We start from the raw sequence: 197163 nt of genomic DNA, 5'->3' as shown, positions 1-197163 counted from the left end.
GCGGGCACAAGTCGCCCGTTGGGCCGGCGTCGCTGGCTCGGTGGGCGGGCACGAACCGCCCGTTGGGCCGGCGTCGCTGGCTCGGTGGGCGGGCACGAACCGCCCGCTGAGTCGGCGACGGCGGCCCGGTGCGACGGCACCCGCTGCCGGGCCCGGTGGCACGGTCCGCCGGACCTTTGACCGGGTGCGGTATTCAGGCGGTCCTCGGCGACGAGCGCGGTGGCCTGACGACTACGTGCGACGGCCCGCGGCTCCTCAGCGGCCGGGTGCGGTGGACAGTGCGAGGTCGGCCAGGTCGGCGGCGTGACAGGGCCAGCGCACCGCGCACCGGACACACGAGGAGTCCTCCTCGCCCCGGTGGTGGTCGTCCAGCACCGCCCGGGCGAGGGCGACGAGCTGGGCCCACGCGACCCGGTCGGCGGGATCCGGCAGCAGCCTCACTACGCCCCACCCTCCGCCCACGCCCTGTCAGCGGTGTCGAGAGGTGCGGCGGCGGGGCCGACCGGCACGGCACCAGGACGGAAGGACTCGACAGCGTGGCCGGTCGACATGCCAACCACGCCGAAGGACTCGCCACCGACGCCGAGAGCCACAGCGCCCGAGCCAGCGGGCACGGCGCCCGAGCCAATGGTCACGGCGCCCGAGCCGACGGGCACGGCACCCGCAGTGATGGGCATGCGAACTGAGCCGGCGGGCACTGTAGCCGAACCGACGGCCACGACACCCGAGCCGGCTGGGGCGGTATGTGCGTCAACGGGCATGTCACCTGAGTCGGCGGGCATGGCACCCCAGCCGACGGTCACGACACCCGGGTCGGCGAGCACGACACCCGAGCCGGCGGGCACGGCACCTGAATCGACGGTCCCGGCACCCGAGCCGATGGGCATGGCACCCCAACCGGCGGGCACGGCGCCGGAGGCGACGTGTTCAGCACCGGAGCCGGGAAACGCGGCAACCTCACCGGACGACCCGACGGCCACGCCACCCGCGCCGAGGCCCTCGGTGACTCCGCCCGGCGGCGCACCCGCGGACGCCCCACCCTCGGTGCGGCCGGGCACGGCCCTGCGGCGCCCCGCCCGCCTGGTGTCGGAGTCCTTCCACGCCGCGTCGATCGCGGTGATCAGCTCCTCGGCCGCGGTCGGCGGGCGTTCGTCCGGTCCACGCACCGCATCCTCCCCGTGGCTCGCAGTGGTCGCTCCGCGAACCACGCTACGGTCGCGCCGCGCCGCCCGACAGGGGTGACACCCGCCGTCCGCCGGATCCGTGTTCCACATTTGCAACACCCGGATCCGTATGGAACGGCTGCGGGGGAGCGCTCCACGGAACCCCGCAGGCCGCCGGGGAAACCCATGGAACAGCGCTGATGGGTACGCCCGGGCGCCGAGCTGGAGTCCGGTGCCGACGAGAGGCGGAGAGCGCGGTCCCACCCGACGGTCGCGGGAACGGAGAGCGGTTGCCCGCGCGACCGGCGCGCCCCGCCCGGTCGACAGTGGTTACGCCCCTGACGGGCACCGCGGCCATCACACCCGCGCCCCGACCCGTCGAAAGCGGTCACGCCCCGGGTGGGCACCGCGACCACGCACCCGAGCCCCGAACCGCGGGCCTCACTCGGCGGTGAGTTCGGCCAGCTGCTCGGCGGCGGTGGTGTTGCCGGCGTCGGCGAGCCGGCGCAGTTCGGCCATGTCGCCGAGCTCGGTGGCGACCTCGATCAGCTGGTCGGCGGCGGTCCGGTTGCCGTCGTCGGCGAGCCGCCGCAGCTCGGCCATGTCGCCCAGTTCCCCGGCGAGTTCGATCAGCTGGTCGGTGGCCGTGGCGTTGCCGCCGTCGGACAGGCGGCGCAGTTCGGCCATGTCGCCGCGCTCGCCGGCGAGTTCGATGAGTTCGTCCAGCGCGTCCGGGTCGCCGTCGTCGGCGCGTCGGCGCAGGTCGGTCAGTTCGGAGTCGGTCACGGTCGAGGACCTCTCAGGGATGGGTACCGCGCGGTCGGGCCCGCCACGTTCAGGTGCGCCAGGAAAAGGTACTGGTCAGGGCGTCGGCGATCCCCGTGAATCTACGCCACCCGACCACGGGCGGGGCCGGTTTCCCAGGTGCGACGCGGCCCCGGCCCCGGAGCGGCGACCCCGGCCCCGGCCCGGAACAGGCTTCCCGGCGGGGCGGCCGAGCCCACCCACCCCGCCAGCCGAGCCCACCCACCCCGCGAGCCGAGTCCACCAACCCCGCCGGCCGAGCCCGCCCACCCCGGCGGCCGAGCCCACCCGGCCTTCCGGCCGAGCCGTTCCTCCCCGCGAGCCGTGTCCGCCCACCCCGCCAGCCGTGTCCACCCGCCCCGCTGGCCGAGCCCACCCGGAGCGGCTACCACGGCGGCGGCCGGGTCCACCCGCCCCGGTCGGCCCCGGTCAGACCCGCAGCACCCGCACGTCGTCCACCCCGGCCTCCAGCAGCGACCCGGGATCGGTGTCGTTGGCCTCGACCAGGATCCGGACGCTCTGCCCGGCGTACGCGGTCAGGTCCACCGACTCCACGGTCCACGCGGCCCCGACCTGGCTGGCCGCGCCGACCCGGGTGAACACGGTCGTGGTGCCGCCGGCGTGCACGATCCGGACCCGCAGGTAGTCGGCGCCCGACGCGTTGTTCAGGTGCGCCAGGTAGCACGCGAAGCTCAGGGTGTAGGAGGATCCGGCGGCCAGCGTGATGGCCGGCGACCGGACGCTGGTGAGCCCGCCGTCGAGGTCGTTGGCCCCGACCGAGGCTCCGGCGAGCGCCCCGGTGACCAGGTCGTACGAGCCCGACGGGGTGGTGCCCTCCTGGATCGTCCCGCCGCTGGTGGTGGTCTCGGGGTTGGCCCGCTCGAACCGGCCGGCGGTCGCGGTGTCGGTGCCGTCGGCGTTGACCTGCCAGCCCCGGTCGGTCTCGAAGTCGTCGCCGAAGACCACGGTGCCCGGGTTGAGGCCCACCACGGGCACGGTCAGCGAGCTGTACCCGGGGGCGAGCCGCAGTCCGGTGCCGCCGAGCGGGCGGAGCGTGAACTCGGAGTCGGTGGAGATCACCACGAGGCCGATCCGCCGGCCGGCCGCGAACACGTGGTCCTTGGGCTGCATGTCGAACCGCAGCGTGTACTCCGTTCCCTGCGTCAACGGCGTCGTGACGTCCGCGCCGGTCCGGTTCTGCGGGTCGAGCCAGCCCCGGGTGACGATGACCGGGGTGCCGGTGCCGTAGTCGACGAGCAGCGCGGTCAGGTTCGCGTCGGGCCGGTTGGTCACGGCCGCCTGCAACGACACCGTCGGCGTGCCCGACAGCCGGACGGCCGAGGCCAGCGGGGCGGAGGGACAGCGGCGTGCCGTCCAGCCTGCGGAGCCGCTCGATGTAGACGACGGGCTCGGTGCCGGTGCCGAGCCGTTCGGCCACCGAGGACGGCGGGCGGACCAGGTCGACGGCGCGCACCTCGTTGGTGATCTCGCCGTGCTCGTGCAGGGTCTCGTTGAGGCCGAGGAGCCGGTGCAGCCCGTGCGGGTACTTCTCCCGGGCCACCGTCGTACCGACCCCGGGGCAGCGCTCGACGAGCCCCTCGTCCCGCAGCAGCGCCAGCGCCTCCCGGACGGTGTTGCGCGACACCGCGAACTCGCGGCTCAGCGCCTCCTCCTTGGGCAGCGCGCGGGTGGCGAACGCCCCGGCCAGGATCTGGTGCCGGAGCACGTCCGCGACCTGCCGGGCCCGGTCGGCGCGGCGGCGTCCGGGGTCGGCCGTGGGGGCGGGGAGGTGAGCACGGGGGAAACCATACTTACCCGATAGGAAATGTGGAATAGTGCGGGAGTTCCGCCACCCAAAAACCTTCTTCACGGGTACTGACCTGCGAGAACGTCCACCCACACCCCCGTTGCGCCACCTGCCGAACCCGGTGCCCGGCGGGTCCGGCGCGGGTCCGGGCGCCGTCGGTCCGTCGAGGGACAGCCGGACGGCGGTCGATCGGTTAGCTTGGTGCGATGATCGTCGAGCCGTTCGATCCCCACACCGCGCCCGAGTCCGACTTCGATGCCCACTACCGGCTGCGCGCCGCGACCGTGGCCACCGACGCCCCCCAGTTCCCCGTGCCCGCCCGGGCCAGCGCCGACTCGCTGCTGCGCAACCAGCCGTCATGGCCCGGCAGGCACCAGTTCTGGGTGGCCCGCGAGGAGGGCGAACTCGTCGGCCTGTCCTGGCTGGCCGAACTCCAGGACCCCAACGACGGGCTCGCCGCGATCTGCGTCAACGTGCACCCCGCCCACCGTGGCAGGGGAGTCGGCTCCGCCCTCCTCGCGCCCCCGGTGCGGTCCGCCGGACCCGTCGGCCGGCCCCGGCTGCTGACCCCGTGCGTCAACCAGGCCGGCCCGGGCCCGGCCTGGGCGGAGCGGCGCGGATTCCGGCGGGTCTCGCTGCACCACGTCCAGCTGTTGGAGTTCGCGGGCCCGCCCGAGCCGACCACGCCGGCCGCCGGGTACCGCCTGGAGGCCTGGACCGGCGACGCCCCCGACGAACTGCTCGACTCCTACGCCCACGCCCGGCAGGCGATCGAGGACGCCCCGTTCCACCAGATGAGCTACCGGCCGCCGCGCTGGACGGGCCGGCAGGTCCGCGACCAGGAGGCCGCCTGCCGCGACGCGGGCCTGGCGCACCTGGTGGTGGCCGCCGTGCACGAGGCCAGTGGCCAGGTCGTCGGCCACACCGTCGTCAACGTCCGGGCCGGCGTCGCGACCGCGCAGCAGGACGACACCGCCGTGCTGGCCGCGCACCGGGGCCACGGCCTCGGCATGGCGATGAAGACGGCGATGCTCGCCCGGATCGCCGCCGGGTACCCGGAGGTGGAGCGGGTCCACACCGCCAACGCGTCCGACAACGCGGCGATGCTGCGGATCAACCGGGAACTGGGGTTCCAGACCCGCGCCGTGCACCTGAACTTCGAGGCGGACGCCGACGCCGTGGCGCTGGGCGGCTGACGGCGGAGCCCCGCCGTCCTACGGCGGGGCTCCCGGTTCCCGGCGGGCCGGCGGCCCCGCGTGCCGGCCCGCCGGGAACCGTGGCCTAGAAGGTGACCTTCTCCATCGCGACGACCCGACCGCCCCACGGGCAGTACCGGTCGCCGCTGAGGGTGCCGTCCTCGACGTCCTGCGGGCTGCCGTCGCAGATCTCCATGGAGATGTCCACGAAGTTCACGTCGTGGCTGTCCAGGTGCCAGCTGTAGCCCACGTTGTACTCGGGGCCGGTGCGCAGGATCGCGCCGTTGACGTGCTTGTTGCTCGTGTTGTTCAGCGACGCGAACGCCTCGGTGATGTCGGTCTGCTCACTCAGGTGCACCTTGAAGGACCAGGTGCCGTTCGAGATGGTCGCGACGTAGTGGTTGATGGTGATGTCGGCGGAGGCCGGCGCCGTCAGCCCGAGCACTCCGAAGGCGGCGGCCGCCACGACCGCGACGACGGCTCTCCTCGCTGAGAACATGAAATACTCCCCGATAGTACGACCCGGACCCGATCGCCGGGATTGACTCCACTGTAGATCGACGGACCGGGCAAGATCGACGACTCGGTGTGCCGGATGTGGTCCGTTTTCCCGACGGTCGGGGGCGGGCGGCCGGCGTACCCCTCGGGTAGGGTCGTTCTTCGCCCGTGGGCGACCCCGCGTCGTGGTCCGGGGCGGGCGGTCCCGCGACGACGACCAGGGAGGATCCGGGCGCATGTGGCTTCAGCGGGACCCGCCCTCGCGGCTGGTGACGTTCGGCGGGATGGTGGCGATCCAGCTGGTGGCGATGACGTTGCCGGTCATCGGGGCCAGCACCACGTTCGCGCTGGACACCCAGTTCGTGGTGTGGCTGACGGCCTACATCGGCGCCCTGACCCTCTCCCTCACCCTGTTCGGTGAAACGGCCCGGGCTGGCTGGCTGGCCGGCGTGTGGGTGCTGGCCTTCTTCCTGTTCGTGGTCCCGGCCCTCGCGGTGCCGGAGTCCGTGCTCGCCGCCCGGGGCGTCACGATCGACGCGACCGTGGTCGCCGAGCGCAAGGAACACGGCAAGGGGCAGGACCGGGTGCTCACCCTCGCCGACGGCGAGGGCCGGCGGATCCCGGGCCACGCGCAGGTGGGCGGGCGCCATCCGGTGGGCGGCACGATCGCGGTGGTGGTGGATCCCGAGGGACTGTTCCACCCGGTCCCGGTGGAGGTCGTCGAGGAGGAGGGCGGAATCTCGCCCTGGGCCTGGACGTATCCGCTCCCGTTCGTGGCCGTGCTGTTCGCGCTCAGCTGGTTCGCCGCGAAGCCCCTGCCTCCGGAACCGTCGTATCCGACCCGGCCGCCGCCTCCGCCGCCACCGCGTCGCCCGCGCCGGAGACGGAGGGGCGGGCGCGGGCGGTGACCCGGGACGCCGGGCGGGGCCGCGCACGGCGGAGCCCCGCCCCGGCATGACCGCCGGGACGGGGCTCCGCGTCGGGTCAGGTCACCGGTCCCGCAGGCCCGGCACCTCGATCACGATCAGCTCCGTGTCGTCGGCCCGGCCAGGGATCCGCCCGTCGTTGCCCGGGAAGTTGTTGTCGTTGGCGACGAGCACCCGGTCCCCGCCCAGCGGCAGGACGGTCTCCACCGACTGGAGCGGGAAGGAGAACAGCGGGCCGACGCCGTACTCGCCCGGGCGGGCCGGCCCGGACAGCTCCCGGGGGTCGGCGATCCGCATCAGGTCCACGGCGGTGCGCCGGGGCAGGTACCCGTCGGCGCCGACCTGGTCGAGGTCCGTGACCACCAGCCTCTTGATCCGCGAGGCGCGGCCCATCTCGTTGTCGCGCTCGATGAAGACGAGGCGGCGGCCGTCGAGCACCGCGGCGTCGCCCACGACCAGCTCGGGGCTGTCCACCCGCAACGACCAGGTCCGCGACGTGTACGCGTTGGCCTTCACGTCGAACTCGTAGACGATCCGCCGGCGCTGGTCGGGGTCGTCGGTCTTCGGGCCCTCCAGGATCGGGTACAGGGTCCAGCCGTCGGCGCTGACCGCCAGGGCCTCGAAGCCCCGGCCGCCCCGCACGGTCGGCTCCTCGCCCGGCTTCAGGTCCGGGGACTGCGGGGACTTGCCGCCGTCGGGCAGCGGGATCGGCGCCTGGAGCACCTTGCCGTTCGGGTCGGTGCGGATCAGGTACGGGCCGAACTCCTCGCCCAGCCACAGGTCGCCGCGCGCGTCGCGGGCCATGGACTCGATGTCGAAGTCCGCGCCGGTGAGCAGCCGGTCCGGGCGGGTCAGCGGGAACGGCACCTTGTGGTCGGGGTCCGCGAAGCTGATGAACCCGTTCACCTTGACCTCGTGCTGGTGGTAGCGCGGGGTGATGTCGTACGCGCGGAGCAGGAAGTCCGCCGAGTTGCCCTTGGTGCCGAAGCCGTTGTCCGGCATGGCCAGCAGCCGGCCGTCCTTGCCCTGGAGCACGGCGGAGAAGCCGGGGATCGGCTGGCCGGGGAACGGCGCGCTGATCCCGTTGACCGGGGCGGTGGACAGCTGGGTGCCGGAGACCGGACCCGGCTGGTACGCGGTGGCCGACAGGATCGCCCGGGACAGCAGCCGGGCCTCGGCGCGCAGCTGGACGCTGAACGTGTAGGTCCGGGTGATCTGGGTGGCGCTGCCATTGTCGTCGGAGATCAGGTGCAGGGCGCGCCGGCCGCCGGGCAGCTCCGCGCCGAGGGCCATGCCCTCCACGTTGTCCAGCAGCGGGTTCGGCTGCGGCTGCTTCGCGGTCGCGCCGGACGCCGGGCAGGCGCCCAGGTCGAACAGCAGCTGCTTGCCGAGGAAGGCGCGCGGGTCGTTCAGCGTGCCCAGCGAGGCGGTGTCGGTGACGTCGGGGACGCCGGTGGCGGACACCCGGTACACCCGGACGGTGTTGCCCACGCCCGGGGTGAAGCCGCGCTCCAGGGCCAGCAGCTGGTCGTCCCCGAGGGCCGTGAGCTCGACGAGGCCGAGGCCGGCGTCGGGCTGGTAGGCGTACTGGCCGACGAGCTGGGAGTCGCGGTAGTGCAGCACGCGGTTGCGGCCGGGGCCGTCGGCGGCGAGGGCGCCCTCCATGCCGGCGTACAGGTCGCGGCCGTTCGGGCTCAGGGTCAGCGCCTCGAACGTCTGGTTGCGCACGGCCTCCCCGGCGGGGGCGACCCGGAACCGGGCCGGCACGGGCAGCTCGTCCACCTGGCGGCCGTCGCGCAGCCGGAACCGGCGGATCGAGGGCTCGGTCTCGGAGCTGGCCCACGCGTAGCGGGCGCTGGCCTCCACGACCAGGCCCTCGCCGTCGAAGTCCGCCCCGGTGTAGGGGGTGCCGTCGGGGCGGGTCAGCGTGATGACGTCCTTGACGGCCGCCGAGTTCGCGGCGAGGTCCAGCTCGTACATCCGGGCCGGGGTGGTGCCGATGTTGTCGACCAGCGCGAACGGGCGCTCGCCGGGCCGGTTGAAGGCCACCGCGGACAGGCCGGCGACGGCCGTACCCTCGAAAGTGGTCTTGTCGAGCTGGTCGGAGAAACCGAGCAGCGCGGCGTCTGCGGAGCAGGCCGCGCCGGTCGCGGGTGGCGGCTGGCTGGCGGCCGGCGAACCGGCGGCGAGCAGGGCCAGCGTCGCCGCGGCCGCCGTGAAGGTGAGGGCGCGCACGTGCAACCTCCGGAAGTCGGGTACGGATGCCCCGATCCAAGTCCACCCGGCCGAACAGCGGGTGAACTCCGCGCCATGCCCGGGGGCCGCCGGATGATCATCAGCCGTCCGACGTGCCGGAGGCCTCGCTCTCCGGACAATTCGGTGTCCCGGAACGGTCGACGCGGTGGCGCCCCCGTGCCGGCCCCGTCGGAGTCCTCTCCGGCGGGGCCGTCCTCACGCCGGGGGCACGTCGGCGACCGGCCGGGCGCCGACCGGCAGTTCACCCCGCCCGGCGCCGACCGGCAGCTCACCCCGCCGGGCGGCGGACCCGGCCACGTGCTCGACCAGCTCGGTGAGCGCGGCGGCGGCGTGCGCGGCGTCGTCGAAGGCCCCGGTCCCGTCGAGGCGCCGCTGGATGGCCCGGCTGGCCTGGTACGGGGAGTGCCGCCGGTCGCACGGCGCGTCGGGCGCGCACAGCGGGTGGGTGACCAGTTCCTCGCGGGCCGCCCACAGGTGTCCGGCGAGGTCGGGGGCTTCGGCGCGCAGGGCGGCGACGAACGCCGTCAGCCGGTTGCGGGTACCCGTCGTGTCGTGCTCGTCGACGAGACCCCGGAGCCGGGCGGCCAGCCAGAGCTGCTTCTCGGGCGCGGCCCGGTGCACCAGGTCGTGGGTCTGGGGGAGCACCCGCCACAGCCACCGGGCCGCCGGCAGCGCCTCGCCGACCGCCCCGGGCAGGCCGTCGTGGTCGTCGGAGCTGACGAGCCGGACCCCGGCGAGGCCGCGCTGCACGAGCCCGTCGAGGAACGGCTGCCAGGCCGGGGCGTCGGCCGGGTGGAACCGCAGGTCCAGGATGTCGCCCCGGCCGTGCCGGTAGCCGACGGCCACCAGCGCCTGCACCCTGCCGACCTCGGCGAGGGAGAGCGTGAACCGCCCCAACCACACGAAGGGGTACGGGCCCACGTTCGGCCCGTCCGGCGCGGTCCCCGGCCGGGTGGTGGCGGTGCGCCGACGGCGGAGCCAGCCGTACCCGAGCGCGGCCAGCCCGGCGAGCAGCCAGACGCCGAGGACGACGGTGGTGGGGCTCCACATCCGGTACAGCAGGTAGACCGTGACGGCCGCGCCGCCGACCGGGCCGAGCAGGCGCGGGAGCGCGGCCCGGAGGTGCGTGCGGACCAGGTGCACCGCCCAGCACACGTGGACGAGCAGGAACATGCCCAGGGCGGCGTCGAACACCGTGTCGGTGAGGTACCCGCCCACCTCCGGGCCGATCGCCATCAGGCCCACACCCGCCGCCGAGACCACGGCGCCGACCACGGTGGCGGTGGCGGGCACCCCGCGACCGGGGCTCAACCGCGCCAGGCGGCTCGGCAGGTGCCCGTCGCGCGCCATGGCGTACAGGATCCGGGCGGCGGAGGCCTGCACCGGGACGCCCGCCATGCCCATCGCGAGGGACAGGGACACCGCGCAGGCCACCGCGACGAGGGGGCCGCCGAAGCCGGTGGCGATGTCCAGGAGGGCCGTGCCGGCCGGGTCGCCCCCGGCGAGCAGCCGCCCGCTGGTCTCCGCGTCCACGAACAGGGTGAAGACCCAGCTCTGCACGACGAAGACCGTGGCGGCGGCGAGCGCGGCGACCACGATCGCGCGGGCGGTCCCGGCCGTGCCGTCCCGGCCCTCCTCGGCGAGCGTGGCCACGCCGTCGAACCCGACGAAGCCGAAGACCGCCAACGCCAGGGAACCGGTCACCGTGCCCGCGGTGAAGGTCGCCGGGTCGTACAACGGGGTGAGCCGCAGGCCCTGGTTGACGCCCATGGCCAGGGTGAGCACCCCGAACAGGAGCACGACGGCGAGAATGAACAGCTCCACCGCCAGCAGCACCCGGATCACCCGCATCGTGACCCGGGTGCCCAGGCAGTTGACCGCCCCGCCGACCCCGACGAACACGACCGCCCACAGCCACCAGGGCACGGCCGGAACGAGGGCCGACAGGGTGTACCCGGTCACCACGCACGCCAGCGTCGGCGCGCCGAGGTAGCACAGCAGGGTCACCCAGCCGCCGAGGAACCCGACCGGCCGGCCGATCAGCGCGGTGCCGAAGTGGTACACGGAACCGGCGGACGGCGCGGCGCGGGTCAGGGCCGCGTACCCGTACGCGGTGACGACGGCCACCGCCGCCCCGGCCAGGTACCCGAGGGCGATCATGCCGCCGCTGACCTGGTACATCTGCCCGAACGCCCCGAACGGGGCCAGCGGCACCATCGCCACCAGCCCGAACATCACCATGTCCGCCCCGGACAGTGAACGGCGCAGGCGTGTTCGGGTCGCCATCGACGGCTCCTGGGTGTAGTTGTGACACGACGCGGCCACGGCTCCTCGGGGACGCAACCGGACGTGCCGGACCGCAGGGTGAAGTATCGGGAACGATCGGTTAAGTGCTCCTGTGTGTTTCCATAAGGGATTTAAGACGGGTACCGGATCCGGCCCGGACGATCCCTCCGGCCGTCCCGCACGACGGGGCGGCGGCCCGGGTCACCGCGCCGCCGGCCTCCGCCGCCGCGACTAGCAGCGCTCGTCGGTCCGCGCGGCGGTCACGCCCTCCCACCAGCCGCTCGCGTGCGTGCACGCGGTCAGCGTGTTCGCGCCCCAGGACCACACCTCGACCGGCCGGCCCGAGGAGCAGTTGCCGTCGTTGAACCGGTTGTTCACGACGATGGCGGCGCAGATCTCCCACGAGCTGTGGCTGTCGCGGTAGCTGGTCCACACGTACGCGTAGGCGTAGTTCTTGCCGCAGCCCTTGAACTGCTTGACCGACGCGAACGGCGAGCCGCCGATGTACGCGACGCCCGTCGAGCCGATCTGGGTGACGCTCGAACAGCCCGACGGGCCGGCGCTGGCCGGGCCGGTGACGCCGAACACCGCGGCGGCGGTGAGTGTGACGAGCGCGCCGATCCTTGCGAGGGTCTTCACAACAGGGTCCTTCCCCAGGTGGACAGTCGACACGCGAAGGGTGCCGACCGGCAGGGTACACAAGTTGATCAAGGAGAGTGCGCCCGTACCCGTCGAAAGTCCTGCGCGGTGGAGGGGCTAGTGTTCCGCCCCGACGAGCTCGCGGTCCGGCGCGGCCGCCCGCCGCCCCCGCCGGGCCAGCACGAACCGGACCAGCTCCGTGACCGCCGTGATCGATACCGCGATCCCCAACCCGAGCAGCAGCCCCAGCAACGGATCCTGCTCGAACGCGAGCCCGCCGAAGTACCCGATCAGCGTCGAGTAGATCGCCCACGACAGGGCCGCGAACGCGTCGTAGAACGCGAACCTGCGCAGCGGGAAGCCCATCGAGCCCATCGTGAGCGTGACCGCTGTGCGCCCGCCTGGGATGTAGCGCGCGACCACCAGGATCATCCCGCCCCGGACGTCGATCGCCTCCCGGGCCCTGGTCAGGGCGCGGTGCCGCCGGGTGTTCGGCTTGACCCGGCCCAGCATCCTGGCGCCGAAGGTGCGGCCGATCGCGTAGGAGACGTGGTCGCCGAGGAACGCGCCGACGGCGGCGACCGCGATGACGCCGTAGAGGTTCGGCGAACCGGTGGCCGCGAAGACGCCGGCCGTGATGACGGCGGTCTCGCCGGGGACGACGGGGAAGAAGCCGTCGAGGAACGCGAGCGCGAAGAGGGCGACGTAGATCCACGGGGAGCCCATGACCTGGTGCAGCAGGTCGGTGATCTCGTTCATGATCGAGAGCCTGCCGGGGCGGGGACCCTAGGCGCATCGGTGGCCGGCGGGGACGAACCCCTGAAAAGACTCAGGGACAATCCCTAGATGGGTACGCCTCCGGGGCGCGCCGACCACTATGGAGCATCCGAAGAGGCTGCTCCCGGCCCTGTGTGGCCGGAATTCCGCTGGGCGGGTGCGGAGAGCCCGGCCACTGGGAAAAGGTCCAGCCCGGCGCGGAGGGTCGGTCGGCCGACCGGAGGCGGAGGGTCAGCCCGCCGCGCCGGGGGCGAACTCCAGGTGGCGGCACGCGGCGGCCACCCCCGACGTGCACTCGGCGAACTCGGCGCCCCCGAGCTGGGCGTACACGTGCAGGCCGTCGCTGCACAGGTGCGCCGGGTCCACCCGGCGCAGGGCCAGCACCACGAAGGTCGCGGACATGGCCGTCACGTCGCGGATCTCGGCGATCCGGAACAGCGAGCGGGTCTCGGCCATCGCCTCGCTGTCCCCGGCGCGCAGCACGACCCGGACCCGCGGCGCGACGGCCAGCCCGGTCAGCGCGACCGCGATGTTGTCCAGTTCGTCGGAGCCGACCACGGCCAGCGCGATGGCCCGGTGCAGCCGGAGGCGGGTCAGTACCCGGCGGTCGCTGCCGTGCGCGACCAGTACCGGGACGCGGCTCTGTTTGGCGATCCTCAGGTTGTCGGCGTCCGGGTCGCGTTCCACGGCGACGACCCCGATCCCGAGGTCCTTCAGCGCCAGGCACAGCCGCAGCCCGACCTGGCCCATGCCGACGACCACCACGTGCCCGTCCACGGGCGGCGCGCGGTGTCCGATCAGCCCGAAGGTCCTGCCGTTGAGCGCGCGGTGCACGATGCCGGCCGTGAAGACCGCGGTGAACACGATCGTGGCCAGCATGGCGGCCGCCGCGAAGAGCCGGTACCGGACCGAGGTCCCCGGATCGTCGGCCGGACCGACGGTGGCCACCACCCGGACGGCCTCGTACAGGGCGGTGACCGGATCCAGGTGGTGGCGCAGGAACAGCCAGAGCCAGTCCGCCGACAGGACGGCCGCCAGACCCGCGAGACCGGCGAGCAGCATCCGGGAGCCGCTGTCGTGCGGCCGGAGCTGCCCGCGCAACCGCCCCAGACGGGTACGCCACCGGAGGTGCCCCGGCAGCGGGTACCCGGTCACGGCGAACCCGTCGGGGGTCCGGCGCACCCCGGTCGGGCCGTCCGGGGCGCGCCACACGGCGAGCAGGTCCGTGTTCAGGCACGCGGCGGCCAGCGTGGGGGCGGCCACGTCCGCCGGGGACGCGATCACGCAGGCCGGCATCACGCGGCGCAGCTGCTCGGCGACCGTCCGGTCGAAAATGGACACAACGAGCCGGACCTGGGGCCGCATGTGCGCGACGGTCAGCGCGTACCGCAGGCACGCGACGTCGTCGTGCACCAGGATCGCGACGCCGCGCGGCCGGCGGGCGGTCGCGGCGCGCAGGTCGTCCTCGGTGGGTTCGGCGAGGTGCAGGACGTCCTCGCCCAGGCTCGCGAGGGTGCCGCAGACGCGCTTGGCGACGACCGTGGTGCCGATGACGACGAACGGGCGGGGGTCGGCGCCGGTCGGTGGGGGCATGCGGGGCTCCAGGGGAGGGCGAGCTGGCCCGGGGCCGGGAGCGACGCGGCGTTGGGCGCGCGGGCCGGGTGGTGGACGGGCGGGCCGGGGCCCGGGTGGTGGAGGGTCAGGCGGTGGACGGTCGGCCGGAACCCGGGCGGGAGGTCGGGTCGGACCCGGGTGCGCCCGGGGACGTCCACCGGGCGTGCCGGGCCGCCAGTCCGTCCCGCAGCTCCCGGGTCGGCAGGATCACGTCCATGCCCCCGGCGAACGGGTGGTACAGCCACCGCAGTTCGGCGTCCGCCACGAGCACCGTCGCGGCCAGGTCGCCGGCGACATGGCGCAGCAGCGGGTCCAGGCAGCCCGGGGACCAGCCGGTCCGGCTCGCGTACAGGTGCTGGTGGACCTCGTAGCCGGTGCGCTGGTCCGTGAGGAGCACGCTCGTCCAGTACACCCCGTGTGGTTGGAGGTCTGTGATCTCCTGGTCCCGGTCACCGGGCGGGAGGGTCTCGGAGTAGCCGGCGGTGAACACGAGCAGCGGGCGGTCCGCCAGGTCGCCCAGCACGGTGTCGTGCCGGGCGAGGACCGCCGCGTACTCGTTCTCGGAATCGGGGCAGCGCCGGCCCTCGGGGAGGGTGCGGAACCTGACCCACCGATCCGGATACGCCGCCCGGAGCCGGGTGGGGACCGGCGCGCACTCCGGCCACAGGGCCGCCCAGCGTTCCGTGAGCGACCGGGGGTCGGGCCCGGCTGGTCCGAGGTTCATGGCGTCCCCTAGCTGTGGCGACTTTCTTGGTTGTCATCCAAGATATAGTGACCGCGATGCCGAGGCAAGGGAGAAGCGAGATGGTCCAGAACCCGAAGATCACGCCGGCGGAGGCGGGCTTCCGGATGCCGCCGGAGTGGGCGCCGCACGCCGCCTGCCTGATGGCCTGGCCCGCCCGGCCGGAGCTGTGGGGCGAGAAGCTCCAGGAGGTGAAGGGGGACTACGCGGCCGTCGCCCGGGCCGTCGCCGACTTCGAACCCGTCCTCATGGTCTGCCAGCCCGGCACGGCCGCCGAGGTCCGCGACCTGTGCGGCACCGCCGACATCGTGCCGGTCGAGATCCCGATCAACGACTCGTGGAGCCGAGACAGCGGGCCGGTGTTCGTCCGCGACGCCGCCGGTGAGGTCGCGGTCGTGCAGTTCGGGTTCAACGCGTGGGGCGGCCGGTGGCACCCGCACGACGACGACGCGCGGCTCGCGACCCGGATCGGCGAGCGCCTCGGGCTGCGGGTCTTCCACGCCCCGTTCGTCCTGGAGGGCGGCGCGTTCTACGTCGACGGCGAGGGCACCGTGCTGACCACCGAACAGTGCCTGCTCAACCCCAACCGCAACCCCCACCTCGACCGGTACGGGATCGAGCGCGGCCTGTGCGACTACCTCGGCGCCGACACGGTCGTCTGGCTGCCGTACGGGCACAGCTTCGACGTCGGCCCCGAGGGTACGGACGGCCACATCGACGGGGTGGCCCAGCTCGTCGGCCCCGGCCACGTGCTCCTGGAGGCGCCGGACGCCCCGGACGCCTCGGAGTACGCCCGCGCCCGCGACAACCTGGCCGCCCTCCGCGCGGCCCCGGACGCCGCCGGCCGCGCCTTCCGGGTCAGCCTCCTCGACCCGGGCCCGGACGCCGCCGTGTCCTACGCCAACCACTACCTGGCCAACGGCGCGGTGATCGTGCCGGTGAACGGCGACGGCACCGACGAGGCGGCGCTCAAGACCCTCGCCGAGGTGTACCCGGGGCGGGAGGTCGTCGCGGTGCCCGGGGCGACCATCGCGCTCGGCGGCGGGGGTCCGCACTGCATCACCCAGCAGGTACCCGAAGGGGTGGACATCTCCGTGCTGCGCTGACGGGAGCCCGGCGCCGACGGCTCCGCGACGCCCGGCGGCGCCGGTCATAGGATGTGGAACTGTCTGGGAGGAGAGGTGCCGGTGACCGCACGACGTTCGAAGGGCAAGGAGCGCGAGGAGCTCGTCATCAGGGCCGCGGCCCAGGTGATCGCCGAGCGGGGCCTGGCCAACGTCCGGGTCTCCGACGTCGCCGAACGGGCCGGGATGAGCCCCGGACACGTCACCTACTACTTCCCCTCGAAGATCGACATGCTGATGCGGGCGATCCGCGCCAGCGAGGAGGAACTCGCGGCCGAGGCGGCCCGTCAGCTGGCCGACATCGGCGACCCGTGGGACCGGCTGGACCGCCTCGTCGAACTGTCCGCCGCCCAGGGCATCCGCGACCCCGGCTGGGTCCTGTGGCTCCAGGTGTGGCTCGAGGCGGCCCTCGACGGGGACGTCGCCAAGGTGCTCGACGAGCTGGACGCGCGGTGGCGGGACATCCTGGTCGACGTGATCGGGTACGGGGTCGGGCGCGGTGCCTTCGTCGCCGCCGACCACGTCGCGGTGGCCATGTCGCTGTCCGCCATGATCGACGGGCTGTCGATCAAGCTCACGCTCGGGGCGCCGGGGTTCACCCGGGTCGACCTGCTCCGCCTGGTCCGCGCGGCGGCCCGGACGCTGCTGGGCGGGCCCACGGGATAGCGCGCCGGGATCCGGGCGGCGCCCATCGGCGGTGCGTCGACGTTCGGTCGTCACTCACGGCGGTATGTGCCCTGTTCGCCAGTCGGCGGGACAGCGGCCGCCGCCGGCCCGGTCGACAGTGCGCGTGACAGCTCGGCGCCCCTGCCCGCCGTAGTCGATGGTGCGCCGGTCGCCCACGTAGCCGTGACTTCACCGGTCCTGTCCGGCGCTGTGGCGGTGAGCCCGCGCTTGCGGGCCGGGCCTGGGCGTGGACGTGCGGCACAGCCTGCCCGTGGCCCGCGAGATGTAGTCAGTCCCGGCCTCGCTCGCACCCGCGTCTGCCCACACTGGCGCCTGCGCCTGCACCCGCGTCGCCACCGGCACCCGCATCGGCACCCGCGCCCGCGTGAAACGGCGCCGAACCCCGGCCACCCCGCCGTTTCTCGAAGGTTTCTTCGCAGCTTCCGCCCCCGGACCAGCCCGCCGGAACACCCCCCGGAAATTCTAGGTTGCCAACCAAGATTGGCATTGACGCAGGCGGGGGCACTCATGATACTCAATCTAGTACGGCGTCCTAGAAGCTACCCCTCAGGCGGAGGCGGGACGCCCAAGAGGAGAGACGGATGGTCAACTCAGAACGGGACCCCAGCCCGGGGTTCAGCAGACGGTCGTTCATGACCGCTGTGGGCGCGACGGCCGCCGCCGGTGTGGTGGCCGGGGTCGCCGGTGACGCGCTGTTCTCCGGCAGCCCGGCGAGCGCCGGCCGCCCCGCGCACTCCGGTCGCCTGGCGGCCGCCGGCACGTTCGTCGTCCCCGGCGAACACGCCCCCCACAAGCGCACCTGGATGGCCTGGCCCTCCAGCACGTCGATCTGGGGCAGCTCGCTGCTGACCAAGATCCAGGGTGACATCGCCAAGCTGGCCAAGGAGATCGCCAAGTACGAGCCGGTCGTCATGTGCGCCGACGGCACGACGAACGCGTCCAAGGCCCGCAGCGCCTGCGGTTCGACCGTCACCGTGATCAGCTCGATCCCGGTCAACGACTGCTGGATGCGCGACTCCGGCCCGCTGTTCCGGGTGAACGGCGCGGGCGGGCGCGACGCCATCGGCCTGAACTTCAACGGCTGGGGCAACAAGCAGACCGCCAGCAAGGACAAGTACGTCGCCCAGCGCGCCGCGTCCTACGCCGGCGTGTCCCCGTTCACCCCGTCGTACGTCACGGGCGAGGGCGGCGGGCTCGAGTACGACGGCGACGGCACCCTCTTCGCCACCGAGACCTGCTGGGTGAACTCCAACCGCAACCCCGGCTGGTCCCGCGCGGAGATCGAGGCCGAACTCCTCCACATGTTCGGCGCCACCAAGATGATCTGGTGCCCGGGCTACCTCGACCCGAACGACATCACCGACGACCACATCGACGCGACCGCCCGGTTCGTCCGCCCCGGCGTCGTCATGGCCCAGCTGCCCGCCCCCGGCGCGACCGGCCCGTGGGCCACGAACGCCCGCGCGATCCACAACACCCTCGTCAACGCGACGGACGCGAAGGGCCGCCGCCTCCAGGTCCTGACCCTGCAGAACCCGGACAACCTGCCCCGCTGGCCGCGCAGCCGCTGGGACACCTTCCTCAACTCCTACGTCAACTGGGTCGAGACCAACAGCACCGTCATCACGGCCCAGTTCGGCGACACCGCCAAGGACGCGGCGGCGAAGGCCGCGATCGGTGCGGCGTTCCCGGGCAAGACCGTCATCCAGCTCAACCTCGACCAGCTGCACGGCGAGGGCGGCGGCGGCGGGCACTGCGTCACCATGCAGGAACCGCTGCCGTAGTGGGCGCCCGTCCCTTCGGCGCGGGGCCGCGCGCGGAAGGGACGGGCGGCAATTCCAGCCCCTTCAACCTGTGACGGGTACCAGAGGTCGCCCGCCCCGTCGGGTGTGACCGCGCCGGACAGGTGTCGGCCTGGAGCAGGCATGTCACGGGCCGTGCGGAGGTGGGCGTGCCCGTGCGGCGCCGGCCTGACGGTGGGGCGTTCGGGGCGTGGCCCACCGGCTGCGGGGCGCGAGCGCCCACCGGGCAGTGGGCCGCGCTGACCGCCTGTGCTGTCTACCGGAGGCTTGGTGGGAGGGCACGCGTGCGGGCGGCGGGGTTGGTGCCCGGTGAGTAGAGGGCCAGGCTCACTGCCTGCGGGGCAGGGCCTGTCGGCTGCGGAGCGAGGGCACGGCCTGTGCGAGGCGGACCTGAGGCGGTTCAGGGTCGGCATGGCTTCCGGTGGTGGCCCCGCGGTGGTTCAGCCAGTCCTCCCGACACCGGCACGGAGGTGGTGTGGCGGGGATGCATGCTCCATCGGTGCCGGTGCCGGTGCCGGCCTGCGGTGGCGCAGGGAGTGCACGCTACCTCCGCCGCGCCGCCGCTGGTCCGCGTCGGGTCAGGCCGTCCAGAGTAGGCAGAACGGGTGGCCGTCGGGGTCCGCGTACACCCGCCAGTTCTCGCCCTCGCCCGGTAGGCGGGTCGCGCCGAGTTCCAGTACCCGACGCTCGCCCTCTTCGATGTCGGCGACCATGATGTCCAGGTGCACCTGCTGCGGGTGCTCCGGATCCGGCCACCGGGGAGCGTTGTAGTCGGGCACCGGCTGGAAGAGGATCTCGCCCATGGGGGCCGGTTTCCCGGTACCGATCCAGGCCATCTTGTCCTGTTGGTACTTGACCTGGTACCCGAGCAGCGCCGCGTAGAACGCCGACAGCGGTGCACCGTCCGGGCAGTCGATGTTGACCGCGAACGTCCTGATGGGCTCGGCCTGCTCGTGCGCGCACAGGCAGAACGGGTGCCCGGCCGGGTCGGCCAGCACGGTGACGGTGTCACCGCCGCCGAGCCTGACCGCGCCGAGCCTCTCGGCCTCCGCCGTGGCCGCGGACAGGTCGGCGACCTGGAAGTCCAGGTGCATCTGCTGCGGGTGCCCCTGGTCGGGCCACTGCGGCGGGACATGGTCGGGGGCGGCCTGGAAACCGAGCCGCCAACCGTCGCCGGTGAACGCCGTCACCCACTCGTCGTCGGCGTAGCGCTCCTCGCCGCCGGTCAGGGCGACGTAGAACCGGGCCAGGCCCCGGTGGTCGCGCGCGTCGAACACCACGGTCTTCAGCTGAGAACTGCTAGCACCTGCCATACCGAGTGATCCTGCCACCGACCACCGACACAAACAGCCGACTTTCGCCGGGCCCCGTCGCCGGCCGATCACGGTTGTCGCGGGCCGCCGACTCTCTGGACGGCCCAGCGGAGGCACCGGCGCGGCGATTGCCCGCCCAGGCATTTCTCGGCACCTCGGCAACGGGTCACCACCTGCCTTGCCAGATCACCCCCGCCCCGCCCGCCGGAGCCAGAACCTGCCACCGGTTCCCGCCGAGCTGCGAAACCCTGTGCCCCAGCCCGCCTCGTGCCCTGCCTCGTGCCCTGCCCCGTGCCCCGGCCCGTGCCGTGCCCCGTGCCCCGTGCCCCGCCTCGTGCCCCGCCTCGTGCCCTGCCCCGTGCCCCGGCCCGTGCCCTGCCCCGTGCCCCGGCCCGTGCCCTGCCCCGTGCCCCGGCCCGTGCCCTGCCCCGTGCCCCGGCCCGTGCCCTGCCCCGTGCCCCGTGTTTCGTGTCCCGGCCCATGCCTCGCCTCGTGCCCCGGCCCGTGCCCTGTGCCCCGGCCCTGGGCCCTGGCGGTCAGCCGGAGTTGCGGTAGTAGTCCATGGACACGGTCACGGGGCCACCGGCGCCCGCCTCGACGACCCGCACCACCGCGATGTCACGGCTGGCACGCGAACGCACACAGAACGCCCGGCCGGCAGGCAGGTCGGCGAACGCCAGCCTCGTCACGGGACGCTGGTCGACTCCGACGGAACACTGCGCCGCGCTCAGCGGGCCGGGCCCGGCGATGTACGCGTCGCTGGCGTCGGGGGCCAGGAACTCGCCGCCCGTGTGCCCCACCGCCCACGAGGTCGACTCCGCGGCGGTCAACGTGCCGGTACCGATATCGAAGTCGTAGCTGTCGTCCGGCGCGGACAGCGTCACAGCGGTGTACACGACGGCGTATCCGGCCGGGGTGCCCGGAGCCGCGCCGTTTCCGGGCCCCGCCGAGGCGCCCGGCGTCGGACCACCCGGCGTCGGAGCACCGGGCGGCGGACCACTCCCTGCCTGCGGCGAACCCGACGCACCGGGGAACCCGGCCGCCCCCGGACCGGAGGCACTCCCGGCACCGACCCCCGGACCGTCGAGGAACCGGTCCAGACGGTCGGTCAGCATGACACCACCGACCGTCCCGACCACGGCCATGACCGCCGCGACCAGGCCCATTTTCCGCCAGGAGGTGCCCGCACCACGCCAACCGCCACCCCCGCGCCTACTGCCTTCCCCACCGCCATCGCGCCCACCGCCGCCCCAGGGCTCACCGGGCCCAACGCTCCCATCGGGCCGAACGCCGCCCCGACCGTGCCCATCGCGCTCATCGGGCTCACCGGGTCCAATGCCGCCCCGACCACCCCGACCACCCCGACCACCCCGACCGTGCCGATCGAGCCGATCGAGCCCATCGAGCTCACTGGGCTCGCCGGGTCCAATGCCGTCCCGACCGCGCCTATCGCGCCTATCGGGCTCACCGGGCCCACGGCCCCCGCCGTTCCCGGAGCCCGCCACCCCCGACCCGTCCCCGGATGTCCCCGTAGCTCCCCAGCTCCGCCGGACGGCCGGCATCCGTGCGGTCGCGTGCGGCACGGGCGCCGTCTTCTCCGCCGCCGTCGCCATCATCGCCACTGTCGGCATCGGCATCGGCATCGGCGTGGGAGACGGAGACGGAGACACCACCGTCAACGACGGCGCCACCACAGTCGCGACCTGCGGCGCCCCATCCGCCCGCAGCGTGACGTCGGCACTGACCGGCCCGGGCAGCCAGTCCCCGGAGAACCGCAGCTGCCCGCCCACCTCGGGATGCCCGCGCGCGAAGTCGATGATCCCGGCCGGTGTCGGCCGGCTCCCGGGATCCTTGGCCAGACACCGCTCCAACAATCCACGCAGCGTGCCGGGTACCCGGCGGAGGTCCGGCGGCTCGTGCACCACCCGGTACAGGGCTGCGTTGTCCGGTCCGCCGGAGAACGGGGGTGTCCCGCCCGCGGCGAACGCGGCCAGGGCGCCGAGCGCGAAGATGTCGGCGGCCGGGGTGACGGGCAGGTCGAGGACCTGTTCGGGAGCCATGTACGCGGGGGAGCCGACGACGAGTCCCGTCCCGGTGAGCGCGACCGCGTCGGCCGCCCGGGCGATCCCGAAGTCGATCACGCGCGGCCCGTCGGCGGCGATCAGCACGTTGGCCGGCTTGAGGTCGCGGTGCACGACCCCGGCCCGGTGGACGGCCTGCAACGCCTCGGCGATGCCGCCCATCAGCAGGAGTACGGTGCGGACCGGCAGCGCCCCGTGGTCGCGCACGACCTGCAGCACCGACGGGCCGGGCACGTACGCGGTGGCCAGCCAGGGCACCTCGTCCTCGGTGCCGGCGTCGATCACCTGTGCCGTGTAGAGGCCGTGGACGCGTCGGGCGTTGGCGACCTCGTGCGCGAACCGGGCCCGGAACTCGCGGTCCCCGGCGAACTCCGGGCGCACCGTCTTGAGGGCCACCGGCCGGCCGCCCGGGGTGTGGGCCAGGTAGACCCGGCCCATCCCGCCGGAGCCGAGGAGAGCGTGCAGACGGTACCCGCCGATCTCGCTCGGGTCTTCGGACCGCAACGGCGCGAGGGCCGGCGGCGACGGTGGGAAGGCCGGCGTCACCGGCGGGAGGTCCGCCGCCGGGACGGCCCGGGTCGGATCGAGGTGCACGGGGGTCCCCTGTGGCGCGAGGTGGCGGAATTCCGTGGCCACGGTCCGGAGGGGCACCGGCGTCGAGTGGCTTGTTCCTGACGGGCACGTCGCCCCCGGCCCTGGAGCGGGCCATTCCGGAACACACGCCCGACTTCGGCCCGGGCGCGGCCTCCGTTACGAGGCCTGGCATCGGCCCGGGAGCGGCCTCCGATACGAGGTCTGACATCGGCCCGGGAGCGGGTGACCCCGTAACGAGGTCTGACACCGGCCCGGGAGCGGGCCACCCCGGAACGACGCCCGACCCCGGCCCTGCCGATGCGCGTCAGCCCGCGACGACACCCGACTTCGCTCCGGGGGAAGCGGTCACCCCGTGGCGACACCCGACACCGGCCCGGCCGACCCGGTCAGCCCGTAGGCCCGCTGGGCTGGTCATGCGTGGAGCAGTGGATCCCCCCACCCCCGGACGCGATCGTGTCGATCTTCAACTGCACGATCTCCCGGTCCGGAAAGTGGTCCCGCAGGATCTGCTTGGCCCGGTCGTCGGCCGCCGCGTCCCCGAACGCGGGCAGGAGGACGGCCTTGTTGGCGACGTAGAAGTTGACGTAGGAGGACACGAACTCCTCGCCCTTCCCGGTGATCCGGTCGGGGTCCGGCTGCGGCAGGTCGATGACCTCGATGCCCTTGCCGCGCGCGTCCGTGGCGTCCTTCAGGACCCCTCTGGCCTGGTCGATGGAGCGGGACCACACGTCCGGGGGCGAGTCGGGGGCGGGCTTGTCGAGGAGCACGACGCCGGGTGCGACGTAGCGGACCAGGGTGTCGACGTGCGCGTCGGTGATGTCCTCGCCGCGCACGCCCGCGAGCCAGATCACCTTCCGGACGCCCAGGGCGGCGATGAGGTCCGCCTCGATCTGCTGGCGGGTCCGGCCCCGGTTGCGGTTGTCGTTGACCACGGAGCTCTCGGTGACCAGGAGCGTGCCCTGTCCGTCGGTCTCGAACGAGCCGCCCTCGGCGACGACGGGTGTCTCGATCCGCCCGATGCCGTACTTGCCGAGGACGGCGCGGGCGACCTGGCCGTCGTTGGCGTGCTGCTGTTTGCCGCCCCAGCCGCTGAAGTTGAAGTCGACGCCCAGGACCTTGCCGCCCTCCTCGACGAACACCGGCACCGTGTCGCGGGTCCACAGGTCGTCGACGGGGATCGGGACGACCTCGACGTCCGTGCCGCACGCCCGGCGGGCCTCGTCCTCCTGGCCGGGGCGGGCGAGGAGGACCACCGGTTCGTAGCGGGCGACGGCGCGGGCGATCCCGGCGATGTCCTGGCGGACGGCCCCGAGCTGGCCGCCCCAGATGCCGGTGGACGCGGGCCAGGCCATGAAGGTGCGGGCGTGCTGCTCCCATTCGGCGCCGAACCGCCGGCCGGTGGGGTTGCCGGTGGCCGGCGCGGGGTCGGGCCCGGCCTCGTCGTCGGGCGAGGAGCAGCCGGCCACGCCGAGGGCCACCGCGCCGGCCCCCGCCAGGGAGCGCAGCACCGTCCGCCGGGACACCATAAAACCTGACATTTGGGGTACTCCAGGAAATAGTGGTTTGATTTTCACGGTACCGAAGTGGCCCCGCGACCGTGGCCGATCCCGTGCTAGACCAGCGGCTCCTGCATCGTCGAGCAGTGGATCCCGCCGCCGCCGGACATCAGCCGGTCCACGTCGAGCTGGACGACCTCCCGCCCGGGATACGCCGCCGCCAGGGCCGCCCGGGCCGCCGCGTCCTTCACCCGGTCCCCGAACTGGGCGGTGAGCACGGCGCCGTTGACCACGTGGAAGTTGAGGTAGGAGTCCACGAACGTGTCCTTCCGCGACCGCACGGTGTCGGGCCCCTCGACGGTGACCACGCGCAGCCGGCGGCCCCGGGCGTCGGTGGCGGCGGACAGGATCGCGTGCTGTTCGCGCGCGTCCCGGGCCCAGACGTCGTTCCGGCCCGCCGGGGGCAGCTGCACCATGACGACGCCCGGCCGGATGAAGCGGGAGGTGACGTCGATGTGGTCGTCGGTGATGTCCTCGCCCCGGATGCCGGGCACCCAGAGCATCTTGTCCGCGCCGTAGGCGGCCAGCACCGCCTTCTCCACCTGCTGCCGGCTCATGCCCGGGTTGCGGTTGCGGTTGACGAGGCTGCTCTCGGTCGCCATCACGGTGCCGTCGCCGTCGGTCTCGATCGCGCCGCCCTCGCCGACGAACGCCGCCGTCCCGAACGGCAGCTCCGCGTACTCCGCGACGTACCGGGCGACCCGCGCGTCGTTGGAGTGCCGCTGCTTGCGGCCCCAGCCGTTGAACCGCAGGCCGTGGGCGTCGAGCCCGCCCGCGCCGTCGGTGCGGAACACGGCGCACGAGTCGCGCATCCACAGGTCGTCGGTGGGGATCTCGCTGGTCACGGTGACCCCGCGCCCGCACAGGGCCCGGGCGTCGGCGGCGGCCCGGTCGTCGATGGCGCACATCACCACGGGCTCGTAGGCCGCGATCGTGCTCGCGATCAACGCGATGTCGTCCTGGATCCCGGGCAGGTCCCGGCCCCAGATCGACCGGTTCGCCGGCCACGACATCCAGGTCCGGGCGTGCCGGGCGTCGTCGGGACCCACCCGCCAGCGCGGGCCCGCCGCACCCGCCGGGGTGGCCCCGGCCAGGGCACCGACGGCGAGCCCGGCCGCGCCCGCGCCCATCGAGCCCAGCAGGGCCCGGCGGGAGGGGCGGGGGGAGTCGTGGGTTGCGGTCATGGGCGTCTCCAGGTGGCGGAGCCGTGCGGGACACGGCGGTGAGCAGGCGTTACCCGTCCATCGTCCGCCGCCGGAGCGCCCCCGGACACTGCCTTTCGTCTACGGGCCGTGGCCGAAAGTCACGGGGACCCCGGCGACAACCGGGCCTCGTGCGCGAGCACGGCCGCCTGCACCCGGTTCGCGCAGCCGAGCTTGGTCAGGATCCGGCTCACGTGCGCCTTGACCGTGCCCTCGCCCAGGAACAGCCGCTGCCCGATCTCGGCGTTGGACGCGCCGGTCCCGACCAGGGCGAGGATCTCCAGCTCCCGCTCCGTGAGCACGGCGAGCCGTTCCCGGTGCGGGTCACCGGACGGGGCCGCGCCGTCCAGGTACCCCCGGATCAACTGTCCTGTGATCTCCGGCGACGCGACGTGCCTGCCGGCCGCCGCCAGCCGCACGGCCTGGATCAGCTCCTGCGGGGTGCTGTCCTTGAGCAGGAAGCCGACGGCCCCGGCCCGCAGCGCCCGGCGCACGTACCCGTCCTCGCCGAACGTGGTCAGCATGACCACCCGGACCGACGGCGCCTCGGCGGCCATCCGCTCGGCGGCGGTGAGCCCGTCGACGGCGGCCATCTGGATGTCGAGGAGGGCCACGTCGACCCTGTGCCGCAGGGCGAGCGCGACGGCGTCGTGGCCGCCGGAGGTCTCCGCGACCACCTCGATGTCGTCGGCGTGCCGCAGGACGAGCCGGATGCCGGCGCGGACGAGCTCCTGGTCGTCGGCGAGCAGGACACGGATCATGGGTACCTCACTCGGCGGGGCGGGCGACGGCGAGTTCGAGGATCTCCACGAGCCAGCCGTCGACGAAACAGTAGCGGTGCACGACGGCGGTCGCGGCGGTCGACCGGTCGGCGTCGTGGTGGTAGTCGCAGCTGGCCCCCGCCGGCCGGGCCGGTTCGTGGCCGCGGACCGTGGCCTCCGCGCGCGGGCTGCTGAGCCCGAACCGGTCGACGAACGCGTCGTGGCCCGTCCCGTACTCCGCCATCTCGGCCCGCTCGTCGTCGCCCGGGTACGGGACGAACGCGAGCGCCAGGTACTGCGCCGCGACGACCGCGACGACCCCGAGCGTCAGCGCCAGGGCCCCGGCCCACCGGGAGCTGGCCGGCGCTTCGGCCGACGGCTCGGGGACGGTCACGTCGACCCCGGGTCGCCCCGCCAACGGGACGGTCGCCTCGACGGCGAACCCGCCGTCCGGGGCCGGTCCGGCGCCCAGGGTCCCGCCGAGCAGCCGGACCCGTTCCCGCAGCCCGACGAGGCCGAGCGCGGTGCCGGGCAGGTCGCGGGTTCCCGTGCCGGGCCCGTTGCGCACCGCGATCCGCACGTCGTGGGCGCCGTGCCGGACCGCCACGGTGACCGGCGCGGCGGCGGCGTGCTTGTGCACGTTTGTCAGGGCCTCGCGGACGACGCGGTGCACCGCGCGGCGCACCAGGGGGTCCGCCCGGTCCAGGTCCGGGCCGGTCCATTCCAGGTCCACGGTGACGCCGGCGGCCCGCGACCCGGCGACCAGGTCGGCGACGTCGGCTTTCGTGCCGGTGGCCTCGGTCAACGGTTCGGAGCGGTCGTCGCCGCCGAGGACGCCGAGCACGCCCCGGAGTTCGTGCATCGCCCGCCGGGCCGTGGTGTGCACGAGCACCGAGGTGTCGAGCAGTTCGCCTCCCGCCGACCGGCTGGCCAGTTCCAGGCCGCCGGCGTGCAGGGCTATCAGGCTGAGCCGGTGGCCGAGCAGGTCGTGCATCTCGCGCGCGATCCGGGCGCGTTCCAGCAGCCGGGACCGCTCCTCGGTGGCCCGGTGCGCCCGTCGCAGGGACGCGTTGCGGTCGCGCAGTGCGGTGAGCAGCCGGTCGCGCTGGCCGACGACGACGCCCACCAGCCCGGGGACCACCCCGCAGGCGATCAGGGTCACGACCACGGCGTTGATCCGGTACTGGACCAGCGGCGCCCGTTCCCCGACCACGGCGAGGGCGGTGACCGCCGCGGGCAGCGCGATCCCGGCCGCGAGCGGCGCGACCCGGCGGGGCACGGTCAGGGGCCGCAGGCCGGCGGAGTAGGCCGCGACCGCCAGCGCCGCACCGGTCAACGGGTCCGCCGCCGCCAGCCCGGCCGCGACCACGACCGCCGCCGCGGGCCACCGGCGGCGGACCAGCACCGCCAGCACCGCGCCCCCGGCGACCGCCCACCGCGCGCCGGGCTGGTCGACCAGCGGACTGTCGACGAGCCAGTCGTCGGCCCAGCCGAACAGCACGGCCACCGCCCCGGCGCCGACGACGAGCAGCCCCAGATCACCGACAAACTGCCTTATCCGGGTACGAATATCCACTTACCACCCCCCGGTTCGCCCGCACCCTCCCAGCATGCACGCACCGTCCCCGACCGGGACCCGCCTAGCCGAGAGCCCGGCGCGCCCCGGCGATCCGGCGCGGGTCCCGTCCGGGCCGGGGGACCGACTCCAGGAGCAGCCGGGTGTAGGGGTGCTCCGGCGCGGCGAGGACCCGGTCGGTCGGCCCCGCCTCGACGATCCGGCCCTGGCGCATCACCACCACGTCGTCGGCCACGGTGCGGACCACACCCAGGTCGTGGGTGATGAACACGTAGCCCACCCCCAGCTCGGCGCGCAGGTCGCCGAGCAGGTTGAGGATCTGGGCCTGCACGGACACGTCCAGCGCCGCCACGGCCTCGTCGAGGACCAGGACGGCGGGCCGCACGGCCAGGGCCCGGGCGATCGTGACCCGCTGGCGCTGCCCGCCGGACAGCTCGTGCGGTAACGCGGTGACGGCCCGGCCGCCCAGCCCGACCTGGTCGAGGAGCTCACCGGTCCGGGCCCCGTGGTCGGTGCCGGGGAAGTGCAGGCGCAGCGTCTCGGCGAGCGCGTCGCCCACGCTGATCCGGGGATCCAGGGACAGGAAGGGGTCCTGGAACACCATCTGGACCTCGCGGGCCCACCGCAGGCGGGCGGCGCGGCCGACCGGGCGGCCGGAGCGCTCGTGGCCGCCGACCGTCACCGTCCCCGCGTCGGCCCGTTCCAGGCCGACGATGATCCGGGCCGTCGTGGTCTTCCCCGAGCCCGACTCGCCGACGATGCCCAGCGAACCGCCCCTGGCCAGGGTGAACGACACGTCGTCGACGGCGGGCGCGGCCCCGTACGTCTTGCGCAGGCCCGACACCGCGAGCACGGACTCAGCCATGGTGCGTGATCCCTTCCAGGGTCAGCCGCGTGTGGTGGTGGCAGGCCACCGTCCCGCCGTCGACCGCCGTGCTGACCGGCGCCTCCGCGCGGCACAGGTCGGTGGCGTGCCGGCAGCGGTCCGCGAACGGGCAGCCGGCCAGGGCGGTGCGCAGGTCCGGCGGCTGGCCGGAGATCGCGTCGAGCCGCCGGCGGGGCTGGTCCACCTGCGGGGTGGAGGCCAGCAACGCCGCCGTGTACGGGTGCCGGGGTGTGCCGAACAGCGCCCCGGCCGGCCCTGCCTCGACGATCCGGCCGGCGTACATCACGCACACCCGGTCGCTGATCGCGGCGGCGAGGTGCAGGTCGTGCGTGACGAACAGCAGCGCGGTCCCGAACCGGGCGCGCAGGTCGGCCAGCAGGGCGACGATCTCCGCCTGGGTGCTGACGTCCAGGGCGGTGGTCGGCTCGTCGGCGAGCAGCAGCGCCGGGTCGGACATCAGCGCCGCCGCGATCGTGACCCGTTGCAGCATCCCCCCGGACAACTCGTGCGGGTACTGCCGCAGGACCCGCTCGTCCAGGCCGACCGCGTCGAGGAGTTCCCGCGCCCGGTCCCCGGCCCGCCGGGCGCTCCACCGCAGGTTCGTCCGCAGGCTCTCGGTGAGGAAGTCACCGATCCGGCGCAGCGGGTTGAGGGCGGTGCGCGGGTCCTGGAAGACCATCGACACGGTGAGGGCCCGCACGCCGCGCAGCTCCCGGGCGCCCATCGCGAGGAGGTCCTGCCCGGCGACCCGGACGGCTCCCTCGACCTCGGCGCCGCGCGGCAGGAACCCGAGCGCGGCCCGCGAGGTCAGCGTCTTCCCGGACCCGGACTCCCCGACCAGCGCGACCGTCTCGCCGGCACCGACCGCCAGGGTGACCCCGTCCAGGACGGGCCGGGCCGTGCCGGGCAGGGTGAGGCGCAGGTCCTCGATCTCCAGGGTGTTCAACGCTGCCTCCTGGCGACCAGGTCGGCCCAGTGCTCGCCGACGACGTTGACGGCGACGACCGTCGCGACGATCGCGGCGCACGGGATGACGGCGGACAACGGCTGTCCCTGGAGGACCGCGCTCTGCCCGGTGTTGACCATCACGCCCCAGTCGGGGGTCCCCGGCGCGACACCCATGCCCAGGTACGACAGCGCGGCGAGGTCCAGCAGCGCGTACCCGAAGTTGAGGGTGCACTGGGCCAGGACCACGGGCGCGATGTTGGGCACGAGGTGCCGCAGACAGATGGCCAGCCCCGAGAAGCCCTGGACCCGGTACGCGGCCAGGTACGGGCGTTCGCGTTCGACGAGGGTCAGGCTGCGGGCCAGCCGGCTGACGTAGGGCAGGTAGGCCAGCGACAGGGCGAGGACCGGGGCGAGCAGGCCGTCGCCGTACAGCGCGACGAACAGGATCGCCAGCAGCAGGCCCGGGAACGCGAGCAGCAGTTCGCTGCCGCGCGACAGCACCGAGTCCAGCCAGCCGCCCCGCCAGCCGGCCGCGACGCCGACCGCGACCCCGAGCACCGTGGAGAAGCACACCACGGCCAGCGGTCCGAACAGGGCGGTGGTGCTGCCGAGGACGAGCCGGGACAGCACGTCGCGGCCCGCCTCGTCCGCGCCGAGCGGGTGCTCGCCGGACGGTCCCGCGAGCGCCGCGCCGAGGTCGGCCAGGTTGGGGTCGGCCAGGGGCAGCCAGGGCGCGGCGACGGCGACCCCGAACGCGAGCGCGGTGAAGAATAGGCAGGTCAGGTACAGCCACGGGCGGCGGGTGCGGACCCGGCCGAACCCGGGGCGGCGGTGCACGGTCGTCGTCACGGCGTCCTCCCCGCGCCGAGCCGCACCCTCGGGTCGATCAGCGGGAACGCCAGGTCGACGACGAGGTTGACCAGGACGAACAGCGCCACGACCAGCAGCGAGATGGCCTGTACGACCGGGAAGTCCTTCACCGCCACCGAGGACTGGAGCAGGTCGCCGATCCCGCCCAGGCCGAACGCGGCCTCGACCAGCACGGTGCTGACCACCAGGCCGGAGACGGTGAGGCCGCTGATCGTGGCGATGCCGCCGAGCGCGTTGCGGAACACGTGCCGGCGGATCACGGTGCTCTCGGCGATGCCCCGGCCCCGGGCCACGGTGACGTGGTCGCGGCCCATCTCGTCCAGCATCGTCGTGCGGGTGACCCGGGCGAGGACGCCGACCCAGTACAGCGCCAGGGCCGTGGACGGCAGGGTCAGGTGGTAGACCATGTCCACGAACCCCTCCCCGCTGCCCGTGGTGGGGAACCAGCCGAGGGTCACCGAGAACAGCCAGATCAGCACGATCGCGGCGACGAACGACGGCGTGCCCACGGCGACGGACGTGCCGACCAGGATCGTCGCGTCGGTGGCCCCGCCGCGCAGGGCGCTGAGCCAGCCGAGGCCGATCCCGAACACCACGACGAGTACCAGTGCCATGGAGATCAGCAGGAGCGTGCTGGGCAGCCGCGCCTCGATCAGCCCCAGTACCGGGCTGCGGTACTGCACCGACCGGCCGAGGTCCCCGGTGAGCACCTGACCCAGCCACTTGAGGTACTGCACCCCGAACGGGTCGTCCAGGTGGTACTGCGCCCGGATGGCGGCCCGCGCCTCGGGGGTGGCCGAGCGCCCGCCCAGCAGGAAGCTCTCCGGATTGCCGGGGGCCAGGTAGACCGCGCCGAACACGAGGAACGACGCGGCCACCAGCGTCCCGGTCAGCTCCAGGAGCCGACGGATCAGGAACCTCAGGATCATCCGGACGCGCCCACTTGCGCCGCCCAGGGGTAGTACAGGTAGCAGATGCTGGTCGGCGCGCCGGTGATCCGCTTGTTGAGGAACACCGACGTCGGCCACTCGGCGACCGGGATCCACAACAGCTCGTCGGTCGCCCGCTTCTGCAACTGGGCGGTCAGCGCGGCCCGCTTCACCGGGTCGTACTCCGCCACGGCCTGGTTGAGCAGCGTGTCGTACGCCGGGTCGGAGTACCCGCCGTAGTTCTCGAAGTCCCCGGTCTGGAAGATCTTGTACATGTGCAGGGGATCGGTCTTGGACAGGTAGTAGGTCATCGGGAACGCGTCGATGCCCGCGCGCGCCTCCGGGTCGGAGAACAGCGCGGTGAAGGCGTCCGGGGCGATGGTCTTCAGCTCGACGTCCAGCCCGATCGCGGCGCCCGCCGACTGGGCCGCGGTGGCCAGCAGCGACACGTCGGCGCCGATCGCGCTGGTGGCGATGACGACCTTCTTGCCGGTGGCGCCCGCCTCCTTGACCAGCTGCTTGGCCTTCTCCAGGTCCCGGCCGGGCCCGGGGAGCCCGGCGTAGGCGCCCTCGACGACCGGCTGGGGGAGCCCGGACCAGGCGTCCCGGGCGGCCGGCGCGGAGGTGACCGAACCGACCCCCTGCAGGCCGGTCCTGATGAACCCCTCCCGGTCCAGGGCCAGCATCAGGGCCCTGCGGACCCGGACGTCGCCGAGCGTGCCCTTCAGGTTGGTGACGTTGAGGTTGATGGTGGTCAGGGACTTGCCGAAGTACAGCGTGCCCTTGCCGCTGGTCGACAGTTTCGCGTAGCTCTCGGGGGAGACCAGGTAGCCGCCGTCGACCTCCCCGGCGAGCATCGCGTTGGCCCGGGCGGCCGGGTCGGTGAGGAACTTGAAGACCACCGCCCTGGACTGGGCGCGGGCGCCCCAGTAGTTGTCGAAGCGGTCGAGCTGGAGGGACTGGCCCTTGGTCCAGGTACCGAGGGTGAACGGGCCGGTGCAGCCCAGTCCCGTACCCGTCCCGTAGTCCTTGCCCTGGCCCTTGACCGTCGGGGCGTGCGCGACCGTGCCGGCGGAGTTGGCCATCGCCTGCGGGAACTGCGAGTCGGCCTGCCGGAGCTTGACGGTCACCTGCATCGGGCCGGTCTCGGTGACCGAGGCGACGTTGACGAACTCCGAGGTCCAGAACGAGCCGACGTCCGGGTCCAGGTGCCGGTTGAGGCTGTAGGCCACGTCCGTGGCGGTCATCGTGCCGCCGTCGTGGAACTTCACCCCCGGCCGGATGGTGTACACCCAGGTCAGCGGGTCGGGGTTCGCCACGGCCGAGGCGAGCCCGGGCTCCAGCTTGAGCTCCGGGGTCCAGCGCATCAGGCTCTCGCAGACGTTGGACACGATCATGTTCTGCGCGTAGTCGAACGCGTAGGCGTAGTCCAGGGTCGGCGGCTCCGCGTACAGCGACCAGCTGAACGACGCGAGCTCGCCCTTGGCCTCCGGGGTCACGGCCGACAGCCGGTACTCGAACGCCTCGGACGACGGGCCCGAGCACGCGGTGCCGGCCAGCACGGCGGCCACCGCGATCCCGGCCAGGAGACGGCTTCTCATCGGTTCACTTCCTGGGCGACGGGCAGGGTCAGCGGGGTGTACAGCTCGGGCCGGCGGGTGCGCAGCAGCCCGAAGCCCAACCAGTCCTCGCGCTGGGCGAGATCCAGGTCGGCGACCAGCACGGCCGGCCGGTCGCGCGGGGCGCGGACCACGATCCGGCCGTAGGGGTCGGAGATGAACGACGAGCCGTAGAAGGTGATCGGACCCTCCGTGCCGACGCGGTTCGGTACCACCATGAACAGGGCGTTGGCCAGGCCGTTCGCACTGATCGCATGCTCCCACATCGGCCGGGTGTCGAAGTCCGGAAGTTCCGGTTCCGAGCCGATCGCGGTCGGATGTACCAGAATCTGGGCGCCGTGCAGGCTGTAGACCCGGGCCACCTCCGGGAACCACTCGTCCCAGCAGGTCGGGAAACCGAACCGGGCGCCGGCCGCCTCCACGACCGGGAAGCCGGTGTCCCCGGGCCGGAAGCACAGGTCCTCGTGGTAGCCGGGGAACTCGGGGATGTGCAGCTTCCGGGTCCGCGCGAGCAGCTCGCCGACCGGTCCCACGCAGATCGCCGTGTTGTAGCCCAGCCCGCCGTCGGTCGCCCGCTCGTACAGCGACGCGTGCACGATGATGCCGAGTTCCTTCGCCAGCTCCGTGGCCAGCCGGGTCGTCGGCCCGTCGGGCAGGTCCTCCAGGTACCGGTCGGCCCCGGCGGCGAGCGCGTGGTCGGCGGCGAAGTAGGGGCTGCGGGTCAGTTCGGGCAGGCACACGACCTGCGCGCCCTGGGCGGCGGCGAGCCGGACGCCCTCGCGCAGCTTCTCGTCGTGGGTGCGCTCGCCGTCGTACCAGCGCATCTGGACCAGGCCGACGCGCAACATCGGACCCGTCTCCTGGTCGAGCCGGCCGGGGGAGCCCAAGGGGGAGCCGAACGCGGTCAACAGGGTGTAGCTCATGCCGTTACCTCCGGGATCTGCTGGGTGACGCAGTGCACGCCGCCGCCGCCGTACGCGATCGTCGCCGCCGGCACGCCGACGACCTTGTGGTCGGGCAGCGCGGCGGCGATGACGGCCAACGCGTCCTCGTCGGAGGGCAACCCCGCGACGGGTACGACGACGCCGCCGTTGGCGATGTAGAAGTTCAGGTAGCCGACCTCGGTCCGGTGCCCGTCGACCTCGACGAACGCGCTCTGCGGCAGTTCGAGGATCCGGAGCTTGCGGCCCCGGGCGTCGACGCTGGCCTCCAGGCGCGCGCGGTTGGCGCGCATCCGGTCGTGGTCGGGGTGGTCGGGGTCCGACGGCATCCGGACCAGCACCGTGCCGGGCGCCACGAACACGCACACCCCGTCGACGTGCCCGTCGGTGATGGTGTCCTCGATCCGGCCGTAGGGCAGCCAGATCACCGTGGTCACGCCGAGCTTGGCGCGTAGTTCGGCTTCCATCTGGGCGCGGGTCAGCAGCGGGTTGCGGGTCGGGTGCAGCAGGCACTGCTCGGTGGTGATGAGCGTGCCCTCGCCGTCGACGGTGATGGCGCCGCCCTCCAGTACCATCGGCGAGTGGACCGCCCTGATCCCGAGCCGCTCCAGCAGTACCCCGCTGATCCGGTCGTCCGCGTCGAACGGGGGGAACTTGCCGCCCCAGCCGTTGAACCGGAAGTCCACCCCTGCGCGCTCGCCGTCGGGGCCGCAGACGAAGACCGGGCCGGAGTCGCGCAGCCAGGAGTCGTCGATCGGCAGCTCCACGACGTCGACGCCGGCGCCGCAGGCCTCCCGGGCCCCGTCGCCCTGGCCGGGGGCGGCGATCATGGTCACCGGCTCGAAGGCCGAGATCGCGGTGGCCACGGCGGCGTACTCCGCCCTGGCCCGGGCGAACACGCTGCCCCACATCTCCGGTCGGGTGGGCCAGGCCATGAGGCAACCCTCATGGTCGGCCCACGGCGCCGGCATCCGCATGGTCATGGAACCTTTCCTCCTGGTGCGCGAGCGGTGGACGTGATGGCCTATCGTGCTCCTGACTGAATTTTCAGTCAACCCTTGAATCGGATCAATATCGAGAATGTGCGAGGTGCCGTGTCCAGCCGACAGGTCCAGGTGCTCGAAGCCGCCGCCCGCGTGATCGCACGCAACGGCGTGCGAGGACTGCGCGTCGAGGAGTTGGCGGCCGAGGCCGGCGTCTCGACCGCGTTGATCTACTACCACTTCAAGGACCGCGCGGGCCTGCTCCGCCGGACCCTGGAGTTCATCAGCGAACGCGCCGACCGCTACACCGCCGACGGGGTGGCCGGCGACGTCGACCCCCGGGCCGAGCTGGAACAACGCCTGCTGTCCGAGCTCCAGGACGACCCGTCGGTCCGGGAGAACAGCACCGCGTGGGGCGAACTGCGGGCCAGCGCGATCTTCGAACCCGACCTGCGCGCGCCGCTGACCGAGGCGACCGCCAGCTGGGTCCGCGACACCGCCGAGCTGGTCCGCCGGGTCTCCGCCGACGTCGACGCAGACGAGGTCGCCGAACGGCTCACCGCGCTGGTCGAGGGCCTGAGCGAGCGCTGGCTGAGCGGGTCGGTGACCCTGGAACGGGCCCGGGGGCTGCTGGTGGGTGCGATCGGCGCCGAACTGGGGGCACGGAGCCCCGCCTGATCAGGACGTCCGGTCGGGACGGGCGGCCTGCGGGCCCGGCGTGATCACGACACCCGGTCGGGTCGAGCGGCCTGCGGGTCCAGCCTGATCACGATGCCTGGTCGGGCCGCCTGCGGGTTCCGCCTGATCAGGACGCCCGGTCGGCGTCGAGCAGCCGGCGGGCCGCCTCCGTGCGGGTCGCTGCCCCCAGCTTGGCCAGGATCCGGGACACGTGCACGCCCGCGGTGTTGCCGCTGATGTACAGCTCCGCGGCGATCTGGCGGTTGCTCTTGCCCTCGGCGACGAGGGTCAGCACCTCCAGTTCGCGGGCGGTGAGGCCCAGGGTGGTCCGCCGGGGCGGGTCGCGCCGCGCCGGCCGCTGTTCGCACCGCGCCAGTTCGTGGGGCTGGCCCAGCGTGCGCCAGATCCGCGCCGCCGCGTGCCGGTCGCCGGTGGCCATGGCCCGGTACGCCTCGTCCACCGGGCCGGCCACCTGCACGTCCGGCAGTTCGGCCGGCCTGGCTTCGGCGAGCAGCGGCCACGCCTCGTGCGGGTGCGCGGCGAGCTGTTCGGCGGCCAGGGTCGCGGCGTAGATCTCGGCCGCCCGGTCGGGCGCGAGCCGGATCTGCAGGGCACGGAGCCGGATCCGGTACTTCCCGGCCCAGGGCCCGGCGCCGAGCAGGTCCGCCGCGCCCCCGGCGGTGGCCTCCGCCGAGGACCGGTCGCCCTGGGCCAGCTGGATCTCGGCGCGGCTGATCAGCAGGGCCGCGTGGCTGAGCCGGGGCGGGTCGGGCTCGCCGAGGGCCTCCTCGATCAGCTCCAGGGCCTCCGGCCAGCGGCCCAGCGCGGTGAGCGCCTGCACCCACTTGACGACCAGGATCGGCGCGTGCCGGGCGTACTGGAACGTCTCGTGTGCCGTTCGGAGGCCGTGCCGGATCACCTCGATCGCGGCGGCGTGCTCCCCGAGGGCGTGCCGGACGGAAGCCTCCCACACCGCGACGGTGATCGCGGTCCGCGGATCGGCGGTGGCGCGCGCGGCGGCGAAGTGCAGGTAGGCCGCCTCGGGGTCCGCCGCCTCGGCCAGGCCCAGGTAGGCGTGCGCCCGGGCCGCGAGCCGGGGGTCGTCCAGCCGTTCGGCGATCCTGAGCGCTGCCCGGGCGTGCCCGGCGGCCCGCGCCGGGTCGCCGGCGAAGACGTGGCCGGCGGCGAGTTCGGCGAGGATCTCGCCACGGAGCAGCTCCTCCTCGCCACGGAGCCGCCCCTCCGCAGTGGGGGTCAGCCCCTTCCCGGCGGGGAGCAGGCTCTCCTCGCCGGGGATCCCGCCACGGAGCGAACCCCCGGCGGGGACCTGGACACGGAGCGAGCCTTCCCCGGCGGGGACCTGGCCACCGAGCGAGCCTTCCCCGGCGGGGATCTCGCCACGCGGCGCGCCAGCCTCGGTCAGCGCCAGGGCCAGGAGCAGATCCTCGCGCCCACCGCCATCCCCCAGATTCCTCAGCCGCGCCCGATGCAGGTGCCGCCGGGGCGCCGGCGCGATCGCCAGCGCCTCGGCCGACCAACCCAGCCCGGCGGCGACCTCGCTCGTGGCGAGGCTCGCCTCCACCGCGTGGTCGAGCACGGTGAGCCGGTCCACGCCGGCGACCTCCGGGGCGTCGTCGACCTTCGCCCACAGCTCCAGGACCCGGTGCAGCAGGTGCAGGCGCTCCGCCTCGGCGCCGGTCCGCCGCGCCCGCCCGGCCGCCCGCCACGCGGCCCTCAGCGCTCGGGGGTGGTCGCCGGCCGCGTGCGCGTGCGCGGCCAGCTCGGCCACGTGCTCCGGCAGGTCCGCCAGCGCGGTCGCGAACGCGGCGTGCCGGCGGGTCCGCTCGACCGGCAGCAGCTGGTCGTGGACGGCCTGGCGGATCAGCGCGTGCCGGAACGCGTAGCCGGTGCCGGTGGCCACCAGCGCGTGTGCGTCGACCAGGTACCGCAGCGTCCGGTGCAGGTCCTCCTCGGGCAGCCCGGCGACGGCGGCCAGCACCTCGTGCTCGACCACGGTGCCCGCGACCGCCGCCAGGGTCAGGACGTGTCCGGCGTCGCCGGTCAGCGGGGGCAGCCCGGCGAGCAGCAGTTCGAGCAGCTCGGCGGGCGGGTCCTCGGGCGAGGTGCTGAGCGCCTCGACGAACAGCGGGTTGCCCCGGCTGCGCTCGAAGACCCGGGCGACGAGCGTCGGCTCCGGCTCGCGGCCGAGCAGGGCGGCCAGCTGCCGGCCCGCCTCGTGCCGGCTCAGCGGCGCCAGCGCGACCCGGTGCACGGCGGGCAGCCGGGCCAGCTCGGCGACCAGCTGCCGGAGAGCGCCGGCCGGCGCGCGGTGGGTGCCGAGCACGAAGACCCCGCTGTGCCCCAGGTGGGCCACCAGGAAGGTGAGCAGCTCCCGACTGGACGCGTCGGCCCAGTGCAGGTCCTCCAGTACGAGCACCAGGGGCCGGTTCTCGGCGGCGCGCTCCAGCACGGTGAGGACCTCGCCGAACAGCCGGTACCTGTCGATGGGCACGGCCAGGTCGGGCAGCCAGGCGGACAGCGAGGTGGAAGAGCCGGGCGTCAGGCCGCGCATCACGCCCACGAACGGGGCGAACGGCAACCCGTCGTTGCCGAACTCCAGGCAGCGGCCCGTCAGCACCAGGGGCCGCGACCCGAGCCGGCTGGCGAACTCGCGCACCAGGCGGGACTTGCCGATCCCGGCCTCGCCGGAGACCAGCACGGTGTGCACGCTCTCGTCCCGGTACGCGGCCAGCAGCGCGGCGAGTTCCGGGCCGCGCCCGACGAAGGTGTGCACCCGGCAAAGATAACGAGATCTCCAGATCCGGCGCCCCCCTCTTTACGCGCAGGATCAACCGCATGACGAACAACGAGATCGCGCCCTTCCGGATCGCCGTCGCCCAGTCCGACCTCGACGACCTGCGCACCCGGCTCCGGCGGACCCGGTGGACCGACGAGCTGCCCGGCGCGGGCTGGGAGCGCGGCGTGCCGGTGGGCTACCTGAAGGGTCTCGCCAGCTACTGGGCCGAGAAGTTCGACTGGCGGGCCCAGGAGGCGCTGCTCAACTCCCACCCGCAGTTCACCACGGAGATCGACGGCCAGCGGGTGCACTTCCTGCACGTCCGCTCGGAGCGCGCCGACGCGACGCCGTTGCTGCTGATCCACGGCTGGCCGGGTTCGGTGGTCGACTTCCTCGACATGATCGCGCCGCTGACCGCCCCCGGGGCCGGCGAGCCGGCGTTCCACCTGGTCATCCCGTCGCTGCCCGGCTTCGGCTTCTCCGGCCCGACCACGGGGACCGGCTGGACGGACACCCGGATCGCCGCCGCCTTCGCGGAGCTGATGGCCCGCCTCGGCTACGACCGCTACGGCGTGCAGGGCGGCGACGTCGGCGCGTTCGTCGGCCCCGCGATCGGCCGGATCGACTCCGCGCACGTGATCGGGATCCACGCCAACGCGCTCGTCACCTTCCCGACCGGCGACCCCGCCGACATGGCGGCCCTGACCGACGCGGAGCGGCAGCGGCTCGCGGCGATGAAGAACTTCCAGGACGACATGTCGGCGTACATGCAGCTGCAGGGCACCCGGCCGCAGACCATCGCGCACGCGCTCGCCGACTCGCCGACCGGGCAGCTCGCCTGGATCGTCGAGAAGTACCGGGAGTGGACGGACGCCGCCCGGGACCTGCCCGAGGACGCCGTCGACCTCGACCGCCTGCTGGCCACCGTCAGCGTCTACTGGTTCACCGACACCGCGCGCAGCGTGGCCAACTCGTACTACGAGCGCTTCCACGACGCGGCCATGTGGGCCCCGAAGCCGCCGGCCACCGTGCCGACCGGGGTCGCGGTGTTCGCCACCGCCGACTACGCCATCCGGCGGTTCGCGGAGAAGGCGCACAACATCACGCACTGGTCGGAGTTCTACCGGGGCGGGCACTTCCCGGCCCTGGAGGCGCCGGACCTGCTGGTCGGCGACATCCGCGCGTTCTTCGCCTCCCTGTAGGACCGCAGCCGCCTCGCCTCTCGCCGCCGCGCCCCTCGCCAGGGCGCGGCGGCGGACGCGCGCCCGAGTGCCCCCGCCGGCCGCTCAGCTCACAACGGAAGATCCGTCAGGACGAGTACCCGTGGCTCGGTGTAGTCGTCCATCGCCGAGCGCAGCCCCTCCCGCCCGACCCCGGAGTCCTTCGTGCCCCCGTACGGCATCTGGTCCGCCCGGTACGACGGCACGTCCCCGATGATCACCCCGCCCACGACGAGCTCCCGGTGCGCCCGGAACGCGAGGTCCAGCCGCCGGGTGAACACCCCCGCCTGGAGCCCGAACGCCGAGTCGTTGACCGCCGCGAAGGCCTCGTCCACCGAGTCGACCGCCGACAGGACGAGTACCGGCCCGAAGATCTCCTCGCGGTTGACCTTCGCGTCGGCGGGCACGTCCACCAGGACCGTGGGGGCGTAGGAGGAACCGTCCCGGGTGCCGCCGCACAGCACCCGGGCCCCGGCGGCGACGGCCTCGGCCACCCAGGACTCCACCCGCCGGGCCGCGTCCTCGCTGATCAGCGGGCCCACCTCGGTCGCCTCGTCGCTCGGGTCGCCGTCGCACAGCGCGCCGACGGCCTCGACGATCCGGAGGGCGAGGGCCTCGTAGACCGGGGTCTCGGCGTAGACCCGCTGGACCTTGATGCAGCTCTGGCCGGCCTGGTACGTGGCGAAGGTGGCGATCCGGCCGGCGGCCCGGTCGAGGTCGGTCCAGTCGGCGCAGACCACGGCCGCCGCGTTGCCGCCGAGTTCGAGGGTGACGTGCTTGCGGGGCACGGCCTCCTTGATGGCCCAGCCGACGGGCACGGAGCCGGTGAACGACACCACGGGCAGCCGGGGGTCGGCGACCAGCGCGGGCATCCGGTCGTTGGGGACCGTCAGCACCGACCACATGCCGGCCGGCAGGTCCGTCTCGGCCAGCAGTTCGCCGAGCAGCAGGGCCGACAGCGGGGTGGCCGGCGCGGGCTTGACGAGGACGGGGGCCCCGACGGCGAGGGCGGGCGCGAGTTTGTGCGCGACGAGGTTCAGCGGGAAGTTGAACGGCGCGATGCCCAGCACCGGCCCGCGCGGGAACCTGCGGACGAGGCCCAGCCGGCCGGTGGCGGCCGGGTCGGTGTCGAGGCGTTGCAGGTCGCCGGAGTAGCGGCGGGCCTCCTCGGCCGCCCACCGGAACGTCGACACCGCCCGGCCCACCTCGGCCCGCGCCCACCGGACCGGTTTGCCGTTCTCGGCCGTGATCAGCCGGGCGACCTCCTCGGCGCGTTCGGCCAGCCGCCGGGAGACGTGGTCGAGGGCGGCGGCCCGCGCGTGGGCGGGGAGCGCCGCCGCCTCATCGGTCACCGCGACGGCGGCGGCGACGGCGGCCTCGACGTGCCCGGGGCCGGCGACGGCGACGGTCGCGACCAACACCCCGTCGTAGGGATGGTGCACGTCGAAGGTCGCCTCGCTGGTCGTCCGCACCCCGGCGACCCAGAATTCTGTTGTTTCCATATCTGGAGAGCTTGCCAGCAACGGAATCAGTTGACAAGATGAGGTTCTGCTACGGTATACGAGGAGAACCTGGATGCCTGCCCTACGCAACCACATCGACGGCGGGTACGTGGACCCCGTCGACGGCACGTACGCGGACCTGGTCGACCCGGTCACCGGCGAGGTCTTCGCGAGCGCGCCGGTCTCCGGACCCGCCGACGTCGACCTGGCCATGGCCGCCGCCGCCCGCGCCTTCGGGACCTGGCGGGACACGACCCCCGCCGACCGCCAGCGCGCCCTGCTGCGGATCGCCGACGCCGTCGAGGCCCGCGCCGACGACCTGATCGACGCCGAGTGCGCCAACACGGGCAAGCCGCGCGCGGTGACCGCGTCGGAGGAGCTGCCGGCCATGGTCGACCAGCTCCGGTTCTTCGCCGGCGCGGCCCGGATGCTGGAGGGCCGCTCGGCGGGGGAGTACCTGGCCGGGCACACCTCCTACGTGCGCCGCGAGCCGATCGGCGTCTGCGCCCAGGTCACCCCGTGGAACTACCCGATGATGATGGCGGTCTGGAAGCTCGCCCCGGCCATCGCGGCCGGCAACACGGTCGTGCTCAAGCCCTCCGACACCACCCCCGTGTCCACCCTGCTGCTCGCCGGGATCGCGGGGGAGTTCCTGCCGCCCGGGGTCCTCAACGTGCTCTGCGGCGACCGGGCGACCGGCCAGGCGCTGGTGGCGCACCCGACGCCCCAGATGGTGTCCATCACCGGTTCGGTGCGGGCCGGGATGGAGGTGGCGGGCGCGGCGGCCGGCGACCTCAAGCGCGTACACCTCGAACTGGGGGGTAAGGCCCCGGTCCTGGTCTTCGACGACGCCGACGTCACCGCCGCCGCCGAGGGGATCGCCCTGGCCGGCTACTTCAACGCCGGCCAGGACTGCACGGCCGCGACCCGGGTCCTGGCCACCCCGGGGATCTACCCGGCCCTCGTCGCCGCGCTCGCCGCCCAGGCGAGGAACACCGAGACGGGTACCGGGCCGGACGCGCTCTACGGGCCGCTCAACAACGCCGCCCAGTTCGCGCACGTCACGGGCATGGTGGACCGGCGACCCGACCACGCGACGCTCCTGGCCGGCGGCCACCGGGTCGGCGACCGGGGCTACTTCTACGCCCCGACCGTCATCGCCGGCCTGCGCCAGGACGACGAACTGTCCCAGCGGGAGATCTTCGGACCGGTGATCACCGTCCAGGAGGTCGCCGACGAGGACGAGGCGCTGCGGGCCGCCAACGGGGTCCGCTACGCCCTCGCCGCCAGCGTCTGGACCGCCGACCACGGCCGGGCGACCCGCGCCGCGCGGGCCCTGGACTTCGGCTGCGTCTGGATCAACACCCACATCCCCCTCGTCGCGGAGATGCCGCACGGCGGGTTCAAACACTCGGGCTACGGCAAGGACCTGTCGGGCTACGGCTTCGAGGACTACACGAGGATCAAGCACGTGATGAGCAACCACAATGTCTGAGTCCGCGAAACTGCACGACCGCCGGCTCCGCGCCGTCGCCCAGGGCGTCGGCAGCGTCACCAGCTCCTACGTCTCGCACGGCCGGGGCGCCACCGTGGTCGACGTCGACGGCCGGGAGTGGATCGACTTCGCGTCCGGGATCGCCGTCACCTCCGTCGGGCACGCCGACCCGAGGGTGGTCGCCGCCGTCCAGGAGCAGGTCGCCCGGTTCGCGCACACCTGCTTCATGGTCGCGCCGTACGAGTCCTACGTCGCGGTCTGCGAGCAGCTCAACGCCCTGACCCCGGGCACCTTCGAGAAGCGGTCGGCCCTGTTCAACTCCGGCGCCGAGGCCGTGGAGAACGCGGTGAAGATCGCCCGGCACGTGACCGGCCGGCCGGCCGTCGTGGTGTTCGACCACGCCTACCACGGCCGCACGAACCTGACCATGGCGCTGACCAGCAAGGCGATGCCGTACAAGCACCGGTTCGGCCCGTTCGCGCCGGAGGTGTACCGGGTCCCGATGTCCTACCCCTTCCGCGACGGCCTCGACGGCCTCGACGGCCCGGCGGCCGCGGCCCGGGCGATCGACGTGATCTGCAAGCAGGTCGGCGCGGACAACGTCGCGGCCGTCCTCATCGAACCGGTCCAGGGCGAGGGCGGCTTCATCGTGCCCGCCCCCGGGTTCCTGCCCGCCCTGGCGGAGTGGGCCCGGGGCAACGGGGCGCTGTTCGTCGCCGACGAGATCCAGACCGGGTTCTGCCGCACCGGGGACTGGTTCGCCTGCCACGACGAGGGCGTGGAGCCGGACCTGGTCACCACGGCCAAGGGCATCGCGGGCGGCATGCCGCTGGCGGCGGTCACCGGGCGCGCGGAGTACATGGACGCGGTGCACCCTGGCGGGCTCGGCGGCACGTACGGCGGCAACCCCGTCGCCTGCGCGGCGGCCCTGGCGACCCTGGAGACGATGCGGGTCCTGGACCTGTCGGCCGCCGCGCGCCGGATCGGCACGGTGCTGACCTCGCGGCTCGGGGCGCTCGGGCTGTCCGGGGAGGTCCGGGGGCGCGGGGCGATGGTCGCGGTGGAGTTCGTGCTGCCCGGCTCGCTGGTGCCGGACCCGGGCCGCACCCAGGCCGTGGCGCGCGCGTGCCTGCGGGACGGCCTGCTGGTCCTGACGTGCGGCACGTACGGCAACGTGCTGCGGCTGCTGCCGCCGCTGGTGATCACCGACGCGCAGCTGGCGCGCGGCATGGCCATCCTGGAGGACGCGCTGCGGGCGACGGCCGGGTGAGAGACTGCTCCGGGGGCCGACCCTCAGGAATCAGTTTTCCGTTGTCAGATCATATATTGACTACGGAATCACTTGCCAAATACCCGCTGACGTATAGGATTTAGTTGTGACCGAGAACCTCGTACTCGATGACGTGAACAAGCGCCTCGTCGAACTCCTCCAGAAGGACGGCCGGACGTCGTACGCGGCGCTGGCCAAACTGGTCGGGCTGTCCGAGGCCGCGGTCCGCCAACGCGTGCAGCGGATGCTCGACACCAACGTCATGCAGATCGTCGCCGTCACCGATCCGCTGACCCTGGGCTTCGCCCGCCAGGTGATGATCGGCATCAAGGTGACCGGCGATCTGAAGGCCGCCGCCGACACCATCGCGCTGATCCCCGAAGTGGACTACGTCGTCATCTGCGCCGGCGGCTACGACCTGCTGGTCGAACTCGTCTGCGCCGACGACGAGCACCTGTTGACCCTGCTCAACGACGCGATCCGCACCGTCCCCGGGGTCACCGCCACCGAAACGTTCGTCTATCTCAAGCTGACCAAACAAACCTATGCCTGGGGCACCCGTTGACATCCTCCCCGCCCTAGGGCGGGGACTCCGCCGAGCCTTCAGCTCGGGCTGGTGGTTGGCGCGGCACGAAAGGAGGTCCCTGGTGACTGATACGCCCGTTGTTCACCGGGGGGCTGTGTCCGTCCCGCCCGGTCGCCCGCAACGCGCGGGCGAGGATGTTACATGCCGCGTTGACGTCGGCGTGGGCCTGAAGTCCGCAGGCTACGCACCGGAACACCGCTTGGCTCTCGCGGTTGTCCGGGGTGTTGTGCCCGCAGGCGTTGCAGGTCCGCGACGTGTACGCGGGGTCTACTCTCAGCACCGTGGTGCCGGTGCGTCGTGCCTGGTTGCGCAGGGCCAGTTCGAACTGTCCCCAGCCTTTGGTGAGGATGGCCCGATTCAGGCCCGACTTCTGGGCGACGTTCCGGCCGGGTCGTTCGATGGTGCCGGCGGCCGAAGCTGTCATGTTCGTGATGCGCAGGGCCTCGATCCCGACGAGTGCGTTGTCGGCGCACAGGTCGTGGGCAAGTTGGTGGCAGAAGTCGGCCCGCCGGTCCCGGATGCGGGCCCACATCCTGCCGAGTTGGGCTCGGGTGTTCTTCGCCCGTTGGGACGTCTTCGCGGCGTGGGCACGGCGATGGCGTTCCTGCCGCGATGCCCTACGTTGCAGGGCGAGCATCCGGCGCTGTTCGCCAGGCGTGGTGAACCCGCGGTCGGCGAGCCGGCCATCGGAGGTGGCGACGGCGACCACTACACCTCGGTCCACGCCGACCGCCGTGTCAGGGCGGTCGTGCTTACCGGGTGTGGTCTGCCCGTCCTCGACCAGCAGGGACACCCACCACTGTCCGGCCGTATACGACACCGTCGCGGAACGGACGGTCCCACCGGGCGGCCTCGACCAGCGGAACGCGACCCAGCCGAGTTTCGGGAGTTTCACCCGGCCGACCTTGCGTCCGAGCCGTTCGACCAGATGGGAGTTCCCGCGCTGGGGCATTCGCATGGACGGGGCCCAGCGGGACCGGCCCCGCCAGCGCGCCGCCCGTGTTCCCCGGTCTCGGCAGGCCCGGTCGAGGTCCATCAACGTCTGCTGTAACACATCGGCGGGCGGCTCGGTCAGCCACGGAAACTCCGTCTTGGCGTCGGCCATCTGCCGGGCCTGCTCCACGTAGCTGATCCAAGCGCCCCGACGCCGGTATTCCCGGCGCTGGTGCAGGCCTGTGTTCCACACCGACCGGCACGCACCCGCCCACTGCTCCAGTGCGCCGGCCTGTTCGGGCGTGGGCGCGAGCCGGTACCTGCGCCCGGTCAGCAACGTGCCCACACATCCACAGATTGGACCGTACAGGCCGGGTACGACATCCATGGTCGTCCTCTGGCGGACACGTGAGCTTTGATTCCCCTCCGGCCTGAAGGCCGAGACCTTCCGAAGGAGTACCGATGACCACTGACAACCTCTGGATGCACTTCACCCGCCGATCGTCCTACGTCGACGCCCCCGTGCCGACGATGGTGCGCGGCGAGGGCGCCTACGTCTACGACGACAAGGGCCGCCGCTACCTCGACGGCCTGGCCGGCCTGTTCGCCGTGCAGATCGGCCACGGCCGCCAGGAGCTCGCCGACGCGGCGGCCAAGCAGATGGCCGAGCTGGCGTACTTCCCGATCTGGTCCTACGCGCACCCGATGGCCCTGCGGCTCGCGGAGAAGATCGCGTCGCTGGCGCCCGGTGACCTGAACCAGGTCTTCTTCACCACCAGCGGCTCCGAGGCCGTGGAGTCCGCGTGGAAGCTGGCCCGCGCGTACTACAAGAAGACCGGCCGGCCGAACAAGCACAAGGTCGTCAGCCGCTACATCGCCTACCACGGCACGTCGATGGGCGCGCTGTCCATCACCGGCCTGCCGGGGATCAAGAGCGACTTCGAGCCGCTGGTACCCGGCGCGATCAAGGCCTCCAACGCCAACTACTACCGCGCGCCCGTGCACGGAGACGACCCGGTCGCGTTCGGCCGGTGGGCCGCCGAGGAGATCGGTCGGGCCATCGAACGGGAGGGCGCCGACACGGTCGCGGCGGTGTTCGTCGAGCCGGTGCAGAACTCCGGCGGCTGCTACCCGCCGCCGCCCGGCTACTTCGCCCGGCTCCGTGAGATCTGCGACGAGCACGACGTGCTGCTCGTGTCCGACGAGGTGATCTGCGCGTTCGGCCGGCTGGGGGAGTACTTCGGCGCCACCCGCTACGGCTACCAGCCGGACATCATCACGTGCGCCAAGGGCATGACCTCCGGGTACGCCCCGCTCGGCGCCATGATCGCCTCGGACCGGCTGGCCGAGCCGTTCCTGAAGGGCGACGCGACCTTCTACCACGGCATCACCTTCGGCGGGCACCCCGTCTCGGCGGCCGTCGCGCTGGCCAACCTGGAGATCTTCGAGCGCGAGGACGTCCTCGGCCACGTCCGGCGCAACGAGGGCGCGTTCCGGTCCACCCTGGAGCGCCTCAACGACCTCCCGATCGTGGGCGAGGTCCGCGGCGACGGGTACTTCTACGGGATCGAGCTGGTCAAGGACAAGGTCACCCGGGAGACGTTCGACGACGACGAGTCCGAGCGGCTGCTGCGCGGGTTCCTGTCCAAGGCGCTGTTCGAGGCCGGGCTCTACTGCCGGGCCGACGACCGGGGCGACCCGGTGATCCAGCTGTCCCCGCCGCTGATCTGCGACCAGACCCACTTCGACGAGATCGAAGGGGTGTTGCGGTCGGTGCTCACCGAGGCCGGCACGATGCTCTGAGGCGCGAAGCTCTGACCCCGGTCCTGGTGGGCCGGGGTCAGACCCGTGTCGCCGGGCCTCCGGGTCGGGGGTCCGCGCGGGGCGGACGCGGGCCCGACTGCCCCGGGGAGCCGAGGGAGGCGCGGGCGGACCCGACTCCCCGAGAACCTGATGGACGCGCGGCCGGGTCCGGAGTCCCGGCGGCTGGTCTACCGCGCCCCGAGTGAGCTCAGCCAGTCGAGCAGCCGCGCGCCCTCGCGCTCCATCACCCCCGGATCCCGCAGCGCGTTGGCCAGCAACGACATGCCCTGGTACCCGGCCACCAGCGTCAGGGCGAGCCCGTCCGGATCGGGCAGCCCTGCCGCGCGGAACTGGTCCGCCGCCCAGTCGAGGAGCCGCCGGATCACCACCGCGGCCTCGGCGTCGAGGGTGCCGTCCGCGCGCTTGTCGAGTTCGGCGGCCAGGGTGCCGGTCGGGCAGCCGTACCGGGCGGCGAGGTCGCGTTGGCCCACCCAGGCCTCGACGAGGGCCCGGAGCCGGTCGAGCGGGTCGGGCAGCTGGTCTAGGCGGCCGGTGAGGTCGTCGAGGTGCGCGGTGTGCTCGGACAGCGCGGCGCGGACCAGGTCGTCCTTGGTCTTGAAGTAGTAGTAGACGTTCCCGACGGGTACCTCCGCCGCGCTGGCGATGTCGGCGAGCGTGGTGCGTTCGACGCCCCGCTCGTGCAGGACCTGGGCCGCCGCCGCGGTGAGCCGGCGGCGCTTGTCGGCCGCCCGGACGGCCCGCGTCGGTACTGAGTTAGTCACCCAACCAACTATAGACAACGCCCGGGAGGGCTGTGCTACCTTCTTTTGAGTCAGGCAACTAACTCACTTGGAGTACACGATGATCGTAGTAACGGGAGCCACCGGCAACATCGGACGGACCCTGGTGCCGCTGCTGGCCGGGGCCGGCGAGGAGGTCGTCGCGGTCTCACGCCGCCCACAGCCCGCGGGATCCGCGGCCGGGGTCCGGCACGCGGTGGCCGACCTCGGCTCCGCCGCCAGCATGCGGCCGGTCCTCGACGGCGCCGACGCGCTCTTCCTCCTGCTGGGCGGCGAGCTCAACGGCCACGGCGAGCACCCCGCCGCCCTGCTGGACGCGGCCGTCGACGCCGGGGTCAAGCGGGTCGTCCTGGTCTCCTCCCAGGTCAGCGCCACCCGGCCGGACGCCCCTTCGCACCACCGGCTCCGCCGGTTCGAGGCGGCGGTGCGCGGGTCCGGGGTGGACCACACGATCCTGCGCCCGGCCGGGTTCGCGTCCAACGCGTTCGCCTGGGCCGAGTCGGTGCGGACCCGACGCGTGGTTCTCGCCCCGTTCGCGGACGTGGCCCTGCCCGTCGTCGACCCGGCCGACATCGCCGAGGTCGCCGCCGCCGCGCTGACCGGGCCCGGCCACGCCGGCCGCGTCTACGAGCTGACCGGCCCGGAGGCGGTCAGCCCACGCCGGCAGGCCGAGGTGCTCGCCGGGGCGCTGGGGGAGGAGGTCGCGTTCGTGGAGCTGTCCCGGGCCGAGGCCCACGCGCACCTGGCGCGGTTCATGCCCGAGGAGGTCATCGGCGGCACCCTCGACGTCCTCGGCGTGCCGCTGCCGGCCGAGCGGGTCGTCAGCCCCGACGTGGCCACCGTCCTCGGGCGCCCGGCCGGGCCCTTCGCCGACTGGGTCACCCGCAACCTGCCGGCCTTCCGCTGACCCACACCCTCGAAAACCCAGCGGGGGTACCTGGCGGGGCGGCACGACAGCGGGCGGACGGCCGGGGCGTCCGGCGGTCCCGCGTGCCGCCCGGACCCCGCGTCGGCGCCGTGGGTCTGGAGCCGACCTGGAGCCCGGCTGGAGGAAGCCCGGCCAGGCTGGACCTCCACCCCCACGGAGGACGGAGCGACACGATGGAGCTTCCCACCAGGCGCTGGCTGCTGACCCGGGCCGCGCTCACCGCCGCGACGATCGCCGCCGTCCCCCTCGGAGCGGCACCCGCCCCGGCGGCCGGAGCCGCACCCGCCACGGCCGCCACGGCCCTCCCCGTGGTCGACATGGAACTCGTCCTCCTGGCCGCCCAGCTCGACCCGCCCAAGCCGGACACCGGCCTGACCCCGGGCGCCAAGGCCCACGTGCTCGCCGTCGAGCAGGCCCTGAACACCAAGGGCCTGCTCGCGGCGTCCGCCGTGGACGGGCACTACGGCTCCTCGACGGTCTCGGCCTACGCGGCCTGGCAGCGCCACCTCGGCTACTCCGGGATCGACGCGAACGGCCTCCCCGGCGTCACCTCGCTGACCAGGCTCGGCGAGACCCGCTACACGGTGACCAGGCCGGTGCGCGCCGGCTCCCGGACCGACGAGTACGGCGGCCGGCAGGTCAACACCCGCACCGCCACGATGCTCGCCGCCGCCGACGCCATCCTGCCGTGGGGCGTCACGCTCAGCCAGGGCTCCTACACCACGGAGGACCCGACCTCGGCGGGTACGCACGACGGCGGCGGGGTCGTCGACATCTCCGTGGCGGGGCTGTCGACGACCCAGCGCTGGCGGCTGGTGCTGGCGTTGCGCACGATCGGCTTCGCGGCGTGGCTGCGTACCCCCGAACAGGGTTTTCCGTTCCACGTCCACGCCGTCGCGGTGAGCGACCCGGAGCTGTCGGCCCCGGCCCAGCGCCAGGTCCACGACTACTACTTCGGGCGCAACGGCCTGGCCAGCCACGCGCCGGACGACACCCCGACGGCGTACCGGGCGCCGTTCACCTGGTGGGAGAAGTCCCAACGCGCCTAGCGGTGTTGGCGGACAGCGGGGCGCGGCCCCGGGCACGTAGGGTTGCCCGGCCGGCGCGGACGGGTCGCCGACCCCCGTGGGAGGCAGGTCGTGCGTTTCGGGATCCTCGGGCCCCTGCGGGTGTCCGACGACACGCGGCCGGTGGTCTTGGGCGCCCGCAACCTGCGGATCCTGGTGGCGACGTTGCTGTGCCAGCCCAACCGGGCGGTCGCCGTCGACACCCTGCTCGACGCGATCTGGGACTCCGCCCCGCCGAGGACCGCCGGCAAGAACCTGCACGTCTACGTCCACCAGCTGCGCCGGACGATCGGCGAGACCCGCGTCGTCCGGCACCCGCACGGCTACGAACTGGTGGTCCACGACGGCGAACTGGACGCCGACGTCTTCCGGGCCCTGGTCCGGCAGGGCGGGCGGGCCGTGGCCCGCGACGACCTGAGAACCGGACAGGACCTGCTGGCCCGGGGACTGGCGCTCTGGCGCGGGCCGGCCCTCGACGACCTGGCCAACCTGGCCGTGCTGCGCGAGACCGTCGTGCACCTGACGGAGCAGCGCCTGGCGGCGGTGGAGGACCGCGTCGACGTCCAGCTCGCACTGGGGTCGCACCACGACGCGGTGGCCGAATTGAGCGCGCTGGTGCTGGAGCATCCGTTGCGCGAGCGCCTCCGGGGCCAGTTGATGCTGGCCCTGTACCGGTCCGGGAGGCAGGCCGAGGCGCTGCTCCGCTACCAGGACGGCCGGCGGATCCTCGCCGACGAACTGGGGATCGAACCGAGCCCGGAACTGCAACGCCTCCAGCTGACCATCCTGCGCGGGGACGGGGCTGAACCGCCGACCCTGCGCGGAGACGGTCCGGAACGGCCGGCCCTGCGCGGGGACGGTCCGGAACCGCCGGCCGGCGCGGACCCCCACCCCGGGCCGCCCCGGCAACTGCCCGCCGACGTCGCCGCCTTCACCGGCCGCGCGGCGGAGGTCGCCGAGATCTCCCGGCTGCTCGCGGGTGCGGCGACGGTGTGCGTCGCGGGGATGGGCGGCGTCGGGAAGACGACCCTGGCCGTCCGGGTGGCGCACGAGGCGCAGGACCGGTACGCCGACGGCTGCCTCTTCGTGGACCTCCGGGGCACCGACCCAGACCCGCCCGACTCCCACCAGGTCATGGGCTCGGTCCTGCGGTGCCTCGGACTTCCGGGTTCCGCGATCCCGGAGGACCGGCAGGCGCGCGCCGGCCTGTACCGCACCCGGCTCACCGCGAGCGACCTGCTGCTGGTGCTGGACAACGCCGCCGACGAGCGGCAGGTCCGCCCGCTGGTTCCGCCCGGCGGTCGGTGCGGCCTGCTGGTGACCAGCCGCCGGCTGCTCGCGGGCCTGGACGACGTCCATGTCGTCGAGCTGACCGTGCTGCCCGCCGCAGCCGCTGTCGACCTGCTGGCCGCGTTCGCCGGCGGGGACCGGATCGCGGCCGAGCCGGACGCGGCCCGGGACCTGGTCGAACTGTGCGGACGGCTGCCGTTGGCGGTGCGGATCGTGGGCGGCAGGCTCGCCCGGCGCGGCGCGGGCCCGCTGTCCCGGATGGCCGCCCGGCTCGCCGACCGCAGGTCCAGACTGGACGAGCTGACGGTCGGCGACCGCGACGTCCGGGCGGTCCTCGCCCTGAGCGTCGGCCGGCTCGACCAGCCGTCGGCCGTCCTCCTGCGCCGGATGGGCATGCTGCCCGTCACCGAGTGCGCGCCGTGGACCGCCGCGGCGCTCCTGGGGGTTCCGCTCCGGGTCGCCGAACGGGTGTTGGACGGCCTGGCGGAGGTGTCGCTGGTCAGCGCGGCGGAGGACGCCCACCGGTTCCGGCTGCACGACCTCGTGCAGCTCTACGCCCGCGAACAGGTGGACGACGACGACGTCACCGCCCTCCGCCGCGCGTACGGGACCCTGCTCGACCTCGCGCTGAGCGCCGACGCCGCGCTGCCCGTCCGCCTCTACCCGACCCCGGCGTCCCCGGAGGCCCCGGGGCCCGCCGGGGCGGGTCGGCCGTGGTTCGCCGCGGAGTCCACCCTGTTGCTGGCGGCGGCCCGGGACGCCGCCGAACGCGGCTGGACGGACCTCGCCTGGCGACTGGTCACCGCGATGACGAACTGCGCGATGCTGGACCACGGCGTCGACGAGTGGATCCCCGCCGCCGAACGGATGCTGGCCGCCCTCGACGAGACCGGGGACGGGTACGGCGACCTGCTGCTGGGCCTCGGCATCGTGCGCCAGAACCAGGGGCAGTTCCTCCCCGCGCGCCGACTCCTGCGCCGGGCCCGGCGGGTCTTCGCGCGTCGCGGGGACGCGCGCCGGGCCGCGACGGCGGCGATGCAGCTGAGCGTGTCCTGGCGGGCCCAGGGCGAGGTCCGGCCGGCGGCGGCGGCCGTCGAGTGGGCCCTGGCCCGCCTGACGGTCGGACCCCGGCACGCGCAACTCGGCTGGGCGTACCTCACCCAGGGCCATCTCCTCCTGGAACTGGGGCGGGACCTCCCGGCCGCCCGGGCCGCCTACCGGCGCGCGCTGGCCGTGCTGGAGGCCACGGGGGACCGGACCGGCGAGGGCAACGCCCTGACCGCGCTGGCGTCCTCGCTGGTCCAGCACGACCCCGACGGCGAGGCGGAGGCCCTGTACCGGCGGGGGCTGGCGATCCTCGCCGAGACCGGGGACATGGTCGGCCTGTGCGTCGCGCGCACCGGGCTGGCCAGGGAGCGGCTGATCGCCGGTGACCTCGACGCCGCCCGGTCGGAGGCTGACCAGGCCCTGTCGGCGGCGCGGGCGCTGCGGATCCAGCCGGTGCTGCAGTTCGCCCTCATGCTCTCGGGGCGGATCGCGTCGCGGCTGGCCGGCTCGGAGCACGCCGGCCGGTGGTTCGCCGACGCCGCCGCCGTGGCGCGTTCCTCGAGCCGTCCCGGCTCGCAGGCGTCGGCGTTGTTCCAGCTGGCCGGGGCCTGTTGGGATCTGGGCGACCACGAGGAGGCCCGCGCGGCCGGCCGCGAGGCGCTCGACCTGTACGTGGCGATCGACTCCCCGGCCCGGCACGAGGTGGCGGCGTGGCTGGCGGAACGGGGCGTCCCGGTCGCGCCGGCCCCGGCGTCAAGCGAGCGTTCAGCGGATAGTGCGCCGGTCGGTGGCGAGGACAATCCACAGACATGGATTCGGTACTGACGCAGGTGCTCCTGCCCGTGGCCCTCGGGATCGTCATGCTGGGCCTGGGCCTCACGCTGTCCGTCGCGGACTTCCGCCGGGTGCTGGTCTTCCCCCGGGCGGTCCTCGTGGCCCTGGTCTGCCAGATGCTCGTGCTGCCACTGGTCTGCCTGGGCATCGTCCTCGCGTTCGACCTGCCGCCGTTCCTCGCCGTGGGCATGCTGCTGCTGGCCGCCTCGCCCGGCGGCACCACGGCGAACCTCTACAGCCACCTGTTCGGCGGCAACGTCGCGCTGAACGTGACCCTGACGGCTGTGAACTCGGTCCTGGCCGTGTTCACGCTGCCGGTCGTGGTCAACCTCGCGCTGGGGTACTTCGTGCGCGACGCCGACCAGATCGGCCTGCAGTTCGACAAGGTCGTGCAGGTGTTCGCGATCGTGCTGGTGCCGGTGGCCGTGGGCATGCTGGTGCGGAGCCGGGCGCCCGCGTTCGCCGAGCGGATGCGCGGGCCGGTGCGGATCTTCTCGGTGGTGGTGCTCGTGCTGGTGATCGCCGGGGCGATCCTGAAGGAGAGGGACAACATCGCCGGGTACTTCGCGGTCGCCGGCGCGGCGGCGCTGGCGTTCAACCTGGTCAGCCTGGCCGTCGGCTACTACGCGCCGACGCTGGCCGGGGTGGGGCGGTCGGAGTCGGTGGCCGCCGCGATGGAGATCGGCATCCACAACGGAACGCTGGCCATCGTCATCGCGACGACCCTGCTGCACAACACGGAGATGGCCGTCCCGGCGGCGGTGTACAGCCTGATCATGTTCTTCACGGCCGCCGGGTTCGGCTACCTGGTCCGGTCCCGTGCGACCCGGGCAATCTAAGGGGAAAAGAACGAATAGCGCCGGCGGTATTACCTCTCGGTGAATATCGGAATGCGATCCGTGCGCGGATTCCGTGCCGCGGAAAAGCGCGAAACATACGCCGGGTACCCAATGCCGGCGCACCCGATAAAGGCCCCGCGCATTCCGACTGTGCTTAACGGCACACTGGTGGAATTCTCCCGTTCGTCATACTGAATCCGCACGAGACGCCCAGTCCCGCCGCCTGTTCCGCCGGGGTCAAACTGGCAGGTCACGCCACTTGATGTTCTACTTTTAGGACAGCTAACCGCGTGGTGAATCGGAGTGTCATGGCCGAGGTGCAGCAGTTCGCGCTCGGGTGGGTCACCCCCGTCGCGGCATACGTGATCGCGGTATTCGGTTGCGGTATCGGACTGGTCTGCACGTCCAATGCGCGCCATCACCCGTCCATGGCCGGCCGGCAGTGGTGGCTCGTCGCGGGCGCCTTCTCCATCGGCTGTTGCGGGATCTGGACGATGCATTTCACCGCGATCGTCGGCTTCGACGTCCCGGGCACGGACCTGCGCTACGACCCCGCCGTGACGGCCGGGAGCGCGCTGATCGCCGTCCTGTCCGTGGGCATCGGCCTGTTCATCGTGGGCTTCGGCGACGCGTCGGTCTGGCGGATCCTGCTCGGCGGTGTGTTCACCGGCCTCGGCGTCGCCGCGATGCACTACACGGGCATGGCGGCGATGCGGATGGGCGGCACGGTCAGCTACGACCCGGCGTACTACGTGGCCTCGGTCGTGATCGCCGTGGCAGCGTCCACCGTGGCCCTGTGGTTCACCCTGAAGATCCAGCGCTGGGCCTCGATGGCGGGCGCCGCCCTGATCATGGGCCTGGCCGTGGTCGGCATGCACTACACCGGGATGTTCGGGATCCAGGTGCACCTGCACCGGGCCGCCGAGGTCTCCGGCGGGGTCAACCGGTTCGTGTTCATCGCGCCGATCGTGGCGATCGTGGGCTGCACCCTGTTCGGCCTGCTCTTCGTACCCCTCGACCAGAACCGCAAGCCGGCCACGAAGCCCGAACCGACCCGGGTCGCCTGACGCATCGACGGATCCTGTCGCATAGGCGGAAATCCGCGAACCCGGTCACAATGGCGTCGAACGATCGAGGGGCCACGGATCGAGAGGCGCGGACCAGTGACTGAGGCGACCATCCAGGCGAACGAGACGACCATCCCGATGCTGCCGTGCGTGTCGGTGGACGACACCGTCGCGTTCTACGAGATGCTCGGCTTCGCGGTGACGTACCGGCAGGCGAAGCCCTACGTGTATCTCGCGCTGAGCATGAGCGGTTTCCACCTGCACTTCACGGGGGCACCGAAGGACCTGGACCCGGCGAAGGAGGCCGGCGGCTGCTGCCTGGTGATGGTCGACGCGGTCGCCCCGTACCACGCCGCCTTCACCGCCGCCATGCGCGCGGCCCACGGCAAGGTGCTGGCCACGGGGCAGCCGAGGATCACCCGGTACCGGCCCGGCGCGAGCCGGTTCACGCTGGTCGACCCCTCGGGCAACAGCGTCCTGTTCATCCAGCGCGACGAGCCGATGGAACTGGAGTACGGCGGGTCCAAGGAGCTCGACGGGCTCGCCCGGGTCCTCGACAGCGCCCGGATCCTCCGCGAGTTCAAGAACGACGACCGGGCCGCGTACCGGACCCTCACCTCCGGGCTGCGCCGGCACGGCGAGAAAGCCCCGGCGGTGGACCGGGCGCTGGCCCTGGCCGCCCTGATCGAGGTGGCGACCGCCCTCGGCGAACCCGAGCGGATCGAGCCGCTGCTGGAGCAACTGCGGGCGATCGCGCTCACCGGACCGGAGCGGCGACGGGTCTCCGAGGAGCTGACCGTCGTCGAGGGGATGGCGCTGTGGCGGGACGGCGCCTGACAGCCGTACCCGTCGAAGGGTCGGGGGGTTTCGGGCGTCGGACCCCTGACCTGCCCGCTAAGGGTCAAGATCGGGGTTGTTCCCGATGCGGGTGGGCCGGCCGTGACGGATCGTTGAGGGCATGACGAAGACGATGAGCAGGCCCCGTAATCGCGTGATCGCCGGTGTGTGCGCCGGGCTGGCCGACCGGTTCGGGATGAGCCCGAACACCGTCCGGCTCCTGTTCCTCCTGTCCTGCCTGCTGCCGGGTCCGCAGTTCCTGATCTACATCGCGCTGTGGATCATCATGCCGAGCCGGGACCACTAGCCCGACCCGCCCCGTGGTCGCGCGGACCACGGGGCGCACGGCGGTAAATGCGTTGTCGCGGGTGCCCGCCTCGGTGACACTGTGGCGGACCGCGGCGACCGCCGCTCCTGGGCCGGGCACCGCTGCCCGTTGCGTGGAAAAGGCAGACCTCTGATGGGTACTGACGCGAGTGGGCTCACCGCCCTGCTGGAAGCCGAAGCCGCACGGTTCACGCTCCAGGAGCCCCCGGACCCCACGGCCCCCGCCGGAGTGGTCGAACTGGAGACGGTGCGCGACGGCAAGCCGCTCGGCGTGGGGATCCACGTCAAGCACCTGACCACGGGCGAGGAGGCCTCGGTCCGCCCCGACGTGGTCTTCGAGACCCAGAGCGTCATCAAGGTGACGGTGGCCGTCCGCGCGTACCAGCTCGCCGACGCCGGGCTGCTCGACCTGGACGAGCGGGTCCGGCTGACCCGGTCCGACATCGTCGGCGGCTCCGGTTTCCTGCGCTACCTCCAGCCGGGCGCGGAGGTCACCGTCCGCGACCTGGTGACCATGATGCTCCTGGCCAGCGACAACACCGCCACCGATCTGCTGCTCGCCCGGGTCGGCGGCCCCGACGCGCTCAACGCCTGGCTCGCCGACTCGGGGTACGCCCACACCCGCTTCGCCCAGAGCGTGCTGGACGCCGCCCGGTTCCCGTACGTGCTGGCGGACCCGGGGCACGCGGCGCTCACCGGCGCGCAGGCCTACGCGCTCGGCCACGGCGATCCCGGGTGGGCGGGCATGACCCCGGAGTGGCAGCGGGGGATCGAGGACCAGATCGCGGCCCTCGTGGCCCGTCCGCTCGACGAGGTCCGCGCGCTGGCGAAGGAGCGCGGCCTGCCCACGTGCTTCGGACAGATGACGCCGCGCGAGGCCGTCCGGCTGCTGGAGTCGATCGAGCGCGGGACCGCCGCGTCGGCCGCCGGCTGCGCCGAGATGCTCGCCGCCCTGCGGGAACAGCAGCTGGGCGAACGCCGCCTGCCGGGCCTGCTCGACGAGCCCGTCGCGCACAAGACCGGCGACTACCCGCCCTTCGACGCCAACGACATCGGCGTCGTGTACGCGGCCTCGGGTCCCATCGCCATCGCGGTGTTCGCCAACGACCTCGCGGGCGACTACCAGCGGGAGGAGGACCGGATCGGCCGGATCGCCCGCGTGGTGGTCGACCACTTCGAGGCCGCCGACCGCGCCTGACCCGCAACGGTCCCCGTGCCCGGCGGGGGCACCGCCCGGGAACGGGGGACCGGCCCGCGGCATTGACCCGGCGGTCGGTCTGTGGTCGCCTTGCATCCGGTCGACCGGGACCCGGAGGAGGCGAAGTGACAGTCGGGGCGACGATCGGCGCGGACCTGGCCGGGCACCTGGAACTGCTGGGTCTCGACCCGGCCGAGTGCGCGGCCTACGAACGCCTCCTCCTGGCCCGCGACCCCGGCCCCCGCGACCCCGGCGCCCCCGGGGACCCGGCACTGCACAGCCTCGTCGACCTCGGCCTGGCCACGGTCGACCCGCTGTCGGGGGACCGGCTGGTCGCCGTGCCGCCGGACGTGGGCCTGGAGATCCTCGCCGGCCGCCGGCAGGCCGCGATCCACCGGGCCCGGTCGACGGTGCTGGCCGCGTACGAGGAGTTCCGCCGGTCGCGGCACGCGCACCCGGCCGACGGGGTGGTGGAGGAGGTCGCGGGGGAGGCGATCCGGCAACGGATCCGGCAGGTCGAACGCAGCGCCACCGCCGAGATCCGCCGCTTCGACACCCCGCCGTACTTCTTCCCCGACGTCGCCAACACCGTGGAACTGGACCAGCTGGCCACCGGTATCCGCTACCGGGTGGTGTACGCGGCCGGGTCGCTCGCCCGCCCGGGCTACCTGGACGGCAACATCGCCCCGTGCGTGGCCGCCGGGGAACAGGCCCGCCAGGCGCCCGCCCTGCCGGTGAAGCTGACCCTGGTCGACGACCGGCTGGCGCTGCTGTCGCCGTCGGCGCGCCCAGCGGAGTCCAGTCCGGTGCTGCTGATGGTCCGGCCGTCGGGGCTGCTGTCGGCGCTGGCCGGGCTGTTCGAGCTGACCTGGCGCACCGCCGCCCCGCTGTACCCGGCGGCCACCACCCCGGACCGGTGCGGCCCGCCGCCCGCCGAGCGCAGGCTGCTGGCACTCCTGGCGGCGGGCGCGACCGACGAGCACGTGATCCGGGACCTGGGCCTGAGCCGGCGGACCTTCTACCGGCGGCTCGGCGCGCTGATGACCCGGGCGGGCGCGGCGAACCGGGTCCAGCTGGCGATGTACGCCCGCCGCGCGGGCTGGCTGGGCTAGAGCCGGCCGGGGCTGGCCGCCGGCCGGAGCCGGCCGGGAGCGGACCCGGGCCTAGAGCCAGCCGAGGTCCACCGCCGCGACCGCCAACTGGAACCGGTTCGCCGCCCCGGCCCTGGTCATCAGCACCTCCAGCCGGTGGTACAGGGTCCGCCGGCCGACGCCGAGCTCGGCGGCGATCCGCTCGTCGCTGGCGTCGGCGACCAGCAGGGCCAGCAGCCGGCGCTCGTCGGCCCGCAGCGGGCTGTCGCCGCGGTAGAACGCCAGCCCGAGCGCCCAGCACTGTTCGACCAGACCGATCAGGCCCGTCAGCAGGCTGCCCGGTCCGACCCGGGTCATCGACCGCATCGCGGCGGTGTCCTGCAACGTGTGGCCGACGTAGGCCACCTCGTCGTCGAAGATGGACACCTTCACCGGCAGCGCGTCGAGCATCCGGGCCCGTTCGCCGTGCTCGGCGGCCGGGATGATGTTGCCGGCCAGGTAGCCGGGCAGGGTCAGGGACGCCGCCGCGTACACCACCTGGTAGTCGACGCCGCGGTCCAGGTTCGCCAGCTGTTCCCGGTTGGGGGTGGACGCGGCGTAGTGCGGCGGGGAGTCCAGCATCCGGACCAGGCGGACCGCGTTACGTTCGGCGTCCTTGATCCGGGCGCGCATCACCGGGCCGGAGAGCACCTCGACCGTGCCGCAGCCGTCGGCCTGGGGCCCGGCGGCGTACGCGTTGCGGACCGCGATCCGCGCGCCGGCCAGTTCGGCCTCGCGGCGGTGGGTGAGCAGGTCCAGGGCCACGGCGGGCGGTACCGGCTCCAGGTGCTGGGCGACCCGGTTGGCCAGGCCGAGGTCGAGCAGCCGGGTATCCGTACCCGTCGGGGGGTCGTTATCCGTTCTGAGCAGTGCGACGTAGGCGTCGGCGTCGGCCGGGGCGAGTCCGAGCAGGCGGAGGTCGGCGGCGAGAGCCTCCGTACCCATCGTGGGTTCCCTTCGTCCCGGTGCACATTCGTGCCATTGGCAGTCGGCTGCCCCGCAGCTTAGTGACCTGCGGGTAGACAGGGCCATCGATCCGCAATTCTGACGAGAGGTGAAACGATGAGAGCCAGACACGTCGTGGCCGCGGCCACGGCAGTGCTGCTCGGTGGGGCGGTCGTCGTCGCGGGCACCGCCGGGGCCCAGACCGCCCCGACGGCGGCGCCGGCCGCGGACCTCGTGGTCACGGTGGTGGGTGACCTGTGCGGCACGTCCTGCGACCAGACGGCCGACCTGGCCACCGCGATGAACCCGGCCGCGGTGATCACCCTGGGCGACAACGCCTACGAGGACGGCACGCTCAGCGAGTACAACAACTCCTACGACCCCTACTGGGGGAAGTTCAAGTCGATCACGTACCCGTCGGTGGGCAACCACGAGTACCAGACGTCCAACGCGTCGGGCTACTTCGACTACTACAACGGCGTCGGGCAGGCCAACGGCCGGGCCGGTGAACGGGGCAAGGGCTACTACAGCTACAACCTCGGCGACTGGCACTTCATCGCGCTGAACACGAACATCGCGGTCACGGCCGGCTCGGCCCAGGAGCAGTGGCTGCGCGCCGACCTGGCGGCCAACACGAAGAAGTGCACCGCCGCGTACATGCACCACCCCCGGTTCAGCCGGGGCGACCACGGGACCAGCACCAAGCCGCAGCCGCTGTGGCAGGCGCTGTACGACGCCAAGGCCGACCTGGTCCTCGCCGGCCACGACCACAACTACCAGCGGTTCGCGCCGATGAAGCCCGACGGCACCCTCGACACCGCCAACGGGCTGCGCCAGCTGCTCGTCGGCACCGGCGGGCGCGGCCTGTACAGCTTCAACCAGACCGCGCCCAACTTCGAGGTCGGCAACGACTCGACCCTCGGCGTGGTGAAGCTGACCCTGAAGCCGACCGGGTTCCGGTACGACTTCGTGCCGGTGGAGGGGCGGACGTTCACCGACTCGGGGGAGGGCACCTGCCACAAGGCGACCGGTTCCACCCCGACGCCGACGGCCAGCCCGAGTCCCACCCCCACCCCCACCCCGACCCCCACTCCGACGGGTACGCCGGGCGTCGGGTTCACCGACGACTTCGAGACCGACAAGGGCTGGACCGTCAACCCGGCCGGTTCCGACACCGCCACGGCCGGCAGGTGGGAGCGCGGCGACCCCGAGGCGACCACCGACAACGGGGCCAAGCAGCTCGGCACCACCACGAGCGGCTCGAACTCCCTGGTGACCGGCAGACTCGCCGGGGCGTCCTCCGGGGCGAACGACCTCGACGGCGGGGTCAGCTCCATCCGCTCGCCCCAGTTCGCCGTGACCGCGGCGACGTCGAACCTGTCGTTCCGCTACAACTTCGCGTACGGCTCCAACGCGTCGTCCAGCGACTACCTGCGGGTCCGGGTCGTCGGTGCGAGCACCACCACGGTGTTCGAGAAACAGGCCAGCGCCACCGACACCGACGGGGTCTGGCAGACCGGCGCGGCGGACCTGAGCGCGTTCGTCGGGCAGAACGTCCGGCTGCTCGTCGAGGCCGCCGACGCGAGCGGGGCCAGCCTGGTCGAGGCGCAGATCGACGACGTGCGCACGGCCGGCGGCGGGCGGCAGACGTTCACCAACGCCACGGCGTACCCGATCCCGGACAACGGGACCGTGGACAGCCCGATCGCGGTCACCGGCGTGCCCGGCCAGGCCTCGACAGCCGTGTCGGTCAGCGTCGACATCACCCACCCCTACCGGGGCGACCTGCAGCTGGACCTGATCGCACCCGACGGCACGGCGTACCGGTTGAAGAGTTCGGACAGTGACAGCGGCGACAACGTGGTCGCCACCTACACCGTGGACGCCGCCAGCGAGACGGCCAACGGCACCTGGATCCTGCGGGCGCGCGACACCGCGGCCTCGGACGTCGGCCGGATCAACAACTGGCGCATCACGCTGCCCTAGCAGGAGAGAGTTCCTTGTACCTCGCGACAAGCAGGTCGGCGTCCCCCACCACCCCGGGGGGCGCCGGCCCCGCGCGTGTGTCGGGCACCGTGGTGGGGCTCGGGCTGGTCAGTTTCTTCACCGACGCGTCCTCGGAGCTCGTGGCCGCGTTCCTGCCCGTGTACCTGCTCTACGGCCTCGGCATCGGCTACCTCCAGTTCGGCGTCCTCGACGGCCTGTACACGGGCGCGACGGCCGTCCTCCGCCTGGCCGGCGGCCACCTCGCCGACCGCACGGCCCGGCCCCGGGCGGTCGCCCTGTTCGGCTACGGGCTGTCCGCCGTCACCAAGCTAGGCTTCCCGCTGGTGGGCGGCTCGGTGGCCGGGATCGGCGGCCTGCTCGCCGCCGACCGGGCCGGCAAGGGCATCCGGACCGCGCCCCGCGACGCCATGATCACGGCGGCCTCGCCCCGGGCGGCGCTGGGTCGGGCGTTCGGCGTGCACCGGGCGCTGGACACGGCCGGGGCGCTGCTCGGGCCGTTGCTCGCGTTCGCGCTGCTCGCCGGGATCGGCAGCGCCTACGACGCGGTGTTCGGCACCAGCTTCTGCCTCGCGCTGATCGGCGTGCTGATCCTGTTCTTCTTCGTCCGGGTCGACCCGCCGGCCCCGGTGACGATGGCCCCGCCCGGGACCGGTGCGGGAGACCCCGCGGTGACCTGGCCCGGAGCCGACGGGGGAGTGCCGGCGGTTGCCCGGCCCGGGGCCGGCCAGGGAGACCCGGCGGCCCGGCGCGGGGGCGCCCCGGCCCGCCCCCGGGTCACCCTGCGCGGCAGCCTGGCGCTGCTCCGGAACGTCGCGCTGCGCCGGGTCGCCGGCTGCGCCCTGCTGCTGGGCCTGGCCACCGCCGGGGACGCCTTCCTGTTCGTCACCCTCGCCGAACGCAGCGGGATCGGCGGCAACGCCCTGTCGCTCATGCCGCTGGGCACCGCCGCGACGTTCCTGCTCGCCGCGATCCCGGTGGGCCGGCTCGCCGACCGGCTGGGCCGCTGGCGGGTGTTCCTCGCCGGCCAGGCCCTGCTCGTGGCCGGGTACGCCCTGCTCGCCGGCCCCCTCACCGGCTGGGCGCTGCTGCCCGTGGTCCTCGGCCTGCACGGCCTGTACTACGCGGCCACCGACGGCGTCCTGATGGCCCACGTCGGCGCGCTGCTGCCCCCGGAACTGCGCTCCACCGGCCTCGCGCTCGTCCAGACCGGACAGGCCCTCGCCCGGATGGCCGCCGCCGTCGCGTTCGGGGCGCTCGCCCAGGGCTGGGCGCTGCGGCCCGCGTTCACGGTGTTCGCCGCCGCCCTGCTGGTCGCGACCGTCGCCAGCGCCGTCGTCCACAGAACCACCGACAGGGAGTACGCATGAACCGCCGGCTCGCCGGAATCTGCACCATCGCCGTCGTCCTGCTCGCCGGGGCCGGCTACGTCGGCTGGACCGTGTGGCGGCAGCGCCCGGCCAGCGCGGCCACCGGAGGACTGGACCCGGCCCGGTCCGGCACCCTGCTCTACGTGGACGAGGCGGCCGGCGACCGCCGGGTCGGCCAGGTGGCCCCCGGCGGGGAGGCCGCGACCGGCGACCTGCGCTGCCTGCGGATGTACTCCGCCGGCGGCACCACCATCTGCCTGCGCGCCCTCACCGTGCCCGCCGGCTTCGAGGCGCTGCTCCTCGACCGGAACCTGGCGAAGATCCGCACGGTCCGGGTCGACGGCACCCCGAGCCGGGCCCGGGTGTCCGCGTCGGGCCGCCTCGTCGCGTGGACGGTGTTCCGGTCCGGCGACTCCTACGACCCCGGCCGGTTCTCCACCACCGCCGGGATCTACGACACGGCGGACCGGAAGTTGTACGGCTCCCTGGAGGACTTCACCCTCACCGTCGACGGCGCCCCCTACGACAGGCCCGACGTCAACTTCTGGGGCGTGACCTTCGCCGCCGACGACCGGACGTTCTACGCGACCCTCGGTTCGGCCGGCCGCACCTGGCTGCTGCGCGGCGACCTGCGGACCCGCACCCTGACCGCGATCCACGAGAACGCCGAGTGCCCGGCGGTGTCGCCGGACGGCACCCGGGTGGCGTACAAGAAGCGCGGCGCGGGCGGGGCGTGGCGGCTGCACGTGCTGGACCTGGCCTCCGGGCAGGAGGTCGCCCTGGCGGAGACGGCGAACGTCGACGACCAGGCGGTGTGGTTCGACCCGACGACGGTCGGGTACGCGACCACCCCGGCGGGGGCCCGGCACCCGGCGGTGTTCGCGGTCCCGGCGGACGGGTCGGGCGCGCCCCGGTTGGTGCGGCCCGACGCGTCCTCCCCGGCCCCGCTGACCTGACCTGACCTGACCGGGCCGGGCCGGGCCGGGCCGGGTGCGGGCCGCAGGTCCCGCGATCGGCGGTGGGCGGACGACCGGAGTCGGGTCCACCCCCGCGGCCCCGTAGCCCTAGCGCGTCAGCCCGCCCGGCCCTACGGGTTGATCGACAGGAACACGAACGCGCCGAACAGCACCAGGTGCACGACCCCCTGCAACCGGGTCGCCCGCCCGGGCACGACGGTCAGGATGCTCACCACCACGGTCAGGGTGAGCAGGACGGTCTGGGTCGACCCCAGACCGAGGAGCAGCGGCCCGTCGAGCCACAGCATGGCGACGGCGATCGCCGGAATCGTCAGCCCGATGCTGGCCATCGCCGAGCCGAGCGCCAGGTTGAGGCTGGTCTGGAGCTGGTTGCGCCGGGCGGCGCGCAGCGCGGCGAGGGTCTCGGGCGCCAGGACGAGCAGCGCGATCACCACGCCGACGAAGGACAGCGGGAAGTCGACGGCGCGCACGGCCGACTCGATGGCGGGTGACTCGACCTTGGCGAGCCCGACGACGGCGACGAGGGCGGCGACGAGCAGCGCGAGGCTGGTCCACGTGGCACGGAGGGTGGGCGGCGGCGCGTGCTCCCCGTCGTCGGCCGCCGGGCTCCCGGGGTCGACCGCGCCGCGCGCCCCGGAGCCCCCGGGGTCGACCGCGCCGCGTGCCACGGAGCCGTCGGAAGCCGTGATCGGCGTCCCGGAGCCTCCGGCCTCGGGGGTGCCGCGCACCTCGGTCTCCGCGAGCGACGGCGTCCGGACCCAGGGCCCGTCCGGCGTCACGGGCAGGAAGAAGTCCCGGTGCCGGATGGTCTGGGCGCCCACGAAGCTCGCGTACAGCACCAGGGACGCGGCGGCGGCGAACGCGAGCTGACCGGTGGAGAACTCCGGCCCTGGCCGGCTGTTGGTGAACGTCGGGAGCACGAGACTCAGCCCGGCCAGGGACGCGACGGTGGCGAGCGCCGCGCCGCTGCCCTCGGCGTTGAACAGGGTCTCCCCGAACTTCAGCGCCCCGGTCAGCAGCGAGATCCCCACGATGCCGTTCAGGGTGATCATCACGGCGGCGAACACCGTGTCCCGGGCCAGTGAGGACGCCCCTTCGCCGCCGGAGATCATCAGGGTGATGATCAGGGCCACCTCGATCACGGTGACGGCGACCGCCAGCACCAGGGACCCGAAGGGCTCGCCGACCCGGTGCGCCACGACCTCGGCGTGGTGCACGGCGGACAGCACCGCCCCGGCCAGGACCAGCGCCACGATGCCGACCAGTACCGGTCCCGGCTTCCGGCCCCAGGTCACGGCGAGCAGGATCAGCGCGAGGACCGGGAACGCCGCGGCGGCAATGGTGGCCGGCGAGGCGCGCCATGTGGAAGTACCCATACAAGGGGTCTACAGGCCGGGCGGCGCCGACGAGCGGATATGGCGAAAATAGGAACAGACCAGACGACGGGTACCGGAGCGCGGCCCGGCGGACCTGCGCGGGCGACGACCGGTGCGTCAGGGGCCTGGCCAGGAGGTACACGTCCAGGTGTCGCCCCTCCGCTCGACGAGGAACGGGACGGCGTGCGGCAGTGGTCTGCCCCACACGGTGCCGCCGAGTCCGCAGAGCTCGCTGAGACCGACGGTGAGGCTGGCGACGTGGCCGACGACGGCGACGGTCCCGCCCGGGTGCCGGTCGGCGATGGCGGTGAGCGCGGCGGTGACCCGCGCGGCGACGTCGGCGCCGGTCTCGCCGTCCTCGGCGCGGGCGGACAGGTCGCGGTCGACGATCCACGCGCGCAGGGTCGCCGCGTCCACGTCGGCTTCGAGCAGCCCGGGCATCGGGACGGGGTCGGCGCCGACGACGCGCGCGACGGCGGCGGCGGTGTCGCGGGACCGGACCGCGGTGCTGTCGTAGACCCCGTCGACCGCGACGCCCCGGAAGGTCGCCGCCGCCGAGGCCGCCTGGTCCCGGCCGCGCGGGGTCAGCGGCGCGGCCGGGTTGACGCGGCCGCCGCCGCCGAACGTGGTGTCGGCCTCGGCGTGCCGCAGGCAGAAGATCCGGACATGATCGCTCATCCGGGCACTATCCCTGGCCCGTGCGCTCCGCGTGCGGCGGGGTCGGTGGGCGGCCCGGTCGACGCGCGTCCCCGGAGCCGCCGACATCCACTGTCCTGACAGGACAGAGCAAAGGGACGGCGACGGGTACGCGCGGGGCAGCGCGCGGCGGCCTTCCGGCTCTACCGTGTGCGTCATGGACCCGCTGCGCTCCCGGCCCGACCTGACCCGGGTGGCCTCCCCGGGGCTGGAGCCCGTCAAGCTGCTGCTCGTCGTCGCCCTGCTCGGGACGGGCCTCGTCGCCGTGGCGCTGCGGACGACGGTGTGGTCCGCAACGGACTACCCGGAACTGCCGTACCCCGTGGTCCTGATGTTCTTCCCCGTCGCCACGGTGGCCGTCTGGCTGTTCCGGAGGTGGTTCGGGGGACGGCCACCGGCGCGGCTCGTCGCGCACCGGGACGGATTCGCCGCCCCGCCCGCCGGCTACGCGCGCGCCCGGCGGCTGCTCGCGGCGCCGACCCTGGTCGCCTGGTACAGCCTCCTGTCCGTCGGATCCGGGCGCCGGGTGGCAACCGGGTGGCTGGTCCTGTTCGCGCTGGCGGGACTGGTGGCGCTGGTCGGACTGCTCCGCCCGGGCCCGAGGGTCCTGCTCACCCCGACCGGTGTCGAGTTCCGGACCTGGTGGCGGACCCGGTGGACCCCGTGGGACGAGATCACCGCCGTGCGGTTCCGGCTGTCGGTCGAGGTGCGCGGCCGGGGCTGGTGGTCGATCCCGGACGAACGGCTCGACGTCTGGCCGGGCTACACCTCCGACGCGATCGGCCACTACCTGGGCGCGCCCGGCCACCGGCACCTGATCGGCACGGCGGGGGAGCTCGACCGGCTGCACCGGGAGCTGTCGGCGACCTGGGCGCGCCGCGACGAGCGGATCCGGCGGACCGGGCGGTGGTCGACGCTGCTGTGGCCGCCCGCCGCGTAGCCCGTCGGGCCGGGGTGTCCGGGGTGGCCGCGCCCAGGCTCGGCGCGGCCACCCCGGTCGGTTCAGAACTGCAGGGACCACACGTCGATCTTGCCGACGTCGTTGCTGGCCACGTCCTGGACCCGCAACTTCCAGACCCCGTTGGCCGCGGCGGGCACCGTGGCCGAGTACGTCTTGAGCACGTTGTCGGCCGAGTCGCTGTTCGGGAAGTCCTCCAGCACGACCACGGTGCCGTCGGGCTTGACCAGGCTGACCACCAGGTCGCCCCGGTAGGTGTGCTTGATGTCCACGGCCACGGTCACCGACGACGCCCCGGAGACCCCGGACACCGTGATCGGGCTCTCCACCGTCGCGTTGTCGGTGATCGCCACGTCGGCGGCGTTCTCGAACCGGGGTCCGCCCGGGGTCCCGCAGTACTGCTGCTGCTTGCCGATCGCCCGGTAGGGGCAGTCCGCGTACTCCGACAGCTTCAGCACCGCCTCCTTGTTCCGCGACGTCTGGGCCGGGATGACCTCGTCGGGCGGGTAGAAGCCGCCGCCGCCGGAGGACGGGTACATCTCGAAGGTGTACGCGAAGATCCGCTGGTCGGCCCACAGCCAGTCGATGACGATCCCGTCGGCGACGTACAGGTCACTGGCCTGCTCGGGGGTGTAGTTGTTCGTCGCCGCCATCTGCTGGCCGATCGTGGCGAAGGTGCCGCGCTGGTCGGCGTTCATCACCGGGTCGGTGTCGGCGCTCTGGTAGCCGTAGGGCCACAGCACCAGCTCGGAGTACGTGTGGAAGTCGATGGCGACCTTGATCTGCTGCACGCCGCCGATGTTGCGGGTCCGGACCCAGTCCGCGTACTTCTTGGTCTCGGGCGCGGAGAACGCCGACGGGCCGCGGTAGGTCTCGCTGGACGTGCTGCTGGACGAGCCGCCGCAGCAGCCGAACTTGTACGGCCAGTTGCGGTTGAGGTCCGTGCCCACGTTGGACGAGCCGGTGTTGGGCTGGCGGTTCTTCCGCCACGACCGGTAGGAGCCGGTGGCGATGTCGTACTCGCCGCCGTCCGGGTTCACGTCCGGCATGATCCAGAACTCGCGGCTGTCCACGAGGGCCGTGATCCGCGGGTCGGTGCCGTAGTTGTCGGCGAGCAGGTGCATCAGGTAGATGGCCATCTCGACGGTCAGGTGCTCGCGCGCGTGCTGGTGCGCGTTGAACAGGATCTCCGGCTCGTCCTCGTCGGTGGCCACGTTGTCGGAGATCTTGATCAGCATCAGGTCGCGGCCCTCGTACGACGTGCCGTAGCTGAGCTTCTTGAAGATCGCCGGCTTGGCCGCCGCGAGGTTGTTCACCTCCGTGGTCAGCTCGGCGTAGTCGTGGTAGTTGGAGTCGGCGGGCGGGAAGCCGGCCAGGCCGGGCAGGGCGTGGTCGTCGTGCTGCCGGGGGGCCTTCTCGATCCCAAAGCCGAGCTTGCCGATCGCGGCGATCTCCGTCCGGGTCGCGGTGACGAGGACGCGGCCGTGTTCGACGAGGTCGACCGACGCGCCGGTCCGGGCGATCGCGTTGACGTCCGCGTTCGTCCGGGGGCCGGTCAGCACGTACTCGGCGGAGGGGTTGTCCGCGGGTTCCCGGACCGGGTCGGCGCCGGCCGGCGTCGACAGGGCCAGGCCCAGGACGAGGGCGGCGCCGACCAGGAGCCAGCGTGATCGGCGGAAGAAGAGGGGGTTCATCGCGCCTCCAAGGTGCAACGGTGGTAAACCACTTCACCGCTTCGGCGCGCGAGAATCAATCAACGTCGATATATTGGCAGATGTGCGGCAGATCGCCCCCGGCGAGGCGCTCCCCGGCGAGGCTACGCGGCCCTCACCGCCGCCCCCGCTTCCGGCGCTCCTCCCGCCGGTCCCGCCGCTCCCCGGACCCGAGGTCCGCGGTCTTGTACGTGACCAGGGGCACCGTGGTGGCCACCGGGGTGGCGAGCCCGTGCCCGACGAGGTCGCCGATCACCTGCTCGATCCGCTTGTACGCCGTCGGCGCCTCCTCGAACAGCAGCTGCCGGTCCCCGCACACCACGAACGACCCCACCGGGGTGCGGCGCAGCTCCTCGACGGTGTGCTTGGCCCGGCCCCGGCGGAGCGCGTCGGACCGCGACATCTTGCGGCCCGCGCCGTGCGCGACGGAGTGGTTGGCGTCCGGCCCGGCGTGCGCGGCCACCAGGTACGACGGCGTGCCCCGGGTGCCGGCGACCAGCACGTCGCGGCCGTCGCCCGGCGCGGCCCCCTTGCGGTGCAGGTAGACCCCGCCGCCGTACTCGACGGAGTTGTGGCACATGTCGACGACCGGCTCGGTGGGCCGGGCCCCGAGGGCGAGGGCGACCCGCGCGGCGATCAGGCGCCGGTTCGCCGACGCCCAGCGCACCGCGTGGTCGTGTTCGGCGAGGTACCCGGCGGGGTCGGCGGCCGGCCCGGCCCCGTGCACCTCGGTGTGCGCGCGCAGGATCTGCTCGCCGAGCCCGCGCGAGCCGCTGTGCACGATGAGGACGACGTCGCCGGCCGCGAGCCCGAGCCGGGCGGCGTGGTCGGGTTCGAGGACGGTCCCGACCTGGGCGAGTTCGACGAAGTGGTTGCCGCGCCCGACGGTCCCGAGGCCCTCGACGTGCCCGGGGACCTCGTCCAGCGCGTCCCAGGCGGGGTCGTCGGCGTCGGGCTCCAGGTCGAGGTCGGGGAACCGGGCGGCGAGCCGTTCCGGTACCACCCGCTTGAGGGCGATCGGGAAGACGGCGATGCCGCACCCGATGTCGGAACCGACCAGCAGCGGGTACAGCACGGTGGACGCCATGGCCGCGCCGATCGGGGCGCCCTTGCCGGGGTGCAGGTCGGGCATGCCGGCGACGTGCAGCATGCCGTCGAGCGCGGCCACCTGGTGGCACTGGTCGACGGCGTCGGACTCGATCCAGCTGGTGGGGGAGGCGAAGACGGTGACCGTGCCGGGGGTGCCGGGGGTCGCCGGGGCGGACGGTGTGCCGGGGGTCGCCGGGGCGGCCGGGGGCACGGGAGGGTGCTCGGACAAGGAGGCTCTCTTCGGGGCGCAGGCTGATCAGACGACGGCGCGGTGGGGTGGGCACACCGGGCCGGGGGAAGGGCGGTCCGTCAGAACGTCATGCGCATACCTTGCCCCGGACCCGCCCCCGGGGCAATCGGATTTCCCCGGGGGCGGCGGTGCGGTCCACCGCCGAGGGCCCCTCAACCCTCGGCGGTGGACCGCGGAACGGCGGCCGCTCAGCGCGCCGGCGCGGCCGCGAACGGCACCTGCGCGGGCGCGGGGTCCGGCTCGCCGTACGGATTGCGCCACAGGCCCCGCTCGCGCAGGATCGGCAGCACCCCCTCGCCGAACCAGTACGCCTCCTCGACGTGCGGGTGCCCGGACAGGATGAACTCGCTGACCCCGAGGGCCGCGTACTCGGCGATCCGGTCGGCGATCTCGGTGTGGCTGCCGACCAGGGCCGTGCCCGCGCCGCCCCGGACCAGGCCGACCCCGGCCCACAGGTTGGGCGCGACCTGGAGGCTGTCGCGCCGGCCGCCGTGCAGGGCGAGCATCCGGCGCTGGCCCTCCGACTCGCTGCGGGCCAGGCCGGCCTGCACCGCCGCGATGTCGGCGTCGCTGATCCCGTCGAGGAGCTTGCGGGCCTGGGCCCAGGCCTCGTCGGCGGTGTCGCGGGCGATCACGTGCAGCCGGATCCCGAACCGGGGCTCGCGGCCCTCAGCGGCGGCGAGCGCGCGGATCCAGGCCAGCTTCTCCGCGACCTGGGCCGGCGGTTCGCCCCAGGTCAGGTACACGTCGGCGTGCTTCGCCGCGACCGGGCCGGCGGCGGGGGAGGACCCGCCGAAGTAGACCGGGGGCACCGGGTCGGGCACCCGGGGCAGGGTCGCGCCCTCGACCCGCAGGTGCTCGCCCGCGTAGTCCACGGACCCGCCCCGCCACAGCGCCCGGACGATGTCGAGGAACTCGCCGCCGCGCGCGTACCGGGCGTCCTTGTCCAGGAAGTCGCCGTACGCGCGCTGCTCGTGCGGTTCGCCGCCGACGACCACGTTGAGCAGCAGCCGGCCGTCGGAGTGCCGCTGGAACGTGGCGGCCATCTGCGCGGCGAGGGTCGGCGACAGCAGCCCCGGCCGGAACGCGACGAGGAACTTGAGCCGCTCGGTGACCTCGGTGAGCATGGCGGTGGACAGCCAGGCGTCCTCGCACCACGCGCCGGTCGGGGTCAGGGCGCCGACGAAGCCGAGCTGTTCGGCGGTCCGGGCGACCTGGCCCAGGTAGGCCAGGGTCGCCGGCCGGGCGCCGCCCGCGACGCCGGCGGGCAGGCCGTGGCCGCCGCCGACGATGAAGCGGCTGTCGCCGTAGGTCGGCAGGAACCAGTGGAACGCGAGGGTCATGACTTTCTCCAGGTGTGGTGCCGGGCTGCGGAGCGGCCGGGCGGGCGGGGTGCCGGTGGTGCGGGGCGGAGCCGGCCGGGCGGGGGCGGATGGGTCGGGACCAGGTCGGCCGGGACCAGGTCGGCCGGGGTTGGGGGCGCGGGACCTCAGGGGCTCACAGCAGCCCGTGCCGGGGCGGCGCCGTCCCGAGCAGCGCCGCCCGCCCGAGGTGCTGGATCTTCCACCGGACGGGATCGTGCAGCGTGTGGGTGCGCGCGTTCCGCCAGTGCCGGTGCAGGTTGAAGCTGTCGAGGCTGGCCCGGGTGCCGGCGACCTCGAACAGCGCGCTGGCCAGTTCGTTGGCCGCGCCGTCGGAGTAGGCCTTCGCGGCGGCCACCGCCAGCGACGCGCGCCCGGCGGACGCGTCGTCGAGGTCCGCCGCCGCCGCGTCGATCTCCCGGGCGGCCTCCCGCAGCAGGGCGCGCGCGGCCCGGGCCCGCAGGGACAGCTCGCCGAACCGCTGGACGAGCAGCGGGTCCTCGGTCGCGTGCTCCACCTCGGCCTCGAACCAGGGCCGGGTCTTCTCCCGGACGAACGCCGCCGCGTCGGCGAGCGCGCCCTCGGCGATCCCGACGTCGATCGCGGCGTGCAGGACCTGGGCGAAGGCGCCGTAGAGCTGGGGGCCGGTGAAGGTCAGGTGGTGCGGGATGACCCGGTCTGCGGGGACGTGCACGTCGGCGAGGCGGACCGTGCCGCTGGCCGTGGTGCGCTGGCCCATGCCGGTCCAGTCGTCGACGATCGTCAGGCCGGGGGAGTCGGCGGGGACGTACGCGACGTAGATCTTGTCGTCCGTGCCCCTGGCCAGGACCGCGATCCAGTCGGCGTACAGCGCGCCGGTGGTGTAGAACTTCGTGCCGTTGAGGGTGTACCCGCCGGCGGTCGGTTCGAGCCGGGTCCGGTAGTCCATCAGGTGCTTCGTGCCGACCTCGGACTGCGCGTTGCCGATCCGCCGGCCGGCGAGCACCTCCCCGAAGAGGAACGCGCGCTGCTCGGGGGTGCCCTGGTGCCGCAGCGCGTTGACGTACACGAAATGGCTGTGCGGGATCTGCGCGATGTTGGGGTCGGCGGCGGCCAGGATCCGGAACACCTCGGTGAGGGTGTCGGCGCCGAGGTCGGCCCCGCCGTGCCCGGCGGGCACGGTGACCGCGAGCAGGCCGCTGGCGCTGAGCCGGTCGAGTTCGTCGTGCGGCAGGCGGCGGTGGGCGTCGCGGTCGGCGGCCCCGGGAGCGAACTCCGCGGCGAGTCCGGCGGCGACGTCGAGGGCCTCGGAGCCGTCCCGGATCACGTGTGCGGCGGGCCGGGCCGGGGTGGTGGGGGCAGGCGTGGACATGGGGCGATGCTGGCACAGGCCTCTGGCCAGGGCAATCGTCCAAGTGGTATTTCCTACTAATCCGATAGGGAAAGACTGACAAGGCTGTGAGTCAAGTCACTTGTACCTGGACAGGGTCGCGCGGCGGCCCCTACGTTCCAACCCATGAAGCGGAGCCTGCGCCTGATCCAGCGGCGCTATGTGGACAACCACCGGGTGTGTAGCTGCGGCTGTTGACAGCCGGCAGCGTTCCCCGCGTTCCTCCCGCACTTCTGGCGAAATCCCACCACTCTGCCCGCGCACCGGGGTCCCAGCCCCGGCCTGCCCGTGGCCCCCTCTTGTTCTGTGAAGGGCTCCACCGTGTCCATCAGGAAGTCCACGAGTCTGCTCGCCGGCGTCGCCGCCCTCGGCCTGCTCGCCGCCTGCAACAGCGGCGGCACCGGCCCCGCGACCGCCGACGCCCGCCCGGCCGGCACCGCCCTCAACGTCGGCGGCAAGCCCGTCGCCGGCGGCACCCTCAACCTGTCGATGTCCGCCGACCCGCTGTGCCTCGACCCGCACGCCATCTCCTCCGACGTCGAGCAGATCTTCGGCCGGATCCTCACCGACAACCTCGTCTACCTGGACAAGGACGGCAACCCGGCGCCGTGGCTGGCCGAGAGGTGGGAGGTGTCCGCCGACCAGAAGACGTACACGTTCCACCTGCGCAAGGGGGTCACGTTCAGCGACGGGGCCGTGTTCGACGCCCAGGCCGTGGTGACCAACTTCGAGCACATGCTCGACCCGGCGACCCGTTCGCCGCTGGCGGGGCCGTACATCGCGCCGTACCAGGACAGCAGGATCCTCGATCCGCAGACGCTGGAGGTGCACCTCAAGCAGCCGTACACCCCGTTCCTGGACGTGCTCGCCCAGGGCTGGCTGGGGCTGCTGTCCCCGAAGGCCATCAAGGAGAGCACCCCGGCGCAGCTGTGCGAGAAGCCGGTGGGTTCCGGGCCGTTCGTGCTGACCGGCTACACCAAGAACCAGGGCGCGACCTTCACGAAGCGCAAGGGGTACGACTGGGCCCCGCCGCTGCTCGGCGCGACCGGTGAGGCGCACCTCGACGGGATCAATGTCTCCTGGGTCGGGCAGGACGCGGTGCGGTTCAACTCGCTGGCCAGCGGGCAGTACCAGGCGACCGGCTACGTGCCCGCCCAGAACGCCGCCGCCGTGAAGACCGACCCGAAGCTCGTGTACTCCAACGTCAACCGGATCGGCCTGCCGTACACGATCGAGTTCAACACCACCCGGGCCCCGTTCGACGACCTCAAGGTGCGCCAGGCGTTCGTGGCCGCCGTGAACCGGGACGCGATCGTCAAGACCGTCGGCTTCGGCGAGCGCCAGCTCGCGACCAGCTTCGTCGACCGGGTCACCAAGTACTACGACCCCACGGTCAAGCTGCCCGGCTTCGACGTCCAGCGCGCCAACGACCTGCTCGACCAGGCCGGCTGGACCGCCCGGGACGCCGACGGCTACCGCACGAAGGACGGCAAGCCGCTGCTCGTGCAGTGGCCGGTGGGGCAGACCGCGACCGTCAGCCCGATCTTCGACCTGATCCAGGCCCAGGTGAAGGCCGTCGGCATCAAGGTGAACGTGGAGCTGATCCCGCCGGCCCAGCTGACCACCCGCCGGTACGCCGGGGACTACGACCTCTCCGCCGGCGTGTGGCACACCAACACCCCGGACGTGCTCTACATCAAGTACGCGACGTTCAGCATCCCGCGCAAGGAACAGCTCGGCCAGAACACCTCGCACCTGAGCGACCCGCAGCTCGACGCGTGGCTCGACCAGGCCCGGCAGACCAGCGACAAGAAGGTCCTCGCCGACCTGTACTCCAAGGTCCAGCAGCGCCTCGCCGAACTGACCCCCGGCTTCCCGGTGTACGACAACTCGGTGCTGTGGGCGTTCAGCGCGAAGCTGCACAACGTGGTCGTCGACACCTCGCACGGCACCCCGTACTTCGGCCACGCGTGGCTGGAGAAGTAGTGCGACACCTCAAACGGATCGCGATCCGGCTGGCCGCCGGCATCGGGGTGCTGTGGGGCGCGGCGACCCTGTCCTTCCTCGCGCTGCACGCCACGGCGGGTGACGCGGCCCTGGCCACGGTCGCCGGGGACGGGGCCAACCCGACCCAGGCGGTGCTCGACCGGGTCCGGGCCGACTACGGCCTCGACCTGCCCCTGCACCGGCAGTACCTCAACTACCTGGGCAAGCTCCTCACCGGCGACCTGGGCGAGTCCTACCAGCAGCGGATCGCCGTCACGAAGGCGATCGGCGGGCAGCTCGGCGAGACCGTGCAGCTCGCGGTGAGCGCCGCCGTGGTGGCCGTCGTGCTGGCGGTGGGGGTCGCGGTCCTCACCGCAGGCCGGCGGCGCTGGATCCGGTCGGCCACCTCCGGGGCGGAACTCGTGCTCACCTCGTTCCCGACGTTCGTGCTCGGCCTGGTGCTCCTGATCGTGTTCTCGTTCCAGGCCGGCTGGTTCCCGGTGTCCGGCAACGGCGGCGTCGAGGCGCTGGTGCTGCCCACCCTCACCCTGGCGCTGCCGATCGCGGCCACCCTCTCCCAGGTGCTGCGCACCGAACTGGAGGAGGTCCTCGAACAGCCGTTCATCCTCACCGCCCGCAGCCGGGGCATGCGGGAGGCGGCGGTCCGGCTCGGGCACGCGCTGAGGCACGCCCTGATCCAGATCGTCACCATGTCCGGGTTCGTGATCGGCGGCCTGCTCGGCGGGGCCGTGATCACCGAGACCCTGTTCGTGCGGCGCGGCGTCGGCCAGCTGATGCTCACGGCGACGACCACGAAGGACGTTCCCCTGGTACTGGGCGTGGTGCTCCTCGCCGCCACGGTGTACGTCGTCGTCAACCTCCTCGTGGACATTGTCTACGGCCTCGTCGACCCCCGGGTGGTGACCGCGTGACCGCGCTGTCCCTGACCGTGCCCCGGGTGTCGGCCCGGCTCCGGGGCTGGCGGGTGCGCCCCGGCCTCGTCCTCGGCGTGGCGTTCCTCGTCCTGCTGGTGATCGCCGCCATCGCCCCCGCGCTGCTCACCTCGCACGACCCGTTGGAGATCAGCACGGACGGCGCGTTCCTGCCGCCCGGCGGGGACCACCTGCTCGGCACCGACCAGTCCGGCCGCGACATCCTGGCCCGGATGGTGCACGGCGCCCGGTCCTCGCTGGTCATGGGCCTGGGCGCCACCGCGATCGGCGTCACCGTCGGCGCGGCGGTGGGCCTGCTCGCCGGGCTCGCCAACCGGTTCGTCGAGGGCGCGCTGATGCGCCTCGTGGACGTCACGCTGTCGGTGCCCGACCTGCTGATGGCCCTGGTGGTGATCGCGCTGCTGGGCACCGGCACCGTCAACGCGCTGTTCGCGGTGGCCTTCGCCAGCATCCCGTACTACGCGCGGATGCTGCGCGCCCAGACCCACGTGGTGCGCCGGGCCACGTACGTCGAGGCGGCCACCGCGCTCGGGCTGCCCCGCTGGACGGTCATCCGCCGGCACGTACTCCCCAACGCCTTCAAGCCGTTGATCGTGCTCGCCACCATCGGGATCGGCAACGCGATCGGGGCCGGCGCCTCGCTCAGCTTCCTCGGACTGGGCACCAAACCGCCCGCGCCGGAGTGGGGCAACATGCTGTCGCTGGGCATCCAGTACATCTCCAACGACTGGACCATGGTCGCCATCCCCGGCCTGGCCATCACGCTCACCGTCCTGTCGGTGACCGTCGTCGGCCGGGACCTGAAGCGCCGCTCCGAAGGGAGGGCCGTCTGATGTCCGACGTGATCCCGCTGGTCGAGGTCGACAACCTGCGGGCCGGGTTCGCCGCCCGGCCGACCGCCGTGGACGGGGTGTCGTTCACCCTGCACCGGGGCGAGTGCCTGGCCCTGGTGGGGGAGTCCGGCTCCGGCAAGAGCGTCACCGCCCGCACCCTCGTCGGGCTCACCGGCGCCGGTTCGACGGTGCGCGCCGACCGGCTCCGGTTCGACGGCGAGGACGTCCTCGGCCTGCCCGAACGGCGCTGGCGGCGGATCCGGGGCGCCAGGGTCGGCTTCGTGCTCCAGGACGCGCTGTCGTCCCTGGACCCGCTGCGCCCCGTCGGCCGGGAGATCGCCGAACCGCTGCGGCTGCACACCCCGCTGAGCGGCCGCGCCCGCCGGGCCCGGGTCCTCGAACTGCTCGCCGCCGTGGGGGTGCCGGAGCCGGAACTGCGGGCCGGGCAGTACCCCCATCAGCTCTCCGGGGGTCTGCGGCAGCGCGCCCTGATCGCCTCCGCCATCGCGGCCGGGCCGGAGCTGCTGATCGCCGACGAGCCGACCACGGCCCTGGACGTGACGATCCAGGCCCAGATCCTGGCGCTGCTCAACGAGCTGAAGACCGGGGACACGTCGATGCTGATCGTCAGCCACGACCTGTCCGTGGTCGCCCGGCTCGCCGACCGGGTCGCCGTCATGCGCGACGGCCGGATCGTCGAGGAGGGGCCGACGGAGCAGGTGCTGGGCGACCCGCGGCACGAGTACACGAAGGCGCTGCTCGCGGCCGTGCCCGCCAGCCACGCCAAGGGCACCCGGCTGTCCTCGGCGGCCCTCGTCCCGCAGCACCGGCTCCGCGAGGAGGGCGAGGGCATCCTGCGCGAACGCCCCTCCCTCAAGCGGGTCGCGGCCACCGCCACCGACGAGCCCGTCATCGAGGCCCGCGATCTGGTCAAGTCGTTCCTCGGCTCCGACAAGGTCGCCCGGACCGTCGTCGGCGGGGTGTCCTTCGACCTGCACGCCGGGGAGACCCTCGGCATCGTCGGCGAGTCCGGCTCGGGCAAGACCACCACCGCCCGGATCGTCCTCGGCCTGGAGACCCCCGACAGCGGTACGGTCACCCTGCACGGCCGCCGCTGGGACGCGCTGAGCCCGGCGGAACGGCGCGCCGAACGGCGCCGGCTCCAGGTCGTGTACCAGGACCCGCTCAGCTCCTTCGACCCGCGCTACACCGTAGAACGGATCATCGGCGAGGCGGTCGCGGTCACCGGCCTGACGGGTACGGCCCGCCGGGACCGGACCGTCGAACTCCTCGACCTCGTCAGCCTCGACGCCGGGTACCTGCGCCGCCGCCCCCTGGAACTGTCCGGCGGCCAGCGCCAACGGGTCGCCATCGCCCGCGCGCTCGCCCCGGAACCCGAGGTGATCGTCTGCGACGAACCGGTGTCCGCGCTGGACGTCTCGGTCCAGGCCCAGATCCTGGACCTGCTCGCCGACCTCCAGGAGGGCCTCGGCGTGGCCTACCTGTTCATCTCCCACGACCTGGGCGTCATCCACCACGTCAGCGACCGGGTACTCGTCATGCGCGACGGCCTGGTCGTCGAGTCCGGCGACGTCGGGCAGATCTTCACCGATCCCCAGCACGAGTACACCCGGGCGCTGCTCGGGGCCGTCTCGACGCTGTCCACCGCGAAATGAGCACCGCCATGCCCAAGAGGATCCACGTCAACCTGTTCGAGATGAACTGCGTCGGGCACATCTCCCACGGCCTGTGGACGCACCCCGACAACAACCGGCACCGGTTCAACGACCTGGAGTTCTGGACCGAACTGGCCAAGCTGCTGGAGTACGGCGCGTTCGACGCGGTGTTCCTGGCCGACGTGATCGGCGCGTACGACGGCTTCCGGGGCGGCCCGGAGACGGCGCTGCGCGAGGCCGTGCAGATCCCCAACAACGACCCGCTGCTGCTCATCCCCGCGATGGCGGCCGTCACCCGCAACCTGGGGTTCGCCGCCACGTTCTCCACCACCTACGAGCCGCCGTTCGCGTTCGCCCGCCGGATGTCCACCCTCGACCACCTCACCAAGGGCCGGGTCGCCTGGAACGTGGTCACCTCCTACCTGCCCAACGCGGCGCGCAACTTCGGGCTCGCCGACGAGGTGGAGCACGATCGGCGCTACGCCATCGCCGACGAGTACCTGCACGTGCTGTACAAGCTGTGGGAGGGCTCCTGGGACGACGACGCCGTCATCCGCGACGTGGAGAACCGGGTGTACACCGACCCGGCCAAGGTGCGCTACATCAACCACGTGGGCGAGCACTACCGGGTCGCCGGGCCGCACCTGTCGGAACCGTCGCGGCAGCGTTCCCCCGTGATCTACCAGGCCGGGGCGTCCGACGCCGGCCGGGAGTTCGCCAGCCGGCACGCCGAGGCGGTGTTCGTCGGCGGATCCACCCTGCACGACGTGCGGGCCAACATCGAGGACACCAAGGACCGGGCGGTACGGCACGGCCGGGCCCGCGACGACATCAGGTTCCTGGCCGGCGCGTCGGTGATCGTGGGGAAGTCCGACGAGGACGTGGAGCGCAAGGTCGAGGCGTTCCGGAAGCTGCGCAGCGTCGACGGGCACCTCGCGCACGCCGGGGCCGGCCTGGACTGGACCCGCTACGACCGCTCCGAGAAGGTCGCCGACATCATCGCCCGCCAGGACCCCGGCCACCAGCGGCTCGGCAGCCGGTTCAGGGAGAACGACACCGTGGGCGACGTGCTGGACCGGTTCACCGGCTTCGACCGGGGCCCGTTCTTCGTCGCCGGCACGCCGAAGGTCGTCGCCGACCAGCTGGAGAGGTGGGTCGACGAGGGCGGGATCGACGGCGTCAACCTGCGCCAGTTCCTCACCCCCGGCACCGCCGAGGACTTCATCGAGCTCGTCGTGCCCGAACTGCGCGCCCGGGGCCGCTACCGCGAGTCCTACGACGACGGCGAGACGCTGCGCGAACGCCTCTTCGGCGCCGGCCGCCCCCGGCTGCCCGCCGCGCACCCCGGCGCCCGGTACCGCGACCCGGCGAGCCTGACATGACCACCGTGGCCGAGCTGCGGGACCGGGCCGACAAGCTGCTGCCGGAGATCGCCGAGGGCGCCGCCGACCGCGAACGGCTCCGGATCCTGCCGCACGAGCAGATCCGCCGCCTGGCCGACGCGCAGCTGTTCGCGTTCCGGATCCCGGTCGCCGACGGCGGGGCCGGGGCGAGCGTGACGGAGGTGATCCGGTTCGTCATCGATCTGGCGGCGGCCGACTCCAACATCGCCCAGGCGCTGCGCCCCGACTATTCCTTCATCGAGGGCCTGCGGGCCCGGGACTCCGCCGAGGAGCGGGCGCTGTGGTTCCGCCGGTTCCTCGACGGGGCCGTGGTCGGCAACGCCGGCTGGGAGGTCGGCGGGGCCAACGGCGCGATCAGCGCCCGGATCACCCGCGACGGGGAGCACTACCGGGCCGACGGCAGCAAGTACTACAGCACCGGCGCGCTCTACGCCGACTGGGTCAGCGCCACGGCCCTCGACGACGACGGCGACCCGGTGTCCTTCATCGTGCCCAGCGACCGGGAGGGCCTGCGCCTGGTCGACGACTTCGACGGCGTCGGCCAGCGGCTCACCGCCAGCGGCACCACCCGACTGGAGAACATGCGGGTGTACGCGCACGAGCTGCGCCACCGCCCCGTCACCGGCGAACGCTCCCCGGTCACCCCGTTCCTCCAGCTCTACCTGGGCGCGGTGCTCGCGGGGATCGCCCGCGACGCGCTCGCCGACGCCGTCGCGTTCGCCCGGGAGAAGGCCCGGCCGATCCGGCACAGCACCGCCGAGCGGTCCGTGGACGACCCCTACGTCCGGCTGTCGGTGGGGGAGATCTCCGCGCGGGCGTACGCCGCCGAGGCCGTGGTGCTCGCCGCCGCCGGGGCCATCGACCGGTACTGGGCCGACCCCGGTCCCGAGCTGCTCACGGCCGCGTCGGTGGAGGTGGCCCAGGCCCAGTACCTCGCCGCCGAGGCCGCCCTGCGCGCCGGGGAACTCGTCTTCGACGTCGGCGGCGGGTCCACCACGGCCCGGGAGCACAACCTCGACCGGCACTGGCGCAACGCGCGCACCGTGGCCAACCACAACCCCCGGCACTGGAAGGCGGCCGTGGTCGGCGCGCACCGGCTCACCGGGGCCGAGCCGCCGACCAGCGGCCTCTTCTAACCACGTCAGCACAGAGACGAGCACCATGGCCAGCACCCCGCGCCAGATGAGCATCGGCATGAACATCCTCGGCCTCGGCGGGCACGGCGCCGCCTGGCGGTACGCCGAGGTCGACCCGCTGTCGTACCTGGACATCGAGTACTACCGCAACATCGCCCGGATCTCCGAACGCGGCACCCTCGACGCGATCTTCCTCGCGGACGGCCCGGCCCTGGCCGGCAACCCGGCGGCCGGACCGTCCGGGCGGCTGGAGCCGACGCTCGTCCTCACGGCCGTCGCGCTGGCCACCGAACGGATCGGGGTGATCGCCACCGCCTCCACCAGCTACAACTCGCCCTACAACCTGGCCCGGCGGTTCGCGTCCCTCGACCACCTGTCCGGCGGGCGGGCCGCCTGGAACGTGGTGACCACGGCCGGCGACGCCGCCGCGCGCAACTTCGGCCTGTCCGGGGCCCCGGTGCACGACGACCGGTACGGCCGGGCCGAGGAGTTCGTCGAGATCGCCGTCAAGCTGTGGGACAGCTGGGAGGACGACGCGGTCCTCGCCGACCGGGAACGCGGCGTGTTCGCCGACCCCGCCAAGGTGCACGCGATCGACCACGTCGGCACGCACTTCTCCGTCCAGGGGCCGATGAACGTGCCCCGGTCGCCGCAGGGCCGCCCCGTACTCGTCCAGGCGGGCTCCTCCGAGCAGGGCCGCGCCCTCGCGGCCCGGCAGGCCGACGCGGTGTTCACCACCCAGACCACCCTGGAGGACGGCCAGGCCTTCTACTCCGAGATGAAGGGCCGGGCCGCCGCGTTCGGCCGCGACCCCGACGCGATCAGGATCATGCCCGGCCTCTCCACCGTCATCGGGTCCACCGAGGCCGAGGCCCTGGCCCGGCAGGCCGAACTCGACGACATCGTCGGCTTCGAGTCCCAGCTCTCCCAGGTCGCCCAGCGCCTCCAGCTCAGCCCGAAGGACCTCGACCCCGACAAGGAACTGCCCTGGCACCTGATCGGCGACGTCTCCGAACTCGGCGGCGGCTCGCACGGGTTCTTCCTGGCCCAGATCAACCTGGCCCGCCGGGAGGGGCTCACGGTCCGGCAGCTCACCAGCCGGATCCGGTCCGGGCACCGGCTGCTGGCCGGGGCTCCGGAACAGATCGCGGACACCCTGGAGGAGTGGTTCCGCGAGGGCGCGGCCGACGGGTTCAACATCATGCCCGACGTGTTCCCGTCCGGGGCCGAGACGTTCGTGGACCACGTCGTGCCCGAGCTGCGGCGGCGGGGCGTGTTCCGCACGGAGTACACCGGGACGACCCTGCGCGACCACCTCGGCCTGACCCGGCCCGCCAGCCGCTACGCCCGACGCTGACCCTTCCACCCAACGGAGACACCATGACCTACCGCCCGCTCGGCCGCACCGGAGTCCAGGTCAGCCCGCTGACCCTCGGCGCCATGAACTTCGGCGCCCGCGCCAACGCCGACCACGCCGACGGCATCCGGATCATCCACCGCGCCCTCGACGCCGGGATCAACCTCGTCGACACCGCCGACGTGTACTCCCAGGGCGAGTCCGAGGAGATCGTCGGCAAGGCGCTGCTCGGCCGCCGCGACGAGGTGGTGCTGGCGACCAAGTTCCACAACCAGATCGGCGAGAACCCCAACCACCGGGGCAGCTCCCGGCGGTGGATCGTCCGCGAGGTCGAGAACAGCCTGCGGCGGCTGCGGACCGACCACATCGACCTGTACCAGGTGCACCGGCCCGACCCGGACACCGACCTCGACGACACCCTCGGCGCGCTCAGCGACCTGGTCCGCCAGGGCAAGATCCGCTACTACGGCACGTCCACGTTCTCCGGCGCGCAGCTCGTCCAGACCCAGTGGACGGCCGACCGCCGGGGCCGGGAGAAGCCGTCCTCGGAGCAGCCGCCGTACTCGATCCTCGCCCGGGCCGTCGAGCGCGAGGTGCTGCCGGTCGCCCAGGAGTACGGCCTGGCCGTCCTGCCCTGGAGCCCCCTCGCGGGCGGCTGGCTGTCCGGCGGCTTCGGCCGCGACGGGCACCGTTCCAGCCGGGGCGAACGCTTCCCGGCCCGCTATGACGCGGCGCACCCCGCCAACGCCGCCAAGTTCGAGGCCGTCCGCCAACTGGAGGCGCTCGCCGAGGACGCGGGCCTGTCGCTGATCCACCTGGCGCTGGCCTTCGTCCTGCGACACCCGGCGGTGACGTCCGCGATCATCGGCCCCCGGACCCTGGAGCACCTGGAGTCCCAGCTCGACGCCACCAAGGTCCAGCTGTCCGCCGACGTCCTGGACCGGATCGACGAGATCGTGCCGCCGGGGGTGACGCTCAACGCCGCCGACACCGGGTACCAGCCCCCGGCGCTGCGCGACCCGGCACAGCGGCGCCGCTGACCGGTCACCACAGGGCACGGGGCGCGCCCCGTGCCCTGTTGACTGCCCTCGCCGGGGACCATGCGCCGGCGCCGCGGATCCCAATGCGCGAGAATGTCGAAGCATGAGTAAAACTGTGTGTTAATGTCGGAAGATGTTCACATCTAACGTACCCTCGGCCGGTCTCGGTGGCGGCTACCTCGGCCCCGGGGACATCCCGGTCGACACGGAGACCCTCCGCGCCGGATAGCCCGCCCGCCCGCCCGCGCGCCGGTGCACGTTCGGCGTGCCGTGCCGGGACCCCGCCGCGCCAGGCCGGTGGCCGCTCCAGGCCCGTAGCCCTCTGGCTGGGCCCCTGCCCGTGGCCCCCGCCGACAAGGGTCGGGGCCGACCACTCGAAGGTGGCCGGCCCCTGCTCTCCCTCTCGGGGAGTTCCTGGGTGTCGTGGCTACAGCGTGATCGACCAGGTGTCGAGGACGCCGTAGTCACCCGGGCCGTAGTCGGTGACCCGCAGTCGCCAGGTGCCGGCTGCGGCGGAGTTCACCGGTACGGAGTAGGTCCGCGTACCCCCGAACTGGGTGCACGGGTAGTTACCGGTACCGGAGTACTTGACCGGGTAGATCACGCCGTTCGGCGCGACCAGGCTGATCCCGAGGTCCTCGGCACAGGTGTGGTTGATGGTGACGGACAACTGCACCGGCGACACGGCCGTGCCGGACGCGTTCGAGGACACGTTGCTGAAGATCTGGTTGTCCGCGATCGTGTAGTTGGTGCCGTTGGTGAAGGTGCGCCCGGTCGGCGGTTGCGTCGTGGGCGGCTGGGTGGTGGGCGGGGCCGTGGTCGGCGTGGTGCCGTTCACGGTCAGGGTGTACGTGGTGTTGTGCGTGACGGCTCCGGTACCCGTGATCGTGATCGTCGAGGTGCCCGGGGTCGCGCTCGCCGCCACCGCGAACGTCACGGTGGAGTTGGAGCCCGACTGGACCGACGAGGGGCTGAAGGACACGGTCACGCCGGTGGGCGCTCCCGAGGCGGTCAGGTTCACGGTCTGCGCGCTGCCGGTGGTGGTGGCCGTGTTGACGGTGGCCGTCACCGAGGAGCCGCGGTTGGCGTTGCCGGAGGTGGGGTTCACCGAGACCGAGAAGTCGTTGGTCGGGGTGGACGTGCCGACGGCGAGGTTCCAGATGGCGTAGGCGATGCCGTCCGCGCCCCGGTTCAGCGCCGTGGCGTTGATGTTGTTGGTGGTGTCGCACGAGGCGTGGTAGCAGGGGTCGTACGCGGAGTTGGCCGTACCGCCCCACTTGGTGGCCTGCGCGCTGGTCTTGCGGGCGGAGGCGCCGGTGGCGTACCCGCTGGTCGCGATGCCCGCGTTCTTGAACGAGGCGTCATCGGAGCGGCCCTGGCCCTCGACGTTCTCCTCGGGGGAGAGGTTGAGGGAGTCCCAGTAGTCCTTGAGCGGCTTGGCCGTCGCCGTGGTGACGTTGTTGATGAAGTAGCCGGCGTTGGTCGAGGCGATCATGTCGAAGTTGTAGTAACCCTTGATCGCGCTCTTCTGCGTCGCCGACAGCGAGTTGACGTAGAACTCGGAGCCGTTGAGGCCCTGCTCCTCGTCCGTCCACCAACCGAACCGGACGTGCTTCGTCATGGTCGGGTTGGCGCTGGCCAGAGCCAGGGCGGTCTCCAACAGGGCGGCCGAACCGGACCCGTTGTCGTTGATGCCCGGACCGGCCGAGACACCGTCGAGGTGCGCGCCGAACATCACCGTGTTGGCGGTGTCGCCACCGGGCCAGTCGGCGATCAGGTTGTTCGACGTGTAGGTGCAGCCGCTGTTGCAGGTCTGCTCGACCACGTTGTAGCCGGCGGCCGTGAGCTTGCCCTTCACGTAGGCCAGCGAGGCCGTGTAGCCGGCGCTGCCCGCCCGGCGGTTGCCGCCGTTGTTGCTGGCGATCGTGTTGAACTGGGTCAGGTGCGCCTGCACCTTCGCCACGTCGATGTCCGGCACCGTCGGGTTCGGGTTCACCGAGCCGACGGTCAGGTTGTAGGTCGCCGTGTGCTCCACGGAACCCGCGCCCTTCACCGTGATCGTGTAGCTGCCCGCCGCCGCCGAGGAGGTGGTCGCGACGGTCATCGTGCTGTTGGAGCCGGACTGCACCGAGGCCGGGCTGAACGACACGGTCACGCCGGACGGCGCCCCCGAGGCGGTCAGGTTCACGGTCTGCGCGCTGCCCGTGGTGGTGGTCGTGTTCACCGTGGAGGTGACCGACGAACCCGGCTGGACGCTGCCGGAGCCCGGGTTCAGGCCGATGGAGAAGTCGTTCTGCGTGTTCGGCGCACAGGTCGCCTCGCCGGACTGGGCCGGCAGGCTGATCGCGTCCCACGCGGCCTTGGTCTTGTTGTACAGACCACAGGTGCTGTCGAGGTTCTTCGCCGCCTGCAGCGTGGCGATCCGGTACTTCTTGTGCGTCATGCCCGAGGTCTTCAGCAGCATGCCGTTGTAGAAGATCTTGCCGGCGTTCTGGATGCCGACCCCGGTCAGGGTGGTGCTGTTGCAGGTCGGGCTGTTCGGCTTGCCGTTGCCGGGGGCCGAGCCCTCGGCGAGCAGGTAGAACCAGTGGTTCAGCGGCCCGGCCGCGTCGTGCACCTCGGTGTTCGGGATGGACGAGGAGTAGCAGTTCGGGCTGCGGCCGTCCTTCGAGGGCTCGTACATGTACCGCAGCGGCTTGTTGTTGCCCGAGAAGTTGACCCGCTCGCCGGTCTCGTAGTCGGGGACGTCCACGGAGCTGTTGATGTAGTGCTCGGTCAGCGCGCCGAAGATGTCACCGGTCGCCTCGCCCAGGCCGGCCTCCGTGGAGGTGCCGCCGGGGGTGTTCTCGTCCAGGCCGTGGCCGTTCTCGTGCCCGACGACGTCGAGCCCGGTCAGCCACTGGTTCGCGGAGTTGTAGCCGAACAGGGTCGCGTTGGGCACGTAGTCCCAGTACGCGTTCTGGTCGGCGAGGCCCACGTACGACGGCCAGCCGCCGCCGTTGCCGTTGAAGCCGTTGCGGCCGAGCCAGTTCTTGAGCATGTCCCACTCGCCGGCGTTGGCGTACATGACGTCCACGCAGCCGGAGACCTTGTCGGTCTTGGACGAGCTGCCCCAGACGTCGTCGGCGTCGGTGTAGATGGCGCCGGTGCTGCCCGAGTAGTTGGCGCAGCTGATGTTGCCCCGGGTCGGGTCCTGCATCTTGTAGCTGCCGGAGGAGCCCGAGGTCGGGATGCTCAGGTTCGAGCCGCTCCACACGCCGGTACCGGTACCCGCGTGGATGTCCTCGGCGGAGTGCGCGACCTTGCCGGTGTTGGCGTCGACGTACACGTTCTGCCGGCTCGGCCGGGTCGCCTTCTCACCCGGGTGACCGCCGCCGTTCGCCGTGCCCGACACCTCCACGTGCCAGGCGAGTACGGGCTGCGGCTGGTCGACCGTCAGTACCACCAGCTTCGGGTCCGTGGCCTTGTCGACCTTGGACAGCCGGGCGCGCGCGGCGGCCGTGGCCTGCTCCGCGCTGATCTGAGGCTGCGGGTTGAGGGCGATCGGGGTGTTGCTGCCCGACACCGTGCTGAGCACCTTGCCTGCGGCGTCGGTGGCCACGACAGCGTCGCCACCGACGACCGGCAGGCCACGGTAGGTGCGGTCGTAGGACACGTAGTACAGGGTGTTGCCGCCGGGGTTGCCCCCGGTGTAGACGGCCCGGCGGTCGAACTGCTCGTTCGGGCCCTTGCGCAACGCGTCCAGACCGCTCGCCGCGGCCTGGTCGGCGGCGGCGACGGCCAGCCCGACGGGGTCGACGGCGGCTTTGGCGGTCGGCGACTGCGCGGCCGACCAGGACAGCGCGGCGGCCGTCCCGGCGACCACGGCGAGGGCAAGCCCCGCCGCCGCGACCGGCAAACCGGTTCTGCGTCTCATTGGTGCTCCTTTAGCCGAGGGGCCCGTGTCCGCCGCGACGTTGAGGGGACACGGGGGCTTTCTGAAACAGGGGTACTCGTCATGCGCCGTCCGGAACGGGGCGCCATGGACCTGTGCCGATGGCTGTCCGGGGTGAGCACGAGCGTAGTGACTTACAGCGACATAACAAGTTGTCGTCTGATCACCGTGCGTAGTTGTTGAACGGGTCGGAACGCGAAACGGGGAGTAACCGCCCCGTAGTCACCCACCAGGAGTCCCCATCATTGCCAGGCTGGAAAAACTCTGGAATTTTAGAGCTACGTGGCTCGATACCCCGGACGCCACGGGTGCGGAGGTGCGGCATGCGAACCCGGACACACGTCACATTCGGTGCCGCGCTGCGCGCCGCGATCGGTGACAGCGGGTTGACCCTGCACGCGGTCCAGGGCCGCCTCGCCCGCCGCGGGGTGCACGTCGCGATCGCCACCCTCAGCAGCTGGCAGACCGGACACAACCGTCCGGAACGGGTCGAGTCGATCCGGGCGGTCACGGTGTTGGAGGAGCTGTTCGACCTCGACCCCGGCGCCCTGACCAGCCTGCTCGGCCCCCGCCGCTCCCGGGGCCGGCACCCGCTCGACGAGGCGGGCCGCATCTTCGACGTGATGTCCAACGGCCTGGCGATCGAGGAGATCGTCGGCGAGATCTGTCCGGACCTGTCCGCCGACATCCAGGGCCTCTACCTGGAGGAGGAGGTGGTCCTGGCCGCCGGCCGGTCCCTGTCGGAGGTCGGGACCCGGATCGTGACCGAGGCGAGGTCCGACGGCGTCGACCGGGCCTACGCCGTGAACCTCGCCGAACCCGGGACCGACCTCGACGCCATCCACGTCGTCGCGACCCTGCACTGCCGGGTCGGCCGGGTCCGCAGGAACTACACCGAGAACATCGTCGGCACCGAGCTGATCCTCGACCAGTCGTACAACGCGGGGGACTCCTTCGTCGTCGAGTACAAGTCGGTGCTGAACCAACCCAACGCGGACGACGAGTACTTCCGCGCGTTCACCGGAACGTCCGAACTCTACGTCCTCCGCGTCCGGTTCGACCCGGCCGAGCTGCCCGTCCGGTGCTACGAGTTCCACGCCGGCCACGTCGACGGCCCGCGCACCGAGAAGGAGATCCGGCTGTCGAGCGCGCACATCGCCCTCGTGGCGCAGCGCCATCCCGGCCTCGGGGTCGTGGGTATCCGGTGGGAATGGGAATAGTTCCGCCCCGCCGGTAGAAAAGGCGGGGACCCGTTCGTCGTACAGGAGTGGACGCGCTCACCCGAGCGCCCGCGACCGTCCGGGAGGACAGATGAGGTACCTGATGCTGGTCTGCGTCGCACCCACCGGGGAACCGGCCGACCCCGGCCGACCCGTGGGCACCGCGCCGGCCGAGATCGACGTGGACACCTGGGTCGAGGAGATGGACGGCCGGGGCGCGCGCCTGATCGGCGAGCGGATCCGCCCGGTCGGCGACTCCACCACCGTCCGGGTGCGCGGCGGCGAGATCCTGCTGACCGACGGCCCGTTCGCGGAGACCAAGGACCTGATCGCCGGGTTCGACGTGATCGAGTGCGCGGACCTCGACGAGGCGGTGGAGATCGCGGCGCGGCACCCGATGGCGCGCGGCGGGGCCCTGGAACTGAGGCCGTTCTGGGAGTGAACGTCGATGGGGCGGTCGCCGCCGCGTACCGGGCGGAGTGGGGCCGGGTCGTCGCCACCCTGATCCGGCTCACCGGCGACTGGCACCTCGCCGAGGAGTGCGCGCAGGACGCGTTCACCCGGGCGGTCGAGCGCTGGCCGGCCGACGGCGTACCCGCCCGCCCCGGGGCCTGGTTGACCACGACGGCCCGCAACCGGGCGCTCGACCGGATGCGCCGCTCCTCGGTGGAGGCGGAGAAGCTGCGGGAGGCGGCGGCTACGGGGGAGCCGCCGCCCGTCGGCGACTTCCCCGACGAGCGGCTGGAGCTGATGTTCACCTGCGCGCACCCCGCGCTGACCCGAGAGGCGCAGGTGGCGCTGATCCTGCGGTGCCTCGCCGGGCTCGGCACGGCGGAGATCGCCCGGGCGTTCCTGGTCACCGAACACACCATGGGGCAGCGGCTGTTCCGGGCGAAGAGCCGGATCCGGAACGCGGGGATCCCGTTCCGGGTCCCGCCGCCGCACCTGCTGCCCGCCCGGCTGTCGGCGGTCCTGGCGGTGCTCTACCTGCTGTTCAACGAGGGGTACGCCGCCGCGTCCGGCCCCGACCTCCTCCGCGTCGACCTCGCCGACGAGGCGGTCCGGCTCGCCCGGCTCCTCGTGACCCTGATGCCCGACGAACCGGAGGCCGCCGGCCTGCTCGCCCTGATGCTGCTGCACGACGCGCGCCGGGCGTCCCGGGTGGACCCCGCCGGGGACCTGGTCACCCTGGAGGAGCAGGACCGGGCGACCTGGGACCGGCCCCGGATCGCCGAGGCGGTGGCCGTCCTCGACGGGGCGCTGCGCCGGGGCCGCCCCGGTCCGTACCAGGTGCAGGCGGCGGTCGCGGCCGTGCACGCCGAGGCGCCCGACGCGGCGTCGACGGACTGGCCGCAGATCGCCGGCCTGTACGCGCGCCTCGCGGAGCTGACCCCCGGGCCGGTCGTGGAACTCAACCGGGCGGTCGCCGTCGCGATGGCGGACGGCCCCGAGGCCGGCCTGCGCCTGGTCGAGGGGCTGGCGGCAGGCGGCGCGCTCGCCGGCTACCACCTGCTGCCCGCGACAGGGGCCGACCTGCTCCGCCGCCTCGGCCGGTACCCCGAGGCGGCTGAGGCGTACCGGCGGGCGCTCGCCCTCGCGCCCACCGACGCCGAACGCCGCTACCTGGCCCGCCGGCTGCGCGAGGTCGAACCACAGGACGCCGCGGACAGATAGCGGTGGGCCGCCCCGCCCCGGTGGGAGTCCCGGGGGAGGGCGGCCGTCGTGCGTGCGGTCCTACAGGCAGCTGCCCGTGTTCGTGACGCCGTTCGGGCCGGCCGACCCGTTGCCGAGGAGTCCGGTCCCGCCGGGTCCGCCGAAACCGTTCGCGCCGGCGCCGCAGGCCCTGCCGCCGGTGCCGCCCGTCCCGCCGAACCCGAGGACGCCGTCGCCGCCCGCGCCGCCCGCCCCGCCGGGACCGTTGGCCGGCCGACCGTTGCCGCCCTTGCCGCCGTGGCCGCCGTTGAGCATGTTCGACGCGCCGCCGCGCCCGCCGGCCCCACCGGCGGCACCGTAGCCGCCGGTGCCGCCCCACGCGCCGTTGCCGATCCGACTGGTACCGCCCGCGCCGCCGGCGCCGCCGGTCCCCGCCGTGGGGCCGCTCACGCCGCCCGCCCCGCCGGTTCCGCCGAGGTCACCGGTGCCGCCGGGCCCGCCGGCACCGCCCGCCCCGCCGCCGTAGCCCGCACCGCCCTTGCCGCCCGCACCGCCCGGGCAGCCGGGGGCGGCGTTCCCGCCGGCGCCACCCGCCTGGCCCGCCGGGTTGCTGGGGGTGCCGGCGGCGCCGGCCGCCCCGTTGAGGTTGGCGCAGGCGGCGGACGCGGGGGAGGCCAGGGCGAACGTGGCCGTGGCGACGAGGAGGGGAGTGGCGAACAGGGCGACGATCCTACTGCTGTGCATGGGATACCGGCTCTCGCGTGAGGCCCTCCGCCGGCTTGCCATCGAAGCGGCGGAGTCGCCTTAACTGGTGCAATGTGGAGATACCCCAGGCACACTTGCCTCAAACATACCCAAAGTGGATCTAGTCGTTGAGTGACTCCATCAGCTCCCGGAAATTCCTCTGGACCTTCTTTCCGAGGTACTCGCTGCCCCACGTCTCCTTCACGAGCAGGGTCCCGCCCCCGTGCAACGTGAGCTCCACCTGCACCGGCGACTCCTTCATGACCCGCGTCGAGGCGATCTCCTCGAACGGCAGCCACCGGCTCCGCGCCGCCAGTTCCGCGACCGGACCGGCGGCGAGCAGCTCCGACATCCGCGCCGTGCCCTCGTCGGACTTCCCGGAGGAAGCGAAGATCAGGCCCTCGTCGGTGACGATCAGGTCGTGCTCGGCCTCGCCCAGCTTGACGTTCGCGATGCCGAACAGCGGCTCGGCGGTCCGGGCGTCCGCGCGGGCCGAGGCCTGCACCCCGGCGGCCACGTCGATGCCCCGTTCCGCCAGCCGGGCCCGCAGCGCCGGCACCGAGGCCGGGTCCGTGACCGCCTCTGTCACCAGGAAGCCCAGGGCGAACAGCTCGCCGTCGGCCCCGCGCAGCCGGAACGGGCCGGCCCAGTTCAGCTCCCAGGACGCCGCGCCGGACGCCACCGCGGTGGCCCGGATCGCGGCGGTCACGTACTCGCCGAGGTCGTCGGTGTCCGTGCGCAGCCGGGTGGCCAGTTCCGGGGCCCGCCCGGCGGCCAGCAGGTCGAACACGAGCCCCAGGCCGCCCGGACCGGTGCCGGCGACCCGCGCGGCCGCCCGGTAGAGCCGGTCGACGACGTGCTGGGAGCTGGCGACGGCCGCCGCCGGGATCAGCTCCGACCAGGACAGCACCTGACGGGTACCGAAGTCGAACGCCGTCCGCTCCGCCGCCAGCATCAGGGCCCCCGGGTCCCGGAGCAGCGCCGTGGCGGGCCGGGTGTCGGCCACCCGGTGCGCGGACCCGAACGCGGACAGCAGCCGGACCCGCTCGGCGATCGGCGGGTGGGAGTCCCAGCGGGAGTGCTTCTCCGGGGCCGGCTCGGCGCGGACCTTCGCGAGCTGGTCCGGCCGGGCGGCGAGGAACTCGCGGAACCCGCCCATCACGTCGGTCGGCGCGTAGCCGTGGTCGGCGGCCCAGCTGACGTAGTGCCGCAGGTACGTGTCGAACGCGGCGTCGGCCACCGGCAGTTCCCGCAGCGCGGCGATGGCCGTGTCCCGACCGGCGACCCGGGCGGAGAACTCGTCGGCCAGCAGCTCCTGGCGACGGCTGATCGCGTGCGTGACCAGCAGGTACAGCCGGAAGTAGCCCCGGAGCAGCCAGTTGATCGGGTTCCACCTGCCGAACCGGGAACCGATCTGGATCAGCGTCTCCCGGCCCAGGTACGTGAGCCCGCTCAGCCGGGTGTCACTGCCCGAGTAGTGCCCCAGCTCGTGGGCGAGCACCGAACGGAACTGGTCCGCGGTGAGGGTGAGCAGCAGCGGCGCGCCCACGTACAGGGTGCGCCGGCCGGCCTTGAGCCCCAGGAACCGCGCGTCCTCCGACACGGCCGCGTTCACGTCGCCGATCATCCGGATCTCGTCCGGCGCGCGGGTCCGCACCTCGGCGGCCAGCGCGCGGACCTGCGCCCACAGCTCCGGCGCGTCGGCCTCCGTCACCGGGTGCCCGTGCGGCACGGACGGCCGGGGGGCCAGCGCCTTCCACATGCCGATCAGCACGGTGACCCCGATGCCGGCCAGCAGGAGGCTGACCTTGCCGGCGGCGGCGCCGTGGCTGGAGTGGGTCCAGACCGCGTAGCCGGCGTATCCCGCCCCGGCCACGATGGCCAGCGAGAGTACGTAGATCCCGATCAGCATCAGCAGAGCGATCACAGCGCGTAGCCGGATACCCATGTCGTCCCTTTCCCCGTGTGCGACAGCCGGGGAAGACTAGCCACGGGCGGCGGGGTGGATCAATCCCCTTTTCCGCCACAGCGCCCGTCGGGTCGCGACGGACCGCCGGCACCGTGCGGGCCGGCACAGCACGGGGGCACCGCGCGCCGGTCGGTCCCGGCCCGCCGGTCCCGCCGCGCGCGGCCGTCACAGCACGCTGAACGGGTCCCCGAGCCTCCCGGTCGTGCCCTCGTCGGGGGTGGCCTGCGGCGCGTCGGCCGGGGCCGTCGTACCCGTCGGGTCGGTGTCCGTGGTGGCCCCGTCGACCGCGAACGGGTTCCAGCTGGGTGCCGGGAGGTCCCGGTCGGTGTGGTGCTGGTTGCGGCTCATGACCAGGAAGCCTAGCGACCGTGCGGGGTCCGGCCGCGCAGGCGGTGCGGACGGCTCGCTGGGCGCCTCGGGAAACTCCGGCCCGGGACCGGGCACCCGGGACCGGCGGTGGCCTCATCGCGGGCCGCCGACCCGCGATGAGGACCCGTCAGCTCGCGCTGTACAGCGCCTTGAACTCCGCGTAGTCGAGCCGGCCGTCGCCGTCCCCGTCCGCAGCGGTGAACGCGGCCGCGACCTCCTCGGTGGTGGGCTGGTCGCCCATGCTGACCATGAGCCGCGTCATCTCCTCGGCGGTGACGTACCCGTCGCCGTCGGCGTCGTGGGCGCGGAACGCCTCGGCCAGCTCCGCGTCCGACGGGCCGCCGTGGGCGGCCATCAGGGTGAGGAACTCGGCGAGGTCGAGCTTCTTGTTCCCGTTGGCGTCCGCGTCGGCGATCAGTTTCCGCAGCTCGATGGCCGTCGGCCGGGCGCCCAGGCTGCGCAGGACGACCCCCAGCTCGTCGGAGGTGATGTAGCCGCTGTTGTTGCGGTCGTGCAGGGTGAACGCCTTCTTGTACTCCTCGGTCTGCGCGGGAGTGAGTGGCTGTGCGTCGGACATGTGCCGTGCTCCGTTCCGTGGGGCCAGTCCGACCAGCCTAAGGGCCGTCCGCCGGGCGCCGGAGCCAGCACGCCGGCCCCCGCCGGGCGGGCGGCACACCAGCCTCGGGGCGCCGGCCGTCCACATCAGGCCGGTGCCCGCCGTCCGTGTCGTGTCGGTCTCCACCCGGGACGGTCCCCGACGCGACCCGAGGCGCGCGTGCCGGCCCCGGACCCGGGGCGCGTGTGCCGGACGCGGGGCGCGCGTGCCGGACCCCGGACGCGCGCGTGCCGGGCCCCGCGCGGTCGTGGTCACCGTGCCACCCCGTCGGGGACCTCCACCGCCCCGGTGTGCCGCGCCCCGGCGGCCCGCACCAGCCGCGCCACCTCCGCCGGATGGCTGATCTGCGGGTAGTGCCCGGCCCCCGCGACCACGGACACCGGCCACCCGGCGTAGTCCACCAACGGGTCCCGCTCGCCGACGATGATCTCGACCGGCACGGTGACCTGCCGCAACAGCTGCCGCGCCGCCGCCCGCCGGCCCGGCTCGCTGGCCGCCCGCAGCGCCGCGACGGTCCGCCGCGCGACCCCCGGCCGGCGCAGGTTCGCCGCGGCGCCGGCGACGGCCGGCCCGTCGGGCACGCCGAGCACGGTCGCCAGCCGGGCCGTCGACATCCGGCGCAGCAGGGCCGCGGCGAGTCCGGAGCGGGCCAGCCGTCCGGCGCGCGCCTGGAGGAACGCGGGCGCGACCAGCACGAGCTTCGAGATCCGCTCCGGATACGCGAGGGCGAAACGGATCGCGGGGTCGCAGGACAGGGAGTGCGCGACGAGTACGGGCCGGGTGCGGACCGGGCGCATCAGCTCCACCAGCCACTCCGGCGGCCCCTCGGCGGACCGCCGCCCGGCCACATCCGAATCCGTGCGCGGAGCGGAGCCCTCGGGCCCCGACTGGTCCCCGACCGTGCCGGGAGCCGACCGGCCACGCCCCGACGTCTCCCCACCCGGGCCCGGTGTCGACCGCTTGCGACCCGCGTCCGGTGCCGACCGGCCGAGCCCCGGCAGGTCCGCGCGCAACGGACGGGAGCCGAGCGCCCCCGCCACATCGGCCCAGCTGTCACCGTCCACGGGCACCCCGTGCAGCAGCACCTGACCGGGCTCCTCCCGGTCACCCGTGACCCACATCCCGTCGTGGAAGCCGCCCGCTCCGCCCCCGGGCACGGCACCGAACCGGCTGCCGACCAGGTGGTCGGCCCAGTCCCGCAGCGCCTCCTCCACCGGGGGCATCCGCAGCCCCACGACCCGGGCGTGCGCGTCGGCGGCGGTCGTGTCGTACCGGTCGTCGGACAGGAACGTGAGCGTCTCGGGTTCCACGCCGGTCAGCGCGCGCGGCAGCCGCCGGACCAGGCCGACGGGCACCTGGAACCGGGGGGCCGGGACCCCGAGGTGCGCGGCGAGCATCCGGACCAGGTCGGGCAGGTTCGGCGTCGCGTCGTCGAGGACGGTGTAGGACCGGCCGGCGGTCTCGGCGCGCCCGGGCAGCGAGGCGAGGAACCGGGCGAAGTAGTCGACGGTGACCACGGGCACGAAGGTGTCCCGGCCGCCGGGCAGCGCGGGGAGCCTGCCCCGCCACAGGTCGGCGACGATGTCGGCGAGCCCGATGTACTGCCCGGGCCCGATCACGGAACTCGGGTTCGCGATCGTCAACGGGACCCCCGTGGCCACCGCCCGGGCGGTCAGCGCGGTGTCGGCCTCCAGCTTGGACGACTCGTACCCCCCGGTGGCGCTGTTGTCCTTGAGTGCCGCGCGGTAGCCGGTGATGTGCACGAGGCGGCGGAGGGCGGGGCGCGAGGCGGCCCAGTCGAGCACGTGCAGCGCGCCGGTCACGTTGACCCGCTGGGCGGTCTCGGCGGTCAGCCCCCAGGCGAACGCGGCGGCCGAGTTGTAGACGTCGCGGACCTCCTCCAGCCCGGCGGGCAGCCCGAGGCCGGGTCGGGTGATGTCGCAGGTCACGACGGTGAGCCGGGTCCGGTCGGCGCCCCGTTCGTCGAGCCAGTCGGTGAGCCGGGCGGCGGAGCCGGAGCGCAGGGCGGCGGCCACGTGGTCGCCCCGGTCGAGGAGTTCGGCGACCAGGGAACGGCCGATGAACCCGGCGGCGCCGAGGACGATCGAGTCGGGGGACAAGGCAACTCCTTCTGTAGACCAATCTACATATTTTTTGGGTACGACAAACGCGGGCCGCCGAGTACGGGGCCCCTACAGAAGTGCCGTGATCGCCCCGGCGACCCGGGTCAGCGGCTGCCGGCTCCGGTGCGCGCGGGCGAGCAGCAGCCCGCCCTCGATCAGCGCGAGAACGGTGGTGGCGAGGTCCTCGGCCCCCGGGTGGCCGTCCGCGACGAGCTGGTCGCGCAGGGCCGCCTCCCAGGACGTGTACGCCGCCGAGCAGGCCCGCTGCACGGTGTCGTTCGACGCGGCCAGCTCCAGGGCCACGGTGGCGACCGGGCAGCCCTGGTGCCACGCGGACCGCTCCAGCCGGTCGCCCAGCACGTCGAGCAGCTGGGCCAGCAGGTCGGCGGTGTCGGTGGCCTCGATCCCGCCGATCAGGGCGGAGATGTCCTGGCCGGCCCGGGCCACCGACTCGGTGACCAGCTGGTCCTTGCCGCCGGGAAAGTGGAAGTACAGCGAGCCGCGCGGGGCGCCGCTCTCGGCCAGCACCTGGTTGAGCCCGGCGCCGAAGTAGCCGCCCGACTCCAGGAGCCGGGACGCGGCGTCCAGCAGTCGTGCCCTGGTCTCCTCGCCCTTCTGTCCCATGGCCGAAGAATAGACCGGTCTTCATAATCCCGTCAACCCGGGGGAGCGCGCAGCACGGCCTTGCGGGTGGCCTCGAGGTCCGCGCCGTACAGCGCGAAGCTGGCCACCGCGGTGGTCGTCGTCGACTGGTTCCGGCCGAGGGCGACCTCGCAGCGGAAGGCGGAGGAGCCGCTCTTGAACGTGGCGGTCACACAGCAGGGCGGCGGTTCGGAGGCGCATGATCCGGATCAGACCACGGACAGCGCTGTGGACGGTATCGAAAGGGTTCCGGTTTCCGCGGCCGCCGGTGCCGCTCTCCCCGTCGGGGTGAGACGGCCGTCACCTCAGGGGTCAATCGGCGATCATCCCGATAAGATCAACTAGGACCGATCCACAAAGGACTTTCCCGCCCCTCCACGGCGCGCGAGCCGCGCCACCGCGCCCCGCCGGTCCGCGATCCGGACCCGGCGGCGCGCTCCTCCGTCATGCCCCCGACCGGGGCCGTACCCACAGGAGCGTCGCGTTGAGACCCACCCTGCTCGCCCTCACCCTGGCCGCCACGGCACTCGTCGTGCCGGCCGCCCCCGCCGTCGCCGGCCCCGCGCCGGACCGGCCGACCCGCTCGGCGGCCGACCGGTTCGTGGCGCACGAGCCGACCCGGTTCCACCGGGGACCCGAGGAACAACTGCGCCAGATCCGGGAGTACGCCGGCGGCAACGGCCTGCGGTACACCAGCTACGAACGCACGTACCGTGGCCTGCCCGTCCTCGGCGGCGACGCGGTGGTGGTGACCGACGCGGCCGGACGGGTCGTGCACGCCGCCGTCGCCCCGGGCCGCCCGCTCGACCTTCCCGTCACGCCGACGGTGTCGACCGGTTCCGCCCTGGCCACGGCCCGGACGAAGCTCGACGCGGTCGGCGAGGCGACCGAGCCCACGTTGGCCGTCCTGGCCTCCGAGGCCGGCCCCCGCCTGGTCTGGGACACCGTGGTCACCGGCCGGTCCGGGCCGGCCCCGAGCCGGCAGCGCGTCCTGGTCGACGCCCGCACCGGCGCGGTGGCCCGCAGCTACGACGAGGTGCGCGCCGGCACCGCCAGCACCTACTACAACGGGTCGAGGACCATCGGCACCACGGGCTCCGGCGGGACGTTCCGGATGGCCGACCCGGCGCGCCCCGGCCTGGAGTGCGGCAACGTCGACGGCGTCGTCTACACCGGCCCCGACGACACCTGGGGCAACGGCTCCGGCACGGACCTGGAGACGGCCTGCGCCGACGTGCTCTACGCCGGGGCCAAGGAGTCCGACATGGTCTCCGCGTGGCTGGGCCGCTCCGGGCTCGACGGCCAGGGGCACGGCTTCGCGGCCCGGGTCGGCGGCGACTACGCCAACGCGTACTGGACGGGCACCTTCGCCACGTTCGGGCGCGCCGTGGACCTGCAGCGGCAGGCGACGAGCCTCGACATCGTCGGCCACGAGTTCGGGCACGGGATCTACCAGCACAGCCCGGGCGGCCTCAACGACGAGCCGGGCCTGGACGAGGGGTACGCCGACATCTTCGGCACCCTGACCGAGCACTACGCCAACGACCCGACGCGGCCGGCCGACTACCTGGTGGGCGAGGACGTGAACCTGTACGGCAACGGTCCGCTGCGCAGCCAGTCCCGGCCGTCGGACTACTACGGGCCGGACTGCTGGTCGACGGACCTGCCCGGCGCGGAGGCGCACTTCGCGGCCGGCCCGCTCAACCACTTCTTCTACCTGCTCGCCGAGGGCTCCACGCCGACGAACGGCCGGCCGGCCAGTCCGATCTGCGCGGGCGGCCCGCCGTCGGTGACCCCGATCGGGCTCCAGGAGGCGGGGAAGGTGCTGTACAACGGGCTGTTGGCCAAGACCTCCAGCTGGCGGTACGCCGACGTGCGGGTGGCCACCCTCGCGGCCGCGAAGAACCTGTACCCGTCGGGTTGTGTGAACTTCAACCGGGTCCGCGACGCCTGGAACGCGGTGGCGGTGCCGGCTGGCCCGCACGAGCCGACCTGCGGCACGACGGACGACTTCACGCTGGCCGTGGACCCGGCGACCGCCTCGGTCAAGCAGGACGGCGGGGTGACCACCTGGGTGTCCACCGGCGTCGCGACGGGCAGCACGAACCTGGTGTCCCTGTCCTTCAGCGGCCTGCCCGCCGGCACCACCGGCGTGCTCACCTCCAACCGGGTGCCCACCGGCTACGGCACGGAACTGTTCATCGACACCGACGCGACCACCCCGGTCGGCAGCTACCCGGTGACGGTCACCGGGGTCGGCGGGGCGACGCGCACGACCACGTTCACGCTGGTGGTGACCCTGAACTTCGACGACTACGCGTTCACCGTGACGGACGTGCCCGAGTTCGTGGTGCCCGGCGACGCCGCCGACCTCAAGGTGAACGCGATCAAGGACTCCGGCTCGGCGAACCAGTACGTGACGCTGGGGATCTCCGGGCTGCCCGCAGGGGTGTCGGCGACGTTCGACCCCCCCGTGGTGCCGACCGGCGGCATCGTGTGGCAGCCGGGGATCCTGCACCTGACGACCACGACGGGCACGGCGCACGGGGACTACCGGGTCACGGTCACCGGGGACGGCACGGTCGCCGACCACCAGACCGCGTTCACGCTGGCCGTCCGGCCCCGGCCGAACGAGTTCTCCCTCGCCGTCGCCCCGGCCGCGCTGTCGGTGCCGGCGGGCACCACGGGCACCCTGACGGTGTCCACGGCCCTGGTCTCCGGCGCGGTGCCGTCGATCGCGCTGACCAGCGGGCCGGGCGGGCTGCCGGCCGGCACCACCCGGTCCTTCAGTCCTGCGACCGTGGCGGCCGGCGGTTCGTCCACGCTGAGCGTCACGGTGCCGGCCGGGGCCACCCCGGGTTCCGGGTACTCGATCACGGTGCTGGGCACGGCCAACGGTCGCCAGCACCAGGTGGTCGTGCCGGTGACGGTCACGCCGGGCGGCTTCTGCGCCGGTTACCAGAACACGCTGACCGGCACACTGGCGAGCGGGGCCTCGGTGTACCGGCCCGGCACGGCCGGGTTCACGGCGGCGGCCGGGGTGCAGCGCGGCTGCGTGGACGGCCCGGCCGGGGCCGACTTCGACCTGTACCTGCAGAAGTGGAACGGCAGCACCTGGGTGAACGTCGCCAGCGGCACCAGCCCGGGCGCCGACGAGACCCTGACCTACACGGGGACGGCGGGCACCTACCGGTACCGGGTGCTGTCCTACTCGGGCGCCGGGAACTACACCCTCGGCTACAGCGTCCCCTGACCCGGCGGGGCGCCAAGCCTCACAGCCCCATCGGGCCGGAAGCCCCACCGCACCACCTGACCCCGACCGGGCCCGGAGCCGCAGAGGTTCCGGGCCCGGCCGGGTTCCGGGCCCGGCCGGGAACGCCAATCGGCCACGACAGCCCATCACCCTCCGTTAGTTTGAACGGGTGTCCGTCCGCCCGAGCACCCGCGCCGCGCTCGCCGGTGCCGGCGTCTCGCTGGCCCTGTGCGCGGCCATCTACCTGGGCAGCAGGGGACTACGCGACTTCGACTCGGCCCTGGTGCCGTACGCGGCGGCCACGATCTTCCTCGCCTTCGGCGTCACCTACCGCTATCTCGTGTGGATCTCCGCGCCCGGGGCCCGCCGGCTGTTCCGGAGCGGGTTCGGCGCGTTGTTCTCCTGGCGTTCCTTCCGCCGGGCGCCCACGGCGCTGCCCCGGATGGCGGCCACCTACCTGGGCTTCCAGAAGTTCCTCGGCGCGCGGTCCCGGGCCCGCTGGGTCGCCCACCAGCTGATGTTCTGGGGCTGTCTGCTGGCCGTGGCGATCACCTTCCCGCTGACCTGGGGCTGGTTCACGTTCACGGCGGACGCGGGCGCGGGTCCGGAGTACACGATGCGGCTCTGGGGTTTCGGATTGGTGCGGTTCGACGCGTTGTCGGTCGTCGGCTGGCTCAGCTTCCACGGCCTGGACATCGCCGCCGTGCTCGTGCTCGCCGGGTCGGGCTACTTCCTGGTCCGCCGGCTGCGCGACCGCGAGGCCACCAGCGGGCAGCGGTTCGGCTACGACCTGGTCCCGCTGCTCGCCCTGATCGTGGTCTCCGTGACCGGGCTGCTGCTCACGTTCTCCAGCGCGGTGCTGCACGGCGGCGGCTACGAGTTCCTGGCCCTGATCCACATGGCCTCGGTCGTCGGCACCCTGATCTACATCCCGTTCGGCAAGTTCTTCCACGTCGTGCAGCGCCCGGCGGCGGTGGGCATGCAGCTGTTCAAGTACGTCGGGCGCGGCGAACCGGGGCGTTGCCGGGTGTGCGGGGAGCCGATCGACACGGCCCCGTTCGTGGCCAACCTACGGGCCACGATGGTGGACCTGCGGCTCGGGTTCGAGGCCCTCGCCGAGACCTGCCCGCGCTGCAAACGCCGGGAACGCGGCCGGGCCTACCTGCGGACCGTCAAGAAGGGCTTCCAGTGACCCTGGATCCGAACGTCGCGCCCCCGGGCAGTCGGAACTTCCGCGACGCGGGCGGGCTGCCGGCCGACCGGTGGCGGGCTCAGCGCGGGGAGGAGACCCTGGTCCCGACGCACTGCTGCTTCTGCGGGGTGCAGTGCGGCATGTACCTGCGCACCCGGCACGGCAGGGTGTTCGGCGTCGAGCCCCGCGACCACGACATCAACCGGATGCGGCTGTGCCCGAAGGGCCTGAGCGCCTACCAGCAGGTCAACCACCCGGACCGGCTCACGGCGCCCCTGATGCGCCGCACCCGCGGCGAGGACTTCCGGGAGGCGTCCTGGGAGGAGGTCCTCGACTTCACCGCGAGCGAGATCCAGCGGATCCAGGCGGAGTACGGGCGGGACGCGTTCGGCATGCTGGGCGGCGCCAGCCTCGTCACCGAGAAGACGTACCTGGTCGGCAAGTTCGCCCGGGTCGCGCTCCGGACCCGGCACGTGGACTACAACGGCCGGCTGTGCATGGTCAGCGCCGCCGGGGCCAACAAGCTGGCGTTCGGCATCGACCGGGTCGGCAACCCGTTCGCCGACATCCTGCTCACCGACTGCCTGCTGATCGCCGGCTCGAACGTGGGCGAGTGCTTCCCGGTGATGACGCAGTATCTGTGGGGCGCCCGCGACCGGGGCGCGACCCTGATCGTGCTGGACCCGCGCGAGACCGCCATCGCCCGCACCGCCGACATCCACGTCGCCCTGCGGCCCGGCACCGACTCGGCGTTCCTCAACGCCGTCCTGCACGTGATGGTCCGCGAGGGCCTGACCCGGCTGCCGGACTTCACCACCGGCTGGGACGAGGTCCGCGCGACCGTGGAGCACTACCCGCCGGCCCGGGCCGCCGAGATCTGCGGGGTGCCGGAGCGGCAGGTCACCGACGTGGCCCGGATGTTCGCGGGCGCGCCGAAGGCGATGGCCTGGCATGCCCGGGGCATCGAGCACCATACCCAGGGCGTGGAGAACTGCCTGGCCGTGATCAACGTGTGCGTGGCCGCCGGCCACATCGGCAAGCCGGGCGCGGGCTACGGCACCATCACCGGCCAGGGCAACGGGCAGGGCGGCCGGGAGCACGGCCAGAAGTCGGACCTGTTGCCGGGCGGGCGCAGCATCAACGACCCGGAGCACCGCCGGCAGATCAGCGCGATCTGGGGCATCGACGAGGCCGACCTGCCCGGGGCGGGCACGTCGATGATGGAGATGGTGCACCAGATGGGGCGCGGCGAGATCCGGGGCCTGCTGGGGGTGTGCAACAACCCGTTCGTGTCCCTGCCCCACCACGCGGTCGTGCGGGCCGGCTACGACGCGCTGGACTTCCACGCCCAGAGCGACTTCTTCCTGTCGGAGACGTCCGCCAACGCCCACGTCGTGTTCCCGGTGACCACGTGGGCGGAGGACGAGGGCGTGATGGCCAACGCCGAGGCCCGGGTCGTCAAACACAACAAGGCCCAGGAACCTCTTCCGGGGGTACGCACCGACACGTGGGTGCTGTGCCAGCTCGCCGAGCGGCTCGGGGTGGGGGACAAGTTCGCGTTCGCCGGCTCCCGGGAGGTGTTCGAGGAGCTGCGGATCGCCTCGAAGGGCACGGTCAACGACTACTACGGCATCACCTACGAGCGCCTGGAGGAGACCGGCGGCATCGCGTGGCCCTGTCCGGACACCGACCACCCCGGCACGCCCCGGCTGTTCGAGGACGGCCGCACCTGGCACGCCGACGGCAAGATCCACCTCCAGGCGGTGGAGTGGCACCCGCCCGCCGACCCGTACGACGAGACCTATCCGATGTCGCTGACCACCGGGCGGACCGTCGCGCACTTCCTGTCGGGCAACCAGACCCGCAGGCTCGGCGGCCTCGTCGAGCAGACGCCCCGGCCGTGGGTGGAGGTACACCCCTCGCACGGGTACGCCACCGGGGACCCGGTGCGGGTCGTCACCCGGCGCGGCGAGGCCGTGTTCCCGGCCCTGGTCACCGAGGCCATCCGGCCGGACACGGTGTTCGTGCCCTACCACTGGCCGTACCCGGTGGCCGCCAACCAGCTCACCAACGACGCGCTGGACCCGCGCTCGAAGATCCCCGAGTACAAGGTGTGTGCCTGCCGGATCGAGCGCGCGCCCGCCGTCGTGGACACCCCCGCGCCGCCCATGCCGCCCGGCCGGGTGGCGTACCCCGAGGTCCAGGCGTTCCGGCTCGATCCCCGGCCGCCGACCTCCTCCCAGGGAAGGGGCACGTCGGAGCGATGATGGGACGGACGCTGTTCATCGACCCCGGTCGGTGCATCGGCTGCCAGGCGTGCGTCGCCGGCTGCCGGGAGTGCGACTCGCACCGGGGCAAATCCATGATCCACCTGGACTACCTGGAGGAGACGCACACCGTCGCCTCGATGCCCACGGTGTGCATGCACTGCGAGGACCCGGTCGCGCCGTGCGCCCAGGTCTGCCCCGCCGAGGCCATCGTGGTCACGGCCGACGGGGTGGTGCAGGACGCGGACAAGAGCCGGTGCATCGGCTGCGGGAACTGCGTGGACGCGTGCCCGTTCGGGGTGCCGAAGATCGACCTGGCCGCGAAGCTGCAGTACAAGTGCAACCTGTGCTACGACCGCACGTCCGAGGGCCTGGCCCCGATGTGCGCCACGGTCTGCCCGACGGGGGCCCTGTTCTACGGCACGATCGACGAACTCCTCGCCGAGCGGCCGAACGCCGACGTGACGAACCTGTTCGACTTCGCCGGCACCACGGTGTCCACCGGCGTGGGCATGGTCGTGCCCCGGGACCGGGGTGGCGTGCCGGTGCCCGGGGTGGCCGAACCCCTGGGCCGCTACCCGGGCACCACCGACAACGTGCTGGGGGAGGTGCTGTGAGCGCGGAGAACGACCGGCCCACCACCGGAACGGAGCGCCCCACCACCGGGACAGATCGGCCCGCCACCGGAACGGACCGGCTCACCGCCGAGGCGCTGACCAGCCGGCGCGACTACCTGAAGCTCACCGTCACCGTCTCCGGCGGACTGGCGGCGGGCGGGGTGGCCGTCGCGGCGGGCCTGTTCCACCGGCACGGCGACGGCACGGCCCCGCCGCTGCGGGTCGCCGACCGGATCGACCCCGGCGCGGCGGTGGCCTTCACCTACCCGGGGGAGCACGACCGGGCCGTGGCGATCCGGCTCCGGGACGGCACCCTGGTCGGCTACTCCTCGATCTGCACGCACCTGGCCTGCGCCGTCCTGTGGCGGGCGGAACGCGGCCCCGAGGGCGAGCTGTACTGCCCCTGCCACGAGGGCGTGTTCGACGCCCGGACCGGCGAGGTCACGGCCGGCCCGCCGCCGCGCCCGCTGCCCCGGGTGCTGCTGGAGGACCGCGCCGACGGGATCTACGCCGTCGGCACCGCCCGGTCGGGCGCGGCGTGAACGACCCGGCCGGCACCCACCGGCGCTATCCGACGATCCGCCCCACCAGCGGGTACACCGATCCCCGGGTCCGGTCGACCGGGCCGGGCCGGCACTCCGCGGAGCGCGATCCGGGGCTCACCGCCCGGCTGGTTCTCGTCCTGACCGTCCTGGTCGGACAGTTGTGGGCGTTGGCCGTGGGCCTCAACGCCTGGATGCGGGGGCGCGAGGGCGTCGCCTGGTGGTGCGCCGCGTTCGAGGTCGCCTCCTTCGCCGTGGCCCTGGTGTTGTGGCGCACCGGGAACCCACCACGTGCCGGAAGCCCATCGCGTGCCGGAAACTCGCCGCACGCCGGAAACCCACCGCATGCCGGAAGCCCACGGCACGCCGGGAACCCACCGCGCGCGGCGAAACCTCCAAGCGCCGGGAACCCTCCGGGCTCAGGGGACGGCCGCCGGTGACCACGGAGCGGGTCGGCCCCGCCGCCTACGTCAACCTCGCCGGTGCCGCCGCCGCGTTCCTGCTCAGCTCCTGGGCGTGGGGGCTGATCAGCCCGCTGGGCGCCCGGTACAAGGAGGCGCTGGGACTGTCCGCGCTCCAGCAGTCCCTGCTCGTCGCGGTGCCCGTGCTCGTCGGCGCGCTCGGCCGGGTGCCCGTCGGGGCGCTCACCGACCGGCTCGGGGCGCGGGTGATGCTGCCGGCGATCAGTTTCCTCACCATCCTGCCGGTGCTGGGGCTGACCGTGTTCCGCTCGTACCCCGGACTGCTGGTCGTCGGGTTCTTCCTCGGCCTGGGCGGCACCCCGTTCGCGGCGTCGATCCCGCACGCCAACGCGTGGTTCCCGCCGGCGAAGCGCGGCCTGGCCCTGGGGGTCGTCGGGATGGGCATGGGCGGCACGGCCATCGCGGCCCTGCTGACCAAACCCATGATCGACGGGTACGGCGAGAACGCCCAGTTCTACCTCGTCGCCGCCGTGCTGGCCGCCTTCGGGGTGCTGGCCGCCCTCGTGCTCCGCGACCCGCCGGGCCGGACGCCGTCGGCCACGCCGTTCGCGACCCGGTTCGCCGAGGCGGCCCGGCAACCGATGACCTGGCCGCTGTCGGCGCTGTACGCGGTGTGCTTCGGCGGCTACGTGGCCTTCGCCGTCTACCTGGTGACCTACCTCCAGACGGAGTACGGCGTCAGCCAGGGCGACGCCGGGCTCAAGGCCGCCGGGTTCACCCTGGTCGCCGTCGTGCTGCGGCCCCCGGGCGGCTGGCTGTCCGACCGGATCGGCCCCGCGAAGGTACTCGTCGGCTGCCTGTCGGTCGTGGCCCTGACGGCGGTGTGCCAGGCGTTCGCCCCGCCGCTGTACCCGTGGGCCACCCTCGCCCTGCTCACCATGGCCGGGGCGCTCGGCGCGGGCAGCGGAGCCGTGTTCGCGCTGCTCGCCCAGGTCACCCCGGCGCGGCACGTCGGGGCGGTCACCGGCATCGTCGGCGCGGTCGGCGGGCTCGGCGGGTTCCTGCCGCCCCTGGTGATGGGCGCGGTGCACGGCGCGACCGGCTCGTACGCCATCGGGCTGATGCTGCTGTCGGACGTGGCCCTCGCGGCGCTGGTCTACACGTGGACCCGGCTGCGTCAGGAGGCCGGGCCGTCCTCGCCCGGGAGCGACCGGGCCAGCGCGTCGAGGATCATGGTGAGGCCGAACCCGAACTCGTCGGCGAAGGAGTAGCCGGGCCGCATGACGTGCTCGGTGGCCAGCTCCACGAGGTGCGGGTACTCCCCGGCGGGGAGCTGTTCCATGATCGGCCCGGCGACGTCGGCGACGTCGTCCGGCGCGGTGGGCAGCGCGTTCTCCTGGAGCACGAAGCCGTAGAGGTGGCTGTCGAGCAGGGCGAACGCGTGCGCGGTCATCGCCACCGAGAACCCCGCCCCGCGCAGGGTGCCGATCACCGCGTCGTGGTGCCGCAGCGTCGCCGGGCCCGGGGCGGACCGCGAGTCCAGCAGGCCGACCGCCCAGGGGTGCCGCCGGAGCACCCGGCGGGCCGAGTCCGCCCGCCGGGTCAGTTCCACCCGCCAGTCGCCGTCGGTCGCGGGCAGGTCGATCTCGGTGAACACGAGGTCCACGATGCCGTCGAGGATCTCGTCCTTGTTGGCGACGTGGTGGTAGACCGACATCGGTTTGACGTCGAGTTCCTGGGCCAGTGACCGGATGGTCAGCGCCCCGATGCCCCCGGCGTCGGCGACCGCGACGGCGGTGCGCAGCACCCGTTCCCGGTTGAGCGGGGCGCGGGTCCTCGCCTTGTCGCTGACTGGCTTCGACAACCGTGCCTCCCGACGGATAGCGCTCTGGTACTAAGTACGTTACCGTGCCTTACTAAGTAAGGTGCGGTTCGGACGCGCCGGGGGAGAGGGAAGTCATGTCGAGAAGGACCACCGGACGCGTTGTGGGCGCTTTGTTCCTGCTCGCGTTCGTCGTGTACATCGCGGGGAACGCCCTGGTCGAGGGCGGTTCTGGGGGCCGACTGCCGGCGGGGGCGCTGCTGATGCTGGCCAACTCCGTCGTCGTCGCCGGGATCGGGGTGCTGGTGTTCCCCGTCCTGAGGGCGCACGGCGAGGCCTCCGCCCACGGGTACCTGGTGGCGCGGGCGGGCGAGGCGCTGCTGCTGGCGGTGGGCGTGGTCCTGCTGCTCCTCCAGGTGCCGCTCGCGGGGGAGCGCGACGGCGGGGCGGCGCTGCTCGGGTCGCTGGCCCGGGAGGGCAACCGGTACGCGTACCAGGTCGCCATGATCTCGCTCGGGCTCGGCAGCCTGGCGTTCTGCCGCGTCCTGTTCCGCGCGCGCCTGGTGCCCCGCCCCGTGGCGCTCTGGGGCCTCGCCGGGTACGCGGTCCTCACGCTGGGCGCGGTCCTGGAGATCCTCGGCCACCGGGTCGGCGTGGCGCTGTCCGTCCCCGGTGGACTGTTCGAGGTCGCGCTGGGCGTGCTGCTGCTGGTCAGGGGCTTCCCCGTGGAGCGCCCCGCTCCGGCCGTACCCGTCGGCGATCTTGTCTGAAGTCCGACATGACGGTCTTGTAGATCAAGGGAACCTATGGCATATCTGGTGCCCCGCCAGGAACTACAGCACTCTTAACACGCCTAAATATTGATTAGTCCTCTGTGGACCACCCACATCGGGCATTGCTCTCCGAATATGGCAAGACTACGTTCGGTCATTGGTAGTACCCGATGGAAGGGGTTTCCCATGACCGGATCCGCCGTCTACCCGTTCGGCCAGGCCCAGCCCGACCAGTCCGTCCGACGCATCCGCGTCCCCGATCGCACGTGGACGCTCGACGGGGGCTGGGGCTGGGTCTACTACGCCCCCGGCCACGACCAGCTCCAGCAGCCGATCATCATGTCCGACGGCTTCCACCTCGGCGAGAGCGACCGCACCGCCCTGTACTGGGGCTTCGAGAACAACGGCGAGTTCGCGCTGATCACCGAACTCAACCAGCGCGGCTACGACGTGATCGTCCTCGGCTACCGCGACTGTTCCCGCTCCGTCCTCGCCAACGCCGAGACCGCGACACAGTGCATCTGGCAGGCCATCGCCGAGTCGGTCACCGACACCCCGCTCGTGGTGGGCGGGTTCAGCATGGGCGGCCTCGTCACCCGGTACGCGCTGGCCCGGATGGAACTCCTCCGGATGGACCACCGCGTCTCGCACTACTTCTCCTACGACACCCCGCACCTGGGCGCGTGGGTCCCGATCAGCCTGCAGAGCCTCGCCTGGTACATCAAGCCGACCAACTCCGCCCTCGCCGACCTCATCGACAGCGACGCGGCCCGGCAGATGCTCTGGAAGCAGAAGACCAGCCTGGCCGCCGACCCGGAGGAGCACGAGGAGCGCCGGAAGTTCCGCGCGGAACTGGCCCGGCTCGGCGACTGGCCCGTGCGGCCCGTCAAGATCGGGGTGGCCAACGGCCGTGGCGACGGCCAGGGCAACGGCAACCCGCCCGGCGAGATCGGATTCGCGGTCACCCAGGGCCTCTACTACGGCACCGAGCTCTACATCCAGGGCTCCGGCGACCCGCAGCAGGTCGCCAAGCTCCGGACCATCGGGCTGTTCCCGGCGGACAAGTACACGCCGGGGTATCCCGAGCTCGACAGCGTGGCCGGCGGCACCCTCGACTCGTTCGCCATCGCCGCCGCCACGATCAGCGCGGTCGCCGGGCAGCAGGCCGTCGCCCCTTACCCGGACGTGAACTTCATCCCCACGATCAGCGCGCTGGCCGTGACCGGTACCGACATCGGCGACCCGGCCGACCTGGCCCTCAACGTCGACGAGCTCGGCGACGACCGGTTCGAACTCGACCTGCACCGCACGTCCTCGGCCAACACCGGCCACACCGCCATCACCCGCGAACTGTGCGAGTTCATCCTGGAACAGCTGCCGAAGCGGTAGCCGCCCACGACGGTGGCCGCCGTGCCCGCGCTGCTCGGGGCGGGCACGGCGGCACCGTCGGCCGTTCGGGTCCGGGACGGGTCACGCCGCCGCGGCCCTCGCGCGGGCGCGCCGCCGCAGCGCCGGTAGCACCCACGGTGCGCCGAACAGCAGCAGTCCCGCCGCGATGTGCCACGGGAAGCCGGTCAGCAGCGTGAGGTACGTGCCCGGCAGCGTCGCCGGGTCCCAGTACGTCGCCGGGGGCCCGCCGGAGTTGTCGGCCAGGGACACCGTCCCCTCGGCGTAGGCGTAGCGGACGCACGCCTCGTCCTCGTACCCGTCGAGGCGGTTGAAGAGATCGTGGTCCAGCCGGACGGCGACCAGCAGCACGCAGTTGGCCGGCGGATCCACGCCCACCGTGACCAGCCGGGACGGCGTGGCCCGCAGGAGGCCGGGCGTGTTGGAGATCCGCGTCTTCCGCTCCTGGAGATGGGCGTCGCTGAACCGGACCCGCTCGACGCGCCAGGGAAGGGGGTAGTCGCGCAGGGTGTCGCGGACCAGCCGTTCGCCGGTGTCCGTGGCGGCGAGGACCACGATCCGGTCCCCGTCGTACCGCCACCCGGCCAGGTCCCGGGAGTGCGCCGAGAGCAGGTCGTTGATCGGGCCGAGCTGGGTCACGTACCTGTCGGGAAGGTCGTGGTCGGTGGACCCGGTCGGGCCGAAGCCGGACAGGGCCGCCCCGGACCAGTGCGTCGCGCCGGGCCCGGCCCAGGCTGCGGCCAGCACGCTGGCGGGGATGAGGACGGCCAGCCCGAGGATGGTCAGGGTGGCGAGCAGGAATCGGCGCATGGCAATGAGTTTCGGGGCGGGCGGTCACGTTCGGATCCCGGACGGCTCACGGATGGGCTCCCAGTGCGTCGACGGCCTGGTCCCCGGCGAACATCCACTGTGGCCGCTTCCGTGCCCCGGAGGTCCCTGGCGACCGGCGGATTCATCCGGCGGGGCGGAGGCGCACCGGGGCCGGGCCACGGGGCGAAGACGCAGCGTGGCCCGGCCCGACGCGGCCCCCGGGATCACGGCCCTGCCCCGGGGTCACGGCCCGAGCAGCCCGTGCTCGCGGGCGTAGACGGCGGCCTGGGTGCGGTCCCGGACGCCGAGCCGCTCCAGGACCCGGGACAGGTAGTTCTTCACCGTGCCCTCGCTGAGGTGCAGCTGACGGGCGATCTCGCGGTTGGTCAGCCCCCGCGCGACGAGGCGCAGCACGTCCACCTCGCGGTCCGTCAGCGCCACGTCCGACCGCTCGGGCGGGGCGCCGACCGCCGAGGCCAGGCGCGCGGCGGCGGCGGGGTCGAACTGCACCACCCCGGCGTGCGCGAGCCGGACCGCCGCCGCGAGCTGGGCCGACGGCAGATCCTTCAGCAGGTACCCGGCGGCGCCGGCCCGCAACGCCCGCACCACGTACCGCTGGTCGTCGAACGTGGTGAGCATGACGACCCGGCAGTCCGGCAGCTCGGCCCGCAGCAGCGCGGCGGCGTCCAGCCCGTCCATGTCGGGCATCCGCACGTCCATCAGGACGATGTCGGGTCGGGTCGCCAGTGCCCTGGCCGCGGCCTCCCGACCGTCACCGGCCGTCGCCACCACCTCGATGCCCTCCTGGAGGCCGAGCAGGGACGCGATCCCCTCCCGGACCAGGACCTGGTCGTCGGCCACGAGCACCCGCACCGTCACGGCGCGCCCCCGGGGGTCCCCACGGGGCCGGGCACCGGCCGGCGAGCCCCGCCGGGCACGGTCACCACGAGCCGGGTGCCGCCCGCCGGCCCGCCGGCCACGTCCAGCCGCCCGCCGACCCGCTCCACCCGGTCCCGCAGGCCGCGTAGGCCGAAGCCCTCCGCGCCGGGGGCGAACCCGCGCCCGTCGTCGCCGATCGTCAGCCGGGCCCGGTCGGCGCCGAAGTCCACGAGCACCTCGATGGCGGTGGCCCGGGCGTGCCGGCGGGCGTTGGTGATCCCCTCCTGGGCGGCGCGGAACAGGACCCGCAGCGTCTCCTCGCCGTACCGGTCCTCGTCCCCGGTGACCCGCACCGGGACGCTGTCGCCGACCAGCTCGTCCAGCGCGCGGGTCAGCCGGAACGGCCCCGGTTCGGCGTGCAGGGTCCGCACCGACCGCCGGACGTCCTCCAGGGCCCGGCGGGCCGACCGTTCCGCGTCGCCGAGCGCCTCGCGGGCCAGGTCGGGGTCGCGGTCCCGGAAGGCGGTGGCCTTCTCCAACAGCACCAGAACGGCGGTCAGGTGGTGCCCGACGTCGTCGTGGATGTCGCGGGCGATCCGGGTCCGCTCGGCGGCGGCGGACAGGTCGGCGATCCGGCGGTGCGACTCCTCCAGCCTGTGGCGGCCGGCGCGCTCCTCGACCGCGACGGCGGCCATCGTCACGGCGAGCACCAGGCCGAGGGCGAACATCAGCAGGTCGGAGACCTTCTCCAGATCCGTGGTCCAGCCGGGGGAGGTGACCTGGTGGCCGACGAGGACCAGGCCGAGGCAACCGGCGCCGAGGGCCAGGGCCACCGCCCGGCCGAAGGCGAAGTACGCGGTGAAGGGCACGAGCACGAACAGCGCCCGGGACAGGCCCGAGCCGTCCGCCGCCGCGACGGCCAGGAACAGCACCGCCCGGGCGGCCAGCAGGAGGGCGGCCCGGCCACGCCCGCGCGCCTCGACGAGTTCGAGGGCGAACAGGGCCGCGATCCCGCCGGCGAACAGGACGAGGTGGGTGTCGCCCAGGCCGCGGACACCGGCGTACAGCCCGGCGACCAGCACGGCCGCGTACAGCACGGGCGACACCCACGGGACGGGCCGCGAGGAGGTCACGGCCCCGAGCCTACGTCCGCGCCAGGGCAGGGGAGGTCCCGGTCCACGTCGACACGGACAGCCACACCATCGAGGCGCAGGCCAGGACGTGCACCGCGCTGCCGAACAGGGTGTCGGGCAGCGACGCGAGGACGGCCAGCAGGGTCAGCGTGACCGGGTAGCCCCAGGAGGGCAGGCGCGGGAAGACCTTCGCCCGGATCAGGGAGATCCCGAACAGGACCGTGCCCACCACGAAGACGAGCACGCTGCCGAGGACGGCGAACCGGGTCGGCCCTTCGAGCAGCTCCGTGACGACGGCCTCGTCCAGGAAGAACACGACCAGGTTCAGGGCGAACGCGACCCCGGCGAACAGGCCGAGCCCGATCAGGTTGACCGCGTAGGCCACCGCCCCGAACCGGCCGGCCGCGTGGCTCTGCCGCAGGTAGATGGCGGTCAGCGCGGGGGCCCCGCACGCCGCCCCCAGGCCGACCACGAAACTCGTGACCGTGGTCTCGCCGGTGAAGGACTCGATGAGGCCGGGCACCCCGAGCGAGAGGCCGAGCAGGACACCGCACACTGCGCCGAAGCGCGACAACCAGGTGAGAGACATGCCGCCACGCTAGGTTCGCGGCGGGGCACCCCGGCAGTGCCGAACGGCCACGGTCCGGCACGTGCCGGGTCATGTTCGAAGAACGCCCCCGACGGGTACGGGCCACGCATGGAACACGAGGTCATGAGCCGCTGCCCGGTCTGCGAGGCCCGGGTCTACGTCAACGCGGGCAGCCCGACGCCCCCGCACCCCGCCGACGGCCCGGGCGGGCCCTGCCCGGGCGCCGGCCAGCCGTCCCGCTAGCCCGCCCGGCCCCCGCGACGCCGGCACGCGCCAGGAACGACCCGGGACCGGCGGCCGGACCCGGCGCGGTCCGCCCGGATCCGCTCCGGGGCGCCGGGCCCACTCCCTAGACTGGTGCCCGAGGTGCGGAGACGGGGGTGCGCTGTGCCGAGGACACCTGCCGACGCCGGCCGGCCCGCCGCCGACCGGGGCCCGCGTCCCGCCGACGCCGGGCCGCGGGCATCCGGTGCCGGACCGGCGGCGCCGGACGCCGGGCCCGACGCCATGGTGCGGGTGCGCGGGGCCCGCGAACACAATCTCCGCGGCGTCGACGTGGCCGTACCCCGCGACCAGGTCGTGGTCTTCACGGGTGTGTCCGGTTCCGGCAAGTCCTCGCTGGCCTTCGGCACCATCTACGCCGAGGCCCAGCGCCGCTACCTGGAGTCCGTCGCCCCCTACGCGCGCCGCCTGATCGACCAGGTCGGCGCGCCCCGGGTCGGCGACATCACCGGCCTGCCCCCGGCCGTGGCGCTGCGCCAGCCCCGGGGCGGCGGCACGACCCGGTCCTCGGTGGGCACGGTCACGCACCTGTCCAACGTGCTGCGGATGCTGTTCTCCCGCGCCGGGGCGTACCCGTCGGGTGCTGAACTTCTCGATTCCGACGCCTTCTCGCCGAACACCGCCGTCGGGGCGTGCCCGCACTGCCACGGCCTCGGCCAGGTGCACACGGTGAGCGCGGCGAAGATGGTCCCCGACCAGAGCCTGAGCATCCGGGACGGCGCGGTCGCGGCCTGGCCGGGCGCCTGGCAGGGCAAGAACTACCGCGACATCCTCGCCGAACTCGGCGTCGACATCGACCTGCCCTGGTCGGAGCTGCCCGCCGAGCGGCGCGACTGGATCCTGACGACCGACGAGCAGCCGGTGGTCACCGTGCACCCGGTGCGCGAGGCGCACCGGATCACCCGCCCCTACCAGGGCACCTACTCCAGCGCCCGCCGCTACGTGCTGCACACCTACGCGACCACGAAGAGCCCCGCGCTGCGGGCCCGCGCGGCCCGGTTCCTGGAGTCGGCCCCGTGCCCGGTGTGCGAGGGTCGCCGGCTGCGCCCGGAGGCCCTCGCCGTGCGGTTCGCCGGGCAGGACGTGACCCGGTTGGCCGCCCTGCCGCTGTCCGGCCTGGCCACCGTCCTCGCCGCCGCAGTCGCCCCGGACCGGCTCGCCGCCGACGGGGTGACCGGCGCCCGCGCCGAGGCCGCCGCGACCCTGGTCGCCAACCTGCTCGACCGGATCGGCACCATGACGGAGCTGGGGCTCGGCTACCTCGGCACCGACCGGTCCACGGCCACGCTGTCGGCCGGGGAGCTCCAGCGGCTGCGGCTGGCCACCCAGCTGCGCACCGGGCTGTTCGGGGTGCTCTACGTCCTCGACGAGCCGTCCGCCGGGCTGCACCCGGCCGACACGGAGGCGCTGCTGGCCGCTCTGCGCCGGTTGCGCGCCGCCGGCAACTCCCTGTTCGTCGTGGAACACAACCTCGACGTGGTACGCGACGCGGACTGGATCGTCGACGTCGGCCCCGGGGCGGGCGAGCACGGCGGCAGGGTGCTCTACAGCGGGGAGGTCGCGGGCCTGGCCGACGTCGAGGCCTCGGCCACCCGGCCGTACCTGTTCGAGGGCGCCGGATCCGCCCGCCCCGCCCCGCGCGAACCGTCGGGCTGGCTGGAGCTGCGCGGCGTGACCCGGCACAACCTGCGCGACGTGACCGCGCGCTTCCCGCTGGGCGCGTTCACCGTCGTGACCGGCGTGTCCGGCTCGGGCAAGTCCACCCTGGTCAGCCAGGTCCTCCCGGCGGTCGTCGCCGCGCACCTCGGCGTCGAACCGGAGCGGCCCGAGGAGGACGAGGACCTGCCGGCGGCGGAGGACCGGCCCGCCGACGGGGTGACCGCGACCGGCCTCGACGGGGTGCACCGGCTGGTCCGGGTCGACCAGCGCCCGATCGGCCGCACCCCGAGGTCGAACCTGGCGACGTACACCGGACTGTTCGACGCGGTCCGCAAGCTGTTCGCGGCCACCCCGGAAGCCCGGTCCCGCGGGTACGACGCCGGCCGGTTCTCCTTCAACGTGCCCGGCGGCCGGTGCGAGAACTGCCAGGGCGAGGGCGCGATCTCCATCGAGATGCTGTTCCTGCCGGGGGCCAGCGCGCCGTGCCCGGTGTGCCACGGCAGCCGCTACGACCCCGCGACCCTGGAGGTGACCGTCGACGGCCGGTCGGTCGCCGACGTGCTCGCCCTGACCGTCGACGAGGCCCGCGACGTCCTGCGCGACGTGCCCGCCGCCGCCCGCAGCCTCGCGGTCCTCGCCGAGGTCGGGCTCGGCTACCTGCGGCTCGGCCAGCCGGCGACCACCCTGTCGGGCGGCGAGGCCCAGCGGGTCAAACTCGCCAGCGAACTCCAGCGGGTCCGGCGCGGCCGCACCCTGTACGTGCTCGACGAGCCGACGACCGGCCTGCACCCCGCCGACGTCGAACTCCTGGTGTCCCAGCTGCGCGGACTCGTCGACGCCGGCAACACCGTGGTCCTCGTCGAGCACGATCTGGACGTCGCGGCGGGCGCGGACTGGGTGGTCGACCTCGGCCCCGGTGGCGGGTCCGCCGGTGGCCGGATCGTGGCCGCCGGGCGGCCGGCGGAGGTGGCGGCGGCCCCGGGCAGCGTGACGGGCCCGTACCTGGCGGCCCGGATGGCGCGCGGGCCGCGCGCGGCGGGCTAGCCGGGCGGAACGCCCGTCCGTCCCCGACGGCGCCTGTCCGGTATCCGAATCGTGATCGTCGATCGTTGTCGACCGGCCGGGCGGGACCTACCTTTGTGGCATGTGGATGATATGGGCGGGGTTGGTAGTGCTGGCGCTGACCGTGTTCGCGGTCCTCTTCGACCGTCGCCGGGCCGGCAGGCTCGGGCCGCGCGACGCGTCGAACGTCTACCCGGACCGGGGCGAGAACGCCAACTACGCCGGGATCGTCGAGTACTCCCGCAGTGGCCCCTCGGCCATGGGCGGCGCCAACACCGGGATCTGACCCCCGCGACCCGACCGTGATCCCCGGCCCCCGCACCAGGGGCCGGGACACACGGTCTCGGAACCAGGCCCGGCCCGGGACTGAAGGTCTCGGCATCACGCCCGGCCCGGGACTCACAGGCCCGGGCTCACGGGCTCCAGACCAGGGCCGACCGGGCGAACCTCGGCTCCGGCCAGGTGGCCGTCGGCGCCAGCGCGACCGCCATCAGCAGCCCGGCCACCGGGAGCAGGTCCGGGTCGACCGCCGGCACGAGGATCCCTGCGAGCACCGCCACCGGGCTCCACCACGGCATCCGGCGCGCCCCGGCGAGCAGCGTCAGGAGCACGACCAGGCCGAGCGGGAACAGCCGCGGCCCGACCGTGTGGAACGCGGGCTCCACCCCGGGGACCGCCGCGAACTCCGCCGCCAGGGTGCGCAGGTCCGCCGGGTCCGAGGCCAGCGCGCCCCAGGCGATGTCCGCTCCGAACTGGACCATCGTGGCCAGCAGGCCGACCACGGTGGCCGTGACGGTGAGCGCGCGCACCGGCCCCCGCCGCAGGCACTGGCCGAGGCCGAGGACCACCGGGACGAACAGGACCATGCCCGCGAGGCCGAGCAGGTGGGCGGCCTGCCAGTCGAGCCCCGGCCCGTACCGGCCGTCCTGGGCGCCGAGGAACCGGACCACCCCGTAGCCCGCGACGCACAGCGGGGCGGCGAGGACGAGTGCTCTCTGGGAGGCCATGCCCTGATCCTGTCCCGGTCCGGGCGCGCGGACCTCCGGGGAGACCCCGGTCGCGGACCCTGGTTCTACCCTGACCTGCCCCCGGGTCCCGTCGGGGCCGCCGTCACCGGCACAACCACAGCCCCACGCAGACGACCACGACCGCCAGCACGAGTCCCGCGATCATCAGCTCCCGGGAGAGTTCGCCCAGCTTGTTGTGCTTGGTGTCCTTCTGGATCCGGCGGTCGATCTCGTCAGGGTTCACAGGGCGCGCCTCTCTTCGCGGGGACGCTCCACTCTAGGCAGCGGTGCGGGCCTCCGCCCAGGTGAGGCCGTCTCCCGCGCTCGGCCGGGGTCTTACGCGACCGTCCCGGCCCTGCGCAGCGCCGTCGACGCCGCGTGCGCCACCCGCCGCAGGATCGGTTCGACACTGGCGAACGGGACCGCGTCGCGCGGCCCGGCCACGCCGATCGCGGCGACCGGGCTGCCCGCCGCGCCGTGCACCGCCACGGCCATCCCGACCTGCTCGTCGACGTACTCGCCGTGGTCGTAGGCGACGCCCCGGGTCCGGATCGTGGCCAACTCGGTGGCCAGTTGGGCGGGGTCGGCCACCGTCCGGGCCGTGAACGCCCGCAACGGCAGGGACCCGAGGATCTGGTGGATGTCGGCGTGGTGGGCCAGCAGGGCCTTGCCCGTGGCGGTGGCGTGCGCGGGCGCGTGGTTGGCGAGCTGCGGGCGGCCCGTGCGGGTCTGGAGGCGTTCGAGGTGGAAGACCATCGTGCCGCGGAGTACGGCGAGGCTGGTGGACAGCCGGGTGTGGTGGAACAGCTCCATGACGTGCGGGGCGAGCACCGTGCGCAGCAGCGCGTGCGGGGGAGTGGCCGCCGCGTCCAGGAGCCGCCAGGTCCGGTCGCTGATGTCGTACAGGCTGCCGTAGCGGACCACCGCGCCCTCCGCGACCAGGGCGGTGACCAGGCGGTGCACGGTGGCCTTGGGGAGGCCGAGGAGGCGCGCCATCTCCGAGATGCCCAGCGGGCGGCCCTCGCGGAGCAGGCAGGTGGCGATCCGGATGACCCGGCCGACGAGGGAGGTGGTGGACGGTGCGTCGGTCATGGGTACCGCCGAAGGGGACAGGCCACGGGGGCGAAGGGGCGACCTGTGGATAACGACGGCGGGACCGTGCCCGGTGCGGGGCACGGTCCCGGGCGACCCGTCAGATCCGGTCGGCCACGATCATCAGGTAGTGGAAGCTGCCCTCCTTGTACGCGGTGAGGAACGGCTCCTCCACGCCGGTGGCCACCGAGGACCGGGCCCGCAGTTCCCAGTACGGGATGGTCAGGGCCGTGAGGTCGATGACCTCGATCGGGGTGAGACTGTTGGCGGCCATGGCCTTGAAGTACTCGCCCCGGGAGTGCACGTTGCACGTGTAGCGCTCGTCGATCTGGATCACGGCCTTGGACCGGCCGCCGGTCAGGTCGTTCCAGCACCCGGTGATCGTGACGTACCGCCCGCCGAAGGCCAGGCTCCGGGCGTGCTCGGCGAACAGCTCGAACAGGTCGACGTACATAGTGGACTCGTTGTTCCACGCCGCGCGCACGGTACCCGTCGGAAGGCCGTTGTCCAGCATGTTGCGGAAGTGGAACCGCACCTTGTCGGCCACGCCGCGCTCGGCGGCCTGGGCGTTGGCGAAGTCGACCTGCTGCTGGGAGATCGACACCCCGTCGACCTGGCAACCGAACCGCTGGTTGGCCATGAACGAGGTCCCGCCGCGCCCCGAACCGGCGTCGAGCAGCCGGTCGGTGGCCGCCACGGGGCCCAGGTTGTCGAGCAGGAACGAGGCCTGCGCGCTCTCCAGCCGGTGCAGCTCGGCGATGATCCGCTCGTCGCTGGCGTTCGGCAGGTCCTCCAGGAGCTTCGGGTCGACGGCGCCGATCCCGTAGTGGTGGTGGAACAGGCCGTCGACCTCGCCGAGCCGGATGTTCACCGGGTCGCGCTCCTCGTCCCAGTACCGGGCGATGGAACGCTGGTAGGCGGTGCGCAGAACGGTGTCCGTCATGGTCATCGTGTTCTCCTCGTACTGGTCAGGCGGCGGGGGAGTCAGCGTGGTACCGGCGGGTCGTGGCGTGCCATTCGCGGCTTCCGCCGCACCACGCCCACGTGTCGGCGAAGAACCGGCGCAGATTGGGTGTGCCGACGAGGCTGAGCGCGCCCGCCTCGGCGACGAAGGCCCGCATCAGCTCGTTGTGGATCTCGATGGTGCGGCGGATCGCGCCCCTCCTGGTGAGGCCCTCCTCCGACATGAGCAACTCGGGCAGGCTCAGGTCGTCGTCGGATTCCTTGCCGGCGGAGTTGAGGTCGTTGATCAGCACGGCGGCCAGTCCGGCCATCGTGAACGCGCGCCGCACCGCCGGGTGGTAGAACTCCTCGGCGCTCAGTTCGTAGCCGGCGAGGGCGTCGATCAGGATCATCGGGGGCAGGTAGCTGTTGTGGTTGCGGTGCACGAGGTACTCCCACACCGCCGGCCGTTCCTGGCTGACCCGCCAGCTCGCGTTCTGCCCGAGCGTGGTGAACAGGATCGCCATCTGGTGCTGGAACCGGCCCATCTGCGTGCCCGTCGTGTACTGCGACAGGTTGCGCATCCCGGACCGGAACGCCCGGGCGATCGGCTCGGTGCGCACGAACGCGTCGAGCTCGGGCTGGTAGGCCCGGGGCAGGGTGACGGGGTCGACCATGCCGTAGATCAGGGCCAGGCGTGCGCTCGTGAGCTGCGGGTCCGCCCCCATCTCCTCCTCGTCGAGGTAGTAGTCGTCGGCGGCCCATTCGGCGACCACGACCTGGGTGGCGGCCAGCAGCCGGTCCGGGTCGTCCACCGCCGGGTGGGTGAGCATCATCAGCCGGCCGAAGTTGCAGGACCGCAGGTGCTCCAGGCGGCCGGCGTAGATGCCCATCTCCCCGGCCCACGCGACGAGCCGCTCGTTGACCAGTTCGCCGAGCGCGGGGTCGTCGCGGACCGGGCCGGGGCAGAAGAGCTCCGGCAGCGGGTCGTCCTCGGCCGGCGGGGCCTCCCCGGGCTCCTCCGCGGCGGTCGGCGACGGCCCGAGCAGGCCCGCCACCAACCGCGCCGCCGAGGTGCCCAGGCCGGTGGGCCGGGCCTGGAACGCCGCCGGGACCGTCGGCTCCGGCGGGTCGAGCACGTCGTCCAGCGCGGCCGACGGGGCCGCCCAGGTGTCGGACAGCAGCGCCCGGGCGAGCGCGGCCAGGTCGTCGGGGGCGCGCGGCGCACCGCCCGGGGTGGGAAGGCGGGACATGACAGGCAACGGGTACCTCCCTCGTGCGGGGCGGGGGCGTGTGCTAGCCGTGCTCGACGCCGAGCTGGACGTCGTCGAGGACGCCGAGCGCGTCGGGCACCAGGATCGCGGCCGAGTAGTAGGCGCTGACCAGGTACGACATCACGGCCTGCTCGTTGATGCCCATGAACCGCACGTTCAGCCCGGGCTGGTACTCGTCCGGCAGCGGGCCGGGCCGCAGGCCGATCACGCCCTGGTCCTCCTCGCCGGTGCGCATCACGAGGATCGACGTGGTCCGGTTCTTCGAGATCGGGATCTTGCCGCACGGGTACAGCGGCACGCCGCGCCAGGCGAGCTGCCGCTTCCCGTCCACCTCCACGTTGTCCGGGTAGATCCCGCGCTTGGTGCACTCGCGCAGGAACGCCACGATGGCCTGCGGGTGCGCGAAGAACGCCTTGGAGTTGCGCCGCCGCGACAGCAGCTCGTCGAGGTCGTCGGGGGTCGGCGCGCCGCTGTGGGTGTGGATCCGCTGCCGCAGGTCGGCGTTGGCGAGCAGCCCGAACTCGGGGTTGTTGACCAGCTCGTACTCCTGGCGTTCCCGCAGCGCCTCGACGGTCAGCCGCAGCTGCTGCTCGACCTGGTTCATCGGCTCGTTGTAGAGGTCGGCGACCCGGGAGTGCACCCGCAGCACGGTCTGGGCGACGCTGAGTTCCAGTTCGCGCGGCGCGAGTTCGTAGTCGACGAACGTGCTGGGGAGCAGGGCCTCGCCGACGTGCCCGGCGGCCATGTCGATCGCGGCCTCGCCGTGCCGGTTGATCTCCGGGCCGACGGCGGCGACCAGGCGGTCCACGTGCTCGCGGAGCGGCGTCGAGGAGTCCAGGACCTGCTCGAACGCCGCCCGGGGCAGGGCGAGCACGGTGAGCTGGGTGGTGGCCTTGACGGTGTGCTCCCAGATGCCCGCGTCGTCCACGAGCGACCAGTCGCCGAAGTGGTCGCCGCCGGCCAGCACGCCGAGGACGGTCGGGTCGCCGTACTCGCCGACGCCCTGGCGGACCGCGCGGCCGTGCGCGATCAGGTACACCTGGTCGGCCGCGTGCCCGAACTCGACGATCACCTGGCCGGGCTCGAACTCCAGCTGGGTGAACCGGCCGGCCAGCGCGGCGAGCGTGTCGGGGTCGTCGAGCCCGCGCAGGACGGGCAGCTCGGTGAGCTCCGCCGGGATCACCCGGATGTCCGAGCCGGTGTTGACGAACTCGACCCGGCCGTCGCCGACGGTGTAGGTCAGCCGCCGGTTGACCCGGTACGCGCCGCCGGGCACCTGCACCCAGGGCAGGGTCCGCAGCAGCCAGCGGGAGCTGATCTCCTGCATCTGCGGCACAGACTTGGTGGTGGTGGCCAGGTTGCGTGCGGCGGCGGTACTGAGGCTGAGCTGCCGCTCCGCCGCCTCCGTGGCAGGGCTGATGGTCATGCGTCTCCTCGGGAGTGCGGATCGTGGGGCAAGTCTGACCAAAATGGCGAATACCCAGCAACTCACTGTTCCGTGGGATGAAACGCCGAAACGGCCCGCCGGGTCTCCTCCGCCACCAGGTCCGCGTTGATCTGGGCGCCGGCCGCCGCGCCCGCCGCCGAGGCCGCGCCGACCTGTGCCGCCAGGTCGGTGACATTGCCCGCGACCCACACCCCGGGCACGTCCGACCGGCCGGTCGGGTCGGCGGGGAGGTGTTCGCCGAGGCCGGAGGGGTGTGGGACCGGGCGCAGGCCGAGATCCGCCAGGAAGCCGGCGCGCGCGGTCATCCTGGGCGCGACCACCAGCGCGTCGCGCCGGACGACCGTGCCGTCGCCCAGCCGGACCCCCGCGAGCCGGTCGCCGTCGAGTTCCAGCGCCGCGACCTCGCCGGCCACCACCCGGACGCCCCGGGCCGCCAGCCGCTCGGCGTCCTCGCCGGTCAGCGGCGGCGCGGTGTGCGCGAAGTACACGACGTCGGCGCTCCACTGTCGGAACAGCAGCGCCTGGTGGGTGGCCATCGGGCCGCTCGCCAGCACGCCGATGGCCTGGTCGCGGACCTCCCAGCCGTGGCAGTACGGGCAGTGCAGCACGTCCCGGCCCCACCGGGCGCGCAGGCCCGGCACGTCCGGCAGCTCGTCCACCAGCCCGGTCGCCACCAGGAGCCGCCGAGCCCGGACGGTCCGGCCGTCGGCGAGGGCCACCGCGAAACCGGGGTCCCCGGCGGCAGGTCCTCCAGGCGCCCGGGTGACGCCCGCGACCTCCCCGGTCAGCACCTGACCGCCGTACCGGCGGACCTCCGCGCGCCCGCGCTCCAGCAGTTCGGCCGGCGGCAACCCGTCGTGCCCCAACAGCCCGTGCACGGCCCGGGCCGGGGCGTTGCGGGGCGCGCCCGCGTCGACCACCAGCACCGACCGCCGTGCCCTGGCCAGCATCAACGCGCCGCTCAGCCCCGCCGCGCTGCCGCCCAGTACCACCACGTCGTAGTCGTCCCTCAGTTGACCGGTCACTGTGACCACCTCCTGCGGCCACCGTGCGCCGTACCGCAGAAATCGGCAACGATTCTTGCCGTTATGGCAAAATGGGGGCCATGGACAGAGACCTCGACCAGGCGCTGACGGCGGTCGGCCCCCGGCTCCGCGCGCTCCGCCGGCAGCGCGACACCACCCTCACCGAACTGTCGGCCGCCACCGGCATCTCGGTGAGCACCCTGTCCCGCCTGGAGTCCGGCGACCGCCGCCCCAACCTGGAGCTCCTGCTCCCGCTGGCCCGCGCGCACGGCGTCACCCTCGACGACCTGGTCGGCGCGCCGCCCACCGGCGACCCGCGCGTCCACCTGCGCCCGGTCACCCGCAACGGCATGACCATGGTGCCCCTGACCCGGCGGGCCGGCGGGATCCAGGCCTACAAGCTGGTGATCCCCGCCGACGGCCGCACGGAACCCGACCCGCAGACCCACGAGGGGTACGAGTGGCTCTACGTCCTCAACGGCCGGCTCCGCCTCGTCCTGGGCGAACGGGACCTGGTGCTCGTCCCCGGCGAGGCGGCCGAGTTCGACACCCGGGTGCCGCACTGGTTCGGGGCCGCCGACGCCGAGCCGGTCGAGTTCCTCAGCCTGTTCGGCACCCAGGGCGAACGCGCGCACGTCCGGGCGCGCCCGGCGGTCAGGCCGGCCAGTTCCTGAGGGTCGCGTCCAGGGCGTCGAGGGCCCGGCCCCAGGAGGCGTCGGCCGTGCGGGGTGGGCGGAACGCGCCGGCGGCCTCCAGGCTCGCGTACCCGTGGAAGGTGCTGTGCAGGAGCCGGACCGCGTCGGTCTGGTCGGGTTCGGCCAGCGCGTAGCCCCGCAGGATCGCCCGGGTCAGCTCCGCGTGCCGGCCCGCCGCGCTGGCCGCCGCCGTCTCCGGGTCGAGCGGGAACAGGGTCGCCGCGTACCGGCCCGGGTGCTCGCGCGCGTAGTCCCGGTAGGCGTGGGCGAAGGCGACGAGCGCGTCCTTGCCCGCGCGCCCGGCCAGCGCGGCGGCGACCCGGTCGGCGAGCTCCGCCAGGGCCAGCACGGCCACCCGGGAGTGCAGGTCGCGGGCGTTCCTGATGTGCGAGTACAGGCTCGCGTCCTTGACCCCGAAGTGCCGGGCGAGCGCCGAGACGGTCACGTTGGCGAACCCGATCCCGTCGGCCAGGTCGGCCGCCGCCAGGGTCAGGCGTTCGGGGGTCAGTCCCGCGCGTGCCATGCGTCACCCTCCGCAGCCTAGAGGCTTTAATCGTTTGCCTAGGACTTCTAGGAAAAGCTAGCTTACCCGGTATGAAGGCAGTCACCGAACGCGACATCCGCGCGTCCCTCGTCAACGTGACCAAGGGCGAGGCGAAACGCCTGGCCGTGCCCAGGGACCTCGCCACCCGGCCGTGGGAGGACCTGGACTTCCTCGGCTGGCGCGACCCCGCCGCCCCCGAACGCGCCTGCCTGGTCACCGAGTCCGGCGACGGGTTCGTGGCCCTCGCGCTGCGGATCGCCGCGCCCAGCGCCGCGCGGGCCCGGCGCAGCATGTGCTCGCTGTGCCTGACCACGCACACCGGGGACGGCGTCTCGCTGATGACGGCGCGCAAGGCCGGGCCGGAGGGCAGGCTGGGCAACTCGTTGGGTACGTACATCTGCACCGACCTGGCCTGCTCGCTGTACCTGCGCGGCAAGAAGGTGCCCGCGGCCGGCGGCGCGCGACTGTACGAGTCGCTGACCCTGGACGAGCAGATCGAGCGGACCGTGGGGCGGCTGGCCGGGTTCGTGGCGCGGGTGGTCGGCTAGCCGTTCGGGTGTTCCCTGCGCGGGTCGTCGGCAGCCCCGGTCCGTGTACCCGGCGGCCCCGGCCTGTGTGCCCGGCGCGAGTCCGTCGGGTGGGCGGGTGCGCGCCGGGCGGGCCCCCGCGCGTCGCCGGGCCCCGAGGTCAGCCGGTGCCGTTCTTCACGGGCAGGCAGCTGGCGACGGCGACCGAAGTGGACGTCGGCGGCGGCTGCGCGTGGTCGCCGATCGGCGGCTGGTCGATCGAGACCGAGATCCCGAGGTGCCCGCCCTCGCCCTTCGTCCGGGCCACCTCGATGACCGGCATGTCGAACACGTACGCCTGCCGGCCCGCGTCGTACCGCATCGTCGAGTCGCCCTGGTAGCCGGCGAACCCGCCGTAGCTGATCCGCACCTTCAGCTGGCCCGCGCCGCGACCGGGGGCGGACACCTGGACGACCACGCGGGCCCGCAGCTCCCCGGAGAACCCGCAGGGCCTGCCGTCGAGCGCCTGCATGACGGTGCCGGGCATGACCTCCACGGCCGTGACCCGGGCGAACTCCGCCGCCGCCGTGCCGGTCGCCCGGGGCGGGGTCGGCACCGGTGCGGACGGGGGAGCCGGGGTGGGCACCGTGGACGCCTCCGGGGTGGGGACGACCTCCGGTGCCCGGGTGGACGGCTGCTCCGGCGGCGACCCCGCGACCCACCGGGTGTCGGGGGACGCGCAGCCGGCGAGCACGGCGGCGGCGCACGCCACGGCGAGGGTCACGAGCGCGGCCCGGCGCGCGGGAGAGGCGGACATAGCCCCGGATCGTAGCGCCGGACGCGCCCCGCGTTCTACCTAGCGACCTAGGACGCTGTACGTTGAGTGCCGCACGGCACCCGCGTCCGCCCACTTCGCCCCACTCTCCGACATGGACGGCCCGGCGGGCCCTTGCGGTGCCTATGATCGCGGGATGGAGTACTTCGTGTACGGTCGCGACCACCCGGGCGTCGGGGACCTGCGGTGGGAACGGACCGGGGAACACTGGACGTTCATGGACTCCTACGCCGACGTCCTGATCGCGCGGGGCCCCACCCTCACCGACGACGGGGAGGGCGTCACGGGCAGCGTGCACATCGTCGACCTGCCCGGCCCGGAGGCGGCCCGCGCGTTCGCGTACGACGAGCCCTACTACCGGGCCGGCGTGTTCGCCGACGTCCTGGTGCGCCGCTTCAGCAACACGCTCGGCCGCACGATGTGGGCGTACCCGGGCACCGGTGAAGACCCCCGGTTCCTGGTCCTCGGGCACGGCCGCCCCGGCGCCACCGCCGAACGCGACCGGCTCCGGGCCGACCAGCGCGACCACCTCGCCGCCGGCTACGCCGACCGCCTCATCGCGCACGGCCCGCTGCTGTCGGCCGACGGCACCGACTGGCTGGGCACCGCCACCCTGGTCGAGCTGCCGGACCGGGCCGCCGCCGAGGCGATGCTCGCCCACGGCCCCTACGCCGAGGCCGGCCTGTACGAGCGCGTCGAGGTGCACCCGTGGCGCTTCGGCGGCCGCCCGGCCAGCTGACCCCGCCGTGGCGGGGGCGCGCCTCCGACCCGGCCGTGGCGCCGACCTCGGCCTGGCGCACCCCGGGCGCCCCGCTGCTGCGAACCGTGTTGCGACGGCGCGGTGTGGGCGGGTAGGTTTCCGGGCACGCCGTCGAGCTGGAAGGAGGTCAGAACAATGTCCGAAGTTCTGCGCCCCCTCCGCGCTCCGGCGTCCGCGCGGGTCTGAGTCCGGGGCGCCCGCTGCCCGGAGGTTCGCCATGACCGATCTCGTCATCCGCCCGCTCGTCGCGGGCGAGGAAAACCTGTTCGACTCCCTGCCCGATCCGTTGCCCCAGCTGCGTCAGGTCGGCTACGCCGACGGCATAGCGGGCGGCGGGTACCGGCCGGAGCACACCTGGGTCGCGCTCCGGTCCGGCCGGGTCGTCGCCCGGGCCGCCTGGTGCCAGCCGCCGGGTTCCGCCGGCGCCCCGTGGCTGGAGCGGTTCGACCTGGCCGCCGGGCCGGAGGTCGGCGCGGAGCTGCTGCGCGCCGCGCACGCCGCCCTCGGCGGTCCCCGGACCTACTACGCCGCGATGCCCGCGCACTGGCGGCGCCGGCCGGAGGTGCTGGCCGTGACGGCGGCCCCGATGGCGGCGGCCCGGCTCGCCGGCCTGGTCGAGCGGGGTGAGCGGCTGCGGTGCTCCTGGACGGGTACGCCGCTGCCGGCCACCTCCGGGCGGTACTCCTTCCGCCCCGCCACCGGCCCGGCCGAGATCACCGCGCTGGTGGCCCGGATCCCCGTTCCGGACGTGCTGACCGGCAAGGAGATGGCGTTGGCCGTCCGGGGCGTGGACCTGGCCACCGACCCGCTGGCCTGGCTGGACAATCCGACCGAGTGGCGGGTCGCGGAGGAGGCGGGCCGCCCGGTCGGACTCGTGGGCCCGGCCGGGGACGCCTGCTACCCGCTCGTCGCCTACCTGGGCCTGCTCGACGAGTCCGCCCGGAGCGAACTGCTGGTCGAGGCCGTCCGGGTGCTGGCCGAGGGGGGTGCCCGGGAGGTGGTCGCCGATGTGGACGCCCACCGGGTCGCGGTCCTGGCCGAACTGGAACGGACCGGGTTCCGCCAGCTGCGGTCCCGGGTCGTCTTCACCCCGCCCACGGAAGCCGGGCCCGGCCCCACACCGGCGGCGGAGGCGCCTCCCGGCTCCGCACCTGAGACCGGCTGACGCCCCGAGCGATCGGGCGCGCCCGCGACATGGGGCTCCGCGCCTGAGACCGGCTGATACCCCGAGCGATCGGGCGCGCCCCGAACCCACTCCTCGGGGCGCGCCCGCGACACGGAGTCCTCGCCGCCCGCCCCGGCTCCCGGGCGGTGGTGCCGGTCCTCGATCGCCGTCGTAGACGAGCGGTAGGCCTCCGTTCCGGGCCACCACGGGCTGCCGGTGCGACGTCCGGCGTCGAGCACCCCGCACCCGAACAGGGCCGCCGATCGGTTCCGGGTCACCCTCGAAGTGGGCCGGGCACCCCCACCCTGAACGGGGTTGTGCGGGTCGCTACGGGCGACGGCACAGCTCCGGGGCCGGCGTGTGACGGGGGCCACGCGTAGGGTCCGGGTGCCGTGGGGGTGTGCCAGAATTCGGACCGTTCAGGGCGATGGCGGACGAGGAAGCCGGTGTGAATCCGGCGCGGTCCCGCCACTGTGAACGGGCGGCGTCCTGGCGGGCGCGGTCCGCGAAGTCAGAGACTCGCGTCATCGCCTCCTCACGCGCCCGGGGCGGATCTCCCCGAGAGAGGCTGGCCGCGCCATGGCCTACTTCGTCACCCGCCGGCACCCGGCGCCCCGTGCCGCGTGCGCGCACCCCGGGAGCGCGTCGTGACCGCCACGGTCACCGTCTGCCGGGGCTGCTGCTGCGGTACCACCCGCAAGGTCCCCGGGGTCGACCACGACGAGCAGCTCGACACCCTGCGCGACCTGACCGCCGGGCACGCCCGGATCCGGGTCGTCACCGACTGCCTCGGCCCCTGCGAACGGGCGAACGTGTTCGTCGTGCAGCCGGCGCGGGCCGGGCGCGCGGCCGGGGCCCGACCGGTGTGGCTCGGCGGCATCACCGAACCGGCGCAGATCCGGGCCATCGCCGACTGGGTCAACTCCGGCGGCCCCGGCCTCAGCGAACCCGACCCCGCCCTGAAGGCCCGCCGGTTCCCGAAACCCGCGAACTCCAGCTGAGGGGCGACGGGGCAACTGCCGCCGTTGCCGCGTCGGTAGCCCGGGGCGGCGGGTCGTGAAGAGCAATGAGCTCGCGGGGTACGAGCTCCGGACGGTGTTCGGTGAGGTCTTCGGCGTGACGGTCCGGGCACTGCCGTTGGGGAGCGCGCTCAGCGCGGGGCTGCGCGGCGCGAGCGGCGGTGAGATGCCGAGACGACCAACCTGCTGCTGCGGAGCCGGGCCGATGCGGAGCCGGGCCGAGGCCACCGGCCGGACGGTCCACCCAGGTCCCCGTACCCGTCGAGGTGTGCTTTTTTGCGGGGTTGTGGAGCCGGATCAGGGAAACCGTGTGAAATGGGTTGGGGCCGGGGACCCGCAGCGCGGGCACGCTACGGGTCCCTGGCTCACGATGTCAGCTCAGAGCGTGAGCGTCCACGTGTCGATCTTGCCGGTGTCGTTGCTGGCGGCGTCCTGGACCCGCAGCTTCCAGGTGCCGGTGCGCGCCTCCGAGGACAGGTCCACGGTGAACGTCTGGTCGATGTTGTCGGCGCTGCCGCCGGCCCGGTTGTGCAGCACGTAGGCGGTGCCGTCCGGGGCGACGAGGGAGACGACCAGGTCACCCTTGTAGGTGTGCACGATGTGCACCTCGACCTTGCTGGTCGCCGACGCGTTGCCGGTGCAGTTGGCGGGCGTGATCGGGCTCTCCACCGTGGCGTTGTCGACGATGGCGACGTCGGTGCCGTTGGTGCCGGAGCAGCCGGGCGGCACCCCGCCGGTCAGGGTCAGCGTCCACGTGTCGATCTTGCCGGTGTCGTTGCTGGCGGTGTCCTGCACCCGGAGCTTCCAGGTGCCGTTGGCGACCTCGCCGCCCAGGTTGACGGTGTACGTCTGGTTGATATTGTCCGCGCTGCCCCCGGTCCCGTTGTGCAGGATGTAGGCGCTGCCGTCCGGCGCCACCAGGTTGACGACCAGGTCGCCGATGTAGGTGTGCACGATGTTCACGGCGACGGTGCTGGCGGCCCCGGCGTTGCCCGAGCAGCCCGAGATCGTCACGGAGCTCTCGACGGTGGCGTTGTCGACGATGGTCACGTCGGTCGGGTTGGTCGCGGCGCAGCCGGCCGGCCCGTTGACGGTCAGCGCGTACGAGGTGGTCCGGTCGGCGACCGTGCCGTCACCGGCGACCGTGACCGTGTAGGTGCCCGGGGCGGTGGCCGTCGTGGTGGCGATGCTCAGGGTCGACGAACCGCCCGACGTGACCGTGCCGGGGCTGAACGAGGCCGTGGCCCCGGCCGGCAGGCCGCTGGCCGACAGGGTGACGCTCTGCGCGGCCCCGTTGGTGACGGTCGTGTTCACCGTGGTCGTCGCGGTGCTGCCCGGGTTGACCGAGCCGGCCGACGGGGCGGTGGCCATCGAGTAGTCGTCGCCCTGCGGCGCGCCGACGGCGAGGGTCCACAGCGCGTGCGCGGCGGCGTCGCCGGCCCGGTTGATGACCGTGGTGTTGATGTTCGACGGGTACGTGTCGCACGCCCGGTGGTAGCACGGGTCGTACGAGGCCCCGGCGGTGCCGCCCCACTTGGTGGCCTGCGCGGATGTCTTCGTGGCGCTGGCACCGGCGGCGACCCCGCTGGTCTGGATGCCTCCGCTGTTGAAGGACGCGTCGTCGGAGCGGCCGGCGCCCTCGACGTTCTCCTCGGTCTGCACGCCGATCGAGTCGTAGTACGCCTTGAGGACCTGGCCGGTGGCGCTGGTGATCCGGTTGATGAAGTATCCGGCGTTGGTCGAGGCGACCATGTCGAAGTTGAAGTAGCCCTTGATCTTCGTCTTCTCCGCCGCCGGCAGGTTGGTGACGTAGAAGTCGGAGCCGTTGAGGCCCTGCTCCTCGTCGGTCCAGAACCCGAACCGGGCGTGCTTGAGCATCGTCGGGTTCGTCGCCGCCAGGGTCAGGGCGACCTCCAGGACGGTGGACGAGCCGCTGGCGTTGTCGTTGCTGCCCGGGCCCGCCGACACGCTGTCGAGGTGCGCGCCCAGCATGTACACCTGGCTGGCGTCGCCGCCCGGCCAGTCGGCGATGACGTTCGGGCCGGCGCCGCTGGTGCAGCCGGAGGTGCAGGCCTGCTTGACGACGGTGAACCCGGCGGCGACGAGCTTGTCGTACACGTAGTTCACGGAGGCGGTGTAGCCGGCGGAGGTGGAGCGCCGGTTGCCGCCGTTGTTGGTGGCGATGGTCTGGAACTGCTGCAGGTGCGCCTTGACGTTGTCGAGGGAGATGTCGGGCGCCGCGAGCGCCGCGCGGACCGGGGCGGGCGCCGGGGCCGTGGCCGACGCGGAGGCGGGGACCATGACCGCGACAGCGGCGGCCAGGGCGAGGGTCGCGAAACCGCGGAGGATCGGGGGTCTGCTCACGCCGTACTCCTTGAGGGGGGAGCGGACGCGGTGAGGGTGCCCGCGTCCAGGGAAAGTCAGCATGGTCGATATCGACCGGTGTAACAACCCTTCGGCGCGGGGAAGGCACACCTGACATAACAGCGCCGGTTAAGACAGGCCTATCCATCTCTTCATAGGATCTTTGCCTACGATAATGATGTTTCCGGTTCTCTCCCCATTTCACCCGAAGATCTCTACCTCACGGTGACCCTGCGCGAACAGGTCACGGCATGCGCCGGATGTCGGGGGCCCGCGCGTTCACCGTGCCGTCGGTGACCCCGCCGGCCGGAGGTACCTGGAAGCTCCTCGTCGCCGACAACTACCGGCAGGGCACTGGGCACCCCGACCGCGTGGACGGTGACGCTGCAGCGGGCCTGTGATGGTTCCGGGGCACGCACCCGGAGCCTGATCCCGGCGCGTGCCCCGGCGGCTCAGTAGGCGACCTTGCCGGCGATGGTGCGGTTGTAGGCCGAGGCGGCGCCGAACTTCACCTTGAACGCCTTGCCCGGGGGGATGTCGTCGCCACCGGCCGGCACCGTCCACCCCGTGGTCATGCTGGCCCCGAGCGTGCAGTCGCTCTGCCCCTGGTAGACCCGGATGACGCAGGTCCGGGCGGAGTAGGTGCTGGTGCGCTTGACGTTCGCGTCGTTGCAGTGCCCGGACGCGTACAGCACCGGCGTCGTGACGGTGTCGCCGGCCGATTCGAGCTGGAATCCGAAGCTGTAGGTGACCGAGGTGTAGCACGTGCCGGCCGCCGAAGCCGGGGTCGTGGCTACCACGGTCAGGCTCGCGACGCCCAGGAGTACGGCGGCGAAGATCTTCTTGATCACGGCTGTCCCTTTCGGAGGGTGAACTGACGGCCGGACTCTCGCCGATCACGGTTCGTGGCCGGTATCCTGCGGGTATAACTCCAGCTCGGAAGGGCTACCCGGAGGACGGGGGCGGGTCACCCGCCGCAAGATAGCGGTCCGGGCGTCGGGGGCCGGTGTCAGTGGGGGAAGGCCGTCGGGAGGCGGGGGGCGACCGTGTCGCGGTACTCGGAGATCCGGGTGCTGACCTGCCGGATGCCGACGGTGTTCTCCAGCCGGTCCAGGTACAGGGCGCGGCGGGCGAGCCCCACCAGGTCGAACGTGAAGTAGATGGCCATCAGCGGGTTGACGAGCAGCGTGCTGCCCCGGGTGCGGCTGGTGAACTGGACGTCGCCGAACGCGCCCCGGCTGGCGGCCGCGATCTGGCCGTTGACGATGCTGGGGCGCAACGGGGTGGCGGCCTGGGCGTCGGCCACGGCCTCCCGGTAGAGGGTGGCCTCGCGGCTGGCGGAGGGCAGGGACAGCGCGCCGAGGTACGCGCCGTCGCGGTCGAGGGCCGCGATGTTCTCCAGGACCTGGGTGTGGTTGACGCCGTGGTACGCGTCGATGCCGAAGCCGAGGCACGTGACGAGTTTCGTGGGCACGTCGAGGGCGGCCACGGCGGCGAGGCTGGTCATGTCCTCCTCCGGGGTGCCCAGGCCGGTCTCGTCCCCGCGCATCAGGATGTCGGTGCCCCCGTCGACCAGCACGATCGCGTCCACGCCGAGGTGTTCGACGAGGTGGGCGTAGGCGGCCCGGAGCGGCTGGACCCCCACCCGGGGGAACGCGTGCACGGTCGCCGGCAGGCCGTGGGTCGCCAACCAGCGGGCGAGGGTGCGTTCGGGGAAGTACTCGTCGAGGCCTTCGGTGTCCGGGGTGACCGCAGCGGTGTCCGGGGCCAGCCAGACGCCGCGGTCGAGGAGTTCGAGCTGGGAGAAGGACACATTTCCGAGGTGTACCCGGATGCCCGCGTCCCACAGCGCGACGGCGAGGGGCAGCCCCGCGTACACGTCGAAGCCGCCGCCGGCCCCCGCGATCAGGACCGAGCGGGCCCCGCGCAGGGCGGCGAACAGCGGGGGCGTGGCCAGCGATGCCATCGGGATCCCTTCGGTCGGCGTGGTCGGCAACGCTACGTGACCGGGGTGGGGCCGGGCCAGGGGTTTGCCGGGCGGCGCGCGGAGCCTGCCCTGGGGGCACCTGGCGGGGTCGGTCGGGTCAGCGGGGACGGCGGGCCGGCGGGGCGGCTCGGACGGCGGGGCGGCGCGGCGGCTCGGACGGCGGCGCGGCGGGGGCGGCGCCGGAAACTATCCGTCGGCGACGGGCCGGATCAGTGGCCGGTGCGGCCCCCGGGTGCGCGGTCCGGGGCGCACAGCCGGCCGATCAGCTCGACCAGCAGCGCCGCCCGGTCCGGCAGCGAGGCGACGTCGACCTGCTCGTCGCGCCCGTGCGGGTACGCGCCGACGGCCCCCAGCCCGCACAGCGTCGGCACCCCGAGCGCCCCGGTCAGGTTGGCGTCCGAACCCCCGCCGGAGCGCACTCCCTCGGGCGCGGGCAGCCCCAGCGCCGTCGCGGCGTCCCGCAGCTCCCCGAGCAGCCCGGCGGCGACCTCCGGCTCCAACGGGTACCTGTTGACCCCGCCGACCACGGCCACCGCCGCGCCGGGCAGCACCGGGGCCAGGGCCCGCAGCGCGGCGTCGACCCGGTCGAGTTCGGCGCGGCCCCAGGCGCGGACGTCCAGCCGGACCGTGGCGGCCTCGGGCACCGTGTTGGACGTGGTCCCCGACGAGGCGACGGTCGGCGTGACCGTCGTGTCCCGCCCGGGGTCGGCGAGTTCGGTCACGGCGAGGATCTGGTGGGCCAGTTCGACGCTGGCGTTGACGCCGAGGTGCGGTTCGAGCCCGGCGTGCGCGGCCCGGCCGGTGACCTCGACGGTGTAGCCGGCCAGCCCCTTGCGCGTACTCTTGGCCGCTCCGCCGTCGGCGCTGGGTTCGCACACCAGCACCGCCGCCGACCGCAGTGCCTGCTCCTCGATCAGGGCCCGGGAGGCGGGGGAGCCGATCTCCTCGTCACTGGTCAGCAGCACACTGATCCTGCTCCGGTCCGGCAACGCCTCCAGGGCGGTGAGCATCAGCACCAGGCCGGCCTTCATGTCGAACGAACCCGGGCCGCGCAGCACCCCGTCCACGATCGAGAACGGCAGCTCCGCCAGGGTGCCGACCGGCCACACGGTGTCGAAGTGCCCGAGGAGCAGGACCGCCGGGTCCTCGGCCGCCCACAGCAGTTGGGGCCGCCCGCCCAGGACGACCCGGTCCACCGGCCGGCCGAGAACCGGTTCGAACCACTCGACCAGCAGGTCGGCGCACCGGTCGAGGGCGGCGGGGTCGTGCGACGGGGACTCGCGCTCCACGAGCTGGCGGATCCGGTCCGTCATCCGCGCCGTGCTGGTGGTGTCCACAGTGTTCCCTCCGCCGAACCGGTGTTCCACCACCGATCCTCGCGGGTGTCGCCACAAAGTTCAACGAGTCCGACATGCGTCATCGGTCACCGGAGACTCGGCCCGGGGCCGGATGAGGGCTCTGCCGACGGGTGCGCGAGCTGATCGGTCGGCTCCGGGCGGCGGTAGGCGCCCGACGCCGCGCCGGGCGGTGACGCGTGGCCCGGCCGCGTCCGGGGTGGCGGCGCGTGAGCCGGGCACGTCCGGGGTGGTGGCGCGTGAACCGGGCACGTCCGGGCTGGTGGCGCGTGGCCCGGGCGGCGTCCGTGCCGACGCCACCCGGGCCACGCGGGCTCAGCAGCCGTACCACGGCCTCCTGCGCAGCGAACTGACCTGCCAGCCGAAGCCCCCGGTGTTCCCGTCGTACCCGGCCGTGTACACCTGCACGTTCCCGTTGTACCCGGCGTCGGAGTACAGGCACCAGTTGCCGTCGGTGCTGTTGTTCGCCCAGTCCACGTTGTCGTTGAACACCCCGCCGGCCACCCCGCTGAGGTCGTACGCCCCGTTCTCCATGACCAGCCGGTTGCCGGCCGGGTTGAAGATGCAGAACCGCCCGCCCGGACAGTCGCTCTCCGGTGCCGCCGACGCCGGGGCGACCGTCGCCCAGAGTGCCGCCCCGACCAGGACCGCCACGGCCGACACCGCGCGCGCTCGCTTCCCAGTACCCATCTCGAACCTCCCCGTGAAATCCGGTAACTGTCCTCCAACGTAGGAGAGGGGCCGGGTCGCGGGGCGGTGGACCGCGAGATCAGCCATGCGCGTTGGTATGCCGCCCGGCTATGGATCAGGATGGGCGGCATGAGTGACGAGGCGCAGATGTGGATCACGGCCGTACCTGCGTTCGGGCCCGAGGATGTCGGCGTCCTGCTCGGCGTCGACCTCGAGGCGGACGACCCGGGTCAGCGGATGGTCGCCGCGCTGCTCGACCGGGGCCACGAGGGCGAGGAGGGCGTGTTCTACCTGCTCCCCGACGACCTGACGGCCCACTACGACCGGCGGGGCGACCGGCTCGTGGTCCGGCTGCTGGCCTCCGCCGAGGTCATCGACCAGGTCAGGTCGGGGCGCGACGAGGCCTTCGCGGCGTCCGTGGCCGATCTGTGGGGCGCGGAGGTGTTCCTCGACCGGGTCACGTTGGTCCGGCGGGAGGTGGAGTCGGACTTCGAGCCCGGGGCTGGGCCGGACGGGAAGCAGGCGGTGCTGCTGGTGGACACCGCCGGCCCGACGACGTTGCCGGCGGTGTTCGGGGCGTTCGAGGAGGGCGAGGCCGGCTTCACGGTCGTCAACGCCACCTGACCAGGCGTCCGCAGACTACCGATCATGCTAGGCCAGGCGCCCATCCGCATCATCGGGCGCGGCTTCGCGGCTTCTGCCACTCTCGCGGATCACCCTGAGGATCTCGTGGGCGGCCATGGACCAGGTTCGTTTCGCGGCGGCCCGACGACGGACGGCCGCGGCCGTGGCGAAGGCGGCGGCCGGATCGTTCAGAACGGCGGCGATGTGGTGCCCCCAGCGTTGGATGTCCTCGACCGGGCGGAGTCGGACGGGGACGACTACCCGGCGTGCCTCGTCTGCGGGCAGGATCTCATGGAGCAGGGAACCCAGGCCGCTGCGTCCGCTGACCAGGGTGGGGGCGCCGGCGGTGATCGCCTCGGCGCCGACAAGGCCGAATCCCTCCGCGCGGGACGGCATGAGGACCAGGGACGCCCGTAGCAGATCCTGCCGGAGGTGCTCGGCGTCCGTGGTGAAGGGCCGCGGGGTCACCCGGAGGCCGGTGACGGGCGCCCAACCGAGGATCCGGTCTCGGAGCCGGGCGCTCTCGCCGGGCGGCGCGCCGCGAACGAGCAGTTCGACCTCGGGTTCGTCGCCGCCCCGGAGCTTCAGCGCGTACGACAGGGCCCGCGCGGCCAGGTCGACACCCTTGATCTCGTAGTCCTCCAACCTGCCCATCAGGAGAATCTGACTCGGTCCACCCGGAGGTGGCACCCTCGGGAGATGGGTCGGCAGGTCGAATCCGGGATCCAGTCGTGCGGGTCTCGGAACGCCCGGATACACCGAGAGGTCCCGGCACAACAACTCGTGCAGGCGCGGCCCGACGGCGATGACCCTGGCGGCGTCGACGCCCAGTTCCAGCTCTAGGCGGGTGCGTGCCTCCGAGCGCTGCCCGAGGTCGTCGGACCTGTCGGAACGCCAACATTCGAGCTCGTCGGGGGCGATGTGGACGAGCTGCAACCGCACCGCCGACGGAAAGTGGTCCTCGGTGAGGATCCTGGCCTCCGGGCCGGTGACCCGGCCGTGCCCGAGGACCGCGTCGATGGTCACCCCTGGAGGCAGGGCGGGCCGACGGGCCAGGGTCTGCCTCGCCGAGACTCCCGGAGCCGGGCGGGCGGAGATCAGGGTCACGCCGTGAAGGGCGGCGTGTTCGCGCTCCTCCTTGGCGGCGTGCGGCACGAGGCACACAACGGACGCATCTGCGGCGGCGAGGCCGACACAGAGATCGCGATTCAGGGTACTGAGGCCGCCGTGCGCGGAGAACCACTCGGAGGCCACCACGAGCAGCCCGGGCCGGCGGAAGTCTGCCGTCAGGGGCGCTGGAGGCTGTGCATCGTCGGTGAACATGTCCCCATGCTGCGCCGATCGGCAGCGTCCGGCGACGCGTCCGGAGCGCCGGCGGTCCCGCCGGACGGTTGCTGAGAGCCTCCCTTCAGGGCGTGTGGTTTGCTGGTGTCCGGAAAGGTTGTCCGGACCGGACAACCTCGACGTCACCGGGAGGCCTTCCATGCCGCCGCGTTCCCCAGCCCGGCCCACGGCGAGAGAACGTTTCCAGCAGGGCATCGCCCGCGCGGTGGGGCTGCTGGGCGGCGTCCGGGCCGCAGCCGAGAGATCCGGGCTCGGTAAGAGCACCTGGCAGGACGCCAAGGACGGGAAATCGATTCCGGGGTCGACGTGGCCCGCCATGCTGGAGGTTCTCCGGGGTTTCGGCGAGGAGGAGACAGGGGTCGAGGACTGGGCGGCGCTCCATGAGCTGGCGCAGCTCGAGTCCGCGGTGACCGCGAAGCCTCCGATGCCGAGAGCCAGCCGGTCGGGGTCCGGATCGCGCCTGTTTCTCGACGGACTGAGCGCGATCGAGGCGTTCGCGCTCCCCACCGTACGACGCCTCGACCTCCTGGCCGGTGAGCTGGATGGTGGGAAGGCCGTTCCCGGTCAGGTTCTCTGCCTGATTGGCGAGGGCGGATCGGGAAAGAGCGTGCTCCTGAAACAACTCGCCGAGCACGTCGCCGGCGACACCCACTCCGACAGCGGATCGGCCGTGGTTGTGATCACCTGCGCGCGCATTCCGTCAGCGACCGACCTCGCGACGGAGGCGGGTGTGGATATCGCGTTCGCTGCGGCCGGTGGCCTGCACGAGCCGGGGCGGGGTCTGCGCAGATGTGTCCGACAGCTGCGGAAGATATTCGGCGCCGTCTATATTTTCATCGACACCCTGGACGTCATCGTCACCGAGCACACCGTCCAGGCGATCACGACGGTGCTCGGCGGTGTGGCGGACGACGCGCAGTTGGTCATGACCTGCCGCCAGCAGGAATACGAGGACCTGCTCGGCGGCCAGGGCGGTCGACTGCGCCTGGGGGCACACTCCGGACGCGCGCTCAAGATGCCCAAGCTCGGCGTGCCGGAGATCCTGAAGTGGGCGTCGGGCTACATGGGAACGTTGTCCCACAGCGACTTGGAGAAGGAACGCTTCATCGCGGAGCTCTCCGACGCCGTGCGGGCTAGCACCATCCGGGAGGTGTGCGCCCTTCCGCTGCGGCTGGCTCTGGCATGTGACCTCTTCGGCGAGAAGGGTGAGATCCCCGGGGACCTCACGATCACCGGCCTGTACGAGTACTACTGGGACCTACGGATCGCGCAAGACCGCAACGGGCGGCGCACGACGCTGGCTGAACAACAGGAGGAGATGGCGCTCCTTCTCGCGCGCACCATCCTCGACCAGTCCACCGAACGCCTTGCGTTGACGGTAGCGCTGGACCGTTCGGTCGTCGACGGCGGGATGAAGGCGCTGCTCAGCGAGGGCGCCGTTCGACTGCAGTCGGGCCGGTACGAGTTCTTCCACCAGACGTACGCGGAGTTCGCGATCGCGCTGCTGCTGGCGCGAACGGGTACTCCGGGGCAGCTGACGGGTTTCGCGACGTTCCTGGTGGACCCGAGCTCCCACCACTGGCCCGTCGCACGACACCTCCTCCTCCAGCGTTGCGTGGACGACCGGTACCGGGACCTGCGGGCCGCCGTGCCGCTGTTGACGGCCGAGGGCGCACGGATCCACCTGCTGTCGGCACAGGCCCGGCGCTCTCCGGATCTTCTCAAGGCGGTCGCCGATACCGTTGGCGAGTTCAACAAGCCGTTGTTGTACTCGCTGGTCCCGCTCCTCGTGGGTGCCCCGGAACAGTGTGTCGCGATGGCACTAGAAATCAGTGTCCCCCTGTTGAAGACGGTCGGACCCAAAGGTGTGACCGAGACGGCGCGTACGGTGGGTCTCCTGCTGGTCAGGGCGGGTGCGTTCCTGCGCAGCCAGAACCTGTCACTGGCATTGAAGCTGGTCGTGGACAGGAAGCCGGAACTCCGAGACGGGAAGGAGGAACTCCGCTTCGACGTGTGGCTCAACCTTCCCGAGCACCTGATCGGGCCGGTGTGCCGGACAGGCGCCGACGCGGCGGTACGGCACCTGCTGCACGACCGGTACGCAACGCTGGGAGTCCGCGCGCAACGGGTGATCCTCCGTGAGGCGCTGTCGGTTCCCGAATCGGTGTCGATGGTCATGCTCGCCGGCGCCATGCTGGCGGTGGAGTGCCCGTCCGGCATGGCCGACGAGGAAGTGACCGAACTGCTTCACCGGTGCTGGAAGGAGAAGTCGATCCGGGAACAACAGGGCTGGGACAGCTGGGCGGACCTGCTGGAAGCGGAACTGTCGACCCGGTGGGACGGGGCGCAGGTGCGGCTGATCCGGGAACTCGCGCGGGACCCTGGCGTCCGTCGAGGTCTGTTGGCCGCCACGCTGACCGACACGCCGGTTCGCTTCCGTGACCGGTGGGTCAACGTGGCGAGGTTCATCGTCCACGACCATCCGGACGACGTTCTGGCAAGTCTGTGCCAGATGCCCTATCCGCTCGGCCGTGAGGCGGTCGGTTCGGCGACCACGCTGTCCAATCAACTTGCCGAGCGCCTCGGCCAGGTCGATCGGGAGACCCTGCTCTCGTCCCTGGAACGGTTCGTGGCGATCGACCCCCGGGGGGTCTGGCCGGCTCTGATCGTACTGGCCGGACCGGACGTCGACATGCACGTCCGCCTCCTGGAGTCGTTCGCGCGGGCTCCCCGTTCCGAGGCGAATCCCACCCCGGAAGGGGAGCCGGCCGAGTCGGGGCTGAACTGGGAGTCGGTCCGTGCGAGCGCGATGGAGACCTGGCTCAACACGGCACCGGTCGAGTTGCTGACCCGGGAGAAGACTCAGTTTCGACGCATCCTCGTCGAGTCCGGCGGGAAACTGACCGAGCTGCGGGCGAGATTCGAAGGTCTGCTCGCGCTCGAGGATGTCGACGCCAGGAACTGGTTGACCGAAAGGGTGCTGACCGGTCCTAGTCCGGTGACGGCCCGTCTTGGAGTCCGTGGGGTGATCGTCGGCATCGACAAGGCCGGCGTCACGCTCACACCCCCGCTCCTCTGGTGGCTACACGGTCTCCTCGCCACCCGGCACACGGAGGCAGCCCGGCTGGTGGCGGTTCTGCTGCTCCCACACATCGCACCAGGGGAGGACACACCCGAGTCGCTCCTCGACGCGGTGGTCGACGTGGCCTGCGCGCGCTTGAGGACGGCCGTCGACGCCCGCGAGGACACCCAGCTCACCACGGCGTTGGTCGACCTGCTCGTCATTCTGGACAACCTGCGTCCGCTCCTGACGGACACGATCCGGACGATCGTCCACACGGTTTCCCAGCCGGTTCTGGGCGTTCCCGACCGGATCCGCGACGGCGTCACGGAGAAGGCGCAGCGGGAGATGACCTCCGACTACAACTGCTGGGCCGGGACCGTCGGTCCGCTCGGAACTCGGCGGCTGCCCGCCGGTGAGGTGGAGGCGCTCGTTCGCCGGGTAGCGGTCGCGTGTGACACCGATGTCCTGGGCAATCGGATCACCCGGGTGGCCGCCAAGGTGTATCGCGGCGTGCTCGCTCGCTCGCCGGACTTCCTGGCCTGGCTGGTCGACGAGTTGTGGCCCGTGGCGACGGGCGGCACCAAACTCGCCATCGCGGAGGCTGTGGTGGTCCAGGAGCGGATGGTGCCGGGGCATCACGCGCTCGCCCTGGCGCGACGCTCGGACTGCCCGCCGGAACTCGCCGCCAAGATCCACCGGTGGCTACGTGACTAGAGCACTGCCGCGGTCGAGTACACAAGAAGACAGCGGGACGGCACGGATGGCCAGGTGCTACATACTTACACATATGGATTGGATGCCTTTCCTTAGTACGGTGACCGGCGCGTTCGTCGCGCTCTCCGGCACATTGCTGGCCGACATCCGACGAAGTAGGGCACAGCGGAATCGGGACCTCGGGCTCGACCGTTGGAAGACCTACATCAGCTTCGCACTCGCGCTGGACTCGGCCCACGGCCAGCTCCGCGAGGTCGCGCGCGGCGGCACGCAGGCTGCGGAAAGAAGGGTTGCCGCAGGCCGCGCCGTCGGTCAGTCCCGGTTGTACAAGGTCCGTGAGCAACTTCTGATGTCGGGGACCGCAGATGTCGTGAAGGCGGGGGAGGCCGCGTTCGCCGACCTGATCGGCATTCGCAACGCTGTTCGGACAGGGGCGACGACTCGGTCCGCCGAGTACCACGACGCCTATCACGCCTTCGCCGAGACGCTGTGGACCTTCCGCATGGCGGTCAGGAGGAGTGCGGGGCAACGACCCATGACACCGGACGTGCTGGACCGCAGGACGTGGTCCGAACGTGAGTCATGCCGGTACTGCCAGGGCGCGGACCCCGTGCCCCGTGACCACGGGCCGCTGGCTGCCTGAGGGCCTTAGATCCCTTCCACGGGTACAGGGTCCGCCGGGGCGACCAGGATCTCCCGGGGGCCCTGGAACGGCGCCCGCCCGTGCGCGGTGAGGATGTTGTCCACCAGCAGCAGGTCGCCGACCCGCCATCGCACCCGCACCGTCACCGCGTCGTACGCGTCGAGGATGCTCTGCCACTCCGCGGCCGTCAGCTCCGTGCCGTCGCCGAGCGCCGTGTTGAACGGTATCCCGCCCGGCCCGAACGAGGACAGCAGCACCTTGCGTTCGACCTCGTCGATGCTCCACTGGCTGAAGAACGCGGCGTCGTTGAACCAGCACTCCTCGCCCGTGGCAGGGTGGCGCGCGACGGCCGGCCGGCGCTGGGAGGTGTGCAGGGAACCGTCGGGGCGCCACTCGGCGGCCATCCGCTGGTCGGCGGCGTACGCGTCCAGGGTCTCCGGGTCGGTGGACCCGAACGCGGTGCTCCACGGCAGGCCGATGTAGGGGCGGAAGTTGCGTTCGAGCCGCCAGCCGTGGGCGCGGAACCGGGCGAGCAGGTCGGCCGGGAGTTCGCGGAGCATGGCGCGGGTGTCGCCGAGGAGCGTCTCGCCGCCGGTGGTGGGTTCGGCGGCGCAGGACATCAGGAGGACGCGGGGGGCGCGTACCCCGAAGGACTGTTCGTGGTGCAGGCACATCTCGCGGTCGGCGCCCCACTCGGGCGCGGAGCTGACCCCGCCGCCCAGGTCGGTGGTGGGGGCGAACCGTTCCTGGCCGGGGGCCTCGGCCAGGCCGAGGGCGTCCCGGACCAGAGCCAGATCGAGGGGGGTACGCACGCCCAGGCCCCGCACCAGCACCGCCCCGGTCCGGGCCAGCGCCCCGGTGAGGGCCGGCCGGTGTTCCCGGAGCCAGGCGGCCCGCGCCTCGTTGGCCACGTCCCTATCCACCGGGGACCCGCTGGGCGAGGAGCCCGCCAGCGCGAACCCTGCCGACCCGGAGCCGGCGGCCGGTCCCGTGCTGTGTAACCCGGACCCGGTGTGTGATCCCGCGCCGTCACACCCTGGCCCGACGGCCGCTCCCGCACCGTCGAACCCGTTGGCCTCGAACGTCTCCACGCTCACAGCCCCGCCTCCTTGTCCACGATCGCCGCCAGCTCCCCGAGCCCCGGGTGCGCCAGCAGCTGCGGCAGTGTGATCAGCCCGTCGAGTTCGGCCACCATCCGCAGCGCCGACAACGACGCCCCGCCGATCTCGAAGAAGTGCGCGTCCCCGCCGATCCGTTCGACCGGCACGTCGAGGGCGACGGCCCACGCGGCGGCGAGACGCTCCTCGGTGGCGGTGCGCGGGCCGGACTCCGTGGCGGTGTCCGGGGAAGCCCCGGCGGGGCCGGTCAGGGTCCGCGCGTGGGCGGCCAGCGCCCGCTTGTCGACCTTGCCGTTGGGATTGAGGGGGAGCCGGTCGACGGCGACCAGCTGGTACGGGACGGAGGACGCCGGCAGGGCCGCCCGCAGGTGTGCGCGCAGCTCGGTGTCGGGGAGGCCGTCGCCGGTCTCGTAGAAGGCGACCAGGCTCTTGCCGACACCGGGCATGGGGGTGACGATGACGGCGGCGGCGAGTACCCGGGGGTGGTCGAGGATCCGGGCCTCCACCTCGCCGAGTTCGATCCGGATCCCGTTGACCTTGACCTGTTCGTCGCGCCGGCCGTGGAACTCGACGGAGCCCGTGGGCAGCCAGCGGCCGAAGTCGCCGGTGCGGTAGATCCGCTCGCCGGGGCGGAACGGGTCCTCGCCGAAGGCCAGGGCGGTGCGCTCCGGGTCGTTGACGTACCCGCGTCCGACGCACACCCCGGAGACGACGATCTCGCCCGGGGTGCCCAGGGGGACGAGCCGGTCGTCGGGGTCGAGGATGTAGAGGACGACGTTGGTGACGGGGCGGCCGACGGGGGTGAGCTCGCCGGCCGGTACCCCGGACATGATCTCGTGGTTGGTGTCGTCGGACGCCTCGGTTGCCCCGTACGCGTTGACGAGGCGGATGTCGGGGAACCGGGCGAACCAGCGGGTGACGAGGGTCCGGTTCAGGGCCTCGCCGGTCGCGCTGACGAACCGCACCCCGCCCAGGTGCGCGTCGGGGGAGTCCTCGGCGATCCGGAGCAGGACGTCCAGGTAGGACGGTACGACCTGCACGACGGTCGCGCCGCCGGCCGCCACGGTGGCCAGGAAGCCGCGCACGTCGAGGATCTCGTCGCGGGTGGCGATCAGGGTGCTGCCGCCCAGCGTCAGGGGCGCGATCAGCTGCCACAGCGAGATGTCGAACGTCTGCTGGGCCTTCTGCACGACCCGGCTGTTCTCGTCCAGCTCGAAGTCCGCGATCTTCGCGACCAGGTGGTTGATCATGCCGTGGTGGGTGCACATCGCACCCTTCGGCCGACCGGTGGACCCGGACGTGAAGTAGATGTACGCCAGCTGGTCGAGTCCGACCGCCACCCCCGGGTCGGTGGCCGGGTGCCCGGCGTCGAGGAGGTCGGCGACGGCCAGCGCCACGACACCCGGCTCGGCGAGGGCCTCGGCGAGCCCGGCGTACTCCGGCGTGCCGGCCACGTCGGGCTCGGTGAGCACGATCCGGCAGCCGCTCTGCTCCCGGACCGTGGTGACCCGGGGCGCCGGGTAGCCCGGCTCGGTCGGCAGGTAGGCGCCGCCCGCCTTGAGGATGCCGATGATCGCGGCCAGCCAGTGCGGGGTGCGCTCGGTGGCCGTCATCACCACCTCCTCACGCGCCAGGCCGCGCGCCAGGAGCGCGTGCGCGATCTGGTTGGCGGCGGAGTCCAGCCAGGCGTAGGAGTAGGAAACCCCGGAGTGTACGACCGCGACCCTTCCGGGGTGTACGGCGGCGCGCCGGGCGAAGATCTCGTGGAACCGTTCGGCGGGCAGTTCCCGGATGTCCCCGCCGCGTTCACGCAGCTGGTGGTGCCGTTCGGCGGCCGAGAGCAGGTCGGTGTACTCGACGGGGGCGTCCGGGGTGGTCACCAGGGCGGCCAGGGCCGTCGCGAGGTAACCGGCGATCCGTTCCGCGTGGGCCGGGTCGGCGACCCGCAGGTCGTGCCGGACCACGAGCGTGTCGCCCGCGAGGTCCACGGTCAGCGGCGCCCCGGCCCGGTCGCCGAACGCGAGGTCGACGGAGCGGTCCCCGTCGGCCCCGGGCGCGACCACGGCGGTCCCCTCACCCGTCTGGGCGCGCACCTCGTCGACCAGTTCCCGCCAGGTCACCCCCCGGGTGGTGGCCGCCACGGCGCCGCGGTCCCCGTACCCGATGAGGATGTCGGTTTCCGCGGCCAGCACCCCGGCGACCCGGGCCAGGGCGGCCAGCCCCAGCACGGACGCCGGCACCCCGAACCGCCCGGCGGCGGCCGGCACCCCCTCGGGCGCGGGCACCCGCACCGTCCCGTGCCCGTCGACGGGCGCGGTGGTCCAGGACGGGAGCCTGGTCAGGGCCTCGCTCATACCAGTGCCTTCTCTCGGGGGGCCGGCGCGGCGGTGTCGCGGGCGGCGAGCAGCTGGGCGCCGATCAGGTCGTCGGGCAGCGAGTCGGGCATCTCGATGTCGAGCCGGGCGAGCCGGCGGACGGTCAGCCCGAGCAGCGCGTTGACGGTCATCAGGAGGCCGAAGACCACGAACGCCAGTCCGATGCCCCGCCCGGGTCCGGTGCCGAGCACCTGCCCGAACGTGGACGCCAGGCTGCCGCCCGGGGCCATCAGCGGCTCCAGCAGACCGGTGGCCGGCACCAGGACCAGGAACCCGACGGGCAGCGTGGACCAGGTCAGGGTCTGGTTGAGGGCCAGCACCCGGCCGTGGTACCGCTGCGGCATCTTGACCTGGATGACCGTCACGTAGATGCCGTTGGCGATGGCCAGGAACAGGCCGGTGCCGAACGCGCCCACCATGATCACGAGCAGGTTCCCGCTCAGGCCGGTCAGCGCCACGAACAGGCCGGACGCGGCGGTCACCAGCAGGTTGCCGACCATCCGGCGGGCCCGGGGGCCGCCCCAGATCGTCATGGCGAGGCTGCCGATCACGGCGCCGAGGCCCTCGGCGAACGCGGCCCGGCCGACGTCCCCGGCCGTGCCGTGCGCGAGCACCAAGGGCGGCACCAGCAGCACGGGGGCGGCGTAGAGCAGGTTGCTGAAGCCGTGCACCAGGATGGAGGCCCGGAAGCCCGGCGCGCCCCAGTACAGGCGCAGGCCGCCGAGGACCTGTTCGCCGAAGGTCTCCTTGCGGATCCGGCCCATCAGGTTCGGGAACCTCACGGCGGCGAGCACGCTGAGCGCGAACACGTAGCTGACCACGTCGAGGACCAGGATGCCGCGCAGGCCGATCGCGGCGAGCAGGCCGGCCGCCATCAGGGGCACGAACAGCATCGCCGTGCCGTTGATCAGCTGGGCGACCCCGTTGGCGTGCCCGAGGAACCGCTTGGGGACCAGCTGCGGGATCGAGGCGGCGAACGCGATCCGCTGGAACGTGCCGGCGAAGGAGACGACGAGCACGACGGCGTACACGGCGGCGACCGGTGGATTGCCGCGCAGCAGCAGGACGGCGAAGAGGAACTCGACGGAACCGGCCGCGAGTCCGGCCGCCATCATCAGCTTGCGCCGGTCGTACCGGTCGGCCAGCGCCCCCGCGATCGGGGTGGCCAGCAGGATCGGCAGCACCACGGTCACGCCGGAGATGCCGATCGACAGCAGCGAGCCGGTGGTGACGTACAACCAGATCGGGATCGCCCAGGCCGTCAGCAGCGAACCCGTGACCGAGACCAGCTGGCCCAGGGACACCATGGTGAACTTGCTCATCGTCGGCTCGACCGGCGCGCCCAGGTCGGAGGCCTGGCCGGCCCGCGACACCGCCGACAGCCACCAGCGCCGGGCCGGCGTACCCGGCTCGGTGTCCGGCGGGGTGAGCTGCGCGGACTCCGCCGGCAGGTCCAGGTGCGTCCGCGTGATGATCTCCACGACGTCCTCGGCCCGGTACCGCAGGAAGAAGTGCCCGGCCTCGTCGAGCACCACCACCGCGACGGTGTCGGTGAGGAACCGCCACTCCCGGTACCGCTCCTGGTAGTAGTCGGTGATCGGGTCGCGCTCGCCGACCACGGAGATGATCGGGGCTTTGAGCTTCACGGGGTCGGTGGCCATCAGGGCGGTGAAGTGCGCCTCGGCGTTCTTGCCGTCGCTGCGCATGTTGCTGATGATCCGGTCGGCCTGCACCGGGTCCAGCTCGTCCATGTCCACGCCCATGGACTTGAGCCAGTTCGTGTAGTTCCGGTTGCCGGCCAGGTCCTCCAGCCACGTGTTGAACCGGGTCAGCAGGCCGGTCGGCTTCGCGAACGGGAACACCCCGCCCACGTAGACGGCCTCCACCTCGCGGCCGGCGGCCTCGACCAGGCGGGCCATCTCCACGATCAGCGCGCCGCCCACCCCGCAGTGGCCGTAGAGCACCAGCGGGCCGTGGACGCGTTCGAGCACCTCGTCGGCGCACCGGCGGGCCAGTTCGTCGAACGGCAGCGAGTCCTCGTCCAGGCCGACGTCGTGGCCCGGGATCGCCACCGAGAGCAGCGCGTGGCCGGCGGGCAGGGCCGAGGCGACGGTCTGGTAGACCACCGCCGAGCCGCCGCCGTAGGGCACGCAGACGTAGGTGCGCTCCGGGCGCGGGTTCGGCCTCGTCAGCTCGTACAGCAGCCGCCGGGGACCGGAGTCCGCCTCGCCGCTGAGCAGGGCCGCGAGCGCCCGGACCGTCGGGTTCTGGAACAGGTCCATCACGCCGACCCGGACGTCCGTGCCCTGGGTGAGCGGCCGGAGCCGGGCCGCGACCTGGGTGAGCAGCAGCGAGTGCCCGCCGAGCGCGAAGAAGTCGTCGTCGATGCCGACCCGTTCGACGCCGAGCACGTCGCACCAGATCCCGGCGACGGTGATCTCCGTGTCGGTGCGCGGCGCGACGAACTCCTTGTCGGAGACCGTGGCCACCTCGGGCAGCGGGAGCCGGGCCCGGTCCAGCTTGCCGTTGGGGGACAGCGGCAGCTCGGGCAGCCGGACGAACGCCGACGGCACCATGTAGTCGGGCAGCCGCAGCAGCAGGTCCGCGCGCAGGGCGGCCGCGTCGGGCTCGGCATCGGTGACCAGGTAGGCGACGATCCGCTTGTCGCCCGGGTGCACCTCGACCACGGCCACCGTGACGTCGCGGGTGTCGGCGCGCTCGCGGAGCACCATCTCGATCTCGCCGAGTTCGATCCGCAGGCCGCGCAGCTTGACCTGTCCGTCGGCCCGGCCGAGGAACTCGACCTGCCCGTCGGGCCGCCACCGGGCCAGGTCACCGGTCGCGTACAGCCGGGTGCCGGACGCCCCGAACGGGTCGGGTACGAACCGCTCGGCGGTCAGGGCGGGCCGGCGGTGGTAGCCCCGGGCGACCTGGACCCCGCCGATGTGCAACTGGCCGACGGCCCCGACGGGTACCTCGCGCAGGTGCTCGTCGAGGATGTGCACCCGGGTGTTGGCGATCGGCGCGCCGATCGGTACCCGGGTCCGGACCGCGAGCGCCCCGGGCGCGCAGTGCCAGGCGGTCACGTCGATCGCGGCCTCGGTCGGCCCGTACAGGTTGTGCAGGCTCACCCAGGGCAGCACCTCGACGCACCGCCGGGCGAGCTCCACGGGCAGTTCCTCGCCGCTGCACACGATCCGGCGCAGGGTGGCGCACCGGGCGGCGGCGGCAGCCGGGTCCTCGGCCGCGTCGATGTCGGCGAGGAACGCGGTCAGCATCGACGGGACGAAGTGGACGGTGGTGACGCCGTGCTCGCCGACCGCCTCGCGCAGGTACGCCGGGTCGCGGTGCCCGCCCGGCGCGGCCATGGCCAGCCGCGCGCCGGTGGTCAGCGGCCAGAAGAACTCCCACACGGACACGTCGAACCCGGCCGGGGTCTTCTGCAGCACGGTGTCGTCCGCGCCGAGCCCGAACGTCGACTGCATCCAGTCGAGCCGGTTGAGCACGCCCCGGTGCGCGTTGACGACGCCCTTGGGCCGCCCGGTCGAGCCGGACGTGTAGATCAGGTACGCGGCCGCGTCGGTGGGCACGAGTACGTCCACGGCGTGCTCGTGCCCATCGGTCTCCTCGTCGAGCCGCAGGTGGGTGACGCCGTCGCCGGCCACCCGGGCGGCGAGCGCGTCGGTGGCCAGCAGCAGCGCGCAACCGGAGTCGGCGAGCATGTACCGCAGCCGGTCGTCCGGGTACTCCGGATCCAACGGCAGGTACGCCGCCCCCGTCTTGAGGATGCCCAGCAGCCCGACGACGAGCCGCGCGCCGCGGTCCGCGCCGATCCCGACCAGGGTCTCCGGTCCGGCGCCCAGGGCGAGGAGCCGGTGCGCGACCCGGTTGGACGCCCGGTCCAGTTCCGCGTAGGTCAGGGATCCGCCCGCGTCGGTCACGGCCACCGCGTCGGGGGCGCGCCGGGCCTGCTCGGCGAACAGCGCCGGCAGCGAGGAGTCCGGCCGGGCCGGAACCTCGGTGGCGTTCCAGGCGCGCAGCAGGTCGCGCTCGGCCGCGTCGAGGAGTTCCAGCTCGGAGACCGGCGCGTCGGGCCGGGCCACAAGGTCGGCGAGCAGCGTGCCGAACGACCCGGCGAGCCGGGCCACGGTGTCGGCGCCGAACAGGGCCGTGTTGTAGACGAACCGGCACTGCAGGCCGCCGCCCTCGACCGGGTACGCGTGCAGCTCCAGGTCGAACCGGGTCGCCGGCAGCTCGACCGGCCGCCAGGACAGGTCGGGGGAGTCCGGGTCGGTCGGCGCGGTGTAGTTCTGCAGGACCAGCATGGCCTGGAACAGCGCCGAGCGGCTCACGTCGCGGACCAGGTGCAGCTCGTTGATGACCTGCTCGAACGGCACGTCCTGGTGCGCCAGCGCGTCGAGGACCCCGTCGCGGGTCCGGTCCAGCAGGGCGCCCACCGTCGGGTCGCCGCTGAGGTCCGCGCGCAGCGGCAGCATGTTGACGAACATGCCCACCACGTCGTCGAGGTCGGGGCGGGACCGGCCGGCCACGGGGGAGCCGATCGCGAAGTCGTGCTGACCGGAGTACCGGCCCAGCAGGGTCTGGTACCCGGCGAGCAGGGCCATGAACAGGGTCGCCCGGTGCGCCTGGCCCAGGGCGGTCAACGCGGTGACCAGCGGCCCTTCGAGGCGGAAGTGGTGCGAGGCCCCGTCGAAGGACTGGGTCGGCGGCCGGGGTGCGTCGGTCGGCAGCTCCAGCGCGGGCACGGCGGCGAGCTGCTCGAGCCAGTAGTCGAGGTGGCGGCGGACTCCGGGCCCGGCCATCTGCTCGCGCTGCCAGGCCGCGAAGTCGCCGTAGCCGACCGGGGTGCGCCGGGTGGTGGGGACGCCGGAGCGCAGGCCCTCGTAGGTACCCGACAGGTCGGCCAGCAGGGTGTCGTTGGACCAGCCGTCGGTGACGATGTGGTGCAGGTCGACCAGCAGCAGGTGCCTCTCGCCCCCGGCCACCCGCCACACGGCGGCGCGCATCAGCGGCCCGGTGGCCAGGTCGAACGGCCGCAGCGCGGCGAGCGCCATCTCGGCCTCGGCGGTGGCCACGTCGGCCGCGTCGTGCACCGGCAGCTCCACGTCCGACGGCGGGTCCACCACCACCGTCGGCCTGCCGTCCTCGGTCGCCGGGAACCGCATCCGCAGGCTCTCATGCCGGGCCCGGACCTGGGTCAGCGCGGCGGCGAGCAGTTCCAGGTCGAGGTCGGCGCCGAGCCGGACCAGCAGCGGGGACCCGTAGGCCGCCGTGCCGGGCGCGAACTGCTCCATGAACCAGACCCGCTCCTGCGCGTACGACAGCGGCGGGGCCTCCCCGTCCGGCCGGCGCGGGATCCCCGACTCGGTCGGCGCGACCCGGCGGCGCAGCCGGGCCTCCATCGCGGCCCGTTTCGGATCGGCCACGCTGTCCACGGCGGTCATGGCGTCCCCTCGGATGCGTTCTCGGTGTCGTCCAGTTCCTGCAGCAGCATCTTCTCGACCTGCGCGGCGACTCCGGCCACGGTGGTGTCGACGAAGAACGCCTGGATCGGCAGGTCGATCTCGATCGCGGCGCTGATCCGCGCGATCACCCGCAGGGCGAGCAGCGAGTGCCCGCCGAGGGTGAAGAAGTTGTCCAGCGCGCCGATCCGGGACACGCCCAGGACCTCGGACCAGACCTCGGCGACCAGTTCCTCGGCGGCGGTGCGGGGCGCGACGAACGCGGCCTCCACCTCGACGGCCGCCACGCCCTCCGCGGCGGGAGCGGGCGCGGCACCACCATCGACAGTGGACAGTCGCGCCGCCGGGTCGGCGAGCACGGCGGACAGCACCCGCAGGTACCCGTCGACCATGGCCTCGGCGTCGGAGCCGGTGAACACGTCCGTGCTGTACTCCAACCGGCCCCGGCTCCCGCTGATCTCCAGCAGCAGGTCGTCCTCGGCCGCCGTCGCCCGGCCGCTGAAGCCGAAGTCGACGTAGTTGAAGCCGAGCTGGTAGACCGGCGGGACCCCCGGCAGGCGGTGCGTGCCGACCAGTTCGACCAGCTTCTGGAACGGCATGTCCTGGTGGTCCCAGACGCCGAGCTGCCGGTCGCGGACCCGCGCCACCAGCTCCGCGAACGTCGGGTCGCCGGACACGTCGATCCGGGACACCGCCAGGTTGACGAACATGCCGATCAGCGCCCGGGTCTCGGGCACCTCCCGGCCCGCGACCAGCACGCCGACGACCACGTCGGTGGCGCGGGACAACTGGTGGACCATGGCCGCGTACCCGGCCAGCATCACCATGAACGGCGTCGCCCCGCACCGCTGGGCCACCGTCGGGACCCCCTCGACGATGTCGTCGGGGAAGTCGAACAGGATCTCCGAACCGGCGTAGGTGCGTTCGGCCGGGCGGACCCGGCCCGCGGGCAGGGTGTGCACGGCGGGCAGGCCGTCGAGTTCCCGGCTCCAGAACGCGTTCAGTTCGGCGAGCCGGCCGGCCTCCATCCCGTCGCGCTGCCACACCGCGTGGTCGGCGTACTGGATCGGCAGCTCCGGCAGTACGGCCGCGCGGCCCTCGACCACGGCCGCGCACAGCTCGACCAGTTCGGACTCCAGGTTCCGGACGGCCTCCAGGTCGAAGAGCGTGTGGTGCGCGACGATCAGCAGCACCCAGTCCGCCGCTCCGCGCCGCGCCAGCGTCCCGTGCCACAGCGGGGGATCGACGAGGGACAGGTCCGCGCCGTCCATGCCGGCGAGCAGCGCGGCGATCCGGGCGTCGGTCTCGGCGTCGGGCAGCGCGGAGAGGTCGAGCAGCTCCACCGGCAGCACGATGTCCGGGTGCACGACCTGCATCAGGACGCCGTCGTCGATCCGGAACGAGGTGCGCATCGTCTCGTGCCGCTCGCACACCACCCGCAGGGCGTCGCCCAGCTGCTCGTACGACACCGCGTAGGGCAGCGTGACCTCGCCCGCCACGTGGTACAGCGGCACGTCCCGCGCGAGCTGGCTGGCGAACCACACCCGCTCCTGCGCGTAGGACGCCGGCGCCACGAAGACCTCGGGGGCGTCGTGCGTCACCACCTCGGTCATCACGCACCCGCCATCGTCTGGCGCAGGCTGAGCGGACGCAGGTCGGTCCACTCCGACTCGATGTGCGCCAGGCACTCCTCCCGGGTACCGGAGAACCCGGTCGCGTGCCAACCGGCCGGCAGTTCCCTGCCCTCGGCCCACACGGAGTACTGCGCCTCGTCGTTGCGGACGACCGCGAAACGTGTCCCGCTCATCACTGCCCCCTCGCCGTTGTGGTGGTCGTGTTCTGGCCGGCGCGCGGCCTCGGTAGCCTCGGGATGCTCGTCTCGGCCGCCGGCGCCGCCGCCTGGGGCGCGTCGCGCAGGCCCTGGACGACGACGGCCATCCCGGCCACGGTCGCCGTCTCGAACAGGCTGCGCATCGGCAGCTTGACGCCTACCGTCCTGCGGATCTGCGAGATGAGCTGCACCGCGACCAGGGAGTTCCCGCCGAGCTCGAAGAAGTCGTCGTCGGCGCCGACCGCGTCGATGCCGAGGACGTCGCGCCAGACCCCGGCCAGGGTGGCCTCCAGTTCGGTGCGCGGCGCGACGTACCCCTCGCGCTGGGTCGTGTCGACCGCCACCGGGTCCAGGTCGCCGGCCACGGTCTCCTGGGTGAGGCCCGCGACCCCGGCGAAGACCTGGGTCAGCGGCTGGGCGGTGATCACCACCTGCCGCCCGAGGTCCCGGCCGAGCACCCTGCGGAACGCCTCGGCCCCGTCGGCCAGCCCGATGCCGGTCGCGGTGGAGGCCACCGGACCCGGCCGGTTGCCGGCGGCGTGCGCGCCCTGGCGCACCGTGTCGGTCATCGCCGCCGTGTCGATCCGGCGCAGCACGAAGTCGCTGATCGCCACGAGTTCGCGGCCGTCGGCGTCGTACAGCGACAGGTCGGCGGACACGATCTCCCCGCCGCCGCCCGGCCGGTACCGCAGGTGGCTGTACAGCCGGGCCGGCAGGGCCGCGCGGACCACCAGCCGGCCGTAGCCCATCGGCAGGTACTGGCCCTCGGCCGTCAGCCCGAACGAGGTGGCCTCGTCCAGCAGGGCCGGGTGCAGCACCCAGCGCGCCAGGTCGGCCGCCGCCGCCTCGGGCAGCTCCAGCACCGCGAACTGCTCGTCCTGGCCCACCTCGACCCGGCGCAGGCTCCGCCAGTGCGCGCCGAACGTGAGCAGCCCGGAGCCCGAGCGCTCGCCCTCGGCGCCGATGTCGTGCGCGGCGAGCTGGCAGCGCGCCCGGACCGCCGCGAGGTCGGCGACCGGGGTCGGACCGGGGTCGACCCAGCCGGCGGTCCCGCGCACGTGCGTCTCGCTGGCGCCCGCGCTCACGCTGGTCACCTCGAAGTCCCAGCCCTCGTCGCCCTCGGTGAAGGCGACCCGCACCTCGGCCCCGCTGCCGTCGGCGACCGCCATCGGCCGGACGAACACGACATCGCGCAGCTCCACGGCCTGGCCGGGCTCGCCGGGGCGCGCCGCCGCGAAGGCCGCGCGGACGTTCTCGAGGTGGCCGGTGCCCGGCATGACCGGTACGCCGGAGATCCGGTGTTCGTCGAGCACCCAGTGCGTGTCGGGCGCGACCACGCCGCCGCACCACGGCAGGGCCGCGCCGTCGGAGGCGTGCCGGTCGGTGATCACCGGGTGGTCCACGACGGCGACCCGGTCGCCGCGTTGCTGGGCCCGGAACCCGGCGGGCGCGGCCACCTCGGCGGCCATCCCGACCTCCAGCCAGCCGCCCCAGTTGAGCGCGGTGACCCGGGCGTCCCAGCCGTGCGCGCCCCGGGCGTAGGAGTCCAGGAAGCTGTTGGCCGCGCAGTAGTCGACCTGGCCGAAGCCGCCGGTCACCGCCGTGACCGAGGAGAACAGGGCGACGAAGTCCAGGGTCAGGTCGCCGAACGCGCCGTGCAGGGCGAGCGTGCCCCGCACCTTGGGGGCCAGCACCGCCTCGGCGGCGGCCCGGTCCTTGACCTCGGCCATGCCCCCGCCGGGGACGCCGGCAGCGTGCACGATCCCGTCGAGCCGCCCGTACGCGGCCAGGGTCTTGTCCCGTACCGCCCGCAGGTCGGCCACGTCGGTCACGTCGGCGGCGAGCACCAGTATCTCCGCGCCGGCCTGCCGCATCCGGCGGACCGCCGCGATGGCCCGGCCGGCCCGGTCGGAGACGCCGTGCACGGACAGGTGCCGGTCCCACTCCTCCTCCGGGGGCAGTGGCGAACGGGCCAGCAGCACCAGCCGGGCCCGGACCCGCTGGGCGAGGTCCTCGGCGAGGGTGATGCCGAGGCCGCCGAGCCCGCCGGTGACCAGGTAGACGCCCTCCTCGCGGAGTCCGGTGCCGCCGGCCGGCACGGTGACCGGCTGGTAGTCCCGGGTCCAGCGGTGCCCGCCGCGCAGCGCGACCGCCCCGGCAGGCTCGCGGAGCAGTTCGGCGACCAGGTCTCCCGGTCGGGTGGATCCGGCGATGTCGAGGTGGCGCACCGTCATGGCCGGGTACTCCAGCGGCACGACCTTCGCGATGCCCGCCACGGTGGCGTGCTCCGGCCGGGTGGTGTCGTCGCCGGTCACGTCCTGGGTGCCGGTGGTCACGATGTCCACGTGCGCGGTGACCTGCGCGGCGGCCACGGACTGCACCAGGTGTAGCAGGCTGAAGAAGCCCAGGTCCTGGGCCCGCCACGCGCCGTCGGGGTCCCCGCCGGCCGGCTCGCCGGACAGCGCCCAGGCGTGCACCACCCGGGACGGGAGGCCGCCGGCGCCGGCGAGGTCGGCGAGCAGCAGGTCGTAGTCGTGCGGTTCGGCCGGGCGGAGCGCGTACCCGTCGGACTCGTGGGTGAAGGTGTCTCCCGGCCGGACCCGGACGACGTCCACCCCGGCGGCGCGCAGCCCGTCGGCGACGGCCGTGCCCTCGTCGAACACCAGGCAGCGTTCGAACACCGCGCCCGGTTCCGTCGGCGGTTCCTGCCGCCACACCGGGACCGTGAACCACTCGTCGACCGGGCGCGGGCCCGACGCGGCGGTGGCGGTCGCGGTGGGGTCGGCCATGGTCGGCTCGATCCAGTGCCGCTTGCGCTCATAGGGGTACGGCACCAGCGGCACCCGCCGGCCCCGGTCCCCGAACGTCTCCCCGTCCAGCGCCACCCCGCAGGCCCACAGCTGACCGGCCGCCGCGTACAGCGTCTCCAGGTCGCTCTTCGGCTCCCCGGGCGAGGGCAGGCTCGCCAGCGGCGCGACGGCCCCGCGCGCCAGGTGCATCCGGGCGAGCCCGGCCAGCTGGCGGCCCGGCCCGCACTCCACGAGCAGCCAGTCCCCGTCGGACAGCAGCCGCTGCACGCAGTCGCCGAACCGGACGGCCTCGCGCAGGTGCCGGGCCCAGTACGACGGGTCGGTCGCGTCGCCCGGGCTGATCCAGTCCCCGGTCAGGTTCGACAGGAACGCGCCCTGCGGGGCCCGGCGCTCCACGGCCTCCACCAGCTGGTGGAACTCGGCCAGGATCGGCTCCATCATGGGCGAGTGGAACGCGTGCGACGTGCGCAGCGCCTTGTGGCCCACCCCGTCGGCGTCGAGCCGGGCCGCGAACTCCTCGACCAGCGGTGTCGGGCCGGCCACCACGCAGGCCGCCGGCCCGTTGACCGTGGCCACGGACAGCCCCTCGGGCAGCCGGCCGACCAGCTCGGCCTCGTCGAGGCGCACGGCGAGCATCGCACCGGCCGGCATCGACTGCATCAGCCGGCCCCGGGCGGCGACCAGGCGCAGCGCGTCGGCGAGGTGGAACACCCCGGCGAGCGTCGCGGCCACGTACTCGCCGATCGAGTGGCCGATCATGCCGGCCGGGGTCACGCCCCACGACGCCCAGAGCCGGGCCAGCGAGTACTCCACGACGAACAGGGCCGGCTGGGTCAGCTCGGTCTCGTTCAGCCGCGCCGCGTCGGCGCCCTCGGACAGCAGCAGGTCCCGCAGCTCGCGGCCGAGGTCCCCGCCGAGGATCCGCAGGCACTCGTCCACGGAGCCGCGGAACACCGGCTCGGTCCGGTACAGCTGCGCGCCCATCCCCACGTACTGCGCGCCCTGGCCGGAGAACAGGAACGCCACCCGGCGCGCCTGTACCGGCCCGGTGGTGGTCAGCCGGCGCTTGCGGTCCCCGAGGGCCTTGGCCGCGTCGGCGGTGTCCGTGGCGGTCACGGCGAGCCGGTGCGGCAGGTCGCGGCGGCCGACCCGCAGGGTGTGCGCCACGTCGGCCAGGTCCAGCTCCGGGTGCGCCGCCAGGTGCTCGGCGAGCCGCTCGGTGAGCGTGGTCAGCGCGGTGGCGGTCCGCGCCGACACCTGCACCAGCTGGGTCGGCCGGGCGGACCCGTCGCGCGCCCCGGCCCGGGGGGCCTCCTCCAGGACCGCGTGCGCGTTGGTCCCGCCGATCCCGAACGCGCTGACCCCGGCCCGGCGCGGGCCGTCCGGCTGCCAGCGGGCGAGCGCCGCGTTCACGTAGAACGGGCTGGTGTCCAGGGCCAGCTTCGGGTTGGGCCGCTCGAAGTGCAGGCTCGGCGGGATCAGGCCGTGCTCGATGGACAGCACCGTCTTGATGATCCCGGCGATGCCGGCGACCGGGCCGAGATGGCCGATGTTCGACTTCACCGAACCCAGACCGCACCAGCCGATGTCGTCGGTGTCCTGGGAGAACACGCTCGACAGGGCGCTGACCTCGATCGGGTCGCCCAGATCGGTGGCCGTGCCGTGCGCCTCGACGTAGGTGACGGTGCGCGGGTCCACGCCCGCGATCCCGAGCGCCTGGGCGACGACGATGGCCTGGCCCTCCACGCTGGGGGCCCCGAAGCTCACCTTGTTCGCGCCGTCGTTGTTCACGGCGCTGCCCCGGATCACCGCCCGGACGTGGTCGCCGTCGGCGAGGGCGTCGGACAGCCGCTTGAGGAGTACCGCCCCGCCGCCGCTGCCCCACAGGGTGCCGGTGGCCGAGGCGTCGAAGGTGCGGGTCCGCCCGTCGGCGGAGAGGATGTCGCCCTCGGAGTGCACGTAGCCGAGCCCGTGCGGCAGTTCGATCGACGCGCCGCCGGTGAGGGCCATGTCGCACTCGCCGTTGCGCAGCGCCTCGCAGGCCAGGTGCAGCGCGACCAGGGTGGTCGAGCACGCCGTGTGCAGGGTGAGGCTCGGGCCGCGCAGACCGAGGTTGTGCGACGCGTGGGTGGCGAGGTAGTCCGAGTGCGTGCCGGTCAGCAGGGACAGCACGCCGGAGGACGCCATCACGGTCGCGTTGCGCCGGATGTTGCGCCAGCCGTACTCGTCGGCGCCGATCCCGCCGTACACGCCGATGTCGCCGTCGTAGCGGGCCGGGTCGTAGCCGGCGTTCTCCAGCGTGGCGTGCGCCAGTTCCAGGAAGAGCCGGTGCTGCGGGTCGCGCATCTCCGCCTCGCGCCGGGTGATCCCGAACAGCTGCGCGTCGAAGGACTCCATCTCGTCCAGGACGAGGGCCGCCGGGACGAAGCCCGGGTCGCTGACCTCGTCCTCGGGCGCGCCGAGGGCCCGCTGCTCGTCGAGGGTGTAGTCCCGGGTGGAGTCGACGCCCTCCACGAGGTTGCGCCAGAACTGGGCGAGGGAGCCGGCCCCGGGCAGGCGGCAGGCCATCCCGATCACGGCGATGGGTTCGACTGCTGCTTCGTCGTCGTTCATGCGTCACGGCCCTTCTCGTCCGCGGCCGCTCGGACCGTGGTTGTGCGGCGGGTACGGTCACGGCGCGCGGCCACACGGTGTGCGGCGCGGTCGAGTCCCGGGGTGCGGGTGGTGCCGTCCAGGTGGGCGCCCAGCGCCCGGATGTTGGGGTGCCGGAACAGGTCGAGGATGTCCACGTCGCGTTCCAGCAGCGCGGACAGCCGGGCCTGCACGGCGGCGATGGCCAGCGAGTGGCCGCCGATCTCGAAGAAGTTGTCGCCGGTACCGACCCGGGGCAGCCCGAGCACCTCGCACCACGTGCCGGCGATCAGCCGTTCGGTGTCCGTGGCCGGGGTGTCCGCCCCGCCGGCCGTGGGCCGGGTGGTGGGCCGGGGGAGCGCGGCGCGGTCCACCTTGCCGTTCGGGGTGAGCGGCAGGGCGGGCAGCAGGGTCAGGGTGGCCGGGACCGCGTGCCCGGGCAGCAGGGTGCCCAGATGGGCGCGCAGGCCCTCGACGGTCAGGCTCCCGGCGGGCACGGCGTAGCCGCGCAGCACTGTCTCGCCCTGGTCGGTCTCGGCGAACACCGTGGCGGTGCGGACGTCCGGGTGGGCCAGCAGGGCGGCCTCGACCTCGCCGAGTTCGAGCCGGAAGCCCCGGATCTTCACCTGGTCGTCGCCGCGCCCGGCGAGCAGCACGTCGCCGTCGGGCAGGTAACGGCCCAGGTCCCCGGTGCGGTACTCCGTCCCGTCGGCCGAGAACCGGTCCCGGCTGCGGGCGGGGTCCAGGACGCCGTCGGTCGCGTAGCCCTCGGCGAGGTACCGGCTGCGGATCACGACCTCGCCGAGTTCCCCGACGCCGGCCGGTTGCCCCGCCGGCCCGAGGACCAGCAGTTGCGCGCCGTCGACACCCCGGCCGACCGGCACCGGGCCGCTGGCCGGGTGGTCGGGGCCGACCGGGTGGTGCGCCTGGGCCTGCGGGGTCTCCGTGGTGCCGTACAGGTTCACGATCCGCGCGCCGGGCGCGAACCGGCGCAGCCGGGCCACGTCGGCGTACCCGAGCTGGTCGCCGCCGCACGCGACGAGGCGCAGCGCCGGGGCCGACCCGCCGGGCACGGCCGCCAGGACCCGGGCCAGCGGCGGGGTCAGGTGCGCCACGGTGACGCCCTCGGCGGCCAGCCACCCGGCGAGGCGCACCGGGTCGCGGGGCAGGTCCCCGGGCGGCACGCGCAGGGTGGCGCCCAGCGCCAGGGGCACGAACACGTCGCGGAGCAGCGGGTCGTGCGCCACCCCGGCGAGCAGCGCGAACCGGTCGTCGGGGCCCAGACCGAATTCCGACGGGTACCAGTCGAGGAAGTGCGCCAGGGGGCGCTCGCCGGCCAGGACGGCCTTGGGTTCGCCGGTGGTGCCGGAGGTGAAGGACAGGTAGCCGCGCGCACCGTCCGCTGTGGACGGAGTGTCGACGCTGGCGGTCCGACCGGCCGGCGGCACGGGTTCGGCGCCCACGGCGGGCACGGTCAGCACCGGCAGTCCGCCCAGCTCGGCCGGCACGGCCACCCCCGGGCACACCAGCAGCGCCCCGCACCCGGCCGCGCGGACCTGCGCGACCAGCCGGGCGGGCGGCAGGGTCGCGTCGAGCACGGCCCACCGGGCGCCGCTGGCCAGTACCCCGAGCAGGAGTCCTGGAAGTTCGACCTGCCTGGTGGCCAGCACGCCGATCGCCTGCCCCGGCCCGAACCCGGCGCCCGCGACGGCGGCGGTGGTCCGGCGGCGCAGGTCGACGAGCTGGCCGTAGTCGAGGGTGCCGCCCTCGCCGGTGACGGCGGTCGCCCCGGGTCGCGCGGCGGCGACGGCCTCGATCCGTTCGACCACCCCGGGGCCGTCCCAGTCCGCCAGGGGCTCGGTCGGGTCGGGCAGGACCGATTCGGGGGTACGCAGCGACGCCGCCCCCACCGGTGCCCCCGGCGCGCCGACCAGGTCCCCGACCAGCCGGGTGTACCCGTCGAGCAGCGCCCCGATCCGCTCCGGCCGGTACAGGTCGGGGTTGTACACGGCCTGCAGGTCCCAGCCGTCGGCGTTCTCGGACAGGTACAGGGTCAGGTCGAACAGCGAGCCGGGCAGCCCGGCGGGCACCGGCTCGGCGGCGATCCCGGGCAGCTCCAGCCGGGGCTGCGCGAAGTTGTACATGTTGAACAGGACCTGCACGAGCGGGTTGCGGGACAGGTCGCGTTCGACGCCCAGCGTGGTGACGACCCGCTCCAGGGGGGTCGCCGACCGGGCCAGCGCGGCGGTCAGGGCCTCGGCGCAGGTCCGGACGTGCTCGGCGAAGTCGGCGGTGTCGTGCACGGCGAGCCGGAGCGGCACGGTGTCGACACAGAAGCCGATCATCGGTTCGAAGGCCGGGTGGCCCCGGTCGGCGACCGGTACCCCGATGATCAGGTCCTGCTGCCCGGTGAGGCGGCGCAGCAGTTGGGCGAAGCCGGCCAGCAGCACCACGTACGGGGTGGTGCCGAGCCGGGCGGCCAGGTCCCGGACCGCCCCGGCGGCGTCGAGGCCGGCCCGCGCGCTCGCGCCCCGGAACGTCTGCACGGCCGGCCGGGGCCTGTCGCGGGGCAGGTCGAGGACCGTGGGCGCGCCGCGCAGCCGGTCCGTCCACCAGGCGAGTTCGTCGTCGGAGCGTTCGCGTTCGGCCTGCCAGGCCACGTAGTCGGCGAAGGTGGCCGGCAGCGCGGGGAGGTCCGGCGCGACCCCGGCGAGCTCGGCGGCGTACGCGGTGGCCAGGTCCCGGTACAGCAGGTCCTGGGACCAGCCGTCGAACACCGTGTGGTGCACGGTGAGCGCGAGCAGGTACTCGTCGGCGGCGAGCCGGAGCAGCCGGACCCGGCACAGCGCGTCCCCGGCCAGGTCGAACCGCCGCTGGGCCTGCCGTTGCAGCCACGATTCGGGGTCCTGGTTCTCGTCGACCGCCACCGGCACGGGATGCCCGGCGGGGTCCACCACGACGTAGGGCGCCCCGGCCGTGTCGGGGAACCGCCAGCGCAGCACCTCGTGCCGGGCGGCGACGGCGCCGAGGGCCCGGCCCAGCGCGGCGGGGTCGACCGGCCCGCGCAGCCGCTCGGCGAACGCGATGTTGTACGCGGGGGTGTCCCCGGCGAGCCGCTCCACGAACCACACCCGGCGCTGGGCCCCGGACATGGCCGGCAGCTGGCCGGGACGCACCGGCAGGTCCACGTGCGCGGCGGCCTTCTCCGCCCGGTCGGCGAGCCCGCCGAGGGTGCGGCCGAGGAAGACGTCCTCCACGGTGACGGCCCGGCCCGGATCGGCGCGGACCGCCTCGACCAGGCGCATCGCCAGCAGCGAGTGCCCGCCGTGCGCGAAGAAGTCGTCGTCGAGGCCGGGGGAGCCGACGCCGAGGACCCGGGACCAGGCGCGGGAGACGGCGTGTTCGAGGGGGGTGGCCGGGGCGCGGCGACCGGCGTCCGGCGCGGCCTCGTGCAGCCCCCGGAGCGAAGCCATGTCCACCTTGCCGGAACTGTTCAACGGCAACGCCCCGAGCCGCACCACCCGGGTGGGCACCATGTACCCGGGCAGCAGATCGGCGCAGTACCCGCGCAGCGCGGCCAGGTCCGGCGCGCCGTCCGGCGTCAGGTACGCCACCAGCTCCGGCAGCCCCGAGGCCCCGACCGCGACGTCCGTGACCGCCTGCGCGACGTCGGCGTGCCCGCGCAGCACGGCCTCGATCTCGCCGAGTTCGACCCGCTGGCCGGCGACCTTGACCTGCCGGTCCAACCGTCCCAGGTGGACGATGCCGTGTTCGGGGGTGCGGACCACCCGGTCACCGGTCCGGTACAGCCGGGCCCCGGGGACGTCCCCGAACGGGTCGGGCACGAACTTCTCGGCGGTCAGTCCGGGGCGGCCGAGGTAGCCGCGCACCACGTGCGGGCCGCCGATGACCAGCTCGCCGGGTACGCCGTCGGCGCAGGGCGCGAGCTCCTCGTCGAGCACGTACGCGGCGCACTCGGGCAGCGGGTACCCGATCGGCGGGGTGGTCTCCCACACCCCGGTCACCTCGGTGCCGACGACGATGCAGGAACACTCGGTCGGCCCGTACCAGTTGAAGAACCGCCTGCCGGGCGGCGCGGACCACCGGGCCACCTGGTCGGGCCCGGGGGACTCGCCGGCCGTCAGGGCGTCGCGCAGGTCGGGCAGCCGCTCCGGGTGCAGCAGCGGCAGCAGGGCCGGGGGCAGCACGCCCCAGGTCACCCGGTGCTCCTCCAGGAACGTCTGCAATAGGGTCGCGTCGATCCGGTCCGCCTCGGGCACGAACGCGAGGGAACCGCCGCGCGACAGCGGCGGGTAGAAGTCGAGCACGGACACGTCGAAGCCGAGCGCGGCGAACCCGACGCTGCGGCAGTCGGCGTCCAGGGCGAAGATCTCCGCCGTCGAGGTGGCGAACCGCACGGCGTTGCGGTGCTCGACCACGACGCCCTTCGGCTGCCCGCTGGACCCCGAGGTGTACATGACGTAGGCCGCGTTGTCCGGGGCCGCCGGGCAGTCGGGCACCTCGGCGAGGGTGTCGGGCACCCGCAGCAGGGTCAGCCCGCTACCGGCGAGGGCCCCGGCCCCGGCGTCGTCGACCACCGCGACGGTCACGCCCGCGTCGGCGATCATCAGGGCGCGCCGCTCCGCCGGGTGCGCCGGATCGAGCGGCACGTACGCCCCGCCCGCGAGCTGCACGCCGAGGACGGCGCTGAGCATCCCCGGCACCCGCCTGCCGCACACGCCGACCCGGACCTCGGGGCCGACCCCGTGTTCGCGCAGGACGGCGGCGAGCGCGGCGGCCCGCCCGACCAGCTCCCGGTAGGTCACGACCGTGTCCCACTGCCGGACCGCCACCGCGTCGGGGGTCCGGGCCGCCTGGTCGGTGACCAGGTCGCACAGCAGGCCGGTCACAGGAACCGCCCGGTGGCGGCGGGCTCCGGGTCGCACACCTGGACCCGGATCTCGGAGAAGTACCGCTGGCCGGCGGCGTCGGGTACCCACGCCTCGTCGGGGGTGGGCAGCATCTCGGTGATCGTCACCCGGACGTCGTCGCCGTCGCTGAGCCGGGCGGCGCGGAGCATCGAGCAGAAGATGGTCGCGTACACCGGGCTGCCCAGGTCCACATAGCACGGCTTCGTCTCGGTGGCGATGGAGACGAACACGGTCTCCGGCAGCCCGGACGCGGCCCGCCAGCGCCGGACGGCCAGGAACTGGGCCTGCTCGCCCTTCACGTCGGCCAGGCCGGTGCCGCCGATCGTGGTCCGCCAGGTCTCGCGGGCCACCACCATCCGGTCCACGGTGATCCGGGGCGTGTGCCCGGTGGCCGCGACCAGCTTGAACGCGCCCTGGGTGTGGATGCCGATCAGCTCGGCGAACATCGCGATCAGCGGCCAGCTCTCGCCCCGGCCGTGCACGACGAGCTCGCCGTCGTCGTCGGAGACGGTCAGCGCCGTCACCGGGATCAGCCGGTCGGGATCGGCCCCCGGGCCGGGCAGGATGCCCAGCTGGAAGTCGGTGTCGTTGTCCAGGCCGCCCGCGAGCCGGGAGGTGTAGCGGAGCCAGTCCAGCGGGTACAGCGGCAGCACCCGGCCGGGGCCGACGTCGGCGAGTAGGGCCGCGCGCAGCTCCTCGACCTCGTCGGAACCGACCAGGAACAGGCCGGCGTCCAGGGTCGCCCACGCGGCGTGCAGCTCGCCGAGCACCAGGCTGAACTCGCCCCGGGCCAGGGCCTCGACGCTGGTGGCGCACAGGTGCAGGTCGGGGCTGTGTATCCGGGCGGCGGCCCAGGCGGGGCGGTCGGCGGGGAACACCTCGGCGACCGGCCCGGCCAGGTCCGCGCTGCTCAGGGCCACGGTCCGGGTGTCGTCGCCGAACCGGTCCAGCCGGAACAGCTCCGACCAGCGCCGGGTGAACTCCGCGGCGACATCGTCCACGGGGCGCTCGCCCCGGCCGAAGAAGATGCCCTGCGCCAGGTACCAGAGCTGGCCGAACGGGACGTCCGGGGTGCCCAGGTCGCGGGCCAGCTCGTCGTAGAAGTCGCGCAGCACGGCCAGGTACGCGTCCGCCGTCGCCACGGTCAGCCAGCGCGCGGCCTGCAACAGCACCCCGAACGGGCCGGCCATCGCCTCCAGCACGGCCCCGCCGATCCCGGCCTCCAGGTCGCGCACGCACTCCTCGACCACGAGGGTCCGGCCGGCGTACATCTGCCCGGCCCGGCGCTCGGCCTCCTGCCCGGTCAGCTCGACGAAGATCTCGTTGAGCGCCGCCAGCGCCGCCCGCACCGCGTGCGGGTCGCCGCCGGCCGCCTCGATGGCGTCGCGGCCGGCGCGCAGCCGGGCCAGCCCGTCCAGCGCCCGGTCCCGCAGGTCGGGTTCGCCGATCCCCGCGAGGCGTTCGGCCAGCACGTCCTCGGCGTGCATCCGCATCGGCAGGTCGACGTCCCACCGCACCAGGGCCCGCTCCGCGAGCAGACCGAGCGAAATCAGAGCGTCTTCGGGGGTACGCAGCGGCGAGCCCTCCGCCGCCACGGCCGCCCGGGCCACCTCGATCGCGGGCCGCCGCCCGTCGCACGCCGCCAACAGGACGGCCTCGGCGGGGGACAGGGCCAGCGGCGCCTGCGCGACCCGGACCAGCTGGCGACCGTCCAGGGTCAGCTGGGGCGACACGGACGGCACCAGCCACTGCCGGGCGCGCGGGTCGGCGGTGACGGCCTCGGCGAAGGCGGACAGCGCCCAGTGCTCGAAGTACACCCGGCGCGTGCGGACCAGCCCGGGGCCGGGGGTCGCGGTCACGTTCGGGCCCTGCGGGTCGAGGTCGATCCACGTGGTCGGGCCGAAGAAGCCGACGGTCTCGTTCTTGGAGCAGTAGCGCTGCCAGTACTGGGCGACCATCTCCTCGCGCTGACGGCGCTTGGAGTTGCGGGGCGCAACCGGGCCCTGGTTCGCGATGCCGTCGAGCGCGTACAGGGCGTTGCGGTTCTGCCAGGTCACCGCCTCGCGGAACAGCGGGTCGGTGGCGATGGCCCAGATCTCGGCGCTGACCTGGGCGGCGGCGGACCCGTACGCCTTGGCGTACCCGTCGGCGTCGAGCAGCCCGTCGAGGTGCGCGTCGGCGGCCCGGGCCAGCTCGGCGGCGGTGAGCCGGTGGAGGCCGTCGGCGGGGAAGCCGGTGGTGCGGAGCAGCGCCTGGCGCCAGACGGTCCAGTCGGTGCCGGGCAGGGGGACGTGGTGCGGGGCCGGGCCGGGGCGCGGGGGAGCGGCCCGGCGGGGCGCGGGCGGGGCCACCGCCGCCGTGCCGCCGACCGCCCCGAGCAGGTCCGCGCTGATCAGCTCCACGACCTCAGCCAGGTCCGCGTTGAGGAAGAAGTGGTCGCCCGGCAGGGTGTGCAGCCGGAACCCGGCCCCGGTGTGCCGGTCCCAGCCGGCCATCAGCTCCGGCGGGACCGAGCGGTCCGCACCGCCGGCGAACCCGACGACGGGCAACGCCAGCGGCTCCTCGTCCTCGTACCGGTACCTGTCGATCCACGCGAAGTCGGCACGCAGGGCGGGGAGCAGCAGCTCGCGCAGTTCGGGCACGTCGAGCACGCCGGCGGGGGTGCCGCCGAGCTCCTCGAGCGCCCGGACGAACGCGTCGTCGGGTTCGAGGGCGAGCTGCGCGATCGGCTCGACGAGGTCCGGGGGCCGGGAGGCGCCCACGTAGAACCGCTCCGGCAGGCGCGCGCCGGTCCGGCGCAGGCACCGGATGACCTCGAAGCCGAGCCGGGCGCCCATGCTGTGCCCGTAGATCGCGTACGGCCGGTCGGCGCGCCCCGCGATCGCGGCGGCGACCAGTTCCGGGGTGAACTCCGCCGGTTCGGCGAGCCGGTTCTCGCGCCCCGGCAGCTGGACGGGCTGCACGTCGACGGCGGCGGGGAAGGCCCCGCGCCAGGCCCGGAACGCCCCCGCCCCGCCCCCCGCGTACGGCAGGCAGAACAGCAGCACGTCGGCGTCGGGGCGGGTGGCCGCGACGAAGGTTCCGCCGGCGTTCCCGGTTTTGGGCAGGGTCATCGCGCGCTCCCCGGGGCGAGACAGGACGGTGACGAAATACGGCCGGATCCGGCCGTGGACTGCCTAGGGCGCATGGGTGAGCATTCCAAATTGTCACTCGGGGGAATCCGGTGGACGGGTCGCGGCATCGACCGGAAAGGACGGGTGGCAGGAAGGCTATTTGAGTCGAGTCGATTGTGGAATGGTCCGGCCGGCCTGAGACGTCTCAGGCGAAGTGCGGATAGCACAGTGTGAGAACGGATCGATCACGCATAGCTCCGGTCAAAATCGACGCATCCGTCGGGTGACGTAAACGGCCTAATAGGAGTAACACTGGCGAGTTATGGAGATCGATCACTACGGTAGGTCATCGCGTCTGTCATATAGATGACACTAGAAATGGTGTTGTTCCCGCCTTTGCCCAGCATCGATGGCTCCAACAGGCACGAAGGGTGACCGAAGCCTCGCCTGATGGGGGAATTGCGCGGCCCGTACGGCGCTTCGTCCATTCCGGACACGGGTGGAATGCGGACACACCCAAATACCCATTTAGATCGGTAGCGGTACCCGGGGCGACCGGGAACCGCGCGAGTGTCGGTCCGAGGGGCTTCCTGTGAAACGGATTCCCGGTCCTATGATCACAGTGGACTCCCTCCCCCATGGCCGCGCACGGGAAGGTTGACCGACCGCCTCCGCGTGTCCGCCCCTCGGCGTCGCGAAAGGCGGCGATACCCGCGCCACAGGGAGGCTGAGCTCGCGATGATCTACCAGAGTGCCCACGACATCGTCTTCGAGGACGTCTTCCTCGACTTGGGTGGACTGGTCCCCGACGTACGTCTGCTGGTGAAACTCGAAGGGCTCAACCCGGCCGGCTCCATCAAGCTCAAGCCGGCCGTCGCCCTCGTGGAGAGCCTGGAAGCCCAGGGGCTCCGGCAGGGACAGCGCGTGATCGAGTCCTCGTCCGGCAATCTGGGTATCGCGCTCAGCGCGGTGTGCGCGGCGAAGGGCTACGAGCTCACCGTCGTCACCGACCCCAACGCCACCCCCGCCGCGGTGCGCACCATGGAGGCGCTCGGCGCGCGGGTCGTGGTGATCTCCGAACGGGACGGCAACGGCGGGTACCTGGCCAGCCGGATCGCCTTCATCATGGCCGCCATCGCACGGGACCCGGACCTGATGTGGCCCAACCAGTACGCCAACCCGGCCAACTGCGCGGCCCACCACCAGCGCACCGCCCTGGGCATCCACCGCGAGGTGCCGCACGCCGACGTCCTCGTCATCGGGGTAGGCACCACCGGCACCCTGATGGGCTGCCTGTCCTACTACCGCGAGCACAGCCCGGCGACCCGGGTGGTGGCCGTGGACGCCGAGGGCTCCGTCCTGTTCGGCGGCCCGAGCGGGAAGCGGCACATCCCGGGCCTCGGGGTCAGCCGGGTCCCGGAGATCTTCACCGACACCGGTACGTTCGAGAAGGTCGTCGTGCCGGAGACGGAGACGATCGAGATGTGCCGCCTGGTCGCGCGCCGGCACGGCCTGCTCGTGGGCGGCTCGACCGGCACCGTGCTGGCCGGGGTGCGCCGGATCGCCCCGACCCTCCCGGTGGGCGCCACGGTGGTCGCGGTGTCCCCGGACCTCGGCGAGCGGTACCTCGACTCGGTCTACTCGGACTCCTGGGTGGCCGAGCGCTACCCGGACGCCAACGTCGTACCCAAGGAAAGGTGGGCCATTGTCTGAGTTCCATGTGGTGCCGGGGGTCGTCGCCGACGACATCCTCGCCGCCGCCCAGGACCGGGTCGTGCGCGTGGTCGCGGAGGCGTACCTGCTGCACGACGCCGGGCGCACCATCAACCCGGACAGCTACTTCCTCCGGTTCCCCGACAAGCCGGACAGCCGCATCATCGCCCTGCCCGCCTACCTGGGCGGCGACGTCGACACGGCCGGCATCAAGTGGATCAGCAGCTTCCCCGGCAACCACGACCGGGGGATCCCGCGCGCCTCGGCGGTCCTGATCCTCAACGACTACGCCACCGGCCGACCGACCGCCTGCCTGGAGGCCGCCGGGATCAGCGCCGCGCGCACCGCCGCCTCCGCCGCCATCGCGGCCGCCGCGCTCGGGGGCACCTGGCCGCCCGACGGCACCCCCGCGGCCCCCCGGAGCGTCGCCTTCGTCGGCACCGGCCCGATCGCCGACACCATCGCCCGGTACCTGCGCCAGGTCGGCGTCCCGCTCGACGACGTGGTCTGCCACGACCTGGAGGAGTCCCGCGCGGCCCGGTTCGCCGCCGGCCTCGGCGGGGCGGCCCGGACCGGCACCCTGGCCGACGCGCTCGACCGCGACCTCGTCGTCTTCGCCACCACCGCCGGCACGCCCTACGTCCCGGCGGACACCCCGCTGCGACCCGGACAACTGGTACTCAACGTGTCCCTGCGCGACCTCGCGCCCGAGCTGCTCCTGCGCGCCAACAACATCGTGGACGACGTCGACCACTGCCTGAAGGCGCAGACGTCCCCGCACCTGGCCGAGCAGCTGACCGGCTCCCGGGACTTCGTGACCGGCACCCTCGGCGGGGTACTGCGCGGCGAGGTCGAGCTCGACCCGGCGCTGCCGACGATCTTCTCGCCGTTCGGGCTCGGGGTGCTCGACCTCGCGGTGGGCAGCGTCGTGCTGGCGGAGGCGCGGGCCGCCGGGCGGGCGATCGACATCCCGGGCTTCTTCCCTGGCTGACCAGGCCTTTCCCCGCCGGACCCACTCACCCGCCGGACCGACTCACCCGCCCGACCGACTCACCCGGCCGGTCGGGCGCCGGCCGTCCCGTGCCGCCCCGACGCCGCCGGACCGGCCGGGGCCGCGACCCTTCCGGTGGCCGCGACCCTTCCGGCGGTCGCGGCGCCCCGCCCGGCGGTCAGCGCTTCGGGTCGGTATGCCCGGCGACCGGCGGCTGCCCGTCGTCCCGCCGCAGCTGCCCGTCCCGTTTGGCCTGTTCGTCCTGGGCGTGCCGTTCCGATTCCTCCCGGTCCCGCTCCGCCCCGGCGTCGGGCCCGAGACCCAGCGGATCGTTCCCGGCCGGCTCGGGGGCTGTTCCCGTGGTACCCGGCTGTGTCATCGCGATCCCCCCTCGGTCTGTCGGCCACCCCTCGGCGGCCGGTGGGGGATCTACCCCGAACGGCCGCGGATCATGCGCGCGGCCGTAGAGTGTCGGGGGTGCTGTCTAGGTTGTTCACCATGACCGAAGTCCAGCTCCGCGCCGTCGAGGTCGCCGACCTCGAACACTTCTTCCGCTTCGAGTCCGAGCCCGAGGCCAGCCGCCGCGCCCGGTTCCCGTCCCGCGAGCGCGCGGCGTTCATGACCCACTGGGAGACCCGGATCCTCGGCGACCCGACGGTGGTCTCCCGCACGGTCCTCGCCGACGGCGACGTCGCCGGGAACCTGGGCGCCTGGCAGCAGGACGGCCAGTGGCAGGTCGGCTACTGGCTCGGCCAGCGGTTCTGGGGCCGGGGCGTCGGCACCCGGGCGCTGCTCCTGTTCGTCGCGGAGGTGACGGCCCGCCCGCTGTACGCGGACGCGGCCGTCACGAACACCGGCTCGATCCGGCTCCTCGAGAAGTGCGGCTTCACCCGCGCCGAGGACGTCGAGGAGGGGTACGCGACCTACGTGCTCACCGCCTGACCTGCGCACGGGTAGGGTGCGGGCGTGCTGCATCTTCGAATCATCTCGCCGGCGGACAGCACGGCGGCGGTCCTCGACGTGCTCCGCGACAGCGCGGCCGTGACGCACCTGATCGTGCTCGACGGGGCCGCGCGGGTCCCCGAGGGCGACGTGCTGCTGTGCGACGTCGTCCGGGAGGGCGGCAGCGCCGTCCTGGAGGAGCTGCGCGGCCTCGGCATCGAGAACTCCGGTTCCATCGCGATCGAGAACGTCGACGTGTCGCTGTCCGCGTCGGCGGAACGTGCCGCCGAGGCCGCCCCGGGGCTGGGCGCCGACGCCGTGGTCTGGGAGGAGGTCGAGCAGCGCACCGAGGAGGAGACCCGGCTGTCGTTCACCTATCTGGCGTTCTTCGTCGTCGCCACGATCATCGCCGCCATCGGGGTCCTGCTCGACCAGCCCATCCTCATCGTCGGCGCGATGGTCGTCGGGCCGGAGTTCGGCCCGTTGGCGGCCCTGTGCGTCGGCCTGGTCCGGGGCCGGTTCGGCGTCGTCGGCCGGTCCGCGTCGGCCCTGGTGGTCGGGTTCGCGGTCTCGATGGTCGTCACGGTGTTCGCCACCTGGGGCATGACGGCGCTCGGCCTGGTGAACCGGTCGATGCTGCTGGCCGAGCGCCCCCTGACGGACTTCATCTGGCGCCCGGACGCGCTGTCGTGGATCGTCGGTTTCCTCGCCGGGATCGCGGGCATGCTGTCGCTGACCTCGGCCAAGTCGGGGGCGCTCGTCGGCGTGCTGATCTCGGTGACCACGGTCCCGGCGGCGGCCAACGCGGCCGTGGCCCTCGCGTACGGGGTCGGGCACGAGGCGGTCGGGTCGGCCGTGCAGCTCCTGATCAATCTGGCCGCGATCGTCACGGCGGGGGTGCTGACCCTCGGGGTGCAGCGGCTCTGGTGGCGGCACCGCAACGCGCTCCCGCCGCGCCGGAATCCGTTCCGGCGCGCGGCCCGCTGACACCCCGGGCCAGTCGGGCCCCAACCCCAACCCCAACCCCAACCCCAGCCCCGACCTCGGCCCCCGCCCCGATCCGGCCCGGGCCGGCCCCCGGCACCCGCCGATCAGGACGAAGCCCGCGCCGTCAACCGGGCCGGCCTCCGGCACCCGCCGATCAGGACGACGCCCGCACCGTCAACCGGGTCGGCAACGTCAGCTCCCGGGGCCCGTCGCCCGCCCCGTCGATCCGGTCGACCAGCAGCGCGACCATCTCCCGGCCCATCGCCTCCACCGGCTGGTGCACGCTGGTCAGCGCCGGATCGGTGTGCCGGGCGATGGCCGAGTCGTCGAAGCCGACGACGGCCACGTCCTCGGGCACCCGGCGGCCGGACTCCTTGAGGACCCGCAGCGCGCCGGCCGCCATCGGGTCGGAGGCGGCGAACACGGCGTCGAGGTCGGGGGCCCGGTCGAGGAGCCGGCGCATGGCCGCCGCGCCGCTGTCCTCGGAGAAGTCGCCGTACTCGACCAGGTCGCCGCCGGCCACCTCCTGGAAGCCGTCGAGCCGGGCGACGCCCACCGCCATGTCCTGCGGCCCGCCGATGGTGGCCAGCCGGCGGCGGCCCCGGCCCGCGAGGTGCTCGGCGGCCAGCCGCGCCCCGCCGAGGTTGTCGGCGTCCACCCAGTGGTCGGACCGTTCCCGGGTGGGCCGCCCGGCCCGGACCGTCGGGACGCCCCGGCTCTCCAACTGGACCGGCAGCGGGTCGTCGCCGTGCAGGGACAGCAGGAGCGCGCCGTCGACGTGCTGGCGGGTCAGGTAGTGGTCGAGCCGGCCGCGTTCCTCGGCGGACTGCGCGATGGTGAGCAGCAGCTGGAACCGGGTGCCGGCGAGCGCGGCGCTGACCCCCTGCACGATCCGGCCGAAGAACGGCTCGGCGAAGAACCGTTCCCCCGACTCGGAGACGACGAGGGCGATGGAGTCGGTGCGCCGGGTGACGAGGGAGCGGGCGGCCCGGTTGGGCACGTAGCCGAGCTCGACGATGGCGCGCTCGACGGCCTCCTTGGCCTGCGGGCTGACGTGCGCCTCGCCGTTGACGACCCGCGACACCGTGCCGCGGCCGACCCCGGCCAGCGCCGCGACCTGCTCCAGCGTCGGCCGGCCTGTGTGGTTCCCCGTCATCGCGCACCCCCTCGCGCCCCAGTCTGCCTGGCCCGCGCACCCGCGCGCCCGCCGGCCCGCGCGCCGTGCCCTCCGCCCCCGCCGGGGCCACAGCGGGCCGCGCGCGCCGCACGCCCCCTCCCGCCCGCGCCGCGCCGCCGCGACGGCGCACAGCACCCCGGTGCTCACCCGGGCGCGTCGGCTCCCCGGGCCCGCCGGGCGGCGGCGATCAGGTCGCGGTACCAGGCGCCGCTCGACTTCACCGTGCGGCGCTGGGTGGCGTAGTCGACGTGCACGAGGCCGAACCGGCGCGAGTACCCCCAGGACCATTCGAAGTTGTCGAACAGCGACCAGGCGAAGTACCCCCGCAGCGGCACGCCCTTGCGCACCGCCTCGGCGCACGCCCGCAGGTGCGCGTCGAGGTAGCCGACCCGCTCGAGATCGCGCACGGTGCCGTCCGGGGCGACCGCGTCGTGGAAGGCGGCCCCGTTCTCGGTGACGAACAACGGCGGCGACGGGTACTCCGTGTGCACGCGGTGCAGCACCTCCACCAGCCCGGGCGCGTCGACCTCCCAGCCCATCGCGGTCGTCGGCAGTCCCCGCCGCGCGAACCGCACCCCCTCGCTCCCGGGCCACGGCGAGCCGACGTCCAGCCCGGGCGCCCCGTGCCCGTCGCCCCGCGCCGGCTCGCCGCCGTCGGTGTCACCCGTCGGCCCGGAGTCCCGGCGCGCCGCGTTCCCGTCCGGCCCCTCGGGGGCGGCGCCGACCACGTTGCGGGTGTAGTAGTTGACGCCCAGGAAGTCCAGGGGAGCGGAGACGACCGCCAGGTCCCCGTCGCGGACGTGCGCGAAGTCGGTGACCCCGGCCAGGTCCGCGACGACATCGGCCGGGTACTCACCGAGCAGTACCGGGTCGAGGAAGAACCTGTTCTGCAGCCCGTCGATCCGCCGCACCGCGTCCTCGTCGCCGGGCCCGGCGGGGCTCGTCGCGTACAGGTTCAGGGTGATCCCCACCTCGGTCCCGCCGGTCCCGGGCGGCGCCCCGCCGGCCCCGCGGATCCGCCGCACCGCCAGCCCGTGCCCCAGGAGCAGGTGGTGCGCCGCCCGCACCGCCGCCGCCCCGTCGCGCCGGCCGGGGGCGTGCACCCCGGACCCGTAGCCGAGGAACGCCGAGCACCAGGGTTCGTTGAGCGTGGTCCAGCGGGTCACCCGGTCGCCGAGCGCGGCGTGCACCACCTCGGCGTAGTCGGCGAACCGGTACGCGGTGTCCCGGGCCGGCCAGCCGCCCGCGTCCTCCAGCGCCTGGGGCAGGTCCCAGTGGTACAGGGTCAGCCACGGTTCGACCCCGGCCCCGAGCAGCGCGTCCACCAGCCGGGAGTAGAGGTCCAGCCCCGCCTGGTTCACCGGTCCCCGGCCGTCGGGCTGGATCCGGCTCCAGGAGACGGAGAACCGGTACGCGTCGAGCCCCAGTCCGGCCATCACCGCCACGTCGGCGTCGAGGTGGCGAACGTGGTCGATGGCGACGTCCCCGGTGTCGCCGCCGAGGATCCGGCCGGGCGTGTGCGAGAACGTGTCCCAGATGGACGGTCCCCGGCCGTCGGCGCGCACGGACCCCTCGATCTGGTAGGCGGCGGTGGCGGCGCCGAGGAGGAAGTCGGCGGGCAGGCCCAGCATGTCGGTCACTGTTTGACGGCACCTTCCATGATTCCGCCGATGATCTGGCGGCCGAACACGACGAAGACGAGGAGCAGGGGGACGGTGGCGATGGCGGTGCCGGCGAACACCTGCGAGTAGTCGGTGTAGTACGCGGTGGCCAGCGCCTTGAGGGACATCTGCACCGTGGGCGTGTCGGGGTCGAGCACGACGAACGACCAGAGGAACTCGTTCCAGGTCTGCATGAACTGGAGGAGGAACAGCACGGCGGCGGCGGGGCGCAGCGCGGGCAGTACCACGTTCCAGTAGATCCGGATCGTGGAGCAGCCGTCGACCCTGGCCGCCTCGATCAGCTGGTCGGGGACCGCCGCGTCGGCGTACTGGCGCATCATGAACACCCCGAACCCGGTGACCAGGAACGGCACGATCACCGCCTGGAGGGTGCCCTGCCAGCCGAGCTCGACCATCAGCATGTACAGCGGGATCAGCCCGAGCTGGGTGGGCACCATCATGGTGGCGACGATGACCAGCAGCAGCGCGTGGCGTCCCCGGAACCGCAGTTTGGCGAACGCGAACCCGGCGAGCGTGGAGAACAGCACGACGGAGGACGCGACGACGAGCGAGACGACCAGCGAGTTGGCCAGGCCGTACAGGAACAGGGCGTCGTCGTTGGCGAGCAGCCGGGACGCGTTGTCCACCAGGTGCCCGCCGGGCAGCAGGGGCGGGGGCACGTCGTTGATGGCGTCGTTGCTGCGGCTGGCGACGATGAACGTCCAGTAGATCGGGAACGCGCTGAGCACCACGGCGAGGACCAGCGCGAGGTAGGTGAGCGGACTGGCCTGCCACAGCCGGGTGGCCGCCCCGACCCCGCGCCCTGGCCGGGCCGGCTTCTCGTTCCCCACCCAGCGGCTCATCGCGACCCCCGGCGGACCAGCGCGAAGTTGACCATCGACGCGACCAGGATCAGCAGGAACAGCACCCAGGCCATCGCCGACCCGTACCCGTAGTCGAAGTCGCGGCTGAACGCCCGTTCGTAGATGTACATGGACAGGGTCTGGAACTGGCGCAGGCTGCCGCCCTCGATCCGCCCGGAGGCCAGCAGCAGCGGCTCGGCGAACAGTTGCATCCCGCCGATGGTGGCGATGACGGCCGTGAACAGGATCGTGGGCCGCAGCAGCGGGACGGTGATCCGCCAGAACTGCCGCCACGCGGAGGCGCCCTCGATCGCGGCCGCCTCGTACAGGTCGGCCGGGATGGTCTGCATCGCCGCGAGGTAGATCAGCGCGTTCCAGCCGGTCCACCGCCAGTCGACCATGACGGCGATCGCGGACCAGGAGGACCACTTCTCGGCGGTCCAGTTGACCGGGTCGACGCCGGCGAGGCCCAGTACCCAGTTGGCGAGTCCGAAGTTGTTCGCGAACAGCAGCGAGAACACGATCCCCACGGCCGCCACGGACGTGATGTTCGGCAGCAGGATGCCCAGCCGGACTGCCGTGCGGGCGCGCATCCGCTTGTGCAGGGCGTTGGCGATGCCCAGGGCCAGCAGGAGCTGCGGCACGGTGGACAGCGCGAACATGCCCACGGTGTTGCCGGTCGCGTTCCAGAAGTGCGGGTCGGCGAACAGTGCCCCGTAGTTGTCGAGGCCGACGAAGGTGTGCCCGCCGAGCAGGTTCCAGTCGTGCAGGGACACCCAGGCGGTGTAGAGCAGCGGGAACAGCCCGAAGACCGCGAACAGCAGGAAGAACGGGGCGACGTACAGGTACGGCGACAGGGTCGTGTCGAGTCGGGAGAGGCGCTGCCTCATGGCGCGTTCCTTTCGGGGTGAGGGGTGGCACCCCCTCGGATGCCACCCGGTCGCAGGTTCAGCCGACCCGGCCGCGCGCCTCGGCGTTCGCGGCCTTCCACGCCGCCTCCGAGGTGCTCTTCCCCTGTTCCACCGCCTGCAGCTGCGGCATGAACACGCTCTCCCAGATCTCCTGGTGCCTGGCCCCGAGGAACACCGGCCGCATGGTCCGCACGCTGTCGGCGAAGATCCGCCCGGTGGGCGCGTTGCCGAAGTACTCGTTGCGGGAGTCGCGGAACGCCGGGTCCTCCAGCGCCTGCGGGGACGAGGGCATCGCGCCGACCTCCTTGTACACGGCCAGCTGCCCGTCCTTGCCGGTCAGGTACTTCGCCAGCTCGTACGCCTCCTTCGGGTGCTTCGACTGCCGGGGCACGGCGAAGTACGAGCCGCCCCAGTTGCCGGTGCCGCCGGGGATCGTGGCCACGTCCCACTTGCCGGCGCCCTCGTCGCCCGCGTTGGCCTTGATCACGCCGGTCATCCACGCGGGGCAGGGCATGGTCGCGAACGCCGCCTTCTTGAACCCGGCCTCCCAGTCCTTGCTCCATGTGGTCAGCTTGGCGGTCAGGCCGTCGCTGATCAGGGAGTTCGCGTAGTCCCAGGTCCGGCGCACGTTCGGGTTGCTGTCGGCGATCAGCGTGTTGTCCTGGCCGAAGAAGATCGTGTCGCCGCCCTGCATCGCGTACGGCTGCACCACGCCGGTCGCGCTGTCGGTCCAGGCCGCCCCGGTGTTCTTCGCCTTGAACGCGTTGCCCGCCGCCCGGTACGCCTCCCACGTCGGCCACAGCCTGGCCACCTCGGCCCGGTCGGTGGGCATGCCGGCCTTGGCGAGCAGGTCGGTGCGGTAGCACATCGCCAGGCCGCCGACGTCGGTGCCGAGCCCGACGAGCTTCTTCCCGTCGGGGGTCAGCCCGCGCTGGTACTTCCAGGGCAGGAAGTTGCCCTTCAGGTCCCCGCCGCCGTGGTCGAGCAGGTTGACGAAGTTGTCGGGCTGCCGCAGGTAGCCGAGCAGCACGCCCTCCTCCAGCATGACGACGTCGCCGGCGCCCTTGCCCGCGCCGAGCCACTGCACGAGTTTGGGCTGGAAGTCGCGCAGTTCGCCGAGCTTCTGGTGGTCCACGACGATGTCCGGGTGCGCGGCCTGGAACGCGGCGACGGCCTGGTCGATGCCGGGCTTGCCGAAGGTCTGGATGACGAGCTTGGTCTTGCCGTCGGCGGTGGCGTCGTCCTTCCTGCTGCACGCCGCGGTCATGCCCAGGACGGTGACCGCGACGAGCGCGAGCACCGCCGCCCTGCGCGACGGCCCGTTGCGGAGGCTCATGGAAACCCTCATCTCAAGTGTGCGGGGAGAGAGCGCACCGGTGACTGGGAGCGCTCCCAAGATGGTGCGCCGGCGATGGAACCTTGTCAATCGCGGGCTCGCCAAACCCCCAGAAACCACTGTTTAGTACCCGCGACCCGCACCGAATCCCTGCGATGTCCGTCGATGTCACCCCGGGCCGGGGAGTGCGCCCACGCGAGGGTGGCGACCACCTCCCGCGATGGCACGGAAACGCGCCTGGCGCCGTCCCGGACCAGTGGCCCGGCGCACCGTGGCGGTCAGGGCGCGGGTACCGGGGGCGCCTGGGCACCCGGGTGGCCGGTCAGTGGCCGGCCACCCGGGTCCACCGGTCGGCGCCGGCCAGCAGGAGCCAGCCCCGGGTGCCGGGCAGGTAGCGGGCGGCCTTGCGGCCGGCGGACGCCCAGGGCGCGACCCCGGCGACGAGCAGCCGCACCGTGCCCGTCACGACGGGGCGGGCGAGCAGAATGGTCGGACCCATCGGATTCCTCCCTCCTCGAAAGCCTGTCCACACAGGTCCGCCCGGGTCCTCAGCCCGCGATGGCCTTGGCCGCCACGACGCCCAGGACCTGCTCGGCGGCCTTCTCCAGCGCCACGTTCGAGGTGTCGTCCTTCGCCTTCGACACCTGGAGGGCGTAGTACCGGCCGTCGACCGCGAAGAGCAGCATCGGGGTGGTGCCGTCCTGGCGCCCGCCGATGTACGCCCGCGAACCGATGCCGTCGACCTGGGTGAACTTCCACGTCGACTCGGTCGTGAATCCCATGTACAGGCTGAACTCGAGTTCGCGGAGGGACGCGTAGGACTTGCCCGTGACCCAGATGCAGCCCCAGTCCCGGAAACCCTCGATCGGTTCCGTGGCCACGCCCTTGAACGGGCCGGGGCTGTCGAGGGCCGCGCTGATGATGTCCGAGGTCAGCACCGTGCACCCGTCCACCGGCCGGCGGTCGACCGGGCTGGGGGACGGGGAAGGGGCAGTGGTGACCGGGGCCGCCCCGGTGCTGGGACTGCCGGCTCCGCGCGCCGGTGGCAGCCCGACCGGCCCGAAACATCCCGAGACCAGGATCACCGCCAGGACCGGGACCACCGTGCGGGACAGGATCCTCAGGGTGGTTCGAGGGGCGGGGGCAGGCGGCATGCTGGTCCTTCCCGGACAGCCGAGGCGGCTGGGCGACGTCGACAGGACCCCGGCCGCGCGCACGGCCGGGGATGACTCGAGGTTGTCAGCCGCCGGCCGGGTTGGCATGTCGGGTGTTTACCGGACGGGAGCCCACAGTTCCAGACACTCCGGCTCGGACACCAGCCGCCCGCCGGCCCCGGCCAGCAGTTGGCCTGCGGGCCCCGGGTCGCCGATCCCCACGCCGACCACGGTGATCCGCACGCCGCCGTCGCGGGGCGTGGCCCGTACGGTCACCGGTCCGGTGCCCCCGTCGAGGACGGCCGCGACCGCCGCGACCAGCTCGGGCGGCGCGGTCACGGGGCCGGCGCGCAGGGCCGCGTCGTGCAGCCGGACCGGCCGGCCCGCCCGGTCGGCGAGGGTCCGCAGCGTGGCCAGCAGGTCCGGCTCGGCCCGGCCGGTGTCCACGAAGTCGCGCAGCCACGCCGCCACCCGCCGGACCCGCGCCGCCTGGGCCGGATCGGTGACCACGCCGTCCGCCGCCAACAGCTCCATGATCTGCAACCCCCGGTCGTGCAGCGCCGCCGCGTACGCCTCGCGCTCGGTCGCTCCGGCGAGGTCGGCGATCCGGGCGACGGCCTGGCGCTGGGCGGCCCACAGCGCCCTCGTCGACGTGCGCAGGTACCGGGCCGCCGCCCAGCCGACCAGCGGATTGACCAGGAAACCCGCCGTACCCGCCAGTTCGGCCGCCCACGGCTGGTGGCGCACGACCACGCCGACGGCCACCACCGTCGCCGCCCACGCCGCGCCGACGCCGAGCGCCCGCCACAGCTTGCCGGCCGTCAACCCGACGGCGAAGCTCAGCAACTGGTTGTACGCGGCGGCGAAGTACAGCCAGCCCGTACCGCCCGGCGGCAGGATCAGGCCGCCCACGACGAGCATCGCCACGCCCAGCGGCAGGTCCACGGCCAGCCCGCCCAGCCGGGCCTGCCCCGCCCGCCACCACCACGCGGCCACCACCGCGCTGACCGCCGTGACGGCCGCCAGCAGCGCCACCGGCTGCCAGGGCCGCTCGAACAGGGGCGCGATCCACGGCAGGGTCAGCCACATGACCAGCAGCGCGGAACCCCGCACGGTGAGGCTGGACGTCAGCAGGAGCGGGAGCGGCTCCGGGGAGTCGGGCCGGAAGCGCGTGCGGGGGTGGGCGCTGGCGGTCCCACCGGGCGCCGGGGTGTCCGGCCGGCTCACCGGGGCGCCCACAGCCGCACCACGGTGCCCCGGCCGGGGATGGAGAGCACCCGGGACCAGCCGCCGGCCCGCGCCATCCGGTCCCGCACCGACCGGGTCAGCCCCAGCCGGGCCGGCACCGAGTCCAGGTCGAAGCCGCGGCCGTCGTCGGCGACCTCGACCAGCCAGCCGTCCTCCTCGGGACGCAGCGTGAGCCGGGCCGCGTCGACCCCGGCGTGTTTGCGCACGTTGGTCAGCGCCTCGCGGGCGGCCTGGACCAGGGCGGCCGTTCCGCGCCCGCCGGGCGGCAGGTCCCCGGACGGCAGGTCCAGCAGGACGAGGAGGCCGGAGTCGGCCCGCTCGGCGGCCAGCGCGCGCAGCAGGTCCCGCAGGTCGCCGTCCGGCGCGTGCGGACCGTGGCTGAGGAGGCCGTGCAGCCAGGACAGTTCGCGGCGGGCCTGTTCGGCGAGCCGGGGGTCGGAGATCGCGCCGGACTCCACCACCTCCGCGAGGGTCACCAGCACCCGTCGGCGGAGCGGTTCGGCGTGCCGGTGGCGTTCGGCGGCGGCGGAGATGGCGGCGGCGCGCTCGGCGGCCTCCCGGTGGTACGCGTCGGTCCGCCGGGCCACCGCGCGCACCTGGTGGGCGACCGCGAACGCGATCGTCGCCGAGCCGTAGAAGGCGGAGGCGTCGGGCAGCGCGTTCCACGTCGGGCCGCCCAGCGCCAGCTCCCCGACGGCGGAGGTGGCCACCAGCAGGGTCACCGAGGCCAGCACTGCCCGCAGCCGCCACGGGGCCAGCCCCGGTATCAGGGAGGACATCAGCAGGTAGCCGTACAGCGGGCTGTTGTCCCGACCGGTGGTGACCGCCAGGCCGCCCTCCTGCCAGATGATCAGGTCGGACGCGGCGAGCAGCGCCGGGCGGACCAGGCAGTCGGCGGCGACCCAGGCCCGCGACAGCCGGCCCCGCCGCCAGGTCACCGCGGCCAGCAGCCCGGCCGACAGGGCGGCGAGCACGCACACGACCAGCAGCGGGCCGCGCGCGGGGGAGGCCGGCAGCGACACGGTCTGCCCGGCGACGAGGAGCACCCCGGCCACCGGCCCCGAGAACACCCCGACGGACAGGGTGCGCTCGGCCCGGTCCCCGGCACTGGTCGCGGGCCCGACCGTGGCCTCGTTCCGGCGCCGCGGACCGGTCACCGGACGTCGGACGGAGGGAAGTCCGGGTACTGGTGCCGCAGCGCCTCCAACGCGAGGACGACCCTGTTCCCGCGTACCCCCAACTTGCGTTTGACCCGGTCGATGTACGTGTCGACCGTGGACGTGTCGATCGACAGCCGGGCGGCGATCTGCTTGTTGGCCAGCCCGCTGGCGATCAGCTCCACCACCTCCAGCTCGCGCGGGGACAGCCGGGGGTCGGTGTTCTCGGCGGCGGCGAGCAGGTCGGCGAGCTCGCCGGTCAGGTAGACGTCCCCGGCGGCGACGGTGCGCACGGCCGGCAGGAACTCCGCCAGCGGGGCGCGCTTGGTCAGGTAGCCGCGCGCGCCCCGGGCCAGCGCCGAGCGCACGTCCAGCGGGCGGCCGGAGCGGGACACGACGAGGACGTGCGCGCGGGCGGCGAGCCGTTCGATCACGTCGAGGGAGGGCTGCTGCCCGCCGTCGAGGTACAGGTCGCACAGGACGACGTCGAACGCGTCGCCGGCCGGCAGGTCGTCGGGGTCGGTGACGCCCGCGACCACCCTGACGTCGGGGGCCGCCACGAACGTCTGCTCGAAGCCGAGCACGTTCATCGGGAAGTCGTCGACCACCGCTAGCCGGATCATCCACACATTATGGTCCGGACCGGCCGCACTGTCCTGTTCGGACGCCCGTGGTGGCGCTCACCCGACAGACAGCACCAGATGTTGGTACAGGTGGTCGGACAGCCCCTCCGGCGACCCGAAGCCGTACCCGTGCACCCGGGTGCCGTTCCCGGTGAACGCCCAGTCCAGCCGCCACAGCGGCGCGCCCGCAGGCCAGGTCGCGGGGAACGCCTCCGGGCTCGCCGCGAGCGCGTCCGTCAGCCGGCCGTCGAGCTCCTCCAGCCCCGCCATCGCCGGGCTGGTGTTGAAGTCGCCGGCCACCAGCACCGGGTTGGCGTTGCCGGCCACGTCGCCGGTCAGACCCGCCAGCTGTGCCCGGCGCTGCCGGTCGGCGGCGCGCGGGAAGACCCAGAACCGGGCGTCGGTCGGGTCGTCGAGCTTGAGCTGGACGGCCAGGTGCACGTTGTACACGGACAGCACGCGCCCGCCGACCCGCAGGTCGGTGCGCAGGGTCTTCGCGGCCCCGAACACGTCCGCGAAGCCGGCCCCCGGGTCGCCGAGGGCCGCCGGGTCCGGGCGCACAGCGGGCGCGGCGACGATCGGGTACCGCGACAGGGTCAGCAGTTCGCCCCGGGTCGCCACGTGGAACCCGGGGAACTCGCGCCGGAGCCGGTCGAGGTCGTCGACCGGGGAGAAGCCGCCGTACACGTCGCCCCGGTCCCACGCCAGGTACTCCTGGAGCAGGTAGACATCGGCGCGCTGGGCACGCAGGAACCGGTAGAAGGCGTCCGGGTCGTCGTCCTGGTGCCAGTACTCGGTGTTCCAGGAGAACACCCGGACCGCGTCGGCGGGGGCGGCCGACCCGCCCGCCGTCCACGGCGCGAACGGCCGGACCCCGGACAGCGGCCAGCCCAGGGCCAGGCACAGCACCAGGACGGCCCCGAGCCGCCACCGCACGGGACGGGCCCACCACGCGGCGGCCAGCAGCACGACCGGTACGGCGGCGAACAGCACCGGCGGCACGCTGGCCGGCCACAGCCAGACCCACCAGTTCCCGTCGAGGGCCAGGTGCGCGGCCAGGAACGCCGACCACAGCGCGGTGCCCGCGACGACCAGCCGGGTGCCGAGGCACCAGCGGGGGCGGGCGGTGGGCCCGGTCTGCTCCGACCGGGCCAGGTCCAACTGCGGCGTGGTCACGCGCCCACCGCCGCCGGGTCCGCCTCGTAGAGGCCGCGGAACCGCCGCGACACCAGCCACTGGGCCACGCCGGCCCCGACCCCGGAGGAGATCGCCAGGTTCACGAGGAAGTGCACAGCCGTGAAGTACAGCAGGAAGAGCGGTCCCCGGCGGCGCGCGACGAACGCGTACATCCCCGCGTCCAGCCCGATGGACGCGGCCACGGCCAGGCCCGGCCCGAGCAGTCCCCACGGCCCGAGCAGCGCGGCCAGCGGGAGCAGGCCCACCCCTGCCAGCGCCGCCAGGCTCGCATACGCCCGGGTCGACGTCTCGAAGCCCTTCGCGAACCGGCGCCGCCGGGCGTACAGCGGGATCCGCAGCCGGCCCCGGTGGAACAGTTTGCGCAGCAGGGGACGCAGCCGGGAGTCGTCGTCGTGCCGGCCGCGCACGTCGGCGCTGAGGTGGATGTCGTACCGGGCCGACAGCCGCTCGCCGTAGTCCACCTCCTCGGTCATCTCCGCCCCGCCGTTGAGCCGGGGGTTGAACGGGCCCACCTCGGCGAGCACGTGCCGGGGCATCGCGCACAGCGAGGAGAACAGGAAGCTGACCACGCCCACCGAGCTGAGCCGCCAGTAGTGCGCCTGGAGGCTGCGGTACTCCTCGACGAGGCTGTCGCGGATCAGCGGTTCCGGGTCGTAGATCCCGCACGCCGCACCGATCCGGGGGTCGGACTCCAGCAGCGCGACGGCACGGGCGACGGCCTCCGGGTGCAGGGCGACGTCGGAGTCGACGAAGAACACGATCTCCCCGGCGGCCCGGGACACGCCGAGGTTGCGGGCGGCGGCCACCCCGCCGTTGCGCTCCGGGCTGATCACGGTGAAGCCCATCGACTCGGCGACGGCCACCGAGTCGTCGGTGCTGCAGTCGTCGACGACCAGGACGTCCAGCGACGGGTACGTCTGGTCCCGCAGCGCTTGCAGGCACAACCGGAGCGAGGCGGAGTAGTTGTAGCTGCTGACCACGGCGGTCACGAGGGTCATGGCGTGCTCCTGTCGAGTGAGACGACCAGGCGCTGGACCCGGTGGTCGGACATGCCTGGCGGGTCGTGCAACTGGTACGCGTGCACGCGCACCCGGTCGGTGAACGCCCAGTCCAGCCGCCACAGCGGCAGCGCGACGGGCCACGACGCGGACAGCGGGCCCTCGACGGCCGGGGTCAGCCGGTCGGGGAGTTCGCGCAGCTCGCCCATCGCGGGCGTGGTGTTGAGGTCCCCGGCGAGCAGCACCGGGTTCGGGTTGGCGGCCACGTCGGCGGCCAGCGCCCGGTACTGGGCCAGCCGTGCCGCGTGCCGGGTCGCGATCGCGGCGTAGAAGCCGGCCGTGGCGGGGTCGCGGTCGAGTTCGAGCGGCACCGGGAGGTGCGCGTTGTACACGGAGAGGGTCCGGCCGCCGACCCGGACGTCGACGCGGAGGGACTTGACGGCCCGGTACACCTCGATCCAGGGGGTGTCGGGTCGCGGGGCCGCCGGCAGCGGGCGCACACCGGTGACCGGCAGCCGGCTGAGGGTGAGCAGTTCGCCGACGGCGACGGCCCGGTGGTCGGGCAGCAGCCGGCCGAGCAGCTCCGCGTCGAGCGCGGTGAGCGCGGGCGTGCCGGCCTGGTCGGCGGGCTGGTACTCCTGCAACAGGTACACGTCGGCGTCCTGGGCCGCGAGGTAGCGCACGAAACCCTCCGGGTCGCCGGACAGGTGCCAGGCCTCCGTGTTCCACGCCAGCACCCGGACCGCGTCGGCGGGGGCGGCCGGCCGGCCGGTCCACAGCGCCGAGGGGTGCAGCCCGGACAGGCCGGCGCCGAGGGCGAGCGCGGCGGTGGCGGCGACGGCGGCCCGGAACCGGCGGCGCGGCCCGGCGACGGCCAGCAGGACGGCCGGGACCAGCACGAACACCAGCGGCGGCGCGAGGTCCACGGCCAACCACGGCCACCACCGGCCACTGAGGAGGAGGTGCGCGACGACGAGAACCAGCCAGGCCACGGCCAGCCCGGTCAGCAGCCGTCCGCCGGGCCCAGCCGCCGGGGCGGCGTCGCGCCCCGGGTCGGCCGCCGCCCCGCTCACGCCGCCACCGGCGCTACCCCGGCGTCCAGATACGTCCGCCGGAACCGCCGCGACGTCAACCACTGCAGCACCCCGGCCGATAACCCGGCCAGGATGACGAGGTTGACCAGGAAGTACGTCCCCGCGAAGAACGGCAGGAACCCGATCCCCTTGCGGCCGGCCACGAACCGGTAGATCCCGGGATCCGAGCCCAGGAACGCGGCCACCAGCGCCACCGGCAGCACCGACCACCAGGCCCCGAGCAGCACCGTCGGCACCGACCCCACGGCGAGGGCCGCCGCCAGCATCCCGGCGAGGCGGTGCCCGCTGGAGTTGCCCCGGGGCTGGTTCCCGTCCCGCATCCCCACGAACGGCACGTGCAGCCGGCTGCGGTGGAACACCTTCCGGGCGATCACCCGGAGCGTGTCGTCGTGGTCGTGCCGGCCGCGCACCGACGGATCGAGCAGGATGCCGTACCGGCCGCTGAGCCTGCGCCCGTAGTCGGCGTCCTCGGTGTGCCGCAGCCGGGGGTTGAACGGGCCCACCTCGGCGAACACGTCGGCCCGGATCGCCATGATCGCCGTGTACAGCGTGGTGATCCGCCCCTCGTCCCCGGCCAGCCAGTGGTACTGCTGCAACGCCCGGTACTCCTCGACCCGGCTGTCGGCCACCAGCGGCTCCGGGTCGTAGTTCCCGCACACCGCGCCCAGGGTGGGGTCCCCGGTCAGCAGGGCCACCGCGTTGGCCACCGCGTCCGGCCGCAGTCGCACGTCGGAGTCGACGAAGCACAGGATCTCGCCCCGGGCCAGGCTGGCGCCGAGGTTGCGGGCCCCGGCCACCCCGCCGTTGGCCGGGGTGCGGACCACCGGCACGCCGAGCGCCTCCGCCACGGCCACCGAGTCGTCGGTGCTGCAGTCGTCGACGAGCAGGATCTCCAGCGCCGGGTACGTCTGGGCCAGCAGTCCGCCCAGGCAGAGGTGCAGGGCTCTGCCGTAGTTGTGGTTGGGCACGACGACGGACACGAGGGGGGCGGTCATGGCAGGAGCCGTTCGGCGAGCGCGGGCTGGTGGGCGAGGACGACGACGGCGGACAGCGCCACCAGCCACACGGCGGCCACGCCGAGCACGACCCGGTCGCCGAGCACGGCCCGGACCGGGTCCCCGCCCGCGTGCCGGACCAGGACCAGTTGCAGATAGCGGGACAACCCGAACAGCGCGAACGGCGCGGACAGCAGCAGCGCCGCCTTGCCGTACCCGCCGACGGGTGCCTCGGTGCGCAGGTAGATCAGGCCGGCGGTGACCGCGACCGTGGCGTTGAGGACCAGGAGCTGGTCGGCGAGCGCCAGGCTGTAGCCGCGCAGGGCCGGGCGGTGCTCGACCCCGGACACCTGGAGCTCGTTGCGCCGCTTGCCGATGATCAGCAGCAGGCACAGCGCGTACACGGCGACGATCAGCCAGCCCGACGCCGGGGTGTCGATCGCGGTGTAGCCCCCCATCAGCCGCAGCGCGAACCCGGTGGCCACGACGCACACGTCCAGGAGGGGCAGGTGCTTGAGCTTGCGGGTGTACGCGGCGTTCAGCACCAGGTAGCACAGCACCGGCCACCAGGTCACCGGCGGCTGGAGGGCCAGCAGCAGCGCGAGCACGACGGCCAGCCCGGCCGCGTAGGCCCACGCCGTGCCCACCGGCACCCGGCCGGCCGCGACCGGGCGGCTCCTCTTGACCGGGTGCCGACGGTCCCGGGCCCGGTCGGCGATGTCGTTGCAGACGTACACGATCGCCGAGGCGAGGGTGAACACGAGCACGGCCCAGCCGATCCTGCCGAGGGACCACAGGTCCAGGGCGAAGGCGTCGAGCAGTGGCAGCGGTACCACGAGCAGGTTCTTGACCCACTGGCCCGGCCGGACGAGGGCGACCAGGTCGCGGATCCGCTGGCGGGCCAGGGGCAGGTGGGGGACGGTGGTGGGCGGACGGATCTGGACAGGAGGCGGTTCGACGGCGCTCACGTGCTCTCCCGCTCTACGGTCAGAAGAAGAACTTGGCCAGGGACAACGCGCCCTGCTTCCAGGGATCCCGGCTGGTCCGCCCACTGCGGGCGGGCCGGTGCGCGGCGGTCCGCCGGGACCGCCACCAGTCGTAGGTCAGCAGGATCGCGTCCTGATTGGACAGTCGGGGCCGGAAACCGAGCCGGTCGGCCGCCTTGTCGATGCTCACGTACGAGTCGGCCATCAGCTTGTGCAGCAGCCGGCCGTACACCGGGGACAGCCGGCTGCGCTCCAGCAGCCGCAGCGCCCCCAGCGCGGGCCGGGCCGGCAGCGACACCACCCGGCGGCCGTGCCCGGCGGCGTCCAGCACCGCCTGGAAGTCCTCCCGCAGGGTGCCGAACTCGGCCGCCGCCAGGTTGTACGTGTCGTTCGCGACGTCCTCGGGCGCGTCGAGCACCGTGACCACGGCGTCGACGAGGTCCGCCATCGCGAACATCTGGATCCGCACGTCGCCCCGGCCGAGGACGGGGAAGTGCCGGCCCTCCTCGGCCCACTCGAACAGCATCGCGAACAGGCCCATCCGGCCCGGCCCCACGAAGGTCTTCGGCCGCAGGATCGGTACGCACAGCCCGCCGGCCCGGAACTCCTCGGCGACCTCCTCGGCGGCGGCCTTGGCCCGGCTGTAGGGATCGACGGGGCTGCGCGGGTACTCCTCCGTGGTCGGCACCACGGCCGGCAGCCCGTACACGGCCGTGGAGGACACGTGCACGCACCGGGACACCTCGGCGTCGCGGGCGGCGGTGAGCACCGCCCGGGTGCCGTCGACGATCACGGAGCGGATCTCCGCGTCCGGGTAGCTGGGCAGCGCCGCCGCGCAGTGCACCACCGCGTCGGCGGTCGCGGCCAGCCGGGCGAGCAGCCGGGTGTCGCGGATGTCGCCGACCACGTGCCGCCCGCCGCCGTGGGTGGCCTCGCGCAGGTCCAGCCCCGTGACGGCGTGCCCGTCGCCGGTCAGCCGTTCCACGAGGTGCGCGCCGAGCATGCCGGCCGCGCCGGTCACCAGGATGTTCACCACCGCGAGGTCACCTTCTCCTTGACGAACGCGGCGACGAGCCGGCCCAGGCCCCGTTCGAGGGTGGCGTCGAGCGCGCGGACGAAGTACTCGGCCTCGGACGGCTCCGTCACCAGGGTCGGGGCCACCATCAGCGGGTTCTCCACGTTGGGGCTGTAGTAGGTCAGGATGTCGTGCTCGCGGTACAGGTGCGCGATCACCGCGAGGGTGGTCAGTTTCGTCGCGAACTGCGGGTCCTTGGCGAACCCGGGGGCCAGCCGGCCGGCCAGTTCCAGCACCTTCGGCCCGCCGGTCAGGAACACCCCGAACAGCCCGCCGGTGCCGGCCACCTGGTTCACCGCGTCCGGGTGCGCCTTGGCCACCCGCTCCAGCCCGGGGCGCAGCACCGCCTCCAGGGCGCGGGCGCGGGCCGGGTAGTCGTCCTCGACCACCACGTTCACGGCCTCGATCGCGGTGGCGGTCTCCTCGCCGAAGCCGTAGTAGGTGGTGCTGTGCAGGATGACGTCGGTGAGCCTGTCGTAGGCCTGGCGGAACACGGGCACCCGGGCCGTGTACCCGGAGATCGAGGCCTTCCCGCCGCCGAGGGACTTCGAGTACGCCAGGATGTCGGGCACCAGCCCCTCGTGGCGCATGAAGTAGAACAGGCTGCCGGTCTTGCCCCAGCCGGTGTAGATCTCGTCGAAGATCAGGATGATGTCCTTCGCGGTGCAGATCGCGCGCAGTTCCCGCAGCGACGCCTCGTCCCAGTGCCGCAGGCTCGACGCGCTGAACGGCTCGACCAGCACGGCGTAGACGTCGTCGGTGAGCAGCGGGCGCAGTGCCGCCAGGTCGCCGTAGGGGTAGACGACGGCCCCGGGCAGCCCGGGGAACTTGAACGCGTTCTCGGCCGAACCGGTCAGGCTCCCCGCGCCGAGCGTCTTGCCGTGGAAGCTGATGTCGGCCCGCAGGATGGTGTTCCGTTTCCCGCCGTGGTACTTGTACGCCATCTTGATCGCGCCCTCGACGGCCTCGGCCCCCGAGTTCGGGAAGTAGGACACGCTGAGGTCCCCGGGCAGCAGCTCGCCCACGTTGTGGCTGAGCGCCGCCAGGTACGGCGAGAAGAACGCCTTGTGCACCTCCATCCGGCGCGCCTCGGAGAACCTGCGCCGCGCGGCAAGGACGCGGGGGTGGTTGTGCCCGTGGTTGAGCACCCCGACCCCGCCGGAGAAGTCGAGGATCCGCCGGCCGTCGCGCAGGGTGATCCACGCGCCCTCGGCCCGGTCGACGAGTTCGCGGCCGAAGCCGAACGAGGTCATCAGGGATACCTGGCTGCGGCTGACGTAGCGTTCGTACAGTTCGTGGGTCCGCTGGACGGTCAGCTCCTCCGCCGCCGCCAGGGAGAACAGTTCGGGCATGGCTACCGTGCCTTTCGCAACTGGGTGACGATCAGGACAGTGCCGGCCCCGCCGACCTCGGCGAGGACGCAGATCAGACGGCTGGCCAGGGCCGCGACCCCGGCCTCGCTCCACGGGAGCACGGTGGCCAGGGCGGCCATCAGGGTGAGTTCGCGGGCGCCCCAGCCGTCGGGCAGGATCAGGGCCGCGCTGCCGGCCACCGTGCCGAGCGCGAACCCGCCGAGCCCGACGGGCAGCGCGGCGACCGGGTCGGCGCCCACCAGCACGGCCAGTGCCCACAGGTGCAGCCCCGACACCAGCCAGGACGCGACGGCCCAGCCGATCCCGGCCCGGATCCCGGCGGGGGACACCGTGCTCTCCGGCGGTGGCCGGCGGCCGATCCTGGCCAGCAGGGCGATCAGGCCGTTGACCAGCGAGGGTCGCAGCACCCCGAGCGCCAGGAGCGCGCCGGGCAGGAGCAGCAGCCAGGCCCCGCCGCCGACCGAAGCCGGGGCGGCCAGCAGGCCCACGGCCGCTCCGGTCAGCATCACCAGGCCGAAGCTGACCAGGAAGACGGTGGCCATCCGTCCGGCGGGGATGCCGGCGCGCCGGCCCATCCGGACGTGCGCCAGCAGCCCCCACAACCGCCCCGGGATGTACTTGCTGAACACGCCGACCGCCCAGATCCGCGCGCTGTCGGCGACCGGCACCGGCCCGGAGACGTCGACCAGGATCCGCCGCCAGGACCACGCGCCGAGCGCCAGGCCGGCTAGGTTGGCGGCGAGGGCGGCCAGCACGAAGGGCAGGGCCCGGGGTTCCCGGAGCCGGGCGAGGACCTCCCAGCCCTGTTCGCGCAGCGCGAGTGCGACACCTCCGGCGGCGGCGAGCAGGAACACGGCGACGACCAGGCCACGCAGCAGCCGCCGGGCGGGGGAGGGCCGTTCCGGGCCGGCTGTCCCCGGGCCCGCGGTGTCGGGCGGCGCGCCCCGGTCCCGGGCCGCGACCGCCTCGCCGGTGGTCACGCGCCCTCCTCGGCGGGCCGGGTCACCGCGCGCGGCCGGAGCAGCCGCAGCGCTCCGCGCACCGCGCCCGCCCACAGCGCCAGGTGCACCAGGAAGTGCGCCCCCGTGACGAAGAGCAGGAACCCCACTCCACGGGTACGCAGCGCGACCAGCGACAACCGGGGGTTGGCGACCGCGAACAGCGCCGCCCAGCCGGCCGGTACGCCGAGCCACCACGGGCCGAGCAGCGCCAACGGCAGGGTCGCCGGGACGAGCGGCGCGGCCAGTACCCCGAGGAGGCTGTTGCCCTTCACGGCCCCGGGCCGCAGCCGGTGCGCGGCGGCCCCGGTGGCCTGGTGCCGCGACCGGCGGAACGTCTCGGTGAGCAGCGGCCAGAGCCGTTGCACGTCGTCGTGGTACCCGACGACGTCGGCGGACAGCCGGATCAGCGTGCGCCGGGCCAGCCGGTCGCTGTACTCCACGTCCTCGTTGTCGCGCAGCCCCGGGTCGAACGGCCCCACCTCCTCGAACACCGCCCGGCGGATCGCGGCGTGCGCGAAGAACGCCGTCGACACCAGCCCGACGGCGCGCAGCCGGCCGACGTGGTGGTGCAGCACCCGGTACCGCTCCACGGGGCCGTCGTCGATCAGCGGCTCGACCGAGATCAGGCCGTGCACGCAGCCGACGTCCGGCTCGCGTTCCAGGACCCGGACCGCGTTGGCCACCGCGTCGGGGGCCAGCGCGGTGTCGGCGTCCAGGAAGAACAGCACGTCGCCGGTCGCGGCCCCCGCGCCCCGGTTGCGCGCCGTGGACACCCCCCGGTTGACGGTCAGGGCGACCACCTCGCACGGGTACCCGCGGAGCACGTCGAGGGACCCGTCGGTGCTCGCGTCGTCGACCACCACGACCTGCGCGACCGGCCGGGTCTGCGCGTACACCGAGTCGAGCACCAGGGGCAGGGTACGGGCGTGGTTGTGGTTCGGGATGACTACCGAGACCTGCATCGCCGGGCTCCTCATCTCCATTGTGGACAGACATGGCGCGGTCGTTCCCGTGCGCGACGGTGCGCCGGGTCCTGCGGGGGATGGGATGTCCGTGGGGGAGCTAACGGCCCCTGGACACATCGACGACTGTAGCCAGCGCCGGACCTACTGTAAATAACCTGTGTTAATTAAATCTGGTACTTCAGCACTGTGTTCGCAAGATCTGCCCGCCCCGATACCTGTCGAGAGTCATCGATGTCGACCCTCCGTGGGGGGAACTTTCCGGGGCACGGGACACGGCGGTCCGACAGTGTCCGGGACCGACTGTGCCGGGCCGTCGGGAACGTGCCGACCGGGCCCGCGCGGCCCGCGCGCGGACATCCCGACGGCCCCGCGCGCGGACACGCCGATGGCCCCGCGCGCGGACACGCCGACGGCCCCGTGCGCGGTCGCACGGGGCCGTCCGGGGCGGGGCTTGTCTCAGGCGGCGCGCCGGAACCGGGCGGTGGCCGCCGCGACCCACAGCATCGCGGAGATCGCGCCGACCGCCAGCGTCAGCGACCCGGCCTTCCCGCCGGCCATCGCCCACAGGTCCCCGACGAGCAGCGCGGAGCCGGCGACCCGGGAGGCGACGGCGAGCCCCCGGTGCCCGGCGCGGCGGTAGTACCGGCCGAGGACGTAGCAGGCGGCGATCAGGGTCGCGAACGTCAGCGTCCCGGCGATCATGTGGCCGAAGCTGTGCCAGTGCAGGACGCCCATTCCCGCGGGGGTACCGGCCGGGAAGCCGTCGGCCGCGTCCATCACGAACACCCCGGCGCCGACCAGCCCGACCCCGGCGGCCCGCACCAGCCGGGGCGCCCACGTACCGCCCGGGGTGCCGCGCATCGCCCGGCGCAGGCCGGACGCGCCGAGCAGGGTCAGTACCCCGGCGAGGACGAAGTTGGTGATCTGGAGCCAGCCGAGGGAGCCGTTGCTCAGGGCGCTCAGCGGGTGCCGGGTGATGTCGAAGCCCTCCCGGGTCGCGGCCTGGGTCAGGGAGACGACCGCCCAGAGGGGCGCGGCGACGACCCCGCAGGCGAGCAGGGCCCGGGTGGTCGAACGCGCCGACGGAGCGGCGGTGATCGTGCCGGTGGCGGAGGTGGGGGCGGGGAGCTGGGTGGCGGTCATGGCGGGTGCCTCGTTCCGGTGTGCTGCGGGGTGGTTTCGCTGACACGTCGTCCGGGCGATGTGACAGGGAACGCCGCCGTTCCCTGTCGTATACGCTGGACGACGCGTGGGCAGTACACCGGAAGACGTTGAAGGAGAGTTCCCATGCGGTACCTGATGATGTCCAAGCCGTCCGACTCCGTCCCCGACGAGAAGCTGTTCGCCGAGATGGGCGCGTTCATCGAGGAGCTCACGGCGGCGGGCGTGCTCCTGGCCACCGGCGGCCTGGAGGCGGGCGGCGTCCGGGTCACCTCGGTCGGCGACCAGATCACCGTCACCGACGGGCCGTTCGCCGAGGCCAAGGAGGCCGTGGCCGGCTTCGCGCTGGTCGAGGTCCGGTCGAAGGAGGAGGCGGTCGAGCTGTGCCGCCGGTTCCGCCGGATCGTCGGCGACGGCGAGAGCGTGATCCAGCAGGTCTTCTCGTAGCCGTGCCATGTCCCTAGCGGAGACCCGCCGCACCGTCGACGCGGTCTGGAAACTCGAGTCGGCCCGGATCATCGCCGGGCTGACCCGGGTGGTCCGCGACGTCGGCCTCGCGGAGGAACTCGCCCAGGACGCCCTCGTCGCGGCCCTCGAACAGTGGCCCGTCGAGGGCGTCCCGGACAATCCCGGCGCCTGGCTGACGGCGATCGCCAAGCGCAGGGCCGTCGACCACGTCCGGCGCGCCCAGCGGCTCGAACGCCGGCACGAGCAGCTCGCCCACGAGCTCGAACACCCGTCCGAGGCGGAGCCCGACGACGTCCTGCGCCTGATGTTCCTGTCCTGCCACCCGGTGCTGCCCGCCGACTCCCGGGCCGCGCTGACCCTCCGGCTGCTCGGCGGCCTGACCGCCGGGGAGATCGCCCGCGCGTTCCTGGTGCCCGAACCGACCGTCACCCGCCGGATCGCCGACGCCAAACGCACCCTCGCGGCCGAACGGGTCCCGTTCGAACTCCCCGCCGGGGCCGCGCTGGCCGATCGGCTGACCTCCGTGCTGGAGGTCGTCTACCTGATCTTCAACGAGGGGTACTCGGCCACGTCCGGCGACGACCTCATCCGCGCCGACCTGTGCCTGGAGGCCCTCCGCCTGGGCCGCCTGCTCGCCGAACTCGCCCCGCACGAACCGGAGGCGCACGGCCTCGTCGCCCTGATGGAGATCCAGGCGTCCCGCTCGGCGGCGCGCACCGGCCCGTCCGGGGAACCCGTCCCGCTGCACGAGCAGAACCGGGGCCGGTGGGACCAGCTCCTGATCCGGCGCGGGTTCACCGCCATGCTGCGCGCCCGCGCACTCGGCGGCCCACCCGGCCCGTACGTGCTCCAGGCCGCCATCGCCGTCTGCCACGCCCAGTCCCGCTCCCCGGCGGACACCGACTGGGCCCAGATCGCCGCCCTGTACGAGGCCCTGTCCCGCCTGCTGCCCACCCCGATCGTCCAGCTCAACCGGGCGGTGGCCGTCGGCATGGCGCGCGGACCGGAGGCCGGCCTGGCCCTGGTGGACTCCCTGACCTCGGAGCCCGCGCTGCGCGACTACCACCTGCTGCCCGGTGTCCGGGGCGACCTGCTCGAACGCCTCGGCCGGTACGGCGAGGCGCGCCGCGAGTTCGAACGGGCCGCCGCGCTGACCCGCAACGCGGCCGAACGCGCGTTCCTCCTCCGCCGCGCGGCCGCCACCGGGCCGACTCCCGTGGCCTCCGACACGGAGACCGAGGCGGGGAACGCCCACGCCGGTGCCGGACCGGCCGCGGCCGACTCGGCGGGGGCGGGTTCGAGCCACGGCGACGTGGTCGGGACCAACGCCCCCGGCGGGGATCCCGTACCCGGGGCGACGCTCGCGACCGCCGCCCGGGACTTCCTGGCCCGCGACGACCTCGACCCCGCCACCCTGCGCTCCTACGCCCAGACCCTGCGCCGCCTTCGCCTCGCCCTCGGCGACAGCGTCCCCCTCGCGGACCTCACCGCCGCCGACGTGGCCCGCGCCTGCGCCACCGCCTGGGGGAGCGCCGCCGCGAAGACCTGGAACCGGCACCGCTCGACGGTGCGCTCGTTCGGCGCCTGGGCCGGCACGGACGCCCTGGCCGACGACCTGGAACGCCGGGCCGAGAACCGCCCCCCGACCCCGCCGGCCGATCCCGACCGGCTGGCGACACTGTGGACCCGACCCGGCGTCGCGCTGCGGGAACGCACCCTGTGGCTGCTCCTGCACGAGTCGGCGGCCCCCGTGACCGCCGTCCTCGCCCTGGACGTGACCGACCTGGACCTCGACGACCGCCGCGCCCGGGTGGCCGGTAGATGGATCACCTGGCGCTCCGGTACGGCCCGGCTACTGCCCGAACTCCTGGCCGGCCGGACCCGGGGCCCGCTGTTCCTCGCCGACCGCCGGCCGGGGCCCGCGCGGACCCCGTCGGAGGCGGACGTGTGCCCGGAGACGGGGCGCACCCGGCTGTCGTACCCCCGTGCGGAGTTTCTCTTCAAACGGGCGACCCGGGGACTGGACCCGACCGGCGCGGGCTACACGCTCCGCCAGCTGCGCCCCGGCGCCTGAACCCGACGGGGTGCCCGGGGGCGACCCGCGCCCGCCGGGCACGGACCGGCCGCCCGGCGCGGTCCCCGGAGGACCTTCGCCGGGCGGGACCGGGACTCACCGTCCGGCGCCGACCGGCTCCCGTGGGGCCAGCAGCACGGGCGCCGCCACCTGGCTGGTCACCGTCGGGCCCGGGACCTGGGCCGGGGCGGGGGTCGGGCGGCGGGCCAGCACCCCCAGCGCCACCCCGAGCGCCCCCAACAGCACCGCCAACGCCTGGTCGCTGCGCACCACCGCGTCCACCCCCCGATCCAGCGGCGGCAACGTCCCCCCGGTCACCACCAGCAGCAACGCGACCAGCAGGCACGCCAGCCCGGCGTACCCGAGCAGCCCGACCCGGGGGCGCGGCAGCCGCACCTCGCGCTGCTCGGCCCACCGGAACGCGAACACGAACACGGCGAGCAGCGCGGCCAGCCCGGCGAGCCACAGCGGGCGGGTTAGCCACCAGGAGGTGGTGCCCGGCGCGGGCGGCGTGAGGCCCAGGCCCAGCAGGAGCACGCCGAACACGAGGAACGCGGCGGTGAGGTGCCACAGGTACACGGTCATGCTGTGCCGCTGGATCCAGTCGACCGGGCGGGCCGGGAGGCGCAGGATCAACGGCTTCAGGAGCAGGACCAGCGCTATCTGGTACCCGGTGAGCGCCACCAGGCACACGGTCGGCGGGTTCATGTTCGACATGGCCGCCCCGGGCATCCCGATCATGCTCGCCGGGTACGGGCCGAGCAGGACGAGCGCCGTCAGCACCGCGATCCCGCCCCCTGCCACCGCCGCGAGCCGGCCCCGGGACCAGCGGGTCAGGGTGCCGTCGGCGTAGAAGAAGCCGAGCTGGTGCGGGATCAGCCAGACGAGCACGGCGTTGAGGTAGCCGAGTTCGGTGACCCCGGTCGTGAACCGGGCGACGTCGACGGCGACCGCGCAGGCCGCGAGCCCGACGAGTACCCCCCATCGGTATTTCCCGTGCAGCCGGCCGAACACCGGGGCCAACGCGAGGACCAGCAGGTACACGGCGATGAACCACAGCAGTTGCGGGGCGGTGCCGGCCGCCCGGCGCACGGCGGCCCACGGCACCCCGGCGGCGACCAGGGCCGGCCCGGCCACGGCCCACACGGCGAGGAACACCCCGATCGGCCACAGCAGCCGGGGCAGGCGGCGACGCAGGAACGACCAGCCGTCGGTGGCCCGGCGCAGGGAGCCGTACGTGGCGCAGCCCGCCGCGAAGAACATCATGGGCATGATCTGGGCGACCCAGGTGACGGCCCAGCCGCCCTCCCCGGACAGCGCGTTGCCGATCTCCAGGCGGTGGCCGTCCCACGCCACGACGGGCATCAGCCAGTGCAGCAGTACCACCGCCACGGTGCCCAGTGCCCGCAGCGCGTCGACGAACCGGTCCCTCGTTTGCATACCCCGAGCCTTGTCGAACCGGCCAGCCGTCACGATCCAGCAGCCACGACTCTTCGTGGTACCGCTAGCCCTACCCGTAGGGGTCGCCACCGACCGGGACCCGGGTACGCGGCGCGCGCACCCCGGCCATTCCGGCGATCCACGCGGCCCCGGGGTTCGGTTAGTCTGCGCGGATGCGGATTGGCGTGATCGTTCCGATGACCCGGCTCGACGACACCGGGAAGCTGTCCACCTGGGCCGAGGTGCGCGGGTACGCCCGGCACGCCGAGGCCGTGGGCGTGGACTCGCTCTGGGTGTTCGACCACCTGTACAGCGGCCACGGCGACGTCCCGCCGGAGGACATCCACGAGGCGTGGACCATGCAGGCGGCCCTCGCGGCGGTCACCGACCGGGTCGAGCTCGGCCAACTGGTCACCTGCCTGGCGTTCCGGCCCCCGGCCCTGCTGGCGAAGATGGCGGTGACGGTCGACGAGATCAGCGCCGGCCGCCTGACCCTCGGGGTGGGCGCGGGCTGGTACGACCGCGAGTACGAGGACTTCGGCTATCCCACCGACCTGCGGGGCGGCCGGTTCGCGGAGGCGCTGGAGATCCTCGTGCCGTTGCTGCGCGGGGAGACCGTGACGTTCGAGGGCCGCCACCACCGGGCCGCCGGGGCCACCCTGATGCCCGCGCCCGCCCGCCGGATCCCGCTGCTGATCGGCGGGTTCCGCCCCCGGATGCTGCGCCTGACCGCCCGGTACGCCGACGCGTGGAACACCGCCTGGTACCCGGGCCCCAACGACCGGCTCGCCGAGCGCCTCGCGGACCTGCGCGCCGCGCTCGACGCGGAGGGCCGCGACCCGGGCACCCTGCGGGTCACGGTGGGCATGCTGGCCCCGCAGACCGACGCCGGCGAGCTGGCCGCGACGATCGACGCGTTCGGCGCGCTCGGCGTCGTCGACGACCTGATCGTGATGCAGACCCGGCAGAACCCGGCAGCCCTGGACCTGCTGGCCGAGGCCCTCCGCCTCCGCTAGCCGGCCGGAAACCCGGTGCGGGACCGGGGGCGGCGCACGTAGCCTGCGGGGATGAGTACCCCTGAACTGGCCCGGTCCCTGGCCTTCCTGCGCGCGTTCGCCCGCAGCCAGGCCGAGCGGGTGGTGGACCTGCCCTACGGGTTCGGCGCCTTCGACGACACGTTCGCGCACTCCTACGCGCACAACAAGCTGCACCTGGAGGGTCCGGCCGGCCCGGAGGACGTGGACGCGGTGTTCGCCGCCGCCGGCCGGGCGCACCGGCTGGTGCACGTGGCGGACCCGGACCTGGCCGCCCGGGTCGGGCCGGCGTTCGTCGACGCCGGGTACGAGCACAGCGCCACCGTGGTCATGCGGCACACCGGCGCGGCACCGGACCGGCCCGCCGACCCGACCGTGGTGGTGGACGTCGTGGACGTGGCCGCGCGCACGGAGGCGGCCCGGCGGGAGTGGCGCGGCGAGAAGCCCGACGCGCCGGACGACGTGATCGAGCAGCTGGCCGGGCGCGGGGCGGCCACGGTGCGCGGCGCGGACCGGGTGCTGTTCCTCGTGGCGCGCGCCCCGGACGGCGAGGTGGCCTGCCGGGGCGACCTGTACCTGGACCCGGCCACCGGGGTCGCCCAGATCGAGGACCTGATGACGCTGCCGGCGCACACCGGACGCGGGTACGCCCGGGCGCTGCTGGCCGACGGGCTCTCGCGGGCGGGCGCGGCGGGCTGCGACCTGGTGCTGCTGGTGGCGGAGGAGGACGACTGGCCGCGTGAGCTGTACGCCCGCCTCGGGTACGCGACGATCGGCCGCACGCACAGCTACCTGCGGATGCCCGCCGACTCCTGAGCCCGACCCGGGGCGCCCGGGCCCTGTTACCCGAGGGTGCGCCGTTCGCGTACCGGGAAAACCCTTGCGTGTCCGCCGGAGGACGCGACCCGCCGCCCCGTACCCCCTGACCAAGGGTTTCCTCGGTATCTGACCGTGCGCGACTCCGGTTAGCTCCACCCATCAGCAGTCATTGAGGAATGCGGATGGGAGATATCGTCATGCTCGCAAAACGCAGAGCCGGGTTACCGGTCGCGGCGGCGGGGATCGCGCTCGCCGTGGTCGCCGGCACGGTCGCCGCGTTGTCGTGGTCGGCGGCCGGGCCCCCGACCGCCGCGGCCGCCCAGGATCCCGTCGGGCTCGCGGTGGCCGCCGCGGACCGGGCGGCCGCCAGTGGGCTGGACGCGTTGCGGAAGGGACCGGACGAGCGGTTCGACCGCCGCGCCGTCTACACCGGGGGGAACCCGGGCCGCGGCGACCTGTACTACGTGTCCTACGACCGGACGTACCGCGGCCTGCCCGTGGTGGGCGGCGACGCGGTGGTGGCGACCGACGCGGCCGGCCGGGTGCTGACCACCGTGTCGGCGAGCGAGTCCGCGATCAGCGTCGCCACCACCCCCACGGTCCCGGCGGACCGGGCGGCCGCGACGGCGCGGACCCGGCTGCTGCGGACCGATTCCTCGACCGAGCCGCGCCTGGTCGTGCTCGCCACCGGTCAGCCGACCCCCGTCCTGGCCTGGGACGTCCTCGTCGCGGGCGCGGCGGCCCCCGGCCGGGACCAGGGCCACGGGCACGCGGGGGAGACCCGCCCCAGCCGGCAGCACGTGTACGTCGACGCCCGGTCCGGCGCGGTCGCGCACGCGGTGGAGGAGATCGAGGCCGGTACGGGCACGGGCGTGTGGAGCGGGTCGAACCTGACCATCCCCACCTCCGGCTCCAGCGGCGCCTACAAGATGCAGGACCCCACCCGGGGCAACATCAGCTGCGCGGACTACTCGGGCAGCACCGGTGCGATCCTCACCGACGCCGACGACGTGTGGGGCAGCTCCTCGAAGACGGACAAGGTCTCCGGCTGCGTGGACGTGATGTACGCCAACGCCGGCGAGTGGGACATGCTCAAGAACTGGTTGGGCCGCAACGGGTTCAACGGCAACGGCGGCGGCTGGCCGTCCTATGTGGGTCTCCAGGACAAGAACGCCTACTGGGACTACGTGCCCAACGCGACCCTGTTCGGATACAACTCGGCGAACCAGTGGCTGACCGGCATGGACGTCGTCGGGCACGAGAACGGCCACGGCATCGACGAGAACACCCCCGGCGGCACGTCGTCGGAGGCGGGCCTGGGCGAGGGCACCGGGGACATCTTCGGCGCGCTCACCGAGTGGTACCTCAACAGTTCCGTGGACCGGCCCGACTACGAGGTCGGCGAGCTGGTCAACTTCGGCGGCAACAACAAGCCGCTGCGCTACATGTACGAGCCGAACAAGGACGGCCGCAGCCCGAACTGTTACTCCTCGGCCATCCCGAACACCGAGGTGCACGACGCGGCCGGGCCGCTGAACCACTGGTTCTACCTGCTGGCCGAGGGCAACGCCCCCACCAACGGGCAGCCGGCGAGCCCGACCTGCAACAGTTCCTCGGTCACCGGGGTCGGCATC

Annotated in this window: 156 protein-coding genes, 1 pseudogene and 1 riboswitch (1 of these 158 running past the window's edge); of the genes and pseudogenes, 64 read left to right on the top strand and 93 right to left on the bottom strand. The window is 73.5% G+C overall.

Annotated features, from left to right (window positions below; translation table 11 throughout):
- Positions 1-255: 255 nt before the first annotated feature.
- The 4 genes and pseudogenes from AB0M43_RS05640 to AB0M43_RS05625 form a co-directional block, all read right to left on the bottom strand.
- Positions 256-441: a hypothetical protein gene (locus AB0M43_RS05640; protein WP_363721481.1), complete on the bottom strand. Its 186-nt coding sequence runs from the start codon at positions 439-441 to the stop codon at positions 256-258.
- Between the two features lie 1163 nt (positions 442-1604).
- Positions 1605-1949, bottom strand: a complete 345-nt coding sequence (locus tag AB0M43_RS05635; RefSeq protein ID WP_363721479.1) for a hypothetical protein — start codon at positions 1947-1949, stop codon at positions 1605-1607.
- 447 nt (positions 1950-2396) lie between these two features.
- Complete coding sequence (locus AB0M43_RS05630; RefSeq protein ID WP_363721477.1) at positions 2397-3278, bottom strand: CocE/NonD family hydrolase C-terminal non-catalytic domain-containing protein; 882 nt, start codon at positions 3276-3278, stop codon at positions 2397-2399.
- A gap of 103 nt (positions 3279-3381) precedes the next feature.
- Positions 3382-3693 (bottom strand): annotated as a pseudogene (locus AB0M43_RS05625) (GntR family transcriptional regulator); the annotation flags it as partial.
- A gap of 287 nt (positions 3694-3980) precedes the next feature.
- On the opposite strand from AB0M43_RS05625, the gene AB0M43_RS05620 reads away from it, so the two are divergent.
- Entirely contained in the window at positions 3981-4970 is a 990-nt protein-coding gene (locus tag AB0M43_RS05620) for a GNAT family N-acetyltransferase (protein WP_363721475.1), read from the top strand.
- Between the two features lie 85 nt (positions 4971-5055).
- Here the strand turns inward: AB0M43_RS05620 and AB0M43_RS05615 are convergent, their stop codons facing one another.
- Positions 5056-5469 (bottom strand): hypothetical protein, encoded by a 414-nt coding sequence (locus tag AB0M43_RS05615; RefSeq protein WP_363721474.1) that lies wholly within the window; start codon positions 5467-5469, stop codon positions 5056-5058.
- 235 nt (positions 5470-5704) lie between these two features.
- On the opposite strand from AB0M43_RS05615, the gene AB0M43_RS05610 reads away from it, so the two are divergent.
- Positions 5705-6376, top strand: coding sequence for a hypothetical protein (locus AB0M43_RS05610; RefSeq protein WP_363721472.1), 672 nt, complete (start codon positions 5705-5707; stop codon positions 6374-6376).
- Positions 6377-6457: 81 nt separating this feature from the next.
- On the opposite strand, the gene AB0M43_RS05605 is transcribed toward AB0M43_RS05610, so the two are convergent.
- From AB0M43_RS05605 to AB0M43_RS05580, 6 genes are all read right to left on the bottom strand, one after another.
- A complete protein-coding gene (locus AB0M43_RS05605) occupies positions 6458-8629 on the bottom strand; it encodes an esterase-like activity of phytase family protein (RefSeq protein ID WP_363721471.1) in 2172 nt (723 codons plus the stop codon).
- 216 nt (positions 8630-8845) lie between these two features.
- Positions 8846-10936 (bottom strand): amino acid permease, encoded by a 2091-nt coding sequence (locus AB0M43_RS05600; protein ID WP_363721469.1) that lies wholly within the window; start codon positions 10934-10936, stop codon positions 8846-8848.
- 231 nt (positions 10937-11167) lie between these two features.
- The gene (locus AB0M43_RS05595; protein ID WP_363721467.1) at positions 11168-11575 is read right to left on the bottom strand and encodes a hypothetical protein; all 408 of its coding nucleotides are present in this window, start codon (positions 11573-11575) and stop codon (positions 11168-11170) included.
- A 117-nt stretch (positions 11576-11692) separates the two neighbouring features.
- The gene (locus tag AB0M43_RS05590) at positions 11693-12334 is read right to left on the bottom strand and encodes a DedA family protein (protein ID WP_363721466.1); all 642 of its coding nucleotides are present in this window, start codon (positions 12332-12334) and stop codon (positions 11693-11695) included.
- A gap of 249 nt (positions 12335-12583) precedes the next feature.
- Positions 12584-13945: an NAD-binding protein gene (locus AB0M43_RS05585; protein WP_363721464.1), complete on the bottom strand. Its 1362-nt coding sequence runs from the start codon at positions 13943-13945 to the stop codon at positions 12584-12586.
- Between the two features lie 106 nt (positions 13946-14051).
- Entirely contained in the window at positions 14052-14690 is a 639-nt protein-coding gene (locus AB0M43_RS05580; protein WP_363721463.1) for a hypothetical protein, read from the bottom strand.
- Positions 14691-14770: 80 nt separating this feature from the next.
- Here AB0M43_RS05580 and AB0M43_RS05575 point away from each other — a divergent pair, with 80 nt between their 5' ends.
- From AB0M43_RS05575 to AB0M43_RS05565, 3 genes are all read left to right on the top strand, one after another.
- Positions 14771-15814 (top strand): agmatine deiminase family protein, encoded by a 1044-nt coding sequence (locus tag AB0M43_RS05575; RefSeq protein ID WP_363721461.1) that lies wholly within the window; start codon positions 14771-14773, stop codon positions 15812-15814.
- 81 nt (positions 15815-15895) lie between these two features.
- On the top strand, positions 15896-16498 hold the full coding sequence (locus AB0M43_RS05570) for a TetR/AcrR family transcriptional regulator (protein ID WP_363721459.1): 603 nt from the start codon (positions 15896-15898) through the stop codon (positions 16496-16498).
- 602 nt (positions 16499-17100) lie between these two features.
- Positions 17101-18303: an agmatine deiminase family protein gene (locus AB0M43_RS05565; RefSeq protein WP_363721457.1), complete on the top strand. Its 1203-nt coding sequence runs from the start codon at positions 17101-17103 to the stop codon at positions 18301-18303.
- 596 nt (positions 18304-18899) lie between these two features.
- On the opposite strand, the gene AB0M43_RS05560 is transcribed toward AB0M43_RS05565, so the two are convergent.
- The 13 genes from AB0M43_RS05560 to AB0M43_RS05500 all read right to left on the bottom strand — a co-directional run bounded on the left by AB0M43_RS05560 (position 18900) and on the right by AB0M43_RS05500 (position 34568).
- Entirely contained in the window at positions 18900-19634 is a 735-nt protein-coding gene (locus AB0M43_RS05560; RefSeq protein WP_363721455.1) for a VOC family protein, read from the bottom strand.
- A gap of 536 nt (positions 19635-20170) precedes the next feature.
- Positions 20171-22309: a serine/threonine-protein kinase gene (locus tag AB0M43_RS05555; RefSeq protein WP_363721453.1), complete on the bottom strand. Its 2139-nt coding sequence runs from the start codon at positions 22307-22309 to the stop codon at positions 20171-20173.
- A 386-nt stretch (positions 22310-22695) separates the two neighbouring features.
- Positions 22696-23847, bottom strand: coding sequence for an agmatine deiminase family protein (locus tag AB0M43_RS05550; RefSeq protein ID WP_363721451.1), 1152 nt, complete (start codon positions 23845-23847; stop codon positions 22696-22698).
- A gap of 74 nt (positions 23848-23921) precedes the next feature.
- On the bottom strand, positions 23922-25049 hold the full coding sequence (locus AB0M43_RS05545; protein ID WP_363721449.1) for an agmatine deiminase family protein: 1128 nt from the start codon (positions 25047-25049) through the stop codon (positions 23922-23924).
- A gap of 119 nt (positions 25050-25168) precedes the next feature.
- On the bottom strand, positions 25169-25828 hold the full coding sequence (locus AB0M43_RS05540) for a response regulator transcription factor (protein WP_363721447.1): 660 nt from the start codon (positions 25826-25828) through the stop codon (positions 25169-25171).
- Between the two features lie 7 nt (positions 25829-25835).
- Positions 25836-27404, bottom strand: a complete 1569-nt coding sequence (locus AB0M43_RS05535; protein ID WP_363721445.1) for a histidine kinase — start codon at positions 27402-27404, stop codon at positions 25836-25838.
- A gap of 64 nt (positions 27405-27468) precedes the next feature.
- A complete protein-coding gene (locus AB0M43_RS05530; RefSeq protein ID WP_363721443.1) occupies positions 27469-28269 on the bottom strand; it encodes an ATP-binding cassette domain-containing protein in 801 nt (266 codons plus the stop codon).
- Positions 28262-29236: an ABC transporter ATP-binding protein gene (locus AB0M43_RS05525; RefSeq protein WP_363721441.1), complete on the bottom strand. Its 975-nt coding sequence runs from the start codon at positions 29234-29236 to the stop codon at positions 28262-28264. Before AB0M43_RS05525 ends, AB0M43_RS05530 begins: the two co-directional genes overlap by 8 nt.
- Positions 29233-30087 (bottom strand): ABC transporter permease, encoded by an 855-nt coding sequence (locus AB0M43_RS05520; RefSeq protein ID WP_363721439.1) that lies wholly within the window; start codon positions 30085-30087, stop codon positions 29233-29235. Before AB0M43_RS05520 ends, AB0M43_RS05525 begins: the two co-directional genes overlap by 4 nt.
- The gene (locus AB0M43_RS05515; protein WP_363721437.1) at positions 30084-31037 is read right to left on the bottom strand and encodes an ABC transporter permease; all 954 of its coding nucleotides are present in this window, start codon (positions 31035-31037) and stop codon (positions 30084-30086) included. The genes AB0M43_RS05520 and AB0M43_RS05515 overlap by 4 nt, the downstream gene beginning before the upstream one ends.
- Positions 31034-32638 carry an ABC transporter substrate-binding protein gene (locus tag AB0M43_RS05510; RefSeq protein WP_363721435.1) on the bottom strand — a complete coding sequence of 535 codons (1605 nt, stop codon included), beginning with the start codon at positions 32636-32638 and terminating at the stop codon, positions 31034-31036. Before AB0M43_RS05510 ends, AB0M43_RS05515 begins: the two co-directional genes overlap by 4 nt.
- Positions 32635-33579: a nitrilase-related carbon-nitrogen hydrolase gene (locus AB0M43_RS05505; RefSeq protein ID WP_363721433.1), complete on the bottom strand. Its 945-nt coding sequence runs from the start codon at positions 33577-33579 to the stop codon at positions 32635-32637. The genes AB0M43_RS05510 and AB0M43_RS05505 overlap by 4 nt, the downstream gene beginning before the upstream one ends.
- A complete protein-coding gene (locus tag AB0M43_RS05500) occupies positions 33576-34568 on the bottom strand; it encodes an agmatine deiminase family protein (protein WP_363722060.1) in 993 nt (330 codons plus the stop codon). Before AB0M43_RS05500 ends, AB0M43_RS05505 begins: the two co-directional genes overlap by 4 nt.
- A gap of 123 nt (positions 34569-34691) precedes the next feature.
- Between AB0M43_RS05500 and AB0M43_RS05495 the strand changes: the two genes are divergently transcribed.
- Positions 34692-35258, top strand: a complete 567-nt coding sequence (locus tag AB0M43_RS05495; protein ID WP_363721431.1) for a TetR/AcrR family transcriptional regulator — start codon at positions 34692-34694, stop codon at positions 35256-35258.
- 127 nt (positions 35259-35385) lie between these two features.
- Here AB0M43_RS05495 and AB0M43_RS05490 read toward each other — a convergent pair whose 3' ends face one another.
- Positions 35386-38052 carry an AAA family ATPase gene (locus tag AB0M43_RS05490; protein WP_363721429.1) on the bottom strand — a complete coding sequence of 889 codons (2667 nt, stop codon included), beginning with the start codon at positions 38050-38052 and terminating at the stop codon, positions 35386-35388.
- Between the two features lie 62 nt (positions 38053-38114).
- Here AB0M43_RS05490 and AB0M43_RS05485 point away from each other — a divergent pair, with 62 nt between their 5' ends.
- Positions 38115-39257, top strand: coding sequence for an epoxide hydrolase family protein (locus AB0M43_RS05485; protein WP_363721427.1), 1143 nt, complete (start codon positions 38115-38117; stop codon positions 39255-39257).
- Between the two features lie 89 nt (positions 39258-39346).
- Here AB0M43_RS05485 and AB0M43_RS05480 read toward each other — a convergent pair whose 3' ends face one another.
- Positions 39347-40777: an aldehyde dehydrogenase family protein gene (locus tag AB0M43_RS05480; protein ID WP_363721425.1), complete on the bottom strand. Its 1431-nt coding sequence runs from the start codon at positions 40775-40777 to the stop codon at positions 39347-39349.
- A 73-nt stretch (positions 40778-40850) separates the two neighbouring features.
- Here AB0M43_RS05480 and AB0M43_RS05475 point away from each other — a divergent pair, with 73 nt between their 5' ends.
- The 3 genes from AB0M43_RS05475 (at position 40851) to AB0M43_RS05465 (ending at position 44107) form a co-directional block, all read left to right on the top strand.
- Positions 40851-42272 carry an aminobutyraldehyde dehydrogenase gene (locus tag AB0M43_RS05475; protein WP_363721424.1) on the top strand — a complete coding sequence of 474 codons (1422 nt, stop codon included), beginning with the start codon at positions 40851-40853 and terminating at the stop codon, positions 42270-42272.
- A complete protein-coding gene (gabT, locus tag AB0M43_RS05470; RefSeq protein ID WP_363721422.1) occupies positions 42265-43542 on the top strand; it encodes a 4-aminobutyrate--2-oxoglutarate transaminase in 1278 nt (425 codons plus the stop codon). Before AB0M43_RS05475 ends, gabT begins: the two co-directional genes overlap by 8 nt.
- 106 nt (positions 43543-43648) lie before the next feature.
- Positions 43649-44107: an Lrp/AsnC family transcriptional regulator gene (locus AB0M43_RS05465; protein WP_363721420.1), complete on the top strand. Its 459-nt coding sequence runs from the start codon at positions 43649-43651 to the stop codon at positions 44105-44107.
- A gap of 13 nt (positions 44108-44120) precedes the next feature.
- Here the strand turns inward: AB0M43_RS05465 and AB0M43_RS05460 are convergent, their stop codons facing one another.
- Positions 44121-45407 carry a transposase gene (locus tag AB0M43_RS05460; protein ID WP_363721419.1) on the bottom strand — a complete coding sequence of 429 codons (1287 nt, stop codon included), beginning with the start codon at positions 45405-45407 and terminating at the stop codon, positions 44121-44123.
- A gap of 116 nt (positions 45408-45523) precedes the next feature.
- Here AB0M43_RS05460 and AB0M43_RS05455 point away from each other — a divergent pair, with 116 nt between their 5' ends.
- Complete coding sequence (locus AB0M43_RS05455; protein ID WP_363721417.1) at positions 45524-46864, top strand: aspartate aminotransferase family protein; 1341 nt, start codon at positions 45524-45526, stop codon at positions 46862-46864.
- A gap of 188 nt (positions 46865-47052) precedes the next feature.
- Here the strand turns inward: AB0M43_RS05455 and AB0M43_RS05450 are convergent, their stop codons facing one another.
- The gene (locus tag AB0M43_RS05450; protein ID WP_363721415.1) at positions 47053-47646 is read right to left on the bottom strand and encodes a TetR/AcrR family transcriptional regulator; all 594 of its coding nucleotides are present in this window, start codon (positions 47644-47646) and stop codon (positions 47053-47055) included.
- Between the two features lie 79 nt (positions 47647-47725).
- Here AB0M43_RS05450 and AB0M43_RS05445 point away from each other — a divergent pair, with 79 nt between their 5' ends.
- From AB0M43_RS05445 to AB0M43_RS05405, 9 genes are all read left to right on the top strand, one after another.
- A complete protein-coding gene (locus AB0M43_RS05445) occupies positions 47726-48571 on the top strand; it encodes an NAD(P)H-binding protein (RefSeq protein ID WP_363721413.1) in 846 nt (281 codons plus the stop codon).
- Between the two features lie 194 nt (positions 48572-48765).
- Positions 48766-49641 carry a peptidoglycan-binding protein gene (locus AB0M43_RS05440; protein WP_363721411.1) on the top strand — a complete coding sequence of 292 codons (876 nt, stop codon included), beginning with the start codon at positions 48766-48768 and terminating at the stop codon, positions 49639-49641.
- A 90-nt stretch (positions 49642-49731) separates the two neighbouring features.
- Positions 49732-52821, top strand: a complete 3090-nt coding sequence (locus AB0M43_RS05435) for a BTAD domain-containing putative transcriptional regulator (protein WP_363721409.1) — start codon at positions 49732-49734, stop codon at positions 52819-52821.
- Positions 52806-53669 carry a bile acid:sodium symporter family protein gene (locus AB0M43_RS05430; RefSeq protein WP_363721407.1) on the top strand — a complete coding sequence of 288 codons (864 nt, stop codon included), beginning with the start codon at positions 52806-52808 and terminating at the stop codon, positions 53667-53669. Before AB0M43_RS05435 ends, AB0M43_RS05430 begins: the two co-directional genes overlap by 16 nt.
- A gap of 308 nt (positions 53670-53977) precedes the next feature.
- The gene (locus AB0M43_RS05425; protein ID WP_363721405.1) at positions 53978-54736 is read left to right on the top strand and encodes an MHYT domain-containing protein; all 759 of its coding nucleotides are present in this window, start codon (positions 53978-53980) and stop codon (positions 54734-54736) included.
- A gap of 96 nt (positions 54737-54832) precedes the next feature.
- Positions 54833-55573 carry a glyoxalase gene (locus AB0M43_RS05420; protein ID WP_363721403.1) on the top strand — a complete coding sequence of 247 codons (741 nt, stop codon included), beginning with the start codon at positions 54833-54835 and terminating at the stop codon, positions 55571-55573.
- Between the two features lie 121 nt (positions 55574-55694).
- Positions 55695-55880: a PspC domain-containing protein gene (locus AB0M43_RS05415; protein WP_363721402.1), complete on the top strand. Its 186-nt coding sequence runs from the start codon at positions 55695-55697 to the stop codon at positions 55878-55880.
- A gap of 153 nt (positions 55881-56033) precedes the next feature.
- Positions 56034-57098: a serine hydrolase gene (locus tag AB0M43_RS05410; RefSeq protein ID WP_363721401.1), complete on the top strand. Its 1065-nt coding sequence runs from the start codon at positions 56034-56036 to the stop codon at positions 57096-57098.
- A gap of 125 nt (positions 57099-57223) precedes the next feature.
- Positions 57224-58210, top strand: a complete 987-nt coding sequence (locus tag AB0M43_RS05405; protein WP_363721400.1) for a hypothetical protein — start codon at positions 57224-57226, stop codon at positions 58208-58210.
- A gap of 51 nt (positions 58211-58261) precedes the next feature.
- Here the strand turns inward: AB0M43_RS05405 and AB0M43_RS05400 are convergent, their stop codons facing one another.
- Complete coding sequence (locus AB0M43_RS05400; RefSeq protein ID WP_363721399.1) at positions 58262-59173, bottom strand: hypothetical protein; 912 nt, start codon at positions 59171-59173, stop codon at positions 58262-58264.
- Positions 59174-59290: 117 nt separating this feature from the next.
- On the opposite strand from AB0M43_RS05400, the gene AB0M43_RS05395 reads away from it, so the two are divergent.
- Genes AB0M43_RS05395 through AB0M43_RS05385 form a run of 3 tightly spaced genes read left to right on the top strand, consistent with a single transcriptional unit; the run spans position 59291 to position 63503 of the window.
- The gene (locus tag AB0M43_RS05395) at positions 59291-61159 is read left to right on the top strand and encodes a proprotein convertase P-domain-containing protein (RefSeq protein WP_363721398.1); all 1869 of its coding nucleotides are present in this window, start codon (positions 59291-59293) and stop codon (positions 61157-61159) included.
- 14 nt (positions 61160-61173) lie between these two features.
- Positions 61174-62547: an MFS transporter gene (locus AB0M43_RS05390; protein WP_363721397.1), complete on the top strand. Its 1374-nt coding sequence runs from the start codon at positions 61174-61176 to the stop codon at positions 62545-62547.
- On the top strand, positions 62544-63503 hold the full coding sequence (locus AB0M43_RS05385; protein ID WP_363721396.1) for a hypothetical protein: 960 nt from the start codon (positions 62544-62546) through the stop codon (positions 63501-63503). The genes AB0M43_RS05390 and AB0M43_RS05385 overlap by 4 nt, the downstream gene beginning before the upstream one ends.
- Positions 63504-63634: 131 nt before the next feature.
- On the opposite strand, the gene AB0M43_RS05380 is transcribed toward AB0M43_RS05385, so the two are convergent.
- Positions 63635-64900 (bottom strand): ionic transporter y4hA, encoded by a 1266-nt coding sequence (locus AB0M43_RS05380; protein ID WP_363721395.1) that lies wholly within the window; start codon positions 64898-64900, stop codon positions 63635-63637.
- A gap of 117 nt (positions 64901-65017) precedes the next feature.
- Complete coding sequence (locus AB0M43_RS05375) at positions 65018-65578, bottom strand: histidine phosphatase family protein (protein ID WP_363721394.1); 561 nt, start codon at positions 65576-65578, stop codon at positions 65018-65020.
- Positions 65579-65753: 175 nt separating this feature from the next.
- Between AB0M43_RS05375 and AB0M43_RS05370 the strand changes: the two genes are divergently transcribed.
- Entirely contained in the window at positions 65754-66536 is a 783-nt protein-coding gene (locus AB0M43_RS05370; RefSeq protein WP_363721393.1) for a PH domain-containing protein, read from the top strand.
- A 62-nt stretch (positions 66537-66598) separates the two neighbouring features.
- Here AB0M43_RS05370 and AB0M43_RS05365 read toward each other — a convergent pair whose 3' ends face one another.
- The 4 genes from AB0M43_RS05365 to AB0M43_RS05350 all read right to left on the bottom strand — a co-directional run bounded on the left by AB0M43_RS05365 (position 66599) and on the right by AB0M43_RS05350 (position 72317).
- Positions 66599-68248, bottom strand: coding sequence for a M14 family zinc carboxypeptidase (locus AB0M43_RS05365; protein WP_363721392.1), 1650 nt, complete (start codon positions 68246-68248; stop codon positions 66599-66601).
- A gap of 133 nt (positions 68249-68381) precedes the next feature.
- On the bottom strand, positions 68382-69566 hold the full coding sequence (locus AB0M43_RS05360) for an RNA ligase RtcB family protein (RefSeq protein ID WP_363722058.1): 1185 nt from the start codon (positions 69564-69566) through the stop codon (positions 68382-68384).
- Between the two features lie 227 nt (positions 69567-69793).
- Positions 69794-70948 carry an LLM class flavin-dependent oxidoreductase gene (locus AB0M43_RS05355; RefSeq protein ID WP_363721391.1) on the bottom strand — a complete coding sequence of 385 codons (1155 nt, stop codon included), beginning with the start codon at positions 70946-70948 and terminating at the stop codon, positions 69794-69796.
- A 154-nt stretch (positions 70949-71102) separates the two neighbouring features.
- A complete protein-coding gene (locus AB0M43_RS05350) occupies positions 71103-72317 on the bottom strand; it encodes an SfnB family sulfur acquisition oxidoreductase (RefSeq protein WP_363721390.1) in 1215 nt (404 codons plus the stop codon).
- A gap of 339 nt (positions 72318-72656) precedes the next feature.
- Between AB0M43_RS05350 and AB0M43_RS05345 the strand changes: the two genes are divergently transcribed.
- The 8 genes from AB0M43_RS05345 to AB0M43_RS05310 are packed head-to-tail and all read left to right on the top strand — an operon-like array spanning position 72657 to position 82719.
- The gene (locus AB0M43_RS05345; protein WP_363721388.1) at positions 72657-74321 is read left to right on the top strand and encodes an ABC transporter substrate-binding protein; all 1665 of its coding nucleotides are present in this window, start codon (positions 72657-72659) and stop codon (positions 74319-74321) included.
- Positions 74321-75253 (top strand): ABC transporter permease, encoded by a 933-nt coding sequence (locus AB0M43_RS05340; protein ID WP_363721386.1) that lies wholly within the window; start codon positions 74321-74323, stop codon positions 75251-75253. Before AB0M43_RS05345 ends, AB0M43_RS05340 begins: the two co-directional genes overlap by 1 nt.
- Positions 75250-76107, top strand: a complete 858-nt coding sequence (locus AB0M43_RS05335; protein WP_363721385.1) for an ABC transporter permease — start codon at positions 75250-75252, stop codon at positions 76105-76107. Before AB0M43_RS05340 ends, AB0M43_RS05335 begins: the two co-directional genes overlap by 4 nt.
- The gene (locus tag AB0M43_RS05330; protein WP_363721383.1) at positions 76107-77783 is read left to right on the top strand and encodes an ABC transporter ATP-binding protein; all 1677 of its coding nucleotides are present in this window, start codon (positions 76107-76109) and stop codon (positions 77781-77783) included. The genes AB0M43_RS05335 and AB0M43_RS05330 overlap by 1 nt, the downstream gene beginning before the upstream one ends.
- Before the next feature lie 8 nt (positions 77784-77791).
- On the top strand, positions 77792-79165 hold the full coding sequence (locus AB0M43_RS05325) for an LLM class flavin-dependent oxidoreductase (RefSeq protein WP_363721382.1): 1374 nt from the start codon (positions 77792-77794) through the stop codon (positions 79163-79165).
- Entirely contained in the window at positions 79162-80322 is a 1161-nt protein-coding gene (locus AB0M43_RS05320) for an acyl-CoA dehydrogenase family protein (RefSeq protein WP_363721381.1), read from the top strand. Before AB0M43_RS05325 ends, AB0M43_RS05320 begins: the two co-directional genes overlap by 4 nt.
- Positions 80323-80347: 25 nt before the next feature.
- Entirely contained in the window at positions 80348-81679 is a 1332-nt protein-coding gene (locus AB0M43_RS05315) for an LLM class flavin-dependent oxidoreductase (protein WP_363721379.1), read from the top strand.
- A gap of 23 nt (positions 81680-81702) precedes the next feature.
- On the top strand, positions 81703-82719 hold the full coding sequence (locus AB0M43_RS05310; RefSeq protein WP_363721378.1) for an aldo/keto reductase: 1017 nt from the start codon (positions 81703-81705) through the stop codon (positions 82717-82719).
- 427 nt (positions 82720-83146) lie between these two features.
- Here the strand turns inward: AB0M43_RS05310 and AB0M43_RS05305 are convergent, their stop codons facing one another.
- A complete protein-coding gene (locus tag AB0M43_RS05305) occupies positions 83147-86635 on the bottom strand; it encodes a M28 family peptidase (protein ID WP_363721376.1) in 3489 nt (1162 codons plus the stop codon).
- 341 nt (positions 86636-86976) lie between these two features.
- Here AB0M43_RS05305 and AB0M43_RS05300 point away from each other — a divergent pair, with 341 nt between their 5' ends.
- The 3 genes from AB0M43_RS05300 to AB0M43_RS05290 all read left to right on the top strand — a co-directional run bounded on the left by AB0M43_RS05300 (position 86977) and on the right by AB0M43_RS05290 (position 89547).
- On the top strand, positions 86977-87873 hold the full coding sequence (locus tag AB0M43_RS05300; protein ID WP_363721375.1) for a hypothetical protein: 897 nt from the start codon (positions 86977-86979) through the stop codon (positions 87871-87873).
- A gap of 91 nt (positions 87874-87964) precedes the next feature.
- On the top strand, positions 87965-88315 hold the full coding sequence (locus AB0M43_RS05295) for a YciI family protein (protein ID WP_363721373.1): 351 nt from the start codon (positions 87965-87967) through the stop codon (positions 88313-88315).
- Positions 88312-89547, top strand: coding sequence for a sigma-70 family RNA polymerase sigma factor (locus AB0M43_RS05290; RefSeq protein ID WP_363721371.1), 1236 nt, complete (start codon positions 88312-88314; stop codon positions 89545-89547). The genes AB0M43_RS05295 and AB0M43_RS05290 overlap by 4 nt, the downstream gene beginning before the upstream one ends.
- A 60-nt stretch (positions 89548-89607) precedes the next feature.
- Here the strand turns inward: AB0M43_RS05290 and AB0M43_RS05285 are convergent, their stop codons facing one another.
- From AB0M43_RS05285 to AB0M43_RS05255, 7 genes are all read right to left on the bottom strand, one after another.
- On the bottom strand, positions 89608-90270 hold the full coding sequence (locus tag AB0M43_RS05285) for a hypothetical protein (RefSeq protein WP_363721369.1): 663 nt from the start codon (positions 90268-90270) through the stop codon (positions 89608-89610).
- Positions 90271-90391: 121 nt separating this feature from the next.
- Positions 90392-92197, bottom strand: coding sequence for a M48 family metalloprotease (locus AB0M43_RS05280; RefSeq protein ID WP_363721368.1), 1806 nt, complete (start codon positions 92195-92197; stop codon positions 90392-90394).
- 207 nt (positions 92198-92404) lie between these two features.
- Positions 92405-92587: a hypothetical protein gene (locus AB0M43_RS05275; protein ID WP_363721366.1), complete on the bottom strand. Its 183-nt coding sequence runs from the start codon at positions 92585-92587 to the stop codon at positions 92405-92407.
- Positions 92588-92735: 148 nt separating this feature from the next.
- Positions 92736-93185, bottom strand: coding sequence for an EF-hand domain-containing protein (locus AB0M43_RS05270; RefSeq protein WP_363721365.1), 450 nt, complete (start codon positions 93183-93185; stop codon positions 92736-92738).
- Between the two features lie 290 nt (positions 93186-93475).
- Complete coding sequence (locus AB0M43_RS05265; protein WP_363721363.1) at positions 93476-95344, bottom strand: SDR family oxidoreductase; 1869 nt, start codon at positions 95342-95344, stop codon at positions 93476-93478.
- Between the two features lie 72 nt (positions 95345-95416).
- A complete protein-coding gene (locus AB0M43_RS05260; RefSeq protein WP_363721361.1) occupies positions 95417-95971 on the bottom strand; it encodes a TetR/AcrR family transcriptional regulator in 555 nt (184 codons plus the stop codon).
- Between the two features lie 32 nt (positions 95972-96003).
- A complete protein-coding gene (locus tag AB0M43_RS05255; protein ID WP_363721359.1) occupies positions 96004-96162 on the bottom strand; it encodes a hypothetical protein in 159 nt (52 codons plus the stop codon).
- A 311-nt stretch (positions 96163-96473) separates the two neighbouring features.
- Here AB0M43_RS05255 and AB0M43_RS05250 point away from each other — a divergent pair, with 311 nt between their 5' ends.
- The 6 genes from AB0M43_RS05250 to AB0M43_RS05225 all read left to right on the top strand — a co-directional run bounded on the left by AB0M43_RS05250 (position 96474) and on the right by AB0M43_RS05225 (position 105553).
- On the top strand, positions 96474-99242 hold the full coding sequence (locus AB0M43_RS05250; protein WP_363721357.1) for a M4 family metallopeptidase: 2769 nt from the start codon (positions 96474-96476) through the stop codon (positions 99240-99242).
- Positions 99243-99411: 169 nt separating this feature from the next.
- The gene (locus tag AB0M43_RS05245; protein WP_363721356.1) at positions 99412-100434 is read left to right on the top strand and encodes a hypothetical protein; all 1023 of its coding nucleotides are present in this window, start codon (positions 99412-99414) and stop codon (positions 100432-100434) included.
- Positions 100431-102701 carry a molybdopterin oxidoreductase family protein gene (locus tag AB0M43_RS05240; RefSeq protein WP_363721354.1) on the top strand — a complete coding sequence of 757 codons (2271 nt, stop codon included), beginning with the start codon at positions 100431-100433 and terminating at the stop codon, positions 102699-102701. The genes AB0M43_RS05245 and AB0M43_RS05240 overlap by 4 nt, the downstream gene beginning before the upstream one ends.
- The gene (locus AB0M43_RS05235) at positions 102698-103318 is read left to right on the top strand and encodes a 4Fe-4S dicluster domain-containing protein (protein WP_363721352.1); all 621 of its coding nucleotides are present in this window, start codon (positions 102698-102700) and stop codon (positions 103316-103318) included. The genes AB0M43_RS05240 and AB0M43_RS05235 overlap by 4 nt, the downstream gene beginning before the upstream one ends.
- Positions 103315-103860 carry a Rieske (2Fe-2S) protein gene (locus AB0M43_RS05230; protein ID WP_363721351.1) on the top strand — a complete coding sequence of 182 codons (546 nt, stop codon included), beginning with the start codon at positions 103315-103317 and terminating at the stop codon, positions 103858-103860. Before AB0M43_RS05235 ends, AB0M43_RS05230 begins: the two co-directional genes overlap by 4 nt.
- A 436-nt stretch (positions 103861-104296) precedes the next feature.
- Entirely contained in the window at positions 104297-105553 is a 1257-nt protein-coding gene (locus AB0M43_RS05225; protein WP_363721349.1) for an MFS transporter, read from the top strand.
- On the opposite strand, the gene AB0M43_RS05220 is transcribed toward AB0M43_RS05225, so the two are convergent.
- Positions 105460-106146, bottom strand: a complete 687-nt coding sequence (locus tag AB0M43_RS05220; RefSeq protein WP_363721348.1) for a TetR/AcrR family transcriptional regulator C-terminal domain-containing protein — start codon at positions 106144-106146, stop codon at positions 105460-105462. The genes AB0M43_RS05225 and AB0M43_RS05220 overlap by 94 nt on opposite strands.
- A 122-nt stretch (positions 106147-106268) precedes the next feature.
- On the opposite strand from AB0M43_RS05220, the gene AB0M43_RS05215 reads away from it, so the two are divergent.
- Both AB0M43_RS05215 and AB0M43_RS05210 read left to right on the top strand, forming a co-directional pair.
- A complete protein-coding gene (locus AB0M43_RS05215; RefSeq protein WP_363721347.1) occupies positions 106269-106874 on the top strand; it encodes a DUF4386 domain-containing protein in 606 nt (201 codons plus the stop codon).
- 189 nt (positions 106875-107063) lie between these two features.
- Entirely contained in the window at positions 107064-108266 is a 1203-nt protein-coding gene (locus AB0M43_RS05210; protein WP_363721346.1) for a hypothetical protein, read from the top strand.
- Between the two features lie 81 nt (positions 108267-108347).
- On the opposite strand, the gene AB0M43_RS05205 is transcribed toward AB0M43_RS05210, so the two are convergent.
- The 4 genes from AB0M43_RS05205 to AB0M43_RS05190 all read right to left on the bottom strand — a co-directional run bounded on the left by AB0M43_RS05205 (position 108348) and on the right by AB0M43_RS05190 (position 111695).
- Entirely contained in the window at positions 108348-109094 is a 747-nt protein-coding gene (locus AB0M43_RS05205; RefSeq protein ID WP_363721345.1) for a hypothetical protein, read from the bottom strand.
- Between the two features lie 243 nt (positions 109095-109337).
- Positions 109338-109973, bottom strand: coding sequence for a response regulator transcription factor (locus AB0M43_RS05200; protein WP_363721344.1), 636 nt, complete (start codon positions 109971-109973; stop codon positions 109338-109340).
- Positions 109970-111106, bottom strand: coding sequence for a sensor histidine kinase (locus AB0M43_RS05195; RefSeq protein ID WP_363721342.1), 1137 nt, complete (start codon positions 111104-111106; stop codon positions 109970-109972). Before AB0M43_RS05195 ends, AB0M43_RS05200 begins: the two co-directional genes overlap by 4 nt.
- A gap of 10 nt (positions 111107-111116) precedes the next feature.
- Entirely contained in the window at positions 111117-111695 is a 579-nt protein-coding gene (locus AB0M43_RS05190; RefSeq protein WP_363721341.1) for a hypothetical protein, read from the bottom strand.
- Positions 111696-111803: 108 nt separating this feature from the next.
- On the opposite strand from AB0M43_RS05190, the gene AB0M43_RS05185 reads away from it, so the two are divergent.
- The 3 genes from AB0M43_RS05185 to AB0M43_RS05175 all read left to right on the top strand — a co-directional run bounded on the left by AB0M43_RS05185 (position 111804) and on the right by AB0M43_RS05175 (position 114984).
- Entirely contained in the window at positions 111804-111938 is a 135-nt protein-coding gene (locus AB0M43_RS05185) for a hypothetical protein (RefSeq protein WP_363721339.1), read from the top strand.
- Positions 111939-112082: 144 nt separating this feature from the next.
- Entirely contained in the window at positions 112083-114680 is a 2598-nt protein-coding gene (locus tag AB0M43_RS05180; protein WP_363721337.1) for an excinuclease ABC subunit UvrA, read from the top strand.
- A gap of 100 nt (positions 114681-114780) precedes the next feature.
- Entirely contained in the window at positions 114781-114984 is a 204-nt protein-coding gene (locus AB0M43_RS05175; protein ID WP_363721335.1) for a hypothetical protein, read from the top strand.
- A 127-nt stretch (positions 114985-115111) separates the two neighbouring features.
- On the opposite strand, the gene AB0M43_RS05170 is transcribed toward AB0M43_RS05175, so the two are convergent.
- The 7 genes from AB0M43_RS05170 to AB0M43_RS05140 form a co-directional block, all read right to left on the bottom strand.
- A complete protein-coding gene (locus AB0M43_RS05170; RefSeq protein ID WP_363721334.1) occupies positions 115112-115705 on the bottom strand; it encodes a hypothetical protein in 594 nt (197 codons plus the stop codon).
- A gap of 103 nt (positions 115706-115808) precedes the next feature.
- Positions 115809-115949, bottom strand: coding sequence for a hypothetical protein (locus tag AB0M43_RS05165; RefSeq protein ID WP_363721332.1), 141 nt, complete (start codon positions 115947-115949; stop codon positions 115809-115811).
- A 92-nt stretch (positions 115950-116041) separates the two neighbouring features.
- The gene (locus tag AB0M43_RS05160; protein WP_363721330.1) at positions 116042-116797 is read right to left on the bottom strand and encodes an IclR family transcriptional regulator; all 756 of its coding nucleotides are present in this window, start codon (positions 116795-116797) and stop codon (positions 116042-116044) included.
- A 100-nt stretch (positions 116798-116897) separates the two neighbouring features.
- Positions 116898-117746 (bottom strand): geranyl diphosphate 2-C-methyltransferase, encoded by an 849-nt coding sequence (locus AB0M43_RS05155; protein ID WP_363721328.1) that lies wholly within the window; start codon positions 117744-117746, stop codon positions 116898-116900.
- Positions 117747-117765: 19 nt separating this feature from the next.
- A complete protein-coding gene (locus AB0M43_RS05150; RefSeq protein ID WP_363721326.1) occupies positions 117766-118992 on the bottom strand; it encodes a family 2 encapsulin nanocompartment cargo protein terpene cyclase in 1227 nt (408 codons plus the stop codon).
- Positions 118993-119035: 43 nt separating this feature from the next.
- Positions 119036-120439 (bottom strand): family 2B encapsulin nanocompartment shell protein, encoded by a 1404-nt coding sequence (locus AB0M43_RS05145; protein ID WP_363721324.1) that lies wholly within the window; start codon positions 120437-120439, stop codon positions 119036-119038.
- A gap of 62 nt (positions 120440-120501) precedes the next feature.
- Entirely contained in the window at positions 120502-121485 is a 984-nt protein-coding gene (locus tag AB0M43_RS05140) for an NAD(P)/FAD-dependent oxidoreductase (RefSeq protein WP_363721323.1), read from the bottom strand.
- Positions 121486-121565: 80 nt separating this feature from the next.
- Between AB0M43_RS05140 and AB0M43_RS05135 the strand changes: the two genes are divergently transcribed.
- Positions 121566-122159 carry an XRE family transcriptional regulator gene (locus tag AB0M43_RS05135; RefSeq protein WP_363721321.1) on the top strand — a complete coding sequence of 198 codons (594 nt, stop codon included), beginning with the start codon at positions 121566-121568 and terminating at the stop codon, positions 122157-122159.
- Here AB0M43_RS05135 and AB0M43_RS05130 read toward each other — a convergent pair.
- On the bottom strand, positions 122140-122703 hold the full coding sequence (locus AB0M43_RS05130; protein WP_363721320.1) for a WHG domain-containing protein: 564 nt from the start codon (positions 122701-122703) through the stop codon (positions 122140-122142). The two genes, AB0M43_RS05135 and AB0M43_RS05130, sit on opposite strands and share 20 nt — an antisense overlap.
- A gap of 71 nt (positions 122704-122774) precedes the next feature.
- Between AB0M43_RS05130 and AB0M43_RS05125 the strand changes: the two genes are divergently transcribed.
- Positions 122775-123272 (top strand): FBP domain-containing protein, encoded by a 498-nt coding sequence (locus AB0M43_RS05125; RefSeq protein WP_363721318.1) that lies wholly within the window; start codon positions 122775-122777, stop codon positions 123270-123272.
- 139 nt (positions 123273-123411) lie between these two features.
- Here the strand turns inward: AB0M43_RS05125 and AB0M43_RS05120 are convergent, their stop codons facing one another.
- The gene (locus tag AB0M43_RS05120) at positions 123412-124047 is read right to left on the bottom strand and encodes a hypothetical protein (RefSeq protein ID WP_363721316.1); all 636 of its coding nucleotides are present in this window, start codon (positions 124045-124047) and stop codon (positions 123412-123414) included.
- Between the two features lie 154 nt (positions 124048-124201).
- On the opposite strand from AB0M43_RS05120, the gene AB0M43_RS05115 reads away from it, so the two are divergent.
- The 3 genes from AB0M43_RS05115 to AB0M43_RS05105 all read left to right on the top strand — a co-directional run bounded on the left by AB0M43_RS05115 (position 124202) and on the right by AB0M43_RS05105 (position 126991).
- Positions 124202-124804: a YciI family protein gene (locus AB0M43_RS05115; RefSeq protein WP_363721315.1), complete on the top strand. Its 603-nt coding sequence runs from the start codon at positions 124202-124204 to the stop codon at positions 124802-124804.
- Positions 124805-125042: 238 nt separating this feature from the next.
- Positions 125043-125990, top strand: a complete 948-nt coding sequence (locus tag AB0M43_RS05110) for an acetyltransferase (RefSeq protein ID WP_363721314.1) — start codon at positions 125043-125045, stop codon at positions 125988-125990.
- A 398-nt stretch (positions 125991-126388) separates the two neighbouring features.
- Positions 126389-126532: riboswitch (cobalamin riboswitch) on the top strand.
- Between the two features lie 105 nt (positions 126533-126637).
- The gene (locus tag AB0M43_RS05105; protein WP_363721313.1) at positions 126638-126991 is read left to right on the top strand and encodes a hypothetical protein; all 354 of its coding nucleotides are present in this window, start codon (positions 126638-126640) and stop codon (positions 126989-126991) included.
- 396 nt (positions 126992-127387) lie between these two features.
- Here AB0M43_RS05105 and AB0M43_RS05100 read toward each other — a convergent pair whose 3' ends face one another.
- Positions 127388-129310, bottom strand: coding sequence for a proprotein convertase P-domain-containing protein (locus AB0M43_RS05100; protein ID WP_363722056.1), 1923 nt, complete (start codon positions 129308-129310; stop codon positions 127388-127390).
- 314 nt (positions 129311-129624) lie between these two features.
- Here AB0M43_RS05100 and AB0M43_RS05095 point away from each other — a divergent pair, with 314 nt between their 5' ends.
- Positions 129625-129774 (top strand): hypothetical protein, encoded by a 150-nt coding sequence (locus AB0M43_RS05095; protein ID WP_363721312.1) that lies wholly within the window; start codon positions 129625-129627, stop codon positions 129772-129774.
- A gap of 51 nt (positions 129775-129825) precedes the next feature.
- On the opposite strand, the gene AB0M43_RS05090 is transcribed toward AB0M43_RS05095, so the two are convergent.
- The 4 genes from AB0M43_RS05090 to AB0M43_RS05075 form a co-directional block, all read right to left on the bottom strand.
- Positions 129826-130224 (bottom strand): hypothetical protein, encoded by a 399-nt coding sequence (locus AB0M43_RS05090; protein WP_363721310.1) that lies wholly within the window; start codon positions 130222-130224, stop codon positions 129826-129828.
- Between the two features lie 158 nt (positions 130225-130382).
- Positions 130383-131339, bottom strand: coding sequence for a DUF1152 domain-containing protein (locus tag AB0M43_RS05085; RefSeq protein WP_363721308.1), 957 nt, complete (start codon positions 131337-131339; stop codon positions 130383-130385).
- A 230-nt stretch (positions 131340-131569) separates the two neighbouring features.
- Positions 131570-132697 (bottom strand): M20 family metallopeptidase, encoded by a 1128-nt coding sequence (locus tag AB0M43_RS05080; protein ID WP_363721306.1) that lies wholly within the window; start codon positions 132695-132697, stop codon positions 131570-131572.
- A gap of 333 nt (positions 132698-133030) precedes the next feature.
- A complete protein-coding gene (locus AB0M43_RS05075) occupies positions 133031-133405 on the bottom strand; it encodes a peptidase inhibitor family I36 protein (RefSeq protein WP_363721305.1) in 375 nt (124 codons plus the stop codon).
- Between the two features lie 129 nt (positions 133406-133534).
- On the opposite strand from AB0M43_RS05075, the gene AB0M43_RS05070 reads away from it, so the two are divergent.
- On the top strand, positions 133535-134029 hold the full coding sequence (locus AB0M43_RS05070; RefSeq protein ID WP_363721303.1) for a hypothetical protein: 495 nt from the start codon (positions 133535-133537) through the stop codon (positions 134027-134029).
- Between the two features lie 27 nt (positions 134030-134056).
- On the opposite strand, the gene AB0M43_RS05065 is transcribed toward AB0M43_RS05070, so the two are convergent.
- On the bottom strand, positions 134057-135352 hold the full coding sequence (locus AB0M43_RS05065) for a glycosyltransferase family 4 protein (RefSeq protein ID WP_363721301.1): 1296 nt from the start codon (positions 135350-135352) through the stop codon (positions 134057-134059).
- A gap of 226 nt (positions 135353-135578) precedes the next feature.
- Between AB0M43_RS05065 and AB0M43_RS05060 the strand changes: the two genes are divergently transcribed.
- Positions 135579-139151, top strand: a complete 3573-nt coding sequence (locus tag AB0M43_RS05060) for a hypothetical protein (protein WP_363721300.1) — start codon at positions 135579-135581, stop codon at positions 139149-139151.
- Between the two features lie 100 nt (positions 139152-139251).
- Positions 139252-139794: a hypothetical protein gene (locus AB0M43_RS05055; RefSeq protein ID WP_363721298.1), complete on the top strand. Its 543-nt coding sequence runs from the start codon at positions 139252-139254 to the stop codon at positions 139792-139794.
- Between the two features lie 5 nt (positions 139795-139799).
- Here AB0M43_RS05055 and AB0M43_RS05050 read toward each other — a convergent pair whose 3' ends face one another.
- From AB0M43_RS05050 to AB0M43_RS05015, 8 genes are all read right to left on the bottom strand, one after another.
- Complete coding sequence (locus AB0M43_RS05050) at positions 139800-140705, bottom strand: TauD/TfdA family dioxygenase (protein ID WP_363721296.1); 906 nt, start codon at positions 140703-140705, stop codon at positions 139800-139802.
- 182 nt (positions 140706-140887) lie between these two features.
- Positions 140888-143266: a non-ribosomal peptide synthetase gene (locus AB0M43_RS05045; protein ID WP_363721294.1), complete on the bottom strand. Its 2379-nt coding sequence runs from the start codon at positions 143264-143266 to the stop codon at positions 140888-140890.
- Complete coding sequence (locus AB0M43_RS05040) at positions 143263-148752, bottom strand: amino acid adenylation domain-containing protein (RefSeq protein ID WP_363721292.1); 5490 nt, start codon at positions 148750-148752, stop codon at positions 143263-143265. Before AB0M43_RS05040 ends, AB0M43_RS05045 begins: the two co-directional genes overlap by 4 nt.
- Positions 148749-150383, bottom strand: coding sequence for a condensation domain-containing protein (locus AB0M43_RS05035; RefSeq protein WP_363721290.1), 1635 nt, complete (start codon positions 150381-150383; stop codon positions 148749-148751). Before AB0M43_RS05035 ends, AB0M43_RS05040 begins: the two co-directional genes overlap by 4 nt.
- On the bottom strand, positions 150383-150577 hold the full coding sequence (locus tag AB0M43_RS05030) for an MbtH family NRPS accessory protein (protein ID WP_363721288.1): 195 nt from the start codon (positions 150575-150577) through the stop codon (positions 150383-150385). The genes AB0M43_RS05035 and AB0M43_RS05030 overlap by 1 nt, the downstream gene beginning before the upstream one ends.
- Entirely contained in the window at positions 150577-156024 is a 5448-nt protein-coding gene (locus AB0M43_RS05025; RefSeq protein WP_363721286.1) for an SDR family NAD(P)-dependent oxidoreductase, read from the bottom strand. The genes AB0M43_RS05030 and AB0M43_RS05025 overlap by 1 nt, the downstream gene beginning before the upstream one ends.
- Positions 156021-160952 (bottom strand): amino acid adenylation domain-containing protein, encoded by a 4932-nt coding sequence (locus AB0M43_RS05020; protein ID WP_363721284.1) that lies wholly within the window; start codon positions 160950-160952, stop codon positions 156021-156023. The genes AB0M43_RS05025 and AB0M43_RS05020 overlap by 4 nt, the downstream gene beginning before the upstream one ends.
- A complete protein-coding gene (locus tag AB0M43_RS05015; protein WP_363721283.1) occupies positions 160949-164086 on the bottom strand; it encodes a thioesterase domain-containing protein in 3138 nt (1045 codons plus the stop codon). Before AB0M43_RS05015 ends, AB0M43_RS05020 begins: the two co-directional genes overlap by 4 nt.
- A gap of 738 nt (positions 164087-164824) precedes the next feature.
- Between AB0M43_RS05015 and sbnA the strand changes: the two genes are divergently transcribed.
- Both sbnA and sbnB read left to right on the top strand, forming a co-directional pair.
- A complete protein-coding gene (gene sbnA / locus AB0M43_RS05010) occupies positions 164825-165799 on the top strand; it encodes a 2,3-diaminopropionate biosynthesis protein SbnA (RefSeq protein ID WP_363721281.1) in 975 nt (324 codons plus the stop codon).
- Entirely contained in the window at positions 165792-166790 is a 999-nt protein-coding gene (sbnB, locus tag AB0M43_RS05005; protein ID WP_363721280.1) for a 2,3-diaminopropionate biosynthesis protein SbnB, read from the top strand. The genes sbnA and sbnB overlap by 8 nt, the downstream gene beginning before the upstream one ends.
- 178 nt (positions 166791-166968) lie before the next feature.
- On the opposite strand, the gene AB0M43_RS05000 is transcribed toward sbnB, so the two are convergent.
- Positions 166969-167169: a hypothetical protein gene (locus AB0M43_RS05000; protein WP_363721278.1), complete on the bottom strand. Its 201-nt coding sequence runs from the start codon at positions 167167-167169 to the stop codon at positions 166969-166971.
- A gap of 119 nt (positions 167170-167288) precedes the next feature.
- Here AB0M43_RS05000 and AB0M43_RS04995 point away from each other — a divergent pair, with 119 nt between their 5' ends.
- The gene (locus AB0M43_RS04995) at positions 167289-167732 is read left to right on the top strand and encodes a GNAT family N-acetyltransferase (protein WP_363721277.1); all 444 of its coding nucleotides are present in this window, start codon (positions 167289-167291) and stop codon (positions 167730-167732) included.
- 24 nt (positions 167733-167756) lie between these two features.
- Positions 167757-168719 (top strand): DUF389 domain-containing protein, encoded by a 963-nt coding sequence (locus AB0M43_RS04990; RefSeq protein WP_363721275.1) that lies wholly within the window; start codon positions 167757-167759, stop codon positions 168717-168719.
- 154 nt (positions 168720-168873) lie between these two features.
- Here the strand turns inward: AB0M43_RS04990 and AB0M43_RS04985 are convergent, their stop codons facing one another.
- The 20 genes from AB0M43_RS04985 to AB0M43_RS04890 all read right to left on the bottom strand — a co-directional run bounded on the left by AB0M43_RS04985 (position 168874) and on the right by AB0M43_RS04890 (position 189676).
- Positions 168874-169875, bottom strand: coding sequence for a LacI family DNA-binding transcriptional regulator (locus AB0M43_RS04985; RefSeq protein WP_363721273.1), 1002 nt, complete (start codon positions 169873-169875; stop codon positions 168874-168876).
- Positions 169876-170039: 164 nt separating this feature from the next.
- Positions 170040-171527 carry a family 1 glycosylhydrolase gene (locus AB0M43_RS04980; RefSeq protein WP_363722054.1) on the bottom strand — a complete coding sequence of 496 codons (1488 nt, stop codon included), beginning with the start codon at positions 171525-171527 and terminating at the stop codon, positions 170040-170042.
- 5 nt (positions 171528-171532) lie between these two features.
- Positions 171533-172420, bottom strand: a complete 888-nt coding sequence (locus AB0M43_RS04975; protein ID WP_363721271.1) for a carbohydrate ABC transporter permease — start codon at positions 172418-172420, stop codon at positions 171533-171535.
- Positions 172417-173310: a sugar ABC transporter permease gene (locus AB0M43_RS04970; protein ID WP_363721269.1), complete on the bottom strand. Its 894-nt coding sequence runs from the start codon at positions 173308-173310 to the stop codon at positions 172417-172419. The genes AB0M43_RS04975 and AB0M43_RS04970 overlap by 4 nt, the downstream gene beginning before the upstream one ends.
- Before the next feature lie 58 nt (positions 173311-173368).
- A complete protein-coding gene (locus AB0M43_RS04965; RefSeq protein ID WP_363721268.1) occupies positions 173369-174667 on the bottom strand; it encodes an ABC transporter substrate-binding protein in 1299 nt (432 codons plus the stop codon).
- A gap of 322 nt (positions 174668-174989) precedes the next feature.
- The gene (locus AB0M43_RS04960; RefSeq protein ID WP_363721267.1) at positions 174990-175166 is read right to left on the bottom strand and encodes a hypothetical protein; all 177 of its coding nucleotides are present in this window, start codon (positions 175164-175166) and stop codon (positions 174990-174992) included.
- Between the two features lie 49 nt (positions 175167-175215).
- Positions 175216-175821, bottom strand: coding sequence for a hypothetical protein (locus tag AB0M43_RS04955; protein WP_363721265.1), 606 nt, complete (start codon positions 175819-175821; stop codon positions 175216-175218).
- A 117-nt stretch (positions 175822-175938) separates the two neighbouring features.
- Positions 175939-177060 carry a hypothetical protein gene (locus AB0M43_RS04950; RefSeq protein WP_363721263.1) on the bottom strand — a complete coding sequence of 374 codons (1122 nt, stop codon included), beginning with the start codon at positions 177058-177060 and terminating at the stop codon, positions 175939-175941.
- Positions 177045-178226 (bottom strand): ATP-binding protein, encoded by a 1182-nt coding sequence (locus tag AB0M43_RS04945; protein WP_363721261.1) that lies wholly within the window; start codon positions 178224-178226, stop codon positions 177045-177047. Before AB0M43_RS04945 ends, AB0M43_RS04950 begins: the two co-directional genes overlap by 16 nt.
- Complete coding sequence (locus tag AB0M43_RS04940; protein ID WP_363721259.1) at positions 178223-178849, bottom strand: response regulator transcription factor; 627 nt, start codon at positions 178847-178849, stop codon at positions 178223-178225. Before AB0M43_RS04940 ends, AB0M43_RS04945 begins: the two co-directional genes overlap by 4 nt.
- Before the next feature lie 57 nt (positions 178850-178906).
- On the bottom strand, positions 178907-180025 hold the full coding sequence (locus AB0M43_RS04935; protein ID WP_363721257.1) for an endonuclease/exonuclease/phosphatase family protein: 1119 nt from the start codon (positions 180023-180025) through the stop codon (positions 178907-178909).
- Entirely contained in the window at positions 180022-181044 is a 1023-nt protein-coding gene (locus AB0M43_RS04930; RefSeq protein ID WP_363721256.1) for a glycosyltransferase, read from the bottom strand. The genes AB0M43_RS04935 and AB0M43_RS04930 overlap by 4 nt, the downstream gene beginning before the upstream one ends.
- Complete coding sequence (locus tag AB0M43_RS04925; protein WP_363721255.1) at positions 181041-182117, bottom strand: endonuclease/exonuclease/phosphatase family protein; 1077 nt, start codon at positions 182115-182117, stop codon at positions 181041-181043. The genes AB0M43_RS04930 and AB0M43_RS04925 overlap by 4 nt, the downstream gene beginning before the upstream one ends.
- Positions 182114-183133, bottom strand: coding sequence for a glycosyltransferase family A protein (locus tag AB0M43_RS04920; protein WP_363721253.1), 1020 nt, complete (start codon positions 183131-183133; stop codon positions 182114-182116). Before AB0M43_RS04920 ends, AB0M43_RS04925 begins: the two co-directional genes overlap by 4 nt.
- Complete coding sequence (locus tag AB0M43_RS04915) at positions 183130-184101, bottom strand: UbiA prenyltransferase family protein (protein ID WP_363721251.1); 972 nt, start codon at positions 184099-184101, stop codon at positions 183130-183132. Before AB0M43_RS04915 ends, AB0M43_RS04920 begins: the two co-directional genes overlap by 4 nt.
- A 19-nt stretch (positions 184102-184120) precedes the next feature.
- On the bottom strand, positions 184121-185152 hold the full coding sequence (locus tag AB0M43_RS04910; protein ID WP_363722053.1) for an NAD-dependent epimerase/dehydratase family protein: 1032 nt from the start codon (positions 185150-185152) through the stop codon (positions 184121-184123).
- Positions 185149-186447: an aminotransferase class III-fold pyridoxal phosphate-dependent enzyme gene (locus tag AB0M43_RS04905; RefSeq protein ID WP_363722051.1), complete on the bottom strand. Its 1299-nt coding sequence runs from the start codon at positions 186445-186447 to the stop codon at positions 185149-185151. Before AB0M43_RS04905 ends, AB0M43_RS04910 begins: the two co-directional genes overlap by 4 nt.
- A gap of 101 nt (positions 186448-186548) precedes the next feature.
- On the bottom strand, positions 186549-187547 hold the full coding sequence (locus AB0M43_RS04900) for a lysylphosphatidylglycerol synthase domain-containing protein (RefSeq protein WP_363721249.1): 999 nt from the start codon (positions 187545-187547) through the stop codon (positions 186549-186551).
- Complete coding sequence (locus tag AB0M43_RS04895) at positions 187544-188530, bottom strand: glycosyltransferase (RefSeq protein WP_363721248.1); 987 nt, start codon at positions 188528-188530, stop codon at positions 187544-187546. The genes AB0M43_RS04900 and AB0M43_RS04895 overlap by 4 nt, the downstream gene beginning before the upstream one ends.
- 459 nt (positions 188531-188989) lie before the next feature.
- A complete protein-coding gene (locus AB0M43_RS04890) occupies positions 188990-189676 on the bottom strand; it encodes a DUF998 domain-containing protein (protein WP_363721246.1) in 687 nt (228 codons plus the stop codon).
- A gap of 144 nt (positions 189677-189820) precedes the next feature.
- Between AB0M43_RS04890 and AB0M43_RS04885 the strand changes: the two genes are divergently transcribed.
- Together AB0M43_RS04885 and AB0M43_RS04880 are read left to right on the top strand one after the other, a co-directional pair.
- On the top strand, positions 189821-190141 hold the full coding sequence (locus tag AB0M43_RS04885) for a YciI family protein (protein ID WP_363721244.1): 321 nt from the start codon (positions 189821-189823) through the stop codon (positions 190139-190141).
- A gap of 7 nt (positions 190142-190148) precedes the next feature.
- Positions 190149-192236 (top strand): DUF6596 domain-containing protein, encoded by a 2088-nt coding sequence (locus AB0M43_RS04880; RefSeq protein ID WP_363721242.1) that lies wholly within the window; start codon positions 190149-190151, stop codon positions 192234-192236.
- Between the two features lie 96 nt (positions 192237-192332).
- On the opposite strand, the gene AB0M43_RS04875 is transcribed toward AB0M43_RS04880, so the two are convergent.
- Positions 192333-193676, bottom strand: coding sequence for an acyltransferase (locus AB0M43_RS04875; RefSeq protein WP_363721240.1), 1344 nt, complete (start codon positions 193674-193676; stop codon positions 192333-192335).
- 173 nt (positions 193677-193849) lie between these two features.
- Here AB0M43_RS04875 and AB0M43_RS04870 point away from each other — a divergent pair, with 173 nt between their 5' ends.
- The 3 genes from AB0M43_RS04870 to AB0M43_RS04860 form a co-directional block, all read left to right on the top strand.
- Positions 193850-194692, top strand: coding sequence for an LLM class flavin-dependent oxidoreductase (locus AB0M43_RS04870; RefSeq protein ID WP_363721238.1), 843 nt, complete (start codon positions 193850-193852; stop codon positions 194690-194692).
- Between the two features lie 51 nt (positions 194693-194743).
- Positions 194744-195526: a GNAT family N-acetyltransferase gene (locus tag AB0M43_RS04865; RefSeq protein ID WP_363721237.1), complete on the top strand. Its 783-nt coding sequence runs from the start codon at positions 194744-194746 to the stop codon at positions 195524-195526.
- Between the two features lie 185 nt (positions 195527-195711).
- Positions 195712-197163, top strand: partial view of a M28 family peptidase gene (locus AB0M43_RS04860; RefSeq protein ID WP_363721235.1) — the 5' portion only. The gene runs 3471 nt beyond the window's last position; only the first 1452 of its 4923 coding nucleotides appear in the window; it begins with the start codon at positions 195712-195714; its stop codon lies beyond the right edge, outside the window.

It is taken from the genome of Longispora sp. NPDC051575 (assembly GCF_040681875.1).
Lineage (GTDB): Bacteria > Actinomycetota > Actinomycetes > Mycobacteriales > Micromonosporaceae > Longispora.
This window is presented reverse-complemented; position numbering and strand designations above follow the sequence as displayed.

What these genes read in the sequence shown, in the direction of transcription:
- AB0M43_RS05365 (WP_363721392.1), bottom strand. Translation starts at nt 68,248, where the DNA reads ATGAACCCCCTCTTCTTCCGCCGATCACGCTGGCTCCTGGTCGGCGCC.
- AB0M43_RS04975 (WP_363721271.1), bottom strand. Translation starts at nt 172,420, where the DNA reads ATGAGCCGCTGGGTGGGGAACGAGAAGCCGGCCCGGCCAGGGCGCGGG.
- AB0M43_RS05540 (WP_363721447.1), bottom strand. Translation starts at nt 25,828, where the DNA reads ATGATCCGTGTCCTGCTCGCCGACGACCAGGAGCTCGTCCGCGCCGGC.
- AB0M43_RS05275 (WP_363721366.1), bottom strand. Translation starts at nt 92,587, where the DNA reads ATGAGCCGCAACCAGCACCACACCGACCGGGACCTCCCGGCACCCAGC.
- AB0M43_RS05260 (WP_363721361.1), bottom strand. Translation starts at nt 95,971, where the DNA reads ATGGGACAGAAGGGCGAGGAGACCAGGGCACGACTGCTGGACGCCGCG.
- AB0M43_RS05515 (WP_363721437.1), bottom strand. Translation starts at nt 31,037, where the DNA reads ATGATCCTGAGGTTCCTGATCCGTCGGCTCCTGGAGCTGACCGGGACG.
- AB0M43_RS05565 (WP_363721457.1), top strand. Translation starts at nt 17,101, where the DNA reads ATGGTCAACTCAGAACGGGACCCCAGCCCGGGGTTCAGCAGACGGTCG.
- AB0M43_RS05085 (WP_363721308.1), bottom strand. Translation starts at nt 131,339, where the DNA reads ATGGCATCGCTGGCCACGCCCCCGCTGTTCGCCGCCCTGCGCGGGGCC.
- AB0M43_RS04895 (WP_363721248.1), bottom strand. Translation starts at nt 188,530, where the DNA reads ATGCAGGTCTCGGTAGTCATCCCGAACCACAACCACGCCCGTACCCTG.
- AB0M43_RS04905 (WP_363722051.1), bottom strand. Translation starts at nt 186,447, where the DNA reads ATGACCTCGTTCGGCTTCGGCCGCGAACTCGTCGACCGGGCCGAGGGC.
- AB0M43_RS05130 (WP_363721320.1), bottom strand. Translation starts at nt 122,703, where the DNA reads ATGGCACGCGCGGGACTGACCCCCGAACGCCTGACCCTGGCGGCGGCC.
- AB0M43_RS05585 (WP_363721464.1), bottom strand. Translation starts at nt 13,945, where the DNA reads ATGCCCCCACCGACCGGCGCCGACCCCCGCCCGTTCGTCGTCATCGGC.
- AB0M43_RS05065 (WP_363721301.1), bottom strand. Translation starts at nt 135,352, where the DNA reads ATGTTCACCGACGATGCACAGCCTCCAGCGCCCCTGACGGCAGACTTC.
- AB0M43_RS05445 (WP_363721413.1), top strand. Translation starts at nt 47,726, where the DNA reads ATGATCGTAGTAACGGGAGCCACCGGCAACATCGGACGGACCCTGGTG.
- AB0M43_RS05175 (WP_363721335.1), top strand. Translation starts at nt 114,781, where the DNA reads ATGTGGATGATATGGGCGGGGTTGGTAGTGCTGGCGCTGACCGTGTTC.
- AB0M43_RS05040 (WP_363721292.1), bottom strand. Translation starts at nt 148,752, where the DNA reads ATGACCGCCGTGGACAGCGTGGCCGATCCGAAACGGGCCGCGATGGAG.
- AB0M43_RS05385 (WP_363721396.1), top strand. Translation starts at nt 62,544, where the DNA reads ATGAACCGCCGGCTCGCCGGAATCTGCACCATCGCCGTCGTCCTGCTC.
- AB0M43_RS05430 (WP_363721407.1), top strand. Translation starts at nt 52,806, where the DNA reads ATGGATTCGGTACTGACGCAGGTGCTCCTGCCCGTGGCCCTCGGGATC.
- AB0M43_RS05395 (WP_363721398.1), top strand. Translation starts at nt 59,291, where the DNA reads ATGAGAGCCAGACACGTCGTGGCCGCGGCCACGGCAGTGCTGCTCGGT.
- AB0M43_RS04995 (WP_363721277.1), top strand. Translation starts at nt 167,289, where the DNA reads ATGACCGAAGTCCAGCTCCGCGCCGTCGAGGTCGCCGACCTCGAACAC.
- AB0M43_RS05370 (WP_363721393.1), top strand. Translation starts at nt 65,754, where the DNA reads ATGGACCCGCTGCGCTCCCGGCCCGACCTGACCCGGGTGGCCTCCCCG.
- AB0M43_RS05235 (WP_363721352.1), top strand. Translation starts at nt 102,698, where the DNA reads ATGATGGGACGGACGCTGTTCATCGACCCCGGTCGGTGCATCGGCTGC.
- AB0M43_RS04985 (WP_363721273.1), bottom strand. Translation starts at nt 169,875, where the DNA reads ATGACGGGGAACCACACAGGCCGGCCGACGCTGGAGCAGGTCGCGGCG.
- AB0M43_RS05015 (WP_363721283.1), bottom strand. Translation starts at nt 164,086, where the DNA reads ATGACCCTGCCCAAAACCGGGAACGCCGGCGGAACCTTCGTCGCGGCC.
- AB0M43_RS04865 (WP_363721237.1), top strand. Translation starts at nt 194,744, where the DNA reads ATGAGTACCCCTGAACTGGCCCGGTCCCTGGCCTTCCTGCGCGCGTTC.
- AB0M43_RS05480 (WP_363721425.1), bottom strand. Translation starts at nt 40,777, where the DNA reads ATGGAAACAACAGAATTCTGGGTCGCCGGGGTGCGGACGACCAGCGAG.
- AB0M43_RS05455 (WP_363721417.1), top strand. Translation starts at nt 45,524, where the DNA reads ATGACCACTGACAACCTCTGGATGCACTTCACCCGCCGATCGTCCTAC.
- AB0M43_RS05120 (WP_363721316.1), bottom strand. Translation starts at nt 124,047, where the DNA reads ATGTCCGCCTCTCCCGCGCGCCGGGCCGCGCTCGTGACCCTCGCCGTG.
- AB0M43_RS05330 (WP_363721383.1), top strand. Translation starts at nt 76,107, where the DNA reads ATGTCCGACGTGATCCCGCTGGTCGAGGTCGACAACCTGCGGGCCGGG.
- AB0M43_RS05375 (WP_363721394.1), bottom strand. Translation starts at nt 65,578, where the DNA reads ATGAGCGATCATGTCCGGATCTTCTGCCTGCGGCACGCCGAGGCCGAC.
- AB0M43_RS05145 (WP_363721324.1), bottom strand. Translation starts at nt 120,439, where the DNA reads ATGACCATCAGCCCTGCCACGGAGGCGGCGGAGCGGCAGCTCAGCCTC.
- AB0M43_RS04890 (WP_363721246.1), bottom strand. Translation starts at nt 189,676, where the DNA reads ATGACCGCCACCCAGCTCCCCGCCCCCACCTCCGCCACCGGCACGATC.
- AB0M43_RS05380 (WP_363721395.1), bottom strand. Translation starts at nt 64,900, where the DNA reads ATGGGTACTTCCACATGGCGCGCCTCGCCGGCCACCATTGCCGCCGCG.
- AB0M43_RS05300 (WP_363721375.1), top strand. Translation starts at nt 86,977, where the DNA reads ATGCGAACCCGGACACACGTCACATTCGGTGCCGCGCTGCGCGCCGCG.
- AB0M43_RS05315 (WP_363721379.1), top strand. Translation starts at nt 80,348, where the DNA reads ATGGCCAGCACCCCGCGCCAGATGAGCATCGGCATGAACATCCTCGGC.
- AB0M43_RS05185 (WP_363721339.1), top strand. Translation starts at nt 111,804, where the DNA reads ATGGAACACGAGGTCATGAGCCGCTGCCCGGTCTGCGAGGCCCGGGTC.
- AB0M43_RS05545 (WP_363721449.1), bottom strand. Translation starts at nt 25,049, where the DNA reads ATGACCGCAACCCACGACTCCCCCCGCCCCTCCCGCCGGGCCCTGCTG.
- AB0M43_RS05150 (WP_363721326.1), bottom strand. Translation starts at nt 118,992, where the DNA reads ATGTCCCGCCTTCCCACCCCGGGCGGTGCGCCGCGCGCCCCCGACGAC.
- AB0M43_RS05135 (WP_363721321.1), top strand. Translation starts at nt 121,566, where the DNA reads ATGGACAGAGACCTCGACCAGGCGCTGACGGCGGTCGGCCCCCGGCTC.
- AB0M43_RS05155 (WP_363721328.1), bottom strand. Translation starts at nt 117,746, where the DNA reads ATGACCATGACGGACACCGTTCTGCGCACCGCCTACCAGCGTTCCATC.
- AB0M43_RS05285 (WP_363721369.1), bottom strand. Translation starts at nt 90,270, where the DNA reads ATGCACAGCAGTAGGATCGTCGCCCTGTTCGCCACTCCCCTCCTCGTC.
- AB0M43_RS04960 (WP_363721267.1), bottom strand. Translation starts at nt 175,166, where the DNA reads ATGGGTCCGACCATTCTGCTCGCCCGCCCCGTCGTGACGGGCACGGTG.
- AB0M43_RS05115 (WP_363721315.1), top strand. Translation starts at nt 124,202, where the DNA reads ATGGAGTACTTCGTGTACGGTCGCGACCACCCGGGCGTCGGGGACCTG.
- AB0M43_RS05025 (WP_363721286.1), bottom strand. Translation starts at nt 156,024, where the DNA reads ATGAACGACGACGAAGCAGCAGTCGAACCCATCGCCGTGATCGGGATG.
- sbnA (WP_363721281.1), top strand. Translation starts at nt 164,825, where the DNA reads ATGATCTACCAGAGTGCCCACGACATCGTCTTCGAGGACGTCTTCCTC.
- AB0M43_RS05510 (WP_363721435.1), bottom strand. Translation starts at nt 32,638, where the DNA reads ATGAGAAGCCGTCTCCTGGCCGGGATCGCGGTGGCCGCCGTGCTGGCC.
- AB0M43_RS05100 (WP_363722056.1), bottom strand. Translation starts at nt 129,310, where the DNA reads ATGGTCCCCGCCTCCGCGTCGGCCACGGCCCCGGCGCCCGCCCCGGTC.
- AB0M43_RS05160 (WP_363721330.1), bottom strand. Translation starts at nt 116,797, where the DNA reads ATGACCGACGCACCGTCCACCACCTCCCTCGTCGGCCGGGTCATCCGG.
- AB0M43_RS05505 (WP_363721433.1), bottom strand. Translation starts at nt 33,579, where the DNA reads ATGAGCTACACCCTGTTGACCGCGTTCGGCTCCCCCTTGGGCTCCCCC.
- gabT (WP_363721422.1), top strand. Translation starts at nt 42,265, where the DNA reads ATGTCTGAGTCCGCGAAACTGCACGACCGCCGGCTCCGCGCCGTCGCC.
- AB0M43_RS05310 (WP_363721378.1), top strand. Translation starts at nt 81,703, where the DNA reads ATGACCTACCGCCCGCTCGGCCGCACCGGAGTCCAGGTCAGCCCGCTG.
- AB0M43_RS04965 (WP_363721268.1), bottom strand. Translation starts at nt 174,667, where the DNA reads ATGAGCCTCCGCAACGGGCCGTCGCGCAGGGCGGCGGTGCTCGCGCTC.
- AB0M43_RS04970 (WP_363721269.1), bottom strand. Translation starts at nt 173,310, where the DNA reads ATGAGGCAGCGCCTCTCCCGACTCGACACGACCCTGTCGCCGTACCTG.
- AB0M43_RS05475 (WP_363721424.1), top strand. Translation starts at nt 40,851, where the DNA reads ATGCCTGCCCTACGCAACCACATCGACGGCGGGTACGTGGACCCCGTC.
- AB0M43_RS04885 (WP_363721244.1), top strand. Translation starts at nt 189,821, where the DNA reads ATGCGGTACCTGATGATGTCCAAGCCGTCCGACTCCGTCCCCGACGAG.
- AB0M43_RS05035 (WP_363721290.1), bottom strand. Translation starts at nt 150,383, where the DNA reads ATGACCGAGGTGGTGACGCACGACGCCCCCGAGGTCTTCGTGGCGCCG.
- AB0M43_RS05095 (WP_363721312.1), top strand. Translation starts at nt 129,625, where the DNA reads ATGCGCCGGATGTCGGGGGCCCGCGCGTTCACCGTGCCGTCGGTGACC.
- AB0M43_RS05305 (WP_363721376.1), bottom strand. Translation starts at nt 86,635, where the DNA reads ATGAGACGCAGAACCGGTTTGCCGGTCGCGGCGGCGGGGCTTGCCCTC.
- AB0M43_RS04875 (WP_363721240.1), bottom strand. Translation starts at nt 193,676, where the DNA reads ATGCAAACGAGGGACCGGTTCGTCGACGCGCTGCGGGCACTGGGCACC.
- AB0M43_RS05530 (WP_363721443.1), bottom strand. Translation starts at nt 28,269, where the DNA reads ATGGCTGAGTCCGTGCTCGCGGTGTCGGGCCTGCGCAAGACGTACGGG.
- AB0M43_RS05030 (WP_363721288.1), bottom strand. Translation starts at nt 150,577, where the DNA reads ATGAGCGGGACACGTTTCGCGGTCGTCCGCAACGACGAGGCGCAGTAC.
- AB0M43_RS05295 (WP_363721373.1), top strand. Translation starts at nt 87,965, where the DNA reads ATGAGGTACCTGATGCTGGTCTGCGTCGCACCCACCGGGGAACCGGCC.
- AB0M43_RS05325 (WP_363721382.1), top strand. Translation starts at nt 77,792, where the DNA reads ATGCCCAAGAGGATCCACGTCAACCTGTTCGAGATGAACTGCGTCGGG.
- AB0M43_RS05620 (WP_363721475.1), top strand. Translation starts at nt 3,981, where the DNA reads ATGATCGTCGAGCCGTTCGATCCCCACACCGCGCCCGAGTCCGACTTC.
- AB0M43_RS05575 (WP_363721461.1), top strand. Translation starts at nt 14,771, where the DNA reads ATGGTCCAGAACCCGAAGATCACGCCGGCGGAGGCGGGCTTCCGGATG.
- AB0M43_RS05485 (WP_363721427.1), top strand. Translation starts at nt 38,115, where the DNA reads ATGACGAACAACGAGATCGCGCCCTTCCGGATCGCCGTCGCCCAGTCC.
- AB0M43_RS05400 (WP_363721399.1), bottom strand. Translation starts at nt 59,173, where the DNA reads ATGGGTACGGAGGCTCTCGCCGCCGACCTCCGCCTGCTCGGACTCGCC.
- AB0M43_RS05500 (WP_363722060.1), bottom strand. Translation starts at nt 34,568, where the DNA reads ATGCCGGCGCCGTGGGCCGACCATGAGGGTTGCCTCATGGCCTGGCCC.
- AB0M43_RS05355 (WP_363721391.1), bottom strand. Translation starts at nt 70,948, where the DNA reads ATGACCCTCGCGTTCCACTGGTTCCTGCCGACCTACGGCGACAGCCGC.
- AB0M43_RS05075 (WP_363721305.1), bottom strand. Translation starts at nt 133,405, where the DNA reads ATGGGTACTGGGAAGCGAGCGCGCGCGGTGTCGGCCGTGGCGGTCCTG.
- AB0M43_RS05580 (WP_363721463.1), bottom strand. Translation starts at nt 14,690, where the DNA reads ATGAACCTCGGACCAGCCGGGCCCGACCCCCGGTCGCTCACGGAACGC.
- AB0M43_RS05320 (WP_363721381.1), top strand. Translation starts at nt 79,162, where the DNA reads ATGACCACCGTGGCCGAGCTGCGGGACCGGGCCGACAAGCTGCTGCCG.
- AB0M43_RS05415 (WP_363721402.1), top strand. Translation starts at nt 55,695, where the DNA reads ATGACGAAGACGATGAGCAGGCCCCGTAATCGCGTGATCGCCGGTGTG.
- AB0M43_RS04880 (WP_363721242.1), top strand. Translation starts at nt 190,149, where the DNA reads ATGTCCCTAGCGGAGACCCGCCGCACCGTCGACGCGGTCTGGAAACTC.
- AB0M43_RS05550 (WP_363721451.1), bottom strand. Translation starts at nt 23,847, where the DNA reads ATGTCAGGTTTTATGGTGTCCCGGCGGACGGTGCTGCGCTCCCTGGCG.
- AB0M43_RS05170 (WP_363721334.1), bottom strand. Translation starts at nt 115,705, where the DNA reads ATGGCCTCCCAGAGAGCACTCGTCCTCGCCGCCCCGCTGTGCGTCGCG.
- AB0M43_RS04920 (WP_363721253.1), bottom strand. Translation starts at nt 183,133, where the DNA reads ATGACCGCCCCCCTCGTGTCCGTCGTCGTGCCCAACCACAACTACGGC.
- AB0M43_RS05425 (WP_363721405.1), top strand. Translation starts at nt 53,978, where the DNA reads ATGGCCGAGGTGCAGCAGTTCGCGCTCGGGTGGGTCACCCCCGTCGCG.
- AB0M43_RS05125 (WP_363721318.1), top strand. Translation starts at nt 122,775, where the DNA reads ATGAAGGCAGTCACCGAACGCGACATCCGCGCGTCCCTCGTCAACGTG.
- AB0M43_RS05190 (WP_363721341.1), bottom strand. Translation starts at nt 111,695, where the DNA reads ATGTCTCTCACCTGGTTGTCGCGCTTCGGCGCAGTGTGCGGTGTCCTG.
- AB0M43_RS05615 (WP_363721474.1), bottom strand. Translation starts at nt 5,469, where the DNA reads ATGTTCTCAGCGAGGAGAGCCGTCGTCGCGGTCGTGGCGGCCGCCGCC.
- AB0M43_RS05590 (WP_363721466.1), bottom strand. Translation starts at nt 12,334, where the DNA reads ATGAACGAGATCACCGACCTGCTGCACCAGGTCATGGGCTCCCCGTGG.
- AB0M43_RS05070 (WP_363721303.1), top strand. Translation starts at nt 133,535, where the DNA reads ATGAGTGACGAGGCGCAGATGTGGATCACGGCCGTACCTGCGTTCGGG.
- AB0M43_RS04955 (WP_363721265.1), bottom strand. Translation starts at nt 175,821, where the DNA reads ATGCCGCCTGCCCCCGCCCCTCGAACCACCCTGAGGATCCTGTCCCGC.
- AB0M43_RS05600 (WP_363721469.1), bottom strand. Translation starts at nt 10,936, where the DNA reads ATGGCGACCCGAACACGCCTGCGCCGTTCACTGTCCGGGGCGGACATG.
- AB0M43_RS05440 (WP_363721411.1), top strand. Translation starts at nt 48,766, where the DNA reads ATGGAGCTTCCCACCAGGCGCTGGCTGCTGACCCGGGCCGCGCTCACC.
- AB0M43_RS05110 (WP_363721314.1), top strand. Translation starts at nt 125,043, where the DNA reads ATGACCGATCTCGTCATCCGCCCGCTCGTCGCGGGCGAGGAAAACCTG.
- AB0M43_RS04940 (WP_363721259.1), bottom strand. Translation starts at nt 178,849, where the DNA reads ATGATCCGGCTAGCGGTGGTCGACGACTTCCCGATGAACGTGCTCGGC.
- AB0M43_RS05270 (WP_363721365.1), bottom strand. Translation starts at nt 93,185, where the DNA reads ATGTCCGACGCACAGCCACTCACTCCCGCGCAGACCGAGGAGTACAAG.
- AB0M43_RS04870 (WP_363721238.1), top strand. Translation starts at nt 193,850, where the DNA reads ATGCGGATTGGCGTGATCGTTCCGATGACCCGGCTCGACGACACCGGG.
- AB0M43_RS05045 (WP_363721294.1), bottom strand. Translation starts at nt 143,266, where the DNA reads ATGAGCGAGGCCCTGACCAGGCTCCCGTCCTGGACCACCGCGCCCGTC.
- AB0M43_RS05350 (WP_363721390.1), bottom strand. Translation starts at nt 72,317, where the DNA reads ATGTCCACGCCTGCCCCCACCACCCCGGCCCGGCCCGCCGCACACGTG.
- AB0M43_RS04980 (WP_363722054.1), bottom strand. Translation starts at nt 171,527, where the DNA reads ATGCTGGGCCTGCCCGCCGACTTCCTCCTCGGCGCCGCCACCGCCGCC.
- AB0M43_RS05560 (WP_363721455.1), bottom strand. Translation starts at nt 19,634, where the DNA reads ATGGCAGGTGCTAGCAGTTCTCAGCTGAAGACCGTGGTGTTCGACGCG.
- AB0M43_RS05410 (WP_363721401.1), top strand. Translation starts at nt 56,034, where the DNA reads ATGGGTACTGACGCGAGTGGGCTCACCGCCCTGCTGGAAGCCGAAGCC.
- AB0M43_RS05610 (WP_363721472.1), top strand. Translation starts at nt 5,705, where the DNA reads ATGTGGCTTCAGCGGGACCCGCCCTCGCGGCTGGTGACGTTCGGCGGG.
- AB0M43_RS04930 (WP_363721256.1), bottom strand. Translation starts at nt 181,044, where the DNA reads ATGACCCTCGTGACCGCCGTGGTCAGCAGCTACAACTACTCCGCCTCG.
- AB0M43_RS05205 (WP_363721345.1), bottom strand. Translation starts at nt 109,094, where the DNA reads ATGCGCCGATTCCTGCTCGCCACCCTGACCATCCTCGGGCTGGCCGTC.
- AB0M43_RS05000 (WP_363721278.1), bottom strand. Translation starts at nt 167,169, where the DNA reads ATGACACAGCCGGGTACCACGGGAACAGCCCCCGAGCCGGCCGGGAAC.
- AB0M43_RS05210 (WP_363721346.1), top strand. Translation starts at nt 107,064, where the DNA reads ATGACCGGATCCGCCGTCTACCCGTTCGGCCAGGCCCAGCCCGACCAG.